This is a genomic window from Paenibacillus sp. PK3_47, from assembly GCF_023520895.1.
GTDB lineage: Bacteria > Bacillota > Bacilli > Paenibacillales > Paenibacillaceae > Paenibacillus_AQ.
Window position 1 is genome coordinate 517,410 of record NZ_CP026029.1, and the last position, 230,686, is coordinate 748,095.

The window sequence follows — 230,686 nt, forward strand, 5'->3', positions numbered from 1 at the left end:
AGCCAGATCATTGTCCGAGGTGGAGTGCGGGGACAGGCGGTACATCATCGCTTCAATCAGCGTCGGCCCCTCACCCCTGAGAGCCCGCTCGCGTGCTTCCTTCACTGCCGCATACACTTCCAGCGGATTATTGCCGTCTACGCGGAGACCGGGGAAGCCGTAGCCAAGCGCACGGTCGCTGACTTTGCCGGCCAGCTGCTTGTGGACCGGAACAGAAATCGCATACTGGTTATTCTGGCAAAAAATTATAACCGGCAGCTTATTCACCCCTGCAAAGTTACATGCCTCGTGAAAATCCCCCTGGTTGCTGGAGCCTTCCCCGAAGGTTACGAAGGAGACAAACTTTTTCTTCTGCATTTTGGCGGCCAGCGCAAAGCCCACCGCATGCGGAACCTGCGTCGTCACCGGACTTGAGCCCGTAACAATCCGCAGCCGTTTGCTGCCGAAATGGCCCGGCATCTGGCGGCCGCCGCTGTTCGGGTCCTCAGCCTTCGCGAACACGGACAGCATCAGCTCCCGCATCGTCATCCCGACAGACAACACAAACGCATAATCACGGTAATACGGTAAAAAATAATCTTGCTCGCGGTCCAGTGCAAACGCTGCGGCAACCTGCGCCGCTTCCTGGCCGATCCCGGAGACATGGAAATTGATTTTGCCGGCACGCTGCAGCAGCAGACTGCGCTCATCGTATTTCCGCCCCATCAGCATATATTTGTACATATCAATGACCTGGCCGTCGCTGAGTCCAAGCTGCTTATGTCTGTTAGCCGTTTCTACAGTACCTTGGGAATCCATTCTGGTACCTCCTAAAAACATTATTTATAACCATCTATGCCCTGATCTTATAACCAGGTACTAAGACTAAACCTGCATTCATTATAATCCCTTTCGGGGCAAAAAGAAAAGTCAAGAAAAGCCGGCAGGAAGCTATTTCGACGTATAATTCCGTCTTAAGCACCATCCGGCATTGTCTTGGGACCCCGATTGTTATTTTATATACCGGTTGCTCTGCCATCCACCGCAAGCATCGCTTCCCCGATAATCTCCGAGAGTGTCGGGTGGGCATGGACTGCTTCCCCGATTTCCCAAGGGGTTGCATCCAGAAGCTGGGCGAGCGCCGCTTCCCCGATCAGATCCGTAACATGCGGCCCGATCATTTGCACGCCCAGGAGATCACCGCTGGTGCGGTCGGCAACAACTTTGACGAAGCCGTCCTTCATGCCGTGGACAATCGCTTTGCCGATGGCGGAGAACGGAAATTTACCGGTAACCACGTCATGCCCCAGGTTTTTGGCTTCCTTCTCCGTATAACCTACACTTGCTACCTCCGGACGGGTGTAAACACAGCGCGGCACCATGTGGGTATGATACGGATGCAGCTTGCTGCCGGACAGATGATCGACCGCACGGATACCCTCGTGGCTGGCGGCATGAGCAAGCTGCAATCCGCCGATACAGTCGCCGATCGCATAGATATGCGGCTCATTGGTCTGCATGTTGGCGTTGACCTCAATAACCCCCCGGTCAAAACGGATGTCGGTATTCTCCAGCCCGATATTCTGGATGTTGGCTGCTCTGCCTACCGAGACCAGCAGCTTCTCAGCGGACAGGCTCTGGCTCTGCTCTCCTTTGCGCGCTTCAATGGTTATTCCGCTCTCTGTTACCACACAAGTCTCTGCATCAACGGTAGTGTCTGTTAATACCTTGACACCGCGTTTCTTGAGCAGGCGCTGAAGCTCCCTGGCAATCTCTTCGTCTTCCTGCGGCAGCAGCTGGCCAGCGGCCTCTACCACAGTGACCTGCACACCGAAATCAACCAGCATCGAGGCCCACTCGACACCGATAACTCCGCCGCCGACAATGATCATTGAAGCAGGCAGTTCTTCCAGGGTAAGCGCCTCTTCACTGCTCAGAATGACTTTCCCGTCCGGAGCAAGCCCCGGCAGGACCCGCGGTCTTGAGCCCGTAGCGACGATCAGATTGGTGGAGACTACCGTCTCCATTTCGCCGTCTTCCAGTTCTACCGCCACCGCACCGCTGCGCGGGGAGAAGATGGACGGGCCGATAATCCGCCCCTTGCCTTTGATGACCTGAATCTTGTTTTTGCGCATCAAAAACTGCACCCCCTGATGCAGCTGCTCAACCACAGCTTCCTTCCGGCGCTGCACTTTAGGGAAAACCAGCTTCACGCCGGTGGTCTCGATTCCGTAGCTTTCACTCTCATTTATTTCAGCGTATACCTCTGCACTGCGCAGCAGCGATTTGCTTGGAATACAGCCGCGGTGCAGACAGGTCCCGCCCAGTTTGTCCATTTCAATGACGACGACGGACTTTCCCAGCTGGGCAGCGCGGATGGCCGCCACATAGCCGCCGGTACCTCCGCCCAATATGGCCACGTCACAGGAAATTGTCATATATGTATCCTCCCACTATTGTCTCAAAAGTTCAGCATAACCTACTACATTGTACTCCCTTTTCAGCCTAATACAAAACTTATAAACGTCATGTATACATAGACTTTTAACCATTAAAGCGTTATCATAGGAGTGAATCCACTGGGCTTATGGGGAGATGGGATACTTATGAAACTGCTGATTTCACGCTTCATTGCCATCCTTATACTGGTTATTCCCGGCCTGCTGGCCATGACAGGCTTCCTCATGATGAAGGACGATATCTTTAACTATATCTCCATGCACGGGGATGAGACGACAACTCCGGATTTTGCCTGGCTGCATTTCGGCGGCGGGCTGCTGCTGTTCGCGGCAGGAATGAGCTTTCTCGGAGGCTGGATACTGACCCGTGACCGCAAAAAGAATTATGTTGGCCCAAGGTTCAGGGAAAAACAAAAATCCCAGCAGCCTCCCGCTGCAGAAAGCAATTCATAAAATAAACCAGGCAGTTCCGGTTACATCCGGAATTGCCTTTTTCTTTTTTACGGACAGCTGATACCTTGACACCCGATATATCGGATAATATACTATGTCCATCGATATATCGAGTGTCATTATATAGGGAATGGGGATAAACAGTGAATCCTTTGTCAGAATCCACTTATTTGGTACTGTTGGCACTTTATCATGAACCCCTGCACGGATACGGCATCATCAAAAGCCTGGAAAGCGTAAGCGGAGGCGATTTTGTCATATCTCCGGGAACGCTGTATGGTGTCCTCAACAATCTTGAAAAGCAGAAGCTGATTGAAGCTGTGAAGCAGGAGTCAGACAGCCGCAAAAAGAAAACCTACGCCCTCACGGACCAGGGAAAAGAAGTGCTGCTTGCAGAATTCCGCAGGTTCCAGCGGATGGTGCAAATGACCGGAATAATTATGCAGGAAGGGAAGAACTAACCTATGAAGAGCACAAGCACGGAACTTAAAAAGATCAATAAAAAATTCACCAATTTTAGCGAAGAGGAGCAGTGGCTGCAAACCATGGCCGGCGAAGGCTGGATCCTAAGAGAGTATGACAATGAGAACATTGATGCCTGCCGTTATGTGTTTGAAGCGGTCCAGTCCCCTGAGCAGAAGCTGCGGATCTATAAGATTGATTTCCGTTCCTTTGATAAGAAAGACGATTACGAGGAGTATATAGAATTGTTTGAAGAGACGGGATGGGCGGTACTTTCCAGGAATAAAGGGTACTCCAAGCATATCTTTTACACGGATGCCCGCAACAGCAATACAACGATTTTTTCCGACAAGGAATCCTACCGTGACCGTGAAAAAAGAAAAATGGCCGACTCTTTATCGCTGACAGCAGTGTCTGTCATTCTGTTCGTTGCTTCAGTGGTCATTTACAGTATTTACGGCAGCCGGGGCTTCATGTTCGCCGGATTAGTGTCGCTCGGTTCAGGCCTGAAAGGTTTGCTGGATTATTACAGACACCGTAAGAGCTTTAAGTCCTTAATGGGGAGATAAACGGCTATGGGAAAAACCGAGGATATTCGACCACTTCGAGGGGAAACGAGCCATTGCATGCGAAAAACCGAGTACATTCGGCCACTGCGACGGGAGCCGGGCTCATTGTATGCGAAAAACCGAGTACATTGGGCCGCTGCGAGCGGAAACGAGACCATTATACTCGAAAAACCGAGCACATTCGACCGCTACGAGCAGAAACGAGACCATTATACTCGAAAAACCGAGTACATTGGGCCACTGTGACGGGAGCCGGGCTCATTGTATGCGAAAAACCGTGTACATTCGGCCACTGCGAGCGGAAACGAGACCATTATACTCGAAAAACCGGGTACATTACTTAGTTCCCCTACCCGCATAGCAGGTGTTAAGGCAGTCGAGAAAGTCACGACAACCTTATTTATGTGATTTGGATCTCATACGACACCGCGTTAACGATTGCCGACTCCAACCCATCACCTCATACGCACCAGGACATATTAATGACTTGGAAATGCTAATGCTAACGGACCCCAGATCCGTTATTTTGCGTTAGAGGTGTGTATGGGAAAGCTAACGGACCCTAGATCCGTTATTTCATCCGAAAGGGCTTATTTTACTCATCATTTAGCAGAATAAAGGAACAACGGTCCGTTAGCCATGGAAACGGGGCGATTTTCAGCAAATAACGGACGCAGTGTCCGTTAGCGTACGAAAGAGGAGGAGACAGATAACGGGTGCAGCGTCCGCAGACATGGAAACACAGCAAAGAAACCCAAGACCCTTAAAAGAGCTGGGTTTCTCAACACTCTGTCCACCCGCATAGCCGTGTTTTTGCGCGGTTCACACACTCCACTGACTTATGCCATAACAAAAAGAAATCCAAGTCATAAACAACTTGGATTTCCGGTACCAGTCTAATACCGTCCTGCCCTAAGCCCCGCCCGGCGCCGCCTTGCGCGCGCCATGCACAAGCTCGCTGTACAGCCCGCCCTGGCGCAGCAGCTCATCATGTGAGCCCTGCTGCAGCAGGCGGCCGTCCTGAAGCACGAGAATGCGGTCCGCGGCGCGGATGGTGCCGAGCCGGTGGGCAATGACGAAGCTGGTCCGCCCCTTCATCAAGGCCTGCAGACCCTCCTGGATCTTGATTTCGGTGACTGTATCGATGCTGCTTGTCGCTTCATCCAGCACCAGCATCGAAGGATTGGCGAGTATCGCCCGCGCAATCGCCAGCAGCTGCTTCTGCCCCTGGCTGATGCCGCTGCCGTCTACGGACAGCATCCGGTCATAGCCTCCGCGCATCCGTACAATGAACGAATGGGCGTTGGCGAGCTTGGCCGCCTCTTCCACCTCCGCGTCGGTGGCATCCAGCCGGCCGTAGCGGATATTGTCACGGATCGTTCCTTTGAACAGGAAGGTATCCTGCAGCACAAAAGCCATATGGCTCCGCAGGCTTTCCCGGCGGACGGAGGATAAATCCCTTCCGTCCAGCGTAATACTGCCCTTGCTCGGATCATAGAACCGGGACAGCAGGCCGATCAGCGTCGTCTTGCCTGCCCCAGTCGGCCCGACAAGCGCAATCATTTCACCCGGCTTGGCCTCAAAGCTGATATCATACAGCGTATCTTCTCCCCCGTCGTAGGAGAAAGATACATTCTTGAACGTAACCGCACCATCCACCTGATCCAGGGTGATTGCTGCGCCTTCGTCCCGCGCTTCCGTCTCTTCATCCATTACCTCAAACACCCGCTCCGCGCCGGCAATCGCCGACAGCATAGTATTCCACTGGTTGGCCAGATCATTAAGCGGGCGCGTGAACTGGCGCGTATATTCCACAAAAGCGATAATAATACCGACCGTGACCAACCCGCGGATTGCCAGCAGACCGCCGATCCCGGCGACAATGGCAAAGCTCAGATTGTTCAGCCCATTCATCAGTTTGGGAATCATGCCGGAGATCGTCTGCGCCCAGAATCCGGACAGCATAATCCGCGTATTGCGCTCACGGAAGCCGGAGATTACCCTTTCCTCCTGTGAAAACGCCTTAATGATCCGCTGGCCCGACAAGGTCTCTTCAATGTAACCGTTCATATCGCCCATATTGCGCTGCCGCTCCTTGAACAGCGGGCCTGTCCGCCGCGTAATCCAGCGCATGCCCAGGAACATCAGCGGAACCACGATGAACGTCAAAAGCGTAAGCAGAGGACTCAGCCACAGCATGACCCCGAGCGTACCGACCAGTGTCAGCACACTGGAAAAAATCTGGATCGCCGAGCTGTTCAGCGTCGAGCTGACGTTCTCAATGTCATTGGTCAGGCGGCTCATAATTTCGCCCTGCTGCCTGCGGTTAAAGAACGAAATCGGCAACCGGTGCAGATAGGAGAACAAATCGGTGCGCATCCGGTATACCGTTTCCTGGGCTACCTCAATCATCCATATATTCTGCAGCCAGGTAGTCAGTGAAGTGAACAGATAGACGAGGGCAAGCATGATCAGGAACATCCCCCAGGTTTTGCCCCCGTCCCCCTCAAGATAATGGTCCACTGCCCGGCTGATGAGATAAGGTCCCAGCAGTGCCAGGCCGGAGCTGAGCAGAACCATCAGCAGCACAAGAGTCAGCTTAGCTTTGCGTTTGGCCAGGTAGCTCCAGATCCGTCTCAGTGTCCCGGACCAGTTCTTGGGTTTTGCCTTCGGTTTACGGTTAACAGCCGGAGCTGTATCCCGTCCGCCTCCGGTCCCCAGCTCAAGCTTGGGATGGCGGAAAGGCTCAAGTAATGCTTTGAACATGCTGCGCCTCCTCCCCTGTCTGGGATTCATATATTTTCCGGTACAATGGTGCGGATTTCATCAGGTCCTGATGCGTACCCTTGGCAATTAGACGGCCTTCATCCAGCAGCAAAATCAGGTCAGCTGATTCCGTCGAGCTGATCTTCTGGGTAATCAGCACCGTGGTGCAGGACATTCGCTCCAGCTCCTCCAGCAGCAGCCCCTCTGTCACAGCATCCAGTGCACTCGTACTGTCATCAAGTATCAGAATAGCCGGCTTTCTCACCAGCGCCCGGGCGATACTCAGCCGCTGCTTTTGCCCTCCCGACAAATTCACACCGCGCTGGCCGATCATTGTATCGTAGCCCTGGGGCAGACCTTGTACCGTGGCGTGAATTTGCGCCGCTGCAGCTGCCCGTTCAATTTCTTCCCCGGACGCATGCTCATTCCCCCAGGCAATATTCTCCCGGACCGAACCGGAGAAGAGCAGCACCTCCTGGGGAACGTACCCGATTGATCTGCGCAGCCTTGAAATATCAATTTCAGAGCTGTCCAGGCCGTCAATCCGGATGACTCCCCCGGTCTGCTCATACAGTCTCGGAATCAGGCTTACGAGCGAGGATTTTCCGGATCCGGTCGCTCCCATAATGGCCACCCGTTCTCCGGGTTTAACCTTAAAAGATATATCCTCCAGCACCGTGATCTCACTATCGGGATAGCTGAAGGTAACATCAGCAAATTCAATTTCTCCTTTAAGGGGGGCCCCGGCACTGTCAGCTTTTGCAGAAGACAACAACTCTCCCCGTCCTTCAGGGGAAGCCATTACCTCGGATACCCGCTGCTCTGAAGCTACCGCACGCGAGAAGGTCGACATAATCCAGGACAGCGCGGACATCGCTCCAATGGTACGGAGCGAATAGTTAATTACTGCGACGGTCTCTCCAAGCGTAGCATCTCCTGCAGCAATCTCGATTCTTCCGAACCACAGCACAGCGACAATGCCCGCGTTCACGATGAGCATAATGAGCGGTCCCATGGTTTCAGTTAACCGCAGTGCAGTAACTGTCGATTTCATCAATTCTCCGCTGAATTTGGCGAACCGGCCGATTTCATGCCCCATGCGCACAAATACCCGGATAAGACGGATGCCTGTAAGATTTTCCTGAATGATACCGTTTACACCATCAAGCCTGCCCTGGACAATCCGGAACAAGGCCGAAGACCTGCGCATCACCCACACAAGAAACAGAATCAGCACCGGCAGCGTAACCGCCAGCAGCAGTCCCAGCTTCACATGCACCACAAGCGCCATAACCACACTGCCAGTCACCACCAGCGGGACCCGGGTCATAAACCGCAGTGCCATAAATACAGTATCCTGCAGCTGTGTCACATCTCCGGTCAGCCGTGTAATCAGCGAGGAGGTTGCAAACCGGCTGAATACTTCATAGGTTAAGGACTGCACCTTCTCGTACAGCCTTTCCCTGAGATCGAAGGCAAAGCCCTGGGCGGCATGCGAGGCAAAAAAAGAGCTCAGCACCCCTGCCCCAAACGCAACCACTGCACTCAGCGTAAGCACTCCACCCCACAGCCAGACTACTGAAATGTCATCCTGCATAATTCCGTTATCGATAATTTTCGAGATCAGCAAAGGCTGTGAGAGCTCCACTGCCAGCTCGATAACCATCATCACCAAGGCAGCAATTGCGGTGACCCGGTACTTTTTGAGATAGGAGAAAATTAAGTTCATCGGCATTTACCTCATTTGTTTATTCGTAGAGAGCATCCCGCAAACGTGTAGACATTGCTGAACCTTGTCCATTTTTCAGAATCACCCGCCGGAGGGCCTTGTTGCTGCGGTTCAGTTCAGCCAGCTCCTCCAGCATCTCCTTCATCAGGCTGTCTGCCTCCTGTGATAGTTCCCCGCGCTCCTGAAGAGCCGCCATTCTTGTCTTATAATCCTCCAATTTGTCCGACACCTTCCATAACTTCCTTTCTGTAGAATATCCCCTGCTGAATTTCGTAATTCGTACATTATATCATATACCCCATAAAAACAGGTTGAAGTGACAAGACTCAAATTTGCTTAAAATCCGGGCAATGTTTCACTGGCTAGTTCATCTGTGAGTATGATACTCTAATAAGGTCGCATTTTTCGGCATATACACACAGGTTAACAGTGAAAGGATAGATGGACGTGGCACAGTTGTTTTTCAAGTATGGGGCAATGAACAGCGGCAAATCCATTGAGATTCTCAAGGTTGCCCACAATTATGAGGAGCAGGGCAAGTCGGTGCTCATTTTTACGCCATCCATTGATAACCGGGACGAGGTCGGCTATATTTCCTCCCGGATCGGACTGCGCAAGCAGGCCATAGCCATAGACGATCATACAGACATCTACGGCATTGTCAGCAGCAATCTGCCGAAGCCCCACTGTGTACTGATTGACGAGTGCCAGTTCCTGAGCAAAGACTGCATTCTCCAGCTGGTCCGCATTGTCGATGAACTGAACATTCCCGTCATGGCGTTCGGACTCAAAAATGATTTTCAGAACAATCTGTTCGAAGGCAGCAAATATATGCTGATCTATGCGGACAAAATCGAAGAGATGAAGACGATCTGCTGGTTCTGCGAACGTAAAGCGACTATGGCGCTGCGCGTGGAGAACGGCAAGCCTGTATACAGCGGCAAGCAGATCCAGATCGGCGGTAATGAAGCGTATTATCCGGTTTGCCGTAAGTGCCACAAGAATCCGCCGCTCTAAAAATATAAAAGCATTCCAGCCCGAAACGGCCGGAATGCTTTTGTTGTTAACGGGCCTGATGAATCACCGATGCCGCCCTGTGTTCGTCTTCCTTGCGTACGTAGAGGTCGTGCTGAACCATACTTCTTGCCCTAAAATGGCTTCCCTGCCCTCCGCTGCCCGTCCCGCCTGTAATCTTGGAGCGTTGGGGAATACCTTCGGATGCAAGACGGGCTTTGGCGCGGAAATACTGTTCCTGATTAAAGGTTGTAAGAATTAATGCCCGTTCTCGCGGTATGAAGAAATGCAGGATGCTTCTGAACAAGCCCATTCACGTCCCCTCCCGTCTTGTGGGCACAGGTTAATTCAAATACCGCTCTTTAAGAATGTTCATATGATGCCGTTCATGTCCGATAATGATGCAGGCCTTGGCTCTGGCCGTCATTTCCGCGTCATAGAATTTTCCCGCCCGGTCCAGGCATCCTCCTTAAAACTTGCCATCAGGGCGAGAGTGGATTGGCGTACAATCCCGTAATGCTCCACCATCTCCTTAAGCGTGAAGCGGTCAAATTCTCCGGCAGCAGCGTAGTCATTCTCATCATAACCAGGCAGCGGCGCCTGTTCCCCTCTGGCGAAGCAGAGCATACGGTAGGACATAATCCGGTCATTGTCGGTAAGGTGGCCGATTACCCCTTTGATGCTCCATTTCTCCGGCGCATATCTGTAATTCCCCTGCTCCTCGGTTAATCCCCCAAGCAGACTGTGCATTTCTGCGGTCTGTTCCTTTAGAATGGTGAGCAGATCCCCTTCAGCCGGAACTAGAGAAACATACCGCTCCTGAGATTCAAGATATTCATTTTTGCCTGGCCGCTGAAACATAATACAATCCCCCTCCTATATTTTTACAAAATAATTGGTGAAATGTGTAAAATCTTATTGTTGTATTTTAGTTCATTATGTATAATATTTGCAAGATTAGGATTTTGTCAGTCTGGTCTTCGGGAGTGTCAGCATGCTGAATTTCGGGCTTTTTGTGGTTTTTTCTGTGATAGAGACTTTTGCGATGTTCTTTTTTGGCTTCAAGCTGTTCAAGATTGATATTTATCCGAAAGAAATGATTTTCGCTGGTGCTATTATGGCTTTTTTCTCATATATCATCAGGGCCAACAATCAATGGGTAGAAGTAGATATCATTATTCAATATGGTTTAATGTTTTGCTTTTATTGGCTGCTGTTCCGTACTCACTTATTTTACGCGGCAATCCTCACAGGAATTACTTATCAGGCTTACAGCTTTATTCAGCTGGTCTATATTTTCCTCCTTAATAGAATAGGCAATTTTTCGTCCCATACGTTTTATGGCATGGAAATCAGCACTTATGTAATGCAGTTATTAACATCTTGCACCGCCATTATAATTGGATACTATATCGGCCGCAAGCGCAAGGGCTTCGACTTTATTCCGGATAAGCCTGACGGCACGATCACACCCAGCAAACGTGAAATCCTCATGTTTATCCTTAACCTGCCTACTGCAGCCATTATAATTTCCATCACGCATCTTTATAACTCCGACTACTTTTATACTGTCCCTCTAATTTATGGATTTCTATTGTTTTGTTATATTTATTTATCCTATAAAAAGGACAGGAGCGGACATGAATACCTTAAGTTATAGAATCGCTTCCTTAATCAAACAGGCTAATCCGCAAGAGACCAGCTCGATTGAGGTTATGCAATATGCCCTTAACATAATACTCAACAGTCTGCTCATCGTAACGGGTTCGCTGTTCATCGGCTTGCTCACCGGCAGCTTACCGACTACCGCCGCTGCTCTCTTCAGCTTCGGCATTATCCGCTTTTTCTCGGGGGGAAGACATCTTACAACGGCAGCCGCATGCAATATCTTCTCCATAACCTTATGTGCATCTATACCACATCTCGCCTTCCTTATCGAAAATCACCTATGGATCATTAACATCATTTGCTGGATTATTATGCTTATATTCGCTCCTAACCCTGACGCCAATGCTAATATTCCTCTACATTGGTATCCCTGGATGAAAGTCATAGCACTTCTATTGGTTTCTGCTAATTTTTTTGTTCATTCGGCTGTCATAGGATTGGCCTTCCTGGTCCAATCTCTAACATTAATTCCCATGAAAAGGAGGGACTAATATGAAAAAGACTCTTGCCCGCTCTGCATCGAAATTACTGACATCGTCTGCCCGTGTCTTTTCAACTGTATTAAAGCCTTGGGCATACAGCCCAGAAGCGCCAAAAGAATTACGGAAGTAATTGAACAAGGATGGGGAAAACATGCGAGTCTTACTAAACGACGGCTCTTCCCTGAATATCAGGGAAGAAGAGATATTGTATTTTTCCAGCTATAAGAATACAATATTCGTCCATACGAAAGAAGGCGAGTTTGTTCTCCCCACTTCTCTGTCCGACCTGTATGCCGCCTATGCCAGCATCGGTTTTGAACGTCTCGACCGCAGCAATGTGGTCAGTCTCAACAATGTAGAGGATTACGATTCCGAGCGGAAGGTTGCTCTGTTTAATCAGGGGGAACAATTCGTTACGGTATCGGAATCCAATGAATCCCGCGTCAAACGGTTTTTAGCTTTGCGCAAGAAAAAGCCACAGTAGTGTTTTAAGGTTTACGCAAAAGATCCCGGCACATTTACTGTTCCGGGATCTTCCTTTTATCGGATCTGAAATCAGCCAAATATTATCTCATAAAAACTATTTTATGTAAATAAAAATTCGCAGGGCGAATGACAGGAGACGGCTAACCTTCCAAATGGTACCATTTAGTTATATTAGCTGTTTTTTTACCCACTCTACTAAATAACCGATGGAGGAATCTAATGGAATATTATTTTCATCCTTCTCCGCGCCCCTCTTCTCTGGAATTGTTATCTGACGAACAGTTATTGAACATCTATGAATTGGCGGTGGAGGCAAAAGCTTCGCCTGATTTTATTGAAATTATCAAGAATGTACTTTCCGGACGAAAATTATTGGAATCAGAACATCTGGATTCTTGATTATAGTATTTTCACCTTCTTCTACATATACATTCTTTCCGCAGAATCCTTCGTATCCAGCACAAAGAAGCCATTCTTCAATTCATCATGAAGAGTGGCTTCTTTGTTGCTGCACACATGCAGTTGTCCGGACTATTCAATAACCTCTGTTTTGAACACATTGTCGAGCTTGGCCCCGAGTCTTTTTTTGAGGGGAACCTTGATATCACGGCCCAGTTCCTTGAAGAACGTATCGACATCACATTTCACGTTCTGTGCCATAGCAACCACTGTCCCGTCGGCTACGATATTCTGGTTAATCTCCACAGGCACTTCGATTTCGATGTCATATTTCTTGGTCAGGGTCTTGATATATCTGGCGAAGATCTCCAGCAGCTCTTCATTGGTGAAATTCTCAATTGCCGCTTTTCCCTTTGTCGTAAACTTCATGTTGATTCTCATTTAGGCATCCCCTTTTCTGTATAACCATTTGTTTAGCTGGTTTATGGATCAAGATGAATAGATGGCTGCAAGAAAGGGCAAGCATTATTCATAATTGAAAACAATCTGGCAGGTGCATGCATTAATTATGGTTTACAAAATTTATATGCGAAATACATACCCCGTCCCACTATCATACCACAAGATCGCACTTTTTGTTTCAATATAACCATTTATCCCATAAATTCTTATGGCTAATTTGGTTAAAATAGCAAAGGACGACGCCGCAACGTACAAAAAACAGATCACGAAGTGATCTGCCCTTTGATTAATCTCACCGAGCTCATTATTTTTTTATAACTGAATAAAAGATAGACTGCATAGGTTGCGGCATACACAAGAATGGAATAATCCAAAACGTAAAACCAGCTGGTTAAAATAAAGATCATAATGATACCTGACTCCAGCACCAGCTCTTTATTCAACGACAATCCCATCACTCTGGCCAGTTTAATTTCAGATATTATACATTTCACAGCGGATACCAGCAGGATCGAAAAAACAGCCATGTCCAGATTTCGGATCAGCACGATCGTAATAAAGACCATGAGAAAGCTGAACCCCAGGGAGAGCAGATTAATCGAAATCATTAATTTTTCTTTTCTCAAGGTTTTGAGGAAGGTGTTCACGAGCAGTGACATTCTGCCTTCATACAGACAGAGCGGGAATAACATCGCCAGATAGCTTATGCTATCCGTATACTGCGGCAGCCAACTGTTCAATATCAGCTTGAGCGGCCAATAAAAAATCAGGATCCCAAACAATAAAGAAAGAAGTATGCTGCGCATGGCAAGATAAATTCCGGGATACTTCTCTTCATCACTCCGCCGTAAAAGCGGGAACAGTACCAGGCTCAGCGCGTTGATAAACAGCATGAACATATTGGAGATACTCAGGGTCAAAGAAACTTTACCAAAGGTTGTGACGTCCCAGGCCCGCTCTATTCCGACTCTGATAATCCCGATATTCAGTATGCTGGCCACATCAGCAAAGACTAATTTGATCCCTGCGTTAATATTACTGGCGGTCTCCTTCATATTGAATTTAAACACCCGCAGGTTATGTACTACAATATCCTTGCAGCAATAGACAGCGTACAGCAACGAAACCGACTTGCCGAAAAGATCTGCCATAATCAAATACTTATGGTCCTTAAATCCGAGGGATAAAGCGGCGACGATCACGATACAATACAGCAGGCGGTCCAGTATATTGGATTTTGCATGCTCTTGAAGCCGGTTGGTGGCCAGCATGGTGTAGTGCAGCATCGCTCTTACATTGGTAAGGAACATACAAGCGATCAAAGCAAACAGGATAAAGGTATGAACCTTTAGAAGCGTGGCCACCGCTATGGCTGAAGCAGACAGGAGAATCTGAAACCAGACCATCATATGAAATTGGGACAAAAACAAAGGTTTATCAAGATCCTTATAATTTTGCCCGCCATATCTCAGATAAATGCCGTCATTCCATCCTAAGTTAGCGAGAAATACGTAAGAGGAGTAAAAAATGTACAGCTGCAGATAACCATACTCCGCCACGCCCACCAGCTTTGGAATAATCAGTATAACCAGTGTCGAGATGAACAGCGAAATAAAATTGGAGCCTATCGTATAAGATGCATTTTTGATAATTCTAGTTGTCCTGTTATTCATTTTTCCCGACCCGTCTGTAAGCAGACTGAGTCAGCATCCGCTTGATTTTACTTTTGGCCCTGTTGAGGTTGTAGTAATACAAGTCGAACAGCATCAGTCTTTTATTATTGTACTTACTGAAATCTTCCTTGGTCATCACCGCAGTCTTTTTAACTTCAAAACCGTTAGGGGTAATGAAAAAGGAGGCTGCATCCAGTGCGTTACTATGTAATTTCATCTTCCTTTTTTGAAAATGGATATAAGCAAACGAATCATGCCGCAGGCTTTCATATCTGTCATCCAGATACTCCCGGAACACTTCCCCGTTCTCCCAATAAAATACCTGATGCTTGTGATTATGCAGTTCGGTCAGGGTCAGCTTGTTATACTTGTGGGAAATATCGGCAAAAATAATGTTGCTGTACTGCTTGATCTGCGCCAGATGGGCAATGACATCCATACCGCCATGTTCGTCAAAGAAACGGCACTCCGGATCTGCAAATACCTCCTTATAGTTTACGTGCCCGTTCTGGTACATAAACAGCTTGTTGACCGAGGGAGTGTTTCTATAGATGGTCAAATGTCCGCAGAACAGTATTTTATCGTGGGTATGCAGAATTTCATCCGTTATAAACTTGCGGATATCCCCAAAAATCAGGTCTATATCGCAATGCCCCCAATAGGAGTAACCCTTCAGCAGATCCTCAAAGACAAATCCGTATGTAGGCTTAAAATCACACAGCTTATACGCATCGCGGATAGCCACCGACATATCCAGCTTCTTGGAAATAATGTCCCGGAAGTCCTCGAGTCTGGTCTCAATAATTCTGACGTTGTCAGGCAATGCAACCGCAGGGGGCTTATCCACGAACAAAACCCAATCTATAGTGGGGTTATACTGGCATGATTTTAACCATAACGGAAAATGGTCGGGCAGCTGCCCAAAGTAAGGCGCAAATAACAAAATGCGGTTATTAAAGACGGTTAGCTCCTTAGTGTCTGTTTCCTTACTTATCATAACTCTCTCTCCCCAAGTGTTTAGTAAAAAATGTCCCCTCCAAATGTTGGCGCTTGCAACAAACCTGCGTATAGAGGGCTATAGACTTATACACATAAATCATTATCTTGAAAACAAGAAATGAAGTAGGATTATTTTACCATAAAAATAGTAAAAAGTATGGAGTTTTTTGTCTTAGCCGCAACGAAAAAAAAAGCTTCTCCATTGGAATACCCATCCAATAAAGAAGCATTTTCATTAATGCATTAATTGGGTCTGACAGCGGGCTGCAATTATCCGATTTTATTGTTACGGAGCACAACGAAGGCAAATTTGAACAGCGAAGCATACATTTTTTTATTCAGAAACAGCAGGCTGATACTTAATTTATTTTTAAAATTCAGCGTATTGTTCCGGAAAAAAGGATTGATATTATGCTTCAGAAATTCGACAAATTCCTCGCAGCGTTCATCATTGGCCTTGATTCCTTTTTTGATATAGTAGTTGTAATAGTTAAAGCCGTACTCCACCACATTATCAAGATATTGTCTGGAGATGTCCTGGTAAGACGGGTTCTTCCCGTTAGTCTTCAGGTCATTGTATCTGTCAATTACAGCACAATAGTAGTTATAAAAGCTGTTGTCGTCCCATACCTGCGTAATGCTGCCGCCCCGCTGCAGATAATGATATTTCGGATCCCATACCCGTACCGATTTGTTGGCATTTTTGAATAAGAAATACATCGCCCACAGATCCTCATAGGTTTTGCCGACCGGGAAACGGACATTCTCAAACAGCTCTCTTCTGAACAGCTTGTTCCACAGGTAGCTTTGAATCTCCACATCCTCAACGATCTTCTGCACACCCTCCACATTGCTGTACACAATTTCGCCTTCAAAATATTCGTACAGCGGTTCGGTGGAATCATCCTTAACTACGTAATGACCGCAAATCGCAATATCCGCATTGTGCTTCTCAATAAGCTTATGCAGGAGCTCGAACATGTCATTCTCCAGCCAGTCATCGCTGTCTGCAAAGCCGATATATTTGCCCCTGGCAATATCAAGTCCGCAGTTCCGGGCTTCGGATACTCCGCCGTTCTTTTTATGAATGACGCGCACCCTGCTGTCCTGGCTTGCATAATGATCGCAGATTTGCGGAGAATCGTCAGGCGAACCGTCATCAATCAAGATCAGCTCAAAATCCGTAAAAGTCTGCTGGAGTATCGATTCAATACATTTAGGCAAATAGTCAGCAACATCATAGACCGGAACAATAATACTGATTTGTGGCCCCATTCTAATACCCCCGCATTCTTGTAGTATTGCCGCCGAGCTTGGCGGATTTCATCCTTTTTTTACAGCTTATCCATGAATTTCTTATAAAAATGTTACTGTTAGTGTACCACATGATGTATGCAAATTGACGGATTCAGGCTATTTTAATACTGCAATGATTATCATATCATGGTTGATGTAACTGACGGTGAATCATATGTATTCGGAGCGCCTGTAAGTATCTATAACGGATTGTGTAATTGCTGCGCTTTGTATTACCCATTTTCATTTGGTTAGAATCAGGTCTTGCTTTCTATTTGGAAATGACCGTGACTCCAGAGAATGTTTGGACTTCCGGCCGCTGTTGTCTGCAGATTTCTCTAATTTATACCACTGTTCGTAGTGGAAATCCGCAGACAAAGGCGGACGCTAATGCTCCTACAGTTCCAAACTTCTCCTCCGCCACTCTTTCCTTATAGGATAATTTTCAAGCCTATTCTTTGATGAGATAAAGATGCAGTTCCATCCGAACTGAAATGATTGAAGTTGGTTGTAAACAGTGTTATTCTAACAACTTAGCGTAACGCAAAATCCATGCATTTCAGTACATTTATATAGTAGCCACTAATTCGTCAATAAAGAAAGGTAGCCGTATGATAACAGTTGATAACTTATCCTTTTCATTTCCGCAAAAAGAATTATATAAAAACATCTCTTTTACACTTGAAGAAGCACAGCATTGCGCTTTTATCGGAACCAGCGGGAGCGGCAAAAGCACGCTGCTCGATATATTGATGGACCCGGAAAGATATCTGTACGATGGCAAATTGGAGATTGACCCTGTTTGCACAATCGGATATGTAAGCCAGTTCCCGCAGCTGGATGAGAATAAAGAAGCAACCGTTTTTGAATATATAGGGGCAGAATTTATCAGGATCCAAAATGAAATCAATGCGATTTGCACGGAAATGGAAACCTCGGACGATATTGAACCTTTACTGGAAAAGTATCAAGCCGCATTAGACGCGTTGGATTCGATGGGCGGGGATGATTTTGAAAGCAATATTAATAAGCAGTTAAACCTGGCCAACCTCATGAAGCTGAAAGATGTCAGAGTATCCGACCTCAGCGGCGGGGAATTCAAGCTTATACAAGTAATAAAGGAAATGCTCTCTAAACCGGACCTCATGATTATGGATGAACCGGATGTGTTCTTAGACTTTGACAATCTTAATGCACTGAAAAATCTGATTAATTCCCACAAAGGGATACTGCTCGTTGTTACACATAACCGGTACTTGCTGAATCATTGCTTTAATAAGATTATTCACCTGGAAAACATGGAGATTCAGGAGTTCGATGGCCGGTATATTGATTACAATTTCTCACTGCTTCAGACGAAAATCGAGCTGCAGGAGCTCACCATCGCTGAGCAGGAAGAAATCGAGCGTAACGAGAACATTATCACTAACCTCAGAGCGATTGCAACTTATAATTCAGAAGCCTCCAGAGGGAAAGCACTCAAAGCCAGAGTTAAGTTTCAGGAACGACTGGAAGCGCGCAGACTTAAAGCCCCATTCGTTGATATTAAGCAGCCGGAAATCCGCTTTGGTACCGGTCATGAAATTGAAGACAGTGTCGTTATAAGTGTCCATAATTACAGTGCTGCCTTTGATGAGCTGCTTTTGGAAAAAGTGAATTTCGAGATCCACTCTATGGATAAAGTAGCCATTATCGGTCCCAACGGTACCGGTAAAACGACGCTGCTCCGGGATATTTTCAACAACAATCTCGATTCGATTAGAGTGCACCCTGATGCTAAAGTGGCTTATTTATCCCAGCTTCAAGGCGAAGTGCTGAATGATTCTAACACCATCCTGGAGGAATTCATCGATGCCGGTTTCAGCACCTATGATGAGGTTAGATCATATCTGGCGGACTATGGTTTTGAGGGAGAAATCTTTACTCAGAAGATTGAGGCTTTATCCGGCGGAGAAAAAAATATGCTGCAGTTGGCCAAAGTTTCTGCCAGTAACGCAAACGTGCTGCTTCTGGATGAACCTACAAGCCATTTAGACCTTTATTCGCAAATTGCCCTGGAGAAAGCCATTGAAGATTACAAAGGGGCAATCCTCATGATTTCTCATGACTTCTATTCCGTGGTAAATGGGATGGACTATGTGCTCATTATTGACGAAAAGACGATTAGAAAAATGAGTATGCGCAAATTCAGAAAGATGATCTATGCCGGCCATTTTGACAAAGATTACTTGGAAACCGAACAGCAGAAGAAATCAGTCGAAACGAAAATAGAGCTGGCTTTAAAAAAGACTGATTTTGAATCCGCAAAAGGAATGCTTGATGAGCTGGAAGAGTTGAATAAGCGGCTGTAAGCCTCTGAAGGTATGATAAAAAAACACTGATGACTGACTCAGTGTCTTCAGGATGCCGAGAAAGTCTCGACATCCTTATTTATGTAATTTTGATCCATACGATAACATGTCTACGATTGCCGGCTCCCCCCCATCACCTCACGCGACCAGAACCTATTAATTCCTTGGGAATGCTGAATGCTAATGCTAACGGACCCTAGTTCCGTTATTTTGCGCTAGAGGTGTGTTTTGGAATCCTAACGGACCCTGGATCCGTTATTTCATCCGCAAGGGCTTAATTTGCCTATCATTCAGCAGAATAAAGGAACTACGGTCCGTTAGCGATGGAAACAAGGCGATTTGCGGCAAATAACGGACGCAGTGTCCGTTAGCGTGCCAAAGAGGACGAGGCATACAAGGGATGCAGCGTCGCAGATCTGAAAACACAGAAAAGAAACCCAAGACCCTTAAAAGAGCCGGGTTTCTCAACACTCTGAAGACACTGAGAGTTTTAAAACCAGTCATAATAATAATACCGCCCTTCATTGGATTTGGAAGCCCAACAAACAGCGGTATTTATAGCTTATTGATAATAATATTTATCGGTTTAATCGGACCATTTTCCGAAATTTATCGGTATCCTTGCGTTACCTTCAACCTCGTCACAATCCCCCGTCAGCCTTCTACGTATCCTGATCCTTACCCTTTCAACCTACCTTATGCTCAATCCGGAGCTTGTCGGCTACCATGGCAATAAATTCCGAGTTAGTGGGCTTCGATTTGGAGATATTAATCGTATAGCCGAACAGATGGGAGATGCTGTCGATGTTGCCGCGGGTCCAGGCCACTTCAATCGCATGGCGGATCGCACGTTCCACGCGTGAAGGCGTAGTCTTGAACTTCTCGGCAATAGCCGGATACAGTGTTTTGGTAATAGCTCCAAGGATTTCAATATTGTTATAGACCATTGTAATGGCTTCGCGCAAATACTGGTAGCCCTTGATGTGGGCAGGCACACCAATTTCATGAATAATCGAAGTAATGTTGGCGTCAAGGTTTTTGCCCTTGGAGAGCGGAACTACATTGTTGCTGCTTGGCCGTGAACTGCTGTAATTGGACATGCTGGAGGACGTGCTCATGCTGCCCTGGGACCCTACAAGCTGACGCACACGGTTGGCTAGAACCTCCATATCGAAAGGCTTCAGGATATAATAAGATGCGCCAAGCTGGACAGCTCTCTGCGTAATATTCTCCTGGCCGAAGGCCGTAAGCATGATGATCTTCGGCTGCGGGTTAAGATCCATATCGCGAAGGCGCTCAAGCACGCCTAGACCGTCCAAATGCGGCATAATGATATCAAGGATCAGTACATCGGGAATTTTGCGTGCTCCGCTCAGCATTTGAAGCACTTCTTCCCCATTATAGGCAATACCTGTCACGGTCATATCTTCTTGTTCCGAAATATACTCAGCAAGCAAGTTCGTGAATTCCCTGTTATCATCGGCCAACAACACTTCAATATTCTGCACTGGTTGCTTCCTCCTTATTTATATCTGCTATTCGAAAATAACATTTTTTATCAGCTCTCCTTTACGATTTCGACACACCATTTAAATATCCTTCTGTCGAAAATTATTTTTCTTTATTTTTTTTTGCAGTTGGATTATAATTAAATATTTTATTTCATTATTCGATCTTTATCGTTTGACTTCGACAAAAAAATCTTAAGGCTATACGGCCTTAAGATTGTAAGGAGTGATCTCATCAAGCTTGGTTACACCGGAGTCCTTGAGCATCCACTCAATGAAGCAGCCATACCCTGATTTGGGGTCGTTGACAAAAACATGGGTCACTGCCCCGATCAGCCGGCCGTTTTGCACGATCGGACTGCCGCTCATGCCTTGGACAATACCTCCGGTCTTATTAATGAGCCTAGGATCTGTAATGCGCAGTACAAGCCCCTTGGTTGCGGGAGTCTGCTGGTGGGCAACATGGATGATTTCCACATCAAAACGTTCCACCTGCTGTCCATCGACAACAGTCAGAATTTCTGCCGGTCCTTCCTTGACTTCACTGCTCATGGCGATTGGAATCGGCTGCTGATACAGGCTGTGCTCCGGATTACGCGACATTTTGCCAAAAATCCCGAAATCCGTGTTGCTTTGTACATTGCCGAGCACCTGGCTTTCCTTCAGAAAAACAGCACGCTTTTCTCCCGGATCACCGTCCTGGCTCTTGGAGATGGAGGTCACGCTCGACTGAACGATATGGCCGCTGCCGACTACAATCGGCGTTCCTGTGTTCATGTCTGTAATGACATGCCCCAGAGCGCCGTATACACCCTGCTCCGGCGCGTAAAAGGTCAGAGTTCCGACTCCTGCAGCTGAATCGCGGATATAGAGCCCGAGCCTCCACACCTTGTCGTTGCGGTCATAAGCCGGCTTCAGCTTGGCTGTAAGCTGCTTGCCTCCGCGCTTGTAAACAATGTCCAGCGGTTTATCGGCTTTGCCGGCCTGCTCCACCAGCTTCGCTACCTTGGACACCTCGTCCAGCTTCACACCGTTGATCGAGATCATTAAATCCCCCGGTACCAGGCCGCTGTTCTCGCCCGGTGAAATCTTGGACTGCTGGGACACTTCAACCAAATGATGGCCCACAACGAGGACGCCTGCTGATTTTACTTTTACGCCGATCGTCTGGCCCCCGGGAATGACTTTGAGATTTCTGTCAATCCCTTGTACAGGCTGCCCAGGCGGGTTATCCAGTGGTGCGGCATAACTCTGGAGTGGTCCCGTAAGTCCTGAAAAGCTGAGAAAGAAGGCAAATAAAAGGCCTGGCATTAACTTCCTGAGGTTAGGCTTCAATGGCTGTCACGCTCCCTTTTGCTTCTTCCGCTTGACGAAAAAGGTGGTCGCCAATTGCGTAACTATAAGATAACCTTGGCCCCAGGCTTTTATTACTGTCAATCATTGTCCCGCTTAGCTCATAGCGGCTTTGCTGGCTTCCGCCAGACCCAGCATCTCCTGGGCATGGTGCAGTGTTTTTTCGGTAATTTCGACGCCGCCCAGCATCCGGGCAAGCTCCATAACGCGTCCTTCCTGCGACAGGGATTCCACCTCAGTCATTGTGCGGCCGTCCTCAACCTTTTTACGGATCAGGTACTGATGGTCAGCCATACAGGCCACCTGCGGCAGGTGGGTAATGGAGAACACCTGGCAGGTCGAAGCAAGCTGTGACAATTTGTTCGCAATGGACTGGGCCGCACGTCCGCTGACCCCGGTGTCCACTTCATCAAAGATCAGAACGGGAATTGCATCATGCCGCGCAAAGATACTCTTCATCGCCAGCATAATCCGGGACAGCTCCCCGCCGGAGGCAATTTTGCCGAGCGGTCTCAGCGGTTCTCCAGGGTTAGGGGAGATCATGAATTCTGCGCTGTCAATGCCCTGCCTTGTAAGGCGGTAACGGCGTTCCCGGTATTCCACTCCCCGCGGGTCCTCCAGCGTATCCAGCTTAACCTGTAGCGAGGTCCGCTCCATCTGAAGGTCCTTAAGCTCACCTTCCACCTGGGAAGCCAGTTCGGCGGCACACTTGGCCCTTGCGTGGCTTAATTCAAACGCGGCCTCCATTAATACCTCCAGGAGCCCGTCCCGTTTGAGCGTCAGCTTCCCGATATATTCATCTTTGTTCTCCAAAAGATCTGTCTCACGGTTAATCTGATCATAATATGCCAGAATCTGCTCCACGCTGTCCCCGTACTTACGGCGCAGGCCGGTGATCAGATCCAGCCGGTTCTCAATCTCCTCCAGGCGAGCCGGGTTGAACTCGATATCCTCACGGTAATCACGCAGCTGAAAAGCGGCATCCTCCAGCTGGTAATAAGACGACTGCAGCTGATCCAGCACAGTCCGGAGCCCTTTCTCATCATAACGGACCGCATCTTCCAGCTTGGATATCACATTACCGATCGACGAGAGGCCTTGCCTGTCATACAGCAGTTCATACGCTCCGGATACCGAATCCATCATTTTCTCGCTGTGGGATAGTTTGACCCTTTCTTCGGCAAGTAATTCATCTTCGCCCGGTTTTAATCTTGCAGATGAAATTTCCTCCAGCTGAAAACGGTACAAATCCAGCATCTGGTACGCCTTCTGGCTGGATTCCTGCAGTTCGCGCAGCTCTTTTTCCACTTTGGCAAAGGCGGTATATTTCTCCTGGTAATCCGCTTTGAGCGGTCCGATCACTGCGTCGCCATATGTATCCAGCAGACCCAGATGGCGTTCAGCCTTCAGCAGATTCTGGTGCTCATGCTGCCCGTGAATATTGACGAGCTGTTCGCCGATCTCCCGGAGCATGCTGAGGTTGACCATCTGGCCATTAACACGTGAAGTGCTTTTGCCCTGTGAGGTGATCTCACGCCGGATGACCAGATGTTCCTCCCGTTCCGCTCCGATCCCAAGACGCTCCAATGTGTCCCATACTGGATGAGAGCCCGGCAGGCTGAATAGCGCTTCCATCTCGGCCTTCTCACAGCCATAGCGGATGGAATCCGCTGAGCCGCGGCCGCCGGCGATCAGGGCAAGCGCATCAATAATAATCGATTTACCTGCACCGGTCTCCCCTGTAAGTACGTGAAAACCGGGGTGAAAATGCACATCCACCGCCTCAACAACGGCAAGATTGCGGATCGATAAAGTTTCTAACACGAATAGAACACCTCCGAAAAGATGATTGAATCCAATGAATGTATAAAATCAGGAGATATAACCCATCACCTGCGAAATCACGGTTTTGCTGTCCTCCGGCAGACGGCAGATAATCAGAATGGTATCATCACCGGAGATGGTGCCCATAATTTGCGGCCAGTCGATATTGTCGATCAGTGCAGCTACAGAATTAGCCGTTCCCGGAAGACACTTCATGACGACAAGGTTCCCGGAATAATCGATGTGGACAAAATTATCCACCAGCACACGCTTCAGTTTCTGGGTCGGGTTGTAGCGCTGATCCGTCGGGAGTGAATATTTATACCGGCCGTCATCCATCGGCACCTTGATGAGCAGCAGCTCCTTGATATCACGGGATACGGTCGCCTGGGTAACCTGGAATCCGGCATCACGCAGCGCCTCCACCAGCTCATCCTGTGTTTCAATTTCCCTTTGGGTGATAATCTCACGAATCTTGATATGCCTGTGTCCCTTCATTATTGCCTCCTGTATTTATAAGTTGAACATTAAGTCGATTCTCCATCATCTTTGCCAAATCTGATGACATGAATAGCCGAAGCTGCGGTATTTACATACAACACTCCGCTGCATTCGGGATAAATCAGCAAATACGGCAGCAGCGTATCACGGAGACCGCTTCCGGTAAACTCCAGCTGCTTGCGCGGCCGGGATAATATTACGAGATACAGCGAATCCTCTTCTTTGCTGGCCACATAATCTATAAACAGGCGGCTGTACATGGAGGACCCGTCCACATTAAAGGATAACGGGATCTTCAGCTTTCCGCCAATCACTTCATAGCCTGCAGCTTCCAGCAGACCGATACAAGGATGCGGTGCAATTTCCTTGTTAATCGGCACTCCGTCCTTCAGGAAGGAACGCGGAGAGCTCTGCAGCCATACCACCAACCGGTAAATCAGAAATACCGCTACTGCAACTCCTACGAGTACCATAATGACCTGATCGGAGCTTGCCAACGCCATCACCTCGGTGATTACTTCGCGCGAGGGGCAATGAAATCCTGCTTTTTTCCGCCCCGGAACTATACCTGCCGGAAAACAAGAAGAAACGGCGTCCCGTCATCCTGGATAACGATACCGTTTCGCTGGTCCATCCCTATAGCATTAGCAAAAGAAAACTCATCGTTTCTTCGGTGAGTTTCCATTGGTGTTGGCCGTAAAAGTCACTGTGGCTTCCTTAATTACGGCATCGGCAAGTGTCCCGAAGGTCTCCGCAGACTGATCCGCAGGAGTCTCCACGCCTTCCTCAGGCAGCAGCTTCCAATGGGCCAGAAATTCAATATTCCCTTCACCACCGGTAATCGGTGAGAAGGTCAGGCCTTCAAGCACGTAGCCCAGCTCTGCCGCCATCGTCAGTACGTTGACCAGCACCTCTTTATGCACAGCGGAATCACGCACTACCCCGGATTTCCCGACCTTCTCCCGGCCGGCTTCAAATTGCGGCTTGATCAGCGCAGCGATATCCGCCGGACGGTTCAGCAGAGCCATGAGTGGCGGCAATATGATTTTAAGTGATATGAAGGAGACATCAATGCTGGCAAAATCGGGGACCGGACCCTTAAGGTCAGGCGGCATCATATAACGGAAGTTGGTCCGCTCCATTACGCTGACCCGCTCATCATTGCGCAGGCTCCAGTCCAGCTGGTTGTAGCCGACATCAATGGCATAGACATGGCTGGCCCCGTTCTGCAGGGCACAATCCGTGAACCCTCCGGTGGAAGCGCCGATATCCAGCATAATCCGGCCGTTAAGGTCAATCCCGAACTTGCGGAGCGCTTTCTCCAGCTTCAATCCGCCGCGGCTGACATACGGGTGCACTGCACCTTTGACCTTCAGGGCCGCATTGCGGGATACCTTCATCCCCGCCTTCTCAATCCGTTCTTCATCCGCCAGCACCAGGCCTGCCATAATGGCAGCCTTGGCCTTCTCGCGGCTTTCATAAAAACCCTGCTCTACCAGCAGGACATCAATCCGTTCCTTAGGGTGTTCCATGGTCATCTCCCGATCATTCTTGGGTTGCAGTAATAAAGCTTCCTTGCTTCAAGAAGTTGAAGTTGTTTTATAGGTATATTTACTTAGCGCCTTCATTGCACGGATACGTCCGCATAATGCTTCAACGGTAAGATTGGTCTCCTGGCGCTGCTCTTTGATGGAGCCGTGCTCGACAAATACATCCGGCACACCCATCAAATGTACACGGGCATCGTAAATCTCATGCTCTGCAAAGAACTCCAGCACGCTGCTTCCCAGGCTTCCCGCCTGGCAGGCTTCCTCCAGTACGACCATACCGGTTCCGGCACGGGCCAGACTCAGCAGCATATCATTATCCAGCGGCTTCAGGAAACGGGCATTGACAACGCTAAGCTGGATGCCTTCACGCTTCAGCAGCTCTGACGCCTCTTCGGCCACCTGCACCATCGGCCCGCAGGCCAGTACAGCATAATCGTCGCCGGGACGCAGCCGCTCCCAGGATCCGATCGGCAGGCTGCGCAGCTCGGTATCCAGCTCTACCCCGGTTCCTTCAATTCTCGGATAACGGTACGCAATCGGCCCGTCGTTGTATTCCAGCGCTGTCTTCATCATGTGGCGCAGTTCATTTTCATCCTTCGGCATCATCATCACCAGATTCGGAATATGACGCATGAATGCAATGTCATACACCCCCTGGTGCGTCTCTCCGTCGGCGCCTACAAAGCCTGCCCGGTCAATCGCAAACATAACATTGGCATTATGGCGGCAGATATCATGGACAATCTGGTCGTAAGCCCGCTGCATGAAGGTGGAATAGACGGCATACACCGGCTTCATCCCTTCCATCGCCAAAGCTGCGCAGAGGGTAGCGGCGTGCTGCTCGGCTATACCAACATCAATCATCCGGTCCGGAAATTCCTTGGCAAAAGGAAACAGACCGGATCCGCCAGGCATCGCCGGAGTTACCGCAATCAGACGTTTGTCCACATGGCCGAGTTCAATCAGCGTCTGGCCGAACACCTCGGTGTACATCGGATTGCCGACAACCTTAAGCGACTGGCCTGACTCGATTTTGTAAGGGGAAATGGCATGGGATTTATAGAAATCGGTTTCAGCCGGTTTATAGCCCTTACCTTTGGTAGTCAGAACATGCACCAGTACCGGACCCGATACATTGTCAGCCTGATGGAAGGCGTCGATCAGCTTCTCTACATCATGGCCGTCTACCGGTCCGAGATACGTAAAGCCCAGCTCCTCAAATAAAACGCCGGGAACCATCATATATTTAAGACTGTCCTTCACCTTCTCGGCCGTCTTGGCAAGCTTGCCGCCGATGGCCGGAATTTTGCGGAGCAGCCCCTCCACTTCATCCTTGGCGCGCAGATAATGTTTATCTGAGCGGATTTTGCTCAGGTAATTGTGCATGGCCCCTACATTCGGTGCAATGGACATTTCATTATCATTCAGGATAACCATCAGCTTGCGCTGCTCATGGCCGATATGGTTAAGGGCTTCAAAGGCCATCCCGCCGGTCAGCGCCCCGTCACCGATTACAGCGATGACTTTGTTGTCCTCGCCTTTCAGATCACGGGCCATTGCCATACCTATTGCCGCTGACAGGGAGGTGCTGCTGTGCCCGGCTTCCCAGACATCATGCTCACTCTCCGAGCGTTTGACGAAGCCGCATAAGCCGTCACGCTTGCGCAGGGTGTCAAAACGGTCCTTGCGGCCGGTCAGAATTTTATGGACATAAGCCTGGTGTCCGACGTCATATATCATTTTGTCCCGGGGACTGTCATAGCAATAGTGCAAGGCCAGCGTGAGCTCCACTACCCCGAGATTGGATCCAAGGTGCCCGCCGGTCAGGGTTAGCTTCTCGATCAGAAACCGGCGGATCTCCTCCGCAAGGGTAGTCAGTTCCCCGACTGACAAGGTTTTCAGTTGCTTCGGATCATTTATTTGTGGAAGCAGCACGAGTATTCCCCGCTTTCCTAGATGTTGTAAAATATAAACCCCATTATAACACAAACGAAACGGCTGTCGAAACACAGCCGTTTCCAAAATGCTCTAATGATCCCTGGCCATTAAGTAATCCGCGATTTCCAGCAGGCGTGACGGATCGGGAAAACCGCCCTCCAGGACGGCCTTCCTGGCTGCATCCGTCAGCCGTTTCACTTCATCACGCGAGGCTTCCAGCCCGATGAAGTAAGGATAGGTTACCTTCTGCTGCTTAATATCGCTGCCAGTCTTCTTGCCGAGCTTGCCTTCATCCCCGACAAGATCAAGAATATCATCCTGGACCTGAAAGGCCAGGCCGATATGTGTGCCGAATTCACGCAGCGCCGCGAGCTGCTCCGTGTCCGCCCCGGCAATCCGCCCTCCCGCAAGCAGCGAGAAGACAATCAGATCGCCGGTCTTGTGAAGGTGGATGTACTGCAGCTGCGCCAGATCAGTAAGGCCCTGCTCCCCTTCCATGTCGGCAATCTGTCCGCCGACCATGCCGCGCGGTCCGGCCATTTCCGCCAGATCCTCCACAATGGAAAGCGTGTGCTCTGCAGGAATGCCGTATTTGCGTGAAGACTGCACAATGCTGTAGAACGCATGGGTCAGCAGTGCATCGCCGGCCAGAATAGCAGCGGCTTCACCGAACACTTTATGGTTCGTCAGCTTCCCCCGGCGGTAGTCGTCGTTGTCCATCGCCGGCAGATCGTCATGGATTAAGGAATAGGTATGGACCATCTCGATAGCTGCCGCCACCGGAAGAGCCGCCTCCCGGCGTCCTCCCAGCGCTTCGCATGCGGCGATGACGAGCAGCGGGCGGAGGCGTTTGCCTCCGGCCTGCAGCGAGTAGTTCATCGCTTCCTTAAGATGGGCCGGGACTGTCCACTCCGCCGGAAGCGTGCCGCCCAGCTCCTTCATCACATCCGCGCCAGCCTCGGCAATGTACTCCTCCAGCGGCTTGCGGCCGGACACCTCAGCCGCGGAGGCTGCCTCCAGGCTGTGCTCAGAACGGCTCATCGCTATCCCCTTCCAGGCGGGCGCCGAAAGGTTTCTTGCGCAGTTCTCCATCCTCCACTGTGATCATCTCAATCTTGCGTTCCACCTGCTCCAGCTTGCTGCCGCACAGCTGGGACAGCTTCATGCCCTGCTGGAACAAATCGATTGCCTTCTCCAGGGGAACGTCTCCGTGCTCAAGCTCCCGCACGATTTCTTCCAGCCGCTCCATGGCTCCTTCAAAATCAAGCTCCGCTTCCTTCGTCATTCGTTTTACCCTCCTCCTTCATTCCCCATACCTGGCAGCTTAACTTGCCGTCACTCAGCTTTATATTCACCAGGTCGCCCATTTCAACTTCCTTAAGCGACTTGATCAGATGCTCTTCATTCTCGTCGTACACGAGGCTGTAGCCCCGTGACATTACCTTCAGCGGGCTGAGCGCATCCAGATGCCTCAGCTCCGATACATAACGTGAACGCTTGTCCCGCAGGCGCGCCTGCATGGCCCCCGTCAGCTGACGGGTCACGCTCTCCGTGCGCTGCCGGGCCGCGCTCACACTGGCCAGCGGGTGGAACCGCTGCAGGCTGTGGTGCAGCACCGCCTGGCGTTCACGCGCCAGGCGGTGCCGGGTCTGCGCGGCGCGGCTCAGTGCCACGCGCAGATTGTCCAGCCGCTGCGCGTGCTGGGCCAGCTGGCGGCGGGGGCCGACCAGCGCCAGCGAGCGCTGCAGCGAGGCCAGGCGCTCGCCGCCCCGCTGGGAGCGGCGCAGCAGGCCCTGGCGCAGCCGGTGCTCGGCTGTGCGCAGCTGCGCGGCCAGCTCGGCCGCGTTCGGCACGGCGAGCTCCGCGGCCGCCGTCGGTGTCGCCGCGCGCAGGTCAGCGGCGAAATCGGCGATCGTGAAGTCGGTCTCGTGCCCCACGGCCGAGATGACCGGAATGCCCGAGGCGGCAATCGCCCGGGCCACAGGCTCCTCGTTGAAGGCCCACAGCTCCTCCAGCGAGCCGCCTCCCCGGCCGACGATCAGCACGTCGGCTTCACCCATATCGTTCAGCGCCTCTATCGCCTTCACGATGGAAGGGCCTGCACCCTTGCCTTGTACCAGCACGGGATAGAGTACAACTGAAACCTGCGGGAACCGCCGCTGCAGTGTAATGATAATATCCCGGACGGCTGCTCCCGTCGGCGAAGTCACCACCCCGACACAGCGCGGATACCGCGGCAGGGGCCGTTTGCGTTCCGCAGCGAACAGCCCTTCCTGCTCCAGCTTGCGCTTGAGCTGCTCATACGCCATATACAGGCTGCCGATTCCGTCAGGCTGCATATGGGTCGCATAGAACTGGTACTGCCCGTCCCGTTCATAGACGGTTACGTTGCCCCTTGCTATGACCTTGGTGCCTTCCTTCGGGACAAACGGCAGCCGCTGGTTGTGCGAAGCGAACATGATCGATTTGATCCGGCTGCTCTCATCCTTCAGCGTGAAGTACATATGGCCGCTGCCGTGATGGGTGAAGTTCGAGATCTCTCCGCGGATCCATACGTCTGAGAGAACGACGTCAGAGTCCAGCTTCATGCGGATATAACGGTTAAGATCTTTAATCGAGTAAATTTTCCGTTCTGCCGCCATAAGCAGCTCCTATTCCAATCCGTGACGGCGTTTGGCCGCGATCAGCGTGTTGCTCATCAGCATGGTGATCGTCATCGGGCCTACTCCGCCAGGAACAGGTGTAATATATCCGGCTACTTCCTTGGCACTCTCATAATCTACATCACCGGCCAGCTTGCCGTTGTCGAGCCGGTTCATCCCGACATCAATAACTACAGCACCCGGCTTCACATACGAACCGTCAATGAAATTGGCGCGGCCGATCGCCACAACCAGGATATCCGCCTGGCGGCAAAGTTCGGCCATGTTCGCTGTGCGGGAATGGCACATGGTCACCGTAGCATTCTCGCGCTGCAGCAGCAGGGAGACCGGCTTGCCGACAATATTGCTGCGGCCGATGACCACGGCATGCTTGCCGGACAGTCCGGTGCCTGTCCGTTTGATAAGCTCAATGACGCCGGCAGGCGTGCATGGAAGCAGGCTGTCATCGCCAATCACCAGATTACCGACATTTACGGGATGAAAACCGTCAACATCCTTCTCAACGGCAATCGCATCGATGACCGCCTTCTCTTCAATATGCTTCGGCAGCGGCAGCTGTACCAGAATACCGTCAATATTATCCCGGCTGTTCAATTCTGCCACAAGCGCCAGCAGCTCCTCCTGGGTAGTGGAAGCATCCAGCCTGTGCACCTCCGAGTGGAATCCAAGCTCGATGCAGGATTTCTCCTTGTTGCGCACATAGACCTGGGAAGCCGGATCTTCACCGACAAGAACGACAGCAAGACCGGGCTTCACATTATGCTCCGCCAAGGCTTTAACCTCCCGGGAAATGTCAATACGAATTTCGTCTGATACCTGTTTACCGCTGATGATTGCTGCTGTCATTGTAAGCCTCTCCCCTTTTGTCTGCTTTGTATTACATCTACAGCTCGCTTTTGAGCTTGTCGATATCCTGAATCATTTTGCCAAGTACGCCGTTAACGAATTTCCCCGAATCATCTGTGCCGAAGTGTTTGGCCAGATCAATCGCCTCATTGACGGCAACCTTGGCCGGAACATCATCCGCAAAGACCATCTCAAACGTTGCCAGACGCAGAATTTGGCGGTCCACACGCGACAGGCGGCTCATCTGCCAGCCCTTCAGGTAATGCTCGAGCATATCATCGATGCCTACCTTGTGCTCCCACACACCGTTTACATGCTCCACAACATAAGCCTTCAGCTCATTCTCATCTGTAATAACACGTTCGGTCTCGTTCTCTTCCGAAGCTTCCTCAAGCAGCATTTCCACGGCTTCCGCGCTGTCCACATCATTCATTTCCATCTGGTACAGGCTTTGAACAATAATCTCTCTTGCTAAACGTCTCTTCATGTGTTCCTCCTAAAATCATATCTCGCATTCTTATATGGTCAAACATTGTTTCTGTTATTCTAATGCAGGCATACACTGCTGCTCATTACTACAGCTTCCATAGCAGCACTTCGTACAGTTATTGTAAGCAAATAACGGTAATCTCTATCCCTAATTGTATTTCGTACAGTTAAAAACCGGCCGTTGCTTCACTGGGGTGCATATGCCGGTATCTAATTGTACGAAATACAGTTAACCGGATTTTTAAGCGTTGAACAGCCGGAATAGCTGCACATATTACATTTCAGCAGTTCATTGCTCTGCCATGCGCCGGCTCTGGATAGTAAAGTTCCAGCACTAGCTGGATTTCCTCCACTTAATTTCATCTTATTACCGTTGATTAGGTCATTTGGTGGAATGCCTCCCGTTAATTCAGCCCATCATTCATTTTCGTAAGAAAAGCTGCTGATTTAAAAGGAGTTTTTCAACTAAGACCGCATATACCGGTGTTAACGGGAATTTAAGCGGAGAAATTCCCATTAGATATTTTTGGAGAACGCTCAAGGCCAGCTACCCGGCATTATCATTCGGGGTACCCGCAGCGGCTGCCCCAATCTAAGCACAAGGCCCCTTTCAGCAAAAAAACCGCACAGTCCTTCTTCCGGTCAAGCAGGCAACTCAAACATAAGGGTTCCAGGCTCCGGGAAGAAAGACTATCGCGGTTCACTTGAAGGGACGCCAGCGTCCGGACAGCCGCGACACCAGCTCCTGCCAGTCAAACAGCGGAGGCTGTGCGGTATCCTTTCTTTTGCCAAGCGTATATCCGATGAACACTACCAGTGCAAAGAACAGCATATCCCAAAAACCGCTAATTAAATAAATCAGCCCGAGAACAACACCGAAGGTGACTCCGGCAATTCTACCCCCGTGACTTTCCCATACTTCTCTCCAGGACATAAGGGAAACTCACCTCTATTCCACTCGACTTTTGAAGCTTGGAGACTGTGTGAGGTTGGCAATATATACAGATACATCAGCTACCGGAATTCCGGTCGTTTCCTGCACAAAATCATGCACCTGACGCTGCACCTCTGTCGTCAGCAGCGGGAGGGAATGCTCACCGTCCACCACTGCGCGGATCGTAATTTCAAGCCCGGCCTGGGACACGCGGATGCGGGACCTCAGATCCCTGATCCCTTTGACCTTGCCCGCAGCCTTGAGACTCAGGTTCTCAATGGTTTCCATAGAGATCTGGATGTCCCCATACTCTGTGCGCTGATCGACTGAAGGCATCGAGGCACGGTCTCTGCGCAAAGAAATGTAGAAGAAACGGATGCTGAGCAGAAACAGAATGACTGCCACGGCAATCGCGGTAATATAAGCTGCCGGCCCGTCCGAAATTTCCAGGGTGTCCGGGATAGCCCCGCTTAAAAGGAGGATGGCAATCACAGATAATATTCCGATGCTTAAGCTGTAAATGAACAGCAGAAGCCTGTCTAAAATTTTGGCCACGAGTCTCATAACCTCCTCAAATTAGAGTAAACCCTCGACGGTGCTGTCGGGGGTTTATGGAAATACGCTCTGCCCTTATTTCACGCGGAGAACCGCATCTGTATCTTCATGCTTATCCGTAGTGGTGCTGTTTCTGAACTGCACATCATGAATATGCACGTTCACTTCCACAACAGTCAGTCCGGTCATTGTCTCGATGGAACGTTTGACATTGCGCTGGATCTCCCCGGCTACTTCCGGAAGACGGTTGCCATACTCGATGATTACGGATACATCCACTGCAGCCTCGCGCTGTCCGACTTCAACCTTAACACCTTTGGACAGGTTCTTGCGTCCGAGAAGCTCCACGATTCCTCCGGCAAATCCGCCGCTCATTCCGGCTACGCCTTTAACCTCTACAGTAGCCAATCCTGCGATAACCTCGATCACTTCAGGAGCGATCTGGATCTCGCCGATCTCCGTACGTTCGTATTCCGTCGGCAATGTACTCATTTTGGACTTCAACCCTTTCAATAAAAAAGTTGTTCAACAATTCAAGCCGCTAAGCACGTCTCTTATTAAACATACTATATCATTTGCCGAACTTTATGACAAACAATGAGAAGACGTCCTAAATTTCATATTCTTCCAGGAACTTGATATCAAAATTGCCGTCCAGGAACACCGGATGCTCCAGCAGTTTCTGATGGAAGGGAATCGTTGTATGTATGCCTTCCACAGCAAATTCCGCAAGCGCGCGCTTCATTTTGGCTACAGCCTCCTGACGGGTTGGCGCCCAGACAATCAGCTTTGCAATCATGGAATCATAGAATGGTGAGATTGTATAGCCGGGGTAAGCTGCACTGTCCACACGTACGCCGAGACCGCCCGGCGGCAGATAAAAGCCGATTTTGCCCGGTGAAGGCATGAAATTGCGTTCCGGATCCTCTGCGTTAATGCGGCATTCCAGCGACCAGCCGTTAATAACAATATCCTCTTGGGCAAAAGAAAGCGGGTTACCTTCAGCGACAGAGATCATTTCCTTGATCAGATCCACACCGGTAATCATCTCCGTAACAGGATGCTCCACCTGAATGCGTGTATTCATCTCCATGAAATAGAACTGCCCGTCAGGTCCCAGCAGAAACTCAAGCGTCCCCGCTCCGGAGTAATTCACAGCCTGTGCCGCTCTGACTGCCGCCTGGCCCATCGCTTCACGGATTTCAGGGGTAAGGACGGAGCAAGGCGCTTCCTCCACCAGCTTCTGGCGGCGGCGCTGTACGGAGCAGTCCCGTTCACCAAGGTGAACTACATTTCCGTGCTTGTCGGCAATGATCTGAATTTCCACATGCTTCATGCCTGTCAGGAACTTCTCCAGGTAGACTCCGGCATTGCCGAAGGCCTTCTGGGCTTCCTGCTGGGCAGCGGTGATCTGCTTCACCAGGGATTCTTCATCCTCGGCAATGCGGATCCCCTTTCCGCCGCCGCCGGCTGTTGCCTTGACGATAATCGGATAACCGATGTCACGGCCCAGCATTACGGCCTCCTCAATATCATCCACAAGACCGTCAGAGCCCGGAATGATCGGAACTCCGGCGAGCTTCATTGTCTCTTTGGCTACTGCCTTGTCCCCCATGCGGGTGATCGCATCCGGTGAAGGACCGATGAAGGTGATATTGCAGGATTCGCAGATTTCCGCGAAGTCTGCATTCTCAGCCAAAAAACCGTAACCGGGATGAACGGCATCGCATTCGGTTAATGTAGCTACACTCATAATATTGGTAAAGTTCAGATAGCTGTCCTTGGACGGCATCGGACCGATGCAGTAAGCCTCGTCCGCCAGCCGGACATGCAGGGAATCCCGGTCCGGCTCCGAATAAACCGCGACGGTTGCAATCCCCATTTCACGGCAGGCCCTGATAATGCGGACCGCGATTTCGCCGCGGTTGGCAATCAACACTTTTTGAATGTTCATGCGTTTCCTCCCAAAGTTTAACGAAGCTTGCTAGCTCCTCATGTTCTGCGTCACCTTACTCCGGTTTTACCAGAAACAGCGGCTGGCCGTATTCCACCAGCTGGCCGTTCTCGGCAAGGACGGACACGATTTCGCCCCGAACTTCCGCTTCAAGCTCATTCATCAGCTTCATCGCTTCAATGATGCAGACGGTTGATTTCTCGCTGACCCGGTCACCTACTTTTACGAACGACGGGGAATCCGGAGAAGCGGCACTGTAGAAGGTCCCTACCATTGGTGAGACAATTTTATGTAATGCGCCTTCAGCTGGTGCAGAAACTGCCTGAGGTACGGCAGGGATCTCGGTTACGACCGGAGGTGCAGTATGCTGCGGACTCACCGGCTGCGGTGCAGGCGCAAAAGGATAGGCAAAAGGAGCCGCCTGTAGTACATTTCCGTCCCCTTCAGCACGGTCCGGCTTGCGGATGGCCAGCTTCATTCCTTCGCTTTCAATCTCCAGCTCGTGTACGGAGGAGGTCTGGTCCAGCAATTTAATTAATTCCTTAATCTCGCTTAACTTGAACATTTAATAGTTCACTCCTTCAGCTTTCTCATGAAGCCGCACCTTGGCAGTGCGGTCAGCAGAACGGCTTTGCCGCTTTTTCTAAAAAGAAGCAGTACGCTTCAGATGACATGCGATTCCTTAAATGGCGACCGGAACTTACGCAGCTTTTCCAAGATAACTTTATGTATTATATCACAAACGAACGAAATGGAAAGAGCCCGGGCAGCGCCCGCGCTCTTTCGGCATTTTATGCTGTTATCCGCATGTTTCTTATTGTGCTGAAACATATTGGACTCTGATTTTGTCCTGCGTAACACTCAGTTCCTTCATTACCATATCCACGATGCCTACCGCCTGCTTCACATCCAGCTTCTCGCTCATCACCACTACAGTATAAGCATTTCCGGTTTCTTCCTTCACGATTGCTTCCCCGTATTTCTGCTGCAGCTTCACTTCAATGTCGCTGATTTTGGATTCTTTTTCCTCAAGCTTGCTGAGCTGCTCATGGGCAGCTGCGTTCTCGGCAGGCGTCTTCTCCATATCATTGATTTGGGCAAGAAGATCGTTGTAGTTCTTCAGGTTCTGCTGCTCGCGTTCGTACTCATAATTGTTGAACAGGCTGCTTGCGGAAGCGCTTTGTGCGGCTACCTCTTTCAGGATTTCTTCATCGCCTTTTGCCGGTTCTTCTGCATCAGCTGCCGCGGAGCTATCCTTGTCTGCGGCAGCACTTCCGGAGTCCGTAGCTGCAGGCTTTCCGGTATTGGTGTCCGCAGCTGCCGTATCCTTGCTGCCGGCTGCAGCGCCACTGTCAGCTGTAGTGCTGCTGTCAGCTTCCGTGCTGCCGTCAGATGCCGCGCTGCTGTCCTCTGTTACTGCCGCTGCAGGGTCTTCCGTTACAGCAGCTGCACTGCTGTCTTCTGCAGCCGTATTATCACTGCTTTCGCCTGTGACTGCCGCTGCTTCAGTATCAGCATCAGTGGTGAGCGCGTCCTGAGTATCGACTTCATTAATGACCAGTCCGCTGTCGAGCACGGCTGCATCACTGTTGCCGGCCCCGTCTTTTACAGTGTCCACCTGGATGCTGCCCGCCGTTTCCTGCGGAATTGAAGTTCCTGAATCCTCGGTAAATAAGTAGTAAGCAGAGAGCACCACCATCAGACTGAGCATGGATACTAACCAGATCGTTTGTCTTTTGCCCTTCATTACCAATTCCTCCTCAAATTTATACTCCTTGCCTCACTTCAGATACACTTTCCGGGAAGCTTCACCTGGTATCATTCCTGCTTGCGCGGGACTACGGAAATGCGGTGGCCCGGTACGTTCAGCCCCCGCTCGACGGCCTCTTCAATCAGCCCCCGGACCACCTTGTTCTCCGCGCCTTTCGCAACAACAAGGACGCCCCGGATCTGCGGCTTAATGCGTTTCGTAATGATCGGTGTCTCGTCTCCCGACTGGCTGTAGGTGACAATCTCGCCATCCCTTGTGTACTGGGTAGTATGGCGTTTACCGCCGCTGGCGTCGGTTTCTTCGCTCTGCTGCTGGGAATCATTCATATTGCGGACCACTACAATTTCCTCTGTCGAATCTACCGTAACCATAATATCGACGGTGCCGACGCCTACAATTTTCTCCAGAATTTCCTTGGTGCGGTCTTCCATCGCCTGCTCTATACCATCAAATGAACCGGGAGACGGGCTCTCCCCCTGCTGCAGCGCAGCCTGTGCAGACTCAGCGGCCGGCGGCTCCCGCCCCGTATTCTCGCTGTCCAGCTTTTTGACATTGACAAAGGAGTTGAACAGCATGATCGCCACCCCCAGCAGCCCCACAATGATCAGCCAGCGGAAAACATGACTCCTCTTCGCACTTCCGCCGGCTCCGCCTCCTGCCCACTGCTCCAGTTTTTTCAGCCAATTGCCCATGCTTCCTATCCCTCCCCAGTTATCCGAAGGTATGCCTTATTCTCTGACTCGACAGTTACGACTTCACTGTACCGGAGCCGGCGTTCTGCACCTGTATAACATCAGGGTCCAGATTCCAGTTCTGCTCAAGCAGCCGGATGACAGACTGTGCTTCGGCGGCTGCTGCCTTATCCTCCAGCCCGTTTCCGGAACCTGCCGAAGCCGGAGATGAATCCTCCCGCTTCTCCGTTCCTGCATTTCCTGCACCCAGCCTCACCTGAACAGGCTCTACTGGCTGTATGACGATCGGCTCTGCAGGGGGATCTGCGGAAGACGGGATTCCAGCGTCCACGCTGGAGTCCGCAGCAGCATCCGGGTCCTGAAGGATCACATTTACCGCTGATATAACAGGGACTTCCTCGCTGCCTCCGGTTCCCGGGACTTTTCCTACACCCAGCTTCACTGTAACTTTTACTCCCTGAACTCCAGTGCTTGCCGCAATTTGCTCGCGCATCTGTCCTGCCACCTCCTCTGCCGCCAGCTGCAGGCTCTGCTCCCTGGCTCCTGCTGCCAGCATCCGGCCGTCAGCCAGAATCTTCTCCAGTGAACCGGCGCCTTGTCCGGCCCCGCCAAGCAGGCCGCCATTCTGGTCCTGCTGCACCAGTGCCAGCTTCAGCTCTGCGGCGGCATCGCCCTTCAGCAGGGAGATGATGGGACTCAGCATGGTGAGCAGGACCAGCAGGCTGAGCACAAGCCTGGCATAACGCTCCATCGACTTTCCCGGAAGCAGCATTTCCACAAAGGCGGCCATCAGCACCACCAGAATGAGCTCCCGCAGCCATCCGCCTAACCAGGTCATGGTAACCTCCTAAAAGATCCTTTTCATTCATTCACTTTGCCTGCTCTTGTAAAAGGCTTCACCTCATCATCACCGTGACATTGCCTGCGGTCAGCATGATCGTGACAGCCAGAAAGAACATCAGCGAGACGGCGGCGAGTGCGGCGAACACGTAAATCATGCTCTTGCCGATCGTCTGCAGGCAGGACACAATCGGCGTTTCGCCCAGCGGCTGCATGACTGCAGCGGCCACGTTGTAGATCAGCGCCAGCACGAGGATTTTGATCGCCGGGAACGCGCAGAGAAACAATATAATGATGACTCCCGAGAGCCCGATGGCATTCTTGACCAGGAGCGAAGCCGAGATGACCGTATCGGTGGCATCCGCAAACATTTTGCCGATGACCGGCACGAAATTGCCTGTAATATATTTGGCGGCGCGGATTGTTACCCCGTCAGTAACCGAGCTCGTAATGCCCCTGACCGAGATCACGCCGAGAAAAACAGTCAGCAGCACTCCCAGCAGTCCGGCACCGATATTGCGCAGCAGGTTGGCCAGCTGGGTCAGCTTGTATTTCTCCGACATCGCGCTCACCAGATGCAGCACCGCCGAGAAGAACAGCAGCGGGAACACGATCGTGTGGATGAGCGTACCGACGGTATGGATCATAAATACAATCAGCGGATGCGTGACCGAGACGGTAACGATGTTGCCCATGGAGGCGAGAAGCGCGAACAGGAGCGGGATCATCGCCATCATGAAATCGATCATCCGGTCAATGGCATCCTTGGCATAGCCCATGGCGATATTGAAGCTGTTGACGGCGATGACGAGCACCACCATGTAACAGAGCATGTAGGCAATTTTGCTGACTGCCTTCCGTTCAAAAGCGGTCTGCAGCGTCTCCAGAATCATGCTCAGCACACTGACCATCACAATCGTGACCAGCAGCTTGCCGTTATAGAGCACTTCGTGCCACATGTAGGAACCGAGACCGGCCAGTACACTTTTGAAGCTGAGTCCATCATCGCCGGGAAGCAGCATATCCATCAGTGCCGGGGTTTTTCCATCCGGGAAAAATCCGCCGTACTCCTTCATCAGCTGGTCCCAGTAAGATTCCACACCGTCTGTCGGCAGGTTCTGCATCTGTCCCCTGACCCATCCGTCCACAGGTGATGAGCTGTCTCCGGAAGCCTGCGGGAGTGAGGCCCCGGATGCTGCCGAAGCTGTACCTCCCAGGCACAGGAACACCAGAAAAGGCAGGAGCAGCAGGAGTCTTTTTATTTTTGGCGGCCGGAAAACACAGCGCTCATGCACGATCCTTCCTCCTGTCCCACTCAGGTATTCCTGCTTGTACCGCATCCTTTAGGCGGGAAGCAGCTTCATCACGGTTTCGATAATAATGCTGATGATCGGCACCGCCAGCACCATGATCAGCACCTTGCCGGCAAGCTCGATTTTGGAAGCGATCGATTCCTGTCCGGCGTCGCGCACGATCTGGGCACCGAATTCTGCAATATAGGAGATGCCGATGATTTTGAACACGGTTTTAATGTAGATCATTTCCATTCCCGATGATTCCGCCACCCGCTCAAGCGTGCCCAGCACCGTACCGATTTTGCCGATGAGAAACAGGAAGATCAGAATCCCGGCTCCGGTGGTCAGCAGAAACGCGAACATCGGCTTTTGTTCCTTAAGTACGAGGATCAGCACTGTTGACAAGAGACCAATTCCTACTACCTGAATGATTTCCATAAGGCCGTCCTACTGAAAGAGAAAAATGGTTTTGATTTCCTGAAGCAGCCCGTCCAGCATGCGGATGACCATAAACAGCACGATGATAAATCCCACAATGGTCACCCAATGGGCGATATCTTCTTTGCCCATCTGCTTCAGGACTGTGTGAATCATGGCGATAATGATGCCTATGCCGGCAATCTGAAAGATCGCGTTGACTTCAATATTCATTCCTGGCACCTCGCTAAAAGATCAAAATGACGATCAATGCCCCAAGCAGCAGCCCCAGGCTTTTGCTCATCTTTTCATACTTGCCCTGATCCTCCCTGGCCGCTGTCTCCTCCTGCTTCAATTGCTGCAAAGCCAGCGAAATATGCGTGCTCTGATTCGACCTGTCACTGGTGCCGAGCGTGCAGCTGAGCTGCCGCAGAATTTCCTTCTCCGCACCCTTCAGGGCAGCGGATCTGAAATGGGCCTCCATCGCCCGCTGAATGGCCTCCTCGGCGCTGCGGTCCAGCGGCGGGCTCATCTCTTCAGCCGCAGTGGTGAAAAAGGACCTCAGCGGTTCCTTCGACTGCTGCCCGATCCGGCGGAGCGCTTCCGGCAGCGGTGTATACCCGTACTGGATTTCAGTTTCCAGCCGCTGCAGCGCTGCAATAAGACCTCTGATATTCCGGGGCCTGTCTGCATACTGGGCAGCCCGGACGAATCCGGCGAGTGTACCGGCAAGCACGATCAATACGGCTCCGAACAGCTTAAGCATGGCGGTCACTCCCCGCCTGATCCTCCGGCACCATCTGGAGCATCCCCCGCTTCTGTCCGTCCAGAATGCGGAAGGAGAGGCCGGTTTCTGCCCGGTGCAGGATGACATAGCGTTCAAACATCCGGTGCTCCATCAGGCCGCCCAGCCCCGGCCTGCGGGCCAGCTCGGCCACTTCCTTGCCGTGGGCCGAGGCCACGACGGTGATTCCGGCATGCAGCGCTTCGGTCACCGCCGCAGCATCCTCCGGCCGGCCGATTTCATCAGCAATCAGCACATCCGGTGACAGGGAGCGGATCATCATCATCATCCCTTCCGCTTTGGGACAGCCGTCAAGGATATCCGTCCGCGGCCCGACGTCAAAGGCCGGAATGCCGCGCCTGCTGCCGGCGATCTCGGAGCGTTCATCCACGATGCCTACCTTCAGACCGGGGCGGCTGCCGTCGCGTCCGGAACGGCTGCCCGATGAAATCTGCCTGGCGAGGTCCCGCAGCAGCGTAGTCTTGCCATGCTGCGGCGGCGAGAGGATCAGCGTATGCATGATCCTCTGCTTGCTCCTGTCCACCAGGTAAGGGAGGATGCTGTCGGCCAGTCCCGGCATCTCCCGGGCAATCCGGACGTTGAAGCCGGTAATATCCCGCAGATGCTCCACGCCTCCGCCGCTGAGTACAGTCCGGCCGGAGAGGCCGATCCGGTGCCCGCCGGGGATGGTAATAAAGCCTTTGCGCAGCTCTTCTTCCATCGTATAAAGCGAATGGTTGCTGATCAGGTCCAGCAGCCGGTGTGTATCCTCCCGGTTTGGCTTGTACGCTTCACCGGGGCTTTGCGTCATGCTGCCGTCACTGCAGAGAAAATGGTATTTCCCTGAGTAGTTGACTTCCAGCGGACGTCCCTCGCGGACACGGATCTCTTCCACCTTGTCCAGAAGCAGGACGGGAAGCCCCCTCAGCAGCGCTCTTACTTTCTCGGGAAACAATAAAAGCCAATCATGAGCCATACAGAGTACCCCCAAGCTGAACTCTACTTTAATAGCTTTATTCCATATTTATGCTTGTACGCGGACTTTATGACTATCATCTATCATTTTTTCAGAATTCCGATTAAGAGAAAGGCAACCCCGCAGGCGATCCAGCCAATCTTGCCCCATGAGAGCTGCGCGGCCATTCCGCTCAGGCCGACCGCTGTCGTCAGTATCAGAATTGTCGGTCCGACCAGAGCCAGCCCGGAATTGACCGCCAGCGCTTTATCGACCTGGTTCAGCCGCAGCATAATCAGTGCAGCGGTAATCTCCACACTGCCCGAGAGCAGCCGCAGCACCGCCATCCAGCTTACATACTTGTCCAATCTGCTCAACTCCTTTTTACAAGTCTACTGCCTGTCTCCAGCCCATTTTCCGCAGAAAAAATGCCGTTATCCATGGATATGCGGAACTGGCCCACTTTAGACAACAGAACCTGCTGCACTTACCGGAAAAACAGTGTGAAAGAAATCATAGTGAATCCCTCTATAAAAAAATATCATCAGTATGATAAAATTAATTTTGCACTTTATGCCTGACAGAGTGGAAAATAGTTGTGCCTGCGGATGGTTAAACTAAGCGGGCCATCATTATGAAGACTTCATAAAAAGGGGAATGGACCATGCAAGTTCGTAATATCGTAGTGCCTCTTACTTCGGGGAATGCAGCCAAGGGGATCAGGGATGTAGCAGTTATCATATTTTCCGCTTTTCTTGTGGCCTGCGGGCTCAGGCTGTTCCTCATTCCTCATCAGCTGCTCAGCGGCGGTGTTGCGGGGACGGCCTCTATCATCGGTTATTTGAGCAATCCTAAATATATATCGCTCTTTTATTTCGCCATCAATCTTCCAATCCTGATCTGGGGCTTCATTGCCGTAGGTAAAAAATACATCTGCTTAAGCATGCTGTCCGTCGTTGCCACCACCTGGTTCCTGACGGTCATTCCGCTGGTGAAGCTGACAAAGGACCCGATTCTGGCCAGTATTTTCGGCGGGGTGATCATTGCAGCCGGGGTAGGCTTTTCGCTGCGTGCGGGAGGATCTTCCGGGGGATTTGATATATTAGGCTCTATCATTACACGCAAACGCGATATTCCTATGGGCACAGTGCTCTTCGTGATGGACGGCCTGGTTATTCTAAGTCTCGGTTTCTTCAAAAGCTGGGACTCCGCCCTCTACGCCATGCTCTGTATTTTTGTCAAAAGCCGGGTCATCAACCTGATCCACATCCGCCATGTGAAGCTGACCTGCTTTATTGTGACCAAGGAACGCGACAAGATGCTGAGCCGCCTGACGCTCCTGCCCCATGGCGTTACTGTTGTCAATGCGGAGGGCGGTTACAGCCATGAAGGGAATACGATGCTGATGACCGTAACGACACGCTACGAGCTGGCTGAATTACGAAGATCCATTCTCGAGACGGACCCGAAGGCTTTTGTCAACGTGCTGGAAACGGTGGAAATACTGGGGAGATTCAGAAGGCTTACTTAGGGGGTACGTGCTGATTTATCTGCTTATATCTGCAATTAGAAGGTTGTGGACTGCTTCAGCAAGGGTGCTGTGAATGTAGTTGGATTTTCTCCATCTAATTATATTCTTTTAGAGCTTTTTGGATAATTAGTTGGAAAACCTCCCGTTATTTCAGCGGATACATACCTTTGGAGGCTAATCCAATACATTTAAGCGGAGGTTTTCCCACTAATACTGTAATTCAGTCATTCTGCCTGAAATTAGGTGGAGAAATTCCATTTAGCTTATTCTGCATTCGTTCCCCGGATGACATTCCTCCATTAACATGTAACATGCCTCATATAACATGCCCCATAAATAATAGGGTGTCCCAACAAAAGCCATGGAATGGCTGTTTGGGATGCCCCCTTGGTATGGTGTAAGATGTAAGTCTGTACTTGGGTGGACGCTCCGTTCGCGGAGCGTCTATTAAATGTGCCCAGGCATATCCTGCTCGAAGACAAAAAAGAGCTGACCCCATGCCATCTAATGGCTTAGGGTCAGCCCCTTTAAACAAATCCTAACGGCGGTCCTTGGGACCCCCGACGAAAGCCTGCTCCTCTGTATCCAGGTTATAAGCAGTGTGCAGCGCCTGAATGATCTGCTGCAGATTGCCGGATTCCACAACACAGGATACCTTGATCTCAGAGGTGCTGACCATTTTGATGCTGACGCCCTGGCTTGAGATCACTTCGAACATCTGTGCCGCCACACCCGGATGGCTGACCATGCCTGCTCCGACGATCGAAACCTTGACGAGGTTGTCTTCCGAAGTTACCTCATCATAAGGCAGCTCGCTGTGCAGTCCTTCAATGACTTCCTGGGCCCGCGCCAGATCGCTCAGCGCCACGGTAAAGGAGAAATCAGCCTTGCCGTTCTGAACACCGCTCTGTACGATAATATCCACGTCAACGCCTTCGGAAGCCAGCTTGCCGAACACCTGGGCAAGTACCCCCGGCAGATCCGGAACTCCCAGAATACTGATCCGCGCCACGTTCTTGTCATATGCAATACCGCTAACTACTACTCCCTGCTCCATGCTTGCTTCCTCCTTCACAACAGTACCTTCATTATGATTAAAGCTCGATCTGACGACCAGCTTCACCTGATATCTCTTGGCATACTCAACTGCACGGGGGTGAAGTACCGCTGCACCCAGATTGGCCAGCTCCAGCATCTCGTCATAGGAGATTTCCTTCAGCTTGCGCGCAGTCTTCACAATACGGGGATCAGTGGAATAAATGCCGTCCACATCGGTATAAATTTCGCAGACATCCGCCTTGATTGCCGCCGCCAGTGCGACCGCTGTTGTATCCGAGCCTCCGCGGCCCAGGGTCGTAATCTCGCCGTCCAGGGTCATTCCCTGGAATCCGGCCACAATCACGATCTGTTCGCGTTCCAGGGCTTCCAGCACCCGGCGCGGAACAATTTCATTAATGCGGGCCCGGCCATGGGTTTCGTCTGTGCGGAAGCCCGCCTGCCAGCCGGTATAAGAAACGGCATCACGGCCGATCCCGTGCAGCGCAATCGACAAAAGCGCCACAGAGATCTGCTCTCCGGTAGTCATCAGCATATCCATTTCACGGGCCGGCGGCTGTTCATTCAGCGCCTTCGCCTGATCGATCAGATCATCCGTGGTATCTCCCATAGCGGATACGACCACAACGCAGCGGTGGCCTTCATCCTGCTTGTCTGCGATACGTTTCGCAACTCTTTTCATTCGTTCAATGTCGCCGACGGAGCTTCCTCCGAATTTCATGACATAAAGTGACAAAGTTCCATTCACTCCCTATTTCGCTCTATGTAGCTTGAATTTGGTTTAACGCTTTACCCCAGTATAATACGAAATTCACATGAAGCGTTAATAGTTTCAGAAAAAAGTCCGCTGAAATTTCGGGAAACTTGTCTTCTTCCAGAATTTTCAGAAAAAAAGGTTCCCTTTAAAAGAGAACCTTTTGCATTCATGCCAGTTATCGTGTTCAGCATCATCCGTTTAAGCGGCCATCGAACGGCATAATTTGGCGCAAGCATAACAAGCTTCGGCACACACGCGGCAATGCTCAGCTTCATGTTTGCTGCATTCATCACCGCAGCGCTCACAGGCTTCAGCGCACAAACGGCATAATTCACGGCTGTAGGCAGCATCTGCCGACATGCTTTTCGCAGCAAATTCACAAATATCAGCACATTCTCGGTCCAGCCGGATACACTCCTTCATCATATCCAGGTTGTCTTCTTTCAGACAGGCGGAGTAACACCGGATACAGGCAGTCATACACTGTTGGCAGGCTTCAATACAGGCTTGAATGTGTTCTTGAGACATGAAATCCAACTCCTTAACGGTGTATTTAGGTAAATCGCTTCATTGAATATATACCCCCCAGGAGTATATACCAAACCTAATTCAAATCATTGGAGTCCCATTTCCTGCTGCACAACAAAAAAACCTCCGCTGCATATGCAGGGAGGCAGTGCTTGAAAACGCCGGATTCCGGGTGGACAACTACGCGCGGGAGATGTATTTACCTTCACGGGTATCGATCAGGAGAACGTCGCCTTCGTTGATGAAGAGCGGAACCTGAACAGTCAGGCCGGTCTCAACTGTAGCCGCTTTGGTAGCACCTTGAGCGGTGTTGCCTTTTACGCCCGGCTCGGTTTCCGTAACCTTCAGCTCAACGCTCGTAGGCAGGTTGATCCCGAGGATTTCGCCCTGGTAGCTGACAATGTTCACGGTCATGTTTTCTTTCAGGAAGTTAAGCTCCCACTCCAGCTGCTTTTCAGTCAGCTCGAACTGGTCGTAAGTTTCGTTGTCCATGAATACATGCTCGGAACCGCTGGCGTACAGGTATTGCACACCACGGTTTTCGATGATCGCGCGGCCAATGGTTTCTCCGGCACGGAACGTACGCTCAACGGTGTTGCCGTTACGCAGGTTCTTCAGCTTGGAACGGACAAATGCTGCACCTTTACCCGGTTTTACGTGCTGGAAATCAAGAACTGTAAAAATATCTCCTTCTACCTCTACGGTCAAGCCTGTTTTAAAATCGTTAACTGAAATCACTAAAAATCCCTCCTGGATCGTCTAATTTACATGATGAAGCGGTATTACAATACCAGATAATCTTTGGACGAATGCGTCAGAAGCGTAATACCGCTCTCGGTAATTACAATATCGTCTTCAATCCGTACGCCGCCAAGTCCCGACAGATAAATCCCCGGCTCAACGGTAACCACCATTCCCGGCTCCAGAATCTCGTCAGCAAGCTTGGACAGCCGCGGCCATTCATGTACCTCCATACCGAGACCATGCCCTGTGCTGTGGCCGAAATACTCTCCATAGCCGTAACGGGTAATAATGTCGCGCGCCAGTGCGTCAGCTTCACGTCCGGTCATGCCCGGTTTGATGTTCGCCAGCGTGTGCAGCTGGGCCTCAAGCGTAATGTCATAGATTTCCTTAAGCTTCGGATCGGGTGTTCCCAGCGCAATGGTGCGGGTCACATCCGAGCAGTAGCCGTCAAGCAGCGCACCGAAATCGAAGGTTACGAATTCGTTGTTCCCGATCACTTTGCTGCTTGCTACGCCATGCGGCATGGCGGAACGTTCGCCGGATGCCACAATCGTGTCAAACGATGAAGAAGTAGCGCCATGGGTGCGCATGTAGAATTCCATTTCCAGATCGACATCGCGCTCGGTCATGCCGGGCTTGATCACATTCAGGATATGGCTGAAGGTGGCATCCGCCAGATCCGCCGCCCGCTGCATCACAGCCAGCTCATCCTCATCTTTGTACATACGCAGGTTCTCGACTGCTTTGGATACCGGAACGAGTTCCGCCGGCGCAAGAGCTGCTGCATACGCTGTGTATGCGCTGAAGGTTACGTCATCCTGTTCGAAGCCTACACGCACTTTGCCGCCCTGCGGGAGCAGCTCGCGGACCGTGTCAATGAATTTAGTGCCGTGCTGAACAACCTTAAGGCCGTTCACCTGCTCAGCTGCCTGGGTCATATACCGGAAGTCGGTCAGCAGATAGCTTTCATCACCAGTAACCAGTACATACCCGGAGGAGCCGGTAAAGCCGCTCAAATAGCGGCGGTTAATGCCGCTGGTTATTAACATCGCTTCCAATCCCTGTTCCTGCAAAACCGTACGCAGCTTGGAGATACGCTTGTTGCCCATTTTCATTCTCCTCTCGAAATAGCCACATTGTATTTTAACATAGGGTCATGCCATTGAGAAGTTTTTTCGGGCTGTCAGGCAAGCTTTGTCCGCTGTTCCCGTTTCCGTTCATCCGTGTATTCAATAGACGCCGTGTACCCGATGAATAATCCCCACAATAAAAAGAGGCAAAATTCGCTCGTTACCGTGTTCCACGGGAGCCTGAACATCGGCTGCTGCAGAAAAAGCCATGATCCTGCAAGGAAGATGGCCGCCCACCAGAGCACACCGTAAATCATGCCGGGCCAGGGGCCCTTCAGCTTGCGGAATACCAGCACGTACAGCAGCGACGCCGCCACCGAGAATACGATAAAAAACAGATAACCGACCAGATGTCCTGCTGCGGTCAGCAGAAAATCATGCCGGAAAAACGGCTCGGCCAGAAATCCGGGAACAACCTTCGTAAAATGCAGGGCGTACATCAGCCAGCGGATACCCCCCCAGATCAGCCCGGCAAAAATGCCGAGTTCAATGGCGAAAAACAAGGGGTTGGTGTGATGCGATGTTTGCTTAATATTTTTACCCATTATACTGCCTCACTTTCACATAGTTGAACTACTGTGCCTGATCTCTGCACTCTTGGTGATAGTATGCACAGGAAAAGGCAATCCAACTAGCAATGTGGCCATAAATTAGTTACAATGGTTTATATAAATTATATTAATAAACGGGAAGGTGAATTGGTTGTCCCAGGAAACTCCCAGTTACGGCGGCCAAGCCGTCATTGAAGGCGTTATGTTCGGCGGCAAGCATGTCAACGTAACGGCCGTTAGACGCAAGAATCAGGAAATTACATTTTTGGAGGTGCCGAGAAGCGATAAGCGCTGGGTCATGAAACTGCGCAAGATTCCGCTGCTTCGCGGCATTGTCAGTCTTATAGATTCCAGTGCCAAAGGCTCGAAGCACCTCAATTATTCCGCGGAGTCCTATGCCGAGGATGAGACAGAGCCGGAGGAATACGCCAAACAGAAAGAGAAGGACAAGAAGAAGGAAGAAGGCTGGAGCCTTGCGATGATTTTCGGTGTCGCGGTCATGGGTATTCTCTCCTTTTTATTCGGTAAGGTTATGTTTACGCTCGTCCCCGTATTTGTTGAAGATTTCTTGTTCGGCAATGCGTTTGAGGGCTATGTGCTGCACAATCTCGTAGAAGGCGCAATCAAACTCATTCTTCTTCTCATTTATTTGTTTGCCATCTCACAGACGCCTGTAATCAAACGCCTGTTCCAATATCATGGTGCTGAACATAAAGTCATCAGCGCTTTTGAAGCCGGCGAAGAATTGACTGTAGAGAACGTCCAGAAGTACAGCCGTCTGCACTACCGCTGCGGAAGCAGCTTTATGATGCTGACCATCGTGCTTGGCGTGGTGATTTACTCTGTTGTTCCTTGGGATAATCTTACCCAGCGCGTGCTGCAGCGGATTATTCTGCTTCCGGTTGTTATGGGCGTATCCTTTGAAGTCCTGAAGGGCACCAATGCCGTCCGTGATATTCCGGTTCTGAAATACTTGGGTTATCCGGGACTGTGGCTGCAGCTGCTTACTACCAAGGAGCCCAAGGATGAGATGGTTGAAGTCTCCATCGCCTCATTTAACCGGATGCGGGAGCTTGATGCCGCAATCGAAGCAAGAGGATATACAGAAGCAAATGTATCAGGCGGCATATTGGATCCAGCGAAAGGATGAGTGGCCTATGATCAGGCATGCTTTGATTTTTTGGATTTCCGTTTGTCTTGCAGTATTCGGTGTAGTATCCGGAATTATGCTGTACGGATTCGAATGGCTCTTCTGGGAGATTCTCCCGATTGCCCTGATGTTTGGTCTTCTGCTTCTTGGTTATAAGCTGATCATGAAGGATCGGAGACGCGGTCCCGGCGGTTCAAGAACGAAGGTTAAGCCTTCCCAGAAAACAATGTCCAAGGTAGCCGGGGTCCGCAAGGCCCAGCCTGCTCCAGGCAAACGCAAAACCTACCCGTTTCAGGTCATTGAGGGCAGTAAAGGCAAGAATGATGATCAATATCCCAAATATCATTAGTCCCGTCGCCGGAAGGCATACGCGCTAGACGTCAAAAGGCATCCTCCACTGTATCCAATGTGGCGGATGCCTTTTTTTATATACTTATAATCCATGCTGCCTATGCTCGGGCCGCCAATTTTTGAAGAACTCCTCCCCTGCCCTGAATCCGGCAGCATACATTTCCTCGCTCAGCTCCGCAGAAATATGAAATCTTGTAGTCGGTATTCCGAGTGTCGGAATTTTGACAGTGCGCACGAACTTTTCGGTCTCAATGTATCGCTCATCATGCGCAGACAGCATTGTGCCTACCAGTGCCTGAAGCATGCTGAACGGCCCGGTGATCCTGTGGGGCTGAGGCGCCGTCTTTCCGATCAGCTGATAGCCGACTGTCGGGATTTTGCGTCCGGGAGATTTGAAGCCATCCGCTTTCTCTTCGAACAGCCATAACGGAAAATTGCTCAGCAGACCGCCGTCGACAAAATACACGAACTGCTCTGTGAACGATTTCCCGTTGGAGGCCTTCCCGTTCAAACGCAGCATAACCGGATCAAAGAAATACGGAATACTGCAGCTCATACGCACGGCTTTGGCCACTTCAAACTCTCCGGGAGAGAACCCGTAGTCCTCCAGATCATCCGGCAGGACAACAATCCTCCCGTTAGTGATATCCGATGCAATAATCGACAGCTTGCCCTTCGGCAGATCACTGAACGTAACGATCCCCTTTTCCCGCAGCAAATCCCGGATCCAGGCTTCAAACGCCTCTCCCGAGTACAGCCCTTTTTTGATCAGTACCCTTAGCGCAGGCCCGACGACAGCCGTATTGTACAATACTCCCCGCTTCAGGAATGATGTAAAAGAGGTGTTCCTGATGATCCGGCTCATGGCTTCACCGTCATAGCCTGCCGCCAGCAGGGAGGCAATAATTGAGCCTGAACTGGTCCCGGCTACCCTGCTGAAGGTGCGTCCGGCCTGCTCCGTCCCCTTCACTGCTCCTGCAAGCGAAATTCCTTTGATGCCGCCGCCTTCAAACACCGCATTAATCTCCATAACACAGCAATCCCCCGTTCCATAGATTCTATTGCTTATCTATGAACACGGGGGTTCATTCATGACTTTTTAAGATTTAAAATAGAACGTCAATAAGCCGGCCAGCCCGAACGGATTGCGGACCACGATATCATTGGCACGGAACATAATGCTGCCTTCCACTTCAGCGTATTTGTCATTATATTTCAGCTGGTTGATGATCTGCTCACCGCTCTGCCATTCCGCTTTCTGGTCACTTGCTCCGACCTTATAAGCGGCAAGGCCGATATACAGGTCTACCCCCGAACCTTGAACCTCCTTCACCCACCAGTCGACGAGCTTGTCATAGCGGGCTGCGCCGAAGGAGAGGCTCCAGTAAATCTGCGGGGCAATATAATCGATCCACCCTTCCTTGATCCAGGTGCGGGTATCTGCGTACATGTCGTCGTAAGCAGATACGCCAGCCGTTGTATCCGAGCCCGTGCTGTCAGCCTTTTTATTGCGCCATACACCGAAAGGACTTACACCATAAGACACTTTGGGCTTGATCTCATGAATTTCCTCTCCGAGCTGGCGGATAAATTCATTGATGTTGTCTCGGCGCCAGTCCCCTTTGGAGGTAATCCCATTGGTATTGTACGTCTTGTATGCCGCATCATCCGCAAAGCTGCCGGAGGGATAAAAGTAATCATCGAGATGAACACCGTCGATTTCATAGCCCCGGACAACCTCCATCACCGTATCGATGATATGCTGGCGCGCCTCCGGAATGCCCGGATTTATGTACAGCTTGTTCTCCGCTTTTACAATCCACTCCGGATGAGCTTTGGCCACATGGTTGCCTGCAAGGTTTGCAGTACTGGCATCGGTTGTTGCACGGAATGGATTGAACCAGGCATGAAACTCCAGGCCGCGCTGGTGGGCTGCACTGACCATGTATTCCAGCGGATCATAGCCCGGGTCCTTGCCCTGGGTGCCTGTCAGCACTTTGGACCAGGGTACAAGCTGGGAAGAATACAGACTGTCTGCAGAGGGTCTTACCTGCACGAACACGGCATTGTAGCCGATAGCCTGCAGCTTGTCCAGCATGCTGTCGAATTCCTTCTTCTGCTTGGTCTCATCGCCTGCTGAGGAAGCGGACGGCCAGTCCAGGTTAAAAACCGTGGAGATCCACGCTCCCTTCATCGCTTTGCCGGTCTTGATTCCCGGAACGCTGGGCACCGAAGGAACACTCGGCGTAGGCACTGCAGGCAGGGCCGGTACTGCCGGAGCCGACGGATCCTTGATCTCTATATTAGAGTACAGCGCAATATGCTTCGCCGCCTGGTTCCAGACGACCTGCAGCCCCAGCTGCTCGCTCACAAAACGAAGCGGCACCATCACCCGCCCCCGGGAAATTTGAACCGAGGTGTCGAGCCGGACGGAAGCCGAATTTACCAGCGCGGTTGTCCGGCCGTTGGTCAGCTTCAGCACGGTATCCCCTTTGCTGATCGTCGCAGTCCTGCTGGCCTGATCCCACTGAACCGCAGCGCCAAGCCCCTGGCTGATGACACCGACCGGAACCATAGTTACGTTGGAAGGCGTAATGTAAGGCGGCACATCACTATTCACTGCCGTGCCGTCCAGCTCAATCGTAATCCTGACGGCCGCAGCAGCCTGTGCTCCGGTGGACCAGATTGGCAGACATAAGACGAATACCAGTAAACCCAACATCCATTTGCGATAATTCATAGTTCCTCCCCAGGTTGTACATTTTAATAGTTGTGATGCAAAAAAAAGAAACGGCCCTCTCATCCTCTGGTAAGGGAGACGGCCGTTTTCTCATAAACGGAGTCTATCCAAAAAAAGGACGGTATCCGTTTTGACGTAAAAAAACTGGAAAGGTTGCGGTAATCCGCGCAAAAACTGCTTCAATTTAGGAATCACTGACCAGTTCGTGGTGAATATCATACAGTGTCTGCAGGCGTGCTTCGTCCCGGCGGAAATACTCCACCAGCGTTTCGATCCGCGTAATGGAATCCCAGCTCAGGTGATGCTCGATCCCTTCGACATCCTTATAGATATGTTCCTGCTGTACTCCGATCAGGCCGAGGAATTCCTCCAGCAGCTCATGACGGTCAACAAGACGTTTACCCACTTTTTTTCCTTTGTTGGTTAGGACAAGCCCACGATATTTCTCATAGATGAGATATTCGTCCTTATCCAGTTTTTGGATCATCTTGGTCACAGAGGAGGGGTGCACTTCCAGTCCCTCGGCTATATCTGAGACACGCGCATAACCCTTCTCGTCTATAAGCTTGTATATGCGCTCCAAATAATCCTCCATGCTGGGTGTTGGCATTCAAGTTTACCTCTTTTCTATAATAACATGGCGCCGGGGGCTAACCTTGCTCTAACAATGATACATGTTTCTGTTGCTCCTTGGCAAGTCCTTGTAGGAAAGACAACAGCTGTGTTAGCGATGTTTACCACGGTTCGGCACGCCTTTATTACGGCACAATAGCAGCATCCCCTTCTGAAAAGGAGCGTGAATCATGACAATCTCAGCACCTGAACGCCCCTCAGCCCGAAAGCCGAAAAAGCCGACCGCACTGTTCATTCCTGAGCTGGTTTTTTTCGAGCCGGATGCGCTTAATTATCCCAAAGGGTTACAAATTATGGAATGGGTGAAGGCACAAAATATCCCTTACCGGATGACTACTTCGCATAACCGGATTACCAATCTTCCCGGAGAGACCGAGCTGGAGCAGTACAAAATTGCCAAAAGAACGCTGGTCGTCGGCCTGCGCAAAACACTGACTTTTGACCAGTCCAAGCCTTCTGCGGATTATGCCATTCCGATTGCCACCGGCTGCATGGGACACTGCCATTACTGCTACCTCCAGACAACGCTTGGTGCCAAGCCCTATATCCGGGTGTATGTAAATACGGGGGATGTTATGGATGCTGCCAAAAAATATATCGATGAGCGCGCACCCGAAATTACGACCTTTGAAGCCGCCTGTACTTCCGACCCTCTTGGCCTTGAGCATATTACCGGCTCGCTTGCTGAACTCATAACCTTCATGGCCGGTCAGCCGCTGGGGCGCCTGCGTTTTGTAACCAAATACCAGCATGTCGAACCGCTGCTTGATCTGAAGCATAACGGGCATACGCGGGTCCGCTTCAGTATTAATGCCGATTATGTCATCAAAAACTTCGAGCCCGCCACGGCCCGTTTTGAGGAACGGATTGAAGCGGCCGGCAAAATTGCCCGGGCTGGTTACCCGCTCGGCTTCATCATCGCTCCAATTATCTGGCATGACGGCTGGGAAGAAGGTTACGGGGAACTGCTGTCCAAGCTGGCGAAGTCACTGCCTCCCGGTACAGGTAAAGGGCTGACCTTTGAAATGATCCAGCACCGGTTCACCAAAACAGCCAAGGCTGTCATCGAGAAGCGGTATCCGAAATCGAAGCTGGAGATGGATATCGAGAAGCGCAAAAAGAAATGGGGCCGCTGGGGGCAGAATAAATATGTCTACCCCGATGAACAGCAGACCGCCCTGCGGGAGTATATCACCGAGCGGATCTTTGAGCATTTTCCGGAAGCCGGCATCGATTACTTTACTTAAATCAGAAAAGCCCCGCTAATGGCGGGGCTTCTCTGATTTTCACTTGTTCTAAGTATCAAAAGATCAGCCAATCCGGCGTGATTCCCTGCAGCCATATGGTAATCCGGAACATCTGATCCGTGAACAGCAGAATGCCCATCAATACCATCAGCACACCGCCAGCTTTCATCAGTGCATTAGAGTATTTCAGAATCCGCCGCGCCCCGCCCAGGAAAAAGGCGAGCATGAAGAACGGCAGTGCAAACCCGATGCTGTAAGCTGTAATCAAGGTGAACCAGGTGCCGGGGTCACTGGCTGATAACGCAATAATCGCCGTCAGAATCGGTCCGATGCACGGTGACCAGCCCGCGGAAAAGCCGATGCCAAAAATGAACGAGCCCGCATATCCCGCCGGCTTCCATTTCAGATCCAGCTTGCGTTCACGCATCAGAAACTGCGGCTGAAAAATTCCCAGCAGGAACAGTCCCATCACGATGATCAGAATGGCTGAAAGCTGCCGGATCAAATCCCGCTGGCCGTTAAAAAATTCCCCGAACAGTCCTGCCCCGAAGCCGAGGGTATAGAATACCGCAGAAAAGCCCAGGATAAAAGCCAGCGTATGCGAAAGGGTCCGGAACCGGACCTCTTTGCTGTTGCTTCCGCTTTTTAACTCTTGGACGGACAAACCGGTAATATACGATAAATAGGACGGATAGAGCGGCAGACAGCAAGGCGAGATAAACGACGCCACCCCGGCGGCAAAAGCGATTCCTGCATTCAGATTGGACATTCGCAAGCAGCACTCCTTCCGGACTTAAGAATCACTACTTCTTGTCAGGTTTGTTTATGCAGGCAGACCTTTTTTACCGATCAAAGTTAGAGTTAATAGAGCGATCAGCAGCAGTACAATCGTGGCCCCCGGAGCGAGGTTCCATACGCCTGCCACTACAAGCCCGCCGACAACGGCGATTTCCGCAATCACGACGGACAGGATGACCGATGACTTGAAGCTGCGCGAGAGCAGCAGGCTGATGGCCACAGGAATGGTCAGGAGCGCGGATACCAGCAGTGAGCCTACAATCTTGATCGCCGTACTGATGACCAGCGCGGTCAGCACCGTGATCAGCATATTGAGCAGCTTCACCGGCAATCCGCTGACACTGGCGGCATCCTCTTCAAAGCTGAGCAGAAAAAATTCTTTGAAGAACAGCGTAACGACTACAACCACCGCAATGGTCACCAGCCCTACTACAATTAAATCCATATTGTTAAGTGTATAAATGCTGCCGAACAGGTAGCTCATAACATCCGCATTATACCCCTTGCCGAGGGTGAAAAAGAGTGAGGCCAGCGCCACCCCGCCTGACATAATAATTGCGATGGACAGCTCGGCGTAGCTTTTGTACGCTTTGCGCAGCTTCTCTATGGCAAAGGAGGCTGCTACCGCGAAAATCAGTCCGGCTCCAAGCGGATAAAAGCCGGTAAGGAACCCGAGGGCCACCCCGGCAATGGTCACATGGGCCAGCGTATCGCCGATCATGGAAAGGCGTCTTAACACAAGAAAAACGCCTATAAGCGGCGCAGTAATGCCAATCATCAGCCCGCCCGCAAGCGCCCGCTGAAAAAAGTCACTGAATAGAATTTCCAAGATTGATTATCTCCTTAACATTTTCGATCCCTCCCAAACCCTCCCTTCCAAGGGAGGGCCCCAAGGGCTCTGCCCTCTGGACACCCGTTAAGTGCAACTGGCGCAGGAGGAACGAAAACTGGTATCTAGAATGATGCGTGCAATGACCGCTTACGTCCCTTACAGGGACACGCTTGACTTTAGTGCGGACTTAGAAGACAAGAAACAAAGTCAAGAACAAAGCGAAATATAAGCGGAAGCGATCGGTGATCGTCTTGGATCGGCGATATAATTGCACTCCGTGCAATGATATCAGCCTAAAATTATATCAACCAAAAAAATATCAACCAAAAAAATATCAACCAAAAAAATATATCAACAATAAAAGGCTATCTTTGCGGTAAGCGATCGGCGATCGCTATTAGATCGGCGATATAATTGCACTTCGTGCAATTATATCAGCCAAAAAAGGCTATCTTCGCGGGATAGCTGCACTTCGTACAGCTATTTGCGTGAGATAAGGGCGAATGCTCCACTTTTGGCGAATATACGTGTACGAAGTGCAATTAAAGGCTGCAGATGTGAAGATTAGTTAGTTTTAATTGTAGAGAATGCAGTTATTACTCCAAACCGCGCGTACCCGAAGCAACAAAGTGCCGAAACGCAAAGGCCCTGCCAATCATACCATAACCCCTGTGCAGCTCTTCTACACCTCGGCCAGTGTATGCTGCAGATCCTCAGCGGCACAGTTTTGCGCGTCATGGGAGTGGCGGCTGTAAAAGTTGATTTTGCCGTTACGCTGCACAGGCTCGTTGCCCAAGTAGCTCTTGATCATTTCCAGATCATGCGACACCATCAGGAACGTCATATGGTGATGGGCGTGCATGTGGAAGATAAGGTCAAAGAATCCGGCCTGTGTCTCGGCATCGATCCCGACGGTAGGTTCGTCCAAAATCAGAAGATCCGGATGATTGATCAGCGCACGCGCCAGAAACACACGCTGCTGCTGGCCGCCGGACAGCTGGCCGACTCTTTTCTCGGCGATATCCTGAATCCGCATCACTTCCAGCGCATCGTCGCACTGGCGGTGCTGGGCTTTGGACACCCGGCGGATCAGGTTTTTGTTATTGTACAATCCGGACAGCACAACCTCACGGACCGTTGCCGGGAACAGAGGATTAAAGGCATTTTTCTGCGGGACATAACCGATCCGTTCCCAATCCTTGAATTTGCGCACGGATTGGCCGAACAGCTTGATGTCCCCGCTGGACGGGGGCAGCAGGCCGACGATCATTTTCATCAAAGTCGTTTTGCCTGCACCGTTGGAGCCGATAATGCCCAGGAAATCCCGCTCCTTCACGGTGTAGTTCAGGTTAGAGATTACTTTTTGCTCTCCATAGGAGAAGGAAAGATCCTGTATTTCGATCATATGCTGATGGCAGTCCAGGGATACCGGTTGCATAGTATAGTACCGCCTTTCTCTTATTCTTTCCTTATTATTGTAAGGCCAGAATCAGATTTTGCAAATTTTTCTCCATCAGTGTGAAGTAGTTGTCCCCGTTTTTCTCTTGTTCCTCGGTAAGTCCCTCTACAGGATTCAGTACCATGGTTTCCACGCCGGCTTCACCTGCCAGGGTTTTGGCCAGTTTGTCAGACACCAGCTCTTCGAAAAAGATATAACGGATGCCCTCTTCCTTCACCAGATTGGCCAAGTTCACCAGATCCTGTCCGCGCGGCTCAGCATCCGGAGACAGACCCATAATGGCATGCTGGCTCAGCCCGTAATCACGTGCCAGATAAGAGAAGGCCTGGTGGGATACGACAATTTCCTTATTCGGCAGCTTGGCAAGCTCGGCAGTGAACTTATTGTCCAGCTCCTTTAGGCGCTCTGCCAATGTATTATAACGCTCTTCATAAGCGTCTTTATGATCGGGATCTGCAGCTTGCAGACTGTTCTTGATATTCTCAGCCATAACCAGCGCCGATTTCGGGCTCACCCATGTGTGCGGATCGGTATGCAGGGAATCCCCGCTCTCTTCCGCGGCATGGTTCTCTGCATGCTCCTCAGCATGCTCCTCAGCATGCTCGCCGCCTTCTTCAGCATGTCCTGCTTCCTCGCCATGGTCGTGATCATGGTCATGCTCTTCATCCGTCATGATAAGATCCACACCTTTGCTGACTTCAACGGCCTCAGTTTCACTGTCGCTGTCCAGGCTTTTGAGGAAATTCGGCACCCAGCCTTCCAGACCGGCTCCGTTATACAGGAACAGCTGCGCCTTGGAAGTATTGACGATATCCTGGCTGCGCGGTGTCCAATCATGCGGCTCTACGCCAACCGGAAGCAGATTGATCACATTGGCATCCTCGCCGCCGATTTCAGTGGCGAATTCATATATAGGATAAAAGGTTGTTACTACGTTCACTTTACCCTCAACAATATTCCCTGTGCTTTTGGGACCGCAGGCTGCAAGCACGAATAATACCATGACTGGAAGGGTAAGCAGCAGTCCTTTGCGTAAGCTTTTGAAAGACATCTTCACTATCGACTCCTTAAATCGTAAATTTTACTATGAGAATTATAATAGTAATGGTTACGATAAGTCAACCGCCTTACGCAAAAACAGGAAAACCCCGCGCCTTATGGCACCAGGGCTTTCCTGAACAATCAACTAGAAGGTTGGGATACGCTACCCAAAATTTATTTTACAATCGCTCCGTTAGGCATGCTGTCCGGAACTGTGGCGATGGTCAGCTGATCTCCCTTGGAAGCTGCCAGGATCATGCCCTGCGACAGCTCACCGCGCAGCTTCACCGGCTTCAGGTTGACGATACAGATGACCTTGCGGCCCACCAGCTCTTCCGGCGTGTAGAACTTGGCGATCCCCGACACTACCTGGCGCTGTTCGTATCCAAGGTCGAGCTGCAGCTTCAGCAGCTTATCCGCCTTTTTCACCGGCTCGGCAGCGATGACCTGGGCCACGCGCAGCTCCGCTTTGGCGAAATCGTCAATGCCGATTTCTTCTTTATGCTCTTCCTCCACCTCGGCAGCCGGAGCAGCACTGCCTTCTGCGGCTGCAGGTGCCGCCGCAGCCTCAGCTTCAGCAGGTTTGCCTGCGCCCATCGCTTCAGCGATGTAAGCCACCTCCACCGCTACGTCAAGACGCGGGAAGATCGGATCGCCTTTGACCAGCTTCGTTCCGGCTGGGATAAGGCCAAAGGTTTTGCCGCTGTCCCAGGTGGTCAGCTCACCCTGCTCAATGCCTAGCTGCTCCCAGATCTTCGCCGGAGCGCCGGTCAGGAACGGCTGCAGCAGAATCGACGCCGTCCGCAGGCCTTCCACAAGATGTCTCATTACCGAGGCCAGCTCAGCGGTTCTGCTCTCATCCTTGGCGAGCACCCACGGCTGGGTTTCGTCGATATATTTATTGGTACGGCTGATCAGCGCACCGATGGCAGTCAGCGCTACGGAGAACTCCATTTTTTCCATCGCTTCTTCTACCTTGGCATAGGTGCTCTCCACAGCAGCTTCAAGCTCGCCGTCAAAGGCAGTAACCTTTCCTGCATATGCCGGAAGCTCGCCGCCAAAGTACTTCTCGACCATTGCCCCTGTACGGTTCAGCAGGTTGCCAAGGTCATTGGCCAAATCATAGTTGATCCGGTCCACGAAGCTCTCAGGTGTAAAGGTGCCGTCAGAGCCGAATGGCACTTCACGCAGCAGGTAGTATCTCAGCGCATCCAGGCCGTAACGGTCGATCAGGGTTACCGGATCCACCACGTTGCCTTTGGATTTTGACATTTTTCCGTCCTTCATCAGCAGCCAGCCATGGGCGAATATCTTTTTCGGAAGCGGTTCGCCAAGCGCCATCAGAATGACCGGCCAGATGATGGTGTGGAAGCGTACAATTTCTTTACCGACAATGTGCACGTCCGCAGGCCAGAACTTGTCGTACAGGCTGCGGTCCGCAGAGCCGTAACCGAGGGCGGTAATATAGTTGGTAAGTGCATCGATCCATACATAGACCACATGCTTGGGATCGCCTTTTACCTTAATCCCCCAGTCGAATGTTGTACGCGATACAGCGAGGTCCTCCAGACCCGGCTTAATGAAGTTGTTGATCATTTCGTTTTTGCGCGTCTCCGGCAGAATGAATTCCGGATTCTCTTCGTAGAACTTCAGCAGGCGGTCAGCATATTTGCTCATCCGTAAGAAGTAGCTTTCCTCTTTTACCAGCTCTACAGGATGTCCGCTGTCCGGGCTTTTCCCCCCGGTAATATTGCCGTCCGCATCACGTTCGATATCCACCAGCTGGGTTTCCGTATAAAAGGTCTCATCAGGGATACAGTACCAGCCTTCATACTCCCCCTTATAGATGTCGTCCTGCTGCAGCAGCCGGTCAAAAATATCGGCAACTACTGTTTTATGGCGTTCTTCCGTTGTGCGGATGAAATCATCATTGGAGATCTCCAGCTTGCGCCACAGCTCCTTAATGCCCGCGACAATACCGTCAACGAACTCCTGAGGCGTCTTGCCGGCTTTTGCGGCCTTTTCTTCGATCTTCTGTCCATGCTCATCGGTACCTGTCAGGTAGCGCACCTCATAACCGCGCAGGCGCTTGTAACGGGCCATGGCATCTCCGGCCACCGTGGAATACGCATGACCGATGTGCAGCTTGTCGCTTGGATAGTAGATCGGTGTTGTCAGATAAAATGTTTTGTTGTCGCTCATTTCAATAGTCATCCTTTCGTCTTGGCAAATACAGTTGTGTTAAAAAACACAAAAAACTCCCGCCCCTATATGGGGCGAGAGTATACTCACGCGATACCACCCAAAGTTCCCCGGCTCCTCACAGAGCGCAGGCTTCGCCAGTTCCCTTGCGGAAACTGTCCATTAACGCTGGAACACGCCGTTATCTTACAGCCGCCGCTGCTGTCACGGCTCCTGCTCGAACACAGTTCCTCCCGGACCATATTCGATCATACGTACCATACCGGCTCCCAGCTCCCCCGGCTCTCTGCAATGGACATTCTGATCTACTCATCCGTTCGTCGGAAATCATATTATTCTCCAAAATATACCCAATAACCAGACCCCATGTCAAGTCGTAGGGGCCGCCCCGTCCCCGGAAGCACTCCCGCCTGCCGGGGGCACCGGATCCAGCCCTCCTGGATGGAAAGGATGGCATCTGGCAATCCGCTTGGCTGCCAGCCAGGAGCCCTTAGCCGGACCATGAACCTCTATTGCCTCGAGCGCATAGGCCGAGCAGGTAGGATAAAAGCGGCAGGTTGCCGGCTTAAGCGGCGAAATAAACTTGCGGTACACGCGGATAGGAGCCTGAATCGTTCTGCGCAGTGTAGGCATAATCAGCGGCCTTCTTTGCCGTGGGCAGCCACAGCTGCCTCATCTTCGCGGTTTTGTTCGCAATCCTTGCAGTAACCGAACACCTCAAATTTATGCTTGACTACCCGGAACTGGTCCGGAGTATCCGTTAAATTCATCGGGCAGAAATTAATCGGGTAAGTCTTCATGCACTGAAGGCAAATCATATGGTGATGGTGATGGTCCTGATTGCAGCTGCCTTTGAACTTGACGCCGTCTTCAAACACCACCTGTTCCAGAACACCGAGTTCTTCCATTACCCGCAGATTCCGGTACACCGTATCAAAGCTCAGTCCGCTGTATTTGCGGCCCATATGCTCATATACATCCTTCGCAGACAAATATCCCGTATTCTCGCCGAATAACTTGGCAAGCGTTTTGCGCTGATCGGTGATTCGCAATCCCTGTCCCGACATCGCGTCCAGTATTTGTTCTGTCGACAGCATTCGCTCATCTCCCATAAAGTTAGGTCAATTGTGTTGCACTCTCTTAATAATGCCCCAAAATAAATGCCCCGTCAATGAAGCCCCGCTTCCCGACAGCCTTGGCAGAAGCAGTTTCCTGTCTTTTTACGATTCCGTTCAAGATTGAAGACGGGATTCCGCCGTTCTCGGAGCGTCCACCCAAAAAGCTCACGCATCATCTACATTATAAAAAAACTGACCCAAGCAGCCATTATGGCTTTCGGGTCAGCTTTGGATGTTAATATAGTTTCCGTTTATTTCTTGGCCGGAAGCGGGGTGAAGACCAGGTTCACCGGAAGATTGCTGCCGGAAGCAACGGTGAAGACCATCTCTACGGGACCGTCATAATCACCGGAACGGTAGACAACAGCATTCATGTCCGAATTCGACAGGCTGCCTTTGTTCGGCAGGTTGATAATATTATTGTTAACCATGATGGATCCGAGATAATTGCCTCCGCGCGGATTGAACGTAATCAGGGTGTTCGCGGCGACGTGCTCGAATCTGATTTTGTACAGTACGCCAAAGTTACCTGAGTTGGAAGCTTCGGTTCCGTTCATCGGATCTATACCGATCAGATTCTTGTCGTTGTTGTTATCTCCCAGCACCAGCTTCGTTTGAGTAGCTCCTACTCTATCCGATACCGTAATAATGCGGGTAGAATCCGGGTATGTTCCGCGGTTGTGTACGCCGTCACGGTCAAGAACCGGAAGATACGGCAGCTCAGCCAGCGGATCTTTGGTCTGTTCCACCATAACCACGTTGTACTGCACTGCATAGTCACTGAACAAGTCAGCGCTGAGTGAGAGCACTTCTTTTGGTTTCATGGCAATTTTACTGAGATCGGTCAGAATAGGTACGCTCTCACCCGGCTGCAGTGTAATGGAGCCGTATTTCTCATTTGTAAGCATCGAGGTGTAATACTTTTGAACTGAAATTTTGCCAGTGTATTCCGGTGAAACCACCGGACCGGCGATTCCGGCGAATTGTGTTGTAATGGTCGTCGGGTACAGATTATTATTCGTTGCAATCACATACAGCTTCTGTCTGGTCGTCATGTTGTTCATGTGGTGGACCAGGAAGCGTGTTGCGCCAACCGCTGTTTCACGGTACAGTACGCCTTCTGTATTCACAGTCTCCGGGCTGTTGCTGCGGATCAGTGTATAAGGCTCGGAAGACAGGTTGTAGTTCACATTCGTCAGGCCCGGGATCATTCCGCCGTCCATAGTGATTACATCACCAGGTACGGTGAACAGCTTCGCCACTTCATCCTGGGTATACATTTGCTCGTTCGTAATGTTGATCGTCTTCTCAAATGTGCTGGTCAAACCGTGTTTGTCGGTAACGGTCAGCGAGATGGAGAGCGGTCCGGGATTGAAGTAAGCCAGGGCCCGGTTGTTCCACACGGTTGTCAGCTCTTCATTCTCAGGATCATAGCTCAGATCGGTCAGCGTTACCGGCTCACCCATCTTGTACTCTTCCTTGTCTGTAGTGAAATTAGCCACCGGAGGCTGATTCGGCTGCAGAACCTGGATGGTCTGGGAATACGGATTACTCCACTGTCCGCTTGCATCTCTTACGGAATAAGTAATGGTATAATATCCCGGCTGATCATACATATCCTGCTTGTTGCTGCTCCAGCTCTCTTCTACGATGGCTGTACCATTTGGTGAAGAGCTCTTGGTTACATAGTTTACGATGGTCTGGCCTGCGTAAATTTCACCCGGCTGGATTGTAAAAGAAGCCGAAGGTCTTGTATTCAGTGTAAGAATGACCCGTTTCTGAATATTATCAACGGTATAAGGAATGCCAAGTGCACCGGTAATCGAGGTAAGCGGCACCATGAATGTTCCTTTGAACTGGTAGGCCGGACCCTTCATGGTCACTTTGGACCCGTTCACTGTATAAATCTTGCTGTCGGTCTTAAAGCGCATGATGCTTGAGCCCTTGGTGACAATAACTTCTTTGGTTTTGTAATCATAGGTATAACTCACGCCTACCATTTCCACCATGGCCCGGATGGATACGTAAGACACGCCATTCTTGACTGCCATCGGCTGGTTGGCAAGGTATTCCGTTCCGTTCTTGTACATTTTGTTGCTGTTCATCATGAGAATCAGCTGATTTGCATTGTTACCCGCAAGCGGTTGAGCTGCAGGATCAGTTGCGGGTACGGTAACATTTGGTGTTGCCGCCGGAAATACCGTTTCTGTTGGGACCGGTGTTGCCAGCGGATCAGCAGGAGCAGACGGATCTGCGGTAGCTGACGGTTCTGTTACAACGCCCGGAATCGGAGTTGGCGTAGGTGTAACAGTTCCGGAAGGCAGGCTTGGTAGTGGGTCTGTAGCCGCCGGTAATGGATCTGTAGCCATCGGCAGCGGATCTGAGGTCAAAGGCTCTGACACTGTCTCTGATGCAGGAGCAGCTTCGGCTGCATATACTGATCCGGATACTCCTTTGGTACTTACCGGCTCTGCAAAAGCCGGGACTGCCGAGGCGGCCTGTGATACAGCCAGCACAGCAACTAAAGATAGTTTCTTAAAATTCATGTTACGACTCCTCTGCTCCCAATTGTAGTATATAAGGCAGTAATTCTCTCTGTTCTACCCCTTATAATCCCCGCAAAACGTCGCCTCCCCCTATCTTCCGACAGGTAAGTTTTTGCCACGTTCATTTTACAAAACATAGTATTAGACGCATGGGGCCATAAAAAGTTTCATTCTTTGTAAAGAAAACATTGTAAAAAGAAACGCCCCGCCCGCAATTCAGGGGTGGAACGTCTCTGCATCACGGTACTTATCACGGTACTCTTTAGGAGTCATGCCTGTCTGTTTCAGGAACACTTTCGTAAAATAACGCCGCTCCTGGTACCCCAGTCCAGAACTGATGGCGGCAATGCTCTTGTCGCTGCTGGACAGCATGAACTTGGCGGCTTCGATCCGCTGCTGTGTCACATATTCTACAAAGGTCATTGCAAAACGGTTCTTGAACAAGAGGCAAAAATAGCTGCTGCTGATTCCGATCTTATTCGCTACTTCCTCAATGCCCAGGTCATAGTTCAGCCGCTCCGATATATAATGTGCCGCCAGGTTCATCAGCTGCTCCGGTGTTTTTTTGGCCGTTTCTTCAGCCGGCGGCACTTCCTGGAACAGCGGGATGCTGTTATATAGCTTATCCTTATACTGCCTGCTGCGGATCCTTGTGCCGATCTCCCGCACCTTGTGGCCAAGCTCTTCATAATGAATCGGCTTGCAGATGTATTCCTTTACTCCGAGCCGGATGGCTTCCCTGGCATAATCAAACTCCTGATAGCCGCTGAGCAGCAGCACTTCACTCTCCAGCCCCATCTCGCGCAGCCTGCCGATAAAAGTCAATCCGTCCATGACCGGCATGCGGATATCACAGAGCACAAGATCAGGAGCCTGCTCCTCAGCCATCCGCAGAGCGTCTATACCGCTGCGCGCCATGCCCGTCACTTCCATCCCCATCTCCTGCCAAGGCAGCACACGGTTAAGATTGTTAAGTATAGGGGCTTCATCGTCAACCAATAATACTTTTAGCATAATGATCTTCCCCCTGCACGTATTTAGGGATGACGCATTGAATAATCGTTCCCTGCCCCGGGCTGGCACAGATAAATATCCCGTACAGTCCGCCATATTCGATCCGGATACGGTCCGCCACACTGCGGACGCCAAGCCCCCGCCGTTCTGAATGAATAACAGGCTCAGGCTCACCATCCGGCCCGTGCCCGGCCGTCTCATTCACCATGTACTGGAACATGGACAGCTGGGACGAGGTCATGCCGATCCCGTTGTCTTCGATTCTCAAAATCAGATTTCCGCGGCTTTCCCAGCCTGTTACCGTTAACCTGCCTTTGTATCCGATGCCTTCGAACCCGTGCTGGATACTGTTCTCCACCAGCGGCTGGAGCGTCAGCTTGAGGATTCCGCAGCCCAGCAGCGCCTCGGGAATATGAATTTCATAATCAAAAATATCCTCGAAGCGGAACTTCTGGATATCGAGATAGTTGCGCAGATGCCGGATTTCCTCCTCCAGCGTAATCTCATCCCGGTCCTGAATGCTGATCCGCAGAATGCTGGCCAGCCGGTAGACCATCTCACTGACTTTGCGCCCTTCGTTCTGCACGGCAAGCACGTTAATCGATTCCAGCGTGTTGAAGAGGAAATGCGGTTTGATCTGGGCCTGCAGCACCCGCATTTCCGCCTGATTTTTGCGCCGCTGCTCCAGCTGGACCCGGTTGAACAAGCCGTTGATTTTATCCATCAGATCATTAAAGCCTCTGGCCAGCAGCGTCATTTCATCATTGCCCCGCTCTTCCATCCGGGTAGTCAGGTCCCCGTCCTCCACCCTGCGCATAAAGCGCACAATTACGGCAATCCCTCCGGTAATCCGGTTCATAAAAAAAAGGTTAAAAACTACCGCTGCCAGCAGGCAGAGAACAATAACCGCAACGAACCAGCGTGCAAACACCGTTACTTCCCTGGACAGGGAGTTCCACGAGGTCACTGACACAAGACTCCAGGGATAGTCCTTCAGATGGTAGACCGACAGAATGCTCTTCTCCCCGCTGAACTGCGTTCTGAAGCTTTGAAAACCCTCTTTAAAGACGATGTCCCTGTTCGTAAAAGAGTTGAAATTCCGGCCGTCCAGCTTGCGGTCGGGATCGAACAGAATCATGCCGCCATCATTCACCAGCATAAAAGATACCTTCTGATCACTGTCGCCGATTTTGAGATTGCGGAAGATGGATTCGAACTCCCAGTTTTTGATCTGTACAACCAAAATGCCGATGTCCTGAAAGAAGCTGAGTTCTTTGATCAGCCGGATCTGGGTAAATACAGGCTCTGTTCCGGTCAGTTCCGGATATTCATGCGGGGCCAGCCATTTCGGTACACCGTTAAGCTTCATGACTTCCTGGTACAGGTCGCTGCCTTTGAATTTGTCGTAGGGGAGTGTGCGGAAATTCTCTTTGTTGAACACCGAGACGATTTCAGAGCTGCCTTTTCCGTTAAAATTGTACAAAAAAGCGTAGCTGATCGACGGGTGATTATACAGCAGGCTGCGGAAATTGCGCTGGCTGGCATTCAGGCTGAGCTGCTCGGCATCGGTCAAATCCTGCTTGGACGGATCATCGGCGCTGAGGGCCATATGAAAAACTGAAGTGGCTATCCCGGTGTCTGTGACGTTGTCCATATCCTTGAACACGTTGGAGATGCTGTAGCTGATTGCTTTGAGCGAATATTCGGACTGCTGGCTGTACTTTTTTTCAATAGAATTGTAGGTGACGAAGAACATAATCATGCCAAGAATGAATAAGGGGATGATGATCAGGCCTAAAAATGCCGTAAATAACTTGTAGCGCAAATTCATAGGCTGCTGCTCCTGACTGTAGGAAGGTTAGCCTTTTACGCTGCCCGCCGTTACGCCTTCAATGATTTTCTCCTGCAAAATGGCGTATATAACGATGACCGGCAGCACACTGTAGACAATGCCTGCGGACATTTGCGCATAGTTCATCTGATATTGATCGCGGAATTGGACCATTCCCACCGGCAGCGTGCGCAGCTCGTCATTGGATAAAAAGTAGTTAGCCAGCAAAAATTCATTCCAATTTCCCAGGAAATTAACAATGAACACTGTAACCATGGCGGGAACCGTCAGAGGTACAATAATTTTAGCAAAGATACCCGGAGCCTTCAAGCCGTCCATGACCGCCGCTTCTTCAATTTCACTGGGCAATGAACGCATAAATGCGGCCAGAATAATGATGGTAAAAGGAATGGCATTGGCAATGTAAGGAATGATCAGCGCCCAGTGTGTGTTAAGGATATGCAGCTTGCGCACAATGGTGTAAATCGGCAGCATCAGGGCATTATTAGGGATCAGCATTCCGACCAGTACCAGTGAAAAGAGTATGGTATTCCATCTGCCCTGACGCATCCGCGTAACCGCAAAGGCAAACATGGAGGCCAGCAGTATGGACACTACAGAGGCGAATACCGATATATATAAGCTGTTAAAAAAGTAAGTGCTGATCTTGGCATTCACCCATGCCTCGACATAATTGGAAAATACAAATTCCTCCGGAATGCCGAACGGATTCAGGGCAATGGAATTGTTATCCTTTTTGACAGACGAGAACAGCACGAACAGGAACGGAAACAGTACAATCAGAAGATATCCGAGCAGCGCGATATGCGGCAGGCTTTTTTTCAGGTTGCGTAGGGTCAGCATCAATATTCAATCCTTTCACTGCGCCGGGCGACCAGCAGCTGATACAGTGCGGTAACAACAAGGGTGAACACAAAGATCAGGACCGCAATGGCATTGCCGTATCCGTATTTAAAGTTGGTGATGGCGTATTTGATCATGTATGTGGCCATAACCTCGGTTGATCCGGCCGGCCCGCCCTTCGTCATAACGATGACGATATCCGCAGCTTTCATTGCACCAGCAATGGAGAGCATGATAACCACTGAAATAATAGGTACGATCAGCGGCAAAGTGATCCGTGTCGCCCGCTGAAAGCCCGTAGCGCCGTCAATCGCTGCTGCCTCATCCAATTCCCCGGGAATCGCCAGAATCGCCGCCAGCACCATTACAATGTAAAATCCGGTCCACTGCCAGGCATTGGTAATCAGAATAGAGAGCATGGCAAACCGTTCATCGGACAGCCAGTACACCGGATCAATGCCTGCCAAACTCAGCAGCTTGTTAAACAGCCCGATATTCGGTTCATAGATGAACCCCCAGAGGATGCCGATAACCGCTGTTGACATGATCGATGGCATAAATACAGCCGTCTTGTAGAGCCCTTTGAGCTTTTTGACATGCGAAATCAGCAGGGAAAAGAACACGATTAACGGAACCTGCACGCACACAGAGAAAAGAATAAACCAGCCGTTATTTTTCACCGAGGTCCAGAAGCGTTCATCTCCCAGTGCTTTTTCAAAATTGCTTATGCCGGCATATTTTACTGTGTCCGAAACGCCGTTCCAGCTGGTAAAGCTGTAGTAAACCGAACTGAAAATAGGATAGATAAAGAACATGATGAACAATACAAGTGCAGGAATGACGAACAGAATAAAAACCAGCGGATTTCTGAGTGCTTTGTTCATGACTACCTCCAAATAGCTGAAGCATATTTAAAAAAAGCACCCTGGAGCAAGCACCAGGGCACATTCAATTTACTGCCGTTTATTCCACAGCCGCATTTGCTTCTTCCTGGATCTTTTGCAGGGCTTCGCCCATCTTCTCAGGTGTCGTCTGCCCGCCGATCAGGCTTTGAATCTGAATATTGCTGATTTCGGTCGTTACATCCGCCTGTACCAGGGAATCAAAGGCCGGGAACGAGGACGCCGAATTATTCAGCACAGCCACAATTTCGCTCATCAGATCATCGGTAATGTTCTCATTCAGCACATTCTGGTCAATCTTCATCGCCGGCAGCACACCGTCTTCTACCAGGCCGCGCAGCTGCATTTCTTCATTGAACATATTTTTGATAAAAGATTTCACTGCCGCCAGCTGGCGTTCATCTTCCCCTGCGGCAGCCGAGAACCCGTAGCCGTTGTTCACATCGCGCATCAGGGCGGTCTGGTCGCCAACGCCGCCTTCGACAGCCGGAATATTGAAGAACCCTACTTTGCCGATCAGGCCTTCGCCGGACTGTCCCGGTTTGAACACGGAGGATTTCCAGGTGCCGTCATACATCAGAATCGCTTCACCGCTGGTGAACTGTGTAGTGTACTCGGCATACTCGAAGCCAAGCTCACCTTTCTTAAAGTAGCCCTTGTCTACCCACTCCTTGTATTTCGCAAAACCTTTGATCACATTTGGATCGTTCCATTTCGCCTCACCGGTTGCAAATTTGGCAGTGATGTCCGGACCGGCGTACCGCGACCACAGATGATTTGCCAGCATCAGCGGTACCCAACCGGCTTTGGATGCGCCTGCCATTGGCACTTTACCGTCAGCTTTAATGTCGGCCAGCTGCTGCTCCAGCTCTGCAAATGTAGCTGGAGCCTGCCAGCCTTTGCTTGTATAGTACTCTTTATTGTAAAAGAACCCTTCCCCGGAGCCGCCAATCGGCAGGCCGTAAATTTTGCCCTCATACGTAAACGGATCCAGGTTGGAGAATTTGTCTTGGATACCCAGCTCTTCGAGGATAGGGGTCAGGTCAAGCAGCTTGCCCTCTTTGGCATAAATTTTGGAGTCCGGGCTGCCGAACAGGTCAAATATTTCCGGAGGATTGCCGGCGGCCATCTCACCGCGCAGCTTTTCTTTGCGGTTCACATCTGAATCAACACCGTCCAGCTTGAACGTCAGACCGGGTACTTCTTCCTGTACTTTGCCGACGACATCCTCCAGAATGGCGAGCCGTTTCTGTTTGTCTGCACCCACCTGGGTATGGCGGATCGTCATCTCAAAAGGTTCTGTGCTTACCGGCTCTTCAGTGGCCGGGGCATTGGTTGCAGCACCGCCGTTATTTGTCGCAGCTGCCTCTCCATTATTGCCGCCGGCATTGTTGTTGTTGCCGCCACATCCGGCCAAAAGCGCAGACGTAACAAAAATCAGCGTTAACAGCAAAGTCATGCTTTTCTTCATTTCGGGTGACCCTCCCTATTTAATGATATCCCTTACAACTCTAATTATAGAAAACGGCATTTGTTATCGTAAGGTTAAGATTCATCCACTATAGGGATAAAAACCTCTAATTCAAGTAAATGACTAATTACCTTTCACCTTAAAATAATCCCTTAGCTTATCCGCATATACCACGCGCTCCTCTGCCGATAGGTGTCATCAGCACATGCCCCGGATTATTAGCCAGCCAATGCGAAGCAATGAAGGCAGTAATGAACTCATCCTTGTAAAATATATCCGCCGTCCTGGATTTTCCACGCTGGTTCTCCACCCCGCTAAGCAGCAGACAAAACGGACAATGATAATTTTCAGGTTCGTGTAACATTGCTGATAACCTCCGGTTCGTTAATGATTGTTCTCTGAATCCCTGCACACCAAAAAGCCGCCTCCACAGTACGCATTTACTGTAAAAACGGCTTTATTCTGTAGTTAAGCATCATACCAGAGCGGTCTGATTGCGTCCTTCTTCAATTAAGCGGTATGCGCGCTGCACTTCCTCATCGCTTGGTGAAGGCACCCCTTCAAGCTCATATGCACGGCCGAGCTCCTGCCATTTATAAATCCCCATTTGGTGATACGGCAAAATTTCAAACTTCTCGACACCTTTCAGTGTTCCGATGAACCGGCCCAGGTTCAGTAAATCTTCTTCTTTGTCATGAATACCGGGAACATATACGTGGCGGATCCACATTTTGCGGTTATGATCGGACAGCCAGCGGGCCAGCTTCAATGTGCGTTCATTTGATTTGCCGGTGAGCTTGATATGCGCTTCATCGTCAATATGTTTAAGATCCAGGAGGACAAGGTCGGTAACATCGAGCAAATCACTGATTTTTGAACCGTCATTATAGCCGTTGCTGTCCAGTGTAGTATGAAGATTCCAGCGTTTCTTTACTTCAGTGAACAGGTTTTTCACAAAATGGGCCTGCAGTGTAGGCTCACCGCCTGAGACCGTCAATCCGCCGCCGGAAGATTTATAATAATTCAGATAAGGTTCAATTTCCGCAAGTACCTGTTCAATGCTCATTTCTTTACCTTCATTAAGACCCCAAGTATCCGGATTATGACAATATTGGCATTTCAGCAGGCAGCCCTGCATGAATAGTACGAAACGGATACCAGGTCCGTCTACGGTACCGAAGGTTTCCAAGGAATGTATATGTCCATTAGCCATTAGGATGACATCCTTTCCATAAAACTTAAAATTTTAATCAATTTTCAGCAAGATTTTACCGCCCCTGAACCAAGGGCGGTATCACCTCACTGCTATTTCACTTTATACAGGAACTGTCGTACACAGTTCAATCAATTACATTGTACCGTGGAACGTACGGTTGATAACATCCAGCTGTTGTTCGCGGGTCAGCTTGATGAAGTTAACAGCATAGCCGGATACACGGACAGTCAATTGCGGATAGTTCTCAGGGTGATCCATAGCATCGATCAGCTGTTCACGGTTAAATACGTTAACGTTCAAGTGCTGAGCGTTGTTGTGGAAGTATCCGTCCATCATGAATACCAGGTTGGACTTCCGGGATTCTTCGTCTTTACCCAGCGCCTTAGGAACGATAGAGAACGTGTTGGAGATACCGTCTTGGGCATCTGAGTAAGGCAGCTTCGCAACAGAGTTCAAGGAAGCCAGTGCGCCTTTTTTGTCACGTCCGTGCATTGGGTTAGCACCTGGAGCGAACGGTTCACCTTTCTTGCGTCCGTCAGGAGTAGTACCGGTCTTCTTACCATATACCACGTTCGAAGTGATCGTCAGTACCGATTGAGTCGGCATAGCATCACGGTAAGTTTTGTGTTTGCGGATCATCGACATAAAGGTTTCAACCAGTTCAACAGCGATGCTGTCAACAGCGTCATCGTTGTTGCCGTAGCAAGGGAATTCACCTTCAGTTTCGAAGTCGATAGCGATACCTTGTTCGTTGCGGATCGGTTTAACCTTCGCGTATTTAATTGCGCTCAGGGAGTCAGCAGCAACGGACAGACCAGCGATACCGCAAGCCATTGTACGCAGGATGTCGCGGTCATGCAGCGCCATTTCAATGCGTTCGTAAGAATATTTGTCATGCATATAGTGGATGATGTTCAGGGTGTTGACATAAGTCTTGGCCAGCCACTCCATCATCGGTTTGAAGCGTTTCATTACTTCGTTGTAGTCGAGATACTCGGAAGTGATTGCAGGGAATTCAGGTCCAACTTGTGCTCCGGACTTCTCGTCTACACCGCCATTGATTGCATACAGCAGAGCTTTGGCCAGGTTAGCACGGGCACCGAAGAACTGCATTTGTTTACCGATACGCATTGGGGATACGCAGCAGGCAATCGCGTAATCTTCACCCCAGTATGGACGCATTACATCATCATTCTCATATTGGATCGCGCTTGTCTCGATAGAAACCTTGGCGCAATATTTCTTGAAGCCTTCAGGCAGTCTTTCGGACCACAGTACAGTCAGGTTCGGTTCTGGTGCAGGTCCCAGATTGTACAGGGTATGCAGGAAGCGGAAGCTGTTCTTGGTAACGCGTGTTGTTCCGTCTTCAGCCATACCGCCGATGGATTCCGTTACCCAGGTAGGGTCACCGGAGAACAATTCGTTATAGTCAGGCGTACGCAGGAATTTCACGATACGCAGCTTCATTACAAAGTGGTCAACAATTTCTTGTGCTTGCTCTTCAGTAAGAGTGCCTTCTTCAAAGTCGCGTTGTGCATAGATGTCGAGGAAGGAGGATACGCGGCCCAGGGACATTGCGGCACCGTTTTGCTCTTTAACTGCTGCCAGGTAACCGAAATATACCCATTGAGTAGCTTCCTTGAAGTTGTTCGCCGGTTTGGAGATATCCATACCGTGAGCGGCAGCCATTTCTTTCAGCTCGCCCAGAGCGCGGATTTGCTCTGACAGCTCTTCGCGCAGGCGGATTACTTCTTCAGTCATGGAATCCACTTCAAGCTCGGTCAATTGCTGTTTCTTGTCTTTGATCAGGAAGTCGATACCGTACAGGGCAACACGGCGGTAGTCGCCGATGATGCGTCCGCGGCCGTAAGCATCAGGAAGACCTGTGATAACGCCCGATTTACGCACGGCTCTCATTTCTGGTGTATATGCATCAAATACGCCTTGGTTATGCGTTTTGCGGATATTCGTGAACATTTCGATCATGTTGTTCGGAAGCTCGAAGCCGTAAGCTTTGGTGGCGTCGATCATCATCTTGATACCGCCGAACGGTTGAATGGAACGTCTGAAAGGTGCATCAGTCTGTACGCCTACAATTTGTTCCTTTTCCTTATCGATATAGCCAGGTGCGTGGGAAGTAATCGTGGAGACAGTGTCCAGAGAAACGTCCCATACTCCGCCTCTTTCTCTTTCTTCCTTGCTCAGCTGGGAGATAATCTTCCACAGTTCAGTAGTGTTGCTGGTAGGACCTACGAGGAAATCTTCGTTTCCTTCATAAGGCTTGATGTTCTTGGAAATAAATTCGTTTACGTCAACTTTCTTGGACCATTTGCCTTTTACAAAACTTCTCCAACCCGATTTCACTTCTTGTACATCTTTTTCAATCACCGACATGCTAAATCCCTCCATTTATATTTATTATATTTGTAGAGATCGCGGGCTTGAAGGTTAATCCCGTGTCTCGTGATCCCAACGCTATAGTTGTTATAAAATTCACAATCGTATCTGTATAACTGGGACCGTTCTTTATATAAACATTTTAGTTTATTTTCTGAAAAAGGACTGTGACAAATATCACCTTTCCGGTGATATTTGTCACTTCCTTTACGTCCCATAACAACCATTAAACTAATTTTCTATATAACAATCGCCAATTAATTATCGAATCTTCCGTAGAACGCGTTGCGGTACACATCAGCCAGCTCACTTACCAGCGGCAGCTTAGGGTTGGCAGTAGTACATTGGTCTTCAAATGCACGGTCAGCCAGGTAGTCTACGCGCGATTCAAAATCCTTAGGATCAAAACCGAGCTGCTGGAACGACTCTTCGATGCCCAGCTTCTTGTTCATTTCACGGATTGCATTGATCAGGCTTGTTACACCTTCTTCTGTAGTACGGGCAGGCAATCCAAGAATACGGGCAATTTCGGCATAACGCTCGTCAGCTACGAAGTGCGAGTATTTAGGGAACGAAGCGAACTTCGTAGGTTTTTTGGCATTGTAACGGATAACGTGCGGCATCAGGATCGCATTTGTACGGCCGTGTGCCGTATGGTATTGACCGCCCCATTTGTGCGCCAAGCTGTGGTTAATACCCAGGAACGCGTTAGCAAACGCCATACCGGCAAGTGTCGAAGCATTGTGCATTTTTTCACGCGCCAGTTTATCACCAGTAAGCGCCGATTTCTCAAGGTACTGGAATACCAGCTGAATCGCTTTGATTGCCAGACCGTCGGAGTAGTCACTGGCCATTACCGATACATAAGCTTCAATAGCGTGAGTCAGTACGTCCATACCTGTATCTGCAACAGCAGTTCTTGGCAGACTGTATACAAATTCCGGATCAACGATCGCTACGTCTGGAGTCAGTTCATAGTCAGCCAGCGGATATTTGGTGTTGGCACCGGCAGTTTTGTCGGTGATAACTGCGAACGAGGTCACTTCCGAACCTGTACCCGAAGTTGTCGGGATGGCAACGAATTTCGCCTTTTTGCCCAGGGTAGGGTATTTGTACACGCGTTTGCGGATATCCATGAATTTTTGTTTCAGGTTATTGAAGTCTACATCCGGATGTTCGTAGAACAGCCACATTCCTTTGGCAGCGTCCATCGGTGAACCGCCGCCCAGTGCGATAATGCAGTCCGGCTGGAATCTGTTCATCATAGCGGTACCTTTCTCCACGGTAGTGGTCGAAGGATCCGGTTCAACTTCCGAGAACACTTCAATCGCTACAGGAGTCTGGCGTTGGCGCAGATAGTGCTCAACTCTTTCAACATATCCCAATTTAACCATCATTGGGTCAGTGATAATGGCTACACGTGTGATATCAGGCATTTTGGCCAGGTATTGAGTGGATCCCTTTTCGAAGTAGATCTTGTCAGGTACTTTAAACCATTGCATATTCACGGTACGACGATTCACCCTTTTCACGTTGATCAGATTGATGGCAGTAACGTTCTGCGATACCGAGTTGCGTCCATAAGATCCGCAGCCCAGGGTCAGCGAAGGGATATTCGTGTTGTAAATGTCGCCGATTGCGCCATGTGTCGAAGGCGAGTTGACGAGGATACGTCCGGTTTGCAGGCGGTTCGAGAATTTCATGATCACTTCTTCATTATTGGAATGGATCGCCGAGCTGTGGCCCATACCGCCAAATTCAACGATCTCGGCAGCGCGTTCGATACCTTGGTCAGCATTTTTCACCTTGTAGCAGGCCAGAACCGGGCTCAGCTTCTCAGCCGACAGCGGATATTTAGGGCCTACGCCTTCGATTTCAGCAACCAGAATCTTCGTTCCGGCTGGTACCTGGATACCGCACATCTCAGCAATTTTCACTGCCGATTGGCCTACGATTGCCGGGTTAACTGCACATTTCTCTACGTTCATCGCGCCGTTAGTCAGCTTGGCAGCTTCATCTTTATTGACAAAGTAGCAGCCGTTCGCGATCATTTTCTTTTTCACTTGGTCAAAAATTGCATCTTCTATAATAACGGCTTGCTCAGAGGCGCAGATCATACCGTTATCGAATGTTTTGGAAAGGATGATATCCGTTACCGCCTGATCAATATCTGCACTCTTCTCAATGAAGGCCGGTACGTTACCAGGACCTACGCCAAGAGCCGGTTTGCCGCAGCTGTATGCTGCCTTAACCATTGCCGATCCGCCTGTAGCCAGAATCAGTGCAACGTCCGGATTGTTCATCAGTGCGTTCGTTTTGTCCATCGTCGGCATTTCAATCCATTGAATGCAGTTTTCAGGAGCACCTGCTTTGACTGCTGCATCGTGCAGAATCTTAGCTGCTGCAGCGCTGCACTCTTGCGCGGACGGGTGGAAACCGAATATAATAGGGTTACGTGTCTTAGCGGCAATCAGAGCTTTAAACATCGTGGTGGATGTTGGGTTGGTTACCGGTGTGATGCCCATTACAATTCCGACTGGTTCAGCAATCTTTTGGAAGTTGTCGTAGGGGTTATCCTCAATAACTCCTACGGTTTTGTCATACTTGATTCCGTGCCAGATATATTCTGTTGAGAAGATGTTCTTCGTAATTTTGTCTTCGTATACTCCGCGGCCTGTTTCTTCGACAGCCAATTTTGCCAGGTACATGTGTTTGTCGAGACCTGCCAGAGCCATTGCATGAACGATTGTGTTAACCTGCTCCTGGTCAAGCGCCATATACGCTTCCTGAGCTTTCTTTGCTTTATCCACCAATGTCTGAATATACTCTTCAGCGGTGGTCTGTTTCACTTGGGCGGCGACTTCGTTCTTTACTGCCATCTCCCTCGTCCTCCTGTCAATTTTTAGGTTGTTTTTCTCTACACGTTTATCTTATCACATCCCCTTCGGGTTGTATAGTGAATTCTTTCACAAAGTTTAAAGTTTTTTTGATTTGTTTTCAAAGCGCTTACATTCGATCATATTCAGGCTGATATTACATTTATTGGGCTGCCACCCATGAATACATGCTCATACAAGAAATAATAATACTTAAAATCTAAGATTTTACAGAGAAAGCCGACTCTTTTTGCGGAATCAATACGTCCGGGGGTCTGCACTACTTTGTGCAATAGATTTATTTAAAAACACCGAGAATTCCTCTCTATTGTGTTTCGTGCGCATTTTTACACGGATCCCCCCCGCCCACTGAAGCGGAAAAAGATCCTCTTCCTTCTTTAGTCCGGCCAACTTTATCTATTATAAATAGCGGCAGCCAGGGACGAGAGAGTCTTGCCCCGGACTGCCGCTATTTTAATGAGTTAATATATTCTCTTAGTATCGGTCACTCTAGCTTGCACAAGCGAACTGAAGTCCCTTCGCTCCGCAGTGTCAGAAAGGTCAAACTATTTTGTATACCCGCCCAGCTGAAGCCAGGAAGCACAGGCGTCAGTCCATCCGCGTGTATGAGGCTCTTCATCTGCCAGTCCGAGACCATGGCGGCCATGGGCATATACATGCAGGTCAAACGGAATCTCATGGCGTCTTAATGCAGCTGCGAACAGGAGACTGTTCTCTACAGGAACGGAGGCATCATCCGAGGTATGCCACAGGAATGCCGGCGGAGTATCTGCAGTGACCTGCAGTTCACTGCTGAGCCGGTTGGCCATTTCCTTATCCGGATTCTCACCAAGAAGATTGCCTTTCGAGCCCTGGTGCGTAAATTCCTCCCCCATTGTAATGACTGGATAACAAAGAATCATAAAATCGGGACGGCTGGAATACCTTTCTAACGGCTCAGCTGCCTCAGCCTGCCCCCGGTCAAACAATACTCCCGCAGCAGAGGCCAGATGCCCTCCGGCAGAAAAGCCGAGAATGCCCAGTCTGTCCGGATCAACGCCATATTCATCTGCACGGGACCGGATGGTGCGCAGCGCTCTCTGGGCATCATGCAGCGCGCTTGGGTACTTATAGGGTGCTACACGGTACCGCAGGACAAAAGCCGAGATTCCCAGCGTATTCAGCCACTCCGCCACCGGCTGGCCTTCATGATGAGCCCGCATCCCGTAGCCGCCTCCAGGACACACCAGAACAGCCGCGTTACCTTTCCCTTCTACGAGATACGGCGTAATTGCCGGAAGATCCTCCGGACTGTCACCGAGCGAGCCCGGAGTTCCCCCGGGCCATAGCAATAATGTTTCCATCTTCATCCCTCAGGCTTTCCTCAATATTAAATAACATAAATGAAAGCAGTTACACACTTCCTGTCCATAAGTCTAACAAGGTCTTATCGTTCATGCAATCACTTGCTGCCCTCAACAAGACAAAATTCCTTTATGGTGTCCATCACCGAAAACAACTGTTATAATAAGCATCAATCCCAGTAATCCGGCCTCTGCTGGAGCAGGAAATCATGCTAAATATCATCGTTTCGAAGTGAAAATTATCACAATGTTAAAAATTCGACACTTTTTCGCGAAAATACTTAACCAAAATGAGGGATTTCAAGGTATAATTAATTTAAAATTTATTGAAAAACTGAGGGAATAAAGGGGATATCGATTATGATCAAGGAACATTACAATGTTATCGAGGCCCACGGGAATACAAACTGTTTTTCCGAACAGAACTTTAACAGACTTCTCGTTACAATGAAAGAGCGCATAGTACCAGAAGGATCTCACTTGTTCTGGGAAGGTGACTATTCGGATAAATTGTTTTATATCAAACGTGGACGTGTAAAGCTGACCAAATCTACAGACGAAGGCAAAGAACTGATTCTGTATATGTATCAGGCTGGTGACATGGTCGGGCAGGCAGATCCTTTCTTCAGCACCAAGCACAGCTTCACCGCCGAGGTTATTGAAGAGAGCGAAGTTGGTGTAATTGAGCAGAAGGATCTTGAAATCCTTATCTGCCAGCACTGTGATTTCGCCATCGACTTTATGAAGTGGATGGGTATTCACCACCGTCTTACACAGACTAAATTCCGTGATTTGATGATGTACGGCAAACCGGGCGCCCTGTGCTCCACGCTAATCCGTCTGGGCAACACCTATGGCGAGAAGAACGGCGACAATATTCTGATCAACAAAAAAATCACGCATACGGATCTCTCCAACATGATCGGCGCTACCCGTGAGAGCGTCAACCGGATGCTGAGTGATCTGCGCAAAAAAGATGCTGTTGAGTATGAGAATGGAATGATTGTGATCAAAGATCTGGGCATGCTTCAGGAAATCTGCCATTGCGAATTATGTCCTAACGAAATCTGCCGCATTTAATTTCCTAGTAATAATACCCTCTATTCTCCTCACTGAAACATATCAGGCCCAAATATTTTTTAACCATACAATAGAGTGGTCGAAGACGCCTTGTCCGGTGTCTTTTTTTTGTGTAAAATGCTTTGGCTTACAGCTTCCTCATCCACTCTACTGCAGTCATTACGACCGGTGATGCCGGCTCTTACGACAATTCCGCTATATCTCCCCCTCCCATTAGCTTTCAGTTTCATGCTACCTGATTAATAAGATATATCAGTGCTTTATGTAATATCCCACTTTAAATCCATGCCTTTATCTTGACAGATGTTTATATTTCCCGCGTAATGAGGGATGGAATGAAATCTATTACGAGAGGTGACTGAGATGGAGAACCACGCCAAAACCTTTCCCGGCCCTATTAAATTCTGCTATCCGTGGCGCTCCTATCAGAAGCGGATACTGGATCAACTTGAGGAGCATTTACGTAACCGGCACCTGCATCTTGTCGCGCCGCCAGGCTCAGGCAAAACCGTTCTGGGTCTGGAAATTATGCTCCGCATCAACCGCCCGGCAATCATTTTGGCACCAACCTTGACGATCAAGGAGCAGTGGGCGAACCGTTTCACAGAACTTTTTCTGGGGAAGGACGAACGTCCGGATTGGTTGTCAACATCCATACATCATCCGGCCATGATCACGATTACAACTTATCAGGCTCTTCATGCTGTTCTGGGTGATTCCGGAGAAAAGTTGGAGCAGTTTAGAGAACAGCAGTTTTCTGCCTCAGGTGGAGAGAGGATCGTAGCGGCAGCCGATGATACGGAAGATGTCCCTGCCGAGTATGATTATACTCCGAAGCCGGCTTTTCAAGAAGACACTGATGCTGCGGAAAAGGAAACTGCTGCCGATCCGCCTTTAGCAGCGAATGAAATTATCGGAAAACTGAAGAAGCTGGGAATTCACACGGTCATTTTTGACGAAGCGCATCATTTGCGTGTGTCCTGGTGGAGAAGTGCCCTTCAATTGTGTGACATGCTGGGGCAGCCAACTAAAATTGCGCTGACGGCAACGCCGCCGTATGATGTGAGCCCAAACGAGTGGCAGCGGTACATCGAGCTGTGCGGGCCAATAAATGAAGAAATCAGTGTGCCGGAGCTTGTCAGGCATGGAGAATTGTGCCCGCATCAGGATTATATCATGCTGACACCTCCTGAAAAGAACGAGTCTGCCCGGATCCGTAATTTCCGCCTACAGGCTGCAGGTTTGAGAGATGAGCTCATTCGTGATGTGTTTTTGACCGGGCTGATCGCCGGTCATCCCTGGATTACGAACGCAGAATCCCATATGGATGAGATTTTATCTTCTCCGGAATATTACTCAAGCATGGTTATTTACTTGCGGGCGGCAGATCAGCCGGAGTGGCGCAGAGCTGTCATGCTGTTGGGGCTGAAAGAGAAGGATACACCAGATCTAACCTACGAATGGCTTGAGGAACTGCTGAACGGAATCCTGTTTAAAGATAATCATGTGGATTCCGATAGGCCGGAGCTGAAGGAGCTTCACAGGCGGCTCAGCCAGCTCGGAATGATTGAGCGGCGGAAGCTGTACTTGCGGTCAACGCCGGCGCTGAACAAGATGCTGGTTCAAAGCGTGTCCAAGCTGAAGCAAATCGGACATATTCTCGATTTCGAAAGGTCGGTCCTCGGGAACGGGCTGCGTATGGTGATTCTGGCCGATTATATCCGGAAGGAAGACATGCCGAAGCATCCGGGGGATGAACAGCCCCTTCAGCGCCTTGGTGTAGTACCAATTTTCGAGAGTATCCGCAGAGGACTGTCAGAAAAAGAAAAGGAACCGGGCGGGCAAGAGCTGCCGGTCGGTGTTCTGACAGGTTCCCTGGTGATCCTGCCTGCCAAAGCAGCCGAATGGATCCGGGAGACGGCCGGTCAGCAAGGAATTACGCTCACGGACCGCATACTGCCCCATGATTCCCGATATATGTCGATTGAGGTGCGCGATTCCAACCGTTCAGCCATGGTCGGGTGGGTCACGGCGCTCTTTAATCAGGGCAGCGTCCGCGTACTCGTCGGTACAGCCGCGCTGCTGGGTGAAGGCTGGGATGCGCCGGGAATCAATTCGATGATCATGGCTTCATATGTAAGCTCATTTATGCTGTCCAATCAGATGCGGGGGCGGGCAATCCGTTCGCAGCGCGGCAATCCGGACAAAACCGGCGCGATATGGCATTTGGCCTGTGTCGATACGGAGCTTACCGACGGCGGAGAAGATATGGCTTCTCTTGACAGGCGGTTCCGCTCTTTAGTGGGCTTGTCGATTACGAATAAAACCATAGAGTCCGGTATGGACCGAATCGGGCTGGCGCAAAGACAGCTATCGGATAGCACAATTGAGTTATATAATGCCGGGACGCTGGAAAGAGCCCGGGACCGTCATTTACTCAAGGACCAATGGGCCTCTGCCATCTCCCTTCAGAGTTCGATGGCCGAGGAACTGAAGACTGTGCGGGAGCGCATTCCAAAACCATTGGTCTATCCTTATACAATTAAGGCGGTTCTTATTTTTGCGTGTACGCTGGCTTTGCAAATCTTTTACGAATCGGTTACATCGCCTCAAGTACTGAACTCGGAAGCACCGGGATGGTTAAAGCTCGGCCTCGCCGCCCTCTTCGCAGCCATCTGTGCCAGCCCCTGGATCATCAAAGCAGCCAAAATGATGATCAAGCACCAGACGCTGGACCGGAGCATCCTTGAAACCGGATTAACCGTCTACACCGTGCTTTATGAAATGAAGCTGGTCCGGTCTGCGCCAAGCCTGCATTTGATCGGAGCCCAGGAGGAACGCGGCACTGTTGTATGCTGGCTGAAGGCTGGGAGCACGCATGAAAAGACACTGTTCTTAAATGCCCTGCAGCAGCTGCTTGATCCGGTCGAAAATCCCCGCTATCTTATTTACCGCACATCACGGAGGTGGTTTGGCCGGACACATGATTATCATGCCGTTCCGGAGGAGATCGGCCGCCGCAAGGAACATGCAGAACGTTTTGCTGCGCTCTGGAAAAAGAATATCGGCCCTGCCGAGCTGGTCTATACCCGGACTCCGGAGGGCCACAAGAAACTGCTCAATGCGAGAGTGAAGTCCCTGGCATCCATGTTTATCCGCAAATCTGAGCGGATCAGCGCCTGGAGATAAGATGTTATCCCTTATCACTCCACCTAATAAAAAACTGTCCTGAAGGCTACAAACCTCAGGACAGTCCCATTCTCACTTGTTCTTTTTTTCACTTATTAACGTTTGCTGCGGGCACGAACCGGGGAAATCAGCCAATAAGCCATACCGACAAATACCCCTCCGCCAATAATGTTACCCAGAGTGACCGGAATCATGTTATGCAGCCATCCGGCAATCGATACCGTCTCCGGATGGTTCGGCAGCAGCACGGCCACGCTCAGCAGCGTCATATTCGCTACACTGTGCTCATAACCGCTGGCGATAAAAGCGAACAGACACCACCAGATCAGCACCAGCTTCGCTGGCTCGCTCTTGGTACGGGAAGACATCCATAAAGCCAGGCAGACCAGCCAGTTACAAAGAATGCCGCGGAAGAACAGCTCCGAGAACGGCAGTGTCATTTTTTTGGCGGCTGCGGCAAAGATCAGATGCTCTGCCGGAGCTGCCTTGAACAATCCTGTACCTTGAATCAGCAGGGCGAGAAGGACTGCACCGGCCACATTGCCGATAAAAACAATAATCCAGTTCTTCGCGGTATCCAGGGCCGTTGTTCTTCCGGCAAGCGTACTTACCGTGAAAAACATATTATTGCCGGTGAAAAGCTCGGAACCGGCAAATACGACCAGGGTCAGGGCGATCCCGAAGGATGCGCCCATAACAAGCGGCTGAAAGGGAGACTGGGCTGCTGCCAGCGGTGCACCCAGTGTGAAAATCAGAATAATTCCTATACCTACATACGCACCGGCCAGCATGGCGGCCAGAAAATACCTTGCCATACTCTCATTCATTTTGTCGCGTTTGCCTACTGCAATCTCTACGATGTTCTCCACACTTTGCGTAAACATCTCTCCACCCCGCCATTCCTGATCAAAATTTAGCTTTGTACTGCTGCTTCCTGCAAGCGGACCTTCAGAATGTCACCGTCTTGGGTCACCGGGAAGGTTGCCACGAGCCCCTGATCGGGTGCCTGAACTTCTCCGCTGCGCAGATCGATTTTCCAGTCATACAGCGGGTCGTACAGGTAATGCCCTGACACGATTCCTTCGGCAAGCGGTCCGCCTTTCGGATGCGGACTATGATTCTCCACAGCATAGAACGCTCCGTCCGAGGTGCGGAATACAGCCAGTTCCACCGGCCCTGCAACGATTACACGGCCGATTTGCGGCAGGAAATCCTGTGCCGTACCTACTACATACTCTTGTTTTGTGATCTCCATGGTTATCTCTCCTTTGGAATCCGGTTTATACTCTCGCTTTTTCGAACAGTGCAGTACGGGTATTGTCATCATCAAGCATTTTTTTCCACGGATCCGAAACCTGGGCCAGTGCAAAATCAATCCGGGCAGCCAGCTCCTTGCGGTTATCCTCATTGTTCAGAATGACATTCTGGATATTTTCCAGACCCATCCGTTCCACCCACTCGGAGGTTCTCTCCAGATAGTTACCAGTTTCACGGTAATACTGCATAACTGCCGAGCAGATCTCTACCAGCTCGTCATCTGTTTTGACTTTGCAGAAGGAATCTGCAATACGCGGTTTAATCCCGCCGTTACCGCCAATGAATACTTCCCATCCTCCGTCGTTTCCGACGATACCGATATCCTTGGTGCAGGACTCTGCACAGTTCCGCGGGCAGCCGTTGACTGCCATTTTAAATTTGGCCGGGAAGTCAAGGCGTTCATATTTACGCTCAAGCAGTGCACCCATACCCATGGAATCCTGTGTTCCAAAACGGCAGAACTGTGATCCGACACAGGTTTTTACAGTACGGAGGGATTTGGCATAAGCGTATCCGGAAGGCATATCCAGCTCTTCCCATACCTTAGGCACATCCTCTTTCTTGACACCGATCAGATCCAGGCGCTGTCCGCCGGTTACCTTCACTACTTTTACATCATATTTCAGGGATACATCGGCAATTTTCTTCAAATCTTCCGGTGTTGTTACCCCGCCATACATCCGTGGTACTACGGTAAAGGTGCCATCCTTCTGAATATTGGCGCTCATCCGCTCGTTAACGAAGCGCGATTCCTTCTCATCTTCATGTGTGTCAGGATAAATCATGCCCAGGTAGTAGTTCACGGCAGGGCGGCACTTGGAGCAGCCTTCCGCCTGTTTCCAGCCCAGTACATTCATGACTTCCTTGGTGGTTCTCAGACCTTTGGCTGTAATCTCTGCTACAATCTCGTCACGGCTCAGTGTAGTGCAGCTGCAAATGCCCTGCTTCGCGCTTTGCTCAAAGCTGTCGCCAAGTACAAACTGCAGAATCTGTTCAACCACCGGCTTACAGCCGCCGCAGGAGCGGGTAGCTCCGGTGCATGCCTTGATTTCATCCACTGTTGTAAATCCGTTCTCTGTTACTGCATCGACAATCGCTTTTTTGGTTACCCCGTTACAGCCGCAGACGATTTCTTCATCAGCCATCGTTTCGACAGACATGCTTTTCTTGGCTGCCCCGCCGCCGCAGCATCCGGTGCCCATGACTTCGCCGTAAATTTCGTCGGTCATTTGCGCACCCTGCTTGACGAGCTTTTGCAGATTGGCTGATTCTGTTACATCACCGAAGAGAACGGCGCCGACAATAACATTATCTTTGAGCAAAATCTTTTTGTAGGTTCTCTTCCATTCATCTTTGGCCGAAATGACGGTGTGCTCTTCTGTTTCAGTAAACTCCCCTGCCGAGAACACATCCACACCGGATATTTTCAGCTTGGTGGCTACAACTGAGCCTTCATATGGCTGGGTAGCAGCGCCGCACAGATATTTGGCCAGCACCATTCCTTGTTCAAACAGCGGTGCTACAAGGCCGTAACAGGTTCCGCGGTGTTCTGTACATTCACCTACGGAGTATACTCCAGGCATCGAAGTTTCCAGGTAATCATTAACGACGATCCCGCGGTTAACGGTTATGCCGCTGTCTTTAGCCAGCTGCGTATTGGGTTTGATGCCTACTGCCATGACTACAAAATCCGCCTGCAGCTCTGTACCGTCGCTGAACCGAAGGCCGTTAACCCGCTCATCTCCGGTCAATTCCACAGTCTGTTTGCCCATTGCAAATTTGACACCTTGACGCTTCAGCTCTGCCTGCAGCATGGACGAGGCATTGTGGTCGAGCTGGCGTTCCATCAGATCTTCGAGCAAATGCACTACAGTTACATCCATCCCTAAGTTCACAAGCCCTTTGGCTGCTTCAAGCCCCAGCAGACCGCCGCCGATAACTGCGGCTGTACGGTACTGCTTCGCCGCTGCAAGCATCGCATCGCAATCAGCGATATCGCGGAAACCGACGACACCTTCTTTGGTGCTGCCCGGTACAGGCAGGATGAACGAATTCGAGCCTGTTGCAATAATTACTTTATCGTATGGGACTGTCATTCCGTTATCAGCAATAACCTGACGGTTCTCTTCATCAATGCGGACTACTGTAGTCCCTGTATGCAAAGTAATATGATTGTCTTCATACCACTGGCGGTCGTTAAGAATGATATCTTCAATTGTTTTGCTGCCTTCCAGAACATAGGACAGCATGATCCGGTTGTAGTTCGGATGCGGCTCACTTCCAAAAATCGTAATATCATAAGCCCCGCCCAGCTTAAGGATCTGTTCAATTGTGCCTACGCCTGCCATACCGTTACCGATCAATACTAACTTTTCTCTCTCCACTGTCACTGTAAGGCCCTCCTCGAAACTTCTAATTTCCTATGTGAACATCTCTTATAGTGAAATTATACGTTTTAAATTTGAAGAGCATTTGTGATTGAAATCACATTATATGTGAATGTTTTCACACAATTTAGTTCAAAAATGCCAAGCCACGCGTTAAAACAGTATACGGCAGCTTGGCTGTAAATGATATGGTAATTAACGTAAAACGAGCGAAAGTTCAAGTGTATCCTGAGGTCGCAGCTTCATATCGATTCCTGTGCTCAGTAGCCCTTTATCGTTCACCTTAAGCTTCCACTCTTCGCTTGTCAGCGGGCTGTAATCATTCACGGTGAGAATTCTTTTGTTATTTTCGGACAGCCCTACTATTCCGCTGCTCTTCAGCAGGCTCCTTACAGTCAGCTCATCTGCAAAAGAATACACGTAAGCGTGCGTAAGCTCCGGCTGACCGCTTCCCCCGCTTACTTTCAGAATTACAGGCTGAAGCGGATCCTTGCCCTCTGTACGCTTAGCCGAAATTACTATTGTCTGGTCCCGCATAATTACGCTGTTCCAGTTCGTGACGGTTTTGCCCCCGGCCTGAATCTCCCAGACCATCTCCGGACTTAAAGATACTCCGTTTACGGTCACCATGCGCTCCCCGTCCTCACTAAACTCCGCAACACCGCTGCTCTCCAGCAGTTCACCCAAAGTAATTCCCTGAATGTATGCTTCACTGAGCTGCCTGCCTGCGCTTCCGGTCAAGTCATTATCACCGATTACCAGTGAAAAAGCAGGACCGGCCGCCGCCGCCGCATGCTCATCTGCAGTTTCTGAATTAAAGGCTGAGCAGCCCCCTGCGGTTGCAATAATGATGAAGCCTAACCATATACGTAATAAAAAAGTTCTGGACAATCCCGGCACCGCCTTATTCCGCCCGAGCACAGCTTCCAGCAATTTCTCAGGCCTGTAGTAATTATGTATTCGTCCTTTAAGAATAACGCAAACAGGCCTGGTTCTCAATTCTAATAACACGGGTTTTATACACAATAAAAAAGTCCCCGCAGGGACTCAGAAAAAATAAGGATGCTGTTCTTACTGATAGCGCAGGAACAAAATGTTATTTTCGAGATGCACATGTTCAAAGGTCATCCCTTCCAGCTCTTCGAGCCGGGCATAGGTCAGACGGTAGGTTGTGCAGGCATGCTCTGGAGGTGTGAAATCATTCGTCACTCTGCGGAGCTCGCGCAAAATTTCCCCGGCGCCGTCGTGCTCCTCTTCCAGCGTACCCAGCATTCCTTTCAGCTCTGCCAGGCGTTCAGGCGACGGGTTTGCGTCATAGGCCAGCATAGCAGGGAACTCGGATTCCTCTTCCTTGGCCGTATGCTGCAGCAGCTCCTCACGCAGGGTGTGGAACAACCGGTACATTTCTGCAAGATGCGGTGAATCTTCACCGTGAACACGGAACACTTTCGTCACATTCTGGGCAATAAGAGGAAGCTCTTCACGCAAATACCGGTGATGCTTGTTGACGATGTAATCAATCAGCTCCGCAGAAGATGCATCGTTCCAGGCAATATCCGATTCCAGCACAGGATGCTCTTCCAGCAGCTTGTTCAGATCGCGGATAACATTCTCAGTGTTAAGCCCCTTCTCTTCGGCTGCCTCCGACAAAGGCTTTACACCTCCGCAGCAAAAATCGATCCGCTGGCCTTTGAAATAATCCGCCGCTTTTGGAAATTGAAGGACAATGTCTCTGACCAGGGCATCAGCAGTGAAGCTGATTGCTGTTTCCGTAGTCACCGGAGTTTCTGTAAATGTATCGTTTATTTGATTGGCCGTCATGATGGCCCCTCCCTCACGTTATGGTTTAGGTTTCTGTTACACTTACACCTTAACGCTGAGAGGTCCCGCGGCTTGTGATTTTGCGCACTGAATATATAAAATTTTATTGAACGAAAAAATAAAACTTACCGGACTGTAGCCTGCATATAAGTACGCTTGCCAGCCGCATCCTTCAAATAGGGTCCGAGACCGGCAAAACGGGAATGGTCCACATATACGCCAGTCATCCATCGCCCCTCAGTCAGGCCTCCATTCCACTGCAGCACCAGATCGGGAGCAGAGATCCATTCCTGGAATACCCGGATATTTTGTTCCTGATATTCCTTGCAGGGCTTGCATGTATCAATCAGCCTTTGCTTGTTCATATACGTAGGCACGAAATAGGCGGAGATGGTATCCAGATCGTCCCCGTCCAAAAAGGCTTCATCTCCTAAAAAGTGCTGGAACAGCACGGTGTTCTCATACATGGACCAGATTACAGCCTGCAGAACCATACTCTGCCTGATGCCGTTGTGAAAAGTAAACAGCCGCTGCTCACCGGAGACATGACGGTCCGGTCCTGCCGCCGGCTCCAGACAATGCCGCTCACAACCGATGCATTTCCAGCCCGAAGGGCTTTGAATCCACTTTTGAAACACACTGCCGCTATCGTTATCCCCTTTATATAAGGAGGAAATAATTTCATAAGGCACTCCAATCCAGGCATCCCATAAGGATTTGGGAAGATGGCCATGCAGCATGTACAAGGTCTTGTCATATATCAGCTGGACCTTAATCGAAGCGGTCTCCAGTTCGGCGACATCGTCTTTTCCATAGGTTATTTCCCGGGAAAATAAGGTGGTTTTCATCTTCCTCGCCTCCTAAAAGTTTTGTTAGGATTACAGCACTTGAGTGCACTGCGGCAAAACTTACTTCGAAAGCATAGACCTAGTTTTGTTAGGATTACAGCACCTGAGTCCACTGTGGCAAAACTTACTTCGAAAGCATGCATAAGCCCCATTCAAAGGATCGCCTGATTGATTGCGCTTACATAATCAAATTATTTCATATTTTCAGTATTGTCTTCGCCCGGTATTACAAGCCATAGCTGCGGTAAAATGAACATAATTCAGCCAAAAGCTCACAGTTTTGTTCTATTATATTATATCCGGCTTGGAAATGTGCAATTTTTTTACATAAAATTTGAAAAAACCCCCATTCCGCAGCGGAACAGGGGTAATCAATAAGGCAATGAAGCAGGTATTATTCGACCCAGCTCTCGGCCCAGGATTGAATTTGCTGCATAACCGGCTCAAGTGCGCGGCCTTTGGGTGTTAGTTCATACTCAATGCGCACAGGAGTTTCTGGATACACATGTCTCACCAGAATACCTTCACATTCCAGATCCTTCATACGTTCAGACAGCATTTTATCGCTCATAGACGGAATCAGACCGGAAATATCCTTGAAACGCTTTGGACCGCTCATAAGTGTCTGGATAATAAGACCGTTCCAGCGTTTGCCTAAGAAAGAGAAGGCCGTTTCGAATCTTGGGCACATCGTCATCTGATGTTCTTCCATTGTTCTCACCTCTCACTTAAAAAGCTTACAATTAGTTAGTATATATAATTTTAACACATTTATGACGCATTGAACATCGTTTACCAAAAAAAAGTTCATCTGCTACCTTATTATATCCCTTATGTCAATCCCCTGTATCCTGCTTCGGCTTCCTGGCTGCAATGGCCTCTGTCACCACATACGCCAGGTCATCATTGCTGTACAGGGACAGTACACCCAGTACCGTATCATCTGAAATATACCCGGCCTCCTCTTCAGGAACCGTAAGCTCCAGTGCCCTGCCTAGTGCAGCATTGCCCTCCTGTTCAGGATATGCCTGCAGATACAGGGCGTGCGGGTCCAGCCCGTTATTCACACACCACTGTGCAAAGACGAGAATCATCATTTCCTCATCCCGTTTGTAGCTTTCAATAATTTGTTCTTCCATTGACTTGCGGTAGTCTTCCATGTTGCGCTCCTCTCCGGCGGTTCTGTCAGTCTTCCAGCTGCGCTGCCAGCATATGGCTTGGCAGTACGGCCGAAGCTGAAATGCCGCATTGTTCCGGTGTATGAATATGATTTAAAAAATGGCTGACCACACCGCTGAAGCCTCTTCTCTCCAGCACGGTGTCCCAGCTTCCGAATCCCTGGGTGCGCGGCAGATTGCCTTTCTCGAACAAGGTTGCCCGCTCCATGTCGGTTACTTCCACAGATCTGCCGTTACCGTGCAGCTCCAGCTTCTCCAGATCCGCCCCGGCATCCCGGACCATACTGTACATGCCTGACGCCCCTTTATCCCACGACAGCATCCCGGAAGCCTGCAGCATCCGGCCTTCACTATCTGATCTGAGGCTGCTGTGCAGCAGCTCATAGTCATTCCCGCACAGCCACAAAAGCAGATCCAGCATATGTATGAGATCATCATGAACCGTCTCACTGCTGCTGCCGGTCTGCAGTTTGGTCCGGTGCTTGACGGCATGACATAAGCTGATTCCCCCGGCTTTCTCAAGCCAGGATTTCGCAGCCATATACATTGGCGCAAACCGCCGGTTGAAGCCTACGCCGAGCAGTATTCCCTTATCTTCCGCCAGCGCGGCCATCCGCCGCGAATGCTCCAGCTCATAAGAGAGCGGCTTGTCTACATATACTGATACCCCAACTTGCAGGCATTTCATAACGATATCATAGTGTGTTGGTGTAGGACTATGCACAAAAACGGCATCCAGCTCCCAGGATAACAGCTCGTCCAGATCGGTTGTACCTTTGGGGAACCGGTAGGAATGAACCGCACTCTGCACCGTTGCCGGTGAATGGCTGAGCAGCCCGACCACTTCAGCTTGTTCATGACGGGAGAGCAGAGGCAGGTATACTTTGCGGGCGATATCGCCGATCCCGATCATCGCGACTCTTTTGCGTCCAGAAATATTCATTAGTGTGCGCTCCCTCACATTTCTGCTGTTTCATATTCGTATTATACCGTGCCGGACGCATTCGACAAATGATCTTTGCTTCATTAATTACTTTTTTTTCAGTATGATGAGATGAATAAGGTAAGGAAAGGGCATAGTAGCATGAGAAAATGGTTGACGGTTCTACTGTATGTTTCGGGTATAATCTTAGCGTTTATCTACAGATATGATATCCTGGACTGGCTGAGGGAGGATCATAACCTCCTTCTGTCCCTCGGAGCAGCGACGCTGCTGGCGCTTTTCCCCGTACTTCCCTATAAACTCATTATCGGATTGTTCGGTTATGTATATGGCAGTGCAGCAGGCCTCCTGTTATGCTGGGCGGCAACCACACTTGCGGCGGCAGCCATGTATGGCATTGTAAAATATCTTTTCCGGGATAAAGCGCATGCTTACCTGACATCCGTACAGGCGCTGGATAAATTCACCGCTGCCGTGCAGCGGCGCCCGTTCGCCTCCATTGTGCTTGCCCGGCTCGTTCCCCTTATTCCGCAGACCGCCGTCAATGTCTATGCAGGAGCCGCCGGACTGCCGTTCTGGAGTTACCTTGCCGCTTCCGGCATCGGTAAAATCCCCGGCATCGCGCTTTACGCCTACCTAGGGGACCAAATATTTCAAAATCCGCGCAGCGCGGTAATTGCCTTTTCTGTATATACCTCCGTGTTATTAGTGGCCGGACTATCCCTGCGCCCATACAGGCCGGGAAGAAAGTAGACAGCCTGTTGTGTAGCGCTGGCAGACAGGCATTTTTTGCTTTATAATTAGGATAGATTGTGATCTATTTAATTGCAATCTATGAATGGAGGGTTATTTATGAGTGATATTCAGTCTAACAATATAGGCTCCACAGTTGAAAAAGCGACTTTTGCCGGCGGGTGCTTCTGGTGTATGGTATCCCCTTTTGAGGAGCTGCCGGGCATTATCGACATCATCTCCGGGTACACAGGCGGCCATACGGTCAACCCGACCTACAAGGAAGTCTGCTCGGAAACAACCGGCCATGTCGAAGCGGTGCAGATTACGTTTAATCCGGAGATTTTCCCGTACAGCAAATTACTGGAACTGTTCTGGCAGCAGATAGACCCTACCGATGCAGGCGGACAATTCCATGACCGCGGCTCTTCCTACAGCACGGCGATCTTTACCCATTCCGAGGAACAGCGCCAGCAGGCAGAGGCTTCCAAAGCGGAATTACAGGCAAGCGGCCGTTTCTCGGGTCCGATTGTAACCCCGGTTCTGCCGGCCAAGCCGTTCTATCCGGCCGAAGAGTACCACCAGGGTTATCACCACAAGAATCCGGGCCACTACAAACGTTACCGCAAAGCCTCGGGGCGGGAAGCTTTTATCGAGTCGCACTGGAAGCATGAGGAAGACAAAGAGAGCCTGAAGGCACGGCTCACGCCGCTGCAGTATGAAGTGACCCAGAATAATGCCACAGAGTCCCCGTTCCGCAACGAATTCTGGGACCATCACGGAGATGGCATTTATGTGGATATCGTATCCGGTGAACCCCTGTTCAGCTCACAGGATAAATATGATTCCGGCTGCGGCTGGCCAAGCTTTACGAGACCGATCCGTGATTACTCCGTTAAGGAGAAAACAGATCTCAGCCATATGATGATCCGTACGGAAGTGCGGAGCAAAGCCGCCGATTCCCATCTGGGCCATGTCTTCAACGACGGTCCGGGTCCAAACGGCCTGCGTTACTGCATCAACTCTGCCGCACTGCGTTTTGTCCCGAAGGAAGATCTGGAGAAGGAAGGGTACGGCGAATACCGTGTACTTTTCCAGTAAGGCTGATCTTTTTGGCTGAAGTTAAGCTATAACATAGAGCATTACAAAGCCTCCATCCTTGTGCATTGGGATGAAGGCTTTTTTTAGGCCGGATACTTTATTCACTTCGTGATTTCTATTTCTCTCTATTCTCCGGTTCTTCCACGTTCCCCTCAGAAGCTGCGTTCTCATCCGGCCCCGGCTGGACAGCATTCCGGGTTATAACTTCACGGTTTAGTTCACGGTTAGCCTGGCGGATGCGCTCCATATATTCAGTGTCACGACGTTTGCTCTTTTTACGGAATAAGAGGACGATTGCGGTGATTATGCCAGCAATGATTAATACCGGAAGTGCTCCCGCAAGGAAAACGACCAGCCACTGAAACATAACAGATACAGCGTTCAGACTGCCTGTCAGGGCATCCGAAGCCCGCTGCATCAGCGGTCCCTGCTCTTTCTTCTGGGTAGTAGCCATACTTTCATCCGTCTGATACAGCCGCAGCTCCACCGTGGAGAACAAAACATTCTGATCGATGTAGCGCATTCTGCCTTTAATCTGCTCAATTTCTTCCTGAATGGCGCCGAGCTGGTTCGCAAATTCAACAAGGTCAGCGGATTTGGTTGCCTTTTTCATAAATTCGATGTATTGGCTCTCCATCAGCTGTTTGGCTTTGAGCCGCGATTCCAGATCCACGTATTCTTCGGAGACATCCTGACCTTGGATGCTGCGCTGGAGCTCAGTATGCTTGACCTTCTCCAGATTGTTCAGGAAAGAGGAGAACCCCGCAGCAGGCACTTTCAAAATAAAAGTTCCACCCTGCTCGTATTCTGACATATTCTCATTGAATTCAATAATATATCCGCTCGCCAAAGTAACCATGTTGCGCACTTCAGTCTGTGCTGCGCCATAATCTTCAACCTCCATGTTGAGGCTGGCTTTATAGATCAGCTTTTTGTTCAGTCCGGCTGCAACATCATTGCCCGTAAAGCCGGCTGCTCCTTCAGCACTATTGCCTGCAGCTGCTTTGTCGGCTGAGGTTCCGCCGTTCCCGCCTCCGTTCCCCTGCGGCAGAGCCTCCGTGGTGCTGGCAGCTGCAGACTCTGCCTCCACGGGAGCAGAAGCATCCTGCGCTGCTGCACCATCATAAGCTGTGCTGGCATTGTCGGCAGCGCTTTCCGAATAGCCGGCAGAATTGCTGTCAGCCGAGCTGCAGCCTGCCAGAATGACCGCCAGAAACATCATACACAATAAGTAATGCAGACCCCGTTTTCGCATTCTCATTCCTCCAGAAGTGTATTATAACTGCTGCTTTTGTGCAGCCATTATTCCCTGCGGAAGGTTTTTTTGTCTGTAGATCTCTTCCGCATTACTTTTTATGACGTTCCAAATGCTGGAAGGTTGCGGGGAAAACCTATTCCGAAAAACTTTTTTGGTGTTTTTTACTAGTTGAGAATTGCACAGCAAACAGGACCGTTCAGCGGACTGAAGATCCTGTTTGCGAAATAAGCCTATTTTTGATACAATAACTATGTCTATACAGACAAGAAATACCAAATACCCTTCATTCTCAAGGAATAAGGGTAAGGTTCTGTTCGGACAAGCTCCACCTTGCTGAACAGAGCAATCGGGATTATCTAATTATCATGATATTCTGCTACAAGGGGAGGTGAACCCTCATGGCAAAAGACGTATTGTGCGCAGTGAATTCCTGCACCTACTGGGCTGAAGAGAACAAATGCAACGCCGAGTCCATCTTTGTTGCATACCACAGCTCGAAGGAACCAAGCAAATCTGAAGAGACAGATTGCAAAACATTCGAACACAAATAAGGAATACATTAGAAGGGACCCTCCACGGTTCCTTCTTCTGTTTATTATTTTATCAAGAATGATAATTATTATCAAGTGTTTTCGGATAATTTAAGTGTACTAGATAAATTGTACAGACCGCTTCCTTGCCGGAGGCGATCTGTTTACTTCATTGGATTTTCTCCACTTAATCCTGGACTTTTTCGTTATATAGGAGCTTTAGTTGGAAATTCTCCGGCTATTTGGGCTAATAAAGGCCTTTGGTGACTCATCCAGTACTATTAACTGGAGTTATTCCCACTAAAATTGTAATAGCGGTATTTGCCTTAGCATTAGATGGAGGTTTTCCACTTTGGTTGATCGGGCCACGCTCTAGACGCATTCCCACCAGAATGAGCCTAATCAATCAACAAGGCTGCAGAAAGTACAACAACTGCTCTATACTTGTCACGAGTCCGGTAGATAAGCCTGATGCTCTGCTCACGCGAGCCACACAACGTCAGAATAGTGAGGACAGCCGCATCAGGCTGAAATAAATATATCTAGCCCTGCACAGCCGCGCCCCGCTTCTCTCGGACAATCTCCGCAGCCTGGACCATATTGCGCAGTGCCGCCTCCGTCTCTGTCCAGCCGCGTGTCTTCAGTCCGCAGTCCGGATTAATCCAGAACTGTGCGGCATCCAGCACCTGCAGCGCGCGTTCAATATTCTGGGCCATTTCCTTCACTTCCGGTATCCGCGGGCTGTGGATATCATATACTCCCAGTCCAATGCCCTTGTCATAGGATTGTTCCTCGAAGCTGACAATCAGCTCCCCGTGACTGCGCGAGGTTTCAATAGAGATGACGTCTGCATCCATGGCGGCGATAGAGGAAATCATATCATTGAACTCACTGTAGCACATATGCGTATGTATCTGCGTTGTATCCTTGACATCAGTCGTCGCGATCCGGAAAGCTTTAACCGCCCATTTCAGATAATGCTCATGGTCCTGCGCCCTTAGCGGAAGTCCTTCGCGGATGGCAGGTTCATCAACCTGGATCATCTCGATGCCGGCTGTTTCCAGAGCCTGTACCTCCTGACGCAGCGCAAGAGCGATCTGGTTGGCCACCTCTTCCCGGCTGAGGTCGTCCCGTACGAAGGACCAGTTGAGGATCGTCACCGGCCCGGTCAGCATCCCTTTGACCGGGAGCTTAGTCAGCGACTGGGCATAGACACTTTCCTTAACGGTCATCGGTTCGATGAAGGCAACATCAGCATAAATGACCGGCGGTTTAACACAGCGGGAGCCGTAGGACTGCACCCAGCCGCCTTGGGTAAAGAGGTAACCCGCCAGCTTTTCCCCGAAAAACTCTACCATATCGGTACGCTCAAATTCCCCGTGCACCAGCACATCCAGACCCAGTTCTTCCTGGAAGGTAATCACATCCGCGATCTGCTGGCGGATATATCCTTCATATCGCTCCAGACTCCATACACCCTTCCGCCATTTCAGCCGTGCCTGCCGCACCTCCGTTGTCTGCGGAAAGCTTCCGATGGTTGTAGTGGGCAGCAGCGGCAGCTGCCATTTCTCCTGCTGCACCTTAACGCGCTCTGCAAAAGGCAAGTTCCGGCTGTCCCGAAGCTTGGCCAGATTCCTGGCCTGTTCTGCCACATCCTGACGGCCTCTCTCCGGCAGTGCCCGGAATACAGCAAGCGCCTTGCGGCTCACAGCCAGAGCGTCTGCATACGCCTCTGCATCGGCCGCTGCAGCAGCAATCAGGCCAAGCTCTGCCAGCTTCTCATCAGCAAAGGCCAGCGCCTGCTTCACTTCCACCTTCAGCCTGCCCTCGCCCTTGACGGTTACAGGCACATGCAGAAGGCTGGAGGACGGCTGGAGGATCAAACGTTCCGCCGGCACATAGGCAATCAGCTTGCGGACAAGCTCAAGCTTGGCATCCAGATCCGCGCGCCAGATATTCCGCCCGTCGATAATACCCGCTCCCAGCCATTTGTCCTCCGGCCAGCCCAAAGACGCAATGGAGTTCAGATTGGCGCCTTTGTCATGTACAAAATCCAGGCCGATTCCCTGCACCGGCAGCTTAAGCAGCGCTTCCAGCGGTTCGGCCGCTTCGAAGTACGTTTGCAGCAAAATCTGCAGGCCGGGAACGGATGCCGCAATTTCACCATAGATCGTGTTCAGCAGTACGGTATCATCTTCTGTGAGTCCTGCAACAATGGCAGGCTCATCGATCTGTACCCATGCCACCCCCTCCTGCTGCAGCTCCTGGAGCAGCTGCACATAGACAGGAAGGAAGCGGGCTGCCACTTCATTAATTTCAGCAGCCGGAAAGCCTTTGGAGAGCTTAAGGAAAGTATAAAGTCCAATGATCACGGGTTTGCCTTCAATCCCTGCCTGCGCTTTGGCGAACCGGTAAGCCGCCAGCGGCTTGTTCTCCGTAAGCCGCGGAGTCCGGCTCCCGATCTCCGGTACGATGTAATGGTAATTCGTATTGAACCATTTGGTCATCTCGCAGGCAGGAGCCTCTGCACTGCCGCGCGCCATGGCAAAGTACAGATCAAGACTGACTTGTCCGCCGTCATAGCTGTATCTTGGCGGAACGATCCCGAACATCGCAGCGGTATCCAGCACATGATCATAGAAGGTGAAGTCATTCACCGGAATCTGCGTGATCCCGGCCTGCTGCTGCGCCTTCAAATGCTGAAGCTGAATCTCCGCCATCTGCGCAAGAAAATCCTGCTCATTGATTTTACCGCTCCAGTAGGACTCCAGCGTCTTCTTCCACTCCCGGTTGCTGCCGATTCTCGGGTAGCCCAGGTTGCCTGTAATTAGTTTATTTGCCATGTTCTCCACTCCTCAGTGTACATTTTCATCCACTATATACGTTGTTATAAGAACTATATCAGCTTTCCGATCATCAAAAAGGCGTTTTTCCCCGCAGCAGGCCAAGGGAAAGACGCCCATACAAATTTCATGGATAGTCTTAACACCTCCCTATCTTCCGTAGGTAATGCAGTGCTGTTGAAACAGGCAGGTCTCCTGGCTGGCGGAATCAGCATCCTGCAGCAGGTCTTCCCGGCAGTGGTGAGCCAGTGACATAAGCAGCTGAGGACTATCCGTTACAGTGGCGGGACCGCACCGGCTTTTCACCGGATTTCCCTTTTAAGCCTGCCGGTTCTTCGTGTGATCCCGGCAAGCACCTGTCTCCCTTTATGGACTTATTGATGGTTATGTGTTGCTGTTGTTGCCATCATACTGAATCACCTGCTGCGGTGCAATCCATTCCGGATAAATCAGCTATACGCATTCCCTATAGCCGATGTAATTCAGGTGCCGCAAGAAGGCAGATAAGCCATAAACAGAAGGAATAAGATTCCAAAAGCCTTATAAGCTAAATCTATAATTAGCACACCACAAAAAAGGCTGCACCCTCCCTTTGGGAAGGTGCAGCCTTTTGAAGAAACAAAATTTAGAACCAGATCAGGTAAACCACACCTGCGAGCACAATCCGGTAGATGGCGAACGGCAGCAGCTTGATCCGGTTGATCAGCTTGAGGAAAAACCGCATGGACACCAGCGCGAACACAAATGCGCTGATAAACCCAACGATAAAAAACGGCAGGGCATCCATTGTGAAGTACTCCCAGTTTTTGACCAGTGAAATCAGGCTTGCCCCGGCCATAATCGGAACTGCCATGATAAAGGTAAAGTCAGCGGCGGCACGGTGGCTCATTCCCAGCAGCACGCCGCCGGAGATGGTTGACCCGGAGCGTGAGAAGCCCGGCCACAATGAGATACACTGGATCAGACCCACGGACAGCGCCTGCTTGTATGTAATTTGATCCACAGTCTCAATTTTCGCTTTCTTCGGCGCAAACCGGTCGGCAATAATCATAAAAATAGCTCCGACTACAAGACCGATAAGCACAGTTGACGTTGAGAACAGATGCTCATCGATGTAATCCTCGAATAAGAGTCCCAGCACACCGGCAGGAATAAGTCCGACAATAACCTGTGCCAGCTTCAGGCGGCCCTGCGTCTCTTCCTTAGGCAGTCCGTCCGGTACAGCTGCGAGCTCCTTGCTGCTGAAGCGTTTGAGGCCCAGCAGATCAATGAACCGGTTACGGAAGATTACAACAACCGCGAGGATCGAGCCCAGCTGAATGACGACTTTGAAGGTATTGGCTGCATACTTGCCCAGGAACTCCTGCGATTTGAGCCACATATCATCCACGATAATCATATGCCCTGTCGAGGACACCGGAGCAAACTCCGTCAGTCCTTCGACAATTCCCAGAATAATGGCTTTAATAATAGTGAGCAGATCCATGTTTCTCCCCCTTGTTATAGCCGCAGCCATCGCTGCGGTATTAAATCATCTGTATTATAACTTGAATAACAGGTTTATTCCGCATTATTCGCAGTTTTGGCATCCCGCTGCCGTTTGCGGAAATACAGAAAACCGAACAATACGAGCGCCGCTGCAATCAATACATACACAACATTGGAGTACGCGTCCATGTAAACGGCAATGTCTTCCCAGGATTCGCCCAGCGCAGCGCCGAGCAGCACCAGCAGAACGTTCCAGCCCAGTGTACCGATCGTTGTGAACAGCATGAACAAACCAAATTTCATCCCCGACATTCCCGCCGGTATTGAGATCAGACTGCGCACCAGAGGAATCATCCGGCAGAACAGCACCGTCCAGTATCCGTACTTGTCAAACCAGGCGTCCGCCTTGCGGATATCGCTTTTTTTGATCCGGATGATGCCGCCCCAGCGGTCAACAATTTTCTCCAGCCGGCTCACATCCAGCATGCGGCCAATCCAGTAAAGGATGACTGCCCCCACCAGGGACCCCAGCGTCGAAGCAATCAGTACACCCGGGATGGTTAAATCGGAGGTTGTAGTCATAAATCCGCCGAACGGAAGAATGACCTCTGAAGGAATCGGCGGAAAAATATTTTCCAGAGCGAGCATCAGAAATATACCGATATAACCAAACTGCTCCATAAAATCAGTAATCCATGTTTTCATACTTAACCCTCCGCATTTCAAATCAGATTTTTCTTCAGGTTGCGCAAATAACGGCTGCGTATAAAAAAGAAGTAAAGGCCCTGAGCCGCCAGATACCCCAGCAGAACCGCCCCTGTCTCGTAGGCAATCGACAGATAGAACAGCCGCTGCAGGGCAATAAAAGCAAACAGGCTGTGCAGAACAGCAAGTCCTACCGGTACAAAAAACAGTAAGGCCAGCTGCAGCGTCACCGTCCGGTCCAGCTCCTTGTCGGTCAGGCCCATTTTGAAAAGAGTGGAATACTGTAGGCGGTCATGATCCAGATCCATATAGAGCCGGAAATACAGGAAGCTGCCTGCTGCGATAAAAAAGATTGTGCCGACCAGCAGCGAAGCAAACAGCATGGTGTTGTACAGAGTCCGCTGGATTTCAAACACTGTGCCGCTGATGACAACCGCATAGGGAGCATTTTTTTCGTAGGACATCTTGCCATTGTCAGCAAGCTCTGAAGCAACCCCCACCGTTTGCGGAAAATGATCCACATAGAATCCGGTATATACATCGCTCTGCACCGGGACAATCTCGCTGAACAGCCTGTCGCTGACGACCAGTCCGCTGAAATCTCCGCCGTCCTTGCCGTCCAGCTCCGGCAGGAGATACTCGGCAACCGGCACGTGTTCCGTGTAGCCAACCTCCTGAAGCTTTACTCCCCGGGTCAGCGTATAAGCCGCTAGCACCCGGTCCGTTGTCAGACTGCGGTCCCGCTGGGAGCCGATCATAACAAGCCCCTCATTCTCCTGCAGAGCCTGCTCACGGGAAGTGAAATCCGCATACTGCAGTGCCAGCCTGTAATCGCTGTAGGCCATCAGGGGAAGGCGCTCCGTCCGGTCCGGCCCGGTCTGTGAGTCTACCTGCGCATATTTGATCGGAATGGAAAGTTCCTTGTAATGCAGACCCAGTTGTGCCAGCTCAGCCCGTATTCCGCGCAAATGCTGCTCTGCAGCAGCGCTTGGATAACCCCCTTTGGCCACATACCCGACAGCTGCCGGATAATCAAGCTGCAGTTCCCTGGAGAGCGTGTGTATAGAGGCAAACACCCCTACCGAGGTAAAGGAGACTGCCGAGACAATCGTCACCATAAAGAACATCCGCCCGTTGTCCTTCCAGCGGTAAGACAATCCGGAGAAGGTGACCATGCGCGTCCGGCGCCAATAGAACCGGCGGAGCTTTTTTATATACTTCACAACAAAAATACTGAGCTGAGTGTAGAACAAATAGGTACCTGTAACCGTAATGGCCACCACCGGCAGCATCATCCGCTCCACAGAAGCCGCTGTAGTCCCGGCGGCGAGAACGTACCCTCCGGCGAGCAGCACTGCCGAGACCCCTGCAAGAAGTCCCGACACCCGGGGCTCAGCATCGCCCTTGCGTCCTCCCTGGAACAGGCCCCGCAGCGACTCATTGCCGATAAAGGCAAAGGTAGAGAACGAGATCAGCATGAACAGCAGCACGAAGCTGCAGATGGTGAGCACCGGAGCATGCCAGGACAGATAGAAATCCAGCGGCTGGATACCCAGAAAGCCTGAGCCGATCATCAGAAACAGCTTGCCCAGCAGCAGCCCGAGCAGCGTGCCCGTCAGAATCGCGGAGCTGCCGATCATCATATTTTCCAGAAACACCATGCTGTTCAATTGGCGCTTGGTCATTCCATGCATCAGCAGGATGCCGAACTCCAGCTTGCGCGACTGCAGAAAGGAGCCGACCGACACCAGCACGAACAGGGAACAAAAAACGAAAATGATTGCCTCGGCAGCCATCATGGTGTTCGCCGCAGTCCCGAGAATCATGTCCCGGGAGATATCCGGATGAAAGATGAAGAGCGCGCACAGGAAGAAAATCATCACGGAAAACGCACTGCTTACAAAATAGGCGGCGTATTTGCGCTTGTTCCGCGAGACATTCCTATAAGCGAACTGCCGAAAGGTCATGGCTGGCTCCTCCCAGCAGCGACAGCATGTCGATGATGTTCTGGAAGAAGGCCGCCCGGCTGCTGCCCCGGTACATCTCATTGTAGAAACGCCCGTCTTTGATAAAAATCACCCGGTGGCAAAAGCTCGCCGCCACCGCATCATGTGTGACCATCAGCACGGTGGCCCCTTCCGCTTCATTCACCTCGGCCAGAAGCGTCATAATTTCGCCTGCCGCTTTGGAATCCAGACTGCCGGTCGGCTCATCTGCCAGAATCAGCGCCGGACGGTGAATCATCGCCCGGGCAATCGCCACCCGCTGCATCTGGCCGCCGGATATTTCATTGGTCCGCTTATGCAGCAGGGATTTAAGCCCGAGACGTTCTGCCGCTTCTGCCAGTCTCTGCTCCATTTCCGCCAGAGGAAGGCCGGCAAGGGTCAGGGGCAGCACAATATTCTCTTCTACAGTCAGCGTATCCAGCAGATTGAAATGCTGAAAGACGAAGCCCAGCTCCTTGCGGCGGAACAGCGCCTTCTCTGTGCGTCCCAGTTGATTGGGATTAACCCCATTAATCATGACCTCGCCTGATGTAGGTTCATCTATAGTTGCAATAACGTTAAGCAGCGTAGTTTTCCCGCTGCCTGACGGGCCCATAATACCGACAAACTCTCCTTTTTCCACGGCAAAACGGATGTGGTTCAGCGCGTGAATCGATACCTTGCCCTCGTATATTCTGGATAAATTATGTACATCTACTATGGGCAAGTGCTTCCGCTCCTTTTGCCTGGATTATTTTCATTATACAAACAGTAAACAACGGCCGCTATTTCTGAAACTTACAGCCACCTTACAGTATTGTAAGCCGGACTGTATTGACAGAGCCTAATTCGTTAACACCCGGTAAACAGGGCGTGTTGACAGGAGGGTTTGAACTGCTTATATTTATATGCATGAGCATGCATTTATTTTTATACTCAGCTACATACAGCATGCCCTTTCCCAACATAAATAAGAGGAGCGATATACATGAAAGATCTGTTCACACCTTATGAACTAAAAGATTTAAAGCTGAAAAACCGCGTGGTTATGCCGCCAATGTGCCAGTACTCGGTCAGCAGCAAGGATGGAATCGCTACAGACTGGCACTATAATCACTATGTAAGCCGGGCTGTCGGCGGAACCGGGCTGATCATTGTGGAAATGACCGATGTTGAACCGGACGGCCGGATTACCGATTATGACCTCGGCATCTGGTCCGATGAGCATATTCCTGCCCTGGCGCGAATTGTGGATGCCTGCCATGCGCACGGTGCCAAGATGGGCATTCAAATCGGCCATGCCGGACGCAAAGCCGAAGACGCAGAGGTTCCGGTATCCTCCTCTTCTGTTCCGTTCAACGCCCAGTCCAAGACGCCGCGGGAATTGACCACTGCTGAAGTGAAGGACATGGTCAACAAATTCCGCCTGGGTGTAAAACGGGCTGTGCAAGCCGGCTTTGATGTTATTGAGCTGCACGGGGCACACGGATATCTGATCCACCAGTTCCACTCCCCGCTGACCAACCTCCGAACGGATGAATACGGCCAGGATCTCACCCTGTTCGGCAGAGAAGTCATTGCTGCTGCGAAGAGTGAAATGCCTGAAGGCATGCCGCTGATCATGCGGATCTCCGCGCAGGAATACGTCGAGGGCGGCTACGGAATTAAGGAAAGCGTGGAATTCAGCAAAGCTTACAAGGAAGCAGGAGCCGACATTTTCCACATCAGTGCAGGCGGTGAAGGAGACATCGCTGCAGCAGGCAGACCGGGAACACATGCCGCATATCAGGTTCCGCTGGCCCGGGCCATCAAAGAGCAGCTGGATGTTCCGGTCATTGCGGTAGGCCGCCTGGATGATGCTGTCCTTGCGAATGCTGTAATCGGTAATGAAGAAGCGGACCTCGTAGCTGTCGGACGGGGCATGCTGCGCAATCCGTACTGGACGCTGGAAGCAGGCGCAGAGCTTGGTAAAAACCCCGGACTTCCGCAGCAGTACGAAGCCGGTTTTCCAAGAATCAGAGGTTAAGCCGGGAAGCAGTCAGGAGAGGAATTGGGAGATGAACAAATCAAATGCTGAAGACCTGATAACCAGCTGGTTATCCTTCACTCATATACAGATGAATGTAGCTAACGAACTTGAAGCGAGGCTTCAGGAGAATTATCAGCTGTCTCTAAAAGAATTTTATCTGCTGCTCTTTCTGTCCGAGGCACCGGAGAAAAAGCTGAAGCTGCAGCAGCTGGAGTCCATGGTCGGTCTCAGCCAGAGCGCTGTATCGCGGCTTGTCAGCCGTTTTGAGGCCAAGGGCTGCGGTGCGCTTGAGCGTAAATCCTGTGACAGTGACCGCAGAAGCATCTATACCTCGCTCACGGCTATAGGCCAGGCCAAGGTAGACAAGGCCAAGGTTACAGTAAATGAGGTTCTCGCCCAGGCCTTTCCGCTGGCTGAAGCGGAGGAGCTGCTTGGACAGCTGCAGGGTCTGAAGCAGAAATAGCACAGCAAAAAGCTGTCGTCCTTACATGGGCGGCAGCTTTTTATATGGGGCATGAACCCGGCCCCCTGTCTCCGCATACAACTGTACAAAAGAACGATGAGGTGGAATCCCGTGATGATCTTTTCAATTATGCAGCTGGCCGGCGGCCTTATTCTTTCACTTGGCTGGATTCCGCAGATTGTGCAGATTCTACGAACCCGGTCTGTCGCAGACTTAAGCCTGAAATCGTATCTGCTGATGCTTCTGGGAATCGGTCTTATGGAGGCCTATGCGATTGATCTGGCTAGAACCGGCGCCGGCCTCGCCTTTTTGATTACGAACACAATGTCCCTATCTGTTGTAGCCACTGTTATTATACTGATCCTGCGGTACCGTTCGGGAAGCAAGAGCTGACCAAGACCCGCCTGAACCGGTCAAAAAATTATCCGCACTGCCGTACCCTTCCCCACCTCAGAGGTAATCTCCACTTCATGCCCCAGCTTGCCGCAAATTTGCCGCACCAGATACAGCCCCATCCCTGTGGATTCCTGAAAACTCCGGCCGTTCACACCGGTAAAATACGCATCGAACACACGCGGCAGGTCTCCAGCCGGAATGCCCACGCCCTCGTCACGGACCTCCAGCACCGCTCTGCCCTGTGCGTTCAGGTATCCGTGAAAATAAACCATCCGCCCCTCCTCCACCGTGTACCGCAGCGCATTGGTAATCAGCTGGGTCAGCACAAACGACAGCCATTTCTCATCTGAAGTGATGGTTATGCCGCTCTCTACGGATATCGACGGAAATACGCGCTTGCGGATGAACAGCCGCTTCTGTTCCGAAGTTACACTGCGCACAACGGCCATGAGCTCAAGCTGCTCTACATAAAAATCATGTTCAAACGTATCGAGGCGGGCGGTGTAGAGCACCGTATCCAGCCCTTTTTTCAGCCGGTCCAGCTCATCGCCGATAGCCGTAAAATGCGGTCCGTCCTTGTCCTGGATAATCAGATGAATGACCGACAGCGGAGTCTTCATGCCATGCACCCACTGGTTGATAAAATGGATATGCTCCTCCAGCTTATGGCGGTAGCTGTGCAGGTCATTCTGGTAGAGCCTGAACTGCCGGGCCAGCAGTCTGCTCAGACTCTCTGCCAGAGGCGACCCCTGTGCAGGACCGCCGGATTCCTCAAGTGTTGCCGGCGTGCTTTCCAGCCGCTCATAGAAGGATCTGTTAGTAAGATAACGGAAGGCAAGATAACCGAGCAGGAGAACGGTACTCAGCAGACCGGCATATATACTGACATTCAGCCCGCTGCCGCCGTCCAGCCGGTATACGAGCGTGATGATCAGCAGCTGTGCGAAATAAACGGCAATCAGCGGTGTCTGTTCACGGATAAATAACTTCACCTACTCATCTCCCCAATTGGCGTTTAACCGGTACCCCTGGCCGCGCACAGTCTGCAGTCCGTCCTGTATGTCCAGCGCACCCAGCTTTTTGCGCACACGGGTAACATAGACATTCAGCGTGTTATCATCGACAAACGCCTGGTCATCCCAGATTTTCTCCAGCAGCCGGTCGCGGGTGACGATGACTCCCTCTTTTTTCATCAGCTCATCGAGAATTTTGGCTTCCGTGTGGCTGAGATCGATCTTTATGCTGCCGCGGGACAAGACCAGGCGCTCTACATCCAGCATCAGGCCGGACACGGTAAGGCTACGCTCATTGCTGCCTCCGGCATAAGAGCCGTAGGCGCGGCGGAGATGGCTTTTGATTTTGGCCATGGCAATCTCATAATCAAACGGCTTGGTGATATAATCATCCGCCCCGTTCTCCAGGGCCATCACCTGGTCCATTTTGCCGTCACGGGCAGAGATGAACAGCACCGGACAGGTTGAAATCCCGCGGATCTGGCGGCACCAGTAATACCCGTCGAATTTGGGCAGGTTGACATCCAGCAGTACCAGATGCGGGGCGAAGTCTTCAAACTGGGCTTTTACCGTCTCAAAATCACTCACCGCCCGTGTCTCATAGCCAAACTTATGTAAATAATCCTGAAGCAGAGTGACCAGCCCCCGGTCATCTTCAATAATAAAAATTTTAAACATATCATTCCTCCGGTTATATCCCAGCAAGCTAAGGGTTTGCCCATAATATATACAGTCCCTGCGGGGGAGTCAAATCTAGAGTATAATTTAGCCAGCAGTCTTAAAGAGGTGAAATGCTGGAGAGCAATCCTGCCTGGCAGGAGAAAGTCCGCCGCCGATGTTTCTGCTTATTGCTGCAGACAGGAGCTGACGGACGGCAATCCGGTAATCTGCAGCCGCATTTAAATAGAGGCTGTCCCATAAGTAGATATTCTACTGGTAGTGACAGGCTCATCTCTTTTCAAAAGCTAAAATTGAAGCAGAGCAGCGATTCTCCTGTTATTGGAGAATCGCTGCTCTGCGTTTTTGGTCATTTTCAGCTTGTTTCAATAGATTGTGGGCGAGCGAAAGCCAACCGACCTCGAGTGTCACTTTTTCCATGCCGCGAAGTAGAAAACGCCGGAACCCCCGGTTGTTCTTCAGTTGTCCAAATACGCTTTCCGGCTCCGTCATTCGACGTACAGCCAAGAGGTACCCTTCCTCGCTTTGCAGTCGTTCCTGAGCTTGCTTCTGGTACCGTAAGCGCTCCAAGCTCACCACGACTTCCCGATTTCCACTTGCTAAGATTTCGGTGCTCTCTTTGCGGAAATGCAGCGTCTGTCCGGCCAGGCATGTCCAGTGGTCCTTTGTTTCGTCGTACGTCCAGTTTTCTATCTTTCCGGCATTTGTTTTCCATGCTTTGCTCTTTTCCTCGTGGTAGCTACCGTACTTCACCACCGCCTGCATCTCTTCCTTTTCCAGATAGGCGTAGTTTTCCTCGCTGCCGTAACCTGCATCCGCATTGACCGTCTTTGGCCGTTTTCCGAGGAGTTGTTGCGCTTTTTCCATATGCGGCTGTAAACAGCGGAAGTCGGTGGGTCTTTGGTGTAGGCTGTAGGCTAAAATAAATTGGTTTTCGGTACCGATTTGCACATTGTATCCCGGTTTCAACTGGCCATTTCGCATGTGGTCTTCTTTCATCCGCATAAACGTTGCATCTGGATCGGTCTTGCTGAAACTGCTTCCGGTCACCAAGGAGCTTTTGGTATTGTTCGTACTTCAGCAGCCGGGGAAGCAAATCCTTACGCAGCTTCCGGACGGCTTTTTTCAGGGGCTTGTCTTTGGGTTTTTCCAGGAGCTTTGACTCCAACGCCTGAGTCATTCGTTCGAGTTTCTCACTGCTAATCTCGCTGGACTCGCCAAGTTCGCTCAGGCCCTGGCCGCAGTGTTCCTGTTCTTCTTGTTTTTCTGCGGCCTCTATGCCGGCAAACAAGGCATGTACATTTTCTTGGAGCTTGGCCTTATGCTTATAAACTGCTTTGCCCCAAACAAAGGTGTAGCGGTTGGCCTTGGCCCCCATCTTGGTCCCATCCACAAAGTAATGCTCCAGGGACACGTGTTTTTCGTCAGCCAGAAACTGAAGCACGGCGGTAAATACCGTTTCCAGAACACTCCTCAGCCGCTGGGAACGGAAGCGATTCAGGGTGCGGAAGTCGGGGCGTTGCCGTCCGGCCAGCCACATGAAAGGGATGTTCTCCCGCACGGCTTTAGCGATTTGACGAGACGGATAGATCCGCTGAGTATAAGCGTAAATAATGACTTTGGTAAGCATCTTAGGGTGGTAGCTGTCGCGGCCACCACCGGGATAGGCCGCGTCAAAGATGGTGTCGTCCAGCCGCTCTACTGCAGCATTCACGACACGGGCAAGGTGGTTGCCCTGGAATATCTTCTTCCAGTTCCATTGGCAAGCAAAGTTGGTCCATGGTATATTGGATGTACAAAGAAATCGCTCCTTTTTGAGATGGTTGGGTGGTACCTCCATTTTACTAAAAGGGCGATTTTTTGTTGTTTTTTCAAAAAGAATTTAGATCCAATTCCCACTTAAACAGTGGAGAGAACGGACTGATTGTGGAAAAGCGGCAGCGGTCGCCTTGGTCTCCGGATTTTCACCGCTAAGGGGAATAAAAAAAATCTGGAGAGCACAGCGATTGGAACAACGGTCCGTTCGCGGAGCGTCCACCCAAGTGAACACGTACATCCTACTCCAAACCAAGGGCCGTCCCAAGCAGCCATTTCATGGCTTTTGGGACAGCCCCGTTTTATGCTGAAGGCTGTTCTGTACAAATCCCTGGATAGAAAAGTCATTGGTTCCATTTATACAGAACATTTTATTATACCCCGGGATAAAGGAGCTTCCGCTTACTTCCCGTCCAGCAAGTTGCCGAGGCCGCCAAGGATGCTGCCCTCTTCCTTGCGTCCGGAGCCTCTGGCTGCGGACAAAATGCGGTCAGCCATCCGGCTGAACGGAAGCGACTGCACCCAGATTTTACCCGGCCCGCGCAGTGTGGCGAAGAAGAGGCCCTCACCGCCGAACAAAGCGGTCTTTACGCCTTTTACCATCTCAATGTTGTAATCTACCGAAGAGGTCATGGCCACCAGACAGCCGGTATCCAGCCTGACGGTTTCTCCCTGCTGCAGGGTCCGCTCCATGACATACCCCCCGGAGTGAACAAAGGCGAGTCCGTCCCCCTCCAGCTTCTGCATAATAAAACCTTCACCGCCGAAGAAGCCTGCGCCCAGCCGGCGCTGGAACTCAATTCCCACGGATACGCCCTTGGCTGCGCAGAGGAAGGAATCCTTCTGACAGATAATTTTGCCGTAATACTGCTGCAGGTCAAGCGGAATAATTTTGCCCGGATAAGGTGCTGCAAAGGTCACGCTCTTCCGGTCATATCTGCCGCTGTGGGTGAAAACCGTCATGAACAGACTCTCACCGGTCAGCAGGCGTTTGCCTGCGCCCATCAGCTTGCCCATCAGTCCGCCGCCGCCTCTTGAATCTCCGCTCCCGTCGCCAAAGATCGTCTCCATCGTGATCTCCGGGTCCATCATCATAAAGCTCCCGGCTTCGGCAATTACACTTTCTCCGGGATCCAGCTGGACCTCCACACACTGTATTTCTTCCCCCATAATCCGGTAATCGATTTCGTGAGCGCTCATTTACCTTATCCCCCTATACATTATTCCTGCCTGTACCCGTTGTCTGATTGAATGAGATATATACGGGCTTTGAAAAGGCGTGGTTTCAGACGGTTATACATTTTTTAAAAGAGCGTCATTAACATAAAAAAGGCCAGCCGGATAATATATCCGCTGGACCTTTCAACATAATCCCCGCTGCACGGGGTTAACTTTGCGCTATTCACATTACTGTACCATCCTGCGGCTTGCTTAGTGCAGGCTGAATCTTCGGCGCTTTGCTCAGCTTAGATCTGCCCAAAGAGGTTGTTAAGGTAATCACATAGCCGGCTATGACTACAGCCATTACCGTATACAGCGTCTCTTTGAGAGGCATGTAGAAGAGCGAAAGCCCAAGCACGATAACATCCATCAGGATGAAGACCGTACCCACCTTGATTCCTTTCCATTCACTGATCAGCAGCGACAAAATGTCGTCACCGCCGCTCGCCCCGCCGCCGCGCAGGACCATTCCCGCTCCTAGACCTGTCAGTACACCGGACAACAATGCCGCAACCGGCAAGTTATCCTGTAAGTCGATGACCCATCCGGAATACTGCTCCATCAGTCCGTAGAACAGCGTAAAGGCCGCTACAGAGATGAAGGTGTTCACTACGAACGCTCTTCCTTTGAATATCATGGCGATTAAGAGTACTGGAATGTCTAAGATTAGAATTGTAAGTGATGGTGAAATTCCTAATACGTATTTACCGAGCAGTGACAGGCCGACAAACCCGCCCTCGGTCAAATGGTTCTGATAATTGATGTGATAATAAGTAAATGCTAGCAGCAAAGTTCCGGACAAAATAACAATGAGTCTGAGCAGCATATTCATGCTGCCATCTTCTTTCCTCATACAGGTCTCCCCTTATCGTAAATGGCGGCTTAGACGTCCCACCAACCTCTACGACGGGTTGAACCAGAGGAGTTGCTCCTTCGCATACAATACTCCCTTCCCACGCAGAGGCGGTTTCGTCATCTGACAACGGTACACGCACCTTCTACAGGGAAGCTAAGTATAAGACAGATCATAACGTTTCCAAATCGTCCTTTGGGGAATCGTCCTTCGGGGACACATGGTATCCTGATCCTTTCTTTAGTTTGATAACTTCTGAATTGATTATACCACGCGGAGCACCCTCCCTAAACATTTTTTCAGAAAAAAAGGTGTAAGCCCTCATTGATTCCGCAGCAGCCGGTTAACCGTCTCGCGCCGGACACCGATTAATTGCCCGATTTCTTCCTGTGTCAGCAGATCTGTCAGCTGTGCGCCATAGGAGTATTCATTAAGCCAGCGGGTCAGCAGATCCATCCGCTCGCCCGGTGTGCCTACCGTGAGGTGATCGATCCGCGTCTGCATAAACCGTACCTTTTCCTGAAGCAAGAGCGCGATCTCCATCACTTTATCCGGATTTTCACGCAGCTCGCGGTACCATTCTGCAGCCGGAAGCACCTCTACCTCGCTTCTCATCATGGCCACTGCTGTTCCATGCGCCTCCTTTGGCGAAATGAGTGAATGATGGGGAACCGTCTCTCCGGGATACAAAAGGTTAAATAATACCATGTTCCCGTTCTCATGCAGCCTTGTTACCTTAAACAGCCCGCTTTTCACCTTATATAAATAATCGCAGCTGTCTCCCTGGCGGAACAAGGCCTCCCCTTTGTGCAGAATCATTTCGCTCTCTCCTTTGCGTTCTTTATATATATATTTTTGATTATACAGAAATACGCATCCAATTTGGGAGATTATGCAGCAAAAATTACGTCTGACCCTCCATGACCCAAAAAGACCCCCTGCCCGATGGAGTCGGACAGAAGGTCTGGAGCCTTGAACCTGAGGCACTTGGCTAAATATACAGTTGCTATTATTGTGTCTTCAGCGGCTTTTTCCACAATCCGAGTGTCAGTCCGGAGATGACTGCACCGATCAGGACAGCCAGCAGGAACAGCAGGGCATTGCTGGACAAAGCGGCTACAAATATCCCGCCGTGAGGCGCAGGAACGTTAATGTTCCACAGCTGGGTCAGGCCGCCGGCAACGGCAGAGCCGATAATGCAGGAGGTCAGGACACGCAGCGGATCAGCGGCAGCGAAAGGAATAGCGCCTTCTGTAATAAAGGACAATCCCAGAACATAGTTCGTAACCCCGGATTTGCGGTCGGTCTCCGAGAATTTATTCTTGAAGAACGTTGTGGCAAGCGCAATCGCGAGCGGAGGCACCATACCTCCGGCCATAACGGCTGCCATCATGAGACCGTTGGTGTTGCCGCTGGAGGTGAATACTCCGATAGCAAAGGTATATGCTGCTTTGTTGAAAGGCCCGCCCATATCGATGGCCATCATTCCGCCGAGAACCAGTCCAAGCAGAACCTTATTTCCTGTACCAAGGTTATTCAGCCCGTCAATCAGCCCCAGGTTAATCGAGCTGAACACCGGATCGAACAGGTAGTACATAATGGAACCGGTAATCAGAAGGCCGAACACAGGATACAGCAGGATCGGCTTCAAGCCGTCAAGCGTGCGCGGCAGGCCTGCGAAGACTTTGCGCAGGAGAACAATAACATAACCGGCCAGGAAACCTGCAGCAAGCCCGCCAAGGAAACCTGCATTGGAATTCAGGGCCATAAAGCCGCCGACCATACCCGGCATCAGGGCAGGGCGGTCACCAATACTGAGTGCAATAAAACCGGCCAGAATCGGAATCAGGAAATGGAATGCACCGGTACCGCCGCCGATCGTCTGCAGCAGCTGGAACAGCGGATGATCTTCACCCGCTACCTGCTCAATCAGGAAGGAGATCGCCAGCAGAATCCCTCCGCCGACAACAAACGGCAGCATGTGGGAAATACCGCTCATCAGATCCTTGTAGATCTTGCTGCCGATGCTTCCGGATTTCTCTGCAGGAGCATCGCCGCTGCTCTTGCCTTCACTGCGGTAAATCGGAGCATCTCCGTTCATTGCCTTCGTAATCAGTTCTTCAGTCTTGCGGATGCCGTCGCTGACCGGTCTTTGCAGTACCGGTTTGCCGGCGAAACGGGCCATTTCCACGTTTTTATCAGCAGCGATGATAACACCGCTGGCACGGCGGATTTCATCTGCGGTCAGCACATTCTGTGCACCTTCAGAGCCGTTCGTCTCTACGCGGATATTAACTCCCATTTCCAGCGCCTTTTTCTTAAGGGCATCTTCTGCCATAAAGGTATGCGCGATCCCTGTAGGACAGGCTGTAACAGCAACGACAAAGCTTTGTGAATCCGGATTGCCGACGATCACGCGTTCAGGCTCGGCTTTGGCAGCTGCAGCCGCTTTCCGCTCCTCTTTCTCCTTCGCCTTGGCTTCCTCTTCCGCCTGCTTGCTGTCAAATAACGCACTAACTTCATCAGGCGTAGCGGCATTCATCAGCTTCTCAATGAACTCGCTTTCAATGAGCAATCTTGACAAAGCGGCCAACGTGCGCAGATGCATATTGCCCGCGCCGTCCGGGGCGGCAATCATAAAGAATAATTTGGCCGGCTCATCATCGAGTGAGGCAAAATCGACCCCGGTTCTGCTCTTGGCAAATACAACTGTGGCTTCCTTAACCGCAGTGGTCTTGGCATGCGGCATGGCAATCCCGCCGCCGATGCCTGTGCTGGACTGTTCTTCACGGGCCAGAATCTTTTCTTTGAACAGCTTCTTGTCTGTAATTCTGCCGCTTGCCGCCAGACTCGCGATCAGTTCATCAATCGCCGCTTCCTTGGTCGTAGCCTGCAGATCCATAATCATTGTTTCTTTTATCATAAGATCTGTAATTCTCATAAATCTCAACTCCCCGGGTTCCTTTAGGATTATGCCTGTCTATAGTTGTGTTACCTGAATGACGGAGCGGAGCTGCTCAATGAATGGCCTTGCCGCCAAATCATCCGAGAAGGCTGTAGCACTTCCAGAAGCCACCCCGGCGCGGAAAGCTTCCTGTACATCTCCGGTGGCTGACAATGTGCCTACAAAACCTGCGATCATGGAATCGCCTGCGCCTACAGAGTTCTTTACTTGGCCTGACGGAGCGTTCGCGTAATATACAGCTTGCTCCGTAATGAACAGCGCGCCATCTCCGGCCATAGAAACCAGTACATGTCTGGCTCCCGCCTCCAGCAGCTTGCGTCCGTAAGTAATAATCTCTTCACGGGTATTAATCGTGACTCCGAACAATTCCGCCAGCTCATGGTGATTAGGCTTCACCAGCAGCGGCCCATGAACCAGAGCCTGCTGCAGAGGCTTGCCTGTCGTATCAATGACGAATTCTGCCTCCCGCTGCTTGCATACAGCAATCAGCCTGTCATAGAAGTTTTTGCCGAGTGACGGCGGAATACTGCCGGACAAGACGACAATATCACCCTTCTGCAGAGCTTCCAGCTTGTGAATAAGTGCGATTGCTTCAGTGTCCGAAATTTCCGGACCGGCTCCGTTAATTTCCGTCTCTTCACCGGACTTGAGCTTAATATTGATTCGGGTATCGCCGTTTACAGTTACGAAATCACTGGAGATTCCTTCTTCGGCCAGCCAGTCCTTAATGTAACGTCCGGTAAAACCGCCTAGAAAGCCGGTAGCAATATTCCCGATTTCCAGCTGGTTAAGCACACGTGATACATTGATACCCTTGCCGCCGGGAAGCTTTAAATCACGGTTCATCCGGTTCAGGCCGCCCAGTCTAAAGTCCTCAACTTCCACGATATAGTCAATGGAAGGATTAAGTGTTACTGTGTAGATCATGTTCATCCCTCATTATTGTGTATTACCGGCCCCTTAGGCCAAGGTGTGGTCTATATCCATACGCTGAAGCTCCTGAATGAATCTCTCCGGCGTATCCGTATCGAGTATATAATGATCAATCTCCTGCAGATCAGCTACTTTGGCAAAGGATACCTGGCCGATTTTGCTGTGGTCTGCCACGAGGATGGCCTGCTTGGCGACGGATATCATTTTGCGCTTGGTTGCGGCTTCCAGCATGTTAGGCGTTGTTATGCCTTCGTAAAGATCCAGCCCGTTGGTTCCCAGAAAAGCCTTGTCCACCCGGACCATCTCCAAAGAACGCTCTGTCATCGGACCGACAAAGGCCATCGTATCCGGCCGCAGCATCCCGCCTGTGATGGACACTTCCAAATTGCGGCAGTCCTTCAGCTCATTCAGGGCCATAATCGAATTGGTGATGATCTTCAGATTGGAAAACTGCTTAAGCTCTCTGGCAATCTGCAGAGTGGTTGTGCCTCCGTCAAGCAGAATCGCATCTCCTTCATCGATCAACCGGACCGCTTCGCGGGCAATCCGCAGCTTCTCTTCCGAGAAATGCTCTTCCTTATCCGATACAGCGGCCTCAAAGCTTACACTTTGCAGGGACACTGCACCGCCATGGGTACGCTTCAGCAGCCGCGCTTCCTCCAGCTCCTTGAGATCCCGCCGCACTGTAGATTCCGATACACCCAGCTGCCTGCTGAGCTCCTGAACCGATCCGCGGGTATGCTTCTCAACATACTGCACGATGCTCCGCTTTCGCTCTTCTTCAAACAGCACAGGAATTCACTCCTAACTGTACTTGCAATTTAGATGATTTGTTACGATCAAAATTGATTATTATTGATCATTTGTGCTCATTTATGATTGTAACAGCGTTTTCATACGCTGTAAAGTGTATTTTTGCAGTTCCCTGCTCATTTTTGCTCATTTAGTATTGCCATCTATTCTTAGATCATCCGCTTTCTCGAAATAAGCTCCTGATCGCCTATCTCATCTTGACAGCTTCGTACATATCTATACTACATACGGGAAAAAGCGGGTGAAGATGGATGGCCTATAACTACAGCCGCGGATCGGGAAAACGGAACAGCAGCGGCAGACAATACCGTAACAACAGCACAACCGGCAGCAGTCCGGTTGAAACCGAAGAGCTAAGCGCGGAAGATCTTGAGATCATCGCCGCCGGACTGTCGACGCTGGGTGAATTCTTCGGTTTTCTCGCCCTGCTTAAAGCGAGGGAAGTAACCAAAAGTACGGGCGGCCAGGTTGACGTTGACCCTGTTCTGTTCATCCAGTCCAGAAAAAAAGCGGCCAGACGTAAATCCCGCCGGCCGCGTTAAACTGCATCATCATTTACGATTCCAGAGGGATCGCATGATGCTGCTCAAATATGGTATTTACTCTGTCCGGGTCCTCTTCTTCTTCCAAAGTTACAAGGACGATAATATGCTCTTTAGCGGCATGCCCGGCATACTTCTGTGCATCCTCTTCCGGAATTCCGCTGCTGATCAGACTGACTACCAGCCCGTCCCCCTCAATGTCAGCTCCTGCCAGCTTGCGCGCTGCCGGCCCTGCCGCCACAGCGCTGTCAGCCACCATATCCAGTCCTACGCCAAGGCCTCTTGCTGTGCCGAACAAGCCTCCATTACCGGCTCCGGCTTCTGTATTTCCAATGCCTGTATCTTCACTGAGGATTTCCAGTGTATTTTTCTGCTTCGTTACAGCGGAAATATTCTTTTTATGGATTCCGTTCTCCTTCAGGGCCTCTATGGCAAGCGAGGCGTCGCTCCGGTGCCCAAAAATACCTACTATCATCGTAGTCATATCTGATCGCCTCCTGTTATTGCGATATTAACCGCCTCCACTGCAGCTTAAACCGGGCAGGGCCTGCCGCTGCCGGAAGGCTGTGAATCATTCTCTAGCATTTCGGTTATAAAGATAGAATCAGGATGCTATAGACCCGCTATGCAACTAATGAAATCATCCGTCGTATTGTATTCCTGATGCTGTTACATAAACATATTTGAATAGGATAGGGGGATGCCGCACTGTGCAACAAAGCAAGTATTTTCGGACAAGCCTGGCCATTATCGCTTTCTTGACGATTCTGTATCTGGGCTCCAAAGTCATCTTTCTGTTCAGGCCGCTGCTGGCCATCATTAATCTGCTGATCGTGCCGATGATGCTGTCAGGCTTCATGTATTATCTCCTGCGGCCCGTTGTCAAATTTATGGAGAAGAAAAAGATTCCGCGTGCACTGGCTATATTGCTGATATACCTCGTCATTGCCGGATTATTCGTACTGTTCTGGATCCTGGTCTGGCCGACACTCCGGGAGCAGATCCAAAATTTTATCGACAACACCCCATACCTGGTCCAAGGGCTGCAGAACCAGTTCACACAGCTGCAGAATGATCCTTCCCTGTCACGTTTTTTCCAGGGGGATACTAATCTGACTGCACGGATTTCGGATTATGTGAACGACGCCATTGCCTGGGTCACCAACTCCTTTACCAATTTGATCGGGGTGGTATCCAGCATTGTAGTTGTCATCGCTACATTGCCGATTATTCTCTATTACATGCTTAAGGATGGACACAAGCTGTCCCCTATCCTGCAGGGCCTGATTCCCAAAAAGTTCCGCAAGGAAGGCCAGGAAATGTTCAAAGAAATCGACGGTGCGCTCAGCAGCTTTATCGTTACCCGTGTGCTCCTGAATGTGGTGCTGGGAATCATGCTGTACATCGGCTTTCTCATTATCGGACTGCCGTACGCGCTGCTGCTGGCCCTCATTTCCATACCGCTGAATTTCATTCCCTATGTAGGTTCCCTGCTGGCGTCTGTACCGGTGGTAATTGTAGGCTTTATCGAATCACCGTCTATGGCGGTCTGGTCTGTGGTCATTATTCTGGTGGCCCAGCAGATTCAGGATAATGTGCTCTCACCGATTATTTACGGGAAATCACTGGATGTGCATCCACTGACGACAGTGGTCATTGTCCTTGTCGGAGGCGATTTCTTCGGACTTATCGGTGTATTGATTGCTCTTCCTGTCTATATGATTGTCAAAATCATTTTCCTGCGGATCTATGAGATTATCGTCACCGAACGGGAGGATGAAGTTAAAGTCATTAAAGAGGAGCAGCTCTAGCACTACGAACGCTGTAACTGAATAAAACGACAACGGCTGCGCCTCCTTGATCAGGATGGCGCAGCCGTTGTTGCTTGATCTATTATCCCTCTAAGTCAGCCCCGCAGGGAACGGACTACAAAAATATGTGTACCCTTCATCAGATTCTGCCCGTTCTGAAGCGTAACGGATCCCTTGGTATGTGAAATGATCGTTGTGTTGTAGGCAACCAGCTGATCACCTTTCCATACCGTTACCGCTGATTTAAAATATACGGCATTGTCAAACTGCAGCCGCTCCCGCATAACATATCCGACGGAGTGGAGTACCGGGGGCAAGGCCCTTTCCTTGGGGGCCAAAGCTTTGATAAATACAATATCGCGAAAAGGTACCGCTATCTCCTGATGGCCGATGACGGCCACCGAGGCCGCAAGATCCCATCTGCGCAGCACCCCCTTCAAAATCGTGTAGGGCTCTGCACCGCAATACATAATAACCGGTTTGCCAACCCAATGCTTCATTGCCCCACCCCTTCCTCTGCGTCCATAACACCTGTTAAATACCAGGTATGGACCAATCTATTTGTTCAAGACCGTGCGACTCCAGATACTGGTTCGCTCTGGAAAACGGACGGCTGCCAAGAAAGCCGCGGTGAGCAGAGAACGGGCTCGGATGAGGCGACTCAATGACCAAATGCCTGGCTCTGTCAATAAAAGCCCCTTTTTGCTGCGCATGACTGCCCCACAAAATAAACACCATCGGTTCAGTCCGCTCATTCAGCTTCTCCATAATCGCATCCGTAAATGTCTCCCAGCCCAGTCCCTTGTGTGAGTTAGGCTGGCCTTCACGGACAGTCAACACTGCATTCAGCATCAGTACACCCTCCTGGGCCCAATGCAGAAGATAACCATGATTAGGCGGCGTTAATCCGAGATCATCATGCAGCTCTGTATAAATATTGCGGAGTGAAGGCGGAATCCGCACCCCGGGCTTCACCGAGAAGCTGAGTCCATGGGCTTGTCCCGCGCCGTGATAAGGATCCTGTCCCAGAATGACCACCCGCGTGCTGTTATATGGCGTCAGCTTAAGTGCCGAGAACAGCAGATCTTTGGGCGGGTACACTGTAAATTGCTTATATTCATGCGCCAGTGCATAGCGCAGCTCGTTGAAATAGGGCTTCTGCGTCTCCTCCTGCAGCACCTCGTCCCAATCGTTGCCGAACATCCCCATTCTCCTTCCCCAACTTGCCTGTAATTATCATTCTTTACCTATAATTAACCATTATATAAGGCTTGTCCCCGCAAGCCTTATAACCGGAGTTTGTTCAGAGATTAGGCGGGAGGCTTACTTCCGTCCGTAATCCGCTTTGATCTCTCCCCATTCCTTGGTCTGCCATTTCAGTACCTTGTTGCTGTAAGTATTGTTCTCCAGCCATTGCTCCGCACGGTCAATCAGGGTCCAGATTTCCGCAGTGGAAGCATCACGCGGAAGGGTTGTAGCAACCTTTTTCTGTTTGACCCATTTCATGGCATTGACAGAATCGCTATACACTGTCTTGCTGCTGCCTTCCTTCTTCAGCAGTGCAAGCGCGTGGACAATGGCCAGAAACTCCCCGAGATTATTCGTCCCCTTCTTAATAGGCCCGCAAGAGAAGATAATATCGCCAGTCTGCGTATCTACTCCCTTATACTCGACAGGTCCGGGATTGCCCCGTGTACCTACATCGACAGAAATACTGTCATAATCAATTTCTGCAGATGTCTCTACAGAGGCGCTTCGTCCCTTGTAGCTTGACGCTTTGGCTTTGCCTGCACCGGATGCGGCCGCTCCCGTACCCCAGTTGCCTTTCCAGCCTGCCTTGTATGCAGCATCTGCCGCCGCTTTGGATTCGTAGGATTTATATTTTGCACCTGTGTAGTGGTCAGTCTGGGCCTGACACTCCGCCCAGGTACTGTAAACTCCCGGCTGTTTGCCTTCCCATACCACATAATATTTTTGCTTAGCCACGGATACAGCCCCTTCTGCACGCAAATAAATTCATCAGAAGAATATTGTAATCCAAATGACGGGCATATTGGAAGTCCATTTATCATGACAGCCCGCTGCCGCAGCAATTCTCAGGATAATCCGGCCGACATGCGTTCATACTACACAGAGGTTATTCATCCGTCACACCGCTAAAATTGTACAGTTTCAGCCTACGGACTGGCGGATATTGTGCCGCTCCCCTATGAAGCTATTTTACCATCCGCAAAACGCTTGGCACCTAAAGATATTGCTTTACACATTTAAAAGGAGGCCTACACCATGAGGAAGGCTGCCGGCTTTGCCGCTGCATTGCTTCTGGCTCTGCTGGCCGGATGCGCCAGCTCTACCGATGCCGATAACGCAAACTCCAATCCGTCTGCGTACGGAGGCATCAATACTGCCGGGACAACAGATGAGGTCACTTTTGCTCCAGCAGTAAACAACAACCTGGATTTTAAAAAAGCGGTCGGGAAGAATGGCACCTGGGTAGTCTCCATGCTGAACGACCTGACGTTCACAGAGGAACTGGTGGTGGAAGGCAATTTCACCAACAGGGAACAGCCGGCACGTAAAATCGCCCTCTATTCACAGGATGCGGAACATAATATCGCCGAATCATTCATATTAACTGCTCCAAAAATGACGATCAGAAGTGAAAACACACAGCTTCAGGGCGGGATTTTTACAGGGAATGTCTATGTGGAGGCTAACGGGTTCAGTGTTGTAAATGCTACTATAAACGGCAATGTATATTTTGCAAACGAACAGTACCAGTCTACCTTCAGTACGGCCAATCAGGGCATTGTGAGCGGCGTTGCTAAAGTGAAAAAATAACATAGTATGTAACAGGTGCTCATGGGCGGCGGAATCCGCCGGCGGGCACCTTTTTTGCCATGGAAGGACAGCGTTCCCCATATTTCATAAAAATGCTGCAAAGTATTGATTCTCCTATGTTTGAGGAACTGGAAATCAGTTTAATGTAGGGCTGAGCAGGATCGTAACTTGCCTAGGAGGATGATGCTTCAATGTTCAAACGCATGGATGAAATCATGATTGAGATTCCTGAAGTCGAGAAGCCGGACCCCAATGCTGCCGCAGCCGTACAGGAACTGCTTGGCGGTAAATTCGGGGAGATGTCAACGCTCAATAACTATCTCTTTCAATCCTTCAATTTCCGCTCCAAAGAAAAACTGAAGCCTTTCTATGATCTCGTAATGAGTATTACAGCCGAAGAGCTGGGGCATGTCGAACTGGTATCCCACGCAGTCAACAAATGTCTCAAAGGCTCAACAGCGTACAAGGAGCCTGACGCAAACCCGCTGGAATCAGTCAAAGATGCCCGTTTGTCCTACCATTACCTTGCCGGGGCGCAAGGTGCCATGCCGTTTGACTCCATGGGTAATCCATGGACCGGAGCTTATGTCTTCAACAGCGGGAATCTCGTTGAGGATCTGCTCCACAACTTCTTCCTGGAATGCGGTGCCAGAACGCACAAGATGAAAGTCTATGAAATGACGGATCATCCTGCTGCGCGGGCCGTTGTAGGCTTCCTGCTCGTCCGTGGCGGCGTCCATGTCGTTGCTTATGCCAAAGCGCTGGAAATGGCCACAGGCGTTAATGTAACCAAGCTGGTTCCGATCCCTTCCCTGAGCAATAAAGCCTTTACAGAAGCCCATAAATATGAGGAAAAAGGCGTGCATACAAAGCTCTATACCTGGAGCGATAAAGATTTCAACGCCATTGACCAGATCTGGAAAGGCACGCATCCGGAGGACGGACTGCCGCTCGAAGTCATTCAGGGTGCTCCCAAAGGCGTACCGATTCCTGAAGCGCCTGAGGTCAAAGAGGAGTTTGCGCCGGGAATTTCCGCAGAGGAATTCAAAGAAATCGCCAAACGCCTGAAAATGGCCGGAAATATCAAGGACTAAAAAGAATTAATCCGGGATATTCGCGGATGCATATATAAGCAAGATGGCCCTTTGAGAAGCTCAAGGGCTATTTTTTGTCTTTATTGATATCCGCCGGCTGCTTCCGGCAGCTCCAGAAACTCCGGCTTAGCGGCGATCCGACTCCAAATATAGCTTCTCAGCTCCTTCAGCTTCAGCGCATCGCCAGTAATCTCGCAATTCTGTTCCGACCACTCCAGCTGGTGCTGTTCCCCCGCGGACCGGATGACCCAGTGCTCCTCTTCGAACGGTGTTTGTTCACATCTTTTTCACCAATCTCCAGCTGCAGGTCGCCTAATACATTAATATCCCGCATACGTGCATAGATCTCCGTCAGCTCGTCTTGGGTCAGGGTGAGATTAGCGGTTGCCGTGCCGTTGCTCACCAAATCCTTGGTAACCGTATGCTCGAAAGTGTTGACCTCGTTTTTGCCCTTAACTCCAAAGCGTACAGAGAATGCAAAATCCTCCGGCATCTCTAAGGGCATCCCCACAGCCGTTTCGGCGGAGGAAGGGGAAGGTTGGGTGGTGAGCTGAGCGGTGGAGTCGGTGATGGGCTGGGCGGTGAGGTCGGCGGTGGACTGGGCGGTGGGGTGAGCGATGGGCTGGGCGGTGAAGTGAGCGGTGGACTGGGCGGTGGGGTGAGCGGTGGGGTGAACGGTGGACTGGGCGGTGGACTGGGCAGTGAGCTGGGTGATGGAGTCGGTAGAATGAGTGGTGTCCCCCTTCTCTCCATTCTCCATTCCGCATCCGGCCAGGAGTAGCAAAGCGAACGATAACCGCAGTATGTTAAAACAGAACGGCCGTTTTTGCATGTTAATTCCTCCTTCTGATATATCGTCTTCACAGCAAGCAGCCGCTACTTTTTTAACGGACCGTACTTCCGCTATTTCCGCAATTTTGCGCCTTTTACTATTCTAACGGACTCCACAGCCCTTATTTGCTCTCCAGTAACTTTTTTTCAAGCACAGATCAGTAAATAAGGGACCTGAGGTCCGTTAGCTTCTCAAAAGCCTGTTTTCTCCGGGAATAACGCCCTCTCGGTCCGTTAGAATGGCCGGCTGCACTGAACACTGCGGAGTCGAGGTGATTTGGAGCGATACACGGAATTCAGCGGGACTTTTCCCGTTGATTTCGTGAATTTGGAGCGGCACGCAGAATTCTGCGGGACTTTTCCCGTTGATTTCGTGAATTTGGAGCGGCGCACAGAATTCAGCGGGACTTTTCCCGTTGATTTCGTGAATTTGGAGCGGCGCACAGAATTCAGTGGGACTTTTCCCGTTGATTTCGTGAATTTGTAGCGGCACACGGAAATGAGCGGGACTTTTCCCGTTGATTTCGTGAATTTAGAGCGGCGCACAGAATTCTGCGGGACTTTTCCCGTTGATTTCGTTAATCCGGAGCGGCACGCAGAATTCTGCGGGACTTTTCCCGTTGATTTCGTGAATTTGGAGCGGCGCACAGAATTCTGCGGGACTTTTCCCGTTGATTTCGTGAATTTAGAGCGGCACGCAGAATTCTGCGGGACTTTTCCCGTTGATTTCGTGAATTTGGAGCGGCACGCAGAATTCTGCAGGACTTTTCCCGTTGATTTCGTGAATTTGGAGCGGCACGCAGAATTCTGCGGGACTTTTCCTTTTATTTCTGTCCGGCGTCCGCGCCAGCCTCAAGCATCAGCAGCGCCTCAGCGGCTTCACGACCGTTAACCAGCAGCGTAATCCGGTGCTCTCCGGGATAATGGCGCCGGGTAGTGAGGTCCCCCCAGCGGTGGGTTCGAATACCTTTTAGTAAAGAGCCCCCCGGAACGGTTTTGTCAGACAGCAAAAACAGCTTGCGTGAGGTTTTGCCCCCGGATTTTACAAAATCAATCCCGTATTCAATACGGATCCGGACAGGTTCTCCTTCGCGGATCAACAAGTGGTACGACAGCTCACAGCTTGATCCAATCTGCAGAATATCCGGTTCTGCCAATATTGAGGCTTCAGTAACAAGAGGTGTCTCGTCAGCCTGGTGTGCGGCATAGCCGAATAGTTCCATAATTTGCGGATCGGCTTTACGGATCAGAGAGCGGCAGCCGTGCCGTACAATCCAGTCTGTGAGCTCGCTTTTTCCTTTCCAGCGCTGTGCGATAGAAATCACGACCTCCGGATGATCTTTGGCGATATCGTTCAGATTGTTGGCCACACTTTTGCGCACATAAAGCGACGGATCGGCCTTCAGCTGTTCCAGCACAGGAAGCACAGGGGATGGATCCTGCTTAAACATTGGAATCGCCTGCCCCCAGGGCAGACGCGGTCTGCTCCCTTCACTGGCCAGCCGCCGCACATGCTCATTAGAATGCCCGGACCAGCGCTGCATCTGCGCCATCATCCGCCCGGGGTCGCGCAGCAGAAACGGCCGCACCGCAAACTCCGCCGACGACCTTACCGTAAACCGCTCCAGCGCTGCCATCGACAGCTCCCAATGCTCCTCCCCCTGTCCAAATACCTCTACGAAGTCCGGGAAAATCAAATACGGGAAGCCTACACACTGCTCGTCTATAGCACACAGAATCTCCAGTGCCTCTTCATACCGCTGCGGTAAAAACACCCCCATTGTTTCCGTAATCCGCCGCATCCGGGCTTTGAGCTCCAGCTCCTCCCACGGCTCCTGCATTGCCACCCGGACAAACGCCTCCTGCTCAAAACCCGGGAATACCGAACGAAGCTTCCTGGCGAAGCTGTGTAAAAACTCCTTATTATACATTGCTTTTAACGGTTCAGCCATATCTTCTGTCCTCCTGCCTAGTCAGCGCAAATAACTGCCCTGTTAATTCCAGTTTCGCCAAGAAAGGATAACATATTGAACAAGACAGCCCTGTGTCATATTTACTTATTATTGTCCCTATAATCTCCTTGCGTGTCTCCTCAAGCTCAGACAGATATTCTCTACAATGCTTTATCTGACTGCAATAGCTCTGCTGCGTGCCGTTCTCCTCCATAAAAGCTTTAAGATCCTTGGCGTCATCAGTGCGATAGAGCGCTTCGTGAAAGCGGCGGTTAAACTCAGCGCAATCCACATCAGCATGTTCGAGCATCAGCTGGTTCATCCGTGACAGGGTGCTTTGTTCTTTTTGATCCAAAAGGGCTGTCAGCACCGCTAAAGGTTTTAGCTCATGCTTATTCAGCAGCACAATCGCGCCAAACCCGCTCCTTGAATGACATGCCAAATTCATTAGTTCCGGCTGCAGGCGGGCCACCAGTTCCTTCGGCCAATGCTCCAAAATGCTGTGTATAATCCAGTACATCCACTCCTCATCGGCAGGCTCTCCCGCCATAACCCGCTGAAGCTCCGGAATTAAGGGTTCTCCAACATCTATCAGCAGCCGGCTGACCGCACCCGCTCCCGGCCAATTGAGATCCTGAAGCCAGACAAGCAGTTCCGGCAAAATACTTTTAATCCCTGGGTAGCCAATCTGGCTCAGTACCTCTGCAGCACCATCCCAATGCTCCTTGCCTAAGGGCTGAGCCAGCAGGGGAAGATCCTTTTCATCTATAAGCTGAAGCTGGCGTATCGTCTCCTGCCGGATTCCAGCCGGGGTACTCCAGTCTAAATCCTTCAGGTATTCATGGATTGTTTTGTTCATCTAGCCCACCTCATAAAAATGCCCCCGGATACCGCAGCTCACCCTTAATCCCGTCCAGTCCCCCTTCCTCCAGCTCACACACTTGGAACACATCATCTGGCACCGGAAACTGCAGCAGCTCCAGGCCGTACTGGCGCGCCGGCTTAAAACCGAATTTAGGATAATACCCGGGATGCCCGATCAACAGAATAACACTGTATCCCAGCCCGCTGGAGCGTCTTTTCGCTTCCTCAATCAGCAGTCCGCCGGTTCCCCGCCCTTGTGCATCCGGATGTACAGCAAGGGGAGCGAGCACAAGGACGTCATTTTCGGTGAGTTCACTCACCACCTTAGCCTTGCTAAGCAAAACATGGCCGACAATTGCCCCATTATCCTCGGCCACAATGGACAGTTCGGGTATAAATTCTTCTGAATCCCTGATCCGTTCAATGAGCCGCGATTCATCCTCCCTGTTCCCAAAAGCCCGGTAGTTCAGCTCAAACACCCCGCGGTAATCTCCCGCAGTCTCGGTTCTGATTATCATCTCAGCTTAGCCCCCTAACGAAATTAAAGCCATGCTTATTCTTTTAATAACCGGAAATGCCCTCATCCAAGTGCTTCAGGTTCGCTCTCTCAATGCCCTGCCGCATGCCTCTGCGGGTAATACTGTGGCTGAACTGCATGACACCATCATGTGCAAAATAAACATACTCCACCTCAGGCTCGTCCCTAAACTTTACAACGACAAAAAACGGCGGTGCCTTCATTCCCCAAACCCCTTGTACCGAGGCGATATCCTGGCTGCTGTAGCCCTTTTCCTCCTTTAAATATGAGGTTACCCGGTGGGCATAAACGAATTTGCGGGTCTGAACATACACTAACGGAGCGACCACAAGCAGAGTGATAAAAACAATAATCAGGAGATTTTTTCTCCTCTTTCCTGGCCTCAATTCATAACCGCCTTCCGTTGCCGCCATAAATTCTGCAAATTAAAACCTGTTTTCAAAATCAGCGGCCTGTCGTAAAATGGTTGAAAAGCTTTCGGGTAGAAAAAGTTCAAATTCAGCTGAAAACGGAGGTGCCTGGATTTGCCACAGACACTTGTGAAAAATATTGATTTTTTTGTCGCCGCCTTGTCGCAGACTTTTGTGTCCGCGCTGCAGCTTGATCCTGACGGGATGTACTCCCAGGTAGGCTCCGGGATTGTCGAGAAGTTCTCCGAGGACTATGTCCGCATCAAAAGATTCGACGGTACCGTCTCCCACTACTCCAGATCTGTTACGAAGTTCCAGCATAACAAGGCCTGATCCCTGTACTATGCTTCTACTTCCCGCCGGGAGGTCGTAATCCCTGCCTGGCATCCCAACTATAGCAGCACAGCAAAGCGGACACCGCTTAGTATTCCGGTGTCCGCTTTGCTGTGTGCTTTTACAGCCTTCACAGCCTATCCCTGCATTTGCTTCAGTTCATAAAAAGCTCCCTTACGGGCCATCAGGTCCTCGAAGCTCCCTACCTCGGCCACCCGTCCGTCCTTCATCACAACAATCCGGTCGGCATCGCGGATGGTAGACAGCCGGTGTGCCACGATGAAGGTCGTGCGTCCGCGGATCAGTTCCCGCATCGCTTTCTGCACAATGTATTCTGAAATGTTATCCAGTGCAGAGGTAGCTTCATCAAGCAGTATGATCTCCGGATCACGGATCATCGCCCTGGCAATGGCAATCCGCTGCCGCTGGCCTCCGGACAGCTTGCCGCCGTGTTCACCAATCAGCGTGTCAACCCCCTGCGGCATCTGTTCGATCACATCCTGCAGATTAGCCAGCCGGATCACCTCCTGCAGCCTCTCTTCCGGGACATCGCTAAGGCCGAACGTAATATTGCTGCGGATGGTTCCGGAGAATAGCACAGTGCTCTGCGGAACGACGGCCAGCTTCTGGCGGTACAGCCGCATATCCAGCTCATCCATCGGTATACCGTCGACAAAAATATGACCGCCTGTAGGGCGGTAGAATCCCACGACCAGATTCAATACCGTTGACTTGCCTGCGCCTGATTCCCCTACAAAAGCGATGCATTCCCCCGGCCGTACCGTTAAATTGAAATCCTGCAGCACATGGTGATCGGTGTCTTTGTAGCTGAATTTTACATCCTTGAACGCATAAGCGCCCCGGAAAGAGTCAACCACACGGGTCCCCTGATATTCTTCAACCTGCGTTGAAGCCAGAATCTCCGAGATCGAATATATCGATTCGAAGCCGCGGGCGAATTGCGGATACACCCCCAGCAGACTGTTGATGGAGGCCAAAATCGTAGAGAAAAACCCCTGGTACATGACGACATCCCCAACCTGAATCGTTCCCCGGTACGCCAAAATACAGGTAAAACCAAGACACAGCAGCTGAAACAGGGTGAACACCACCCAGCTGGAGGCTCCGAACAGCGCTTCTGTAATATCCAGCCGGTATCCCTTGCCTTTCAGCTCCGAGAGTGTGGTATCCACTTTGCCAATTTCCACTTCCTCAAGCCCGTGCGCCCGGGTTACGGGAATCATCTCTACCGTCTCTGCCACCTGTCCCGACATATTTTCGATCTGGCGCCGGAATTCGCGGTTGCGGCTGCGGATTTTGGACCGGAAAAAGGTGATCATCAGCACTCCGAACGGAATCACCAGCACAAAAAACAGCGTCACCTGCAGGCTCTTGAACGCAGTAATAGTAATTGCAATCAGGACGTTCGTAACAGCCGGCATGAAGGAGTACATCATTTGCTTGGACAGCGTTTCGATCGCTTCCACATCACGGAGCACCTTCGACTGCAGCCGGCCGGCACGCAGGTCACTGTGGTACGTCATGGATAAGTGCTGGAGTTTACGGATCAGCGTTCCTCTGAGCCCTGCCTCCACCTGGCGCGAGGACCTGCTCATGAAACTGACATGCATGTAAGCTGAAGGAATATTCTGCAGAATAACAACAGCAACTACGGCGAGGTCCATCCATAGCCAGTTTAGGCTGTCAAGCTGCGGACTGCTGAGATGGTTAATAATATCGGCCGTAACGACCGGAATGACCCAGGTTGGCGCATGCTTGAAAATGTAGAACAGCAGCGACAGCACCAGATTGAGCGTCATCCCCTTATATAGCAGCAGCAGTGTGCGGAAGGGACGGTCCTTGTCCGCCTCCCTGTCCATAAACATTTGTTCAAAATCAGGCAATCTGTTCCCGGTATGCTCCATCATGTTCTCCTTCATTTCGGACCTCTTAGCTATCCGGTTATTTCCAGAAATCCGTACCTGCAAACACCTGCTCCTTGGCGGGCGCTTCAGTACCCTCCTCAGGCAAAACAGCCCAGCTTACACGCAGCTTGCGCAGCTCGTCCCCGCCCGGAATGCCGTATTCAGCATAAGTAACGGTCTCTTCATTCGCCGGATTTCCCCAATTGTCCCAGCCCTGCGGTTCAATATGTCTGCCTAATTTGCAGTTCACCAGTTCCGTTCTGGCATAACCTCTCCATGGGCGTCCCAGATAAACCCCGGTAACCCCGTCCTCCGCAGTCAAGTAACACTCATTAAAAATATAGCCATAGTTCTGCCCCTCCGGTGTGGAGGCTGCCGTAATATAGCTGCGGCTGCCCTTGTCATTCCGCAGGCTGCGGATCTCGCAGTGGTCAAAATAAGCAGTTGCTCCGCCGAATATAAAGTCCACGGTTCCCTCAATGCAGCAGCGGATATACAGCTGGCGGTAAGATTCGTGATGCTCCTTCAGGGGTATGCCCCCAAATCCCCCTCCCTGCTTGTTCCACGGAGGCAAAGGGCCTGTAAACAGCGTATCCTGATGCCCTTTGAAGGTGCAGCTGCGGAATACGGTCTCGTCACAATTCGCGTATACCGCAAGCGCCTGGCCGATATGCTCCCCTTGCCCGGCATTGTTAACGATTGCAAGGTTCTCCAGCGTGAGGCGTCTGCCGCCCAGGAACAAGGTCGGAGTGCCAAAGGTCCCCAGCTCCACCCCGTTTTCATCCAACTCCCGGGCATAACGCCCGTTCGTAATTACCACTTCCCCAAGGCCGATAATGTTAAGATTTGAGCGGTAGATCCGGACGGTTTCCTCATACACGCCTGATAAAATATAGAGTGTGGCCATCTCCTCACCGCTCTGCCGTTCAAGCGCATCCACCGCCGCCTGGACGGTATGAAAATCGCAATAATCTTCTTTTCCCACCAGCATTGCCGCATCCTCCTTTGGTTGTTCCGGTACCTTGCGCAAACAAGTTGATTATAGCGCCCGGACACATTTTTGCCAATAAAATTTTAACGTGTGCATTCCATAATTTGCTTGACTTGACCTGCTTGAGGAACTACACTGGAATCGTTAACAATTCTATTTTCCCGGAGAGATATTATGATTACTATCAAAGACATTGCACGCGTTGCCGGCGTCTCCCATACAACGGTTTCCAGAGCGCTGAACGGCAGCCCGCTGATTAAGAAGGTCACCCGGGACAAGATTGAGAAAATTGCCGCAGAAATGAATTACGTGCCGAACTACAGCGCGAAGAGCCTGGTTACCAAACGTTCTTTTACCATCGGATTGTTCTTCTCCAGTATTGAGCAGGGAACCTCAGCAAGCTTCGTGGTCGATGCCATCAAGGGGATCAATCATGTGCTGGATGAGAATTACAACCTGACGGTCAACGGGATCGACGGGGTCCACAATTTTGCAGGCATACAGCCCCAGCGCTTCGACGGCATCCTGGTGATGAGCCAGAGCGATGAAGACAATGCTTTTATTTACCACGTCAAGACCATGGGCATACCGCTTGTGGTGCTGAACCGCCAGCTGGAGGATCCCGGCATCATGAATGTGGTGGCGAACGACCGCGAGGGCGTGAAGGAAGCTATCGATTTTGTAATCAGCCAGGGCCATTCCAAGTTGGCAATTATTGAAGGAAAACCGGGCTTCAAGTCCTCGACGGAACGCAAGCAGGGCTTTATGGACAGTCTGATTGCCGGCAGGCTGCAGCTGAATTCCGACTATTTTGCCGCCGGAGACTACAGTATTGAGAGCGGATACTCGGCCATGTCGCAGCTGCTTGATCTGACTGAACCGCCAACTGCCGTCTTCTGCTCGAACGATGATATGGCCATCGGGGCCATGAACGCCTGCTACGCCCGCGGGATCAGTATTCCCGGACAGATCTCTCTAATCGGCTTTGACGATATTATGTTTGCCCGTTACACCAATCCGGCGCTGACCACGGTCCGCAAGCCCATTGCAGATATCAGCGAGCTCGGCTCCAAAATGCTGATTCAGCTGATGCAGCAGCCGGACACCCGGCCCCAGCAGCTGTTCGTCAAGACATCGCTGGTAGTTCGTGATACCGTAACCGGTGCTTAAGCACAGCGTCTTTTCTTTTGCAGCTTGAACTGTCAGGCACAGGATACAGTCACCACTGATTTACCACGGCAGGTCAGGCAGCCTTTTCTCCTCCAGTGCAGTCTTTTGGCAGGCGTTCATTCCTATGGACGCTCGGGGCGGCACTTGGAGGACAATGGTTGGTTTAAAAAAGAGCCTCTCTTTTTTAAAATAAAATGTTAACGTGTGCATTATTACATTCATAAACTAAAGGAGATCTGAACACTCATGACTAACCGCCTTTCCCGCACCACCCAGCCTGACCTGCCTGTGTACCCGGAACGGATGATCCAATTCGGCGAAGGAAACTTTATGCGGGCCTTCGTGGACTGGCAGCTGCAGCAGATGAACAATAAGGGCCTTTTTAACGGAAGTGCTGTGCTGGTTCAGCCGATTGAACAGGGTCTCGGCGAGCTGATGGCCGCCCAGGACAATCTGTACACTGTACTGCTTAACGGAATTATGCAGCAGCAGCAGGTGAATTCCCGGGAGATCATGACAAGCGTAAGCCGTGTCATTAATCCGTATGCCGAATATGAGGCTTATCTCGCTCTCGCCGAGAACGATGAACTTGAGTTTATCACATCCAATACAACCGAAGCGGGCATTGCCTATCATCCGGGCGACCAACTGAACGATGCTCCGCCGAAGAGCTTCCCTGCCAAGCTGACGGCACTTCTCCACAGACGTTTTGAGCTCGGTAAAAAAGGTTTTGTGATTATCCCCTGCGAGCTGATTGACCGCAACGGCGAGAAGCTGCAGGAAATTGTGCAGAAGTATGCGGAAGAATGGAATCTCGGGGAACCTTTCAGCAAATGGCTGAAGGAAGAGAATACCTTCTGCTGCAGTCTGGTGGACCGGATTGTGCCGGGATATCCGCGCGACAAAGCCGCAGAACTGGAGGCAGAGCTTGGTTATCTCGACAATCTGATGGTGACTGCGGAGCCGTTTCTTTTCTGGGTTATTGAAGGCCCGTCCTCACTTACAGAACGTCTGCCGCTGGCGGAAGCCGGACTTAATGTGGTCGTTACAGACGATATGACACCTTACCGGGAACGCAAGGTTCATCTGCTGAACGGACCGCACACTGCAATGGTTCCGCTCGCGATGATGGCCGGCCTTGAGACGGTTGAGGATGTCATGAACGATGCGACCTTCTTCCGGTTTGTCAAAGAAATGATGGAGAATGAGCTGATTCCGATGCTGGATCTGCCTGCGGAGGAGCTGCAATCCTACTCGGAAGCCGTGCTGGAGCGTTTCAGAAACCCGTTCATCCGCCATGAGCTGCAGTCTATCTCTCTGAACAGCATCTCCAAATTCAAAACCCGGCTGCTTCCGGTGCTTCTCCGCTATCAAGAGGAGCGCGGCAAGCTCCCGGAGCTGATTACTTTAGCCTTTGCCGCCCTGCTGCTCAGCTACCGCGGAGACAAGGTCAAACGCCAGGACGGCGCTGAAGTGCTGGCAGTCTTTGATGAAGCTTGGAGCAAGCCTGAACAATTCGTGCCCGTCATCTTGAAGGATGCAAGCCTTTGGGGACAGGATTTATCGCTGGTACCGGGACTTACGGATGCGCTCTCTGCTCATCTCCGGCAGCTTGAGGGATCTGACACCCGCGCAGCCCTGCAGCAATTAGTACATTAATATAATTCCAACACTATCAGGAGGGACACCATGAAACGATTAATGAAAATGAATCCCAGAGATACCGTAGCCGTAGCGCTCCGCCCGATCACCGCCGGTGAAGAGCTGGAATTCGAAGATCTGAAGCTTACTGCCAACCAGGATATTCCCCAGGGCCACAAAATAGCCTTGACCGGCTTTGCACCGGATGATGTTATCACCAAATACGGCTACCCGATCGGCCATGCAATAGAAGCGATTCAAAAGGGTGACTGGATTCACACCCATAACATCAAAACCAATCTGGTCGGTGAAGAGCAATATGAATATGTTCCTGACCTGCATCCTGTTACCTACCCGAACCGCGGGCTGACCTTTCAGGGCTACCGCCGCGCGAACGGCAAGGTAGGCATCCGCAATGATCTGTTCATTATTCCGACGGTCGGCTGTGTGAACGGCATTGCCGAGCAGATGCTGCAGGAATTCAAGGCAGAGCATCCCGATCTCGGAAGCTTTGATAATCTTACTGTTCTTAAGCATCCTTACGGCTGCTCACAGCTTGGCGATGACCACCGTATGACACGCAGCATTCTGCTGGATGCGGTCAATCATCCTAATGCCGGCGGTGTACTGGTCTTCGGTCTTGGCTGTGAGAACAATATCGTCTCTGAATTCCGCAGCATGCTGGGCGATTACGATCAAAGCCGCGTCAAATTTCTCGTCGCCCAGGAAGTCGGCAATGAGGTGGAAGCCGGTCTCGCCCTGCTCGAAGAGCTGTACGAAGCGGCGCTGGACGATAAGCGCGAGCCTGTGCCGCTGAGCGAGCTGAACATCGGGCTGAAATGCGGCGGTTCCGACGGCTTCTCCGGTATTACCGCTAACCCGCTGCTCGGCGCGTTCTCCGATTTCATCATCTCCCAGGGAGGAACCTCGGTATTGACGGAAGTGCCGGAAATGTTCGGCGCGGAGAAAATGCTGATGGCGCGTGCCGAGAGCCGCGAAGTCTATGAAGATATCGTTTCCCTGATCAATAACTTTAAGCAGTACTTCCTTTCGTATGGAGAGCCGGTGTATGAGAATCCGTCCCCGGGCAACAAGGCAGGCGGAATCAGTACGCTGGAGGATAAATCGCTCGGCTGTACCCAAAAAGCCGGAACCTCGCCTGTCGTGGACGTGCTGGATTACGGGGTGAAGCTGCGCAAAAAGGGCCTCAGCCTGCTTCAGGCTCCCGGCAACGACCTGGTGGCAGCATCTGCTCTGGCCGCGTCGGACTGTCAGCTGGTCCTGTTCACTACCGGCCGCGGAACGCCGTTCGGCAGCTTTGTGCCTACGGTTAAGGTTGCGACCAACAATGAACTGTTCGCCAAAAAAGGCCACTGGATGGATTTCAATGCTGGCCCCCTGCTGGAAGTGCCTATGGCAGATGTGCTTGAAGAGTTCATCACTTATATCATCGATGTGGCCAGCGGCCAAAAAACACGCAATGAGCAGAACGAAGTCCGCGAGCTGGCTATTTTCAAAACCGGAGTCACGCTATAATCCTATCCCGTTCCTTCATATTTAAATTTATCTAAAGGGAGATTCATAATGTTCTTAAATGATGATTTTTTGTTATCCAATGAGACTGCCCGGACGCTTTTTCATCAGCATGCCAAGCCTATGCCGATTGTCGATTACCACTGTCACCTTGATCCGCGGGAGATTTATGAGGACCAGCCCTTCGCTAACCTGACCGCAGCCTGGCTGTATGGCGATCATTATAAATGGCGGCTGATGCGTGCCAATGGTGTGCCGGAATCCCACATTACTGGAGATGCCTCCGATTACGATAAATTTCTGGCCTGGGCGCGGACACTCCCGAAAGCGGTGGGCAATCCGCTCTACAGCTGGACCCACCTGGAGCTCCGCCGCTTTTTCGGTGTCAATGAGCCGCTGAACGAGTCAACTGCACCGGCGGTTTGGGAGCAGGTGAATGCCAGGCTTGCTGAGCCCGGCTTCACCCGCAGAGGACTGATCCGCAGCTCCAACGTCAAGGTGATCTGCACTACCGATGACCCTGCTGATACGCTGGAATACCACCGCCTGCTGAAGGAAGAGGAAACTGCATTCAGCGTATATCCTACTTTCCGGCCCGACAAGGCGCTCAATATTGATGCGGAAGGATTTGCCGGCTGGATCACCCGTCTGGAGGAAGCAGCAGGCCAAACGGTGAACTCCTACCCTTCACTGCTCGCTGCCTTGAAAAACCGCGTTGACTTCTTCCATGATCACGGCTGCCGCTTGTCAGACCATGCGCTGGATGTGCTGCGTTATCAGGCAGGCGATGCGGACATAGTGGAACAGATTTTTGCCAAACGTCTGGCCGGCGGAGAGCTTTCGGCTGAAGAAGTTACAGTGTACCGTACAGAGCTGCTGACGGCACTCATCGGCTTCTATCATGACAAAGGCTGGACGATGCAGCTCCATCTGCATGCTTACCGCAATAACAACACACCTATGTTCCGGCGTCTGGGACCGGATACCGGCTATGACGGCCTGAACGATCTGCCGCTGACCGAGTCGTTGTCGAAGCTGCTGGACCGTGCCGAATGCGGAAGCGGGCTGCCGAAGACCATTCTGTATTCCCTGAATCCCGGAGATTATCCGGCGCTGCTGGCTCTGATGGGCTGCTATCAGAAGGATACTCCAGGCAAAATTCAGCTCGGCTCCGGCTGGTGGTACAATGATACCCGCGCAGGCATGCGCCAGCAGCTCACCCTGCTTGCCGACAACAGTCTGCTGGGCAATTTTGTCGGCATGCTGACAGATTCCCGCAGCTTCCTCTCTTATACCCGGCATGAATATTTCCGCCGCGTGCTCTGCGGGTTGATCGGAGAAATTGCCGAGCGCGGGGAAGCACCGGATGATGAGGCGCTGCTCGGCCGATTGGTTGAGGATATTTCTTATAATAATGCCGCAGGCTACTTCGGCTTTGAATCCTCCAAGTAGGCCAGCTGACAAGTTTATACTGCAGAAAAGCAGTTCAGGGAAAGGCACGGGGATGTTATTCCCCGTGCCTCCCTGCTTTTGTGACGGCTTAAGCATAAATTTTCAGAAACAAGACCACTTTTGACCAAGGAGCAGATCAACATGCCAACCATTTTTATTGCGGGGGATTCCACTGCCGCCCACAAAGGCGGAGACCAGAAGCCTATGGCAGGCTGGGGAGAGTACCTTCCCTTTCATTTCGGTCCTGAGATTACCGTCGACAACCGGGCGGTTAATGGACGCAGCACCAAATCTTATATGGCCCAGGGCCGGCTGGCTCATATTGAGCAGGACATCCGGCCCGGTGACTACCTGCTGATCCAGTTCGGGCATAATGACGAGAAGCGGGAAGATCCGGAGCGTTATACCGATCCGGCCGGGGATTTCCGGGATCATCTCACAGCATTTATTAATTCCGCCCGCAGCCGCGGTGCCTTTCCCGTCCTGCTGACACCTGTCAGCCGGCGCCGGTTCACACCGGAGGGAACACCACACCCGCTTGCCGTCGGGGCCTACCCGCAGGCAGTGCGCGAGGTTGCAGAAGCTGCAGGCACACCGCTGCTTGATATTTTTGCATCTTCCCAGCGGCTTTACGTGTCAGTGGGAGTGGAACAATCCCGGGACCTGTTCATGCATCTGCCGGAGGGCGCTCATCCGAATTATCCTGATGGAGTTACCGATGATACCCACTTTTGCGAGAGAGGGGCCAAGGCAGCTGCAGGACTGGTGGCCGAAGCCATTGCCGAATCTCCGGAGCTTGCTTCGCTGCAGAAGCATTTACGATTGCCAGGGAATGCACTGACCCTATAGAATAGGCTTAAGAACGGCCTGACTTCAAGCGACCAACAGAAGGGATGAAAAGCCATGACGATTCCGCTTCATCTGGGCATCCGCGCCCATGATTTTCACAGCCTCCCGCTGCAGAAGCTTATAGGGAAGATCAAGGAATACCGGTTCAGCCACATCCAGTTTGCTGCTCACAAGTCTTTTCCCGAAAGCGTTCCCATGCTCTCTTCCTTAAGTCCCGGGACGGCAGCCTACTTCGGCGAAGCCTTCCGGCAGGCAGGCATCAAGATTGCCGTGCTTGGCTGTTATGTGAATATTGTAGACTCTGATCCTGCCAAAAGGGCCCAGGCCCTGCAGGATTTCAGCACCCACCTGCGCCTGGCCCGCGATTTCGGTGCAAGCCTCGTCGGAACGGAAACAGGCAGCGTGGGAAATGGATATACGCCCGCTAATTTCACAGAAGATGCCTTTCAGCAAGTCGTGGCCTCAGTGGGTGAAATGGTTGCTGAAGCCGAAAGGTTTGGTGTAACAGTCGGCATTGAAGCGGGGTTGAATCATCCGCTCTATACCGCCAAGCTGGCAAAACGGCTGCTTGAGCTGGTCCCGTCCAACAACCTGCAGATTATTCTGGACTGTGCCAATTTGATATCTCCGGACAATTACAGTGAGCAGGAGGCAGTCATCACCGAAGCGCTGGAGCTGCTCGGCGACCGGATTGCCGTGATTCACCTGAAGGATTTTACAGTCGAAGACGGCAAAATCGTCATCCTGCCAGTAGGACAAGGACAGCTGCAGTTTGCGCCAATCCTCAGGTATATGAAATACAAACGCCCGCATATCCAGGGAATTCTGGAGAGCACTACAGAAGAGCATCTGCAGGAAAGCATCGATTATCTGCAGCGGCTGTATGAAGAAGTGTAGCTTCCGGGAGTAACCATGTTTCAACTGCAAAAAGGCTTAGCCAATAGAGGTACCGGCTAAGTCTTTTTGACTTTTTAATGAGATCATATAGATTAAAGCCTGCTGTCTTCCCCTGCCGTACCTGACATTAAACAGCACACAGCAATCTCCGCTTGTTAGCGGTATGCTAACATGGGTACAATGATTAGAAAATGCAATCATACAAAGGATAGGTGAAACTTATGCTTAATCACGGATTCGCGAGAGTGGCAGCTGCTTCCCCGGAACTGCGGGTCGCTGACTGCCATTATAATGTGCAGCAAATCATAGGGGTCATAAAGCAGGCGGACAAGCAGCAGGTCGAATATCTTGTACTCCCTGAGCTGTGTATTACAGGCTACAGCTGCGGTGACCTGTTCCTCCAGCCGAAGCTGCTGGAAGCCGCCCGCAAAGCTCTTTTGGATATTACTGCTGCTACCGCCGGAATGGACATGGTAGTCATTGCCGGTGTCCCCCTGTCGGTCAAAAGCCGGCTGTTCAACTGCGCGGCAGTCATCCAGAATGGAGCCATTCTCGGCATTGTGCCCAAAACTTGTATCCCCGGGTACAGCGAATTCTATGAGCCCCGCTGGTTCGCCGCCGCGGAAGAGCTGGAGGTTTCGGAGCTGCGCATCGGCGGGACAACCGTTCCCATCGGTAATGATCTGCTGTTTGCCTTAGATGAGGACGGAAACATTTCCTTCGGCGTCGAAATTTGCGAGGACCTGTGGGTCCCTGTCCCGCCCAGCAGCCTGCTTGCACAGGCTGGAGCCGTGCTGCTGTTCAACCCCTCCGCAAGCAATGAGCTGGTGGGCAAGGCCGATTACCGCCGCCAGCTTGTAGCCAGCCAGTCTGCTTCCTGTGTGGCGGGCTATGTCTACGCCAGCTGCAATACCGGCGAATCCACGACTGATGTCGTGTTCGGCGGCCATTCCCTGATCGCGGAGAACGGCCAAATGCTGGCTGAATCCGACCGGTTCACCCATGAGAGCACGATAACCATCGCGGACATTGATGTGCCGCGGATCCAGTATTCACGGACGGTCATGGGCACGTTCCGCGCCGGTAAGGGCGGACGCAACTACCGCGAGGTGCTCTACTCTGATCCTTCCGCCAGCATGAAGGAACGGGAGCTCGCCCGTAAGGTTGGCGATAATCCTTTTGTTCCCGGCAATCCGCTGCAGCGTGATGAACGGTGCCGTGAAATTCTGGCGATCCAGACCTCCGGGCTTATGAAGCGGATCCGCCATATCGGAACGAAACAGGCGGTCATCGGCATCTCCGGCGGTCTGGATTCCACGCTTGCCCTGCTGGTAGCCGTGCGTGCCATGGAGCTGCTCGGCCGCCCGGCAAGCGATGTTCTGGCCGTTACCATGCCCGGCTTCGGCACGACAAACCGGACGTATGACAATGCCGTCGGTCTGATTAATGCGCTTGGTGCAACGCTGAAGGTTGTTGATATCAAGGATGCCTGCCTGCAGCATTTCAAAGATATCGGTCATGACAAGGATGTGCATGATCTGACTTATGAGAATGTGCAGGCGCGGGAACGCACGCAGATCCTGATGGATCTCGCCAACAAAAACGGCGGCATCGTCATCGGCACAGGCGATTTGTCTGAGCTTGCACTGGGCTGGTGTACCTATAACGGTGACCATATGTCGATGTATAGTGTGAACTCCGGTATTCCCAAAACACTCATCCAATATGTCGTAAAATGGTACGCGGACCATGAAGCAGACGAGACGGTAAACAAGCTGCTCCACAGCATTATTGAAACAGGAATCAGCCCGGAGCTGCTGCCGCCATCCGCCACCGGCGAGATTGTCCAGCTTACCGAGAATATCCTCGGCCCTTATGTCGTACATGACTTCTTCCTATATTATATGCTGCGTACAGGTGCTTCCCCCGGTAAAATGCTGTATCTCGCCCAGCAGGCCTTCGGCGGGGGCTATACCAGGGAACAGCTAGTCGGCTGGCTCAAAGTGTTCATTACCCGCTTTTTCACCCAGCAGTTCAAACGCTCCTGTCTGCCTGACGGTCCGAAGGTCGGTACCGTAAGCCTTTCTCCGCGCGGTGACTGGCGCATGCCGAGTGATGCGTCTGCGGCACTGTGGCTGCGTGAGGTTGAAGAATTATAAGCTGTACATTTATATAAGTAAGATAATTGAGGCATTTCATTGGTCGCATAGACTGTGGGATGCTTCATTTTGCGTTGTGCTGCAACTCTGTATGCCTTCGCAAAAACCTAACCTGGACGAACAGAGATGTCTATCTACTAAAGAATGGACGAAAAATCGAACACATTGTGGTACCGCGAGGATAACGAGCCATTGTATGCGGAAAACTCAACACATTGGACTACCGTGAGGATTAACGAGCCAATAGTTGCGAAAAAATCAAATACAATCTGCTACCGCCAAGCTAGACGAACCAATTGTATGCGAAGAACCGAACACATTGGGCTACCACGAGGGTAAACGAACCAATTGTATGCAAAAATAGAACACGTTGGGCCAGCGGACTGGTAACATCGGGTCATTTGACACGTGACAGATCATCCCTATGGGGACCCGTCAGCGTCATGCCGCGCAAATAACTGTATTCCCTGCAGTTAAAAGACGGCGAAACACCGGTTTTACAAGTTTAACTGTATTCCTTACACGTAAAAATGGCGGAAAGTCTGCTTATACGAAATATGAGCATTTTTAATTGCACGGAATACATCTAAAGCCTGTCCAGCACAAAAATCGGCCGCTTTAGCTGTATGAAATACAATTAAAATCCAGGGCGGCCCGAGTCTTGGACAAACTTTAGATGAAACAAAACCAAGAGCGCTTGTCCAACCCGCCTGCCCGTAAAGTACAAACCTCTCCTGTTTAGCCTTGACGTTACTCCCCGCCAGATGATATATTGCTTCATGTTTTAATATTTCACTACTTAATTATTAAATTATTTAATTTATTGAAAACATCATGAAAATTTTCTGCATTTGCTATTGACTGGACTAATTTTTGTGTGATATATTGATTCACAGCTTAATAATTTAGTAGTTAACTATTTATCAATTAATGATTAAATCCTAAATTATCTTGTCCGATATTTGAAATACCCGGAGGTGAAATTTTGTCAGATCCTAATGATTTTTTTGAAATAGCAGCCATGTTCAAAACGTTCCTGAAAGGCGTCTCCCAGGGATGGAACAAACAAGGCTTTGCGCTCAGTCTCACACAAGTCAAGGCGCTGCATGTCCTGTCCAAAGGACCGATGATGGTCTCGCAGCTTGCCCATGCGCTTGATATGACCCCGGCAGCAATCACAGGTGTAACCGACTATTTGCTCGCGGAAGGTTATGTGGAGAAGGAACGTGCATCCGGTGACCGCAGAGTGGTGAATATTACCCTTACGCAAGAAGGAGAATCCCTGATCGAGGAGGTGCATAATAAGCAGAAAGAAATTATGCAGTCCTATTTCAGCATTTTGCCTGATGAGGATATCGATCATTTAAGAAGAATTTTTGGAGTTTTAATTGCGGAGTTAGACAATAATAAAAATATATAAATGGTGGGGAAAAGAAAATGGAAAATTTATCTGATAAGCGCAAGCTTACCATTATGATCGCCATTATGGCAGCCATGCTGTTTGCCGCGATCAACCAGACAATTACAAGTACAGCAATGCCGCGTATTATCTCCATTCTGGACGGAATGGACTACTATACCTGGACCATTAACATCTATCTGCTGACTTCGACGATTGCCACCGTGCTGGTCGGCAAGCTCTCCGATATGTTCGGACGCAAGCCGTTCCTGCTGGCAGGGATTTTGCTGTTTATGATCGGTGCTTTTCTGACCGGTACTTCTGACAATGTATATCAATTTATCATTTACCGCGGGATTCAAGGGATCGGCGCCGGTATTATCCAATCCACGGCCTTCACTGCTGTAGGTGACCTGTTCCCTCCACGTGAGCGCGGGAAATGGATGGGCCTGATGACAGCTGTCTTCGGTTTCTCCAGTGTTCTTGGACCGACGCTCGGCGGTTACCTGATTGACCATCTGGATTGGCACTGGCTGTTCTGGATCTTCCTTCCGCTTGGTGTTGTAGCATTCGTGATGATTATGGCTCTGTTTCCAAAAGCCCAACGCGGAAATTCCACCAGCATTGATTATCTCGGCTCATTGTTTATGACTACTACGATCGTACCGCTGCTTCTGGCTTTCTCCTGGGCGGGTACGGAATACGATTGGGGTTCTTCCCAGATCCTCGGCCTGCTGGCCGCAACCGTTGTTTCGCTTGTGATCTTCCTGTTTGTTGAGACCAAAGCCAAGAATCCGATTCTGCCGCTTCATCTCTTCAAGAACAGTGTAGTTACCGTATCCAATCTGATCGGCTTTATCATGAACTTCGGTATGATGGGCGCAATGATCTATCTGTCCTTCTTCGTGCAGGGCGTGCTCGGTATTTCCGCGACATATGCGGGTTATGTTACCATGCCAATGTCCATTGTAATGGTTGTAGCGAGTGCCCTGACCGGACAAATGATTGCCAAGAAGGGAAAATACAAACGTTTTGCTCTAATTGGTGTTCCTATCATGGTTGCCGGTATGGTTATCATGGTATTTATGAACAGCGTGCCGATGGCCGTGCTCAGTATGATCGTATTCGGCCTGGGTCTTGGACTCGGGATGCCTGTATTCTCGCTGGCTACGCAAAATGCCGTATCGCACACAGAGCTTGGCGCAGTAACAGCTTCCACCCAGCTGTTCCGTAACCTTGGGGGTACCATTGGTATCGCAGTTATGGGTACAGTAATGTCGAACAATCTGACCAAGCATCTGAAAGAAGCGCTGACTTCTCCATCGGCTCCGGATTTCAGCCAGCTGGATCCAACCGTAGCCCAGCAGCTGACCGCTTTCGCGAATCCGCAGGCACTGATGAACAAACCGCTGCTGGAGCAGACGCAAGCGAGCCTGCCTGCCGATGTGCAGCCGCTCTTCATTCAGATGATTGACAGCATCCGTGACGCCCTGGGCCAGACATTGTCCACCGTGTTCCTGACAGGAACGATCGTCATGTTCGTCGCCTTTATTCTCGTCTTCTTCCTGAAGGAGCTTCCGCTGCGTTCTTCCAACAAAGCACCTGAAGCCTCCGCAGAGGACAGTGTGAACACCGGCAAACTGGCAGTAGATAAAGCTTAAGAATAGCAGCCTTAAGCTTGCATTATCTATAATTATTGCATTGCAAAGAAGGGTTATCCCGTCGCCGCCGTGACGATTGGGATAACCCTTTTTTGCGTACCGTGATCAGAATCCCGTCTTGGGAATTTCTGCGGGAGATACATTATAAGGCGGAATAATTCCGGTCCGCACCTTGTACATGTTGTTATGGGCTTCCTCTGCTGCCCGAACGAAGGGCTCATAGGGCATGCTGCAGACATCAACCACACCGATCTGATAATTTTCACCGTCGAAACGCCCCAGCACCGGCTGGTCGTTCCACTGGAAATAATGAACACCGATCAGCTCGGGAATCGCCGCTGCCTGCTCAACATAATAGCGGTAAGCCCTGCCGCGTTCTTCCTGGGTCGAAACTGCCCGGATTCCGTATGCCAGCATCCCGCTGTCCGCTGCGCCGAAATGATATTCTCCGATCATCACAGGCTTCCCCAGCCGCCGGCTGATCCGCTCAATCTCTTCACGGTCCGGAGCAAACTGGTAGCAGTTCAGCGAGAAGACATCGAACCACTCGCAGCCCTCCAGCACATCTGCACTGCCCACCCAGGCGTAGCGCATGCCGAGATTCAGATGATTCGGGTCTGCCTGCTTGCACAGCCGTGCCGGCAGCTCCACATAACGCCGGATCATCAGCCGGTTGAACTGTCTGTAATCTTCTTCCCGCGCAGCAGAGATCTCCGCCGTTTCAGGGGTATACAGCTCCTCTAAGCTGGAATAACAGCTTCCCCAGGCGGTATTCAGCTGTCCCACACTCCTGTACTTTTCACCCAGCCACTCAATAAATTTCTCCTTGCTGGCATATCGTACAGTTGACTTCAGCATCAGTTCCGTCAGATTCAGACTGTCCACAAACGCCCAGTGCGGCTCATTGCGCATGAAATAACCGACCATCCGGCGCTCTTCCTGCAGCGGAAGCAGCTGCTCCGCAAAGACCGCTGCATTCCGCTCATATTCCGGACTGAATACATCGGGAAAATCCCGGAAAATACACTGCTCCGTGGACGGGAACCCTGTCAGCGGATATACATACGGCAGCTCTGAATCACGGATAAACCCGCCGTCGGACCAGTTGCCGATCGTATTGAACCCCCATTGCCGCAGGCGGTAATCCGTTATTTCCGTCCAGGCGGTGCGCCACTGCCCGCCGAATGCAGTAATGAGGTTGGCTATTCCAAAGCTGAATTCCCGTCCCTCTCGGGACCAGGCTTCCCTGTAGCGGCCCTCCTGCTCCGGCAGCTGCGGCAGTAAATGCTCCATTCCCGCCACAGCCATCGGCGAAGAAGGACCGGTGCAGTCCATTCCTGCACTGAACAAGGCGTAACCTTCCGGATCGGCAAACCACCAGTTGGTGCCGTCAAACTCCGTGCGGAAAAAGCCGGTTGCCCTGAACCGGAGTCCCCTCCAGCCGCCGTAGCGGCTAAGTTCATTACCACGGATAACATCAGCCTTCGCCAGCTGCCGCTCCTCCTGAAGCTTTGCTGTTAACGCTGCTGCATCTGCCGTTTTCCCCGGCCAGTCTCTTCCCTTTAACTGACCCAGCTCATCTACATAAGGATCGTGGGCATATTTAAAATCCGGTTCGCTCAGGCTTAAGCACAGCCCTTCAATTACCGCACTCCTTTCGGTTACAGAAGGAATGGTAGAGACAGAGAACCGGACAATCCGCGTCCGGTCGACCTGCGCATCACCGCGCAGCACGGTCTGCATCGTACCCGGATAACGGGGAAGGAACAGCTGCTCCCCGTTCAAATACTTTAGCGGCAGACAGATGACCGTTCTGGCGCCCGGCAGAATGCCGAGATGATACGTAATCACCCGCCCCTCCTGATCATAAAAGCTGAACAGCAGCACCAAAACATCATGGCACTCATGAAATATTTCAGCGCTAATGAACTCATACTCATACCATACCGTACCGCTGACACTTCCGGCTAGAAGCTCCAGTCCGCCACCGTGCGGCGATGTGCTTATCCGGAAGCTGCCATCACTCAGCACTGTAACTTCAGTGTCCGGACCGGCCTGGAACCATTCTCCCCGGAATGGAATATCTGACCTCATAAGGCTCATGGTCTCACCGGAATAAGTTGGAACAACTGCCGGTCACGGCCCAGCCGGGGATCATGACTCCGCCTCGGCTCAAGGCATAATCGGCCATTACGTTCACCGGCTTCTTTTACAGCCGTAAGCACAAGATCTTCCCCGCAGCTGATGATCAGCGAGTCTTCTATTTCAGTGAAACGCCACAGATACGCTGTTTCATCATTCATAGGATAGTCAAGCTTCAAGGAACCGCTGCTGTTCATTCCTAAGATTTTGTCCCCGGCTTTAATGCTCGCTGTCCCATCCGGGCCGTGTTCAACACTCCAGAGCTGACCTGTATCTCCATAAGCAAGCTTGCCGATTCCCACGCCAGCTGCTGTACCTTCTCCGGCCGCAACATACAGCTCCGTTCCGACACTTTTCAGCCGAAACCGGCCGCTGGTCGGACCGCATAATGCAGCAATCTCCCCGGCTGATGCATCCACAGTGATCGCGTCACACCATTCCAGCTTCATCTCCCGTCCGGAAGGAAAGCTTAACGGCAGAAATACGTAACTTGAGGCATGATAGTCCGTAGGGTCCCACCGGTCCCCCACATACAGGTATGAGGTTTGCCCGCGCTCCTTCCCCGTAACAGGCAAGATGAACGCCGGCTGGCTGTCATAGGTTGTAATATCGCCAAGCGGCTTCAAGGGTGACCAGCGCCCCGTCAGCTGGTCAGCCCAGGCATAGGCTCCCTGATTGGGCAGCCAGCCGGTACAGGCCGAAGAGATCAGGAAATATACGCCCTCCCGCTTCATGATTGCCGGCGCTTCACGCGCCTGGCCCGGCCATAAGGTACGGACCTGTTCCTCAATACTGAGATAATCCGGCGACAGGCGGTACAGAATGAGATCCGCATTTTCTCTGGCCGCCGACACAAAATAAGCGGTTCCGTCATCATCCTGAAACAATGTGCAGTCCCGTGACATATTGCCTGCCGGATTAAAGCTGCCGCGGAACACATAATCACCGTCCACCGTATCACAATCAGCGACCGCACAGCGGGCGGCTGAATAGTCCCGCCCGTTCTCCCAATGCATCCACATGACATATTTGCCGGTAACAGCGTTATAGAGTACCTTCGGCCGCTCAATAACCGCACCTATTCTGTCCGGTTCCAGCTCTAGAGACGTGCGGTGGTAGGTAGGTTTGACCGGCGAATCCAGTGTCAGAACATCGCTGCGCCATTCCCATTCCGCCAGGTCTGCAGACCGGTAACAGCTGACCAATCTGCGCCCTGTACGGTTTTCCCCGAACCAGTAATAGTATCCGTTCTCAAACAGCATATGTCCGCCATGCGCATGTACCGGATTTCCGTCCGTATCCGGCAGCGGCACGCCGCTGCGCAGGACAGATGTATTCAGGCTAACTTCCATCAAGTCTCCTCCCTTCTGGCTGCAACCGGCAACAACAGCTCTATTTCAGGCCCATAATGGACATGACATCGACTTTACTGGCGCTTTCATACCACTCGTTAACTTCCTCTGTAATCTGTGTGCCGCCCTTCTCATGCCACTCCTTCACAAATTCGTCGTAGGCTTCCAGCGGCTCTTTGCTGTAAATAATTTTGGTGAACGTTTCCTTTTCCATGGTGGTCAGCTGCTCCCAGGAGGTCTGCATCGTTTTGGTAGGTGTTCCGTTAAAGGCGCTTGGCAGCAGAACATCCCTGTTCTCGTAAGAGATCACATATCCGTCCCGGGTCGTCTGGTCATTGGCTGCGGATCTCATCAATACACCGTTATCTGCCTCCACACCCTGTGCAAGATCATAAAAGGATTTTCCCGGACCATCCACGCTGGGTGTGTTCTTGGTGAAGGACATTTTGCCTACGCTTTGAACGGTGTCCATCGGCTTGTTGAATTTTTTGGGATCAAACACGACTTCGCCGTTCACAATATCGTAATCGTAGCCCTGCGCATAACCGTACTTGAAGTCACCCGTGCCGAATGCCGCATCATAGAGCTTGTCATAATACAGAAAGAAGGCTTCCATGTTGTTAAAATCCTTGTTGAACATAAAGACTCCGTCATTCTGCTGGCCGGATTGATAGGTTTTATCCCCGTTTACACCTTTAATGGTCGGGTAAGCAGCGAGCTTGGCGCCCTCCACGTTAATCTCAACATCCTTGACACTGCCGTAGAGCCACGGGCGGCCGATAATAATCCCTGCTTTACCTTCTGTAAAATCAGCCAGTGCATCCCATGCGCCCTGTGTCGCCAGCTCTTTATTCAGATAACCTTTAGAGTACCAGTCGCGGAGTTTGGCCAAAGCTTCCTTGGTACCGTCTGCAACCGATCCGTAAGACAGCTTGCCATTCTCGTTCAGCCAGGATCCCGGAAGATGCTTGCCTGTATAGGCGCTGAAGATCATGACTGGATCGCTGACCCAGCCTGTGTTGTAGGAATCCTTGCCGGAGAAATCAAACCCGTAAGTGTCCTTTTTACCGTTGCCGTCAGGATCATTCTCTGTAAACGCCGCAATGACCTTTTCAAACTCATCGATATTGGTCGGCGCTTTAAGACCCAGGGCGTCCAGCCAATCCTGGCGGATCAGCATAACCTGCCCTTCAGTCAGGTTGGGCGCTATCGGCATGCCATACACCTTACCGTCCTGGATCACCGGGTTGAAGGCGGTCGGGTACTCCTTATAAATCTCTTTCAGGCGCTCAGGCATATATTTGCTGATATCTTCGGTGATGTCTTTTACAAGTCCCGATTGAATGAGGTCATTGGACAGCGCAGTATCATAGACCGGAATGACGTCCGGAAGCTTCTCGGAGCCGGTCAGCGCCAGCCGCAGCTTGGTGTTATATTGTGCAGCATCTCCGCCCAGTAGCGTAGTCTGTGTGTCAATGCCCAGGTTTTCTACACCCCAGCGTGTCAGCACATTATCGTTCAGACTCTCACCGTTCAAATATTTCCCTGCATTCTCATCCTGCTGCTTCGCTATGGTAATCGTAATCGGCGGATCATATCTACCGTCCTTCAGCACAGCTGCGGATGACGCCCCTGAACCTGAATTGTCTGAACCGCAGCCTGCCAGCAGCCCTGTCATGATTACAGCAGCGGAGAGGATTGCACCTGTTTTTTTCATGGATTTAGCTCCTTTGGAATTCATATTTTGGATTAATACCGCACACGGACTGCTATTCTTTTACTGCACCCAGAACGATCCCCTTTACAAAATACTTCTGCAGGAACGGATAAACCAGAATAATCGGCAGGGTGCTGATAAAAATCTGGGCGGCCTTGATACTCTGCTCCGAGAGCGCTGCCGCTTCCGATTGGCTGAGTGCCATACTCTGCGCCGAACCCTGCACAACCACCGTCTGGAGAAAGGAAGCCAGAGGATACTTCTCCGTACTGGACATATAGAGGATTCCGTCAAACCAGGCGTTCCAGTTCCCGACCATAATGAACAATCCGACAGTGGCCAACCCTGGAAGCGACAGCGGCAGATAGATTTTGCGGAAAATTACAAAGAACGAAGCTCCGTCGATAAAAGCCGCCTCTTCCAGCGCCTTCGGAATGGTCTTGAAAAAGTTCATGATCAGAATGAGATTATAGGCTCCAAAAGCGCCCGGAAGCACCAGCGACCAGATCGTATCCTTCAGCCCCAGCTTGGTGACAAGAATGTAGGAAGGAATCAGTCCGCCGGAAAACAGCATCGTAAAGATGAAGATCCACATCAGGACATTGCGTCCGCGGAAATCCTTGGACAAGGCGTAGCCTGCGGTTGTAATGATAAACATGCTGATCAGGGTTCCCAGTACGGTCCGGACCACTGAAATCCACATCGACCCGGTAAAATTGGAGTTGTTGAACGTCTTGATATAGGCATCCAGATTGAAGTCTACGGGCCAGAAGGTCACCAGATTTCCGTTAACAGCCGTTTTGCTGCTGAAGGACTGGGCGAGCAGATGCAGCATGGGTAACAGACATGATAAGGCAACCAGAATCAGGAGTAAATGATTGAATGCCGAGAATATTTTATAGCCTTTGGACTTATGATACACGCCCATCCCCCCTTAGAAAATTTTGTAGTTGGCCACTTTATAGGCAATCCGGTAGGAGATGACAATTAGAATGAAGCTGATCCCCGATTTGAACAGCCCGACTGCTGTACCAAAACCGTATTGCCCGTTAAGCAGGGAGGAACGGTATACGTACGTATCAATAATGTCACCTGTGCTGTAGACCAGCGGATTGTACAGGTTAAAGATCTGGTCAAACCCGGCATCGAGAATATTGCCCAGACTAAGCGTTGCAATCACGATAATCATCGGCATCATGCTCGGCAGGGTCACATGTATAATCTGCTGCCGGCGTGAAGCGCCGTCGATCTCGGCAGCCTCATAATACGAAGGGTCAATCCCCGTAATCACTGCCAGGTAGACAATCATGCTGAAGCCGAAATTTTTCCACAAATCACTGATAATAACCGTAGGTCTGAACAGCTCCGGATCACCGAGGAAATAGACCGGCTGTATGCCGAACACATTCGTGAGAAAGTGGTTAATCCCTCCGTCCAGGCCCAGAATATCAATCATGATACCGGCGACAGTGACCCAGGACAGAAAGTGCGGCAGATACACCAGCGTCTGAATGCTCTTCTTGAGGCCCATGTTGCGGATTTCGCTTAACAGGATCGCCATGAAGATGGGGACGATAATGCCGACAATAATTTTGATAACGGCAATGATGAGTGTGTTGTAAATCGCCTGCATGGACTCCTCATACTGGAAGATCCGTTCGAAGTTGTCCCAGCCGATCCAGGTGGAGCCGGTAATACCCAGCCAGGGCTTGTAATCCTGAAATGCCATGACGAGGCCAACCATCGGCCCGTAGGCAAAAATCAGTACAAAAACCAAAGCCGGGATACAGAATACATACAGCGGCCAGTGGATTTTGAGCTCTTTGCCCCAGGGATTTTTCCTGCTCTTTGTCACATGATCCGTCTCCAGCGGTCTGACTTGTGTTTCCATCACCTGAGTTATAGTGCTTACCCCCTTTTCTTGTTTGAAAGGTATTGTCTGCTTCTGGTTTCATGTTAGCAAAAGCGCTTTCACACTAAAATGACTCAATTTAAAGATCATGGCCAATGTTTAAACCTGTTTGGTAAGCGATTACATATTGGCAGGCTGCTTCTCTTTTGCTTTTGGGGATTTTGCCTTATGATGTGTTCATACCGGATTGGAGAAGTGGACATATGATCAAAAAAGTGACTATGAAGCGGTTTATCTACTTTTTTATTTTTTTCCTGATGCTTACGCTCGGCTTATTCTTCATCATGAATACACTCGGGTCCAGGACCCTTCAGCAGAGTCTTGTTAATGCTTCCAAGAACCAGCTCTCTTATGTAGACAGTATTATGGACGGCGTGATCTCTGAAGCCAGCATGTACGGTATCCAGTACACAGCAGATCCTTCTGTACGCTTCTATCAGGACCGGATTCAGGAGCTCAACATTTACGATGCCCAGATGAAAAAAAATGATATTTCGGACCGTCTGAGTGATCAGCTGCTGTCCAGCCAGGCCGTAGATACGCTAGGTATTTACTGGAAGTCCGACAGGACATTCATCTACACCGGCCATAATCCGCAGGCCAAACCGCTGTTTGAGGGGGTTACAGAGCGAGGCTGGAAGAACGTTGGCAGCAGCCTGTATTATTTCTCCGTGTATCCTTATATTCATCAGCCCACCAATCCGGCCAATATCCAGTATATAGTCGGCGTGAAGCTCAAAACGGAATATTTGACCAGCCTGCTGGAGAAAGCGGTTAACGGGGACAGCTCGAACGCCTTTTTTCTCCTCAATAACAGCCTGGTCCTCAGCATGGATGACGTTAACAGCAGCATAGAGCAAAAAGTAAAGGAAACCGTAACTCCCGGCACAGCCGACATTGTGAAGTTTGATTATCACACAGGTGACGACGATTATTATGTACTGTCCAAATATATTGAGCCCATCGGCATGTACCTGGTGACGTATACCCGCATGAGCGATTTTCTCGATCCCCTCAACAGGAATCAGCAGGTGTTCTTTGCCAGTATCCTGGTTATTCTGCTGATCGGAATCATCGTTATTATGATGTTCTACCGGAATTTTTACCGGAATGTGCATTTGCTCGGGAAAAAGTTCCACCAGGTGGAGCAGGGCAATTACAGCACACGGATCAGCGGGAATCCTGCCAATGAATTCTATAATCTGTTCAAAAGCTTCAACCACATGGTCTCCCGTACCCAGGCCCTCTTCACCTCCCTGAAGATCGAAACCGAGCTCCGGCGCAACGCGGAGGTGAAGCAGCTTCAGGCTCAGATCAACCCGCATTTTCTCTCAAACAGCCTGTTCTTCATTATGTCGATGGCCAAATCCTCACCGGAAGCCGTCATGCAGATGAGCAAGCATCTGGCTGAATATTACCGCTACTTGACAAAGCTCGGCGCGCACGATGCCACCCTGGCTTCCGAACTGAAGCTTGCAGATCATTATTTGTCCATTATGGCGCTGTGCAAGGATATTCAATATGAGATCAATCTGCCGCCGGAGCTGGGTCAGCACCGTATTATGACACTGATTATCCAGCCGATTGTCGAGAATGCGATCCAGCATGGCATTGAGGAGCAGCAGGGCTCACACCGGATCTCGATTGATGTAAAGGCGCTGGACGACGGGGCATTAATCCTGATTGCCGACGACGGCAAAGGCCTGTCAGGAGAGGGCATCCAGGCGCTTGAAGCCAGACTCGGCCATGAAGTGCCGCCTGAAGGAACAAGGGGAGTGGGGCTGTGGAATATTAACCAGCGGCTCAAAAATGCCTATGGCGAATTAAGCGGCCTGCGTTTTTTCACCAATGACTGGGGCGGGCTGTCTGTACTGGCCTATATTGATTTCTCGCTGGACGAAGGAGGACAACATGCGCTTACTGATCGTGGATGACGGGCATTACATTGTAGAATACCTGAAGCATTTGCTGGACTGGAAAAAGTTCGGCATCGGTGAGATTCTGACCACCACCAACTCCATTGAAGCTAAACGTATGCTGGAGCAGGAGCCGGTCGATATTCTGATTACCGATATCCGTATGCCTGAGGTATCGGGGATCGATCTGCTCCAGCACATTAATGAAAAAATGCTTCCGACTAAGGTTGTATTTCTCTCCGGCTATTCGCAGTTCGATTATGCACAGAAAGCCATCCGTCTCGGCGCGCTCGACTATTTGCTGAAACCCGTGGACAAGGACGATATGGAAAAAGCCATGCAGCAGGTGGTCCAGAGTATTGATGCCAAGCCGTCCAAAACACCGGCTGCATGGGACAAATTCGACGGTCTGGGATATCTGCTGTCAGTAATCACGGAGCAGAACCACCCGGGCAGTGACTTCAGCGCTTATGAAGCTGCACTCATGAACCAGTCCTTCTGTTTCTTCCAAATCCCCGCTGCCGGAGACAAGGATGAAATGATCTTAAGAGACTGCAGCGGACATCTGGACAGCTTCATATGGCCTTCCGGGACGGCAATCACCGGGGTGATTCTGAGCACAAATGCAGAAATCCTCGTGGAGCGCATCGGCAGCATTGCTTTTTCAGAGTGCTTTGAATTTCACCAGAAAAATGCTGTCCGCCATTATTTCTACCAGCTTTTCTTCCAAGAAAATGTGAACTCTGCCGACTTCAGCATGTTCAAGGACTGCGGTGCCGTCTCCAGGTCTGAGCCTTTCGAATGGGAGCAGATCCGCAGAAATCTGGCGAGGAAATTCAGCAGGCTTGGTACAAGAAAGCAGAAAATAATCTATCTCATGGAATGTATTCATCTCCTGTACTCTGCTGCAGACAGATTGAAGCAGGCTGATGCGGCGGGCTGGATATTTGGTGCAGCTAAAGAGCCCGATACCGTTTTGCAGACGCTTCTGACGAGCTGCAACCGGATGGAACGGAGCACAGAGTCTCCCGGCAGCAGCATCATTCAGAATATCCAGACTTATATAGCCGAGCATATCGGTGACGGACTGAGCCTGGAAGACCTGGGAAAGCTCGTCCATCTTCATCCTGTCTATCTGTCCAAATTCTACAAGCAGGAAACCGGCGAGAACTTATCCAATTACATCGCCATGAAGCGCCTGGAGAAAGCCTCCCGGCTGCTGACCGAATCCAGTCTCCATGTCGTCGATATTTCCCAGCTGGTCGGTTACAAAAAACCGCAATACTTCATTAAGCTGTTCAAAGACCAGTACGGTATAACCCCCTATCAATACCGCAGGCAGAGAATCAAATAACAGAAACAGGGCGGTTCCTCCATCACATCAGGTGGATGGGGAAACGCCCTGTTGCATTTTACAATAGCAAAGTCTGCCCTGCTTGTTCACTTCTGCAGCTCAAGATCCTTCAGCTTCAGCAGGTCGGTATACGCAGCCTTGTACTGCTCCAGCTTCTGCTTCAGGTCATAGTTGTCAGGATCACTCTTCAGCTGGCTGCTGGTGAGCAGAATACGGTCTACAACCTCATCAATCCTGTCGTCAATCAGATTGACTTTGCTCTTGGCTGCGGCAAGCGCGGGATCTGTTACGGTAAAGGATTGCTGTGACGGAGGCACTGTGATCTTTTTCTGGCCTGCAAAAGATCTGCCGTTGTCTTTCTCATCCAGACTGATGTTCTTGCCGGATACTGTAACCTTATAGCCAGCCAGTTCACCGATCGCACGCACCGGCGCGTAGCTTTTCCCGTCAATAATAATCGCGGAATCCACCAGCTTCTTTCCGTATACATTTACTGTATATTCCGCCTGCACTTTTCTGCCCACCATACTATTGGAAGCACCCATCGCCTGTGTCCCTATCATCAGCATTGCTCCGGCAAGGAATCCGGCAGCAACCTTCTTCATAAGAAAATTCACTCCCCGTAAAATATTGTAATCCTATCTTAGCATTTTACGGAGTTTGATAGAACCCGCCGATGGTTGCAAAATTAAGGAAATAACCGATTATTTTCTGCTGTGCATATTCTGGTCCTGCAGGCGGATCAGCACCTTGCCGAATCTGCCGCCCTGGCTGACGGTTACCCGTCCATCCGGATAATTGCGGCTGACATACGCTTGAATCAGCTTCCGGGATTCGTGCTCCTCAGGCAGATGCCCGAACTTGAGCTGCTCTATAAGCTCATTAACTGCCGCCTCGGCAGAGAGCTCCGCCGTTTTCATCTCCCGGGTGATGATAGACTGATAGGAATATCCTTTCAGATAGAGCAGATGGTTCAAATAGGCCATATCCGAGGCGTCAGGGTGAGACTCCCTGCCTGTCAGCAGCGGTTTCACCTCATTAAGCAGACTGTGCTGTCTCTCCCCGGCCATCAGGCTGATATAACAGAATTGCTTCGCGCAGCCCAGCAGCTTCTCTACACTGTCCCAGTTGTCAATTACCGGACACATGGAGACGAATACCAGATCAAAGGCCTTGGTCCAGCCTCTGGCCGCAATATCAATATCCTCAAACGCTTCATTTACCAGCGTGATCTCCGGCTTGCCTGCACTGACACGCGCTCTGTTGGCTTCAAATAATTCCGCAAGCGCTTTGTTGGGTTCAACGGCTGTAACCTTAGCCCCAAGCTCGGCGAAAGGCACGCTGAAGCCTCCTGATGCCGCCCCGATATCCAGTACGGAGAGCCCGTCAAAATTGACGCCCTGCTCCTCTATCCAGCCGATGATCCGCTCGCTTCTGCGTCTTCCGCCTTCACTGAACACCTCTTCATCAAATACCCTGGCCTTGGAATCAAAGCTGCGCGTAGGATCAACGCCGGCTCGCTTCATCCGGTTGCTGGTCGTTCCCTCGTCCTCTTTCCAGGCTTTCTCCCATACTGCGGGATTAAACAAATCTGTTGTCATTTTTCCCAATCCTCTCTGAATAATAATGGCCTGCTAACATAGACTTAACAGACTTATAATATCTATAATAAAGCCGCAAAATAACGGCGGTTAAAATGCCACCGTTATCTGCGCAGCAAGCTCGGATATTTTCCGGCTCTGCAGGTACTCTTCCATCCGCCGTTCGGCCTCCACCATCTCGCGCTGGATCAGACATTCGCTGGAGTGGTTAAGCGTGCAGTCAAACAAGGAAGCCGTCCCTTCAATCGCATGAATAATATCGAGAAAAGAGATGTTCTCCTTGGCACGCTTCAGCCGGTACCCGCCGTTCGCCCCGGATGCGGATTCGATCAGTCCGGCCTTGACCAGCTTGGTCAGGATCTTGGACAGGTACGTAGGCGAGACATGCTGGCGCTCCGCCAGCTGCTGTACACCGACCGGCTTATCCGGCGCTGCGGCTACCAGGAACAGCATCGTATGCAGCGCGTAGTTCGTTGCCTTTGAGTATTTCATTTTCCACCTCAATCAAAGACTTTATTAGTCTATAATAGCTTTTATAGTGAAGGAATGCAAGCATAAAGCACTTGGCTGTATGCAGTACATTTAAAGCTTAAGCAGGCTACGTCATCTGCGGCGGGCAGACTGAATTAGCCCGGACAGCAATTCCCCCTGGTCCCCCCGGGCTTTGCCGGCGATTTTCTCCAGCTTGTCCACTCCGCCCCAGATCAGATGGATGATATGCTCCGCCTCATAATATTCAAGGGTTCGCGCCTCCTGAAGCAGCAGCCTCAGATTGCTTTCCTCCTCTGCCTCTGCTCTGATCTTCAGCTTCAGGGAATCTGTACTGGCCAGCATGCACTTGATGAGCGCCCGAAGTGTCTCCGTATTTACGCCATACCTTTCAGCAAAAGCAGCCGTAAAGCTGTTCTGGACGGACTGGTGCTCAGTATCAACCTTAGCCATATAGGCCTCTGCCAGCGGGAAATACGCCGGATCACTTAGCCCCAGACCAAAAACCGCATAGCTGCCCGGCATGCAGTTCTTCTCCCCTTCGGTATCGGAATACCATTCGAATTCCTCCATTGCCGCACGGGCATACTGCTCCAGCAGCGGATGCAGCTTAGGGTAATTCAGGGCATTTGCAAAGAAACGGTGTGTTCCCGACTTGGCCAGTCCTTTAACCGGGAGCCACTCCTTCACGGCGGACTTGAGCTTGATCTGATAGCTTTTGGGAAAGCCGCTGTTCAACAGGGTAATCAGAAACCGGAGTGCAGTCCCGTAGCTTTCTTCCGTCTCCTCTTTGATGGTAATATTCACTTCAGCAAACACATCATTGGCAGTACAGACTGCTTGTCCGCTGTTCAGGTTTGTCACTTCCTTGGGAAGCGATCCGCTGCCTTCCTTCGTCAGCTGCTGCGCACGCTTGCTTCCCAGCTCCATTGCAAAGTTCAAAAAGCTGAGCCCCGTACTTCTGCTGTAGGAAGGATCGTACCTCAAGATCAGAACCGCCGCATGGATCAAGAGTTCTACCGGCCCCTGTTCGGTATTTTCCAGCCGGGCACCGCTTTTCTTCTTATACTCCTTCTGATACTCTGATCCGGTAATATCGAAATAACGGGGCAGAAAACAGGCCTCAGTCCAGTTCCGCAGCGCATTAATGATATCACGCCGGTGTTCCGCAAGATGCTTGCTCCCTTTATTCAACTGCTCAATGTTTGCAAAAACAGACAGAACCCGGTCCGCATCAATCACCGGATACAGCCCTTCGTCCAGCAGATGCCGGGAAAGGAAAAAGGTCTCAAGCGGTTTGGTCGGATATTGTCCCGCTTCCAGCTTCTTCGCAATATAAACTGAGATCTGTTCCAGCAGCGCTGCCTTTTTGGCCTCATTAACAGATTCGAGAATACGTGTGTTCATCACGCCTTCCCTCGTCCGGAATCTGCCGTCAAAAATAAACCTGTAATCGATTACCGATGGTGCTAACGACTCCAGTTTATGTGTCATATACGCAGCAAGCCCGGGAACCAGCTCCCGTACTTCCGCTTCCGTGAGCTCCTCGCCGTACCTCCCCCCTCCCTCCGGCATACCAAAATCCAGTGCATTATCCGTCACCTCTACCCTGCCATTGGCATACTCAAGCAGTGCATAGTTGTGTATCCCTGCCTGAAGAGCGGTTCGTTTTACAATCTTGTCCGCATCCTTATCATTAATGAAGTCCATCCAGTTGCCGATCTCCTGCTTCATTTCATCCAGAATGTTAGTCAGTGTCTGATCCATAATCTTCAGGCTCCTTTTGGCAGTGATATAGATTTATCGTTTTCTCCACAGCTGATAACCTTTGCGGACGGTCTCCAGGACCACCCCGGGAACCGGGAACATCCACCGGGAGGCAACCGGCCGGTACAGGCGGTAATAGGCTTTTTTGTAATCATCCCACATAGTGCAGTCTTCCTGCTTCAAAAAATCGGATACATCGACAATGAGGCCGCGGCCGTCTTTGATCATTACATTTTTGGCATGGACATCATGCGGATGAAGCCCCACGGAACGGGCATAATCCAGGGCAATGTCGATATCCCGGATCGCCTGGTCGGTGATGAGAATCCCCCGTTTCATGGAATCATAGAAGGTGACTCCGCGCAGCCGTTCCAGGATCAGAAAATTTGCGCCGGCATAATAGCATTGGGCATATGCGGGATGGCGGCCGAGGCATTTGTACACCTCTGCTTCTTCCTCAAGGCCCGGCCGGCCCGGGGCATAGATTTTCACGGCATAATTTTCATCTTCCGGATGATAAAAGACAGCGGCATAATTCCCCGCTCCCAGCAGCCTCCAGGGCTTTGGCAGATTGCGGACTTTTACCGGTTCGTTCGGATCAACACTTTCTATCGTTACCTTTGTTAACAGCTCCCCCGTGACCCGTTCCACCAGCTTCTCCATTGCGTACGCTCCCCGCAGCTCATTTCAACAATAACATTATGAATCTAGTTTACGTCAAAACACAAAAAAAGCACACAGGGCATCTGTAATGTGCTTTTGTTCATTGCCTTTAAAGGGCAAACTTTGCGCCGGTCTGCTTATCAAGGGTACAATAGGGGCTGTGACACTACCCTAGAACTGCAGCATGGAGGAGATTATGGAATTTATTAAGAATCAGCTTATGAATTATGGAGTAGATCCGGCTACAGCAGGATATCTTTCGGCAGTCATTTCGCTGCTCGGAATTGCCGCCCTCAGCTTACTGGCCCATTTTATAGCTACCAGAGTGGTCCTTAAGCTCATTACCAAATCCATTTACAGCAACAAATACAAATGGGACAATATCATGCTGGAGCGGAAGGTCTTTCACAAGCTCTCGCATTTTGTTCCTGCTATTATCATTAATTACTTTGCGCCTGTTTTCCCGGCCTATCAGCAGCTCATCATCAAAGGTGTTAATACCTATATGATTATCGTTGCAATCCTAGTCATTGATGCTTTTCTGAATGCTGTGAATGACATCTACCGGACCTATGAAGTATCCAAAGCCAAGCCGATCCGTGGCTACATTCAGGTGGTCAAAATTTTTATTTTTATCATCGGCGGAATCCTGGTTATTGCAAATCTGATCGGAAAAAGCCCTTTATTGCTCCTAAGCGGTATCGGGGCGCTGTCTGCTGTTATTATGCTCGTTTTCAAAGATTCATTGCTGGGGCTTGTTGCAGGTGTCCAGCTGACTTCCAATGATATGGTGCGGGTGGGCGACTGGATTGAAATGCCGAAGTACGGGGCGGACGGAGATATCATCGACATCTCTCTGAATACAGTGAAGGTTCAAAATTTTGATAAAACCATTACGACCATTCCCAGCTATGCGCTGATTTCAGACTCTTTCAAAAACTGGCGGGGAATGCAAAATTCCGGCGGCCGAAGGATCAAACGATCCCTATACATCGACACCAGCAGCATTGGCTTTTGCACAGATGATATGATAGAGAAGTTCAAGGACATCCGCCATCTGTCTGACTATATCAGGGACAAAGAAGCTGAGATCGAACGGTATAATCAGGAATACGAGATTGACCGCTCGAATAAAGTGAACGGCCGGGCGCTTACGAACATAGGTGTCTTTAGAATGTACATTCAGCATTATGTCCAGAACCACCCGCAAATCCATCAGGAGATGACGGCCATGGTCAGGCAGCTGGCGCCTACGGAAACCGGGCTTCCTCTGGAGATTTATGCCTTTACGAATGATATCCGCTGGACGGAATATGAGCGTATTCAATCGGACATTTTCGACCATATCCTGTCCGTGGCACCGGAGTTCGGACTGCGGATCTTCCAGAACCCGAGCGGCAGTGATATGCAAAATCTGCTTAGGGCGCGGGGCGTGCAGGGCGTGATGTAGCGGTAAAAAAACAGCCGTACGGTAGAGTTTCCGTACGGCTTTATCATGTTCAGACTGGCCGGCAATAGAGTAAGAGTCCTACAGCGTTTAGTTGGAATTCCTCCACTTAATTCTTTCCTTTTTTCACATTTATAATTGTTAGTTGGAATTTCTCCAGCTATTCGGGCGGATAAAGACCTTTAGCCACCCATCCAGTACATTTAAGTGGAGTTTTTCCAATAAGTATTGTGATTTCAGTATTTATCGGAAAATTAGACGGAGAAATTCCACTTAGCCTCCTCAGTCACGCTCCTAAGGTAAATCTATTGCAGAAAAATTAGAACGTACCGGTAAGGAAGTTAGTTTAGTCCTCAACTAATCTTCTTATAGTATTCACATGGCCTCAGTTAGCCGTCAATATCTCACATAATGCCCCGTACAGCGGGTACTCCAGCTCCATCGAAGCCACCGAAGCCAGTGCCGCCGCCGGAGTTCCGGCTTCCCTGACCACACGGTATACCTGTTCCTTCAATCCGAACCGGATTTGTGCGCGGTTCAGCAGCCCGAAGATGTCCTCCACGGTCCGGTTGACAGCAATCCGGGCGGTTAAGAACCTTACCTCAACAGAGGAAGTCACCGGCAGCTCCGGAATTATGACTGTGAGCGTTCGGCTCACTTCATCGTATCCCGTCTCTGCTGCCAGCTCCTTACCGCCGGCAAGCACCGTCACCCCAGTCTCAGCGAACCCCGTGAAGGACAACTTCCAGCTCCGCTGCTCCGGCAGTACTGCTGTATTCCCGGAAGCTGCTCCTATCGTAAAGCCGGCAGCCTCTCCCCAGCTCAGACTCATCTCTGTACGGCACCAGCCGTTGTCCTCATCTTCCAGCGTGTTCCCGGCGTCCTCCCATAGCTGAAAATGTCCGCTGTCCCCGGCAAATACCCGGATCTCCAGCTGCTGCGGATTGGCTGTGGAGGAGGTGAACTCCGCCAAATCCGCCATCGGAACAATCGCTCCGGCCTTGGCCAGCACGGGGATGCTCTCCAGGCCCCGGAAAAGCGGCAGCCTTCTGCCGCCGTCATACACCCGTCCGCTGAAGAAATCCACCCACTTGCCTTCCGGCAGCCAGGCTTTGAATTCGGCAGCACCTGTCTTCTTGTCCACCGGCTGTGTAAGCGGACAGGCCAGCAGCTCTGTGCCGAAGTAGTATTGGTTCGGCACCTGATAGGCTTCCTGCTGCTCTGCATGGTGATAATACATCGGCCGGACCAGCGGCAGCCCGTCGCGGCTGGCATAGCGGTTCATTGTATACAGGTACGGGATCAGCCGGTGCCGCAGCCGCAGGTAATCCTTCATCACCTGGCCGGCAATATGGTTGAAGCGCCATGGCTCCTTGCTGAAGAAGGGACTTGCCGAGCTGTGCAGGCGCAGGAGCGGCGAGAATACGCCGAACTGCACCCAGCGCATGACCAGCTCGTCGTCGAGATATCCCTGCATGTGGCCGCCGATATCATGGCTCCACCAGCCGTATCCGGCATTGGAGGCATTCGCCGTAAAGTAAGGCTGGAAATCCAGCGACTCCCAGGTGACGATGGTATCCCCGGAGAAGCCGACCGGATAGCGGTGGCTGCCAAGTCCGGCATACCGCGAAAAGGTAAGCCGTCTGCTGCCCCGCCGCCCGCTGTCCAGATAGTGGTAATGATTCAGCATCCAGAGCGGATCGAGTCCCGGTACCTTGGTGACTCCGCCCTGCTGCCAGTCGATCCACCAGAAATCGACGCCCTCCTCCTCCAGCGGGTGATGCAGAAACTTGAAGTAGGCCTGGAGGAATTTCGGGTCGGTAATATCAAATTCGACTGCATCGCCCGCCTCCGGGTCCATCCCCAGCTCCGCCGCAATTGCCAGATACGGCTCTTCAAAGGCACGCACCCCATCCGCCGGATGGACATTGAGTGTGACACGCAGTCCTTTGTCATGCAGCCAGGCCAGAAATTCCTGCGGGTCAGGGAACAGCCTGCGGTTCCAGGTGTAGCCCGTCCAGCCGCTCCCGTACTTCGGATCGACATCCACGAGATGCCAGTCCATATCAATGACTGCCACCGAAAAGGGCAGCTCTTCCCTTTCAAACCGTTCCATCAGCAGCTTATATTCGTCTGCTGAATACGGATAATACCGGCTCCACCAGTTGCCGAACGTATAGCGGGGCAGCAGCGGTGTCCGTCCGCTCAGCTGGTAGAAATCCTTCAGGCAATCCAGGTAATCGTGACCGTAGCCGAAGAAATACAAATCCGTGCCTTCCGCCGCCCGCGGCTGGACCAGTCCCTCCTGCTCCAGCAGCAGCGAGCGGCTGTCATCGACAAGGGTATACCCTTGCCGCGAGAGCAGTCCGGGCTCCAGCGGAATGGCCCCGTCCGCGTTATCCAGCGTACGGGCCGTACCTCCAAGATCCTGCGGCCGGTCGCCATAGTTCCAGACGCTCATCAGGTGTCCGGCAGCGTTTCTCACCCGGATGCTGAGCCCGTGGCGCGAGAACGGCTGCTTGTCATAGCTTAAATGCAGGCGCTCCGTCATAATTTCCAGCTTGTTGCCGTGATCCACCAGGCGGAATTCCGGCACGGTAAAGCTGCGGTTCAGCACCGTCTGTGTAGCCCGGTCTTCGAAGCTGCCGGCAGCGCTGTATTCCATCCGGATCAGCTGCGGGGTCAGGATGGTAAAGCGGTAATATTCCCCCTCGATAACCGCATCCCGGGAAGCCTTTGGCTCTGCGTGCAGCTTCAAATGCTCCGGCAGCGGCGGAAGTTCCTGAATGGCTTTGTTCATCTGCAATCCTCTTTTCCGGTTACATGAGCGGCGGCGGCAGGCTGAGCCCTACTCCTTCACCGCACCGATCATAACCCCTTGGTTGAAGTATTTTTGCACAAACGGATAGACACACATAATGGGCACAGTAGCGACGATAATGACGGAATACCGCATCATATTAGCCAGACGCAATGCGATTTGCGCAGCTTCACCGGTCCCCATGCCGGACTGCATCTGATTGGTGATCAGAATGTTGCGGAGAATGAGCTGCAGCGGATGCAGGTCCGGATTTTTCAGATAGATCAAGGCATTAAAGTATGAATTCCAGTGTCCGACAGCGATCCATAACCCCAGCACCGCAATAATCGCTTTGGACAGCGGAAGCACCACCAGGGCAAAATACCGCAGGTTCCCGCAGCCGTCAATCTGTGCCGCTTCCCACAAATCGCCGGGGATACTCGTCTGAAAAAAGGTTCTCGCCACAATGATGTTGTACACGCCCACCGAAAAGGGCAGCACCATCACCAGGAAGGTATCGTACATATGCAGATCACGGATCGTCAGGAAGGTAGGAATCAGACCGCCGTTAAAAAACATCGTAAAGATAAAGAACAGCGACAGAAATTTGCGGCCTGCGAGATCTTTTCTCGATAGGGCATAAGCCGCTGAAATGTTCACGGCAAGACCGATGATTGTCCCAACGGCCGTATACAGAATCGTATTCCGGTAACCAATCCAGATGTTCTGATGCTTCAGCAGCTCCTTATAGCCATCCAGTGTGAACCCCTTGGGGAACAGCCACACCTGTCCGCCGGCTACGGCAGAAGGATCACTGAAGGAAGCGATGACGATAAAATACAGCGGATACATCAGAATGACCAGAAAGACCACCGCAATAGCGTACATCACATATTCCATAACGGTATCCGATGAACGGTTGTTTTTGATTCTCCCGGTATTCTCTTTAACTGCGGGCGTAAGTGTTCCCATGCCGGTTCTCCCCTTTTACCACAAGCTGTTTTCGCTCATTTTTTTGGAAATCTGGTTGACGATGATCAGCAGAATAAAGTTAATGACGGTATTGAACAGGTTGACTGCTGACGAAAAGCTGTACTGGCTGCTTAACAGCCCGATTTTATAGACATAGGTGGACAGGATCTCGCTTGATGTAGCGTTCAGATCGTTCTGCATGAGATACACTTTTTCGAAGCCGACGCCAAGCAGCCCCCCGACACGCAGAATGAGCAGTGTAACCGCCGTCGGCATCAGCATCGGAATATCGATATAGCGGATTTTGTGCCAGCGGCTTGCCCCGTCGACCGTAGCGGCCTCATAGAGGCTGGGATCAACGGCGGACAGCGCAGCGATAAAAATAATACTGTCCCACCCCACATGCTGCCACACATCCGACCAGACATAGACGCTGCTGAACAGCCCTGCGGAGCCCATGAGATCGGGAGCCTCTTTGCCGAACAGGCCGTACAGATTGCCGACAAGACCGGTGCTTGGCGACAGCAGAATCATCATCAGTCCGACCATAACCACTGTGGAGATGAAATGCGGCATATACGATACGGTCTGGAAAAAACGTCTGAACCGGTTCGGCCGCATCTGGTTGACCATCAGCGCAAGCATAATCGGGATCGGGAACGTAATCATGCTGTACAGGCTGATGATCAGCGTGTTTTTGATCGTGTTGGAGAACTGATAGGAATTAAAAAACTTCTCGAAATATTTGAACCCCGCCCACGGACTCCCCGTAATTCCCAGTGCCGGGCTGTAATCCTTAAAGGCAATCAGTATTCCGTACATCGGCGTGTATGCGAATAATATAGTAAGCACCACAGCGGGAAGCAGCAACAGATACAGCCCCCAGTTTCGTTTAATTGATCCGAACGTCCTCCCCGGACTTGCACCGGCAGATCTCATGAAATCCCCTCCTGATAATGTTGTCAGCCTATGCCGAGGCATCGACCTGTCTGTGTATTTGTCTCCAGTATACCGCCGCCCCTTTGCGCCGTTCGGACCTTGTGGAAGCGTTAACCGGACTTTCGGAGATGACCTTGGAAATACAGGGGGCAGGGGATGCACACAGGAAGCGAAGCTATATTTTATATGGACTTTTACTGCTGTTTTCCGGACTTTCGGGTCAAAAAAAAGCAGCAATCCCCTGACCGGAGGATCACTGCTTTCGGTTTGGTGCGCTATTTCAATATACCGATAATTACCGGTCCGCCGCTCATCGGCAACTTGCCTTGAGTAACCGTTATTTCACTGCGGTCAATCAGATTTACGTACACGCCATCCGGCAGACCCGTGTCAACCATAGCCGCTCTGCCTTTCAGGCTGAACACTCCCACCAGCTTTTGCTCTCCCCATGTGTGCGTTCCGGCTATAATGTGTTCCTCATCCATCGCCCGCAGGCTGCAGATACCGTGAGCCATAATGTCCAGCTTCTTAATGGGATGCAGCGCCTTGAACAGCCAGGACAAATCCGTCCCGGTGTCCCAGTTCACCGTATCTCTATTAAACAGATCCGGACAAAGCTTGTTCCCGTTCTCCTGGCCGCCGTAAATCAAAGGCATGCCCTTCAGAAAGTACATGAATGCCGTCCATTGGATCAGATCGCTTTGGGTTGAAAAGAGGGCTGCTGCCCGGGGACGGTCATGATTCTCCAGAAAGCGGAGCTTCACATAGTTATCCGGGTAGGTGTATTCCTGTGCGTTCAGCTTCTCTGCGTAGCCGCTCAGGGGGATATCACCGGCCAGATAAGCCATGAAATAGGGGTATACATCATAATCGTAGCAGGCATCGAACGCCTGCAGGATCTCTGAATCTGACAGGCTTACCATTCCGCCGGCGCGGAGTCCGAGAATAAAATCCGGCTCAATCGATTCGGCCAGCCAGGTACAGTCCGGATTTACCTTGGCAACCTCTCTCCGGGCCTCCTGCCAGAATGCCAGCGGCAGCAGCGGCGCCACGTCACAGCGGAATCCGTCCACAACTTCAGCCCACATCTTCAGTGTTTCGATCTGGTATTCCCGCAGTCCAGGATGATTGTAATCTAAATCCACGATGTCACCCCAATCGCCGACGCGGTTCCCCAGCCTGCCTTCCGGCGTCCGGTAGAAAAACTCCGGATGATGCTCCACCAGCCATGAATCCGGTGAGGTGTGGTTGTATACGACATCGATGATGCATTTCATCCCGTGACCATGTATCGCGCTGACCAGACTGCGGAAATCCTCCATAGTCCCGAGCTCCGGATTGATGCTGCGGTAATCCTGATTGGCATAGGGACTGCCCAGCTTTCCTTTGCGCGCCTCCCGGCCAACCGGATGAACAGGCAGCAGCCAGATAATATCCACGCCGAGGCTGCGGATACGTTCCAGATCCTGTTCAACGGCTTTGAAAGTCCCTTCTTCACTGTGATTACGTACATAAATGGAGTACACCACGCTGCTGCGCAGTGCATGGTTGGTCTGCTGTGCCATAATATACACTCCTTTGATAGTGATTCATTTCTGGCGTCCGCGGGAATACAGAAAGCGGCTGAAATCAGCGGGACTTTTCCCGTTCATTCCGCCATTTTCACCGCAGCGGCCGAGATCAACGGGATTTCTCCCGTTCATTTCGCCATTTCCACCGCGGCGGCTGGAATCAACGGGACTTTTCCCGTTCATTTCGCCATTTCCACCGCAGCGGCCGAGATCAACGGGATTTTTCCCGTTCATTTCGCCATTTCCACCGCGGCGGCTGGAATCAGCGGGACTTTTCCCGTTCATTCCGCCATTTTCACCGCGGCGGCTGGAATCAGCGGGACTTTTCCCGTTCATTCCGCCATTTTCACCGCGGCGGCTGGAATCAGCGGGATTGCCCAGGTCGGTCAGCCCGCCCAAGGCCAATAAAAAATAGATGAAGCATAAGCCGCTCCATCTACTTCTGCTGCTATAAAATGCTATTAGCCAAAGCTGCCGCCCAGAGGCGCAGCAGCCTGCAAGCCTGCAGGCGGATCACTCCGCATAATGCGCTGAATCAATGTCCGGGAGGCAGCCGAGCCCAGCCGGTACACAGCATGGTCCGTGCTGCCTGCCGCCAAGGACGGCAACTCCTGCAGTTCCTGGAGTTCCGGCACCGACGGCAGGTTCGGCGGCTTACACAGCTCCGGCAGCCCAATCAGTTTCGTCAGCTCCGGCATACCGGATAACTCCGGCAGCTCAGCTAACCCCGCCAGCCCAGTTAGATCTTGCAGCTCCAACTCCTCTTTCCCGCTCCGTCCGATCTGAATAAACGGGTACCCGCCGTCCTCCAAAAAGTCGACAACGGCCTTCTCCCTGCCGGTGGACAGGACAATTGCACCGTCAGCCTGCCGTCCCCTAAGCAGACGGGAGACCGCCTCCAGCTTCTCCTGCTCCCCGTCCCCTGTGCCGACGAGAAGGTCAAAACCCAGCAGGCTTGCCCCCGTAACCACGCCGCGGATCAGCTCCATCATGAACAGGCTGCCGAACCATTTCTCCGCCGGCTGCGGCAGCAGGATGCAGATACTGCCTGCTCTGCTCCTCACCAGATTTTTGGCAATAATGTTCGGCGTATATCCCATGTCTTCCATAGCTTTTTTAACTCTGCGGGAGGTTTCTTCCCTGACGTTCGGATAGCCCGAGATGACCCGGGACACTGTAGAGCTGGAGACTCCCGCCCGGCGGGCTACATGTTTAATTGTAACGGTCATCGCGCAGAAGTCCCCTTTCTCCAGGATTGACATCCACAGCCCTTGCTTACTTCACATCCATATAACGCCCGTACGCATCCGTGCGGATTTTGATCAGCTTTTCAAGACCCATGTCGTTCAGCTGCTTCACATAGGCATCCCAGCCTGCATCAATATTTCCTTTAGTAATAAACTGGGCGCGCATTGTGTTCACATAGGTATCAATATCCGTGGTCAGCGTAGGCAGCTCCTCGAATTCTTCCGCTGTGTACATCACATTAGGGAACGGCGTAGTGACGAATTCACTGCCCAGCTTATCCAGCTGCAGCTTCAGCCCGTCTCCGCTCTTCTCGCTGAGGACAATTTTCTCTTCAAAGGCAGGACTCACATATTTCGGACCGAAATCACGCAGTGACTGGTCCCAGTACCAGGCATCCGCACTTGTTCCGGCCGGCGGGTCCATCAGGCTGTAGGTGCCGTCGTCGTTCTTCTGGATAACGGTGCCGATCGCGCCCCAGAAATTCTGGATGCTGGCTTCATTCGTATAGAACTCGTCAGCCCAGCGTGCGGCAACCTCCGGATATTTGGTCGACGTTGTAATCAGCAGCTCGTTGCGGTTCAGGTTCATCCCGATCGGATTGCCGATCGTGTAGCGTTTGCCATCCGGTCCGGCAATCGGCGGAATGGTCACATACTGGTCACTCCATTTGCCGAACACGGCATCCGGGGTCCACTGGTACGTGAAGCCTACAATCGGCGCGTCCGGATTCTGGAACTTGGCAGATCTCATCGTTTCATCCTGTGTGAACAGCTCTTTATCGAGCAGGCCTTCGGTGTACAGTTTGTTTTCCCACTTCAGGCCTTCCTTGTACTCTTCGGAAATCGGGTAATATACAGCTTTGCCGTCCTTCACCAGCATGTTGTTGACATTGAGATCGGCGATTCCGAATGGACTGATCAGGTCATTGCTGACCTCGATATAAGGAATTTCATCGGCCTTGCCGTTTCCGTTCGGATCCTGCTCTTTGAAAGCCTTCAGTACGTTATACAGGTCATCGATAGTATCCGGAACCTGAAGGCCCAGATTGTCGAGCCAGGTTTTGTTGATTACAGGCTGGCGTGAGCTTTTTGGACGGGAAGGAAGTCTTGTCGGCAGCGAGTAGATTTTCCCGTCGGGGAACGTGCTAATCTTTTTCATATCCGGCGTTTCTTCCATTGCAGCCTTCAGATTAGGCATGTACTGGTCAATATAATCATCCAGCGGCCGGAAATAGCTGAGATTGTTAACGATGTCGGAATCCGAGAAGGACTGGTTGCCCAGAACTACATCCGGGAGCGTACCGCTTGCCAGCATAATCGATTTCTGCTCCGCCCAGTCATTGGAGGACATGACTTCCCACTCGATTTTGACATTTGTATTCTTCTCCAGATCCTTGAGCCACTGGTTCTGGGTAAACGTATCGCCCATACTGCCCCAGCGGACCGTCAGCACCTTCAGGGTTAACGGCTCATTGACGATCGGCAGGCCTTCCTTGTTGAATGCGCCCGTGTCGCCTTCTGCTGCATTATTCCCGTTGTTACCGCCGCCGCAGCCCGCAAGTCCGGCTAACATCACAGCTGCCAAAAGTCCAGTGGCCAGTTTTTTAACCGGCGTTTTCTTGACTGGTTTAACCATTGTGTAACTCCCCCGTTTCTTATGTGTGGCCTTCTTTACATGTCTAATCATAACCGCCCCGGTCTTTGCATTCCGGACACTTTGGCACCGTTATTCGGACCTCTGCCGCTGCACCCGCCCATCCGCCCTGCCGGAATGCCGCATCACCGATGATAAAATAACAGTTTCCAGACTTTTGTTAGCGCTTTCCGGACTTTGCGGTGAAATGCCCTTCTGTTCTTATGTTTTTTTGGCGTAAAGGTTTTATAATGTGTTTGTACTTATAAAAACGTAGTCATAGCAAAGCTCTAGCAGAAAGGACACGGTACAACCGACGTGATGTCCAAAAAAACAGCAGGACCCAAGCCGCTGCCCATCCGCCATTATGTAAGAGTCATGATTCTGATTGCGGTTACGGTGCTCATTGTAGATCTCGTCATCAGCATCACTTCCATTATGATTGTCAAACAGCAGTCCACCCGCTATCTGAAGGATACGGCGGCGCTGTACATCAACCGGATCAATCATGATTTTGATTACATGAACCACTACATGGGCTGGACGCTGGCGAATGACGAGACGCTGAATATGATGAACGCCTACCGGATCAACAGCATCGAATTTCTCAAATCCAACGAGAATTTACGTAAGCGCTTTACCGAGCTGCAGAAAAATTACGGGCAGGAGTACAACTTTTTCTACTATCTGCAGAACCAGTCCTACTTCCTGAACTGTGCCCCGCTGAGTGTGGACTATACAGACTACCTGGAGCTGAAAAAGCAGATTATCTCTTTTATCGATGACAAGGAGGTGTACGAGAAGTTCTACTCCAAATGGACCCCTGTCCTCGTGAACGGCAAATACTATGTGGTGAATATCGTTCCGTATTACAACCGCTATCTGATTGGATTAATCTCTGCCGATAACCTGATCCGCCCGCTTCAGGAGATTAACCTGGGGGCTAACGGCTATGCTTCACTCGTGGATGATAAAGGCAGCGCCCTTTCCGGTCCCGTATCTAATAGCACAGGCAGACCGACTGCTGAAAACACCGGATTCTCTTCTCTGGTGCAGCCGCGCACCACAATTATCAGCGAATTCCTCGGTACCACGTTCAGCGCCAAGATGGTGATCAAATTCGGAGCTTTTGAAAAAATTATGATTGCCCAGCTCCTGATCGTCCTGCTGTTCTTCATTGTTACGTCTTCGCTGTTCGTCATTATGCTGTTCTTTAACAAAAGAGTACTTGGTCCGATTCAGAGCTTCTCCGAAAACCTAGCCCGTATTAATGAAGAAAGCCAGCCGGCGGATTCCAGGGGCAGCAAAATCATTGAGCTGGAGCAGGCCAATTCCCAGTTCAAGGATCTTGTAGAGCAGATCAAAACCTTCAAGATTGCCATGTACGAACAGGAGCTGGAAAAGCAGCAAATCCAGCTGGATTATATGAAGCAGCAGATCAAGCCGCATTTCTTCCTGAACTGCCTGACCAGCATTTACAGCATGGCTCAAATTCAAATGTATCAGGAAATTGAGGATATGGCGATGTCTACCTCCAAGTATTTCCGCTATCTGTTCCAGAACGGCGAGGACTTTGTGCCGCTGGCGGATGAAATTGAACATGTGCAGATGTACATGGAGATTCAGAAGCAGCGCTACCGTGACGCCTTCAGCTATCACATTGAGCTGCCCGAAGAAGCCGGGGAGGTAAAAATTCCGCCGCTGGTGCTGCAGACCTTCATCGAGAACTCCATTAAATATGCCATCTCCCGGGAAAATGAAACCCGGATCCGCCTTACCGTGGAACGCTGCATCCTCGAAGACGGCATTCCGGGGACGCAGATCACCCTCTCGGATACCGGACCGGGCTTCCCGCCGGAGGTGCTTGAGAAACTGGATGCCGGACTGCCGCTGGATCAGAGCAAAGGTACGCATATCGGGATTATGAACACGCTGAAACGGCTGGAGTATCTGTATTACAGTCTGGCGGCCGTCAGCTTTTCCAATTTGCCCGGAGGCGGGGCATGTGTCACCCTGCTGCTGCCGGATCTTCCGGAACCATCATTAGAAGAGGAGCGTGGCTTATGAATATTTTGCTGGTGGACGATGACTACTACGTAATTGCCGCTTTGCAGAAAAAGATCGACTGGAATCAGCTCGGCATTGAAAACGTGTATACGGCGAGCAATGTCGCCCAGGCGCGGGAAGTTCTGCTGAATCACCGCGTGCAGATCCTGATTTCCGATATTGAAATGCCGCAGGGCAGCGGCCTGGAGCTGCTGGCCTGGATCCGGGAGCAGAATTACAGCGTGCAGGCGATTCTCCTGACGAACTACGCGGATTTCAATTATGCCCAAAAGGCGATCGAGCTGCAGAGCTTTGAATATTTTCTCAAGCCGATTGAATTTGACAAGCTGATGCTGATTATCCAAAAGGCTATTGTCCGCGCCAAGGAACAGGAGAGCAACGAGCAGGCTATTCTCGGGGGTTACTTCTGGCAGAAGAACCAGTCCAAAAATCTGGAGCATTTCTGGCGCAGGCTGGTCAGCGGAAGCACCTCCTTCCCGCTCAGACGGGCGGACATCACTCATGCCATTGAAGAACAAAACCTTTCCTACCAGATGAACGACTTCATCCAGCCGGTATTGTTTAATGTTTTTCCGCATAACGGCAGCATGGGCAAGGAAGAGAAGGATTTGTTCGACTTTGCGCTGCTGAATGTGCTCTATGAGCTGCTGCAGAATGCTGCATATACGATCGAAAGTATTCTCGAAGTGAAGGAGTACAACTGGATCGCCATTCTCAAGTGGAAGCAGCTTCCGGAGGATGCATCGGCGCTGCAGGCTGCGGGGGCTTCTTTTATCCAAAAGTCCGGTCCTTATCTTAAATGCGGCGCCTGCTGCAACATCGGCCTGGCAGGTGAACTGCATCATATCGGCGACATTCTGAAACAGCTGATGACCATGGATGAAGAGCTGACAAAATGCCGGAATCAGACGTATCTGGTGGAGAACTATCTGCGCCAGCCCAAATCCGCCTATACTCCGCCGGATCTGGCCCAGATGGAAGAGCTGCTGAACCAGAACAGGCTGGCTGCTTTTCTGGAGGAAGCGGTCCGCTGTCTGCGGTCCATGCTGAGCCACAAGTCACTCGATACCTCAGTGCTCAGCCTGTTCCGGCTGGATATGGAGCAGCTTGTCTATTCTTTTCTCAAGCAAAAAAGCATTCAGGCCCATAAACTCTATGCCGGCAAGGCCAATGACAAGCTGCTGCTCCACTCCCTGCATTCCATCGAGGATATGGAGGAATATCTGAGGTATCTGGTCAATACCGCTATGGAATACCGTGACTTCGCCGCCCAGCCCAAATCGATCGCCGAGGAGATCAAGCAGTACATCCATGAGCACTACGGAGATGACCTGACACGCAATGATCTGGCAGAGATAGTCTATCTTAATCCGGATTATCTGGCCCGGCTGTTCAAGCGCGAAACCGGCATTTCCCTCGGCAGCTATGTCATCCAGGTCCGCATCGCCGCCGCCAAGCACCTGCTGGAGACAACCAACCTGTCGGTCTACACGATCGCCAGCAAAACCGGCTATTCCAACTATTCCTATTTCTCGAAGCTGTTCAAGCAGGAGGTCGGCCTGTCGCCGAATGAGTATAAGAAGGAGCAGGCGCATGGGGTGGGGTAGCGGTGAAAGGGAGCGGAATATGCGGGTAGCGGGAGCACACGGGTAGCGATAGCACGAGGGCGCTGGATCATGCGTAGCGATAGCTCGAGGGTGCTGGATCATGCGTAGCGATAGCTCGAGGGTGCTGGATCATGCGTAGCGATAGCTCGAGGGTGCTGGATCATGCGTAGCGATAGCATGAAGGCAGTGGACACTGTTATTTCAGGATAGAATACCTGGAAATCAGCGGCAAACACCCTTCTGCTGTATTTTGTGATTTATTTACCATAAAATGTAATTCCTGTGCAACAAAGTCTACCCTAGTGAGAGAATTACAGAGCTTAATTGGATTTTCTCCACCTAATCCTGTGCTTTTTCATCATTTAGGGGCTTTAGTTGGAAATCCTCCACCTATTCGGGCACCTATAGCACGTATGAGGCTCATTCTGTCCATTTAGGTGGAGTTTTTCCACTAAGCATTGGAATACCGGTATTTAGCGGAGAATTAGATGGAGAAATTCCACTTAGCTTGATCTGCACATGCTTCCTAAGGCAAATTTGCATAACACGACTAATCAACAGGGCTGTAATTACAGCAGATAATCAGGCCGCTATATCGCGCCGCTTCAAATTCCGACCAATAAACAAACCAAACAGCGGCAATCCCTAAATAAAGCTCCCGGACTGCCGCTGTTTGCCTGATTCAAGTTTGTTACTATACCAGACCTGCCTTCACCAACGAATCCACCAATCCACCTGCTATCCCCGCTCACGCAAATACTCAGCAATCATCCGCTTATTCTTCTCATCCAGCCGGAACCCGATTCCCCGGAAGTTAATGGCGGCGCCGGCCATATTCTCCGACAGCGCGACAATATCCTCATAGGTAGAGACGTTGGCGCTCCATACGGTTTTGTCGTATCCTTTTTCAAATTCAAGCCAATCTGTGAAGACCGGCAGCCAGGATTCTCCGTTCTCTGCGCCCAGTGAAGCAAACTGGATCACCGTTCCCTGCTGCAACGTCTTCCGCCCCTGCTCATCAGCGGCCGACGGCTCTTCTTCCTTCAGCTGCATCGGTACCAGAAACTTGGCTTGTACGAGTTCGTCCAGCATCCGGGCTTCTGCCGCCCGAAGAACCTGATTTTTGCCTTCATACTGCTGCCGGGAATACATTCCTTGAAAAAAGCTCAGCATCGCATACTGCAGCCCCGGATTGCTAACAGGAATGCTGATCTCCGGAGTACCGCTCCAATCCGGCGGCGGCAAAAGCTCGTCCCTGCGGATCACAATCGTATTCTGCCCGTTATCCACCAGGATACCGGGGATGCCCAGTACATGAAGCTCGGCAAGCAGGACTCGGATTTCCTCCCGGCCGATCCGTCTCATTTCAAGCTGGATGAACTGCTGCAAATAATAATCCGCCGCTTCCGCCGAGAACCTTTCCTCCGTGAATACCCATACCTGATCATTAGCGCCGATGTACGGATAGTTCGTATGAACGTCATAAGCGATATATAACGTTTCGGCATGTAAGATGGCTCTCTTGATCGCCTCATATAGTGTACTCTCATCCAGATGCTCTGCCTCAGGCACCCTGCCGTCTGCAGAGTTCCGCGCCGCTTGAAACAATAGAATCAAGTCCTGAACCGCAAGCCCGCTGCTTGCTGTCACCGACATTTCAGAATTAGAATGAATTCCCGGCTCCACTCCGTTATTCCAGTCATTATTCATCTCTATGTCTCCTGTTCTAATTGAAAAATATGGATTGCTATTTATCATTTTTTAGACAGGGGACGCCAAAAAGAAACAGCGGCAGCTGAGACAGGCATTCCCCTCAGTGCCGCCGCTTCAGCGGCGGTTCATTTTGTTATTTGCTTCCGGTATCTGTATATATCACCGCCGGATTTACTGACATGGTAAAAGACTTCAAATCCCCGCCGCAGTAATTCCTCATCAGGTCTTCTATGCTTATCGTCATCCCCGATACAGTCGATGAGGTAACCGCCGTTTTTGACCACTCTGGCCAGTTCATTCAGCTCAAGATCATAATGATCGCCCACCACATGCCCTGACATCACAATATCAAAGCTATTATCGGCATAAGGAATACACTCAGCCGTCCCGTCGACCACAACCATGTTGCTAATCTTCTCGCGCTTAATCCTGTCACGCATGTACTCCCGCAGGCTGCCGGTGGGTTCACTTGCATAGACAAACTTTGCTTGTTCCGCTGCTGCAAAGGCAAGCCGTCCTGTACCGCTTCCGATATCAAGCACTATTTTATCTGTAAAATCCGCAAGCTCCAGCAGCCGCTCTTTATCCCAATCATAGATGTAGTTACAATTCCGGTTCATCACTTCGGGATAAGCATACACAACAGAAGTTTCCATAGCTTGAAGCACAAACACCTCAGCTCTGCGAACCTCATCAGCCGTAAGATTACCAGGGGCTTTTGCTATGATCTGGTCAACATAAGTTTTGCTTTCCGGACTTTTATGCATGAAGTACCAGGCAACCGCCGGATTGTAAGCCAGTGCAATTCCCAGGTTATCCGCAAACTCCGCCCACCCGCGGTAATCACGGCAAATCATTTCAATAATCCAGCGGTCCAGCAGAAGAAAGCTGTTCATCGAAAACTCCTCCGCATGGATCCAGTTATAACTCATAGACAGCTCCCTTTTCCAATAAAATGTTGGCGTACTGCATTCGCTACATCCAATATTTTACACAGTAAAGATCTGTGCCATCAAGGGAGAGCATGATTATAAAAGGTCTATGCCGTATAGCAGTTTCACTGTCTCCTCAGCCATTCTTGTTCCAACATGCTCATTTCCCACAGATTCCAGTACTCACTGCCAACTTTACGCGCTTCGCGCAGGAAACCGTCTTTTACAAACCCGGCTTTCTCATAACAGGCCAGCGCTCCATGATTAAAATCAAATACACCGAGGCTCACTCTGTGCAGTTTCAGCTCTCCGAATGCAATGTTCAGAAGCTTCTGCACCATCTGCTGCCCGATGCCCTGTCCCTGCAGGTCTCTGCGCCCGACGATCACCTTACCTATTCTTCCGGAATTATTAACAGGATCAACCGTTAAATTGATATGGCCAATGACCTCATCATTCTCTTCATATACCACCCGGTAGATAAGCGCATTACTGCGGATGTAATTCTCCAGCTGCTCTTCTGTTAAAGGGTAGTTAAATGTTCTCCCGCCCCACTGTACCATGAATTCCGGCGACTCGATCCAGCCAATCAGCTGCATAAAGTCTTGACGTTCAAACTGCTCCATTCTGATCACAGGCATCTCCCCTTTCTCAATGGTATTGTCCGGAAACATGGACATCGTTATCCTGCAGCATTTTGGCAAGCACCACAATCTGACCGGCATGATATCCATAGTGCGCTGCTACCTGAACCAGCAGGCGGCCAATCACCCGGGTGTCACAGGTTTCACCTTCACTGGCATTACTCCGGTGCATCCGGTTCCAGTCTTCGCGCTCAAAGCGGATAATGACCTCCCTGGACAAATCCTCTTCCGTCAAAGCAGATAAAATCTCTTCCGATTGAGACCGGGTAGCCCGGAGCAGGCGGATTAATTCTTCTTTTGACATTCCCCCCTCAGCCGTAAATTCGCGGGTACGCTCCCGGACGAAAGGCCTGTTCCCTATGGCGCTGACCACATTCTGATATTCGTTACCTGCCAGATGCAGACAAAGATTACCGATGCTGTTCATGGAAGTCTTTGTTCTGTTCCAAACCAGATCCTCATTTAAAAGATTCAAGCTTCTCTCCATCCGCTCAAGCTGCTTATTCATATCTTCCAACACGTACGTGATCAGTGGAATCAACTAAATCCCTCCTTTTAGTCACATCATAATGAAGCTGTACATGTACGTAAAATGAAAGTTCACCATATCTCCCATGAAGAAAAGCTCATGTCTCCCCAAACAGCTCTACTCTTTCCACGTAACCTGCCATCCGTAGGACTGGAGGCTAAAATAGGTTTTGAACTCGGCGACTACTGCGTGTGCCTCTTCCTCCGAGGCGGCTCCAAATATCGTAATGCCTTTTAGATTACACCCGGAAATCTGCTCCAATCCGCTATACCTTGCTGCATCTACCCCAATCTCCCGGAGAGCCGCACTATCTCTGAATATGGACAAATCGCCGGCCGGATACGTAAACTCCACCAATTTGCGCAGTTCGCCTGCGACCGCCAGATGGGATTCATCCCGTGCCCGCTCGTCTGTGCTGAAAGTGGTAAGATGTTTTAGATTTTTTAAAAAGGCCAGGTCAGGTATTGTCACTCTCTTGAGTTCGAGTTTCTTTAGCTTCTTAAGGTCAGCAATATAGCCCAGATCGCCGGCTTCCACTTCTTCCATGCTTAACTCCGTCAGATTCACCAAGGTTCCTATCGTATGGCTGTCCAAGGCGTCAACCCGGTTAAGCCTGAGAGATTTTAATTTCGGGATCTCCTTAAGTTTGGACAAATCGTTTAATGAAAGGCCCGTTAAGGTAAGTTCCCTTAAATTCTCCAAGTACGGCAAGTACTGTACATCCAGATTCTTTAAAGGACTTTCCCCCTATTACAAGCTTTGTTAAAGAAGGCAGCTGTTTGAATACATCGTAATTTATAATTTCAGCGGCATGGATAATAAGCTCCTTGAGATTGGGCATGCGGGTTAAAAAATCCAGCGAAACTGCCCCGTATTTCCCCGCTGCATCAGCCTTGATAAAGACCATCCTCTGTTTGCTCAATGCTGCGGCAGAAATATAACCGCCATCCATCTCCTCTGCAAAATACGCTGCCCAAAATCCGCTGACTGGGATGAGGCTGTTGGTTTCATTGTCACTTTGGGTCAATGCCGCCACGTCGTCGAACAGATGTCCATGCCTGCGTTCAATCAGCATCACCTCTTCCCCGTCTGTAACCCGAATCTCGCCATTCCTGAAGCCCGATTCAATGAATCCAAAGAACTGCTCCAGGCTGTCTGCAAGCACATAGGAAATATCTGAATTGCGGTCCAACGTGATGATCTGGCCATAGCTCCCCTTTGCTGCCGGTTCCAGGTCCATAACCAGAAATGATCCGCCTCCGTCTTCAGCAAACGGGACCCATCCTTTTCTATACTCCCCTTCTTTGACTGCATCCGCTCTGCCGGAAACAATGTCATAAGCTGAATCCTGGAACCCTCTCCATGCAGCAGCCGCTGACTGAAGGTTCATCCAGCTAAGCCCGGACATGACGCCAAACACCTGATCTCCCTCTCCGTTATGTCTTAAATATAAGTTTTTGAATTCGTCCGGGAACCGGAACCCGATCAGCTCCTCCACTCCAGTGATTTCCGCTTCCCCAGCTGCAGGATTCAGCAGGTCCTCAACATCCGGTATGTACTCTTTTAAAATCCTGATCAGGCGGCAATCATCTTTTGCATGAAATACAGACATACAGCAGACCCCGTTTCGCAAGTTTGATGTTCTACAGAATATATCCAATATACATTCTTGCTGCTCTTTCGCGCCACTTCCGCTAGATCCCGGTCTCCCGCATCCTGACCATCACCTTCTCCATCCTCTCTTCTAGATCCGCCCCTCTGAACTGCGGCAGCGTCAGCTCACTCACGATTTTCCCGTCACTCATAAATAGAATACGCGTGGTCTTCGCCGCAACTTTGGCGTCGTGGGTGACCAGCATTACGGCTGTCCCTTCGTCGTTAATCTCAGCTAACAGATCCATGATTTCTTCCGCGGCTTCCCGGTTCAGTGCCCCGGTCGGTTCGTCGCCAAAAATAATCCTGGGACGGTTCATCAGCGCCCGGCAAATGCCTGCACGCTGCAGCTGCCCGCCTGACACCTGGGTGATCCCCCGCTTTTCCAGTCCGGCAATGCCGGTCCGGGCCATGAGCAGCCTGGCTCGTTCAGTGATGGCTTTGACGTTCCTCCGGTTGTCCCGCATGGACGGAAGAATGATGTTGTCCAGGATATTCAGATTCTTCATCAGCGTAGGCTGCTGGAACACAAAGCCCATTTCCTTCCGGCGCAGGTCAGCCAGCTCATTTTCTCTAAGTTCCCCCAGCTCCCTGCCGTTAAACACAACCTGACCGCCGTCAACCGTATCCATCCCGCTCAGCGCGAACAAGAGTGTAGACTTTCCCGAACCCGAAGGCCCCATCACCGAAACAAACTCCCCCTCACCGATGCTCACAGATACCCCGTCAAGAACCTTCTGCCGTTCATCGTCATGGCTGTAAATCTTCTCGATCTCTTCACCAGCAATCAACCTTCTCATCATCATGATTCACTCCTTAATATTGCCCGGTATAGTAATGAGTCCCGTACCCGATGTGCCGAAGAGGGTGGCAATAAGCACGGAACCGGTCAGCATCAGCGGACTCAGCAGATAAGCCTGCAGCGGATCCACAACAAAGGTGAAGGATGAGGCGCCAAACGAGGAAATCAGCGAACCCGCCAACCTCTCTCCAAGCGTGTTCGCAAGAAGCGTGCCGAGCCCTATCCCGATCACTAGCACAACTGCCGAACGCGCAAAATACTGTGCCCGCAAATCTGCATCAGTGAAGCCAAGTGATTTCATAACAGCAATGGTAGATCTGTCCTTCGCGACAAGCATGCGCATAAACAGCACGGTAACCAGTACGCAAATTACCAGCATCATAATAATGGCTGCACGTGAAGCCGTACCGACGGAGCTAATGGCCGAGCCGAAGGTTTGTGTAACAAACTCATCGATACCCGATACTTTGGCATAACTAAACCGGCCCGCATACTCTCTGACTTTTCCGTCTACAAGTGATTCATCATCAAGCTCGGCATAAATAACGGACCACATGATGTCCGCAGATCGGCTGCTAAAACCGGCCTTGGCGGTTTTCCCGCCATTGGTAATGTCGGAATAGACTCCGCATACCGTCAGATTTACGGATTGCCCGTTTATTACCAGCTTTAGAGCATCACCAGGTTTTTTGCCAAGCTCTTCTGCATTTATCACGGACAGGGCAATCTCATGATCTCCAGCGGGCGCCCGTCCTTCGGCATATTCCAGCGGAAAAATAGAATGATCGCCCAGCTCAATTTTGAGCCTTTCTTCCGTTCCGTCCTCTCTTATAGCCGTAAAGCTTTCCGTTGTAAGCACCGCATACCGGAAAATAGCAGTATCGTCCTCCATAACGTTAGCTATTTCCGCTGCCTTTGCGGCGATATGATCACTTTGCTGGATATCCAGACGCATGTCGCTGCTGCCCACCCCCATATAGGTGATGAAGCTTTTGGAGGAAATGGTGTGGTGAAGGTTCTGGGGAACAATGATGACAAAAGCCGCAAGGATAAGCACAGACAGCATGGTGATATACAGCCTTTTTCTGGCCAGAACATCCTTGACGCCGAGAAAAACATTCGTGTTCAGCAGCCGGTTAGCGCTTAGCTTAAACTGTCCTGCTCCCCCGGATTTGTCCTGTGATGTGCCGAAACGTACAGCCTCCGCGGCGGAAATGTTACGGAAACGTCCCAGCATGCCGCTTACATAGCCGGTAGTGGCAAGGAACACAAGTGCAGCGCCGGTCCCTCCGGCCAGCATGGCCAAGGAAGAGTTCTCACTTCCCCCCATGTACAGCCGTATATTTTCCAGCAGCCGGCCCCGGAACAGAAATGACAGAGCGAACCCGAGAATACTGCCCAATGCGGCAATTCCGGTGTATTTTGCAAGATAAATCTGCCGGATGTCTGATACACGCAGCCCTACAGCTTTCATGACGCCGATTTCGCGGTAGTCGTTTTCGATGGTGGCAAGAAGTGTAAAGCGGATGGTCATCAGGGCAATGGCTACCACTAGTCCGCTGACCAGAAGGATAACGGCAATCATCAGCCCGTCAGAAATGGCATTCAGCATTTTAAACAGCGGATAGGTAATCGTGGGCCCGTTTGCTTCAAGTCCTGCAGAGGTGTAATCCTCCTGGAAAGCTCCGAGCATGGAGAGGTCCTTCAATCTGAACTCAATCAGATACTCTATGCTCCCTGAGGTCTCGATTGCCGCGTAGTCTGGCCCGCTGACCAGAAATCTTTTGGAGGAAGCCAGCAAAGAGTTCATCTGGGAGTCCCGGAGAAATCCGGCTACGGTAAGTTCTTTACCAGCGATAACAGCCCGGTCCCCAACCCTTGCGGAGCCGTCCTTCATATAAGCGACAGGTACATACAGTTCACCTTCAGCTGCCTTAATCACGTTACCGTCAAGATCAAGCAGGTAATCAAATTTGCCGCTTTGTGTGGTAAAGCCGTTGTCCTGCACGCTGGATGCAAGCGTCTTACCGCCGATCACAATTTTCGCACCTTCAACATTAAGAAATTCCAGGACCTGAAAATCGTCTACTCTGGAGTTCTGCTCCGCAAAAGCCGTAATCCGCGCCCGGTCCAGCTCACCTGAATGCATCTGCATGAAATGCGGAGTTTTTGCGTGTACCATAAGCGTCTCAATGGCCCCTGTAAGATTGACGGCAAGAATCGCCGACAGGGAAACCAGCATAGCGGCAGCAGCGGCAAAAATCATGGTGCATAAAGAAATCAGTTTACTTGCAAGGATGTCATTGCGGATTATCCTGAAGTACATGCGTCACCTCTGTTTTCCAGCCTTTTAATGGATTTCATATGATACAAAATCACTGCAGCAACACTTAACAGCAGCCCGGCGATGATGATCAGAAGCCCTGTTCCCCGCCCGCTTCCTGTGCCGATAATCCTGCCCACACTGCCTGCAAGTTCTCCTCCGTCCACCAGCAAAGGAGTGAACACATGATCCGCAAGCACACCGGACAGCATATAAGCGGCTATGAAGCCGAGCTGTGATACTAATCCAATGAGTGACCAGGCTCTGCCCTGAACGGAGTTATCTATATTGGTGCGGACGAGGTAGTCCAGGCTGGTGTTGGTAAAGGGAAGCGTGGCAAAAAAGAGGAATCCCGAAATACCAAGCAGAATGATATTTTCCCGCAGTCCGAATACCGCGATGAACAATCCTCCACAAAAAAGCGATACTGCAAGGATTCGGACAAAATTCTTCCGGATCGGGAACAGGCCGATGACTACACTAGCTGCAAGCATCCCCAGCGCAATAATGGTCTCCAGTGTACCGAGTATGGCGCTGTCCGTAAATGAAAGAACCAGAGGCATGGTAAGTGTCTCGATGAATCCCAGAAAAAACGTCACTACAGAGGTCATAATAACCAATACCAGTACCCCCCTGTTAACGGCAACGGCGTTCCAACCTTCTCTGAATTCACGTATAAATGACCCGGTCTGCCCGGCAAGTCGCTCGGAAGCGAAGCCTCTGCGCACCGCAAGCGTCGAAGCAGCGGTTACAAAAAAAGTGCAGATATCAAGGATCAGCAGCAGCTTCACATCAGATACGGTGAGCAGAAATCCGGCCAGGGCCGGGGAGATCAGATATTTTGCGGAGCCTGCCACCTGGACTAACCCGCTCGCCTTCGTATACTGTTCCTCGGTCAGCAGATCTGTAACCGTAGCTTTGTAGGCCGGATCAAGCAGGGAAGAGAACACAGAGCTTATGGTAACTCCCACACAAATCTGCCACAGCTGTGCTTCTCCGTTCAGCAGACAGAGCAGAATGAACACAAGCCCTGTTGCGGACAGACTGTCACCAAGCACCATAAGCAATCTACGGTCATAACGGTCTGCCAGCACGCCAGCCACGGGACTTAACAGCAGCGAGGGCATGAACGCCAGCAAAGTCACCAAAGCCATTGCCGATACCTGCCCGGTCTGCTGATACAGATACACACCAAGCCCGAACGCGGTAAGCCCGCTGCCAACCGCCGAAACCAGCTGTCCCGACCATAAGAGCAGAAAACTGCCGAAGCCCCTTCCCGGTTTAGTCATTCCCGGCTTCATCTCCTTCTCCGCTGCTGAACACCTGCAGGATGCTCATCAGACTTCCGGTTTCGGCACCAAGCAGCCGTTCAGTATTTGTAATAAATGCCAGCATCCGTGTCATGCGCTCTTCGTCCGTCATTTCAACCATCTCCTCATCAAAAATGGCATTGGCGTAGATGATGATCATCTCCATGCATTCATAGGGGTACGGCGTACTGAACAATCCCTGTTCTATCCCTTCGCGAATCATTGGTGTCAGAATCGGGGGCACACCACTATACAGAACCTTCTGGATCTTCTGATGCATCAGCGCATTCTGGGGCCGGTGGATATGCTCCATAATTTCTTGGCCGCTGCCGCCCCCGTTCCCGCTGCGGACATTCATTGCCATAATGGCCCGAAGCATACGCTCAATAACAGGAATGCCGGTGTCTCCGGCAATGGCCTGCGCCGCTCCCAGCATCCTGCTGCTGTACCGCTCAATCAGCGCGTCCATAATATCTTCCTTCGACTTGAAGTGATGATACAGCGTTCCCCGGGCAATCCCGACCTTGCTCAAAATATCATTGGTACTGGTGCCGTCAAAGCCCTTCTGCCCGAACAGCTCATCCGCGGCATCCAGGATTTCGTTCCGCCGCATTTCGGCGTCTTTTACGATTCTCATAGTTAGTTCTCCTTTAGCTGAAAACACACAGACCGACTGTCTGTCGGTTATGTTGCCAATAATAGCATGATTTTGGAAATTTGTATACCGGAATACAAAAAGACGGCTGCTCTGTGAGAGTAACCGTCTTTCCCTATTAAACATATCCTGTTTATTTACCGGCTGCCTGCAATCTGATTAAACTTGATATTTAATTCGTTTAATTTTTCTTGTGCCTCTTGGTATTGTTCAAGTCTTTTATTACTTTCTTCATTGATCTCTCTTTGCGTTTTAAATTTCAACGTCCCGTTTCCGGCCTTTAATTTTTTTAAGGCAACTTCTCTCCACATTTTCTCGAACCTCCTTGAGATTGCAGAATCAGGCAATGAGCATGAATAAGACGGTACACTTCTCGTGTTTCTATTGTACTATCAGTCAATAAGAAAAACAAAGCTTTGTTGTTATCTTCATCAGCATGGAAATTAAATATCCATGTAATATTATTATTCATAGCCATGCTAAACGCTACAATAAACCGGTTTTTATAGGGTGTATCCAGCTCAGGTTCATAACGGTCTTTTTTATGCCGCAATGCCCGAATAACTGCATAGTGTTCATCTACTATCTCAGCCGGTACTTGTATTCTATCTTTTGAATGGCCTGTTGTCCCATGATCAGCTATTTTATGCAGGACTTTGTTCGTCTCGTCCAGTTCATAAATTGTAAATCCGCTGAACAATAGCAAAGATGAGGATCTAAAATAACCGTTTGTCAGTTGATAAAATATAGTAATTATTTCTTTTACAAGGTCAACTATAAGTCTGGTTTGTTCTTGAAGATCCTTAATATCATTTTGTAATTTTATATTTTGTTCTCTTGCTGCTGCAACATATCTATTATGCTCATCTGTAAGTTTATGTATTGTTTCATCTCTGATGGTAATTTCACGAAGACTTGGATTATGGGTAACTACTTCATCGTAAAGGCCGGTAAATGAGAAGTCAAAGGGGATATATTTAATGAATAAATCATATTCCCTTCTTTTCGCTAATCTGTAAGCGCCTATATGAAAATTATTTCGATCCTTAAGATCAATCATCCTCATAAACTGTAAAAAACCAGCAACAATTCCCCCTAGCAGTATGGCTGCTACAATACTTATAACTTTGGAAAGTATGGGCATTTCCGCCAAAAATCCGATTCCAAGACTAACTAAAGCCGTTATTAAAATTGGATATGTCGCCTTAAGGATTTGAATAAAACTTTTTTGCTTAAATAATCCGGCTAATAGGCTCATGAACCAAGAACCCAGTTTTTCGTCAGCATAACTTTTTTGAAGAGTAATAAAAACATCATCGAAGTCTTCACTTAAATTAAGCAGCCTTTGCTTGAAGTTTCCCTCCATATCATCGCTCCTTAAAATATCTGCATTAATACAATTATATCCATTGTAGTAGAAACAGCTTAAGGTTCACAGCTAAATTTATAACTTTCTACCCCTCCCCCCAACTCCTCCGGTACAACAGAGCGGGAAGCTGTCCCGCCTTCCTCCTGTAATGACCCGTTTCAGCCACGAGACCGGCCGATGTACGCCGGAAGTCTGCCTGGTGCAGCTTTTTGCCGATAATTACCTCGTACACCTGCTGCAATTCCGTCATGGTGAACTGCTCCGGCATGAGCTGCAGCGCAGCTTCACAGTCATCACTTTGCTCCCGCAGCCGCCCGATAGCGCAGGCAATAATTTTGGCATGATCAAACGCCAATCCGTCATTCGACATGATGGAGTACACTGTGGACTTCGAGTTCGGCTTTGCTCTTACGGTCCGGTTAAGGATGGCTGCCAGCTCTTCTTCTCCGGCACGAAGCTTAAGCTCATAGGTCCATGTTTGGACGTAGCCTTCTTCGAACAGCTCCTTGTGCTCGCGCAGCAGCCGGTAGCTTACCTTGAACCAGACGGCAGCATCCGCATCGTCTCCCGCATGTATTTGCAGCCGGCTGCTGCCCACAAGGGCCATATGGCTGCAGCTGATTACCCAGGAACGAGGGTCCCTTCCGACATCAGAAAAGATTCCAACCTGCTCCAATTGAACGTCACTCAAGCCCGTTTCTTCGTTAAGCTCCCGTGCAGCAGCCTGCTCTGCGGTCTCATCCGGCTGGACAAAGCCGCCCGGCAGTGCCCATTTTCCCAAAAAGGGATGACCTCCCCGGCGGATGAGCAGGATGTACAGCTCCTTATCTGGAAGCTTGTGGAAGTTGTCCTCTTCTCTATCCATGACTGTAAAAACAACCATATCCGCCGCCACCGAAGGCCGTTCGTAATCCCCGGCCCGGTACTGCTCCAGAAATTCCCGTTCCGTAAGTCCGTTACGATCCAATACTTCCACTGTCTTCGCCTCCCAGATTCTAATCTATTGCAGCAGCTCCCCGAAATAATTGCTATAAGGCTGAAACCTGGCCAGTACCTCGTCTACCTTGCGCATCCGTTCCTCCAAACTGCCCCTCAGCGTAATATAGGGAATCCGCCGCTGTTTCAGATCCGCTATGATCTGCCGGTGAAAAACATGCCGCTTCTGATCCCCGCTCCGGTCCCACGTATCGTCATAAGGAATATCGTCTTCACAGAGGAAGAACAGATCATACCGCTGCGCGTTTTCCAGGGCGAGCCGGGTCAGCAGCTCCGGTGCCCGTCCGTGGTAATCCAAGGCGTACATATAAGTGGTGATAGCATTCGTATCAACAAAAAGATACCGGTCTGCCGCAAGCAATGCCTGCTCCTCCCGTTCCATGTGGCCCACTGCAATCTCGTCAAAAGCTTCCAGAGTGATCCGGCGGTCCACCTGATGTTCAGCCCAGTAATCCCGTCCGTACTCACCGGCAAAAGCTGTCCGGTACCGGCGGGCCAATGCCTCGGTAATGGTCGACTTCCCGGTCGACATGGCCCCCACAAAAACCGCCTTTGTGATCAAATCCCGGTAGACGATATCGCTGACATAATCCCGGTATTTATAAGGATCCGAGCGGACCATGGTGGCCGATACCGGCACCTTCTCCCGGGCTTCATCCACACGCCGGTCCTCTGCACCCAAGGCGATGCTCATATGCCTGCCATAAAACTCGCTGCTGTAAAAATGGGTGACCTGCTCCCCGTCCAGCAGTCCCAGAATGTACTGTTCTTCGCGGATTTCATGCTCTCTGTCGTCAGAGTACCCGTCCGGACCGTCCCAGGCCTCAATAACCCGGACCGCCGGATAGAGCTCACGGATCCAGCCCGACCGGATATGGAGCGGCACCGGAGTAACCTTTGTCTCATAGATCACCACAATCAGCTCATCGACCTCCTGCAGTGCTGTTTCGATCATGAACTGGTGACCTTTATGCAGCGGTGCAAATTTTCCGAGTGTTAACCCGAGCTTTTTCATGCGACAGCCTCCTTAGCCCCTTTGTTCCAGTTATAGTAGCCGTAAGCTGCGTTGAGCAAATAAGCACTCCACATCACAATCATTAACGGACCTTCAGCACTGCCGTCCAGCGTGCGGATACTCCACAGCAGCACTGTGAACATATTCAGCACAATATAAACGAGCCATTGCTCCTTAAATCTTCTTACCATCAGGATAGTGGCCACCACCGACAATACTGTGGTTACGGCATCGATATAAGGCGAATTCTGCCCCGGTATGAAAGACAGGCCGAACCCCAGCAGCAGCGTCCCTGCAATACAGACCGCCCCAACGAGAACGATACCTTTTCCCTCCATCTGGCGCATGGACAGTTTGCCGCTCTGATAGTTCTGTTTCCACATGTAAAAGCCAATGAGATTCATCGGGACAAAAAACAGCAGATTCAGCATCACTTCCCCGAACAATCCGTTAATATAGGCCAGGTAGGCATAGCCGAACGTATTATACATGCCAAAAACATAACTCATCAGCTTCCCCTTCGCCGTCAGCACCACGCACAGCACCCCTGTGATGAAGACCGTGAACCCGAATACAGAATCTTTGGAAAGAAACGTAAAAATAATTCCGGTTAAAGTAAAGACAACGAGCCAGACGACTTCGAACATTTTCCAGCGGCCTGCAGCTTTCTGCATTTTGCATCCCCTCCGGTTGATCTGCTTTTTAATGCCAAAACACTTAATAACATTTTGTTATTTACATTTTGTTAATATCAATTTAGCAGATGCTCACGTGACTTGCAAGTAAAACTTTTACTACAAACGTTGAAAAGGCGGTTGCTCCATGTGAGCACCGCCTTCACTTATAGTAAGATTATGTATCTTAAAACATGATCAAGATCAAACCGGGTCCTTGGAGGGAGAGATAGATAGTGACAGCATTTCGCTGCCCCCGCCTGTTAACAAAAACTCCAATCCACTGGAGGAAGTATAGGAGTAATTTATTGGATCCACAGGGAAAACCTCATCATATAATCCCAGATCGTTAAGTATAGTATCTAATTCTGACGGGGACATTTCAGGAGCAACGGCTTGAATGATTTGTATCATCCCTACAATCTTGCTCGTTCTAGACAACTCATCCCCCTCTCCACGGCTAAGTACAGTAATGTATGTTAAGTTCCGGTTAGCATCTGACTCACCGTAAAAGATTAAATCCGGATCCAGAAAACTGCGGAACGACTCATGATCTTCAGGCACATAAGTACCTGCGTCAAAAGGCGCCAGATCATCAAAATTGTAAGACAGCCCCCTATTATAGATCATAGTATTAAAATTCCCGATGAAAGGATCCAGTCCGATTCCCAGGTCGGATTTGCGAACTTGTTCATCTTCAGGAGCTTGATCCGGCACGGGTTCTTCCTCCGCTTCTTCAAAATCCAAAGCAATCCCGCTGCCGGAGCCAGTATCTCCGCTCTCACTACTGGAAACCGCCACGGGCGATGGTCCAACCGACATTTGAATACGGATGGGATTTCTCTGCAGAAGCACTGCAATAATACAAATAAGAATTATCACTAAAACAATTAGACTTTTCTGCAAATTCGAGATTTTTTTCAAATTACTTTCCCCCTGCTGTTTCACTTAAATTTATGCTAATAAAGCTTAGCACTGTTTGTCCTTTTTGATCAATCAACATGATCACTTTGCAAAACATTGATAGAGAACGGGATGGAGCGGTACAGGTACAGCGCAAAAAAGACGGGCTTCTCTAGGGGAAACACCGCCTTGTAGGTCAACCGCCGGGAATCCGGACGGCAGCTCAGGATTTAGACTTAAGGTTTAACACAGGCCACTTTACTTTAAGGAGTGCACCTCGCACCAATTGCGCAAAAACTGCAGATTCGTATCAAAATAATGATCGTTCTGCCAGCCGCCTCCCCATATTTCGGAGTTGCCTGTATGGAGGCCCATCAGCCAGATTTCCCGGATCGCCACGAACATCGGTATCGCTTTCAAATCATATTCTGACATTTTTTTATGCTTCCGGTAGGATTCCAGGAACAGGGTCCAGCGCTCATTCTCAAAATGCTCTTTCTCTTTTCCTCTAACTTTTGCCCATAAAAACACCGAAATATCATAAGCCCTCCACCCGAAGCCTCCACAGTCAAAATCGAAATGCATCAGCGATTCCTCATGAAAATGTACGTTGCCACCATGAAGATCCCCGTGACACGCTCCCCAATCCAGCATGGATGAGATTTCTTCTACGAGACCCGTCAACAATTGTGCTGTAGATTTTAGATAGTCCATGTCCTTGGGCCTGTGTAACAGATGGCCTTGTATCTTTTCAAGAGGCTGCTCAAGCAAATGATTCAGATTAAGGGCGAACCTGCCCTGGCCAGACTTAAAATCATCCAGAGCCAAATGCATTCTGGCCACTTGTTCCCCGTATAATCCGCAGCTCTCCTGTTGATCCGAATAGCCGCCTTCCGCATAAGTAAACAACACCGCGAAACGCTGTCCTTCGGCAGCATCAAGTTCAATCAGGTATTCGCCACTCTTCCTGATAACGGGCACGGATGCAGGGATATCCTTTCTATACAAGTGATTCAGCATCTCTATTTCAAAATCGATGTCCGGTTTACTCCGCCAGTGTGCTTTGTAGATCCGGAGTATGTATTTACCGCTAGACGTCTTAACCGTATAAGTATCATTAAGCCCGTTTGAAATAAAACGGCATTCCAGAGTATCCCCGATTTCATAAAGCTCCTTGATCACCGGTAATATGGCCTCTGAAGAAATGACTGAATGATACACAGGCAATTTCAGCATGGGTGGCCTCCTTTACTAATAGCCCTTATATAACTCATTATACGAACGGCAGGATCCCAGAACTATGTAACAAACAACTATAGACGAACGCTGCCAAAATAGCCCCATCCAAAGCTACACATAATTTCTTTTGTATATCAAAGTTATTTGCTCCGCTATGTCCCGGGCGCTAAATCGGGTGCCATCCTTAATCCACCACAAAATAATCCCCAGCAGTGACGCTGTAACCATATCAAGCGAGGCTACCTCCCGGGTTCCGTTCAGGTTTCTCAGGGTTCTTCGTTTTTCAATCGTACTTTTGATCAGGCTGGTCAGCTGGTATTTGAAGCCCTGATGCTCTACCAGTACTGCACAAACCTTCCGGTATTCATAAAAACATTCTAAAAAGGTAACCAGCTGCTCCTGTTCGTTATGGCTTTTCATCAGCATCAGCGGTTCTACTTTCCCGGCGAGCTCATCCAGAATGTCATGAACGAACTGGCGCAGCAGGTCATTTATGTCCTCATAATGCAAATAAAACGTTGCACGGTTCAGTTCGGCACGGCCGGTAATTTTCTGGACTGTCAGTTGGGAGATCTCCACATTATCGGCCAACAATGAAAAAACAGCATTCTTCAGCATCTTTTTTGAGCGGACAGCCCGCGGGTCTGCCCTTTTGTGTTCAGCCATTTCATCCTCCAATGTGATTTATTCGGCATTTCATTGACACAAGGAACACCTTCTGTCGTATAGTTGACACTTTCACTTACATTGCAAATAGGAATCGTACTTAAATACTGATATGATTCATTTTATTGACACGATGTCGAAAAAGCAATGAAATGAGGACTGCAGTATGCAAGAAGATACTAACAAAATAAACAAAGGAATTCTGCTGACGATCCTGATCTGCGGCTGTTTTTTATCCACACTCAATCAGACGCTGCTAAATGTCGCCCTAAGCAATCTGATGGATGTATTTCATGTTACAGCAACAACGGTACAGTGGATATCCACAGGCTTTATGCTGGTTAACGGGATCCTGATTCCGGTCACAGCCTACCTGATGAAGCGGTTTACGACACGCCAGCTGTTCCTGAGCGCCATGTTCTTTTTATTGGCCGGATCGGTTATTTGTGCCGCCGCCCCAAGCTTCAGTGTGCTTTTAACAGGACGGATGATTCAGGCTGCCGGTGCAGGCATCATCATGCCGCTCATGATGAGCGTTGTGCTGGCTATTTTCCCTGTTGAAAAACGCGGCAGCGCCATGGGCCTGCTCGGGCTGGCGATGATTTTTGCCCCGGCCATCGGCCCGACCCTCTCCGGGTTTATCGTAGAATATCAATCCTGGCGCTGGTTATTCATCGGCCTTACTCCGCTTGTTCTTATCGTTATCGTGCTGGCATTCAAGTATCTGGTGAATGTATCTGAAACCTCCAAATCGAAGCTCGATGGAATCAGTGTTCTTTTATCCACCATTGGATTCGGCCTGATTCTATACGGCTTCAGCAGTGCCGGCAGCAAAGGCTGGGAGGATATCCTGGTGCTCCTGTCTTTGGCCACTGGCCTTGCTGTAACAGCCCTGTTCTGTATCCGGCAGATAAAGTCCGATGATCCGCTGTTAAACCTGTCTGTTTTTAAAAATAAAATTTTTACGCTCACCTCACTTATTAACGTATTAGTTACGATGATGATGTACGCGGATATGATCCTGCTGCCCATTTATCTGCAGAACGGCCGCGGCTTCACAGCTTTTGATGCAGGACTGCTGTTATTGCCGGGTGCACTCGTTAATGCCTTCATGTCACCTGTCACCGGTAAGCTGTATGACCGCTGGGGTGCCAAGCCGCTGTTCATCATCGGTTTACTGTTTGTTATTCCATCCATGTGGGCGGTAACAGACTTAACCCAGTCCACGACGTATACTTACCTGATGATTCGTACCATCGGCCTGCGGATCGGCTTGAGCTTCATTACCATGCCGCTTAATACAGCCGGACTCAATGCGCTGCCCAAGCAGCTCGGTACGCATGGCACTGCCGTGAATAACACCGTCCGCCAGATTGCCGGGGCCATTGGCACAGCTGTTGTGATTACGATTTATACAGTGCAGGCAACTGGCCATGCGGCTGCAGTAATGCAGGCCAATCCTTCTACTACAGCTGATCTTCTCAAAACCCTCTCCTCCATTCTGGGGGCCAGCGATGCGTATTACTTTATGATGATTTTATCCATTGCCGCCCTGGTAATGACCTTATTTATGCCAATGAAAAACAAGGTGATAGAAGAAAAGAAAGCAGCCGCAGCCAGTAAGGAAGAGCCTTCTTTGTAAAAGCGGGTAACCGAAGGGGGGTTCCAAGTCATGAAACGGCTGCTTGGGAAACTCCTGTTTTTTCACATACATTTGGTCATTTCCATCGCAGTGGCGCATTGTATTCGCTTTTTCGCATACATCCGTGAACTGGGCGGGGATTGTTGGATGGGGGAAGCGGATGCAGTCACGCCGGGCACAAAAAAACTCCCTGCCACCGGCAGGGAGCCTCACTCTTTGATTCACCTACAACCCGAGAAACAGCACTTCCCCCTTCGTCTTCACATACCTGTACATCCCGGCACATATACCCGTCATAATGACCGCAACCCCGAGCATAATCACCTTCCCGTCCACCTCTGACAGCAGCAAAGACAGCCCCGCCGGAATAAGCAGACTGATGAAGCCCAAGATCATCGCCACCAGCACCGCTGCACTCTGCTTCACGACCTGAACCTCGTTCGTCCACTCCAGCTTGGGCAGCTTCAGGTTCACAATGACACCCATCAGCGCTGTAAAAAGAGCATAGATCACAGGAATCAGCAGCAGCAGCAGCCGGTCCAGCCACCCTATATCCAGCGATATCATCAGGATCAGACAGCTCACTACCGTGATGGGGATGGTGATTGTCAGATTGACAGCCACTTTGCTGAACAAAATGATGTGTTTCGGTACCGGGGCGCTTTTGAGAATCCACAGATTGTTGCCCTCGAGTGAGATCGAGCTTGACGTAGTGCAGCTTAGGGCCACGAACAGGGACACAACGATTGGAGCAAGTGTGCTCAGGTAATTTGATAACTGCGGAATTTCTGCCGCCTCCCCCAGCTGCTCCGGGCTGATGAACAGCAGGGAGACCGACATGACCAGCAGCAGAATCATGCCGACGCCCGTGTTCAGCACATAGTTAGAGGAACTGAAATAACGGCGGAGCTCCTTCCGGTACAGCGCCTGAAAAGCTGTGGAGGCTTTCAGAGGCTGCATGGTATATTTGCCGCTTGTGCGGCTCGTGGACAGCCCTGTATAAATCGCTTTGTAGCGGGTCCCCAGCACCGTGCAAAACACTGCAAAAGTAAGCACAGACAGCAGCGTAAACAGAATAAAAGCATCGATCCGGTACGCACTCACTGCGTCCACGTACATTTCGGCAAGCGGGTACAGCTTATAGATCATATCCGCCAGCCCGGCTCCCATGTTTTCCAGATCGGCAAGCTCCTGTTCGTTACCCTGCAGTGTGAATGAACCTACAATCAGGGCGACAACGAAAGCCAGGGTCAGCACCAGGTTGATCATTTTACTGGCTCTGAACCGCGAGGAAATCCAGCTGATCAGAGCGCCAATTACCGTGGCCGCAATAATCGGGATGAACGGAATGCACAGGAGGGCCGGGAGAAACAGCAGGTAATAGTACACTTCCGGCTGCACTTTTAACGCATATACCGCACCTGCCGGCAGCATCACCATACTTGTAAAAAATAAATTCAGCACATACAGCTGCAGCACCCGGCTTGCCACCACATGACTGCTCTTGACCGGCAGCGACATCAGCAGATCATAGTCCTTATAGCTGAAAAGAACGCCGCCTGCCTTATAGACCGTTGTGAAGAAGCCAACCAGTGAGGTAACGGCCATCATAATCGCCAGCAGCAGGTCCATCCGCCCCATTTGCTCAAACGCCACCGCCATGCCATAGCTGTACATGAAGGAAAAGACGGCAATCAGCAGCACACCAATGGCAATAGCGGTACTCACAAACAGACCTTTGCGGCGTTCCCTGGCATCTTTAGTATGCAGCGCTTTGTTCAGCCCAAAGGTGGAGAGCAGCTGCAGCTTCGTTAATCTCCAGATATTAATCATGTTCGATCAGCTCCATAAATACGTCCTCGAGACTGTTCTTGCCTTTCACGTCCTCTGTTCTGCCCTCGGCAATCAGCTTGCCCGCCTTAATAATTGCAATCTTGTTGCACAGCTTTTCTGCCGTATCCAGCACATGTGTCGAAAAGAAAATCGCGCTGCCCTCCCTGCATACCTCCGCCATAATGGTTTTTAAGGTATGTGCTGCTTTGGGATCAAGGCCGACAAAGGGTTCGTCCAGTACCAGCAGCTTCGGCTTATGAATAAGCGCAGCGATGATTGCCAGCTTTTGCTTCATGCCGTGGGAATAGGCGGAGATCATGTCACCCAGATGCGGGGTCAGCTGAAAAGCGCCGCTGTATTTTTGGATAAGCTGCTCGCGGTCACCTTTGGTTACGCCAAACAGGTCACCGATGAAATTGAGGTACTGGATCCCCGTAAGATGGTCGTACAAATCGGGGTTGTCAGGAATATAGGCGATACGCGACTTGCAGGCCAGCGGGTCTTTTTTCATCGAAATGCCGTCAATCTCAATCTCGCCCTCTTCAAAATCAAGCACTCCCACCACCGAGCGGATCGTCGTCGTTTTGCCTGCCCCGTTATGTCCGATGAAACCGTAAATATCGCCCCGTTCGACTACCAAGTTCAGGTTATGTACTGCTTTTTTGCCGCCTTTATAACTTTTTGAAAAATTTCTGATGGTTAGCATCCCCGTCACCTCTCCCATACTGTTAACAATTAACCATAATACGATTAGCTCCGGGAGATCGTTCAGTTGCTTTCACAATTATTTTTATGAACCCATTACAAGCCGGGGAGCGTATCACTTACTATGTATATACAGCTTCATGGCGGGCGGATCTGCGGAGTTGATGTTCAGTTTATAAAAGTATGTTACGCTTTGCACAAACACAGAGATGCAAGGGATAAGAGAGGATGAGTTAACTGTATGCTGCAACTGAGGAATATCTCCAAAAGCTACACCACCGGCAGTTTTACCCAGACTGCGCTCAACAATGTAAGTCTTGATTTCCGTAAAAATGAATTTGTCGCGATTCTCGGCCCCAGCGGTTCCGGTAAAACAACCTGCCTCAACCTGATCGGCGGACTCGACCAATATGACAGCGGTGATCTGATCATTAACGGTACCTCCACCAAGCATTTTAAGGACAGCGACTGGGATGCTTACCGCAACAACAGCGTGGGCTTTATTTTTCAGAGCTATAACCTGATTTCGCATTTAAGCATTACAGACAATGTAGAGATGGGCATGACCTTAAGCGGGGTAAGTGCTGATGTCAAACGCCGGAAAGCTATTGAGGTGCTGGAAAAGGTCGGTCTGAAGGACCATATCCATAAAAAACCGGGCCAGCTGTCCGGCGGACAGATGCAGCGTGTGGCGATTGCCCGTGCGCTGGCCAATGATCCTGACATTATTCTGGCCGATGAGCCGACCGGTGCGCTTGATACGGTAACCAGCGAGCAGATTATGGAGCTGATCAAGGAAATTGCCAAAGACAAGCTCGTCGTCATGGTCACCCATAACCCGGAGCTGGCAGAGGCTTACGCAGACCGGATTGTCCAGTTCAGGGACGGTAACATCATCTCGGACAGCAACCCTCCCGGAGAAGTGAAAGAGAATGCCAATTATCAGCTGAAAAAGACAGCGATGAGCTATTTTACCGCGCTCAAATTATCCGGCAAAAATATCTCGACCAAAAAATGGAGAACCGCACTGACCGCCTTCGCCTCAAGCATCGGCATTATCGGGATTGCACTGATTCTCTCCTTGTCGAACGGGTTCGACAAGCAGATCAGCAGCTACGAATCCGGCGCATTGTCCAATTTCCCGGTCACCATCAGCGAAACAGCGGCCAATATCGACTTATCGTCCCAGCCTTCAGCGGATGTGGCGGATGACGATTGGACCGAGTTCACGGGTGAAGGGGAAATTTACCCTTATGATCCGATGGCCAATACGATTCTTCACACCAATAATCTCAGTGATGAGTATCTGAAATATCTGGACGATATTGATGCTTCCCTGCTCGATGGTGTCTCTTACAGCCGCAAGGTGAACATGAACATTCTGCGATCCGATGGGGAAACGGCTGTCCCTGTCGATACAGCAAGCCTGAACTTCACCACTTACCCGGATAAGCCGGCTGGTACTGAAGGCAGCTACCTGGCGGATTATTACGATCTGCTCGCCGGCAGCCTGCCGGAACAGCCGACCGATCTCGTAATGGTTGTGGATGAATATAACCGGATGAACAAGAGTATCGTGGAAGCGCTCGGTCTGGATTTTAACGCGGACAAGGTAAGCTTTGATAATATTATCGGCCGGGAGTTCAAGCTGATTTATAACGATGATTACTACGTGCAGACGACAGACGGCTTGTTCCAGCGGAACGGCAGCGCAGCCAACCTTAATGAGATGTATAATAGCGGCCAGGCTGTAACGCTGACTATTACCGGTATTATCCGCAAGCAGCAGGACTCGCCGATGTCAACGATGTCTGCAGGCATTGCCTACTCGGACAGCCTGGCTGAGAGCTTTATCGCCAATGCGCAAAATTCGGAGATTGTTAAGGCTCAACAGCAGCAGGACCAGTCCAATGTATTGACCGGTATGGCCTTCTCGCAGCTGGACGGGTTCGGGATGATCGGCGGTATGGGCATGGGGATGGGCATGGGAATGGGCTCAAGCTCCAGCACCGATCCGGCCGAAGCATTCTCACAAGAAGAAGCACTCGCTGCTCTTGGTGCAGCAGCCACTCCGGCCTCCATCTCACTCTACCCTAAGGACTTTGGGGCGAAGGAAAGTATTGTCCAGTACCTGGACGAATGGAATGAAACTCATAGCGGTGAAGAAATGGTCGTGTATACGGATCTGGCAGCCATGGTCACCAGCCTTTCCAGCGGGATTATGGACGGGATTACGATGGTGCTGATTGCCTTCGCCTCCATCTCGCTGGTCGTATCGCTCATCATGATCGGAATCATCACCTACATTTCCGTACTGGAACGGACGAAGGAAATCGGTGTCCTCCGTGCCCTCGGTGCACGCAAAAAGGATATCACACGGGTATTTAATGCAGAGACCGGCATTATCGGGACACTCTCGGGAGTGCTTGGCATCGGAATTGCCTACCTGCTGACCATTCCTATTAACATCATTCTGAAATCCATGACGGATCTATCGGATGTCGCCCAGTTAAATCCGCTGCATGCCCTGTTCCTGGTCATCATCAGTGTAGCGCTGACCATGCTGGGCGGCTTTATCCCCGCCAAGTTTGCAGCCAAGAAAGACCCGGTCATTGCTTTGCGCAGTGAGTAAGCATTGCAAGCAAGCCAGGTAATAAAAATCAGCAAAGCAGCAGTTCCCCTTAGCGGGAACGCTGCTTTGTTTTTTGTTGTCTTCGTTTGTACTCGAAAAACCAAGTATAATGTGCCACTTCGAAGATAAACGGGCCCTATGTACTCGAAAAACCGAGTATAATGTGCCTCTCCGAAGGTAAATGCTCCCAATGTACTCGAAAAACCGAGTATAATGTGCCACTTCGAAGGTAAATTTCAGCTTTAGTACACATTATATCCGCCAGATAGCCCTGATCGTTCAACTTTTTTTCATTTATGACGTACTATATGTTGCAAAATGATTTAATATTACGTATTATATAAAACAACAAAGGTGATTTATTCCATCGGAGTGTATTCCGGAAAGGAGGCGCCTGTTTCGGGAGATTCTTTTCTATACAGCATACATCAGAAAGTAGAGTGAACGAGTGATTGAACTGACATCACGCCAACTGCAAATAATTGATTTGGTCAAGAAAAATGCGCCGATCACCGGGGAACAAATTGCGGAGAGCCTGAAGACAAGCCGGACCACCATCCGCAACGACCTCTCTGTCCTGGTGATGCTGGAGTATATTGATGCCAAACCGAAGGTCGGTTATTTTCCCGGCAAAAAGGCGGCAGAACGCAAAGGCGGCAGCCATCTGCTGCAGGAGACCAGGGTTAGCGATATTCAGAGCATTCCGGTAATTATCCGCGAGACCTCCACCATTCAGGATGCAGTGGTTACCCTGTTCCTGCAGGATGTCGGCACGCTGATTATATGTGATGCTGACGGCAAGCTGGCCGGCGTGGCCTCGCGCAAGGATTTCCTGAAAGTGACGCTGGGCAATCCCGGAGCTGTCTCCATGCCGGTAAGCATGGTGATGACCCGCCAGCCCAAAGTGGTCACTGTCTCACCTGAGGAGTCTGTGCTGGAAGCCGCGCATAAAATGATTTTTCATGAGGTAGACAGTTTGCCGGTAGTCGTTCCTGTCTCTAATGAAGATGCCATTCCCAAACTGGAGGTCATCGGCCGATTGACGAAAACTTCGATTGTAAAACTTCTCCTCGAACATGAACTTGAAACCAAAGGATAACAGGAGGATTTGAAGCGTATGCAGCAATCTTCACATTATATTACAATCTGCTCGGATTCAATCGGCGATACGGCGGAGGCTGTCGTCCAGGCCGTTATACACCAGTTCCAGAACCAGCATGTCACGATTAGACGTTACGGCAATGTGCGGCATGAAGACGAGCTCCGCAAGCTGATGGAAGAAACAGCAGAGCTGCCCGGCTTTGTCGCCTATACGCTGGTCCAGCCTGAGCTCAGGGAGATGATCCGCGAGGAAGCCGTACGTCTCGATCTGCGGATTGTGGACATTATGGGCCCGATGATGCAGGCCTTTATCGATACCTTCGACGATGCGCCGCAGGCGCGGCCCGGACTTCTGCATCAGATGGATGATAAATATTTCCGGCGGATGGAAGCCATCGAATTCACCGTCGCCAGTGACGACGGGCGGGATCTCGGAGCCATGTCCAAAGCGGATATTGTCCTGCTGGGAATGTCGCGCACTTCCAAAACTCCGCTCAGCATTTTTCTGGCCCACCGCGGCCTTAAGGTAGTGAACTTCCCGGTGGTTCCGGAGATCAGTCCGCCGGAGCAGCTGATGCATCTGCCGGCAGGCCGGATTATCGGGCTCACCATGAAACCGGAGGATATGCTGAGCATCCGCTGTGAGCGCCTCAAAGCGCTTGGGCTGCCTGCTGTATCCCAGTATTCCAGCCTTGAACGGATCAGGGAGGAAACGGAATACGCTGAAGCGTTATATGCGAAGTTAGGCTGTCCTGTCATTGATATCTCGAACAAAGCCATTGAAGAGACCGCAGGAATTATTATGGGGCATATCTCGGATTACTCCGCTTAAGCCTGCGGATTACAGATACACAATCACCGAACTGGAGGGAAAACATATGGAACGCGAATTAGCTCTTGAGATTGTACGTGTAACAGAACTGGGCGCTTTGGCTTCAGCCCGGTGGATTGGCCGGGGCGATAAACATGCGGCGGACGATGCCGCTACAGCTGCCATACGCTCCATGTTCGATTCTGTATCCATTAACGGTACGGTGGTCATTGGTGAAGGAGAGATGGATGACGCGCCTATGCTTTATATCGGGGAACAGGTCGGAAATGCTGACGGTCCGCTTGTTGATGTTGCGGTAGATCCGCTGGAGGGAACAGAAGTTGTGGCTTCCGGTCTGGATAATGCCCAATCCGTAATTGCGATTGCCGACAAGGGCAACCTGCTACATGCTCCCGATATCTACATGGAAAAGCTGGCCTGCGGTCCTGAATTGGCGGGCAAGCTGCATATTGAGGACCCTGTGGAGGTTACCCTCCAGAAGGCCAGCCACTTCAGCGGCAAATCCTTGTCCGAGCTTACAGTCATGGTTCTCGACCGTGAACGGCATAGTGATCTGATCGCCAGACTGCGTGCCGCCGGGGTCCGGATCAAGCTGCTGGGACATGGAGATGTGGCGGGGGCGATTGCGGCTGCACTGCCGGATAATGAGGTTGATTTGTATATGGGCTCGGGCGGGGCGCCGGAAGGCGTGCTGGCTGCAGCCGCACTGAAATGCCTTGGCGGGGAAATGCAGGGCAAGCTGCTGCCTGAGGGGCCTTTTGAAATGCAGCGCTGCCTGCTGATGGGCATTGAGAATCCGATGGGCGTGCTGACTATGGACGATATGGTCGGCACCGGAGACGTCATTTTTGCCGCTACCGGTGTCACTTCCGGCGAATTTCTCAGCGGCGTCCGCTTTCTGGGCAAGGACCGCGCCGAGACTCACTCTGTCATCATGCGGGCACAGAGCCGGACGATCCGTTATATCCGCAGCATTCACTTTTTACCGGGCAAAAGGATTCCCGGCCGCAGTGCGGATAAGCAGATTGCTGCTATGTAATCCCTGTCTTATTAATTATAGAAATGTCCTGGGGCTTGACGGCTCCGGGGCATTTTTTATTAAGTAAATTTTATTCCCAGGTCCGGTTGTCATTGATCTCCCGCTTGCGCCGGAAAGCCTGATCCAGATCAATCCCGAGCTTATTGGCCAGATCAAAAATGTTCCAGACCACATCATACATTTCATATCCCAGGTTCTCTTTCTTTTCGGCATCCGGGTGGAACGATACGGACAGCACCTCTTTGGACAATTCGCCGACCTCTGTCATCAGGTACAGCATCCTTTGCTCAATCGTGCTTGTGTCAAAGCCTTTGAGCTCGCTAAACTCCCGTACATACTGCTGAAATTCGGATGTGTTCATTGTAATTCCCCGCTTTTATTATAGAATATTGTCTTTATACAAAGACTCCTCTCCAGAGCCCGCCGATGGACAGGCCTGAACAGGAGTCTGAATATGGTGAGGCCCGAACATATCCTTCGGTTAAGCGATGGCGCAAGGAAGTGCAAACACAAAGCAGCTGCCTGCTGCACTGGTCTCCTTCAGCCATACTCTGCCGTTCATCAGTTCGGACAGCTGTTTGCAGATGGAGAGCCCCAAACCGGCGCCGCCGTATTTTCCCGGAGTCATTTTATCATGAATTTGTGAAAAGGAGCGGAACAGGCGGTCTTTTTGCTCAACAGGCAGACCGATCCCCGTATCCCTGACTTCAAAGGAGACAATCATCCGGCCCTCCTGGCCCGGAGTGGTGTGAACCGCCAGGCATACTTCCCCATGGGAGGTGAATTTAAGCGCGTTTCCAATCAAATTGGTCAGGATCTGGATAATTTTATTGCTGTCACCCATCAGTGTAAGATCCGGGTCTCCGGCGGACACAGAGTACAGCTTCAGCCCTTTCTTCTCTGCTTCAAGAGAAAATAACTGCAGGACATGCCCTACAACATCGCGGATTTTAAACGGCTTGTGATCAACAGTCATCGTTCCGGCTTCCATTTTGGAGTAGTCCAGAATCTGATTCATCATCTGCAGCAGATTATTGCCGCTTTGCTCAATGAAATCGACATATTCTGCCTGTTCTTCGGTAAGCTCGGTGGCCTGCAGCAGGCTGGTCATTCCAATGACACCGTTCATCGGGGTGCGGATCTCATGGCTGAGCACGGCCAGCAGATTCTTTTTGTCTTCAAGCACATTAACGGCAGTTTCTTCTGCAGTCTTCAGCTGCTGAAGCGTAGCTTCCATTTCCAGCAGGACTGTAAAAAAGCTTGATAACGACACAAGCAGGTCCATATCGCTCTGCCTGTACTGGTAAAAATCCTGGTCAAACGAGCACAGGGAACCGTAGAACTCGCCTTTTTCATTACGGATCGGAACACCAATAAATGAACAGCCGCCCACAAACTGCGTCGCGTCCATGTCCTTGGTCAACGGGTGAGTCAGATTGTTATCGATGACAAGCGGGCCCTGGGCATGCTCGGTAACGAGCGCGCAGTATGACTCCTCATTGTCCACCACAAGCCCTTCATCCAGAATCACCTTGTCACGGTTGAAAGATTTAATAACCTTGGTAGAGAGACTGTCTAGATTCGCTATACAGAAAGTGTTAGCCGGAATCAGCCTGCTTGCCGTATCCATGACATTGGCTGCCGAATCATACAGCTTTTTCGATACGACCGACAATACATCGATGAACTCTGTTTTTAGCATAGTGTCAATTGTCCCCTCTGGTTGTCATGTTGTAATTCGTGCAGAATAGATAGTTTTAAATATTCAACCTATTAAAGATATCATATTCTTGGCCGTCAATAAACCTTGAAGGGTTACTCACGTCGCTGTCACATCAAAGTACTGGCCGGGATGATATAATATATGGGAAAAGAATATAATGGAGTGATACAGTTGAAGCTGCATTTCAATTTGTTCCCGGGCGGCAAGCCCAAAGCGCTCACGATGAGCTATGACGACGGCCAGAAGCATGATGTGCGTCTGGCTGGTATTTTTGACAAGTATGGAATTAAAGGAACCTTTCACCTCAACAGCTCTACACTGAATACACCGGGTTTCCTCAGCGATGATGATGTACGGGGCATTGCGCGTCACCATGAAATCTCTGCACATTCGGTCACCCATCCGTTTCTGGACACTCTTCCACTGCCTATGGTCATCAATGAACTGTTGGAAGACCGCAGACGGCTGGAGACCCTTGTAGATTATCCGGTCCGCGGCATGTCGTATCCCTACGGTGTATATTCCCGGGCGATCATCCCGCCGCTTCAATCTGTTGGTATCGAATACAGCCGGACCGTTATATCCACCAGGCAGTTTGATGTCCCTCCCGATTTCATGGAATGGCATCCGACCTGCCACCATAATGAGGATATGGATCAGGTGTGGGAACAGTTTACCACCAGGCCTTCTTTGCAGAAATTCAGCCTCTGTTATATCTGGGGCCACAGCTACGAGTTCGAGCAGGATAACAACTGGGAGCTCATAGAGAGCTTTTGCCGCAAGGCCGGAGGACATCCCGATATATGGTACGCAACGAATCTTGAAATCATGGATTATGTGACAGCAGTACGTTCGTTGAAAATGAGTGCCGATCATACCGTGATCCGCAACCCTTCCGCAACCGGCGTGTGGGTATCTGTAGACAACAAGCCGGTATGTATTGACGGGGGCAGCACGTATTATTATAAGAATTAGTCATTCCTTGTCCGTTCTTTGACAATTGGTTGTTGCGGTATCCTTTTTTTGATTGAACCCTCTGGTCTTACTTAAAATTTTACCTTAAAATAAATCTATAATTTTTCAATAAAGGCAGGTTGAAGCAAGCTGGAGGATGAATTATTTGACCAGACCGTTACAGAACTGCTGACCCGTTCGGGCTGCAAGGTGACGGTGAGAATCGAACCGCGTTTCCGGGACAACCGGCTGGTCGGCGGTAAATATCATATGGGCAGTCATACCGTTTATTTATATAAAGAAGAGATTATCAGGCAATGCTGTACGCTGTTCGGATCCACGGACCGGCTGAAGGAATATATCGCTGTTATTTTGGCTCATGAGCTCGGGCATTCCGAGGATACAGAGCTTGTACAACTGGCCGACGCACTTGAGAGACCGGTGAGCCAGCGGGAAGAAGCCGAAATCAGGCTGAGAATCGAACAAAACGCCTGGGCATATGCAGAAGCCTTATTGTCTGACACCGATTCTGCCTTTCTTCAGTTAATTATTGAAGAATCGCTTCTGAGTTACAGGAATACGCTGCAGCTTCATATTGCATAACAAACACAAACAGGTCAGGCCCTCTTCAGAGGCGCCTGGCCTGTTTGTAATGTTATTTATTGTTGCCTGATTATATGCTGTTGTCAGTTATCACGCTGGCGTGCCCTGGCTTCTCCGCCTTTGCGCCCCGCCTCTTCACGGCTCATTTTGCCGTCATCCGAGCCGCCTCCGGAATTGCTGCGCTGATGCCCGCGGGCTTCTCCGCCTTTTTCACCAATTTCCTGGTAGAATTCACGGTCATGATTCCTTGCTGTGGCTTCTCCACCCTTACGTCCCGCTTCTTCGCGGCTCATCTTGTTGTTCTCGTTGTTCTGTGCCATTTCGAATTCGCTCCTTTTCGGGTATTGAATTTTTTGGTTGCACTCTTACTTTACCCTTGCCATCCGGAATGAAACAATCCGTCTTTCCATAAGGTCAGGGTTCAAACCGGAACCAGCGGAAATCAAACCGGGTGCCCGGGAGAAACAAAAACGTCACCGTACAGCTTCCGCCCGCCGGCTCAAGTGAAAACGCCCGCTCTACATAATCCTCAGCACCGGCAAATTCAATGAGCTGCCTGGACTCCCCATCAGGTCCGCTGAACAGAAGGTGCAGCGTGCTGTTCGCAAGCGGTGAACGGCCGCAGATCACAATCCGCGAGCTTCCCTGTTCCCCAAAGTCCATTTCATCAAAGACAAGGGAGACATTGTTGCCGATTCCTTCAACCGCCGTCTCTGTACGGATAAAGGTATCCCCATAGATCCTGCTGCTCTCCAGGGCATGAAGCCGCCCGTAAGCCTTATGGAGCTTTACAAACCGGAAGCCCTTGAGATGAATCTTTCTCCGCAGGACGAAGGACAAGGAGGTGATACCTGTAAGGCGCTTAGGCAGCTTATATTTCTCCTCCTGATAGACGTTCCATTGTGTCTCTTTCCGGTAGGTTACTGCTGCCAGCAGCTGCGCATCCGGGTTACCGGGTATCCCCTCCCAGATCTCGACCGGGAACGCTTCGCTGTCGAGCGAGAAAACCGGAAGAATGATTTCATCCGAGCCGTAGCTCCCGAAATCCACCCGTTCGAATACGATCAGGCTCTCCCCTTCCCGGGCCGTAGCGGCACCGCGTTCATTGCCATTGGTCAAATTTATGCTGGCGCTGCTGTGGTAAGCTGCGGAGATGAATCCGTAAGGATCCAGATTAGCCTGCCCGAAACCGGTCAGCTTCAGCTGCATCTGCGAGTAGAGCCGGATACCATCCGCGCCGTTAGCCGTGCCGCAGCGGATATAGACCTCTCCGTCACCCAGCGCGCTGATCACAGCCTCATGGCCGTTCCCCTGAATTACAGCGATATTGGCATCCACCCCTGCGGCATTGGTAATCCGCCACTCTGCTTCGCGGAAGGTGGCGTTCTCCGGGTGCAGCCTCACTCGCACAGGAAGCACAGGCCGCTCCGGCGACAGCACACTGCCTTCAGGAGTGATGATTTCCAGCTTGCGCACAGGAATTTCCGTGTCACGCACGCTTAGGATTTCTTCCGGTTCCTGTCGTGCCTCCAGCGGACAGTCTGCATAGAGGCAGTGTTCTTCCTCCGGCTCCTTGCCGGCTGCCGGAGCAGCGGAACTCAATATAAGCACGGCAGCAGCCATGCCGGGGGAAGTTGCCTGCACCTTAAGGGTCCCGGCCTCCCGTGTGGCAGCAATGACGGCGAGCAGCCTGCCGCTGAACATCCGGCGGCTCACCCCTTTGTAAGGATCATAATCGGTGCTGTCACCGTTATCAAGACCGACCAGCCGTCCGGGTCCCTCAATGCTCAGGCGGACACGGTTGTTCGCGTTGTTCACCGGACGCCCCTTGCTATCGGCCGCCGTGACCGTTACAAAGATCAGATCCTCACCGTCAGCTGTTAATTCTTGCTTATCCGGAGTAAGAAGCAGCGCCGCGGCATCGCTGAAGGAGCACTGCCGGTCCTCAGCAATAACTTCGCCCTGATCATCATAGGCAACGGCGCGGAGCTCGCCCGTTGCATAGGGCAGCTGCCATTCTCCCAGCAGCTTATGGCCGTGTGCATGGTCAATCTCATACGTCCCCTGGGACACATCATTGAAGAACAGCTCGATCCGCGGCGCATTGGAAGTCACGCGGACATCAATCAGCTGGCCCTCCGAGAAGTCCCAGTAAGGAAAAATATGCACCATCGGCGTAATCCGGTAATCCGTCCATTCCGCCTGATAAATATAATAGGAGTCTTTGGGGAACCCCGCCGTGTCCAGTTGGCCGAAGTAAGCGTTCTTGGTGAAATACGGTGTCGGTTCGCCGATATAATCAAAGCCGGTCCAGATAAACTGGCCCAGTGAATAGGCTGCGTCCCTGTCGGCAATAATGCAGGCTTCCGTGCTTCTGGACCCCCAGCTGGTCGAGCTGTTGCCGAGGGAGGAGCACTGCTGGTCATCATCTGCCAGCACCGGCTGGGCCAGCGGGAAGTGGTACACCCCCCGGCTCTGTACCGTTGAGCAGGTCTCACTGCCGTAGATGATCCAGTCAGGGTGCTCCTGATGATGGCGGTCATAATATTTCTCGCCGTAGTTATAGCCGGCTGCCTTGACAAGTTCAGCACATTTCCGGGCATTCTCCCATGGCATATAGTTTGACCCGATGGTGACAAAACCGTTGCCCAGGGGATCATGTGCAAGCACTTCCTCCTGCAGCATGGCTGTTACCTCCTGGCCGCGGCTGTCTGCATGAGTATCATAGATCTCATTGCCGATACTCCACATGATCAGGCTGGGGCAGTTCCGGTCCCGGCGTACCCAGCTGGCGACATCACGCTTCCACCATGCCGGGAAGAAGCGGGCGTAGTCATACGGGGTCTTGGACCGTTCCCACATGTCAAAGGCCTCCGACACAACCAGCACGCCCATTTCATCCGCCAGCTCCATAAACTCCACAGCAGGCATATTATGCGCGGTACGGATGGCGTTGACGCCCATCTCCTGCAGCAGGACGATCTGGCGGCGCAGTGCAGCCTTGTTCACCGCAGCCCCCAGGCAGCCGAGATCATGATGCTGGCATACGCCGTTAAGCTTGAGGCGGCGGCCGTTCAGGAAAAATCCCCGCTGGGGATCCAGCTCCACCGTCCGGAAACCGAAGGTCTGTTCCTGCTCTTCAGTCACCTCATTCTGTACCAGCAGTTCTGTCCTGAGCGTATAAAGACTGGGATGATGGATATCCCACAGTAAAGGATGTTTTACCTTCAGACGGATGTGTTCATACACAGTACCGCTGGCGCTGTTCACAGAAACTGTGTTTTCTCCCGCTTCTACGGCAAACCCCGCTGCATCCAGAATCGTATGACGGAGCTTCACCCCTTCCATAGCCAGCCCTTCTTCAAGCTCCAGTTCACAGTCCACATCAACGTTCCACCAGTCACCGTCCGCCGGCCGGGCTGCTATATAAATGCCGTCCGGCACGATATGACTCTTCGGGTAAGTTTTGAGCCACACAGAGCGGTAGATGCCGGCGCCCGAGTACCAGCGGGAATTAGGCGATTCATGGATGACACGCATTACAATTTCGTTGTCCCCGGCAGTCAGAAAAGGTGTGATCTCAAACTCAAAGGTGGAGTAGCCGTATTTCCACTCGCCTGCCAGCTGTCCGTTAACGTATAAGGAAGAATTCATGTATACGCCTTCAAACCTTAGGGAGATACAGCGGTCTTCCGGAACCTCTGCAAAAGTCAGATTTTTACGGTACCAGCCTTCCCCGTCCTCATAGAGATTCTGGGTGTTATAGATCAGCCAGTCATGCGGCAGGCTAACCGGCATCCATTCTGGTTCCGCTTCAGCTTCAGCCAGTCCGGTACCCAGCGGTTGTCTGCTGAACTGCCAGCCGGCGTTCCATTTCCTGTTTACACTCATATCCGCAAGCTTCCTCCCGTTAATAAGAGCCAGTATGGAGATTACACAATCTGCAGTACCGGGGCTTCTTTAATAAAATGGACTGGCACACCCGGAAGCCGGGCAGCGAGCCGTTCCGCCGCAAGCTTCATCCCGGGGGCCTCGCTCTCCGCATGCCCCAGCAGGATCAGCGCCTTATCCCTTCCCTGATGAACCGCATCCCTGATATACTCCGGAGTCTCCCATTCCGGGCCTTCCCCGGCAATAATCAGATCAAGGGAATCCCGTTCATACAGAGGGATAGTCATGGCTCCCCCGCCTCTGTAACCGACCAGCACTCCGACTTTCACGCATAATGCCGACAGGTTTCCCGCTGCGCGTACATAGGAAATTCCAAGCCGGGTTTTCAGATCATCCGCGATTTCTCCAGCCCCCGCAGCCGGAATCGTAAGAATCGAAACCGCCGGACGGTGCTCGGTCACATACCGCTGCCAGTCCAGCTCCCGGAGGAGCCCCTCCATAATTCCATCCGGAGCATATCGGTGCACTGCATCGTGGTGGCGGTAGATTCCCAGTCCCGAATTTTTAACCAGAGTGCTTTTCTGCTGATACACCGGGTCATGCCTGAGTCCTTCCCGCTGATCCTGATGACTGTAATATACGCCCTCATGCGTAATAATGAGGTTGGCACCCAAAGCGATGGCCTGCTCAATAACATACTGGGAAGCCGAAAATGCAGTGACAATCCCTTTTACCCCAGTGTTATACTCTCCGGATTCAAGCTTATCCACCGTGTGGTCAGCCGGACCGGCCCCCGCCTTAAGCAGCTCTATGATATCCCCGAAAGTAACCATCGTTACCACTCCTGTCCCGCTTCAGTAAATGAGCCGGCTGTGCTGGTCCTCAATTCCGCTCTTGCGGTAAAAATACGTATTAATGATGTCACGCCATTCTTTGGCATGCGCGGCCTGCTCCTGCAGACGCTCTTCCACCTGGATGTAAAGGCCTTCAGGGATCATCCCCTTCAGGGTGCTCCAGGAGGATAACAGTCCTGCCGCGCGTTCCGCCCCCTCAAAGTGGGTATCGTAAATATGCTGGATTACGGTTTTTCCGGAACGGAGAATATGGGTGTACGGAACATGATGGAAGAACAGCAGCAGCTCATCCGGACATTCGCTGAGCGAATCATACATCTCCGCATTTCTGCCTATATACTGGGCGCTGTATCCTGTACCGGTCTTCACGCTGCGGTCGACACCGATTCCAAGGCGGTCAGCATAATGGTAGGTGCCCCACTGGGAATATTCATAACCGTCGACATTCGGCCCGTAATGGTGCTCCGGGTTAATCATCCAGCCGACGCCGAGCGGTGAGGTGTAAGATTCATAGATGTTCCAGGAATTCATAAGAATCCGGCTGGTTACATCCGCCACTGCAGCATCTGTCCCGAAGGTCAAAGAAATCCATTCTGCGGCAATCTCCTCGGCACTCAGCTGCGGATTCCAGGCCAGTCTTCCGTAGCCGTAGAGATTGGCCTGGGCCAGCAGATGGCCGGTCCAGTTCATATCATTGCCGGTGTTGGACACGGCAGCAATACCGCTGTAGCGGTTGCCCCATGTTGAGCCATTAACGATATCTTTAACCGGTGAGGCTTCGCCTTTTGCGTAAGTATTGAACTCCAGCACTTCTTTCCATTGCGGAACCAGATAACAGACGTGGCGCTGTTGTCCGGTATATTCCTGGGCAATCTGGAATTCAATAATCTGGTTGGTCTCCGTAAGAGCCCCGAACAGCGGAGACACAGGCTCCCTGACCTGAAAATCCATCGGCCCGTTCTTGATCTGCAGAATGACATTGTCTTTGAATTTGCCGTCGAGCGGCTTGAAATGGTCATACGCGGCTCTGGCCCGGTCCGTTTTGCGGTCGCGCCAGTCCTGCTTGCAGTTGTAGACGAAGCAGCGCCAGATCACGATTCCGCCATACGGCTCAAGCGCTTCCGCCAGCATGTTGGCACCGTCGGCATGATCCCGGCCATAAGTGAACGGACCGGGACGGTTCTCCGAATCGGCCTTGACCACAAATCCGCCAAAGTCGGGAATCGCCGCGCAGATCTGAGCGGCCTTGTTCTGCCACCACTTACGCACGCCGGGATCCAGCGGATCGGCCGTCTCTGTGTCCCCCTCCGTCACCGGTCCGGCAAAATTCACACTTAGAAAAAGCCTGATGCCATACTCCCTGAACACACCGGCAATTCTGGCCACGTCCGGCAGATATCGCTCTGAGATGAACTTCGTCTCAAGAGCGTGCACGTTCACATTATTAATGGCGATAGCATTGATACCGGTCGAGGACATCAGCCGGGCGTAATCGCGGATACGGTCCATATCTTCAATAAAGGAATGATTGTCATAGAAGAAAGACCTTCCGGCGTATCCCCGCTCCACACTGCCGTCAAAATTATCCCAGTGATTGATCATCCGCAGCCCGTTCACCGGATGAACCACTTCATCCAGCCTTTCGATACTCTGCATAGTTCCCATCATGCGCAGCAGATGGAAAACACCGTAGAGCACACCTGCCGGTGCTGCGGCTCCGACGGCAATACAGCCCTCCGCTTCACTGGTACGGATAGCAAAGCCCTCAGGTCCTGCTTTGGCCCGGGTTTCCTGATCGAACACGCGGCTGACCTGCGCATTGCCGCCTTCAAAAGTGCCAATGGCAATGCAAGGGCCTCCCGCATCCTCCTGCACTTTAATGCCCAGCATCGCCTCGATACCTCTCCGGCATTCCTTAAGCGCAGCCTGAATTGTTATATGGCTGTCATCCGCCTTGACGCTGGCGCACCATTTCACATATTGATCATGCAGGCTTCCGCCCGGCAGCGCCGGATAGCTCAGCCAGGCCCCGTAACCGTTATCGGCTGCCGCAGCCCTAAGATGATTAAATTCCTTCATGGCAAAGGCTCCTCCTTGTGCTTGTCTGAATCCGCTTACTTCTCTTATCGTACCATGTGTAAGTCCAGCGGAAACATTGTCAAATCAGGCTAATATTTACCCAAATCAACCAAGGTAAGCCAGCCCGCAGGGTAAGCTGACAACGGAGGGTGGCCGGGTAACGGTTCTGCTTGAACATAAAAAGGCCAGGCACCTCTTGTGAGGGCCTGGCCGTCTTGTCTGTTCTTTTATAAGTTGCGTATGCAGTTGTCAGTTATCACGTTGACGGGAACGGGCCTCTCCGCCCTTGCGACCTGCTTCCTCACGGCTCATTTTGCCGTTATCCGAGCTGCCTCCGGAGCTGCTTCCCCGGGCCTCTCCGCCTTTTTCTCCAATTTCCTGGTAGAACTCACGGTCATGAGAATCTGCTGTCGCTTCTCCGCCTTTTCTGCCAATCTCCTGGAAAAATTCACGGTCCTGATTCTGTGCCGTGGCTTCTCCACCCTTACGTCCCGCTTCTTCGCGGCTCATCTTTCCATTCTGGTTGTTCTGTGCCATTTCGAATTCGCTCCTTTTCGGGTATTGAGTAATGTGTTGCACTCTTACTTTACCCTAGCCGTAGAGAACGAAACACAAAATATTGGATTTAATGTATCTCAATGTAAGATGTTAGTTTCTCTCCCGGCCGGGTAAAGGCAGTATTATATACTCCGCTCTCAGACATACCCGATGAAAGGATGAGGACGATGAAGCTGTCTTTTAATACAGAAACGTTGTTTGGCAGTATTCCAATTTACGAGGCTATGAAAAAGCTGCACTCCCACGGAATGAACATTATCGAGTTCTGGTCCTGGCATGACAAGGATCTGAAGCAGATCCGCCGGCTTCAGCAGGAGCTGGGCATTGAGGTTGCGGGTGTGGTAGTCACTCCGGAGAGTCTTATCGACCCGTCACGGCGTGAGGCTGCGCTGGATGCAGTAAAAGGTACTGCCGAAGCTGCACGTGAACTGGGCTGCCGGAGAATGGTGCATACGGTCGGCACGGTGATGGAAGGGGTATCGCGCGAAGAGATGCACTCCTATCTGATAGAAGGCCTCCAGGCCTCCATACCCATACTGGAAGAATACGGGGTCATGTCGGCCATTGAGCCGCTGAATACAAGCATTGACAAAGAGCTATCAGACCAGTATCTGAACACCTCGGATGAGGCTTTTTCCATTGTAGAGCAGATCGGTCATCCGCTTATTAAGGTCTGTTACGACATGTACCATGTTCAGATCATGGAAGGCAATGTACTGACCCGGCTGCAAAACAACATTCATCATGTAGGCCATATCCAGGGAGCGGGTGCACCGGGTCGCCATGAGCTGTACCTCGGAGAGCTTAATTATGACTATATCTTTGATGCCATCAAGCAGATGGATTATGACGGGTATGTCGGGATTGAATATTTTCCTGTACATGATCCTGTGTATGATCTGCAGCAGCTCCACAAGAAACATCATACAGGCTGATTTTGGATATCTCCCGTTGTTTATTTTTCCCGCCACCGGTTAAGTACTAATTAGTCAAAACACCAATTCAAACATGGAGGTGCTCTATAATGGCTACTAAAGAATTAGCACTGCACGAAAAGCTGGAAGTCCATGAGCTGCTGACTCTCAAAACATCCTGTGCCACCAAAGCCGTAACCATGCTGGAACTGGCCAAGGACGACAAGCTCAAAAAGCTGATTGAAGAGGATCTTAAGAACACTGCCAAAGCCATCGATGAATTATCATCCCTGTTAAAATAAAGGAGGCAACCCTCATGTCAACAACGAAGACAAAAGAGATGCTGGTCAATGCAATTGCCCCGATGGATGATCTGGCGATTGCCACAGACATGCTGTTATCCGCCAAGTCTGCTGTCCGGACCTATGCCATAGCTCTGACGGAAACCGCCACACCCAAAGTGCACAAGGTGCTCAAAGCGCAGCTGGATACCGCAATTGAAACCCACCAGAAAATTGCCGCTTACATGATTGAGAACGAAATGTACCATCCGTATGATCTGAACGAACAAATCGATCACGATCATAAAAAAGCGGAAACAGCGCTCGAGCTGACCAAATAAACAAGGTTTCCTCAAACAGCAAACAGCCCGGACCTGTCCGGGCTGTTTGCTTGTGTCCGCGACTGATTAAAATTCCATAACAGAAAGCTGCACTCCCCGCAGGTACCCTGAATAGGCTAACGCATACCGTTTAGGAGGGGTTACATTGTATACTTACGAATCGCAAAGACAGCAGCCGCATCTGGCCTGGCATGAGACACTGGAGCTGCACGAGCTGACGGCTTACCAAAGCAACCAGCTGATGATGTTCAAAATGGTGATCGGGGATATCAAAGATCCTCAGCTGCATGCCTTGTACCTCGAGGCCATTCAAAGCGTGGAACAAAATCTGAGGGAACTGCTCCAGTACTACCCGCTTGCTCCGCAAGGCCAGAGAAAAAGCGACAAGGACATGGATCTGACTGCTTTCTATGCCGGCCAGCTGCTCGGCTTCGCCAAGACGGCTGTCCGCAGCTATGCCATCGGCATTACCGAGACCGCAACTCCCCGGCTCAGGGAAACGCTGCAGAAGCAGTTAAATGCGGCCATTGCGCTGCATGGTAAAGTATTCTACTTTATGCTGGAGCGCGGACTTTATCCTTCTTATGACCTTCCCAAGCTGCTCGCAGGCGATGTCGCCACAGCGAACAAAGCTTTGTCCCTGTAACCAACGTCAACAACGGCGAAGCTGCCTGTATAGCAGACTATAAAATAACAGGCAGCAGCCGGCCGTCAGACGAACCAGTCCGGGAACCATTGCTTCAGCATTCTGAGCTTGGCTTCTGTCTGGAACACTCCTCCGCCTTCATGGCCGTTGAACGGATAGATGTTGATCTCCTTCTCCCCGGCAATCCGGTTATACGTGGCAAAATACATCTCCGGCGGACAAGTTTCATCCTTCAGCCCGACAGAAGCAAGTACTTTGCAGGTAATCCGTTCAGCCATGTTCATCGTGTCAAAATAGCTCAGCTCATTCAGGACGTGATCCAGCTCCTGCGGATTCCGGCGCAGATAATCCGCTACGGCGGCGAAGGCGCCATGCTGGCCGTCGATCCTTCTGACCAGATTGCTGTTGCTGGGCACATCCGCGAGCGCGGCAGCCGGCCTGTCATCCAGTGCAGCCATCGCCATGGTCAGCGCCCCGCCCTGGCTGGCTCCTTCCAGCACAATCCGCTGAGCGTCCACCTCTGCCTGCGCACAGGCAAAATCAATCGCCTTCATGCAGTCCATATACTGATAACGGTAGTAGTACTCATATTTATTATGGACGCCTTTACTGGCTACGTTCATGGAGTACCCATCAGATGAGGGAGCCCGGCTTCCGGTCCGCCCGCCCTGTTCCCTGCAGTCAATGGAGACAACGGCGAATCCCATCATCAGCCAGTACATAAATTCCGACGGCTCTCCCCGGCTTCCGGTAAACCCGTGATAATGAATCAGACAGGGGTACTTTTCTTTCTTTAAAAAGTCAGGAACCATATACCATCCGTGCACCGGCGTGGTATCCATCCCGTCAAACCGGATATCATATACGCTTACCTGTGCGATGGGATAATCCGCTTTTTGCCTGACGGCATTCAAGGGGACCGCTTTGGCCTCATCCATCGTTTCTGCCCAAAACCGGTCAAAATCCTCCTGCCGGGTGAGTTCCGGCCTGTAGCTGAACAGCTCCTTCGTAACATCCTCCAGATAGCCCATACCTTCGACTCCTGTCCATGATTTATGCACCTATGTAAGTATAAATTGCTAATCGGCAATTCCAAAAGCATCAAGCAGCTGGCGCTTGTCCAGCGGAGGCAGGCCGAGCGGCTCCCGTAATTTTTGCAGCTTCTCCTGCAGATCCTCTTCGTTCGCATAGACATATGGACTTTTCCACTGGGATTCCAGCGTAATCAGCTCACTGGCTGCAGGCTTCATGGAAGGATAGTTCATAATCCAGCTCATCAGCTGGTCCTTGCCGATATCCGTCCGGATATTGTCGCCCAGGATATCGATGATCTCGCCCCACTTCGCAATTCCGCTTACGGAATCCAGCTTGCCCAGAATCAGATTGAGTACCTCCTGCTGCCTTTCGTTGCGCGAAAAATCGGATGACTCTGCCGTTCCGCGGTTGGACTTGCGGTAGCGGACAAAATCGAGCACTTCCTTGCCGCTTAAATGCTGCATCCCTTTCTTCAGATTAATGTTGGTGCCGTCTGCATTATCCACATACCGCATATCCATCGGCACATCGATATCCAGTCCGCCAAGCTCATCCACGATGCCGCTGAATGCGGCAAAATTAATCAGAATCATATGATCAATATCCATCTGCAGTATATTGCCGTAGAGCTCTCTCATTTTGCTTAATTCTTCGCCCTTATGGTGTGAGGAATAATAGGCGTAGTAATAGTTGGCTTTATGCGCACCGAGCTCGCTGCTCGTAATCTTCATATCACGGGGGATAGACAAAATCGACAGCTTCTTGCTCACAGGCTCATAGACAACGGGCATCAGCACATCCGTATTCAGCGTCCCGCCGCTGCCGCTTCTATCGTCAACGCCTGCCAGCAGAAACGTAAGCGGTTTGCTGACATTCTCTTCCTCCACAATCTCCGCCTCGGGCGAGGCGCCAGGTGCGCTCGGTGCAGGACTGGCAGTTGCTGCAGGAGCCGTTCCCGATGCCGAAATCCGGTCAAGCGCCCGGTCGGCTTTGTAATACAGTGTTCCGGCATAGACAGCTCCAGCGGTCAGACATGTGCCAAGCACAACCGCTACGCTAAGCTTCATGTTGCGGCTGCGTGCTTTTTTGCGCTGCGCCTTCCTTCTCGTGCTTCTTTCTTGCATTCCCTTCCTCCTGCTTCCATCTGGTAAATGGCATAAGTTGTAAACGATTATACCACAGGCTGATATGGAGGCTCAAAGGTAAAAGAATTGAACAGGTTGAAATATCTGCATGAAAACCATCATCACATGCACTCTTTTTCAAAAGGTGTATAATAGTAAGAACTTATCGGAAAAGGATGTCCTGACATGCTTCTTGCTCTAAACCGTAAGCTTAACCGGATGATGCCGCTGATTACACCGCTGAGTGTCCTGACCGGGGTGCTCTGCGGCAGTGCGCTTACTCCCTACACTTTTCTGTCTCCATGGCTGTTTGCTTTTATGACGTTTGCCGGAAGCATCAGCCTTGGCATTAAAGATTTTGTGAATGTGCTCAAAAAACCGCTGCCGCTGTTCGCCTGTCTTTTTATCCTCCATATTGCCATGCCGCTCGTTGCCTTCGGGCTCGGGAATCTGCTCTATCATGCGGATGAATTTACAATCACCGGCCTTGTGCTTGCCGCAGTCATCCCGACGGGGATCAGCAGCTTTATCTGGGTGAGCATCTATAAAGGGAACACAGCGCTCACTCTCTCCATCATTCTGATCGATACGCTGCTGGCCCCTTTTGTTGTACCCGGCGTTCTCTCCGTGCTGATCGGAACCCATGTGGAACTCGACATATGGGCGATGATGAGCAGCCTCTTCTGGATGATCGTGGTACCTTCGCTGCTTGGCATGGTGCTTAACGAATGGAGCAAAGGTGCCGTCGCGCCCGTATGGAGCCCGCGCCTGAATCCATTTTCCAAGCTGTTCATGGCGGTAGTCATTATGATCAACGGGTCTGTTATATCCCCGTATCTGACGGATATCAATCTGCACCTGGCCGGCCTCGCTGCCGTTATCGTGCTCATGGCTTCCACCGGCTACGCCCTCTGCTTCCTCACTGCCAGAGTCCTGCGCTGGAATGAGGCGGATGAGGTTGCCCTGGTCTTCAACGGGGGGATGCGCAATATCAGCGCCGGCGCGGTTCTTGCTGTATCCTATTTCCCGCCTCCGGTAGCTGTGCCTGTGGTGCTCGGCATGGTGTTCCAGCAGCTGCTGGCATCGCTCGCCGGCTTCCTGATCGGACACCGTTCCAAAGTCAGACAGACGGCAGATCAGACCACGGCTGCTTAAGCCGTCACAGCAAAAACGCCTCTTCGGTACTTGTCAGCTGACAAGCACTGAAGAGGCGTTTATTTATACTCTGGCTGTAATGGCAACTTTATGTGCTTTAGAGCGGCTCCCTCGGCTCAACCTCCGGTGGGATCTGCGGCGGGATCTCCGGCTGCTCCCGTGGCGTAACTTCCGGCGGAAGATCCAGCGGCTGCGGGTCCGGCATCCGGTCCGGATTCACTTCAGGCACAACCTTCGGGGGAATCTCGGGCGGCAAGTCCTTATTCATGGCTTCGCACCTCCTTCGTTCCTGATACTCCTTAGTACCCGTTATGGCGGGTCTTAAACCTGCGGATTGCAGCCTGCAGGAGAAGGGCGGCTCTGCAGGTCAATAATCGGAATATGCTAATAGCATCGTCTCCCGGTCCCCAAGCAACCTGGCAACTGCCTGGGCTGTAACGGACACAGAATCCGTTATTCCCAAGCAAAACCATGATTAGCACGTCCTAACGGACAGAGAATCCCTCATTTCAAGTCCTAGATCCCAAAAATGCCTGATTGAGCGGCAATAAGGGAACTACGGTCCGTTAGCTCAGTGAAAGTTGATTATTCGAGGCAATAACGGATCTACGGTCCGTTAAGCTGGAAAAGTCTTATTGAAGGGGCAAATAACCACTCTATCTCAAAAACATTATCAGCGTCTGGAGATGATTCTCGCGGATGCCTTCAACAACCAGCTCTGCAATTCTCAGGCCGCCGCGCTCCTGAAAATGGGTGTTGTCCTGGACGCCGCCCGAGAGGTTCATCCATTCGCCCGGCGCTCCCCAGAGGAAAACCGACTTTGTGCCCTCAGGACCGAGTTCCTCGAACAGACGCCTGCTCTTCTCAGCCAGGTCGATCAGCGTTACGCCTTCTTCTTCGGCAAGTTTCCTCACCGCCTCCAGATACGCGCCATGCGTATCCTTCAGTTTTCCTGCTGCATCAAAGTAACGCCGGTGCACTGAGGTGATAAGTACAGGCGTAGCATTTCTGGAACGTGCCGCTTCGATATATTTCAGCAGATACTCCGGATACGTCGTTGACGGGTCAGTGTGACGCGCTTCATCCGTCTTCTGGTCATTATGCCCGAACTGGATGAATAAATAATCGCCCTCCTTAAGCTCTTCCATAATCGCGTCAAGGCGGCCTTCCGCAATGAAGCTCTTGGAGCTGCGTCCGCCCTGCGCATGGTTGGCTACAGCTACATCATGCTTGAAGAAGCTGGGCAGCATCTGTCCCCAGCCGCAGAACGGAAACCCGTCCTCGCTCGAATCGGTCACCGTTGAATCGCCGGCGAGGAACAGTGTAATCTGCTCTGCCGATGACATAATCTCCAGGGCGTTGATGCGCGGGGCAAGCCCCTTGAAGCTGAGCTTCAGCTGTCCGCCCCGCACATTTACCGCGAACATCTCCCGGGCGTACTGTCCTGCCAGCGTTCTGACCTCCTGCAGGACCAGCCGCTCTCCGTTCGTGCTTAGCGTGATGCTTGCCGGTGCACAAGCATCCCCGGCAATGATTCTTACAATATAATTGCCGTCCTCCACATCAGCCAGGAAAGTGGCGCCAAACGGAATGCAGAAATCTCCGGTCAGCGCTTCCTCCACTCTTCTTCTTTCGGAGACACGGGAGCAGTCAGCAAATCCATACCCTTTGTCCGGGTTATACACATCATCCGCGGTCACCTTTGTGTATCCTGGTGCCGGTGTTCCGTCTGGACCAAAATCATAGAAATAGTTCATTTTCGTTCCCTCCGTAATTATAGATGGGCTCTCTAGGCACATATGCACCTGCGGGGAATGTTTGGACCTCCGGCTGCTGATTGAACAAGTGATATTTATATTTTGGGATTGGGGTGACTCCAGAGAATGTTTGGACTTCCGGCCGCTGTTGTCCCCAGGTTTCTTGATTTGCACCGATTCTCGTGGTTGAAACCCGGTGACTGCCTATGCTTCCGAAGCGAGCTTTCCTGCGGAAAGCTTTCAGGCGGACGCTATCGCTCCTACAGTTCCAAACTTCTCCTCCGCCACTTTCCCCTAATAACATATTTTAAGTTCAATCTATATAGCGGTAAAATCCGGAAACAAAGGCGGACGCTATTGCTCCTACAGTTCCAAACTTCTCCTCCGTTGCTTTCGCCTCCGTGTTGATCTAAATATTACTCACAAGCTTTTTGTTCTGCAGCAGCGCCACCAGGAACGCCAGGGTCAGTCCCTGTCCCCAGCCCTGGACACGCTTGCGCGAAATGACTTTGTAATCATCGGTTGTGTACATTACCGCGGTTCCGGCCGATACGTTGCGGACGGAGCCGTCTTCATCGATGTTCGCAAGAATGCCCTCGTAGGCTTTGGCAATGCAATTTTGATGCAGCGGATGACCGTTCACAACGACTGCAGCAGCAATACCGGCAGAAGCCGAGGTTTCAAAATAGGAGGTTTCATCATCCAGTACAGTACGCCACAAGCCTTCCGGCGATTGCAGCCTTACCAGCGCGCTTAGCTGGTCGCCAAGCGCTCCGCCGATCTGCATCCACATCGGCATGAACGGATTCAGCATTTTGTAGGCCTGCGACATCGTATAGGCGGCCCAGGCGTTGGCTCTGCCCCAGTACACCCCGGACAGATGGTCTTGTCTGATATTGTCCCAGGCATGGTAGAACAGGTTAGTCTTGTTGTCCTGCAGGTACTCTTCATGCCAGTAGAACTGATTCAGCGCATCGTCAATATACTCTTTGTTCTCCAGCTTAAAGCCAAGCCGGAGAAGGAAATAAGCCGCCATGAACAGCGTATCAGCCCAGGCCTGCTCCGGAAAATCATTGTTAGAGGAAACGGTATGCTGGAATACGCCGTTGCCGAACCGGATGGCCTCCTTCCGCAGGTATTCGGCTTTCATCAGCGCAAGGTCCAGGTATTTCTGGTCGCCTGTCGCTTCATACAATGTCAGCATGGTATGTCCCATTGCACAGGAATTGACCATCAGCGGCGGCAGCCCGAGCTCCAGATATTCATCCACCCATTTGACGAGAAAATCAATATACTCCTGATTCCCTGTGGCTTCCCAGGCTTTGCAGATTCCGTAATAAGCGACCCCGCACGACCAGTTCCAGGTAAAATCAATGTTCATGGTTCTGCGGACAACCCGGTCGATCAGCTCCGTAACTTCCTGTTCATTGACTTCAAATTTGCGCATTTCATCCAGCTCCTGTTCTTGATTAATATTTCCGGTACTCATCAGCTGACGTTTCCTGTATAACCTGCATTGAGGAACTTGTAATGCTCATCTTCACGCGAGACCACAGATACATTGTTCATGCTGAGACCTGTGATATTATAAGCTTTCAGCCCGTATTTTCCGATGGCTGCCACATTCTCCAGCACAATGTTCTGCAGCGGGCTTTCCGGCAGTCCGGCCATAAACACCGCATTCCCGGCATGGGTGTCCAGCACGATATTCCTGAATCTGATGTCACGGATGATTGAGGTTCCTTCATTCACTTCTGCCAGAAGATTGGGATCATATTCTTTTTGGCTGTAAAACTGATCAATGTTGATCGCGCCCCGGAACCATTCGCAGTCCCCATGCTCCAGGCTGTAGTTGGTTAATGTGCAGTCTTCATACACAATATTTTCGATGACAGCGCCCCTGCCTCTTGGTGCCTTTACCGTTCCGATGCTGTATACCTCCTCAAAGGTGCAGCCGCTGACCCGCACATTATGTATGCCACCAGCCATTTCACTGCCTATAGCCACCCCAAACCCGCTTTTGAAGCGGCAGTTCGTAATCCGGATATCCCGCGATGGAATCCCCACTTTCCTGCCTTCCTCATCACGCCCGGATTTAATGGCGATACAGTCATCCTGGCTGGCAATCATCGAGTTAAAAATGTAGACATCACTGCAGGAATCAGGATTCAAGCCGTCCCCGTTGTAAATATTCCCGTATCTTCTTCCGTACTCATCGGTTTTGGTATGGATGCTGACATGGTTGACGCTGACATGATTGCAGTAGATCAGATGTACACACCAGGCAGGAGAATGACGGACCGCAATGTCCTTCAGATAGACGTAATCAACGTTCCGGAGACAGACCGCTCTGCCTCTGAACCCCTTTTTCTCGGCCATTTCCTGCTTGAACAGAGCTGTTCCGTTCGCATCAATGGTTCCGCCGCCTTCAATGGTGATATACTCAAGCGGTTCTCCGTTACTGTCCCCGGTATTCACCAGACTCGCATAACAGAGCTGTTCTCTGCCTTCCCATCTATAGGTCATGACCGGATAATCCTCCGCATGCCCGCTGCCCAATAAGACGCCGCCTTTTTCGATATAGAGTGACATATTGCTTTTCAGAAAAATTGCCCCTGTTACAAAAACACCCTCCGGTACATACACAGTCCCTCCAGGGGAACAAGCATCAATGGCTGCCTGGATTGCCTGCGTGTTCAGATTCTCTCTGCCCTTTACAGCACCGAATGCGGTAATATCAAAACGCTCTCCAGCGGACCTGGTAGAAACCAAGACCTTTCGGCTTGGCGGGGATACACTTCCAGTTTTGGATACAGCGCATACATAGACTTCATATTCTTGTGAGGGTGTTAGCCCGGTTACCGTGTAATCCGTTGCTGTACCTATGCCATGGATACTTCCGTTTACATACACCCGGTAACAGGCGATGTCCGCAGTGTCAGCCGGTTTATCCCACAGCAGGGCGATGCTGTCCGCTCTTTGTGAAGCTGGGGGAGATAGTAAATGAAGCGCTGTCAAATCCCGGTCCGTACCTGTTGTCAAATCATCCTTCCTCTCTTCCTTCGTCTTTTCTTGCTTTCTTCGCGTAAACAGATTAACACAATATAAATGGGATTACTCCGCAATTAAAAGCAAAAATGCACCAATTCCATTTATTTTGCTATAATTGATCCATCATTTGATGCTTCCTTATAGAAAGGAGTCACCATGTCCTTATCTTCGATTCCCGGCATGCTGCGCTTCGGCTCAGGCAATGATCCCTTCAAGGTGGAGTTTGACCGCCGGAACGGCCATTTTTCGATGAACAACAATCATTATCATATTGAACATGAACTTTTCTATCTGATGAGCGGCGAACGCAAGTATTTCGTCAAGGACAGCGTGTACCATATTCAGGCAGGCGATCTTGTCATGGTCAACTCCAACGCTCTCCACAAAACCTCCGGATGGGGGCAGCCCAATCATGAGCGGATTGTCCTGTATTATTCTCCTGATTTTTTTGAGGGCTTCGGGCCGGAGGAGAGGCAGCTGCTGCTTGCCCCTTTTACCCTTGACAACCCGCACATCCGCCTGAATCTTCAGGAGAAAATGTATGTAGACACTATGATTCACTCCTTGTTACACGAACTTAGCGAGCAGCCTCCGGGTTACACTCTGCATATCCGCAATGTTGCCGCCGGGCTGCTGCTGTATATTGCCCGTTCTGCCCTGAAGCGCGGATCTCAGGCTGTGCATGAACCGTCACCTGTGCAGGATAAGATGACAGATATCGTCCGCCACATCAACCTGCATTACGGCGAGGTCCTGCAGCTGGATACCATTGCCCGTAAATTCTATATCAGCAAAAGCCACCTAAGCCGCGTGTTCAAACATATTACCGGTTTTGGTTTTACAGAGTACGTGAATATCACCCGGGTCAGAGAAGCGGAACGGCTGCTGCGTGACACCGATTGGAGCATCACCATGGTATCGGAGCACTGCGGCTTCGAGAGCCTTACCCATTTCGGCAAAGTATTCAAAACCCTCTCCGGGCTTACGCCCCGCGACTACCGGAAGCTGCAGCGTTAGGGGCTCTGTATGCTTACTGGCGTGAATCTATCAAGTAATTAACTAACTAATTAACGGCTCAGGAGTGCGTACATTGATCCTAAGTGGAAATTCTCCATTTAATACGCCGGCAAATACCGGTACTCCAATGTTAGTAGGAAAAACTCCACCTAAATGTGCCGGATTAGCTTCCAAAGACCTTTTTCTGCCCGATTAGCAGGAGAATTTCCAACTAAAGCTCGTAAATAAGGAAAAAGGACAGAATTAGGTGGAGGAAATCCATTTAAGCCCAGTAGCATTCAGCCTCCACCGTCTGCAAAGGATCTGACGCAGCGTGACCTTTACATTTAGCACATTGTATTCGTTTTTTCGCATACATTTGCCCCAGAACCCCCGCTGCAGCACATTGTGTTCACTTTTCCGCATATTAACCCCCTACAGCCCCTCCTGCGCAAAAAGACCTCCCCGGCAAATGCCGGAGAGGCCCGATCGGTCAGATTATCCAGTTTTCTTACTGATTTCCTTCCTTATTTCAAAGCTTCAGACAGTTCCTTAAAAATAACCCCGAGCGCATAAGCACCCGCATCCGGATAGCCGATACTGCGGTCGCCGACCGTGCCTGCGCGTCCCATGCGGGCCGCAATGGCTTCTGTCTTCCGTGCGCCTGCAGCGGCGGCCTCTGCCCCTTTGGCAAAAGCGGTCTTGAAATCCTCGCCTGCCTCGCTGCTCGCTGTCCAGGAATCCGCGCAGGGGACAAGCGCATCGATTAAGGTTTTGTCTCCGACAACAGCCCCCCTTCCGAAGGAACGCTCGCCAACCGATTGAATGCCTGCTACCGCAGCCTGCATCATTTCGGCAAACTCGGAGACGTTGATCTCCGTTTTGGCGCCGACAGCCTTGCCCGCCGAACGGAACGCCGAACCCCAGATCGGGCCGGAAGCTCCCCCGCAGTGCTCCATGATCACGAGTGAGCAGGCATTCAGGAACGTTCCGATATCACTTCTGCTGTGAGCCGTAAGCTCCGGCCATTCCCGTTTCAGCTGCCGGAAGCCCTTGGCAATGCTCATCCCGAAATCGCCGTCACCGGCATGGGCATCCAGTTCACAGAACGGAACTTCCTTCCTGATAATGACCTCGCTCATCTTGTCCAGCAGATACACGAAATTATCGAGGGTAAAGGTATGCTCTGCAACCCTGGCATATTCTTCAGGTGTTTCCGTCTCAAAGGATGCGGCAGCTTCCGTTGTATCCCCCTCCGCAATATCGCTGTAAACCACACTTTCCCCCGGCCCGGACATTTTGAAACCAGGAGTATCACTCTCCTTGAACAGCAGCGTCTTCAGTTCCTCATCCAATTTCATGATCGTTACAGAAGCTCCAGCCATATCAATACTGGTCATATAGTTGCCGACAAAGGCTGCACTCACCGTAATATTGCTCTTTCCGGCCAGCTCCCGCATCACCGAATTATTCAGCACGTACAGCTCCAGCAGCGGAGTGCCGCCAAAGCCGTTAATCAGGAGCGCAATCTCAGCAGGACTGCTGTCGTCTCCCACCTTCAAATCTGCTAAAAGCGCCTCAACCATTCGCTTCGCCAGCTCATCGGCAGAGGCCGCTTTTTCGCGGCGGATGCCCGGCTCCCCGTGGATGCCGACACCGTACTCCATCTCATCTTCAGCAATTTCAAAGGTAGGTGTTCCCTTGGCTGGCACCGTACAGGAGGTTAACGCGAAGCCGATACTGCGCACATTTGCAGCGGCCTTCTCTGCAGCAGCCTTGACTTCGGCCAGACTCCGGCCTTCTTCCGCTGCCGCCCCGGCGATTTTGTGCACCAGTACCGTTCCCGCCACTCCCCGGCGTCCGACCGTATACAGGCTGTCCTGCACCGAAATATCATCGTCCACCCGGACATAATCTACTTCAATGCCGTCCTCACCGGCCAAAAAGGCAGCGTTTTTGAAGTTCATCATGTCACCGCTGTAATTTTTGATGATCATCAAGGTCCCCTTGCGGCTCGCAGTAGCCTTGATGGCCTGATAAACCTGAATCTGGGACGGAGAGGCAAAAATATCCCCGCATACCGCCGCATCCAGCATACCCTTGCCTACATATCCCGCATGGGCAGGCTCATGCCCGCTGCCGCCGCCGCTGATGAGACTGACTTTATCCGGATTGACGTCTTTCTTTTTAATAATTTTATATTTCTTCACAAATTCAAGCTCCGGATGAGCCATGGCGATCCCGTTGCACATCTCAATGACAGCATTCTCCGGCTGGTTGATGATTTTCTTCATTTATTCAGCCCCCCGGGATTGCTTGTAGTTCTGGCCGATACGGTCTGCCGCAGCAATTGCCGCCGCCACTGCCTGGACGGTGACCGGGAACGGCATCGCATGAATCGATTCCTCGGGAATGCAAGCTTTTTCAGCAACCTGAAGCAGCTCTTCTGCTGTAATATGATCTACACCGATATCCGCGAGACACACCGGCAGGCCGACCTCCAGGCAGAAATCCAGCACCTGGTACAGCTCCGCCTCCGGCGCATTCTCCAGCACCAGCTGGGCAATCGTGCCGAAAGCCACCTTTTCCCCATGGTAGTAGTGATGTGTGCCTTCAAGAATCGTCAATCCGTCATGGATGGCATGCGCCCCGCCAAGTCCTGCACTTTCGAACCCGAGTCCGGATAGCAAAATATTCGTCTCGACGATATTCTCGAGTGCCTGTGTCACCACGTTGCAGTCACTTGCAATCTTCGCCTTCGCCCCGTCTTTCAGCAGCATCTCATAACAAAGCGCAGCGAGCGCCAGCGCCGCATGGGTTCCCACTGCCGGAGGGCAGTAGCCTTCTCTTGAGCCTGTCGGAAGACTCGCGTTCACTCTGGAGTAAGATGCGGCAGTGGCTCTGGCTTCAAAATAAGTGGACAGCGCATCCCCCATCCCTGCCACAAGAAAACGTGTCGGCGCATTTGCGATCACCGTCGTATCTACCAATACTACGCTCGGGCTTTGCTTGAAATAAGCATAATCATCAAACGCCCCGTCCGGGGTGTACAGCACCGCCGAATGGCTTGTTGGCGCATCAGTTGCCGCAATGGTCGGACAGATAATCAGGGCTTCTCCCTGGGCTACACATTTGGCAGCATCGATCGCCTTCCCTCCGCCGAGGCCAATGGTGCAGGTGCACCCTTTTTCAGCCGCAACTGCTTGAAGTCTGGCGACTTCCTCCCGTGAACACTCACCGTTAAAACCGCTTTCAACGAAGCTTATATTGAACTTGGCGGCTGTCGCATCGAGCTTGTCCTTCACCCGCTTCACATCCTCCGGATGGGCAATTAACAAAGCAGAGGAACCGAAGGATTGTACAAAGTAACCCAGATTGAGTAATTCGTCTTCACCTTGAACATATTTGGCCGGACTGATGAACGCTTTTCTCATTACGCTGACGCCTCCTGTATAGTACAAATTTTAATTTATTTAAAGTATAAAGCAGGATATCCCGTTTGATAGTGGAATATCATAGCTGATAATTATAATTTCCGATCGTAATTTTTTGCACTATACCGCAGCAAATGGAGGAAAAATCCCTATGACGACGCTGGAGTCCCTGCAGATCAGCAAATTTTTGGACCTCAAGAAGTGGAAACGGCTTCAGGATTCCCTCGCTACCGTAACCAAGCTCGCCATCCTTACCGTGGATTATAAAGGTATCCCTGTCACCAGCCACAGCAGCTGCCAGGCGTTTTGCCGGAATGTACGCAAAGATCCCGAGCTCCTGCCCTACTGCCAAAAGTGTGATTCCCGCGGCGGACTGGAGGCGGTGCGCTTAAATGCGCCTTATGTGTATCTGTGCCATTTTAACATTATCGATATTGCCATTCCGATTACGGTTGATGATAAATATCTGGGCGCAGTGATGGCGGGACAGGTCAGGCTGTCCGATCCCGAGAACGGCATGGAGCTGGAGCAGATTGTAAGCTCGAAGAACAAATCTTTACACCGGCTCAAAGAAGAACAACTGAAGGAAGCCTACGAACAAATCCCTACCATGACCTATGAAGAAGTCGTAAAAATCTCCAACATGCTGTTTCTGCTCTGCAACTATATTATTGAAGAAGCACTCGGCAAAAATCTGCTCGCCGAAATGTTCGAGAAGGCAGCCGGAACGGATGAAGGCATTGCACTCTCGACGCTTCTGCCGGGTTTTACGATCAAGAATATCGAGTCGGTCAAAAAAAATATGACGAACGCCATCGCCGATGCTTACCTGAAGAATACCTTACCCGGTGAAGGTACATGTACCAACCCGGTTTTAAAACCCGCTATCGATTATATTTACCATAACAAGAGCAAAAATATTCACCTGACCCATATGGCCGGGTTATGCCATGTCAGTCCCAGCTATTTCAGCCGGCTGTTTGCCAAGGAGACAGGAGAAAACTTCACCGCTTATCTGTCCCGTCTGAAAGTCCAGTGGGCAAAGCAGCTGCTAGAGGTTACTGACATGCCTGTGTCGCAGATCAGCGACGAGCTTGGCTTCAATGAGCCGGGATATTTTATTAAAATATTCAAAAAATTCGCTGGCCTCACGCCCGCACTGTACCGTAAGGCATTCCGGGAAAATTAAAATTCGGATAAAGAACATATATGAGTATTTCATCCCCGCTTAAGGTTAGGTTAAGAACACAGCAAACCGGTGCAAACGGCAGGAAAACAGGAGCGGAATCGCGCTTTACTGCTACTTTTGTTACTTTCCGGACGAAAATGGCTTAAAGACGGGATTTAAAGGCTTTCCCGTTTTTTTACAAACCTCCGCAACAGCGAGTATCATTCCCTGTAAATATACGTGTAACTTCCCGCCGGGCGGGAGACAGGGAGCAGATGATGAAGATGCAGCGGACAAAAATTTATTATTTCGGTACTCATCCCAGCATGTTGGACCCGGTAAGCCTTAAGGAATTGAGCTTCGGGGTAATCTGGTACGAGGAGGACCGGCAGCGGTATATTATAAGCTACGGCTTTGGTCCGGATCAGCTTCGCACACTGGCCCAGTTTTGCGCTTCTTCTGCCTACTGCAGATGTTCGAATACAAGAGTCATGCACGAAATTTACAGGAGTATAAGAGACAAGCAGCAGGAACAGGACTGGTCGGCGCGCAGACGGCTAGGCTGGCTGGCAGCTTTTAAAGACCCTTGGACAAATCTCCAAAGCGGCTGGTATGTGATCCGGTCCCGCAGCACATTCCCTTTTCATTTGTCTGTTATCCGCAAAACAAGGTACAGTGTCTGGCTGGAGCATGCAGCTGTCTGCGAGAACGAAAGTGAACTGCTGGACTGCCTGGACAGAACGAGAGCAACCCATCACCTGAAATCCATAGCGCCTTTGGTTGTGGAAGGGGGCGGCTTCCATGGTTAACGGCAGATTGTCACACATCGAGCTGTTTGCGTTTGATCATGAGCCGTCTACCGACAGGCACCTTCGTCCGGGATCTTTATATCTTCTGTTAAAATTGACCTGCGGGGAGTGTGCCTGTTACGGGCAGTGTGTGATTTTACCGGATGACGGCGTGTTTGATCTTACAAAATGGGGCGCTTATCTGCGGTGTATCCGCCATTCCACCGCCCAGGAGATCCTGCAGACGGTAACGCTCCAGGAGCATGAGTGGACAACCGGGCAGCGGGTACTGCTGCACTCCGCCCTATCGGCACTGCTTCAAGACACGAATACTGCTGCAGCCCTGCCGTTATCCGTTCTGTTCGGGGAATCCGTGTCCTACTATTCCATCTTAACCTGAGGGGATGCGTGCAAAAAAAAGACCGGCCAGCATATGCTGACCGGTCTTTCGTTATTACTTGGACGCCTGGTAAGCTGCCAGGAATTCTTTTACCTTGGCAGGATCGGCTGTAAGCTCGTTGCCAGTGTCGATCAGCGGGCTGACCGTGGACACGGCTTTGATCTTTTTGCCATTGTAGAAGGCCAGGATTTCATCCTGATTGATGGAGTACAGTACGGCTTTACGGAGATCCACGCTCTTCGCCACGTCACGGTTCTGGGTGTTGAACAGCAGGTAGCTCATGGCGTTACTTGGAATGCTCTTCAGCTGCAGCTTGCTGTCACTTTCGACAACATCATACTTCGTTTCAGGCACACCGTAGTATACATAGATTTCACCGCTGCGCAGGGCAGACAAGGTGCTGTCGGCGTCAGCAATAAAGCGTACATTAACCTGGTTGATCAGGGCTTCGTTTTCTGTGCCTTTTTGGTAGGCAGGGTTCTTCAGGAAAACACCTTCATAATCGTTCTTATAGGACAGGATATAAGGACCGCTGGCATACAAAGTGTTATTGTATTGGGCGCCTTCCGTTACAGTGTTCTGGTCACCGTAAGGAATGTCTTTGTTCACATCAAATGCCGCTACATCATAAGTGTTGATGCTCTCAACCTGCTTCTTGGAGACAATGCCGGCAGACTGGTGAGCCAGATAGTTCAGCACTTGCGGGAATGGTTCAGTAGTCGTCAATTTAACGACCTGATATTTACCTTGTGCGTTGTTGGCTTGGGTCTTGTCGGCTACCAGCTCGGAGATTGGCGCATCCAGGCCTTTTTCCAGAGCTTCTTTAACTGTACCCTTGCCGCCTGCCACGTTGATGGAGCCCAGTGCGTTCAGGTCAGTGAATACTTCAACGGTATTAATGTGCTCATGCAGGCTGTACGTACGGTGATCCGGCACAGAATCCTTATTTTTGGCGCGGTCCAGGGAGAATACAACATCATCTCCGCCTACACGTTCACCTGTATCTACAGCTTTTTTGTTCTCGATTTTGGCAAAATTGATATCATCGCGGAGGATGAAATAGTATTCCCCGTTGCCTTCAGCAATCGCGTGATTGCGGGACAATGAAGCGTCCGAAGTGATTTTGTCATCATCGGTCAGGTTAACCAGACGCACGTACATGTTCGTGTTCAGCTGGTTGATCGAACCGTCATTGCCTTTGATCGGATCCAGGGAAGTCAGCGTGGAAGCTGCCTGGGACAGAATCAGAGGATCTGTAGCACGTTTGGATTCGTCAGCAAAATCAATGTCTTCCCAGGCAAGTGCGCGGGATTTGGACAGTCTTACGGAATCCGCCTTCAGAATTTCCTTGTTAACCGCCTGGCTCTTCAGGGAAATATACAGCGGAGCAATGCGGGCTTCGTCAAATACCAGACGCTGCTCAAACTTTTTGTAAGTCTCAGCGTACTCATCCGGAGTTTGCGTAGCAGCTTCGTTAATCAGGGCATCAAGCTCAGGATCGGATTGTCTGCTGTAATCGCCGCCGGTGATGAACAGTGAACGTACCGCATAATCCGGGTTACCGGTTACAGTAGTCCAGCTCGAGTGGGATACATCATAATTGCCTGCATCCTCCTGCGCTTTGAAGCTGGCATAGTCAGGCTGAATGTTCAGCTTCACGTTGAAGCCGTTTTTGGTGAGCTGATCCCGGACAATGTTCAGGTCAGACTCGTTCGCGCTCATCCCGAGCACTTCGATATCAACCGGTGTTCCGTCACCCGCAGGTGCAGTGGCCGGGGCTTCAGAAGAAGCCGGTTCGGCAGCATTGCCGACTGTATTGGATTTGGTTGCTACAGAGCATCCGCCAAGAACCATAGCCGTACTCAGAAGCAGCGCCAGTGTAGTTCTTTTTTTCATTACAATTTCCTCCCCAGTATCTATTGATGTCTCTATGAAAAACGTCCAGTTAGACGCATTTTCCGGTAATCTGTAAATCTGTTAATCCATTTTGGGATCGAGCGCATCGCGCAGGCCGTCCCCCACGAAGTTGAACGAGAGCACCAGGGCAATAATCGCCAGTCCCGGGAAAATGGCCAGATAGGAGTTCGTCTCCAGGTAGGTGCTGCCCAGCTTGAGAATATTGCCCCATTCCGGGATATGCGGTTCAATCCCCAGCCCCAGGAAGCTGAGACTGCTGGTGGAGATGACCGCGCCGCCGATCGTCAGCGTAGCCTTTACGATCATCGGAGCCAGTGAATTCGGTACAATATGCTTGAAAATAATCGATGTATTGCTGGAGCCAAAGGCACGGGCGGCATCCACATATTCATAAGTGGACACCTGCAGCACGTTGGCCCGCATGGTCCGTGCATAGGTCGGGATAGCCCCGACACTGAGTGCCAGGATCAGGTTGACCGTATTGGCGCCGAAGGCGGCAATAATGGCAATGGCCAGCAGAATCCCCGGAATGGCGTACAATACATCAAGGGCACGCATGATAATGTTGTCGGTAAAGCGGCCGTAGTAGCCGGAAATGGCCCCGAGTGCCCCGCCTAGGAAGAGCGGCAGAACGGTGGACATGACACCGACAATCAGGGAAATCCGTGCTCCGAAAACAATCCGCGTAAACAGGCAGCGCCCGAAGTTATCGGTTCCCAGCGGATAGGCCAGTGACGGCGGCTGCAGAATCAGCGAGTAGTTGTTATCCACCGCCATTCCGTAATCGAAGGTCACATAGCTGCAGACCGAAACGGAGAACAGAAAAGCGATGAACAGCAGTCCGAGCATCGCCGTTGTGTTGCGGGTCAGCCGCTCCAGCACATCCTCCCAGCCGGCAACCGCAGGATTGTTCCTGTTCCGGATGCGGATCAGCAGGATGATGCCCAGCGCAAGCGCGAATAAGTTACCGGTCAGCGAAGTCAGCAGCAGCGGATACGCTGCCCAGACCAGGCCTCGCGGAACCTGGCGGCGCCGGACGAATCTGGCAGTCAGGATGACTACAAGCAGATGGAAAACGGCCACAGCCAGCAGGACGAACATTCCCATCAGGAAGGTATCCGCCACGTAAGGCTTGAACAGATTGAGTGCAGATACAGCGATCACGCCGAGCTGTGTCAGCAGCGTATACACTGCCAGGGTGTACTCGGGTGACTTGCGCTTTTGAATCAGCTGAAAAGCTGCCGTGCCTGCGAACACATTGCCTGTCACCAGGCTCAGAAGCTGGATATAGCCCAGGGCCCGGGTAATGCCGCGGATCTCTCCGTGCACAGTGAGGTCTCTGCGGATCAGCAGGGTGAGCAGGACTTGCAGTACAGTAAAGATGCCATAAACCAGAGCAGCGGCACCCACATAAGGTTTGATGCTTTGCGTCTCCCAGTCAAAGCTGCTCAGCAGCAGGGCCAGGGTTATGATCAGGGAGCCGGCCCAGGCAAAGCCTGCCTGGCGGTACTCCTGGGAGGTTTTGAGCTTAAGCTGTGTCTCGCGCCTTGCGGCATTTGCGTTAACCATGAATAGTTCACCTGCTATCAGTATTGTTTCATTTTGGAACGGATGCGCGGGTCCACAAAAGCGTATAAAATGTCGATAATGGCGTTTATCAATGAGATGGTAATCGCAGTATAGACAACGCCTCCCATAATGGCCGGGATGTCGGGAATGAACTGCTTATCCACGATATAGCTGCCCAGACCGCTGATGTTGAATACTTTCTCGGTAACGGCTGCCCCGCCCAGCATGCCCCCGAACTGCAGACCGATTACGGTCACAATCGGGATCAGCGCATTGCGCACAGCGTGCTTCAACAGAACCGTCCGTCTGTTCAGGCCTTTGGCAGTCGCCGTAATAATGTAATCTTCATGAATGACCTCAAGCGTGGAAGCACGGGTCATCCGGGCAATTGCAGCAGTCAGTCCCGTTCCCAGCACCACCACCGGCATGATGAAGGTCAGCCAGTTGCCCGGGTTGAAGGTCGCCGGGAACCACTGCAGCTTAATGGAGAAGCCGAGGATAAAGATCAGACCTTGCCAGAAGCTCGGGATCGACAAGCCGATCAGCGCAATCAGCATGAAGGTATAGTCAAACCAGGAATTGGGCTTGGTAGCTGAAATGATCCCGATCGGAATAGCAATGACGACAGCCATCAGGAGCGAGAACAGCGTCAGCTCCAGCGTGACCGGAAATTTACGGCCGATTGCACTGACGATCTCTTCATTTCCCGCAAAGGACTTGCCCAGATCAAACATCGCGATGCCTTTGATATTCTCCCATAGCTGCACAATATAAGACTGATCCAGTCCGTATACCCTGTTAAATTCAGTAATCTGGGCTTCGGTGGCCGTCTGTCCGAGAATGTTAACCGCAGGATCAAACGGAGAAATATACAGGATTGTAAATACAAGGAATGCCACTCCGAATATAACAAATACAGTCATTACCAATCTTTCAAATATGTATTTGAGATAAGGACTGCTGTATAAAAAAATCAATAAATATAACGGTAAGCCTGCTATAATAGATAAAGTCAGAAACAGCGGATGCCGCAAAAGGTCCTTAAATGTAGTGATAAAGGTCGATCTTGCGTGTCCTTTCTTCTGAAGACTGGACTCTGTCTG

General features: G+C 51.0%; 207 protein-coding genes, 2 pseudogenes and 1 riboswitch (2 of these 210 only partly in view). Of the genes and pseudogenes, 56 read left to right on the forward strand and 153 right to left on the reverse strand.

Translation table 11 applies throughout. The annotated features are described in order from the left end of the window. Together C2I18_RS02480 and lpdA are read right to left on the reverse strand one after the other, a co-directional pair. Positions 1–798, reverse strand: partial view of a thiamine pyrophosphate-dependent dehydrogenase E1 component subunit alpha gene (locus C2I18_RS02480; protein WP_249899713.1) — the 5' portion only. It extends 234 nt beyond the left edge of the window; only the first 798 of its 1,032 coding nucleotides appear in the window; the start codon lies at positions 796–798; the stop codon falls past the left edge of the window. Between the two features lie 197 nt (positions 799–995). Beyond that, positions 996–2,417: a dihydrolipoyl dehydrogenase gene (gene lpdA, locus C2I18_RS02485; protein ID WP_249899714.1), complete on the reverse strand. Its 1,422-nt coding sequence runs from the start codon at positions 2,415–2,417 to the stop codon at positions 996–998. Positions 2,418–2,585: 168 nt separating this feature from the next. Between lpdA and C2I18_RS02490 the strand changes: the two genes are divergently transcribed. The 3 genes from C2I18_RS02490 (at position 2,586) to C2I18_RS02500 (ending at position 3,922) form a co-directional block, all read left to right on the forward strand. Further along, complete coding sequence (locus tag C2I18_RS02490) at positions 2,586–2,891, forward strand: DUF2627 domain-containing protein (protein WP_249899715.1); 306 nt, start codon at positions 2,586–2,588, stop codon at positions 2,889–2,891. 143 nt (positions 2,892–3,034) lie between these two features. Beyond that, positions 3,035–3,352: a PadR family transcriptional regulator gene (locus tag C2I18_RS02495; protein ID WP_249899716.1), complete on the forward strand. Its 318-nt coding sequence runs from the start codon at positions 3,035–3,037 to the stop codon at positions 3,350–3,352. A gap of 3 nt (positions 3,353–3,355) precedes the next feature. Continuing rightward, entirely contained in the window at positions 3,356–3,922 is a 567-nt protein-coding gene (locus C2I18_RS02500; RefSeq protein ID WP_249899717.1) for a DUF2812 domain-containing protein, read from the forward strand. Positions 3,923–4,834: 912 nt separating this feature from the next. Here C2I18_RS02500 and C2I18_RS02505 read toward each other — a convergent pair. Genes C2I18_RS02505 through C2I18_RS02515 form a run of 3 tightly spaced genes read right to left on the reverse strand, consistent with a single transcriptional unit; the run spans position 4,835 to position 8,646 of the window. Then, entirely contained in the window at positions 4,835–6,688 is a 1,854-nt protein-coding gene (locus C2I18_RS02505; RefSeq protein WP_249899718.1) for an ABC transporter ATP-binding protein, read from the reverse strand. Then, the gene (locus C2I18_RS02510) at positions 6,669–8,417 is read right to left on the reverse strand and encodes an ABC transporter ATP-binding protein (RefSeq protein ID WP_249899719.1); all 1,749 of its coding nucleotides are present in this window, start codon (positions 8,415–8,417) and stop codon (positions 6,669–6,671) included. The genes C2I18_RS02505 and C2I18_RS02510 overlap by 20 nt, the downstream gene beginning before the upstream one ends. Before the next feature lie 19 nt (positions 8,418–8,436). Next, the gene (locus tag C2I18_RS02515) at positions 8,437–8,646 is read right to left on the reverse strand and encodes a hypothetical protein (RefSeq protein WP_249899720.1); all 210 of its coding nucleotides are present in this window, start codon (positions 8,644–8,646) and stop codon (positions 8,437–8,439) included. Between the two features lie 218 nt (positions 8,647–8,864). Here C2I18_RS02515 and C2I18_RS02520 point away from each other — a divergent pair, with 218 nt between their 5' ends. Then, the gene (locus C2I18_RS02520; RefSeq protein WP_249899721.1) at positions 8,865–9,434 is read left to right on the forward strand and encodes a thymidine kinase; all 570 of its coding nucleotides are present in this window, start codon (positions 8,865–8,867) and stop codon (positions 9,432–9,434) included. A 46-nt stretch (positions 9,435–9,480) separates the two neighbouring features. Here C2I18_RS02520 and C2I18_RS02525 read toward each other — a convergent pair whose 3' ends face one another. Beyond that, entirely contained in the window at positions 9,481–9,744 is a 264-nt protein-coding gene (locus C2I18_RS02525; RefSeq protein ID WP_249899722.1) for a hypothetical protein, read from the reverse strand. A 110-nt stretch (positions 9,745–9,854) separates the two neighbouring features. Then, positions 9,855–10,292, reverse strand: coding sequence for a DinB family protein (locus C2I18_RS02530; protein WP_249899723.1), 438 nt, complete (start codon positions 10,290–10,292; stop codon positions 9,855–9,857). A 133-nt stretch (positions 10,293–10,425) separates the two neighbouring features. On the opposite strand from C2I18_RS02530, the gene C2I18_RS02535 reads away from it, so the two are divergent. From C2I18_RS02535 to C2I18_RS02550, 4 genes are all read left to right on the forward strand, one after another. Next, on the forward strand, positions 10,426–11,091 hold the full coding sequence (locus C2I18_RS02535) for a hypothetical protein (protein ID WP_249899724.1): 666 nt from the start codon (positions 10,426–10,428) through the stop codon (positions 11,089–11,091). Then, complete coding sequence (locus C2I18_RS02540; protein WP_249899725.1) at positions 11,072–11,590, forward strand: accessory gene regulator ArgB-like protein; 519 nt, start codon at positions 11,072–11,074, stop codon at positions 11,588–11,590. The genes C2I18_RS02535 and C2I18_RS02540 overlap by 20 nt, the downstream gene beginning before the upstream one ends. A gap of 142 nt (positions 11,591–11,732) precedes the next feature. After that, on the forward strand, positions 11,733–12,065 hold the full coding sequence (locus C2I18_RS02545; RefSeq protein ID WP_249899726.1) for a LytTR family DNA-binding domain-containing protein: 333 nt from the start codon (positions 11,733–11,735) through the stop codon (positions 12,063–12,065). A 221-nt stretch (positions 12,066–12,286) separates the two neighbouring features. Beyond that, positions 12,287–12,466: a sporulation histidine kinase inhibitor Sda gene (locus C2I18_RS02550; protein WP_249899727.1), complete on the forward strand. Its 180-nt coding sequence runs from the start codon at positions 12,287–12,289 to the stop codon at positions 12,464–12,466. A gap of 132 nt (positions 12,467–12,598) precedes the next feature. On the opposite strand, the gene C2I18_RS02555 is transcribed toward C2I18_RS02550, so the two are convergent. The 4 genes from C2I18_RS02555 to C2I18_RS02570 all read right to left on the reverse strand — a co-directional run bounded on the left by C2I18_RS02555 (position 12,599) and on the right by C2I18_RS02570 (position 16,875). Further along, a complete protein-coding gene (locus C2I18_RS02555; protein ID WP_249899728.1) occupies positions 12,599–12,907 on the reverse strand; it encodes a hypothetical protein in 309 nt (102 codons plus the stop codon). A 284-nt stretch (positions 12,908–13,191) separates the two neighbouring features. Then, the gene (locus C2I18_RS02560; RefSeq protein ID WP_249899729.1) at positions 13,192–14,601 is read right to left on the reverse strand and encodes an MATE family efflux transporter; all 1,410 of its coding nucleotides are present in this window, start codon (positions 14,599–14,601) and stop codon (positions 13,192–13,194) included. After that, positions 14,594–15,598: a DUF6625 family protein gene (locus C2I18_RS02565; RefSeq protein ID WP_249899730.1), complete on the reverse strand. Its 1,005-nt coding sequence runs from the start codon at positions 15,596–15,598 to the stop codon at positions 14,594–14,596. Before C2I18_RS02565 ends, C2I18_RS02560 begins: the two co-directional genes overlap by 8 nt. 272 nt (positions 15,599–15,870) lie before the next feature. Beyond that, positions 15,871–16,875 carry a glycosyltransferase family 2 protein gene (locus C2I18_RS02570; RefSeq protein ID WP_249899731.1) on the reverse strand — a complete coding sequence of 335 codons (1,005 nt, stop codon included), beginning with the start codon at positions 16,873–16,875 and terminating at the stop codon, positions 15,871–15,873. Positions 16,876–17,507: 632 nt separating this feature from the next. Here C2I18_RS02570 and C2I18_RS02575 point away from each other — a divergent pair. After that, positions 17,508–19,247, forward strand: a complete 1,740-nt coding sequence (locus C2I18_RS02575) for an ABC-F family ATP-binding cassette domain-containing protein (protein ID WP_249899732.1) — start codon at positions 17,508–17,510, stop codon at positions 19,245–19,247. Between the two features lie 686 nt (positions 19,248–19,933). Here the strand turns inward: C2I18_RS02575 and spo0A are convergent. The 26 genes from spo0A to C2I18_RS02705 all read right to left on the reverse strand — a co-directional run bounded on the left by spo0A (position 19,934) and on the right by C2I18_RS02705 (position 42,463). Beyond that, the gene (gene spo0A, locus C2I18_RS02580; protein WP_249899733.1) at positions 19,934–20,755 is read right to left on the reverse strand and encodes a sporulation transcription factor Spo0A; all 822 of its coding nucleotides are present in this window, start codon (positions 20,753–20,755) and stop codon (positions 19,934–19,936) included. 201 nt (positions 20,756–20,956) lie between these two features. Continuing rightward, entirely contained in the window at positions 20,957–22,090 is a 1,134-nt protein-coding gene (gene spoIVB / locus C2I18_RS02585; protein WP_481857866.1) for a SpoIVB peptidase, read from the reverse strand. Positions 22,091–22,204: 114 nt separating this feature from the next. Further along, complete coding sequence (recN, locus tag C2I18_RS02590; RefSeq protein ID WP_249899735.1) at positions 22,205–23,932, reverse strand: DNA repair protein RecN; 1,728 nt, start codon at positions 23,930–23,932, stop codon at positions 22,205–22,207. A 48-nt stretch (positions 23,933–23,980) separates the two neighbouring features. After that, on the reverse strand, positions 23,981–24,430 hold the full coding sequence (gene ahrC / locus C2I18_RS02595; RefSeq protein WP_275100957.1) for a transcriptional regulator AhrC/ArgR: 450 nt from the start codon (positions 24,428–24,430) through the stop codon (positions 23,981–23,983). A 29-nt stretch (positions 24,431–24,459) separates the two neighbouring features. Continuing rightward, a complete protein-coding gene (locus tag C2I18_RS02600; protein ID WP_249899736.1) occupies positions 24,460–24,939 on the reverse strand; it encodes a hypothetical protein in 480 nt (159 codons plus the stop codon). 153 nt (positions 24,940–25,092) lie between these two features. Next, the gene (locus C2I18_RS02605; RefSeq protein ID WP_249899737.1) at positions 25,093–25,965 is read right to left on the reverse strand and encodes a TlyA family RNA methyltransferase; all 873 of its coding nucleotides are present in this window, start codon (positions 25,963–25,965) and stop codon (positions 25,093–25,095) included. A 48-nt stretch (positions 25,966–26,013) separates the two neighbouring features. Beyond that, the gene (gene dxs / locus C2I18_RS02610; protein WP_249899738.1) at positions 26,014–27,918 is read right to left on the reverse strand and encodes a 1-deoxy-D-xylulose-5-phosphate synthase; all 1,905 of its coding nucleotides are present in this window, start codon (positions 27,916–27,918) and stop codon (positions 26,014–26,016) included. A gap of 93 nt (positions 27,919–28,011) precedes the next feature. Continuing rightward, positions 28,012–28,863 (reverse strand): polyprenyl synthetase family protein, encoded by an 852-nt coding sequence (locus C2I18_RS02615; RefSeq protein WP_249901983.1) that lies wholly within the window; start codon positions 28,861–28,863, stop codon positions 28,012–28,014. A gap of 85 nt (positions 28,864–28,948) precedes the next feature. Continuing rightward, entirely contained in the window at positions 28,949–29,206 is a 258-nt protein-coding gene (gene xseB, locus C2I18_RS02620; protein ID WP_249899739.1) for an exodeoxyribonuclease VII small subunit, read from the reverse strand. Next, positions 29,184–30,563 (reverse strand): exodeoxyribonuclease VII large subunit, encoded by a 1,380-nt coding sequence (xseA, locus tag C2I18_RS02625; protein ID WP_249899740.1) that lies wholly within the window; start codon positions 30,561–30,563, stop codon positions 29,184–29,186. The genes xseB and xseA overlap by 23 nt, the downstream gene beginning before the upstream one ends. A 9-nt stretch (positions 30,564–30,572) precedes the next feature. Beyond that, on the reverse strand, positions 30,573–31,430 hold the full coding sequence (gene folD, locus C2I18_RS02630; protein ID WP_249899741.1) for a bifunctional methylenetetrahydrofolate dehydrogenase/methenyltetrahydrofolate cyclohydrolase FolD: 858 nt from the start codon (positions 31,428–31,430) through the stop codon (positions 30,573–30,575). Between the two features lie 37 nt (positions 31,431–31,467). After that, positions 31,468–31,917 carry a transcription antitermination factor NusB gene (nusB, locus tag C2I18_RS02635; protein ID WP_249899742.1) on the reverse strand — a complete coding sequence of 150 codons (450 nt, stop codon included), beginning with the start codon at positions 31,915–31,917 and terminating at the stop codon, positions 31,468–31,470. 702 nt (positions 31,918–32,619) lie between these two features. Next, the gene (locus tag C2I18_RS02640; protein ID WP_249899743.1) at positions 32,620–32,853 is read right to left on the reverse strand and encodes a DUF2273 domain-containing protein; all 234 of its coding nucleotides are present in this window, start codon (positions 32,851–32,853) and stop codon (positions 32,620–32,622) included. 15 nt (positions 32,854–32,868) lie between these two features. Continuing rightward, positions 32,869–33,408: an alkaline shock response membrane anchor protein AmaP gene (gene amaP, locus C2I18_RS02645; protein ID WP_249899744.1), complete on the reverse strand. Its 540-nt coding sequence runs from the start codon at positions 33,406–33,408 to the stop codon at positions 32,869–32,871. 75 nt (positions 33,409–33,483) lie between these two features. Further along, entirely contained in the window at positions 33,484–33,900 is a 417-nt protein-coding gene (locus C2I18_RS02650; RefSeq protein WP_249899745.1) for an Asp23/Gls24 family envelope stress response protein, read from the reverse strand. A gap of 118 nt (positions 33,901–34,018) precedes the next feature. Next, positions 34,019–35,362: an acetyl-CoA carboxylase biotin carboxylase subunit gene (gene accC, locus C2I18_RS02655; protein WP_249899746.1), complete on the reverse strand. Its 1,344-nt coding sequence runs from the start codon at positions 35,360–35,362 to the stop codon at positions 34,019–34,021. A gap of 55 nt (positions 35,363–35,417) precedes the next feature. Next, on the reverse strand, positions 35,418–35,927 hold the full coding sequence (accB, locus tag C2I18_RS02660) for an acetyl-CoA carboxylase biotin carboxyl carrier protein (RefSeq protein ID WP_249899747.1): 510 nt from the start codon (positions 35,925–35,927) through the stop codon (positions 35,418–35,420). 249 nt (positions 35,928–36,176) lie between these two features. Continuing rightward, positions 36,177–37,109 (reverse strand): SpoIIIAH-like family protein, encoded by a 933-nt coding sequence (locus tag C2I18_RS02665; RefSeq protein ID WP_249899748.1) that lies wholly within the window; start codon positions 37,107–37,109, stop codon positions 36,177–36,179. A gap of 71 nt (positions 37,110–37,180) precedes the next feature. Next, on the reverse strand, positions 37,181–37,825 hold the full coding sequence (gene spoIIIAG, locus C2I18_RS02670) for a stage III sporulation protein AG (protein WP_249899749.1): 645 nt from the start codon (positions 37,823–37,825) through the stop codon (positions 37,181–37,183). A 55-nt stretch (positions 37,826–37,880) separates the two neighbouring features. Continuing rightward, complete coding sequence (gene spoIIIAF, locus C2I18_RS02675) at positions 37,881–38,663, reverse strand: stage III sporulation protein AF (protein WP_249899750.1); 783 nt, start codon at positions 38,661–38,663, stop codon at positions 37,881–37,883. A 58-nt stretch (positions 38,664–38,721) separates the two neighbouring features. Next, positions 38,722–39,960 carry a stage III sporulation protein AE gene (gene spoIIIAE, locus C2I18_RS02680; RefSeq protein WP_481857867.1) on the reverse strand — a complete coding sequence of 413 codons (1,239 nt, stop codon included), beginning with the start codon at positions 39,958–39,960 and terminating at the stop codon, positions 38,722–38,724. Positions 39,961–40,008: 48 nt separating this feature from the next. Next, positions 40,009–40,398 carry a stage III sporulation protein AD gene (spoIIIAD, locus tag C2I18_RS02685; protein WP_249899751.1) on the reverse strand — a complete coding sequence of 130 codons (390 nt, stop codon included), beginning with the start codon at positions 40,396–40,398 and terminating at the stop codon, positions 40,009–40,011. A gap of 9 nt (positions 40,399–40,407) precedes the next feature. After that, positions 40,408–40,611 (reverse strand): stage III sporulation protein AC, encoded by a 204-nt coding sequence (gene spoIIIAC, locus C2I18_RS02690; RefSeq protein ID WP_020426549.1) that lies wholly within the window; start codon positions 40,609–40,611, stop codon positions 40,408–40,410. A 13-nt stretch (positions 40,612–40,624) separates the two neighbouring features. Beyond that, positions 40,625–41,143 carry a stage III sporulation protein SpoIIIAB gene (spoIIIAB, locus tag C2I18_RS02695; RefSeq protein WP_249899752.1) on the reverse strand — a complete coding sequence of 173 codons (519 nt, stop codon included), beginning with the start codon at positions 41,141–41,143 and terminating at the stop codon, positions 40,625–40,627. Continuing rightward, on the reverse strand, positions 41,136–42,137 hold the full coding sequence (gene spoIIIAA / locus C2I18_RS02700) for a stage III sporulation protein AA (RefSeq protein ID WP_249899753.1): 1,002 nt from the start codon (positions 42,135–42,137) through the stop codon (positions 41,136–41,138). The genes spoIIIAB and spoIIIAA overlap by 8 nt, the downstream gene beginning before the upstream one ends. 83 nt (positions 42,138–42,220) lie before the next feature. After that, on the reverse strand, positions 42,221–42,463 hold the full coding sequence (locus C2I18_RS02705) for a YqhV family protein (RefSeq protein WP_249901985.1): 243 nt from the start codon (positions 42,461–42,463) through the stop codon (positions 42,221–42,223). Positions 42,464–42,780: 317 nt separating this feature from the next. Between C2I18_RS02705 and C2I18_RS02710 the strand changes: the two genes are divergently transcribed. Further along, complete coding sequence (locus C2I18_RS02710) at positions 42,781–43,647, forward strand: YitT family protein (protein ID WP_249899754.1); 867 nt, start codon at positions 42,781–42,783, stop codon at positions 43,645–43,647. Between the two features lie 538 nt (positions 43,648–44,185). Here C2I18_RS02710 and C2I18_RS02715 read toward each other — a convergent pair. From C2I18_RS02715 to C2I18_RS02735, 5 genes are all read right to left on the reverse strand, one after another. After that, entirely contained in the window at positions 44,186–45,439 is a 1,254-nt protein-coding gene (locus C2I18_RS02715) for an aspartate kinase (RefSeq protein ID WP_249899755.1), read from the reverse strand. Between the two features lie 219 nt (positions 45,440–45,658). Further along, entirely contained in the window at positions 45,659–45,988 is a 330-nt protein-coding gene (locus C2I18_RS02720; RefSeq protein WP_249899756.1) for a four-helix bundle copper-binding protein, read from the reverse strand. A gap of 180 nt (positions 45,989–46,168) precedes the next feature. Further along, positions 46,169–46,726 (reverse strand): elongation factor P, encoded by a 558-nt coding sequence (efp, locus tag C2I18_RS02725; protein ID WP_249899757.1) that lies wholly within the window; start codon positions 46,724–46,726, stop codon positions 46,169–46,171. A gap of 44 nt (positions 46,727–46,770) precedes the next feature. Continuing rightward, complete coding sequence (locus tag C2I18_RS02730) at positions 46,771–47,841, reverse strand: M24 family metallopeptidase (RefSeq protein WP_249899758.1); 1,071 nt, start codon at positions 47,839–47,841, stop codon at positions 46,771–46,773. Positions 47,842–47,915: 74 nt separating this feature from the next. Beyond that, positions 47,916–48,407 (reverse strand): YqhR family membrane protein, encoded by a 492-nt coding sequence (locus C2I18_RS02735; protein ID WP_249899759.1) that lies wholly within the window; start codon positions 48,405–48,407, stop codon positions 47,916–47,918. A 208-nt stretch (positions 48,408–48,615) separates the two neighbouring features. Between C2I18_RS02735 and C2I18_RS02740 the strand changes: the two genes are divergently transcribed. Next, a complete protein-coding gene (locus C2I18_RS02740) occupies positions 48,616–49,563 on the forward strand; it encodes a DUF1385 domain-containing protein (protein ID WP_481857911.1) in 948 nt (315 codons plus the stop codon). Between the two features lie 7 nt (positions 49,564–49,570). Then, the gene (locus tag C2I18_RS02745; protein WP_249899761.1) at positions 49,571–49,912 is read left to right on the forward strand and encodes a hypothetical protein; all 342 of its coding nucleotides are present in this window, start codon (positions 49,571–49,573) and stop codon (positions 49,910–49,912) included. A gap of 84 nt (positions 49,913–49,996) precedes the next feature. Here the strand turns inward: C2I18_RS02745 and C2I18_RS02750 are convergent, their stop codons facing one another. The 3 genes from C2I18_RS02750 to mntR form a co-directional block, all read right to left on the reverse strand. Next, positions 49,997–50,944, reverse strand: coding sequence for a patatin-like phospholipase family protein (locus C2I18_RS02750; protein WP_249899762.1), 948 nt, complete (start codon positions 50,942–50,944; stop codon positions 49,997–49,999). Between the two features lie 69 nt (positions 50,945–51,013). Next, positions 51,014–52,654: a family 10 glycosylhydrolase gene (locus C2I18_RS02755; RefSeq protein ID WP_249899763.1), complete on the reverse strand. Its 1,641-nt coding sequence runs from the start codon at positions 52,652–52,654 to the stop codon at positions 51,014–51,016. 184 nt (positions 52,655–52,838) lie between these two features. Beyond that, entirely contained in the window at positions 52,839–53,264 is a 426-nt protein-coding gene (gene mntR, locus C2I18_RS02760) for a transcriptional regulator MntR (protein WP_249899764.1), read from the reverse strand. Positions 53,265–53,463: 199 nt separating this feature from the next. On the opposite strand from mntR, the gene splB reads away from it, so the two are divergent. Then, positions 53,464–54,534: a spore photoproduct lyase gene (splB, locus tag C2I18_RS02765; protein WP_481857912.1), complete on the forward strand. Its 1,071-nt coding sequence runs from the start codon at positions 53,464–53,466 to the stop codon at positions 54,532–54,534. Between the two features lie 55 nt (positions 54,535–54,589). Here the strand turns inward: splB and C2I18_RS02770 are convergent, their stop codons facing one another. From C2I18_RS02770 to C2I18_RS02855, 18 genes and pseudogenes are all read right to left on the reverse strand, one after another. Continuing rightward, complete coding sequence (locus tag C2I18_RS02770; protein WP_249899766.1) at positions 54,590–55,303, reverse strand: cytochrome c biogenesis CcdA family protein; 714 nt, start codon at positions 55,301–55,303, stop codon at positions 54,590–54,592. A 54-nt stretch (positions 55,304–55,357) separates the two neighbouring features. After that, positions 55,358–56,161: a metal ABC transporter permease gene (locus C2I18_RS02775; RefSeq protein ID WP_249899767.1), complete on the reverse strand. Its 804-nt coding sequence runs from the start codon at positions 56,159–56,161 to the stop codon at positions 55,358–55,360. Positions 56,162–56,846: 685 nt separating this feature from the next. Then, positions 56,847–57,488, reverse strand: a pseudogene (locus C2I18_RS02780) (metal ABC transporter ATP-binding protein); the annotation flags it as partial. Between the two features lie 148 nt (positions 57,489–57,636). Continuing rightward, on the reverse strand, positions 57,637–58,674 hold the full coding sequence (locus C2I18_RS02785; protein ID WP_249899769.1) for a metal ABC transporter solute-binding protein, Zn/Mn family: 1,038 nt from the start codon (positions 58,672–58,674) through the stop codon (positions 57,637–57,639). A 164-nt stretch (positions 58,675–58,838) separates the two neighbouring features. Continuing rightward, positions 58,839–60,866: a methionine--tRNA ligase gene (metG, locus tag C2I18_RS02790; RefSeq protein WP_249899770.1), complete on the reverse strand. Its 2,028-nt coding sequence runs from the start codon at positions 60,864–60,866 to the stop codon at positions 58,839–58,841. 369 nt (positions 60,867–61,235) lie between these two features. Continuing rightward, on the reverse strand, positions 61,236–61,502 hold the full coding sequence (gene yidD, locus C2I18_RS02795) for a membrane protein insertion efficiency factor YidD (RefSeq protein ID WP_481857913.1): 267 nt from the start codon (positions 61,500–61,502) through the stop codon (positions 61,236–61,238). Beyond that, entirely contained in the window at positions 61,502–61,963 is a 462-nt protein-coding gene (locus C2I18_RS02800; RefSeq protein ID WP_249899772.1) for a Fur family transcriptional regulator, read from the reverse strand. Before C2I18_RS02800 ends, yidD begins: the two co-directional genes overlap by 1 nt. Before the next feature lie 272 nt (positions 61,964–62,235). Then, on the reverse strand, positions 62,236–64,530 hold the full coding sequence (locus tag C2I18_RS02805) for a copper amine oxidase N-terminal domain-containing protein (protein WP_249899773.1): 2,295 nt from the start codon (positions 64,528–64,530) through the stop codon (positions 62,236–62,238). Between the two features lie 216 nt (positions 64,531–64,746). Further along, the gene (locus tag C2I18_RS02810; protein WP_249899774.1) at positions 64,747–65,544 is read right to left on the reverse strand and encodes a response regulator transcription factor; all 798 of its coding nucleotides are present in this window, start codon (positions 65,542–65,544) and stop codon (positions 64,747–64,749) included. Continuing rightward, the gene (locus C2I18_RS02815) at positions 65,522–67,375 is read right to left on the reverse strand and encodes a cache domain-containing sensor histidine kinase (protein ID WP_249899775.1); all 1,854 of its coding nucleotides are present in this window, start codon (positions 67,373–67,375) and stop codon (positions 65,522–65,524) included. Before C2I18_RS02815 ends, C2I18_RS02810 begins: the two co-directional genes overlap by 23 nt. A gap of 27 nt (positions 67,376–67,402) precedes the next feature. Further along, positions 67,403–68,239 (reverse strand): carbohydrate ABC transporter permease, encoded by an 837-nt coding sequence (locus C2I18_RS02820; protein ID WP_249899776.1) that lies wholly within the window; start codon positions 68,237–68,239, stop codon positions 67,403–67,405. Beyond that, complete coding sequence (locus C2I18_RS02825; RefSeq protein WP_249899777.1) at positions 68,239–69,123, reverse strand: carbohydrate ABC transporter permease; 885 nt, start codon at positions 69,121–69,123, stop codon at positions 68,239–68,241. Before C2I18_RS02825 ends, C2I18_RS02820 begins: the two co-directional genes overlap by 1 nt. A gap of 79 nt (positions 69,124–69,202) precedes the next feature. Further along, positions 69,203–70,612, reverse strand: a complete 1,410-nt coding sequence (locus tag C2I18_RS02830) for an extracellular solute-binding protein (RefSeq protein WP_249899778.1) — start codon at positions 70,610–70,612, stop codon at positions 69,203–69,205. Positions 70,613–70,769: 157 nt separating this feature from the next. After that, complete coding sequence (locus C2I18_RS02835; protein WP_249899779.1) at positions 70,770–70,976, reverse strand: hypothetical protein; 207 nt, start codon at positions 70,974–70,976, stop codon at positions 70,770–70,772. 111 nt (positions 70,977–71,087) lie between these two features. Beyond that, positions 71,088–71,825, reverse strand: coding sequence for a pyruvate formate-lyase-activating protein (gene pflA / locus C2I18_RS02840; RefSeq protein ID WP_249899780.1), 738 nt, complete (start codon positions 71,823–71,825; stop codon positions 71,088–71,090). A gap of 135 nt (positions 71,826–71,960) precedes the next feature. Beyond that, positions 71,961–74,222, reverse strand: a complete 2,262-nt coding sequence (pflB, locus tag C2I18_RS02845) for a formate C-acetyltransferase (RefSeq protein WP_249899781.1) — start codon at positions 74,220–74,222, stop codon at positions 71,961–71,963. A gap of 260 nt (positions 74,223–74,482) precedes the next feature. Continuing rightward, positions 74,483–77,104, reverse strand: coding sequence for a bifunctional acetaldehyde-CoA/alcohol dehydrogenase (gene adhE, locus C2I18_RS02850; protein WP_249899782.1), 2,622 nt, complete (start codon positions 77,102–77,104; stop codon positions 74,483–74,485). A gap of 563 nt (positions 77,105–77,667) precedes the next feature. Further along, positions 77,668–78,465, reverse strand: a complete 798-nt coding sequence (locus tag C2I18_RS02855) for an alpha/beta hydrolase (RefSeq protein WP_249899784.1) — start codon at positions 78,463–78,465, stop codon at positions 77,668–77,670. Between the two features lie 360 nt (positions 78,466–78,825). Here C2I18_RS02855 and C2I18_RS02860 point away from each other — a divergent pair, with 360 nt between their 5' ends. Both C2I18_RS02860 and C2I18_RS02865 read left to right on the forward strand, forming a co-directional pair. Continuing rightward, positions 78,826–79,545 (forward strand): Crp/Fnr family transcriptional regulator, encoded by a 720-nt coding sequence (locus C2I18_RS02860; protein ID WP_481857868.1) that lies wholly within the window; start codon positions 78,826–78,828, stop codon positions 79,543–79,545. A gap of 363 nt (positions 79,546–79,908) precedes the next feature. Next, positions 79,909–82,734, forward strand: a complete 2,826-nt coding sequence (locus C2I18_RS02865; protein WP_249901987.1) for a DEAD/DEAH box helicase family protein — start codon at positions 79,909–79,911, stop codon at positions 82,732–82,734. A 95-nt stretch (positions 82,735–82,829) separates the two neighbouring features. On the opposite strand, the gene C2I18_RS02870 is transcribed toward C2I18_RS02865, so the two are convergent. The 9 genes from C2I18_RS02870 to C2I18_RS02910 form a co-directional block, all read right to left on the reverse strand. Beyond that, positions 82,830–83,618 (reverse strand): formate/nitrite transporter family protein, encoded by a 789-nt coding sequence (locus tag C2I18_RS02870; protein ID WP_249899785.1) that lies wholly within the window; start codon positions 83,616–83,618, stop codon positions 82,830–82,832. Between the two features lie 29 nt (positions 83,619–83,647). Next, positions 83,648–83,989, reverse strand: coding sequence for a nitrite reductase (NAD(P)H) small subunit (locus C2I18_RS02875; RefSeq protein WP_249899786.1), 342 nt, complete (start codon positions 83,987–83,989; stop codon positions 83,648–83,650). Positions 83,990–84,014: 25 nt separating this feature from the next. After that, a complete protein-coding gene (nirB, locus tag C2I18_RS02880) occupies positions 84,015–86,399 on the reverse strand; it encodes a nitrite reductase large subunit NirB (RefSeq protein ID WP_481857914.1) in 2,385 nt (794 codons plus the stop codon). A gap of 234 nt (positions 86,400–86,633) precedes the next feature. Next, positions 86,634–87,329, reverse strand: a complete 696-nt coding sequence (locus C2I18_RS02885; RefSeq protein WP_249899787.1) for a hypothetical protein — start codon at positions 87,327–87,329, stop codon at positions 86,634–86,636. 180 nt (positions 87,330–87,509) lie between these two features. Further along, a complete protein-coding gene (gene ric, locus C2I18_RS02890; RefSeq protein ID WP_249899788.1) occupies positions 87,510–88,259 on the reverse strand; it encodes an iron-sulfur cluster repair di-iron protein in 750 nt (249 codons plus the stop codon). 125 nt (positions 88,260–88,384) lie between these two features. Further along, the gene (locus C2I18_RS02895; RefSeq protein WP_249899789.1) at positions 88,385–89,107 is read right to left on the reverse strand and encodes a hypothetical protein; all 723 of its coding nucleotides are present in this window, start codon (positions 89,105–89,107) and stop codon (positions 88,385–88,387) included. A 394-nt stretch (positions 89,108–89,501) separates the two neighbouring features. Then, entirely contained in the window at positions 89,502–89,819 is a 318-nt protein-coding gene (locus C2I18_RS02900) for a winged helix-turn-helix transcriptional regulator (RefSeq protein ID WP_249899790.1), read from the reverse strand. A gap of 124 nt (positions 89,820–89,943) precedes the next feature. Then, positions 89,944–90,267, reverse strand: coding sequence for a hypothetical protein (locus C2I18_RS02905; protein ID WP_249899792.1), 324 nt, complete (start codon positions 90,265–90,267; stop codon positions 89,944–89,946). 25 nt (positions 90,268–90,292) lie between these two features. Beyond that, positions 90,293–91,228 (reverse strand): Gfo/Idh/MocA family protein, encoded by a 936-nt coding sequence (locus C2I18_RS02910; RefSeq protein ID WP_249899793.1) that lies wholly within the window; start codon positions 91,226–91,228, stop codon positions 90,293–90,295. Between the two features lie 141 nt (positions 91,229–91,369). Between C2I18_RS02910 and C2I18_RS02915 the strand changes: the two genes are divergently transcribed. Both C2I18_RS02915 and msrB read left to right on the forward strand, forming a co-directional pair. Further along, positions 91,370–91,981, forward strand: a complete 612-nt coding sequence (locus tag C2I18_RS02915; protein WP_249899794.1) for a TVP38/TMEM64 family protein — start codon at positions 91,370–91,372, stop codon at positions 91,979–91,981. Positions 91,982–92,080: 99 nt separating this feature from the next. Beyond that, positions 92,081–93,061, forward strand: a complete 981-nt coding sequence (msrB, locus tag C2I18_RS02920; RefSeq protein WP_249899795.1) for a peptide-methionine (R)-S-oxide reductase MsrB — start codon at positions 92,081–92,083, stop codon at positions 93,059–93,061. 115 nt (positions 93,062–93,176) lie between these two features. Here the strand turns inward: msrB and C2I18_RS02925 are convergent, their stop codons facing one another. Further along, complete coding sequence (locus tag C2I18_RS02925) at positions 93,177–94,316, reverse strand: DUF4349 domain-containing protein (protein WP_249899796.1); 1,140 nt, start codon at positions 94,314–94,316, stop codon at positions 93,177–93,179. Positions 94,317–94,717: 401 nt separating this feature from the next. Between C2I18_RS02925 and C2I18_RS02930 the strand changes: the two genes are divergently transcribed. Further along, positions 94,718–94,870, forward strand: a complete 153-nt coding sequence (locus tag C2I18_RS02930) for a DUF1540 domain-containing protein (protein ID WP_249899797.1) — start codon at positions 94,718–94,720, stop codon at positions 94,868–94,870. Between the two features lie 521 nt (positions 94,871–95,391). Here C2I18_RS02930 and metE read toward each other — a convergent pair. The 5 genes from metE to C2I18_RS02955 form a co-directional block, all read right to left on the reverse strand. Beyond that, positions 95,392–97,692 carry a 5-methyltetrahydropteroyltriglutamate--homocysteine S-methyltransferase gene (gene metE / locus C2I18_RS02935; RefSeq protein ID WP_249899798.1) on the reverse strand — a complete coding sequence of 767 codons (2,301 nt, stop codon included), beginning with the start codon at positions 97,690–97,692 and terminating at the stop codon, positions 95,392–95,394. A gap of 168 nt (positions 97,693–97,860) precedes the next feature. Further along, positions 97,861–98,067: riboswitch (cobalamin riboswitch) on the reverse strand. Positions 98,068–98,317: 250 nt separating this feature from the next. Beyond that, complete coding sequence (locus C2I18_RS02940; RefSeq protein ID WP_249899799.1) at positions 98,318–99,178, reverse strand: undecaprenyl-diphosphate phosphatase; 861 nt, start codon at positions 99,176–99,178, stop codon at positions 98,318–98,320. 74 nt (positions 99,179–99,252) lie between these two features. Beyond that, entirely contained in the window at positions 99,253–99,885 is a 633-nt protein-coding gene (locus tag C2I18_RS02945; RefSeq protein ID WP_249899800.1) for a DedA family protein, read from the reverse strand. Positions 99,886–99,902: 17 nt separating this feature from the next. Then, entirely contained in the window at positions 99,903–101,852 is a 1,950-nt protein-coding gene (locus C2I18_RS02950) for an ABC transporter permease (RefSeq protein ID WP_249899801.1), read from the reverse strand. After that, positions 101,827–102,597, reverse strand: coding sequence for an ABC transporter ATP-binding protein (locus C2I18_RS02955; RefSeq protein WP_249899802.1), 771 nt, complete (start codon positions 102,595–102,597; stop codon positions 101,827–101,829). Before C2I18_RS02955 ends, C2I18_RS02950 begins: the two co-directional genes overlap by 26 nt. A 261-nt stretch (positions 102,598–102,858) precedes the next feature. On the opposite strand from C2I18_RS02955, the gene C2I18_RS02960 reads away from it, so the two are divergent. The 3 genes from C2I18_RS02960 (at position 102,859) to C2I18_RS02970 (ending at position 104,755) form a co-directional block, all read left to right on the forward strand. Further along, on the forward strand, positions 102,859–103,896 hold the full coding sequence (locus C2I18_RS02960) for an NADH:flavin oxidoreductase/NADH oxidase (protein ID WP_249899803.1): 1,038 nt from the start codon (positions 102,859–102,861) through the stop codon (positions 103,894–103,896). A gap of 31 nt (positions 103,897–103,927) precedes the next feature. Beyond that, positions 103,928–104,362, forward strand: a complete 435-nt coding sequence (locus tag C2I18_RS02965) for a MarR family winged helix-turn-helix transcriptional regulator (protein WP_249899804.1) — start codon at positions 103,928–103,930, stop codon at positions 104,360–104,362. Positions 104,363–104,476: 114 nt separating this feature from the next. Continuing rightward, positions 104,477–104,755: a PQ-loop domain-containing transporter gene (locus tag C2I18_RS02970; protein WP_249899805.1), complete on the forward strand. Its 279-nt coding sequence runs from the start codon at positions 104,477–104,479 to the stop codon at positions 104,753–104,755. 20 nt (positions 104,756–104,775) lie between these two features. Here C2I18_RS02970 and C2I18_RS02975 read toward each other — a convergent pair whose 3' ends face one another. From C2I18_RS02975 to C2I18_RS03015, 9 genes and pseudogenes are all read right to left on the reverse strand, one after another. Beyond that, positions 104,776–105,750, reverse strand: coding sequence for a sensor histidine kinase (locus C2I18_RS02975; RefSeq protein ID WP_249899806.1), 975 nt, complete (start codon positions 105,748–105,750; stop codon positions 104,776–104,778). Then, complete coding sequence (locus tag C2I18_RS02980) at positions 105,751–106,449, reverse strand: response regulator transcription factor (RefSeq protein WP_249899807.1); 699 nt, start codon at positions 106,447–106,449, stop codon at positions 105,751–105,753. Between the two features lie 318 nt (positions 106,450–106,767). After that, positions 106,768–108,248: pseudogene (locus tag C2I18_RS29775) on the reverse strand (IS1182 family transposase). Positions 108,249–108,666: 418 nt separating this feature from the next. Then, positions 108,667–109,464, reverse strand: coding sequence for a TIGR00266 family protein (locus C2I18_RS02990; RefSeq protein WP_249899808.1), 798 nt, complete (start codon positions 109,462–109,464; stop codon positions 108,667–108,669). A gap of 202 nt (positions 109,465–109,666) precedes the next feature. Then, positions 109,667–110,338 carry a YitT family protein gene (locus C2I18_RS02995; RefSeq protein WP_249899809.1) on the reverse strand — a complete coding sequence of 224 codons (672 nt, stop codon included), beginning with the start codon at positions 110,336–110,338 and terminating at the stop codon, positions 109,667–109,669. Positions 110,339–110,659: 321 nt separating this feature from the next. Beyond that, positions 110,660–111,157, reverse strand: a complete 498-nt coding sequence (locus C2I18_RS03000) for a Crp/Fnr family transcriptional regulator (RefSeq protein ID WP_249899810.1) — start codon at positions 111,155–111,157, stop codon at positions 110,660–110,662. Between the two features lie 190 nt (positions 111,158–111,347). Continuing rightward, positions 111,348–113,279 carry a PTS fructose transporter subunit IIABC gene (locus C2I18_RS03005; RefSeq protein ID WP_249899811.1) on the reverse strand — a complete coding sequence of 644 codons (1,932 nt, stop codon included), beginning with the start codon at positions 113,277–113,279 and terminating at the stop codon, positions 111,348–111,350. A gap of 39 nt (positions 113,280–113,318) precedes the next feature. Next, positions 113,319–114,230: a 1-phosphofructokinase gene (gene pfkB / locus C2I18_RS03010; protein ID WP_249899812.1), complete on the reverse strand. Its 912-nt coding sequence runs from the start codon at positions 114,228–114,230 to the stop codon at positions 113,319–113,321. 33 nt (positions 114,231–114,263) lie between these two features. After that, positions 114,264–115,028 carry a DeoR/GlpR family DNA-binding transcription regulator gene (locus C2I18_RS03015; RefSeq protein ID WP_342760329.1) on the reverse strand — a complete coding sequence of 255 codons (765 nt, stop codon included), beginning with the start codon at positions 115,026–115,028 and terminating at the stop codon, positions 114,264–114,266. Positions 115,029–115,300: 272 nt separating this feature from the next. On the opposite strand from C2I18_RS03015, the gene C2I18_RS03020 reads away from it, so the two are divergent. Continuing rightward, positions 115,301–115,591 (forward strand): hypothetical protein, encoded by a 291-nt coding sequence (locus tag C2I18_RS03020; RefSeq protein WP_249899813.1) that lies wholly within the window; start codon positions 115,301–115,303, stop codon positions 115,589–115,591. Between the two features lie 13 nt (positions 115,592–115,604). Here the strand turns inward: C2I18_RS03020 and C2I18_RS03025 are convergent, their stop codons facing one another. Continuing rightward, the gene (locus tag C2I18_RS03025; RefSeq protein WP_249899814.1) at positions 115,605–116,075 is read right to left on the reverse strand and encodes a general stress protein; all 471 of its coding nucleotides are present in this window, start codon (positions 116,073–116,075) and stop codon (positions 115,605–115,607) included. A 226-nt stretch (positions 116,076–116,301) separates the two neighbouring features. On the opposite strand from C2I18_RS03025, the gene C2I18_RS03030 reads away from it, so the two are divergent. Then, a complete protein-coding gene (locus C2I18_RS03030; RefSeq protein ID WP_249899815.1) occupies positions 116,302–117,402 on the forward strand; it encodes an AI-2E family transporter in 1,101 nt (366 codons plus the stop codon). Between the two features lie 95 nt (positions 117,403–117,497). Here C2I18_RS03030 and C2I18_RS03035 read toward each other — a convergent pair whose 3' ends face one another. The 3 genes from C2I18_RS03035 to rnhA form a co-directional block, all read right to left on the reverse strand. Next, positions 117,498–117,902 (reverse strand): hypothetical protein, encoded by a 405-nt coding sequence (locus tag C2I18_RS03035; protein WP_249899816.1) that lies wholly within the window; start codon positions 117,900–117,902, stop codon positions 117,498–117,500. Between the two features lie 34 nt (positions 117,903–117,936). After that, positions 117,937–118,605: a uracil-DNA glycosylase gene (ung, locus tag C2I18_RS03040; protein ID WP_249899817.1), complete on the reverse strand. Its 669-nt coding sequence runs from the start codon at positions 118,603–118,605 to the stop codon at positions 117,937–117,939. A gap of 120 nt (positions 118,606–118,725) precedes the next feature. Then, positions 118,726–119,388, reverse strand: coding sequence for a ribonuclease H (gene rnhA / locus C2I18_RS03045; RefSeq protein WP_249899818.1), 663 nt, complete (start codon positions 119,386–119,388; stop codon positions 118,726–118,728). A 300-nt stretch (positions 119,389–119,688) separates the two neighbouring features. Between rnhA and C2I18_RS03050 the strand changes: the two genes are divergently transcribed. Both C2I18_RS03050 and C2I18_RS03055 read left to right on the forward strand, forming a co-directional pair. Continuing rightward, complete coding sequence (locus C2I18_RS03050) at positions 119,689–120,243, forward strand: hypothetical protein (RefSeq protein WP_249899819.1); 555 nt, start codon at positions 119,689–119,691, stop codon at positions 120,241–120,243. Positions 120,244–120,434: 191 nt separating this feature from the next. Further along, on the forward strand, positions 120,435–121,337 hold the full coding sequence (locus C2I18_RS03055; RefSeq protein WP_249899820.1) for a manganese catalase family protein: 903 nt from the start codon (positions 120,435–120,437) through the stop codon (positions 121,335–121,337). Between the two features lie 172 nt (positions 121,338–121,509). Here C2I18_RS03055 and C2I18_RS03060 read toward each other — a convergent pair whose 3' ends face one another. From C2I18_RS03060 to C2I18_RS03080, 5 genes are all read right to left on the reverse strand, one after another. Continuing rightward, positions 121,510–122,169 carry a PT domain-containing protein gene (locus tag C2I18_RS03060; RefSeq protein WP_249899821.1) on the reverse strand — a complete coding sequence of 220 codons (660 nt, stop codon included), beginning with the start codon at positions 122,167–122,169 and terminating at the stop codon, positions 121,510–121,512. Between the two features lie 823 nt (positions 122,170–122,992). Next, on the reverse strand, positions 122,993–124,120 hold the full coding sequence (locus C2I18_RS03065; RefSeq protein WP_249899822.1) for a DNA alkylation repair protein: 1,128 nt from the start codon (positions 124,118–124,120) through the stop codon (positions 122,993–122,995). Further along, positions 124,113–124,979, reverse strand: a complete 867-nt coding sequence (locus C2I18_RS03070) for a DUF5071 domain-containing protein (RefSeq protein WP_249899823.1) — start codon at positions 124,977–124,979, stop codon at positions 124,113–124,115. The genes C2I18_RS03065 and C2I18_RS03070 overlap by 8 nt, the downstream gene beginning before the upstream one ends. 10 nt (positions 124,980–124,989) lie before the next feature. After that, positions 124,990–125,502: a GNAT family N-acetyltransferase gene (locus tag C2I18_RS03075; RefSeq protein ID WP_249899824.1), complete on the reverse strand. Its 513-nt coding sequence runs from the start codon at positions 125,500–125,502 to the stop codon at positions 124,990–124,992. A gap of 43 nt (positions 125,503–125,545) precedes the next feature. After that, positions 125,546–125,935, reverse strand: coding sequence for a DUF3139 domain-containing protein (locus C2I18_RS03080; protein ID WP_249899825.1), 390 nt, complete (start codon positions 125,933–125,935; stop codon positions 125,546–125,548). 126 nt (positions 125,936–126,061) lie between these two features. On the opposite strand from C2I18_RS03080, the gene C2I18_RS03085 reads away from it, so the two are divergent. Then, entirely contained in the window at positions 126,062–126,265 is a 204-nt protein-coding gene (locus C2I18_RS03085) for a hypothetical protein (RefSeq protein ID WP_249899826.1), read from the forward strand. A 137-nt stretch (positions 126,266–126,402) separates the two neighbouring features. Here C2I18_RS03085 and C2I18_RS03090 read toward each other — a convergent pair whose 3' ends face one another. Beyond that, positions 126,403–128,205 (reverse strand): ABC transporter ATP-binding protein, encoded by a 1,803-nt coding sequence (locus C2I18_RS03090; RefSeq protein WP_249899827.1) that lies wholly within the window; start codon positions 128,203–128,205, stop codon positions 126,403–126,405. A 22-nt stretch (positions 128,206–128,227) separates the two neighbouring features. Beyond that, complete coding sequence (locus C2I18_RS03095) at positions 128,228–129,181, reverse strand: pectinesterase family protein (RefSeq protein ID WP_249899828.1); 954 nt, start codon at positions 129,179–129,181, stop codon at positions 128,228–128,230. Between the two features lie 174 nt (positions 129,182–129,355). Here C2I18_RS03095 and C2I18_RS03100 point away from each other — a divergent pair, with 174 nt between their 5' ends. The 9 genes from C2I18_RS03100 to C2I18_RS03140 all read left to right on the forward strand — a co-directional run bounded on the left by C2I18_RS03100 (position 129,356) and on the right by C2I18_RS03140 (position 141,942). Beyond that, positions 129,356–130,351 carry a LacI family DNA-binding transcriptional regulator gene (locus tag C2I18_RS03100; RefSeq protein WP_249899829.1) on the forward strand — a complete coding sequence of 332 codons (996 nt, stop codon included), beginning with the start codon at positions 129,356–129,358 and terminating at the stop codon, positions 130,349–130,351. A gap of 246 nt (positions 130,352–130,597) precedes the next feature. Beyond that, positions 130,598–132,010 carry a tagaturonate reductase gene (locus C2I18_RS03105; protein WP_249899830.1) on the forward strand — a complete coding sequence of 471 codons (1,413 nt, stop codon included), beginning with the start codon at positions 130,598–130,600 and terminating at the stop codon, positions 132,008–132,010. A 30-nt stretch (positions 132,011–132,040) separates the two neighbouring features. Then, positions 132,041–133,528, forward strand: coding sequence for a UxaA family hydrolase (locus tag C2I18_RS03110; RefSeq protein WP_249899831.1), 1,488 nt, complete (start codon positions 132,041–132,043; stop codon positions 133,526–133,528). A 48-nt stretch (positions 133,529–133,576) separates the two neighbouring features. Beyond that, positions 133,577–134,977, forward strand: a complete 1,401-nt coding sequence (gene uxaC, locus C2I18_RS03115) for a glucuronate isomerase (protein WP_249899832.1) — start codon at positions 133,577–133,579, stop codon at positions 134,975–134,977. Between the two features lie 141 nt (positions 134,978–135,118). Beyond that, complete coding sequence (locus C2I18_RS03120; RefSeq protein WP_249899833.1) at positions 135,119–135,826, forward strand: rhamnogalacturonan acetylesterase; 708 nt, start codon at positions 135,119–135,121, stop codon at positions 135,824–135,826. 54 nt (positions 135,827–135,880) lie between these two features. Beyond that, complete coding sequence (locus C2I18_RS03125) at positions 135,881–136,723, forward strand: sugar phosphate isomerase/epimerase family protein (protein ID WP_249899834.1); 843 nt, start codon at positions 135,881–135,883, stop codon at positions 136,721–136,723. 221 nt (positions 136,724–136,944) lie between these two features. Further along, positions 136,945–138,882, forward strand: coding sequence for an NAD(+) synthase (locus C2I18_RS03130; protein ID WP_249899835.1), 1,938 nt, complete (start codon positions 136,945–136,947; stop codon positions 138,880–138,882). Positions 138,883–139,867: 985 nt separating this feature from the next. After that, on the forward strand, positions 139,868–140,302 hold the full coding sequence (locus C2I18_RS03135) for a MarR family winged helix-turn-helix transcriptional regulator (protein ID WP_249899836.1): 435 nt from the start codon (positions 139,868–139,870) through the stop codon (positions 140,300–140,302). 17 nt (positions 140,303–140,319) lie between these two features. After that, on the forward strand, positions 140,320–141,942 hold the full coding sequence (locus C2I18_RS03140; RefSeq protein ID WP_249899837.1) for an MDR family MFS transporter: 1,623 nt from the start codon (positions 140,320–140,322) through the stop codon (positions 141,940–141,942). A gap of 105 nt (positions 141,943–142,047) precedes the next feature. Here the strand turns inward: C2I18_RS03140 and C2I18_RS03145 are convergent, their stop codons facing one another. Genes C2I18_RS03145 through C2I18_RS03165 form a run of 5 tightly spaced genes read right to left on the reverse strand, consistent with a single transcriptional unit; the run spans position 142,048 to position 149,044 of the window. Next, positions 142,048–144,036: a beta-galactosidase gene (locus C2I18_RS03145; protein ID WP_249899838.1), complete on the reverse strand. Its 1,989-nt coding sequence runs from the start codon at positions 144,034–144,036 to the stop codon at positions 142,048–142,050. Between the two features lie 5 nt (positions 144,037–144,041). Further along, positions 144,042–145,436 (reverse strand): family 43 glycosylhydrolase, encoded by a 1,395-nt coding sequence (locus C2I18_RS03150; RefSeq protein WP_249899839.1) that lies wholly within the window; start codon positions 145,434–145,436, stop codon positions 144,042–144,044. A gap of 40 nt (positions 145,437–145,476) precedes the next feature. Further along, on the reverse strand, positions 145,477–147,153 hold the full coding sequence (locus C2I18_RS03155) for an extracellular solute-binding protein (RefSeq protein WP_249899840.1): 1,677 nt from the start codon (positions 147,151–147,153) through the stop codon (positions 145,477–145,479). 52 nt (positions 147,154–147,205) lie between these two features. Next, positions 147,206–148,075 (reverse strand): carbohydrate ABC transporter permease, encoded by an 870-nt coding sequence (locus tag C2I18_RS03160; protein WP_249899841.1) that lies wholly within the window; start codon positions 148,073–148,075, stop codon positions 147,206–147,208. A gap of 12 nt (positions 148,076–148,087) precedes the next feature. Further along, the gene (locus C2I18_RS03165; protein ID WP_249899842.1) at positions 148,088–149,044 is read right to left on the reverse strand and encodes an ABC transporter permease; all 957 of its coding nucleotides are present in this window, start codon (positions 149,042–149,044) and stop codon (positions 148,088–148,090) included. A 224-nt stretch (positions 149,045–149,268) separates the two neighbouring features. Between C2I18_RS03165 and C2I18_RS03170 the strand changes: the two genes are divergently transcribed. Then, positions 149,269–150,999, forward strand: coding sequence for a sensor histidine kinase (locus C2I18_RS03170; RefSeq protein WP_249899843.1), 1,731 nt, complete (start codon positions 149,269–149,271; stop codon positions 150,997–150,999). After that, positions 150,977–152,335 (forward strand): response regulator transcription factor, encoded by a 1,359-nt coding sequence (locus tag C2I18_RS03175; protein ID WP_249899844.1) that lies wholly within the window; start codon positions 150,977–150,979, stop codon positions 152,333–152,335. The genes C2I18_RS03170 and C2I18_RS03175 overlap by 23 nt, the downstream gene beginning before the upstream one ends. An 86-nt stretch (positions 152,336–152,421) precedes the next feature. Here the strand turns inward: C2I18_RS03175 and C2I18_RS03180 are convergent, their stop codons facing one another. The 5 genes from C2I18_RS03180 to C2I18_RS03200 all read right to left on the reverse strand — a co-directional run bounded on the left by C2I18_RS03180 (position 152,422) and on the right by C2I18_RS03200 (position 156,855). Beyond that, positions 152,422–152,940, reverse strand: coding sequence for a hypothetical protein (locus C2I18_RS03180; RefSeq protein ID WP_249899845.1), 519 nt, complete (start codon positions 152,938–152,940; stop codon positions 152,422–152,424). 99 nt (positions 152,941–153,039) lie between these two features. Next, positions 153,040–153,936: a class I SAM-dependent methyltransferase gene (locus C2I18_RS03185; RefSeq protein WP_249899846.1), complete on the reverse strand. Its 897-nt coding sequence runs from the start codon at positions 153,934–153,936 to the stop codon at positions 153,040–153,042. A 90-nt stretch (positions 153,937–154,026) separates the two neighbouring features. After that, positions 154,027–154,428 (reverse strand): Rrf2 family transcriptional regulator, encoded by a 402-nt coding sequence (locus tag C2I18_RS03190; RefSeq protein ID WP_249899847.1) that lies wholly within the window; start codon positions 154,426–154,428, stop codon positions 154,027–154,029. Positions 154,429–154,539: 111 nt separating this feature from the next. Further along, the gene (locus tag C2I18_RS03195) at positions 154,540–156,192 is read right to left on the reverse strand and encodes a DUF6138 family protein (RefSeq protein ID WP_249899848.1); all 1,653 of its coding nucleotides are present in this window, start codon (positions 156,190–156,192) and stop codon (positions 154,540–154,542) included. Between the two features lie 33 nt (positions 156,193–156,225). Next, on the reverse strand, positions 156,226–156,855 hold the full coding sequence (locus C2I18_RS03200; protein ID WP_249899849.1) for a serine/threonine protein kinase: 630 nt from the start codon (positions 156,853–156,855) through the stop codon (positions 156,226–156,228). A 196-nt stretch (positions 156,856–157,051) separates the two neighbouring features. On the opposite strand from C2I18_RS03200, the gene C2I18_RS03205 reads away from it, so the two are divergent. Beyond that, positions 157,052–158,305: a mechanosensitive ion channel family protein gene (locus tag C2I18_RS03205; RefSeq protein WP_249899850.1), complete on the forward strand. Its 1,254-nt coding sequence runs from the start codon at positions 157,052–157,054 to the stop codon at positions 158,303–158,305. A 382-nt stretch (positions 158,306–158,687) separates the two neighbouring features. On the opposite strand, the gene C2I18_RS03210 is transcribed toward C2I18_RS03205, so the two are convergent. From C2I18_RS03210 to C2I18_RS03240, 7 genes are all read right to left on the reverse strand, one after another. Next, complete coding sequence (locus tag C2I18_RS03210) at positions 158,688–161,102, reverse strand: glycoside hydrolase family 31 protein (RefSeq protein ID WP_249899851.1); 2,415 nt, start codon at positions 161,100–161,102, stop codon at positions 158,688–158,690. A gap of 48 nt (positions 161,103–161,150) precedes the next feature. Further along, complete coding sequence (locus C2I18_RS03215) at positions 161,151–162,074, reverse strand: carbohydrate ABC transporter permease (protein ID WP_249899852.1); 924 nt, start codon at positions 162,072–162,074, stop codon at positions 161,151–161,153. Between the two features lie 15 nt (positions 162,075–162,089). Continuing rightward, positions 162,090–163,013 (reverse strand): ABC transporter permease, encoded by a 924-nt coding sequence (locus tag C2I18_RS03220; protein WP_249899853.1) that lies wholly within the window; start codon positions 163,011–163,013, stop codon positions 162,090–162,092. A gap of 275 nt (positions 163,014–163,288) precedes the next feature. Beyond that, positions 163,289–164,578 carry an alpha-amylase family glycosyl hydrolase gene (locus tag C2I18_RS03225; RefSeq protein ID WP_249899854.1) on the reverse strand — a complete coding sequence of 430 codons (1,290 nt, stop codon included), beginning with the start codon at positions 164,576–164,578 and terminating at the stop codon, positions 163,289–163,291. A gap of 24 nt (positions 164,579–164,602) precedes the next feature. Then, the gene (locus tag C2I18_RS03230; protein WP_249899855.1) at positions 164,603–164,983 is read right to left on the reverse strand and encodes a hypothetical protein; all 381 of its coding nucleotides are present in this window, start codon (positions 164,981–164,983) and stop codon (positions 164,603–164,605) included. Between the two features lie 62 nt (positions 164,984–165,045). Beyond that, a complete protein-coding gene (locus tag C2I18_RS03235; protein ID WP_249899856.1) occupies positions 165,046–165,813 on the reverse strand; it encodes a LacI family DNA-binding transcriptional regulator in 768 nt (255 codons plus the stop codon). A gap of 46 nt (positions 165,814–165,859) precedes the next feature. Next, positions 165,860–167,467 carry an extracellular solute-binding protein gene (locus C2I18_RS03240; protein ID WP_249899857.1) on the reverse strand — a complete coding sequence of 536 codons (1,608 nt, stop codon included), beginning with the start codon at positions 167,465–167,467 and terminating at the stop codon, positions 165,860–165,862. 318 nt (positions 167,468–167,785) lie between these two features. Between C2I18_RS03240 and C2I18_RS03245 the strand changes: the two genes are divergently transcribed. Together C2I18_RS03245 and C2I18_RS03250 are read left to right on the forward strand one after the other, a co-directional pair. After that, positions 167,786–169,531 (forward strand): sensor histidine kinase, encoded by a 1,746-nt coding sequence (locus C2I18_RS03245; RefSeq protein WP_249899858.1) that lies wholly within the window; start codon positions 167,786–167,788, stop codon positions 169,529–169,531. Further along, complete coding sequence (locus C2I18_RS03250) at positions 169,528–171,138, forward strand: response regulator (RefSeq protein WP_249899859.1); 1,611 nt, start codon at positions 169,528–169,530, stop codon at positions 171,136–171,138. The genes C2I18_RS03245 and C2I18_RS03250 overlap by 4 nt, the downstream gene beginning before the upstream one ends. A 738-nt stretch (positions 171,139–171,876) precedes the next feature. Here C2I18_RS03250 and C2I18_RS03255 read toward each other — a convergent pair. The 18 genes from C2I18_RS03255 to C2I18_RS03340 all read right to left on the reverse strand — a co-directional run bounded on the left by C2I18_RS03255 (position 171,877) and on the right by C2I18_RS03340 (position 188,561). Beyond that, on the reverse strand, positions 171,877–172,848 hold the full coding sequence (locus C2I18_RS03255) for an SseB family protein (protein ID WP_249899860.1): 972 nt from the start codon (positions 172,846–172,848) through the stop codon (positions 171,877–171,879). A gap of 128 nt (positions 172,849–172,976) precedes the next feature. Continuing rightward, a complete protein-coding gene (locus C2I18_RS03260; RefSeq protein ID WP_249899861.1) occupies positions 172,977–173,783 on the reverse strand; it encodes a class I SAM-dependent methyltransferase in 807 nt (268 codons plus the stop codon). Between the two features lie 125 nt (positions 173,784–173,908). Continuing rightward, positions 173,909–174,424 carry a GNAT family N-acetyltransferase gene (locus C2I18_RS03265; RefSeq protein ID WP_481857915.1) on the reverse strand — a complete coding sequence of 172 codons (516 nt, stop codon included), beginning with the start codon at positions 174,422–174,424 and terminating at the stop codon, positions 173,909–173,911. Between the two features lie 10 nt (positions 174,425–174,434). Beyond that, the gene (locus C2I18_RS03270) at positions 174,435–174,968 is read right to left on the reverse strand and encodes a DinB family protein (protein ID WP_249899863.1); all 534 of its coding nucleotides are present in this window, start codon (positions 174,966–174,968) and stop codon (positions 174,435–174,437) included. 105 nt (positions 174,969–175,073) lie between these two features. After that, positions 175,074–175,610 carry a hypothetical protein gene (locus C2I18_RS03275; RefSeq protein WP_249899864.1) on the reverse strand — a complete coding sequence of 179 codons (537 nt, stop codon included), beginning with the start codon at positions 175,608–175,610 and terminating at the stop codon, positions 175,074–175,076. After that, positions 175,597–176,568, reverse strand: a complete 972-nt coding sequence (locus tag C2I18_RS03280) for an SMI1/KNR4 family protein (RefSeq protein WP_249899865.1) — start codon at positions 176,566–176,568, stop codon at positions 175,597–175,599. The genes C2I18_RS03275 and C2I18_RS03280 overlap by 14 nt, the downstream gene beginning before the upstream one ends. Positions 176,569–176,650: 82 nt before the next feature. Continuing rightward, entirely contained in the window at positions 176,651–177,409 is a 759-nt protein-coding gene (locus C2I18_RS03285) for an ABC transporter ATP-binding protein (RefSeq protein ID WP_249901990.1), read from the reverse strand. A 9-nt stretch (positions 177,410–177,418) separates the two neighbouring features. After that, positions 177,419–179,737, reverse strand: a complete 2,319-nt coding sequence (locus tag C2I18_RS03290; protein ID WP_249899866.1) for an ABC transporter permease — start codon at positions 179,735–179,737, stop codon at positions 177,419–177,421. Next, entirely contained in the window at positions 179,722–181,023 is a 1,302-nt protein-coding gene (locus tag C2I18_RS03295; RefSeq protein ID WP_249899867.1) for an MFS transporter, read from the reverse strand. Before C2I18_RS03295 ends, C2I18_RS03290 begins: the two co-directional genes overlap by 16 nt. Further along, positions 181,016–181,681, reverse strand: coding sequence for a TetR/AcrR family transcriptional regulator (locus C2I18_RS03300; protein WP_249899868.1), 666 nt, complete (start codon positions 181,679–181,681; stop codon positions 181,016–181,018). The genes C2I18_RS03295 and C2I18_RS03300 overlap by 8 nt, the downstream gene beginning before the upstream one ends. A 155-nt stretch (positions 181,682–181,836) precedes the next feature. After that, the gene (locus C2I18_RS03305; RefSeq protein WP_249899869.1) at positions 181,837–182,010 is read right to left on the reverse strand and encodes a hypothetical protein; all 174 of its coding nucleotides are present in this window, start codon (positions 182,008–182,010) and stop codon (positions 181,837–181,839) included. Beyond that, a complete protein-coding gene (locus tag C2I18_RS03310; RefSeq protein ID WP_249899870.1) occupies positions 181,989–183,065 on the reverse strand; it encodes a hypothetical protein in 1,077 nt (358 codons plus the stop codon). Before C2I18_RS03310 ends, C2I18_RS03305 begins: the two co-directional genes overlap by 22 nt. 88 nt (positions 183,066–183,153) lie before the next feature. Continuing rightward, entirely contained in the window at positions 183,154–184,044 is an 891-nt protein-coding gene (locus C2I18_RS03315; protein ID WP_249899871.1) for an NUDIX hydrolase, read from the reverse strand. 24 nt (positions 184,045–184,068) lie between these two features. Beyond that, positions 184,069–185,079: an AAA family ATPase gene (locus tag C2I18_RS03320; RefSeq protein WP_249899872.1), complete on the reverse strand. Its 1,011-nt coding sequence runs from the start codon at positions 185,077–185,079 to the stop codon at positions 184,069–184,071. Then, positions 185,076–185,753 (reverse strand): nicotinamide riboside transporter PnuC, encoded by a 678-nt coding sequence (gene pnuC / locus C2I18_RS03325; RefSeq protein WP_249899873.1) that lies wholly within the window; start codon positions 185,751–185,753, stop codon positions 185,076–185,078. Before pnuC ends, C2I18_RS03320 begins: the two co-directional genes overlap by 4 nt. Before the next feature lie 204 nt (positions 185,754–185,957). Beyond that, a complete protein-coding gene (locus C2I18_RS03330) occupies positions 185,958–186,677 on the reverse strand; it encodes a hypothetical protein (RefSeq protein ID WP_249899874.1) in 720 nt (239 codons plus the stop codon). Positions 186,678–186,914: 237 nt separating this feature from the next. Continuing rightward, a complete protein-coding gene (locus tag C2I18_RS03335) occupies positions 186,915–187,892 on the reverse strand; it encodes a homoserine kinase (protein ID WP_249899875.1) in 978 nt (325 codons plus the stop codon). A gap of 114 nt (positions 187,893–188,006) precedes the next feature. Continuing rightward, positions 188,007–188,561, reverse strand: a complete 555-nt coding sequence (locus C2I18_RS03340) for a TetR/AcrR family transcriptional regulator (protein WP_249899876.1) — start codon at positions 188,559–188,561, stop codon at positions 188,007–188,009. A gap of 166 nt (positions 188,562–188,727) precedes the next feature. Here C2I18_RS03340 and C2I18_RS03345 point away from each other — a divergent pair, with 166 nt between their 5' ends. Then, positions 188,728–190,203: a DHA2 family efflux MFS transporter permease subunit gene (locus C2I18_RS03345; protein ID WP_249899877.1), complete on the forward strand. Its 1,476-nt coding sequence runs from the start codon at positions 188,728–188,730 to the stop codon at positions 190,201–190,203. A 225-nt stretch (positions 190,204–190,428) separates the two neighbouring features. Here the strand turns inward: C2I18_RS03345 and C2I18_RS03350 are convergent, their stop codons facing one another. Together C2I18_RS03350 and C2I18_RS03355 are read right to left on the reverse strand one after the other, a co-directional pair. Beyond that, positions 190,429–192,036, reverse strand: a complete 1,608-nt coding sequence (locus C2I18_RS03350; protein ID WP_249899878.1) for a putative ABC transporter permease subunit — start codon at positions 192,034–192,036, stop codon at positions 190,429–190,431. After that, positions 192,029–192,742 carry an ABC transporter ATP-binding protein gene (locus C2I18_RS03355; RefSeq protein WP_249899879.1) on the reverse strand — a complete coding sequence of 238 codons (714 nt, stop codon included), beginning with the start codon at positions 192,740–192,742 and terminating at the stop codon, positions 192,029–192,031. The genes C2I18_RS03350 and C2I18_RS03355 overlap by 8 nt, the downstream gene beginning before the upstream one ends. Before the next feature lie 240 nt (positions 192,743–192,982). On the opposite strand from C2I18_RS03355, the gene C2I18_RS03360 reads away from it, so the two are divergent. The 4 genes from C2I18_RS03360 to glpX all read left to right on the forward strand — a co-directional run bounded on the left by C2I18_RS03360 (position 192,983) and on the right by glpX (position 198,345). Then, positions 192,983–195,373 carry an ABC transporter ATP-binding protein/permease gene (locus C2I18_RS03360; RefSeq protein WP_249899880.1) on the forward strand — a complete coding sequence of 797 codons (2,391 nt, stop codon included), beginning with the start codon at positions 192,983–192,985 and terminating at the stop codon, positions 195,371–195,373. Positions 195,374–195,821: 448 nt separating this feature from the next. Continuing rightward, on the forward strand, positions 195,822–196,472 hold the full coding sequence (locus C2I18_RS03365; RefSeq protein WP_249899881.1) for a helix-turn-helix transcriptional regulator: 651 nt from the start codon (positions 195,822–195,824) through the stop codon (positions 196,470–196,472). 18 nt (positions 196,473–196,490) lie between these two features. Beyond that, complete coding sequence (locus C2I18_RS03370) at positions 196,491–197,306, forward strand: pyruvate, water dikinase regulatory protein (RefSeq protein WP_249899882.1); 816 nt, start codon at positions 196,491–196,493, stop codon at positions 197,304–197,306. Positions 197,307–197,352: 46 nt separating this feature from the next. Beyond that, positions 197,353–198,345 (forward strand): class II fructose-bisphosphatase, encoded by a 993-nt coding sequence (glpX, locus tag C2I18_RS03375; protein ID WP_249899883.1) that lies wholly within the window; start codon positions 197,353–197,355, stop codon positions 198,343–198,345. 70 nt (positions 198,346–198,415) lie between these two features. Here glpX and C2I18_RS03380 read toward each other — a convergent pair whose 3' ends face one another. Both C2I18_RS03380 and C2I18_RS03385 read right to left on the reverse strand, forming a co-directional pair. Beyond that, positions 198,416–198,706 carry a MazG nucleotide pyrophosphohydrolase domain-containing protein gene (locus tag C2I18_RS03380; RefSeq protein WP_249899884.1) on the reverse strand — a complete coding sequence of 97 codons (291 nt, stop codon included), beginning with the start codon at positions 198,704–198,706 and terminating at the stop codon, positions 198,416–198,418. A 120-nt stretch (positions 198,707–198,826) separates the two neighbouring features. Further along, complete coding sequence (locus tag C2I18_RS03385) at positions 198,827–200,047, reverse strand: GAF domain-containing sensor histidine kinase (protein ID WP_249899885.1); 1,221 nt, start codon at positions 200,045–200,047, stop codon at positions 198,827–198,829. A gap of 162 nt (positions 200,048–200,209) precedes the next feature. Between C2I18_RS03385 and C2I18_RS03390 the strand changes: the two genes are divergently transcribed. Together C2I18_RS03390 and C2I18_RS03395 are read left to right on the forward strand one after the other, a co-directional pair. Beyond that, the gene (locus C2I18_RS03390; RefSeq protein WP_249899886.1) at positions 200,210–201,043 is read left to right on the forward strand and encodes a polysaccharide deacetylase family protein; all 834 of its coding nucleotides are present in this window, start codon (positions 200,210–200,212) and stop codon (positions 201,041–201,043) included. Between the two features lie 195 nt (positions 201,044–201,238). Further along, complete coding sequence (locus C2I18_RS03395) at positions 201,239–201,625, forward strand: hypothetical protein (RefSeq protein WP_249899887.1); 387 nt, start codon at positions 201,239–201,241, stop codon at positions 201,623–201,625. Positions 201,626–201,708: 83 nt separating this feature from the next. Here the strand turns inward: C2I18_RS03395 and C2I18_RS03400 are convergent, their stop codons facing one another. The 5 genes from C2I18_RS03400 to C2I18_RS03420 form a co-directional block, all read right to left on the reverse strand. Then, entirely contained in the window at positions 201,709–201,945 is a 237-nt protein-coding gene (locus tag C2I18_RS03400) for a KGG domain-containing protein (RefSeq protein WP_249899888.1), read from the reverse strand. Between the two features lie 94 nt (positions 201,946–202,039). Next, positions 202,040–205,516 carry a glycoside hydrolase family 2 TIM barrel-domain containing protein gene (locus C2I18_RS03405; protein ID WP_249899889.1) on the reverse strand — a complete coding sequence of 1,159 codons (3,477 nt, stop codon included), beginning with the start codon at positions 205,514–205,516 and terminating at the stop codon, positions 202,040–202,042. A gap of 41 nt (positions 205,517–205,557) precedes the next feature. Further along, entirely contained in the window at positions 205,558–206,349 is a 792-nt protein-coding gene (locus C2I18_RS03410) for a Nif3-like dinuclear metal center hexameric protein (RefSeq protein ID WP_249899890.1), read from the reverse strand. Between the two features lie 21 nt (positions 206,350–206,370). Continuing rightward, a complete protein-coding gene (locus tag C2I18_RS03415; RefSeq protein WP_249899891.1) occupies positions 206,371–208,449 on the reverse strand; it encodes an alpha-glucuronidase family glycosyl hydrolase in 2,079 nt (692 codons plus the stop codon). Positions 208,450–208,698: 249 nt separating this feature from the next. After that, positions 208,699–208,986 carry a KGG domain-containing protein gene (locus C2I18_RS03420; protein ID WP_249899892.1) on the reverse strand — a complete coding sequence of 96 codons (288 nt, stop codon included), beginning with the start codon at positions 208,984–208,986 and terminating at the stop codon, positions 208,699–208,701. 188 nt (positions 208,987–209,174) lie between these two features. Between C2I18_RS03420 and C2I18_RS03425 the strand changes: the two genes are divergently transcribed. The 4 genes from C2I18_RS03425 to C2I18_RS03440 all read left to right on the forward strand — a co-directional run bounded on the left by C2I18_RS03425 (position 209,175) and on the right by C2I18_RS03440 (position 211,189). After that, a complete protein-coding gene (locus C2I18_RS03425) occupies positions 209,175–209,942 on the forward strand; it encodes a TIM barrel protein (RefSeq protein WP_249899893.1) in 768 nt (255 codons plus the stop codon). Between the two features lie 89 nt (positions 209,943–210,031). Beyond that, a complete protein-coding gene (locus C2I18_RS03430) occupies positions 210,032–210,223 on the forward strand; it encodes a spore coat protein (RefSeq protein ID WP_249899894.1) in 192 nt (63 codons plus the stop codon). Between the two features lie 14 nt (positions 210,224–210,237). Further along, positions 210,238–210,543 carry a spore coat protein gene (locus C2I18_RS03435; protein WP_249899895.1) on the forward strand — a complete coding sequence of 102 codons (306 nt, stop codon included), beginning with the start codon at positions 210,238–210,240 and terminating at the stop codon, positions 210,541–210,543. 145 nt (positions 210,544–210,688) lie between these two features. Continuing rightward, positions 210,689–211,189, forward strand: a complete 501-nt coding sequence (locus C2I18_RS03440; RefSeq protein ID WP_249899896.1) for a spore coat protein — start codon at positions 210,689–210,691, stop codon at positions 211,187–211,189. 65 nt (positions 211,190–211,254) lie between these two features. On the opposite strand, the gene C2I18_RS03445 is transcribed toward C2I18_RS03440, so the two are convergent. Both C2I18_RS03445 and C2I18_RS03450 read right to left on the reverse strand, forming a co-directional pair. Next, positions 211,255–212,220, reverse strand: a complete 966-nt coding sequence (locus tag C2I18_RS03445; protein ID WP_249899897.1) for an acetylxylan esterase — start codon at positions 212,218–212,220, stop codon at positions 211,255–211,257. Between the two features lie 48 nt (positions 212,221–212,268). Continuing rightward, positions 212,269–213,348 carry an LCP family protein gene (locus C2I18_RS03450; RefSeq protein ID WP_249899898.1) on the reverse strand — a complete coding sequence of 360 codons (1,080 nt, stop codon included), beginning with the start codon at positions 213,346–213,348 and terminating at the stop codon, positions 212,269–212,271. Positions 213,349–213,534: 186 nt separating this feature from the next. On the opposite strand from C2I18_RS03450, the gene C2I18_RS03455 reads away from it, so the two are divergent. Continuing rightward, positions 213,535–214,503 (forward strand): bile acid:sodium symporter family protein, encoded by a 969-nt coding sequence (locus C2I18_RS03455; RefSeq protein ID WP_249899899.1) that lies wholly within the window; start codon positions 213,535–213,537, stop codon positions 214,501–214,503. Between the two features lie 97 nt (positions 214,504–214,600). Here C2I18_RS03455 and C2I18_RS03460 read toward each other — a convergent pair whose 3' ends face one another. From C2I18_RS03460 to C2I18_RS03475, 4 genes are all read right to left on the reverse strand, one after another. Continuing rightward, positions 214,601–214,771 (reverse strand): hypothetical protein, encoded by a 171-nt coding sequence (locus C2I18_RS03460; protein WP_249899900.1) that lies wholly within the window; start codon positions 214,769–214,771, stop codon positions 214,601–214,603. A gap of 388 nt (positions 214,772–215,159) precedes the next feature. Beyond that, a complete protein-coding gene (locus C2I18_RS03465) occupies positions 215,160–216,260 on the reverse strand; it encodes a rhamnogalacturonan acetylesterase (protein ID WP_249899901.1) in 1,101 nt (366 codons plus the stop codon). Positions 216,261–216,669: 409 nt separating this feature from the next. Further along, positions 216,670–217,707, reverse strand: a complete 1,038-nt coding sequence (locus C2I18_RS03470; protein ID WP_249901991.1) for a glycoside hydrolase family 88/105 protein — start codon at positions 217,705–217,707, stop codon at positions 216,670–216,672. Between the two features lie 41 nt (positions 217,708–217,748). Then, positions 217,749–219,302, reverse strand: a complete 1,554-nt coding sequence (locus C2I18_RS03475) for a glycosyl hydrolase family 28 protein (RefSeq protein ID WP_249899902.1) — start codon at positions 219,300–219,302, stop codon at positions 217,749–217,751. Positions 219,303–219,467: 165 nt separating this feature from the next. On the opposite strand from C2I18_RS03475, the gene C2I18_RS03480 reads away from it, so the two are divergent. Further along, positions 219,468–220,328, forward strand: a complete 861-nt coding sequence (locus C2I18_RS03480; protein WP_249899903.1) for a helix-turn-helix domain-containing protein — start codon at positions 219,468–219,470, stop codon at positions 220,326–220,328. 506 nt (positions 220,329–220,834) lie between these two features. On the opposite strand, the gene dhaK is transcribed toward C2I18_RS03480, so the two are convergent. Further along, on the reverse strand, positions 220,835–222,601 hold the full coding sequence (dhaK, locus tag C2I18_RS03485; protein WP_249899904.1) for a dihydroxyacetone kinase subunit DhaK: 1,767 nt from the start codon (positions 222,599–222,601) through the stop codon (positions 220,835–220,837). Then, the gene (locus tag C2I18_RS03490; protein WP_249899905.1) at positions 222,602–223,741 is read right to left on the reverse strand and encodes a glycerol dehydrogenase; all 1,140 of its coding nucleotides are present in this window, start codon (positions 223,739–223,741) and stop codon (positions 222,602–222,604) included. Positions 223,742–223,892: 151 nt separating this feature from the next. Between C2I18_RS03490 and C2I18_RS03495 the strand changes: the two genes are divergently transcribed. From C2I18_RS03495 to C2I18_RS03505, 3 genes are all read left to right on the forward strand, one after another. Then, positions 223,893–224,930 (forward strand): PocR ligand-binding domain-containing protein, encoded by a 1,038-nt coding sequence (locus tag C2I18_RS03495; protein ID WP_249899906.1) that lies wholly within the window; start codon positions 223,893–223,895, stop codon positions 224,928–224,930. A gap of 254 nt (positions 224,931–225,184) precedes the next feature. Beyond that, positions 225,185–225,718 carry a hypothetical protein gene (locus C2I18_RS03500; RefSeq protein WP_249899907.1) on the forward strand — a complete coding sequence of 178 codons (534 nt, stop codon included), beginning with the start codon at positions 225,185–225,187 and terminating at the stop codon, positions 225,716–225,718. Next, positions 225,711–226,097 carry a hypothetical protein gene (locus tag C2I18_RS03505; RefSeq protein WP_249899908.1) on the forward strand — a complete coding sequence of 129 codons (387 nt, stop codon included), beginning with the start codon at positions 225,711–225,713 and terminating at the stop codon, positions 226,095–226,097. The genes C2I18_RS03500 and C2I18_RS03505 overlap by 8 nt, the downstream gene beginning before the upstream one ends. 54 nt (positions 226,098–226,151) lie before the next feature. Here the strand turns inward: C2I18_RS03505 and C2I18_RS03510 are convergent, their stop codons facing one another. From C2I18_RS03510 to C2I18_RS03520, 3 genes are all read right to left on the reverse strand, one after another. Continuing rightward, positions 226,152–227,993, reverse strand: coding sequence for an ABC transporter substrate-binding protein (locus tag C2I18_RS03510; protein ID WP_249899909.1), 1,842 nt, complete (start codon positions 227,991–227,993; stop codon positions 226,152–226,154). An 81-nt stretch (positions 227,994–228,074) separates the two neighbouring features. Beyond that, positions 228,075–229,583: an ABC transporter permease gene (locus C2I18_RS03515; protein ID WP_249899910.1), complete on the reverse strand. Its 1,509-nt coding sequence runs from the start codon at positions 229,581–229,583 to the stop codon at positions 228,075–228,077. 17 nt (positions 229,584–229,600) lie between these two features. Beyond that, positions 229,601–230,686, reverse strand: partial view of an ABC transporter permease gene (locus tag C2I18_RS03520; protein WP_249899911.1) — the 3' portion only. The gene runs 354 nt beyond the window's last position; only the last 1,086 of its 1,440 coding nucleotides appear in the window; the start codon falls outside the window, past its right edge — the gene reads right to left on this strand; its stop codon occupies positions 229,601–229,603.

Excerpts from the sequence above, each read along its gene's own strand:
- C2I18_RS03155 (WP_249899840.1), bottom strand. The coding sequence starts at position 147,153 with ATGAAAAAAACAGGTGCAATCCTCTCCGCTGCTGTAATCATGACAGGG.
- C2I18_RS03125 (WP_249899834.1), top strand. The coding sequence starts at position 135,881 with ATGACGATTCCGCTTCATCTGGGCATCCGCGCCCATGATTTTCACAGC.
- C2I18_RS02970 (WP_249899805.1), top strand. The coding sequence starts at position 104,477 with ATGATCTTTTCAATTATGCAGCTGGCCGGCGGCCTTATTCTTTCACTT.
- C2I18_RS03055 (WP_249899820.1), top strand. The coding sequence starts at position 120,435 with ATGTTCAAACGCATGGATGAAATCATGATTGAGATTCCTGAAGTCGAG.
- C2I18_RS03465 (WP_249899901.1), bottom strand. The coding sequence starts at position 216,260 with ATGAACTATTTCTATGATTTTGGTCCAGACGGAACACCGGCACCAGGA.
- C2I18_RS02925 (WP_249899796.1), bottom strand. The coding sequence starts at position 94,316 with ATGCGAAAACGGGGTCTGCATTACTTATTGTGTATGATGTTTCTGGCG.
- C2I18_RS03200 (WP_249899849.1), bottom strand. The coding sequence starts at position 156,855 with ATGGAGAAGCTGGTGGAACGGGTCACGGGGGAGCTGTTAACAAAGGTA.
- C2I18_RS03090 (WP_249899827.1), bottom strand. The coding sequence starts at position 128,205 with ATGAAGGAGAACATGATGGAGCATACCGGGAACAGATTGCCTGATTTT.
- C2I18_RS03245 (WP_249899858.1), top strand. The coding sequence starts at position 167,786 with ATGTCCAAAAAAACAGCAGGACCCAAGCCGCTGCCCATCCGCCATTAT.
- C2I18_RS03320 (WP_249899872.1), bottom strand. The coding sequence starts at position 185,079 with ATGAAAAAGCTCGGGTTAACACTCGGAAAATTTGCACCGCTGCATAAA.
- spoIIIAD (WP_249899751.1), bottom strand. The coding sequence starts at position 40,398 with ATGGAAATCATTCAGGTAGTAGGAATTGGTCTCTTGTCAACAGTGCTG.
- C2I18_RS02705 (WP_249901985.1), bottom strand. The coding sequence starts at position 42,463 with ATGGCGGTGCTGCGGCTGCTCTCGGGCAGTGTGGAGATTACCGCTGCA.
- C2I18_RS03080 (WP_249899825.1), bottom strand. The coding sequence starts at position 125,935 with ATGGCGGCAACGGAAGGCGGTTATGAATTGAGGCCAGGAAAGAGGAGA.
- C2I18_RS03070 (WP_249899823.1), bottom strand. The coding sequence starts at position 124,979 with ATGAACAAAACAATCCATGAATACCTGAAGGATTTAGACTGGAGTACC.
- C2I18_RS03095 (WP_249899828.1), bottom strand. The coding sequence starts at position 129,181 with ATGCTGGTGGGAAAAGAAGATTATTGCGATTTTCATACCGTCCAGGCG.
- C2I18_RS02510 (WP_249899719.1), bottom strand. The coding sequence starts at position 8,417 with ATGAACTTAATTTTCTCCTATCTCAAAAAGTACCGGGTCACCGCAATT.
- C2I18_RS02910 (WP_249899793.1), bottom strand. The coding sequence starts at position 91,228 with ATGAATATTTCTGGACGCAAAAGAGTCGCGATGATCGGGATCGGCGAT.
- C2I18_RS02750 (WP_249899762.1), bottom strand. The coding sequence starts at position 50,944 with ATGGAGATTAATGCGGTGTTTGAAGGCGGCGGCATCAAAGGAATTTCG.
- C2I18_RS02490 (WP_249899715.1), top strand. The coding sequence starts at position 2,586 with ATGAAACTGCTGATTTCACGCTTCATTGCCATCCTTATACTGGTTATT.
- xseB (WP_249899739.1), bottom strand. The coding sequence starts at position 29,206 with ATGACGAAGGAAGCGGAGCTTGATTTTGAAGGAGCCATGGAGCGGCTG.
- spoIIIAG (WP_249899749.1), bottom strand. The coding sequence starts at position 37,825 with ATGGGCAATTGGCTGAAAAAACTGGAGCAGTGGGCAGGAGGCGGAGCC.
- C2I18_RS02810 (WP_249899774.1), bottom strand. The coding sequence starts at position 65,544 with ATGCTAAAAGTATTATTGGTTGACGATGAAGCCCCTATACTTAACAAT.
- C2I18_RS02785 (WP_249899769.1), bottom strand. The coding sequence starts at position 58,674 with ATGTCTTTCAAAAGCTTACGCAAAGGACTGCTGCTTACCCTTCCAGTC.
- accB (WP_249899747.1), bottom strand. The coding sequence starts at position 35,927 with ATGTTCAAGTTAAGCGAGATTAAGGAATTAATTAAATTGCTGGACCAG.
- C2I18_RS03410 (WP_249899890.1), bottom strand. The coding sequence starts at position 206,349 with ATGGTTACTTTCGGGGATATCATAGAGCTGCTTAAGGCGGGGGCCGGT.
- C2I18_RS03190 (WP_249899847.1), bottom strand. The coding sequence starts at position 154,428 with ATGAAATACTCAAAGGCAACGAACTACGCGCTGCATACGATGCTGTTC.
- C2I18_RS03235 (WP_249899856.1), bottom strand. The coding sequence starts at position 165,813 with ATGACCGTTACAATTAAACATGTAGCCCGCCGGGCGGGAGTCTCCAGC.
- C2I18_RS03250 (WP_249899859.1), top strand. The coding sequence starts at position 169,528 with ATGAATATTTTGCTGGTGGACGATGACTACTACGTAATTGCCGCTTTG.
- C2I18_RS03310 (WP_249899870.1), bottom strand. The coding sequence starts at position 183,065 with ATGGAGGGAAACTTCAAGCAAAGGCTGCTTAATTTAAGTGAAGACTTC.
- C2I18_RS02990 (WP_249899808.1), bottom strand. The coding sequence starts at position 109,464 with ATGAGCGCTCACGAAATCGATTACCGGATTATGGGGGAAGAAATACAG.
- C2I18_RS03400 (WP_249899888.1), bottom strand. The coding sequence starts at position 201,945 with ATGGCACAGAACAACGAGAACAACAAGATGAGCCGCGAAGAAGCGGGA.
- C2I18_RS02830 (WP_249899778.1), bottom strand. The coding sequence starts at position 70,612 with ATGAAGAAAAGCATGACTTTGCTGTTAACGCTGATTTTTGTTACGTCT.
- C2I18_RS03390 (WP_249899886.1), top strand. The coding sequence starts at position 200,210 with ATGGGAAAAGAATATAATGGAGTGATACAGTTGAAGCTGCATTTCAAT.
- C2I18_RS03480 (WP_249899903.1), top strand. The coding sequence starts at position 219,468 with ATGTCCTTATCTTCGATTCCCGGCATGCTGCGCTTCGGCTCAGGCAAT.
- C2I18_RS02980 (WP_249899807.1), bottom strand. The coding sequence starts at position 106,449 with ATGTTTAAAATTTTTATTATTGAAGATGACCGGGGGCTGGTCACTCTG.
- spoIIIAA (WP_249899753.1), bottom strand. The coding sequence starts at position 42,137 with ATGGCTCATGATTGGCTTTTATTGTTTCCCGAGAAAGTAAGAGCGCTG.
- spoIIIAC (WP_020426549.1), bottom strand. The coding sequence starts at position 40,611 with ATGAATATTGAAGTCAACGCGATCTTTCAGATTGCCGGCATAGGCATC.
- pflA (WP_249899780.1), bottom strand. The coding sequence starts at position 71,825 with ATGGCTAATGGACATATACATTCCTTGGAAACCTTCGGTACCGTAGAC.
- C2I18_RS03130 (WP_249899835.1), top strand. The coding sequence starts at position 136,945 with ATGCTTAATCACGGATTCGCGAGAGTGGCAGCTGCTTCCCCGGAACTG.
- C2I18_RS02570 (WP_249899731.1), bottom strand. The coding sequence starts at position 16,875 with ATGGGGCCACAAATCAGTATTATTGTTCCGGTCTATGATGTTGCTGAC.
- C2I18_RS03170 (WP_249899843.1), top strand. The coding sequence starts at position 149,269 with ATGATCAAAAAAGTGACTATGAAGCGGTTTATCTACTTTTTTATTTTT.
- C2I18_RS02665 (WP_249899748.1), bottom strand. The coding sequence starts at position 37,109 with ATGAAGGGCAAAAGACAAACGATCTGGTTAGTATCCATGCTCAGTCTG.
- C2I18_RS02860 (WP_481857868.1), top strand. The coding sequence starts at position 78,826 with ATGATCAAGGAACATTACAATGTTATCGAGGCCCACGGGAATACAAAC.
- C2I18_RS02555 (WP_249899728.1), bottom strand. The coding sequence starts at position 12,907 with ATGAGAATCAACATGAAGTTTACGACAAAGGGAAAAGCGGCAATTGAG.
- C2I18_RS03120 (WP_249899833.1), top strand. The coding sequence starts at position 135,119 with ATGCCAACCATTTTTATTGCGGGGGATTCCACTGCCGCCCACAAAGGC.
- C2I18_RS03435 (WP_249899895.1), top strand. The coding sequence starts at position 210,238 with ATGTCAACAACGAAGACAAAAGAGATGCTGGTCAATGCAATTGCCCCG.
- spoIIIAF (WP_249899750.1), bottom strand. The coding sequence starts at position 38,663 with ATGACCTGGTTAGGCGGATGGCTGCGGGAGCTCATTCTGGTGGTGCTG.
- C2I18_RS02605 (WP_249899737.1), bottom strand. The coding sequence starts at position 25,965 with ATGGAACACCCTAAGGAACGGATTGATGTCCTGCTGGTAGAGCAGGGT.
- C2I18_RS03355 (WP_249899879.1), bottom strand. The coding sequence starts at position 192,742 with ATGCTAACCATCAGAAATTTTTCAAAAAGTTATAAAGGCGGCAAAAAA.
- spoIIIAB (WP_249899752.1), bottom strand. The coding sequence starts at position 41,143 with ATGCTTAAGCTGTTCGGAGCCGTATTGATCGTGCTTGCCGGTACACTC.
- C2I18_RS02525 (WP_249899722.1), bottom strand. The coding sequence starts at position 9,744 with ATGGGCTTGTTCAGAAGCATCCTGCATTTCTTCATACCGCGAGAACGG.
- C2I18_RS03195 (WP_249899848.1), bottom strand. The coding sequence starts at position 156,192 with ATGGATCAGACACTGACTAACATTCTGGATGAAATGAAGCAGGAGATC.
- C2I18_RS03000 (WP_249899810.1), bottom strand. The coding sequence starts at position 111,157 with ATGATTCTGCACAAAGGGGAGGCCTTGTTCCGCCAGGGAGACAGCTGC.
- pnuC (WP_249899873.1), bottom strand. The coding sequence starts at position 185,753 with ATGCAGAAAGCTGCAGGCCGCTGGAAAATGTTCGAAGTCGTCTGGCTC.
- adhE (WP_249899782.1), bottom strand. The coding sequence starts at position 77,104 with ATGGCAGTAAAGAACGAAGTCGCCGCCCAAGTGAAACAGACCACCGCT.
- C2I18_RS03225 (WP_249899854.1), bottom strand. The coding sequence starts at position 164,578 with ATGGCACAGCAGACCAACCATGCACTGCGCAGCAGCGTGGTGTACTCC.
- lpdA (WP_249899714.1), bottom strand. The coding sequence starts at position 2,417 with ATGACAATTTCCTGTGACGTGGCCATATTGGGCGGAGGTACCGGCGGC.
- C2I18_RS02710 (WP_249899754.1), top strand. The coding sequence starts at position 42,781 with ATGCAAGTTCGTAATATCGTAGTGCCTCTTACTTCGGGGAATGCAGCC.
- C2I18_RS03285 (WP_249901990.1), bottom strand. The coding sequence starts at position 177,409 with ATGAGAAGGTTGATTGCTGGTGAAGAGATCGAGAAGATTTACAGCCAT.
- C2I18_RS03220 (WP_249899853.1), bottom strand. The coding sequence starts at position 163,013 with ATGAGATCTGCCGGTGCAAGTCCGGGGAGGACGTTCGGATCAATTAAA.
- C2I18_RS03340 (WP_249899876.1), bottom strand. The coding sequence starts at position 188,561 with ATGGCTGAACACAAAAGGGCAGACCCGCGGGCTGTCCGCTCAAAAAAG.
- C2I18_RS03290 (WP_249899866.1), bottom strand. The coding sequence starts at position 179,737 with ATGTACTTCAGGATAATCCGCAATGACATCCTTGCAAGTAAACTGATT.
- C2I18_RS03035 (WP_249899816.1), bottom strand. The coding sequence starts at position 117,902 with ATGAAGCATTGGGTTGGCAAACCGGTTATTATGTATTGCGGTGCAGAG.
- C2I18_RS02640 (WP_249899743.1), bottom strand. The coding sequence starts at position 32,853 with ATGTCCTGGAGAGAAGTATGGGAAAGTCACGGGGGTAGAATTGCCGGA.
- dhaK (WP_249899904.1), bottom strand. The coding sequence starts at position 222,601 with ATGAAGAAAATCATCAACCAGCCGGAGAATGCTGTCATTGAGATGTGC.
- C2I18_RS03405 (WP_249899889.1), bottom strand. The coding sequence starts at position 205,516 with ATGAGTGTAAACAGGAAATGGAACGCCGGCTGGCAGTTCAGCAGACAA.
- C2I18_RS03420 (WP_249899892.1), bottom strand. The coding sequence starts at position 208,986 with ATGGCACAGAACAACCAGAATGGAAAGATGAGCCGCGAAGAAGCGGGA.
- xseA (WP_249899740.1), bottom strand. The coding sequence starts at position 30,563 with ATGGCGGCAGAACGGAAAATTTACTCGATTAAAGATCTTAACCGTTAT.
- ahrC (WP_275100957.1), bottom strand. The coding sequence starts at position 24,430 with ATGAAGGGACACAGGCATATCAAGATTCGTGAGATTATCACCCAAAGG.
- C2I18_RS02500 (WP_249899717.1), top strand. The coding sequence starts at position 3,356 with ATGAAGAGCACAAGCACGGAACTTAAAAAGATCAATAAAAAATTCACC.
- C2I18_RS02965 (WP_249899804.1), top strand. The coding sequence starts at position 103,928 with ATGAACAAATCAAATGCTGAAGACCTGATAACCAGCTGGTTATCCTTC.
- C2I18_RS03350 (WP_249899878.1), bottom strand. The coding sequence starts at position 192,036 with ATGATTAATATCTGGAGATTAACGAAGCTGCAGCTGCTCTCCACCTTT.
- C2I18_RS02740 (WP_481857911.1), top strand. The coding sequence starts at position 48,616 with ATGTTCGGCGGCAAGCATGTCAACGTAACGGCCGTTAGACGCAAGAAT.
- uxaC (WP_249899832.1), top strand. The coding sequence starts at position 133,577 with ATGTTCTTAAATGATGATTTTTTGTTATCCAATGAGACTGCCCGGACG.
- C2I18_RS02875 (WP_249899786.1), bottom strand. The coding sequence starts at position 83,989 with ATGGAGATCACAAAACAAGAGTATGTAGTAGGTACGGCACAGGATTTC.
- C2I18_RS03065 (WP_249899822.1), bottom strand. The coding sequence starts at position 124,120 with ATGGCTGAACCGTTAAAAGCAATGTATAATAAGGAGTTTTTACACAGC.
- C2I18_RS02855 (WP_249899784.1), bottom strand. The coding sequence starts at position 78,465 with ATGGAAACATTATTGCTATGGCCCGGGGGAACTCCGGGCTCGCTCGGT.
- C2I18_RS03105 (WP_249899830.1), top strand. The coding sequence starts at position 130,598 with ATGACTAACCGCCTTTCCCGCACCACCCAGCCTGACCTGCCTGTGTAC.
- C2I18_RS03060 (WP_249899821.1), bottom strand. The coding sequence starts at position 122,169 with ATGCAAAAACGGCCGTTCTGTTTTAACATACTGCGGTTATCGTTCGCT.
- C2I18_RS03260 (WP_249899861.1), bottom strand. The coding sequence starts at position 173,783 with ATGAGTTATAACTGGATCCATGCGGAGGAGTTTTCGATGAACAGCTTT.
- C2I18_RS02505 (WP_249899718.1), bottom strand. The coding sequence starts at position 6,688 with ATGTTCAAAGCATTACTTGAGCCTTTCCGCCATCCCAAGCTTGAGCTG.
- C2I18_RS03500 (WP_249899907.1), top strand. The coding sequence starts at position 225,185 with ATGATGAAGATGCAGCGGACAAAAATTTATTATTTCGGTACTCATCCC.
- C2I18_RS03100 (WP_249899829.1), top strand. The coding sequence starts at position 129,356 with ATGATTACTATCAAAGACATTGCACGCGTTGCCGGCGTCTCCCATACA.
- folD (WP_249899741.1), bottom strand. The coding sequence starts at position 31,430 with ATGACAGCAGCAATCATCAGCGGTAAACAGGTATCAGACGAAATTCGT.
- C2I18_RS02755 (WP_249899763.1), bottom strand. The coding sequence starts at position 52,654 with ATGAATTATCGCAAATGGATGTTGGGTTTACTGGTATTCGTCTTATGT.
- C2I18_RS02540 (WP_249899725.1), top strand. The coding sequence starts at position 11,072 with ATGAATACCTTAAGTTATAGAATCGCTTCCTTAATCAAACAGGCTAAT.
- C2I18_RS03185 (WP_249899846.1), bottom strand. The coding sequence starts at position 153,936 with ATGACAACAGATTTGTTTAATCCCGCAGTATGGGAGAAAGCCTGGAAA.
- C2I18_RS03335 (WP_249899875.1), bottom strand. The coding sequence starts at position 187,892 with ATGCTGAAATTGCCTGTGTATCATTCAGTCATTTCTTCAGAGGCCATA.
- C2I18_RS03025 (WP_249899814.1), bottom strand. The coding sequence starts at position 116,075 with ATGACTACGATGATAGTAGGTATTTTTGGGCACCGGAGCGACGCCTCG.
- C2I18_RS03150 (WP_249899839.1), bottom strand. The coding sequence starts at position 145,436 with ATGGAAGTTAGCCTGAATACATCTGTCCTGCGCAGCGGCGTGCCGCTG.
- C2I18_RS03280 (WP_249899865.1), bottom strand. The coding sequence starts at position 176,568 with ATGTCTGTATTTCATGCAAAAGATGATTGCCGCCTGATCAGGATTTTA.
- C2I18_RS03295 (WP_249899867.1), bottom strand. The coding sequence starts at position 181,023 with ATGACTAAACCGGGAAGGGGCTTCGGCAGTTTTCTGCTCTTATGGTCG.
- C2I18_RS02800 (WP_249899772.1), bottom strand. The coding sequence starts at position 61,963 with ATGCTGTCGACAGAACAAATACTGGACGCGATGTCGGGACAGGGATTG.
- C2I18_RS02950 (WP_249899801.1), bottom strand. The coding sequence starts at position 101,852 with ATGACCTTTCGGCAGTTCGCTTATAGGAATGTCTCGCGGAACAAGCGC.
- C2I18_RS03300 (WP_249899868.1), bottom strand. The coding sequence starts at position 181,681 with ATGAGAATCGTAAAAGACGCCGAAATGCGGCGGAACGAAATCCTGGAT.
- C2I18_RS03445 (WP_249899897.1), bottom strand. The coding sequence starts at position 212,220 with ATGGGCTATCTGGAGGATGTTACGAAGGAGCTGTTCAGCTACAGGCCG.
- msrB (WP_249899795.1), top strand. The coding sequence starts at position 92,081 with ATGAGTGATATTCAGTCTAACAATATAGGCTCCACAGTTGAAAAAGCG.
- C2I18_RS03385 (WP_249899885.1), bottom strand. The coding sequence starts at position 200,047 with ATGCTAAAAACAGAGTTCATCGATGTATTGTCGGTCGTATCGAAAAAG.
- C2I18_RS03110 (WP_249899831.1), top strand. The coding sequence starts at position 132,041 with ATGAAACGATTAATGAAAATGAATCCCAGAGATACCGTAGCCGTAGCG.
- metG (WP_249899770.1), bottom strand. The coding sequence starts at position 60,866 with ATGAGCGACAACAAAACATTTTATCTGACAACACCGATCTACTATCCA.
- C2I18_RS03425 (WP_249899893.1), top strand. The coding sequence starts at position 209,175 with ATGAAGCTGTCTTTTAATACAGAAACGTTGTTTGGCAGTATTCCAATT.
- C2I18_RS03415 (WP_249899891.1), bottom strand. The coding sequence starts at position 208,449 with ATGAAGGAATTTAATCATCTTAGGGCTGCGGCAGCCGATAACGGTTAC.
- C2I18_RS03240 (WP_249899857.1), bottom strand. The coding sequence starts at position 167,467 with ATGGTTAAACCAGTCAAGAAAACGCCGGTTAAAAAACTGGCCACTGGA.
- metE (WP_249899798.1), bottom strand. The coding sequence starts at position 97,692 with ATGGCAAATAAACTAATTACAGGCAACCTGGGCTACCCGAGAATCGGC.
- C2I18_RS02940 (WP_249899799.1), bottom strand. The coding sequence starts at position 99,178 with ATGGATCTGCTCACTATTATTAAAGCCATTATTCTGGGAATTGTCGAA.
- C2I18_RS03180 (WP_249899845.1), bottom strand. The coding sequence starts at position 152,940 with ATGAAGAAGGTTGCTGCCGGATTCCTTGCCGGAGCAATGCTGATGATA.
- C2I18_RS03470 (WP_249901991.1), bottom strand. The coding sequence starts at position 217,707 with ATGCGCAAATTTGAAGTCAATGAACAGGAAGTTACGGAGCTGATCGAC.
- C2I18_RS03380 (WP_249899884.1), bottom strand. The coding sequence starts at position 198,706 with ATGAACACATCCGAATTTCAGCAGTATGTACGGGAGTTTAGCGAGCTC.
- C2I18_RS03370 (WP_249899882.1), top strand. The coding sequence starts at position 196,491 with ATGCAGCAATCTTCACATTATATTACAATCTGCTCGGATTCAATCGGC.
- pflB (WP_249899781.1), bottom strand. The coding sequence starts at position 74,222 with ATGTCGGTGATTGAAAAAGATGTACAAGAAGTGAAATCGGGTTGGAGA.
- C2I18_RS03175 (WP_249899844.1), top strand. The coding sequence starts at position 150,977 with ATGCGCTTACTGATCGTGGATGACGGGCATTACATTGTAGAATACCTG.
- C2I18_RS02905 (WP_249899792.1), bottom strand. The coding sequence starts at position 90,267 with ATGGAAGACTACCGCAAGTCAATGGAAGAACAAATTATTGAAAGCTAC.
- C2I18_RS03215 (WP_249899852.1), bottom strand. The coding sequence starts at position 162,074 with ATGGGAACACTTACGCCCGCAGTTAAAGAGAATACCGGGAGAATCAAA.
- C2I18_RS03165 (WP_249899842.1), bottom strand. The coding sequence starts at position 149,044 with ATGGAAACACAAGTCAGACCGCTGGAGACGGATCATGTGACAAAGAGC.
- C2I18_RS03360 (WP_249899880.1), top strand. The coding sequence starts at position 192,983 with ATGCTGCAACTGAGGAATATCTCCAAAAGCTACACCACCGGCAGTTTT.
- C2I18_RS02805 (WP_249899773.1), bottom strand. The coding sequence starts at position 64,530 with ATGAATTTTAAGAAACTATCTTTAGTTGCTGTGCTGGCTGTATCACAG.
- C2I18_RS03210 (WP_249899851.1), bottom strand. The coding sequence starts at position 161,102 with ATGAACAAAGCCATTCAGGAACTTCCGCCGCTGCCGGAGCATTTGAAG.
- C2I18_RS02995 (WP_249899809.1), bottom strand. The coding sequence starts at position 110,338 with ATGAGGAAAGAAGATGGCAGCATGAATATGCTGCTCAGACTCATTGTT.
- C2I18_RS03430 (WP_249899894.1), top strand. The coding sequence starts at position 210,032 with ATGGCTACTAAAGAATTAGCACTGCACGAAAAGCTGGAAGTCCATGAG.
- C2I18_RS03450 (WP_249899898.1), bottom strand. The coding sequence starts at position 213,348 with ATGCAAGAAAGAAGCACGAGAAGGAAGGCGCAGCGCAAAAAAGCACGC.
- C2I18_RS02545 (WP_249899726.1), top strand. The coding sequence starts at position 11,733 with ATGCGAGTCTTACTAAACGACGGCTCTTCCCTGAATATCAGGGAAGAA.
- glpX (WP_249899883.1), top strand. The coding sequence starts at position 197,353 with ATGGAACGCGAATTAGCTCTTGAGATTGTACGTGTAACAGAACTGGGC.
- C2I18_RS02815 (WP_249899775.1), bottom strand. The coding sequence starts at position 67,375 with ATGAATTTGCGCTACAAGTTATTTACGGCATTTTTAGGCCTGATCATC.
- C2I18_RS03145 (WP_249899838.1), bottom strand. The coding sequence starts at position 144,036 with ATGAGGTCAGATATTCCATTCCGGGGAGAATGGTTCCAGGCCGGTCCG.
- C2I18_RS03050 (WP_249899819.1), top strand. The coding sequence starts at position 119,689 with ATGAGGAAGGCTGCCGGCTTTGCCGCTGCATTGCTTCTGGCTCTGCTG.
- C2I18_RS03510 (WP_249899909.1), bottom strand. The coding sequence starts at position 227,993 with ATGAAAAAAAGAACTACACTGGCGCTGCTTCTGAGTACGGCTATGGTT.
- accC (WP_249899746.1), bottom strand. The coding sequence starts at position 35,362 with ATGAACATTCAAAAAGTGTTGATTGCCAACCGCGGCGAAATCGCGGTC.
- C2I18_RS02565 (WP_249899730.1), bottom strand. The coding sequence starts at position 15,598 with ATGATAAGTAAGGAAACAGACACTAAGGAGCTAACCGTCTTTAATAAC.
- C2I18_RS02735 (WP_249899759.1), bottom strand. The coding sequence starts at position 48,407 with ATGGGTAAAAATATTAAGCAAACATCGCATCACACCAACCCCTTGTTT.
- C2I18_RS03505 (WP_249899908.1), top strand. The coding sequence starts at position 225,711 with ATGGTTAACGGCAGATTGTCACACATCGAGCTGTTTGCGTTTGATCAT.
- C2I18_RS02615 (WP_249901983.1), bottom strand. The coding sequence starts at position 28,863 with ATGAAGGAGCTGGGCGGCACGCTTCCGGCGGAGTGGACAGTCCCGGCC.
- C2I18_RS02730 (WP_249899758.1), bottom strand. The coding sequence starts at position 47,841 with ATGGGCAACAAGCGTATCTCCAAGCTGCGTACGGTTTTGCAGGAACAG.
- C2I18_RS02895 (WP_249899789.1), bottom strand. The coding sequence starts at position 89,107 with ATGAAAACCACCTTATTTTCCCGGGAAATAACCTATGGAAAAGACGAT.
- pfkB (WP_249899812.1), bottom strand. The coding sequence starts at position 114,230 with ATGATCTACACAGTAACACTTAATCCTTCCATTGACTATATCGTGGAA.
- C2I18_RS02560 (WP_249899729.1), bottom strand. The coding sequence starts at position 14,601 with ATGAATAACAGGACAACTAGAATTATCAAAAATGCATCTTATACGATA.
- C2I18_RS03255 (WP_249899860.1), bottom strand. The coding sequence starts at position 172,848 with ATGAATAATGACTGGAATAACGGAGTGGAGCCGGGAATTCATTCTAAT.
- nirB (WP_481857914.1), bottom strand. The coding sequence starts at position 86,399 with ATGGCAGGCGTAGGCACAATTGAACAGATCCTTAAGCTGGGCGGGGCT.
- C2I18_RS02535 (WP_249899724.1), top strand. The coding sequence starts at position 10,426 with ATGCTGAATTTCGGGCTTTTTGTGGTTTTTTCTGTGATAGAGACTTTT.
- C2I18_RS03460 (WP_249899900.1), bottom strand. The coding sequence starts at position 214,771 with ATGAATAAGGACTTGCCGCCCGAGATTCCCCCGAAGGTTGTGCCTGAA.
- C2I18_RS03075 (WP_249899824.1), bottom strand. The coding sequence starts at position 125,502 with ATGATAATCAGAACCGAGACTGCGGGAGATTACCGCGGGGTGTTTGAG.
- C2I18_RS02930 (WP_249899797.1), top strand. The coding sequence starts at position 94,718 with ATGGCAAAAGACGTATTGTGCGCAGTGAATTCCTGCACCTACTGGGCT.
- C2I18_RS03005 (WP_249899811.1), bottom strand. The coding sequence starts at position 113,279 with ATGAGAATTACAGATCTTATGATAAAAGAAACAATGATTATGGATCTG.
- C2I18_RS02650 (WP_249899745.1), bottom strand. The coding sequence starts at position 33,900 with ATGAGTACATTGCCGACGGAATACGAACGTACGGAGATCGGCGAGATC.
- C2I18_RS02865 (WP_249901987.1), top strand. The coding sequence starts at position 79,909 with ATGGAGAACCACGCCAAAACCTTTCCCGGCCCTATTAAATTCTGCTAT.
- C2I18_RS02900 (WP_249899790.1), bottom strand. The coding sequence starts at position 89,819 with ATGGAAGAACATCAGATGACGATGTGCCCAAGATTCGAAACGGCCTTC.
- C2I18_RS02835 (WP_249899779.1), bottom strand. The coding sequence starts at position 70,976 with ATGTTACACGAACCTGAAAATTATCATTGTCCGTTTTGTCTGCTGCTT.
- C2I18_RS02550 (WP_249899727.1), top strand. The coding sequence starts at position 12,287 with ATGGAATATTATTTTCATCCTTCTCCGCGCCCCTCTTCTCTGGAATTG.
- C2I18_RS02530 (WP_249899723.1), bottom strand. The coding sequence starts at position 10,292 with ATGTTTCAGCGGCCAGGCAAAAATGAATATCTTGAATCTCAGGAGCGG.
- C2I18_RS02575 (WP_249899732.1), top strand. The coding sequence starts at position 17,508 with ATGATAACAGTTGATAACTTATCCTTTTCATTTCCGCAAAAAGAATTA.
- C2I18_RS02820 (WP_249899776.1), bottom strand. The coding sequence starts at position 68,239 with ATGCTGACCCTACGCAACCTGAAAAAAAGCCTGCCGCATATCGCGCTG.
- C2I18_RS03205 (WP_249899850.1), top strand. The coding sequence starts at position 157,052 with ATGGAATTTATTAAGAATCAGCTTATGAATTATGGAGTAGATCCGGCT.
- ung (WP_249899817.1), bottom strand. The coding sequence starts at position 118,605 with ATGTTCGGCAACGATTGGGACGAGGTGCTGCAGGAGGAGACGCAGAAG.
- C2I18_RS02870 (WP_249899785.1), bottom strand. The coding sequence starts at position 83,618 with ATGTTTACGCAAAGTGTGGAGAACATCGTAGAGATTGCAGTAGGCAAA.
- C2I18_RS02960 (WP_249899803.1), top strand. The coding sequence starts at position 102,859 with ATGAAAGATCTGTTCACACCTTATGAACTAAAAGATTTAAAGCTGAAA.
- C2I18_RS02770 (WP_249899766.1), bottom strand. The coding sequence starts at position 55,303 with ATGTCCAATCTGAATGCAGGAATCGCTTTTGCCGCCGGGGTGGCGTCG.
- C2I18_RS03345 (WP_249899877.1), top strand. The coding sequence starts at position 188,728 with ATGCAAGAAGATACTAACAAAATAAACAAAGGAATTCTGCTGACGATC.
- C2I18_RS03455 (WP_249899899.1), top strand. The coding sequence starts at position 213,535 with ATGCTTCTTGCTCTAAACCGTAAGCTTAACCGGATGATGCCGCTGATT.
- C2I18_RS03490 (WP_249899905.1), bottom strand. The coding sequence starts at position 223,741 with ATGAGAAAAGCGTTCATCAGTCCGGCCAAATATGTTCAAGGTGAAGAC.
- C2I18_RS03305 (WP_249899869.1), bottom strand. The coding sequence starts at position 182,010 with ATGTGGAGAGAAGTTGCCTTAAAAAAATTAAAGGCCGGAAACGGGACG.
- C2I18_RS02945 (WP_249899800.1), bottom strand. The coding sequence starts at position 99,885 with ATGAAAACATGGATTACTGATTTTATGGAGCAGTTTGGTTATATCGGT.
- ric (WP_249899788.1), bottom strand. The coding sequence starts at position 88,259 with ATGACGGCCAATCAAATAAACGATACATTTACAGAAACTCCGGTGACT.
- nusB (WP_249899742.1), bottom strand. The coding sequence starts at position 31,917 with ATGAAGAGACGTTTAGCAAGAGAGATTATTGTTCAAAGCCTGTACCAG.
- C2I18_RS02720 (WP_249899756.1), bottom strand. The coding sequence starts at position 45,988 with ATGTCTCAAGAACACATTCAAGCCTGTATTGAAGCCTGCCAACAGTGT.
- C2I18_RS03265 (WP_481857915.1), bottom strand. The coding sequence starts at position 174,424 with ATGCCTGTGATCAGAATGGAGCAGTTTGAACGTCAAGACTTTATGCAG.
- C2I18_RS02745 (WP_249899761.1), top strand. The coding sequence starts at position 49,571 with ATGATCAGGCATGCTTTGATTTTTTGGATTTCCGTTTGTCTTGCAGTA.
- C2I18_RS03495 (WP_249899906.1), top strand. The coding sequence starts at position 223,893 with ATGACGACGCTGGAGTCCCTGCAGATCAGCAAATTTTTGGACCTCAAG.
- C2I18_RS03140 (WP_249899837.1), top strand. The coding sequence starts at position 140,320 with ATGGAAAATTTATCTGATAAGCGCAAGCTTACCATTATGATCGCCATT.
- C2I18_RS02825 (WP_249899777.1), bottom strand. The coding sequence starts at position 69,123 with ATGAACAAAGCACTCAGAAATCCGCTGGTTTTTATTCTGTTCGTCATT.
- mntR (WP_249899764.1), bottom strand. The coding sequence starts at position 53,264 with ATGCCAACACCCAGCATGGAGGATTATTTGGAGCGCATATACAAGCTT.
- C2I18_RS03020 (WP_249899813.1), top strand. The coding sequence starts at position 115,301 with ATGGCCTATAACTACAGCCGCGGATCGGGAAAACGGAACAGCAGCGGC.
- C2I18_RS02915 (WP_249899794.1), top strand. The coding sequence starts at position 91,370 with ATGAGAAAATGGTTGACGGTTCTACTGTATGTTTCGGGTATAATCTTA.
- C2I18_RS03515 (WP_249899910.1), bottom strand. The coding sequence starts at position 229,583 with ATGGTTAACGCAAATGCCGCAAGGCGCGAGACACAGCTTAAGCTCAAA.